Genomic DNA, 230,686 nt, shown 5'->3' on the forward strand with positions numbered 1-230,686 from the left:
AATTTTTAATCAAAGAAGAGTACTATGAGAACAAAAGAAGAGAAAATATGCCAAGAATTAGATACCCTTGGTATAACTATGTTTGCTTGACGGATTCATAACCCGAATGGTGAAAAAAGGAAATTTTATGATATTCATCCCTATACTAAACAAGGAACAGGTGTTTCTTGTACTATTTCTTATACTGATACTAAATCTGGCATAATTTATATACTTTATGGAAAAAAAGGAATAAAACACAATATGATCAGATCGGTGGTTATACACGTGGCCAGGGTCCCGAAGGCAGTGAGCTACAATTTGATAAGCGTAGTGAAGATGAAAGGGATAAAGAAGAAGAAGCTATTATTGGAAACTTAAATGCTATTTACGTTTCTCAAACTAAAGAGCCATCATCTTCTAGTCAAGTCAATCAATCATATACGCCAAAGCAATTAAAGGAAAAATCCACTGAAGGATTTGTTCAGCAGCAAAGTATAAAATTAGGCAGAAAAATCAATCCAATTTTAATGAAGTCATTTTTATTTCACGCAGGAATTAATTATCCGAATGATTATAATGCTTGGGATACAGCCTGAAGAGAAACTAAAGAGGAAACTGGACTAAACTTAGAACAATGTAAGCCACATGAGCTGTATACCTCAGATGATTTTGGAATTTCAAATGAAGAGCGTTACACACGAAAGTTACGCATTATTTATTCCATCTCGGGCGTTTAAATCAGCCCCCGGCTGTACAAGCTGGTAGTGATTTAGAAATTGTTCATTGGTTACCCCTTCATCAGATCAATTTACAAAATAATACATTAAATGACACAGCAATTAGACAGAGCTTTCTATTACAGACATTACCAAAGGCTGTCAAAAAGATTAGGGAATTAGAGTTAGCTGAAGTATCAGACAATATATTTACGAAATATAAGAATATCAAAGAAGCAGTGCCCTCTAATCCTTACACATGGGAAGCACATCTTAATCACCAGCGAATTTTAGAGAAAGCTAAAAAATTAAGTGAAAAAGTAAAACCCTTGTTAGAAGATGAAGTCACTGAATTAACAGCTCAGTTCACATTATAAAGCTACTTTTGCTATTAGTTATTAAAGCTCTTGGCTAACGTACCACTTTAAATTATACCTAGCTCTTTCCGAATATATGGAAGTATTTTACAATCTGAAGTGCAGCCATTCAAATTTAAGATTTTATCTAATGAATGTTTTTAGAATGGCTGCTTAATACTGGTATATGTTTTTTTCGAGGCTAAATTGTAAGGCTCTTTAACCAACATTTTCTAATAATAGCTCGTTTGGTAATGAGTCCAATAATTTTCTCGTTAATCACATTAATTTAAGTAAGGAAACAAACATATGAAAATTATCAAAACAAGTTTTTCAGGTTTATTCGCATTAACCTTGGCAGTAAAAGGTTATAGTAATGACCATCTCTATCAAGATAACCTAAATCAGATTAGTGACTCTACACCACCTCCATTATCTATAAATAAACGTTTGCTTTTATCGGGTCAAAATAATAATGAAGCTTGGGACAATTTGCAGGCAATCTTATCTAACGGACAAACACCAGACGGTGGGTCTATCTACTATCAATCCAGACCGAATAAAACATGCGAAACTTCCGGCGATTTATTAAGTAGCGCTAAGGAGAATTTTGCATTTTTAGTTAATAAGGCTAATCAGTCAGAGAAAGATATCTATATTCAATTGGCAATAAGTGTAAAAGATAATCCGCCAAATAGCACACGGTGCCCACACGGTACAAAACAAGGTGAATGTACTTCACTAGAAGCATCTGTTGCTGCTGTTCATGATATTGCAGATGGCAGGAGTGACAGATTGTATGATAATTTAATTAAATATATTAATAATAATCCTAAACCTATTTATCTGTTACGTTTAGATTATGAAGTCAGCTCGAACTTTTTTTGCGATCCAAATACTGATCCTAAGATTGGCTGCGAAGTTTATAAAAGAATGTTTAGGCATTTACGCGATTTAATAAACGCCGGCACTAGAAATAGCGGCGCGAGAGTATATTATGTCTATCATCCAGTGCGCGGCGAATATCAAATGCTGTATCCAGGAAATGATGTTGTTGATTGGATAGGGTTGAGTGTGTTTGAGCATGACTTATGCTTACCTCACTTTAATGGATCAAACTATAGCTACAATGGGTTTTCTGCCTCAAGCTATGTTCCTAACTCAACATGCAATATAGGTAGTGAACGTCTTACTGTTGATGGCAATATCTTAGGTGCAGTAGCCTTTGCAAATGCTATGGGCAAGCCAGTCATTCTTTCTGAGTCAGCAGTTACCAATTATGTAGATCGATCTGCTAATCATCCTAATGATGGAAGCGACTTTGTTTGGCAACAGGCCTATAAGGAAGCCTCTACGAATTGGGTAAATAGATTGTTTGGTTTAATTAATTACAATGGTCTTGTACCAATAAATTGTAATCCAGCAAACCCAAACCGATCTCCAGCTTGCAAATCTGATCAGGATAATCCTACCATTGATTTATCTTCCACAATAAAAGCGTTGGTTTATATTAACAACGATTTCCGCTATGGCTTTGATGGTTCACAGAGTTCATCACCAAACTGTAAATTATCGACGCAAAATGGAACCAATATACCTGGATGCGTACCCTTCAACACAAGTTGGTTCAATGATGCACGACTATATAATGACAGTAATGCATATGAAGCTGGAAGCTTTGTTTCTTTAAATGGCCAAGCAAAAGATGCTTTTTGCGCAGGTTTAGATAAAGCTAACTTTAATGTGAAGTGCGATTCAATCTGTACAGAATAAAGCACACTCATTCAGCTAATCAATAACATATATTTTAAGGCCGAGCTCTATGCACGTGGCTTAATATTATGTTGCAACTATCGATTTATACTTTCTGGGCTAGGTTGAGGTTTAACCTAGCCTATTTTAAGGTATTGGCTGCCTATTATGATCATAGATACCGCACCTAAAACCTAAGCGATGGCCACAAATGTAATTATGAGCGTTTAAAATAAAAATATTTTGATGTGCAAGACTAGATTCTGTCGAATATAAATTCATTAAATAAGAGAAATGAAAAAATTTTTTTCTGATTTACATTTTTAAAATGCATGTTAAAGTAAGCTGGATTTATCTAGTTAGGCAATTGTTTCATGGCTAAAATATTAATTGTATCATCCAATATCCATCCAGAATTATCTGTAAAGCAACTGCAAAACAGTTTAGATATTATTAAAGATACTTCCTATCAATATCAAGTAGAAAGTATTAAGGCTGGTAGCTATGAAATCCCTTTTGTTATTAATCATTACCATAATAAAAACCCTTTTGATGGTTATATCGCTTTAGGATTAATTCTTAAAAAAAATTTAGATCATTACCATTATATTATGAATCATGTCAGTACTTGCTTTACTCAATTTGCGCTGCAAGGCATGATTGTTGGTAATGGTATCATCACAGGTTTGAGCTTAGAAGAATTAGAAACTAACCTTGATAGTAAAGATCCATGTCTATGTGGCTATATTTCTGCCTTTAATGCTGTTAATTCTTTAATAAAGTTTAAATCTGTTAATTAATGCCTTTCGTAAATCATGCTAACATACATGTTATGGCGTGAAAGCAAAGATTTTTTTTATAATGAGGCCTAAGTTGATTGATATTTTGTGGCTCTATCGAATTACTTTGCATGATAATCGTAGTTGGTGCCAACTGCGCTTTGAAAAAGCGGAGAGATATTACAATCTTTGCTTAGAAAAGGATTTATTAGGTGATTGGACTATTGTTATTTCTTCAGGTCTGCGACTTAAAAATGGCCAAAAAAGGTTAATTGCTTTTAATTCCTATAACAATGCTTTAGAGCAGTTATGCAATCTTACTCAAAACTATTTACAACAACGCAATAAGCTTGTTTATATGGTGACTAATAATTTATTACTTCTTACCCTGCTTCCTTCTTTAAATAACTATACTTATACGAATAGTAGTGAAATAACTGGGAAACTTAATTCTACTGTTTCACCAAGAAAATCTAAAAATTCAGCAAACAAACTCAATAAAAAGGTACCTAAAGTAGATAGCCCTTATCAACAATTAAGTTTGTTTTAATAAATTTACCCCAGCAAAGATAATGCCTTATAAGGCATTATCTTTTATTTTAAATTAATAATAATCATAATTTACAGTTGTGATATCAACAGGTTCTGTATCAACAATTGTTGCCGCATCATAAACAGGCGTAGCGACAGCAGAAGAGCAGCATGGGGTAGTTACAACAGGCCTTACAACTTTAGTACAACAAGAACGCTTAACAATAGGCTTTACTACAACTGTCTTAACAACAGGTTTTACAATCACTCTTTTGCAGCAAGGTTGATCGACTACTACCGCATTACAGCAACCTCTCGTCGTTGGATTATAGACTGTTGTATAATCACTGACGCCTGTGGTGACAAAACCACAAGCGGTTAAGCTACCTAATAAAGGCAAAAGCATAAGTCCTTTTATGTTTCTTTTCATGTTCCCTCTCCTTTCCTTATCTAAAATAATTGTATATTATATCATCACATTATTCCAATTATGATCAATAAGTATTTATTTTATAAGGGAATTAAGACCTAAACTGACTAAAAGCTTCCAATTAACTAAGGTGCTTCATTTAATTAAATCTATACAAAATATGTAATAATTGTATCAAAGAAGTTAGTTACCTAGACGTTGTATCATATCATATAATGCTTTAAAAATTGAAAGACTCCGTCTATTTGAATTAACCAAAAGTTGACATACGCAAGCAATTATCATCTGTATTTCCAATCTGATAACCGAGTTTTTTTTTATTAAGCCATAAATTTACATTACCAATAAGTTTATCTTGACTTACATCTATCATAAGCCCCTTAACTTAAGAAAATTAATATATAGTATAGGCTAAATATTTAAACTGATGATCATAATTTATACAAAATTGCAAGTGAGATAATTTATATTAGAGATAACAAATAGCTTAACTATCAATCCATCTTTTTGAATGAAATGACTTTCTATTAATTAGCAATTATTAGACTTGCTGAGATTAAAATAATTCCATTTTAGTTTTAAAGATAACAAGGAAGAGGCTATCTAGCGCAGGAAAAGAAACAATTTATAGTATGGTAATTTAAAAATTACTTTATGAAGGTGCTGCAATAGCCTCCAAAGTAAACTCAATTAGTTTTTTCTCGGCAAGATGTACGGAAGAAGTAAATTTCTTAGTTATTCGATTAGCAATGGCCACATTAATAGAACAACAACGATGACCTAGCATTTTTGATAATCCATATAATGCCGCCGTTTCCATTTCAAGATTTGTTAGTGGTATCTTAAACGGAAAGCTTGCTAAGTATTCAGTAAAATTACAATCCATTGCGCCTGCTCGTAAAGGCCGTCCCTGTGGTGTATAAAAACCATGGCATGTTACACTAATTCCTTTTATGCAACTTGAGTTTGCTAACAGTGATTGCATTATCTTTTCATCACTTGCATACGCTAAAAATGTTGTTTCCGGCAATTTACCTTTTATATAAGAAGTAAAACGCTGACTAAGCTCCTCTTCTTCTTTGTTTTGTAAAGGCTTGTAATAGAGTAAGATACCGGTTAGGTCAATTGCATGGCTGGCAACGATAAAACTGTCTAACGCAATATTTTCTTGTAAAGCACCTGTAGTACCAAGTCGAATAATATTTAAAGAACGAAGTTTATCGTTTACCATTTTACTTTTAAAATCGATATTAATTAATGCATCCAATTCATTTAAAACAATATCAATATTTTGAGTACCAATACCTGTAGAAAGAACGGTCAGTCGCTTGTTATTAAAATAGCCTGTATGAGTTACAAATTCGCGATGCTGATGTTTAAATTGAATAACGTCAAAATATCTGGTTATTCTTTCAACGCGTTCGGGATCACCAACTGTTAAAACGGTATCAGCGACATCGTCTGCACCAATATCAAGATGATAAATTTTATTATTAGAAAGAATAAGTTCAGTGTCAGCTAGCTTTCTTTTCATGTGAACGCCTTTTCTGTGCCTTTCTTGTTTAAACTATAATATTAGAACTAAGAATTAATTTTCATGAATTAATAATCTTATCGTTTGATTTTAAAAAGACTTAAATTAGTAGATAATTTCATCAGTAGCAGATAGCTAACTAAATAGAAGTTTAAGGTTTCGTATTACGTAGGAAACGTGCTAAAACAAAATTCGCACGAGTAACAGCGTCATTTATAGCGACCTTAGGCGTTTTAATGCCAGCAAATATTGCTTCTAAAGCTTCATCATTAATATTCCTAATCTGATTCTGTGGAATAGTTGCTAAATTAAATGGCCGTTGATGAACAGTACTTGCCAATTCTTTCTGTGCTAAGGATAAAACAGGTTGCACATTATTCTTATTTATAAAAGCATAATCACCGCTAATACTAATAGGAATATAACCTGTACTCTCATACCATCGTTGTTGCACTTGCGATTTAAGAAGATAAGTATAAAACCGAGCTATTCCTTCGTATACTTTAGCTGATTGACCTGCAACAGCCCAGAGCGCAGCACCACCATTAACACTGTTATATCTTAGTTGACTTACTGAGGTGTCAAGCGGAAGAGCAGCAACACCAACGCGGAAATTAACCAGTTTTGATACACTTTTATAACTACCCGAAGATTGACTGTACATCACGCATTTTCCACTTGTGAAAAGCGATGTAGCGTCACTGGCTCGACCACCATAGTCAAAATAATGTTTTTTTTGCCATCGTCTTAAGCGTTCTAGATGACGAATAATAGCTGTATTATTGTAAACTGCTTTCTGTTGGGCTAATTCAAATAAAGGTAAGCCATGCAAAGCAGAAAAAGCTTCAATAAGTATCCATGCAGGATAAGCTGAAGTATAAGTACATTGATAACCTTTCTTTTTTAAAAGAATGGCTAAATTTTCTAATTCATCCCATGTCGCGGGAAAATTTTTATCATTAATACCTACTGATGCTAAAACATCAGCATTATAAAATATAACAGGGATAGATGTATTAAATGGGAGTGCTTGCAACTTACCTTTATAGCTATAAAAAGAAACAAGCGCTGGAAGAAAATTTTCTGTTGGCAATTGCTGATTTTGTTCCGCCATAAGCTCATGAAGCGGTTTAATAATGCCTGCTGGCGCAAGCATAGTACCAGTACCTACTTCAAAAACTTGAATTAATGCTGGTGGTTGCTTTGCTTTAAATGCCGCAGCAAAACTGGTGATTGCATCACTATACTCACCTTTATATACAGGTTTAATAACATAGTCTTTTTGAGTATGATTAAAATCATCTACTACCTGTTGTAGAACAAGACCTAAATTGCCTGCTAGAGAATGCCATAAAACAATATCAACTTTTTGAGCCCAAGTTTGGCCGAAAAATGCTAGTATTAAAAATAAGCTAAAGTGTCTCATGATAGTAAATCAGGATAATCGCTAAAAATGGCATCTACGCCCCAACTTAAAAGCTCTTTGGCTCTGTCTTTATTGTTTACGGTATAGACATATAGCTGGTAGCCATGCTTTTTAATCTCCTGAACTCGATGAATATTTAAAGCAAGCTCATTGATATGGACTGAAAAACAATTTAAAGCTTGCGCCTTTTCTAACCAGAAATCTTCCCATGCATCTAAAAGTAAACCTAATGGCATATAAGGAGCTTGGCTTTGGCAAAGCATTAGCACTGTGAGATCAAAGCTAGAAATTAAAGGTAACTTTTTATCTTTTGGCCATAAACGATTTAAATAATCTAACACAACTTCTGTTGTTTGCTCACTTGTACCAGGATAGGGTTTAATTTCAATATTTGCATTAACCTTATTTTCTATAAGCCACAATAAAATATCTCTAAAGTGAGGAATCTTCTCTCCAGCAAAAGATTGGGAAAACCAAATTCCTGCGTCTAAAGATTCTAGATAAGTAGCATTAACTAAGCCTACACCACCCTTGCCATTTGTAGTGCGGTCTAGAAGTTCATCATGAAATACAAATGGCTCAGCATCAGCACTTAACATCACATCAAATTCAATACAATTACAACCAAGTACTAAAGCTTGCTTAAAAGCTGCAAATGTATTTTCTGGTGCATAAGCAGATGCACCACGATGACCAATAACACCATGTTTTATGTGCAATCTATTTACTCCGTACTCCGATTAGATGCAACGTCTACTACAGCACTCATTAAAATTTCATTGCTTACCGTAACATCTGACGTAGGAGCTGCTGCACCAAGTGCCATGGTATTTATCATTTCTTTAGCCTGATAAGCTCTAGGTTGCTGAGGAACAGGTAACGTATTGCCTTCCATAATATATATATTGTTCACAGAGTAATATTGTGTTTTATAAGTATTATTTAAGCGCATTAATTCTGCTTTAACAAGATGATATAAACGTTGTCGAACTTGCGCTTTTACTTTTTGAACTTCTTCAAAACTGGGTTTGAAGTCAATAGTATTAATGGAATAAGTACTGCCCGGCTGCGTAACAGCTTTGGCATTTTGATAAACATTAGTTAAGCTTGATTGAGAAATACGTGCTTGCGCTTCAACAAATAATTTTTCTAATCCTGAGCTATCTTGTGAACGATTAAATTGGGTTATATGCCAATCACCAGCTGCAATTTTATTTAAATTAGTTATAATATCGGCACGTGCCTTTACTAAATCAGCATTCGTTAATGTTGCGTTAATATCAACCGTTAACAAGGCAGTTTGCGTAGTAACCCATTGTCTAGCTGAAACTTGAAAAGAAATTTTGTCTAATGGTATATCTGTCTGATCATTATTTGCAAAGCAAAAAGCAGGTAGTAAAAATAAGACAGCTATTTTAGATAGGTTGTTCATCTGGATCTCCAAATAATTTGAGCTATGCTTATTTTAGTTTAATGCTAACATAGACATAAACAATTGTCGTCTTATGTCTTATACTCTAAGTAATCAAGTTTAGTCTATTAAGCAAAAAACTTTTATTTTAATTAATTATTTAATGACTTATTTTTAGATAATATCGCTAGCTTAGATTAGAAGACATTGATTTAATAGGCGAATCGATCTATAAAATGGGCACATAAATCTACTGGAGCCACGCTAATGATGTCGATGGAAACATTGGTAAAAAATGATTTAGATCTACTCAAACAGGATGATTTTTTAGATTACGCTTTAGCGCACGGTTTTGGTGATTTACACTTTAAAGTAGACCCTGTAACCGGCATGAAAGCAATCATTGCTATTCATAGCACTAAATTAGGCCCAGCTTTAGGCGGCTGCCGTTTTATTGAGTACCCCGATACTTTTAGTGCTATCAATGACGCTATGCGACTAGCACGTGGCATGAGCTTTAAAGCGGCCTCGGTAGATTTACCCTTAGGTGGCGGTAAATCCGTGATTATTAAACCAACAGAGCCCTTTGATAGAGAAGCTTATTTTCATGCGTTCGGTAAATTTATTGATGAACTAGGTGGACGCTACATTACTGCTTTAGATAGTGGTACCCAACTTAGTGATATGGATATTATTGCCGAACATACACCTTATGTTGCTAGCTTATCAAAATACAATGGTGATCCTTCTCCTTTTACAGCAAAAGGAATTTTTCGAGGTATTGAAACTGCTGTTGCTTTTAAACTAGGTAAAGACAATTTAGCTGGGTTACATATTGCTATTCAAGGCTTAGGCCATGTAGGCTATGCGTTAGCCCAATATTTACATCAAGCCGGGGCTAAACTAACAGTTGCTGATATCAATAAAGCTAATGTTGAACGAGCAGTAGTAGAATTCGGTGCTAACTTCACAACAACAGATTTAATCCATAAAATTCCATGTGATGTCTATTCCCCTTGTGCACTTGGCGCAGTGATTAATGATATCACCATTCAGCAATTCCAAGCACCAATCATTGCAGGTGCTGCAAATAACCAATTAGCTCATACTTATCATGGTCAGTTATTACATGAAAAAGGTATTTGTTATGCGCCAGACTATGTCATCAATGCAGGTGGATTAATTTTCGCTGCCAGTAAATACTTGCATGTACATGAAAATGAAGTTGAGCAACAAATTGAACGAATTCCTGATTCCTTGTTGGAAATATTTAAACACTCAGAACAGGAAAACAAATCGACAAGTGAAATTGCTGATATGTTGGCAAAAGAGAAATTAGCCTAAAGTCTGTAAAATTGATTTGCCCTTTGCAAGTTAGTTATCTTTATTTACTATACTTGATGGCTAAAGTTATATTTAATTACACTAATTAAGCTTCGTGTTGTCATTATCAAAAATAAAAATAAATAAATTTAGGCAACTTATGACTATAAAACATTTAAATCTTACGCCAGAACTCTATGATTATATGCTCGATATTTCCCTACGTGAGCATCCGGTTTTAAAATCTCTACGAGAGTATACTTCTACAATGGCCTTAGCTAATATGCAAATTGCGCCTGAGCAAGCGCAATTTATGCAGCTTCTTTTAAAAATGATTTCTGCCCATAAAGTTTTAGAGCTAGGAACATTTACAGGCTATAGTGCCCTTGCTATGGCTTTAGCTTTGCCTGAAGATGGCGAGCTCATAACCTGTGATATTAACTCTGAATGGACAAGTAGAGTGCATGATTTTTGGCGTGAAGCTAACCAAGATAAGAAAATTAAGCTTCGTTTAGCCCCCGCAATACAAACTTTAAACGAGTTAATTGATGAAGGTTATCGCCAACAATTTGATTTTGTATTTATTGATGCTGATAAAACCAATTATACTCAATATTATGAATTAGCTTTACAGCTAGTAAATCCTCGAGGTTTAATCGCAATAGACAATATTTTTTGGGAAGGCAAAGTCATTGATCCTAATGACACAAGTGGTCAAACCCGAGAAATTAGACACTTAAATGAATTAATAAAAAATGACAAGCGAGTTGATATAAGTTTATTAGCAATTGCTGATGGGCTACTTTTAATTCGACCAATCTAAAGTTTGTTTTTAAAGGAGTTACTATGACTATTGATGGAAACCCATGCGGACTTGATGGCTTTGCTTTTCTTGAATTTTCTGCCCCCGATGCTTCATCTCTACACCAGCAATTTACCCAGATGGGTTTTCATGCTGTAGCTAAACATAAATACCAAGATATTACTCTCTATCAACAAGGGAATATTAAATTTATTGTTAATAATTCTGCCAACACTCAAGCTGAAGAACATGCAAAAAATCATGGCGCCGGTGCATGCGCGATGGGATTTCAAGTTGAGGATGTTAACAAAGCTTATGAATACGTCATTGCACAGGGGGCGACTCCTTTTCAAGATTGCCAACATGCTGATCATAATCTGCTAGCAATTCAAGCTATTGGCGGTAGCGTTATTTATTTTGTTGATGATACTCATCAACCTTTCTCACAACAGTGGGAAAGCTTAGCAGTAGACAATCAAAACATGAAAGATTGTGGATTAACAGCCATTGATCATTTAACTCACAATGTTTTTCGTGGCAATATGGATAAATGGGCTCATTTTTATGAATCTATTTTTAATTTTAAAGAGATTCGCTTTTTTAATATTGAAGGCCAGATGACAGGCTTAGTAAGTCGAGCGTTAGCAAGTCCTTGCGGCAAAATTAAAATCCCATTAAATGAATCTAAAGATGACAAATCACAAATTGAAGAATTCTTAAATGATTATCGTGGTGAAGGCATTCAACATATTGCTTTAAACACAGACAATATTTATCACAGCGTTAACACATTAAGAAAAAAAGGCGTTAATTTTCTCGATGTACCTGATACTTACTACGAAATGGTTGAAGCGCGTGTTCCTTGGCATCAAGAACCTATAGCACAATTACAACAAGAACGAATCTTAATTGATGGCGAAATTGATCCTAAACAAGGTCTCTTACTACAAATCTTTACAGAAAATGTATTTGGCCCTGTCTTTTTTGAAATTATTCAAAGGCAAGGGAATCAAGGTTTTGGAGAAGGGAATTTTAAAGCACTCTTTGAAGCAATAGAGCGAGACCAAATTAAACGCGGCACATTACAACCAACTCAATGATGTAAGGCTTTTATATGAAATTAGCGACCTTAAAATCACTGCATAGCCGCGATGGCGAGCTATGCGTTGTTAATAAACAGTTAACATTAGCTGTTCGCGTTCCTCATATTGCGCAAACATTACAATATGCGCTTGACAACTGGGTTAATGTTAAAGAGCCCCTGCAAGAGATCTATGAAGCACTTAACGCCGGTCATATGAGTAGTGCTTTTCCCTATGCGCCAGAAAAGTTAGCTTCCCCTTTACCTAGGGCTTATCAATGGGCGGATGGCAGTGCTTATGTTAATCATGTTGAATTAGTTCGCAAAGCCCGTGGCGCCGAAATGCCTGACAATTTCTGGACTGATCCATTACTCTATCAAGGTGGCTCAGATAGCTTCCTAGCGCCTACCGAAGACATTTTAATGGCAGATGAAGAATATGGAATTGACTTTGAAGCGGAGCTCGCGGTTATTACAGATGATGTGCCTATGGGCATTACTAGGGAAGCTGCGCCAGATCATATTAAACTTATTATGTTAGTTAATGATGTTTCTTTACGTAATTTAATACCTAATGAGTTAAGTAAAGGATTTGGCTTTTTTCAATCTAAACCATCTAGTAGTTTCTCACCTATTGCTTTAACACCTGATGAATTAGGCGAGTATTGGCAAGATAACCGTGTTCATCTTCCCTTATTAAGTTCTTTAAATGGACAACTGTTTGGCCAACCAAACGCAGGTATAGACATGACTTTCTCGTTTGCTGATTTAATTGCACATGCAGCTAAAACTCGAAAACTAGCAGCTGGCACTATTATTGGCTCAGGAACTGTTTCAAATGTTGATCGGAGTAAGGGTTCATCCTGTATCGCTGAGAAAAGAATGCTTGAAATATTAGAACATGGTAAAGCAAGCACACCTTTCATGCGCTTCGGTGACAAGATACGAATTGAAATGTTAGATAAGCAAGGAAATTCTTTATTTGGCGTAATTGAACAAACTCTCACTCAGTATAAAGGTCTCTAAAGTGAAACTTTATGATTATTATCGTTCTACAGCAAGTTATAGAGTGCGTATAGCCTTAAACTTAAAAAATATTAGTTATGAAACGCTATCTATACACCTTGTGAATAATGGTGGCGAACAGCATAATCCTAATTACTTGAGGCTCAATCCCCAAGGTTTAGTGCCTACGCTCGATGAAAATGGGCATATTATTAGTCAATCATTAGCTATCATTGAATATTTAGACGACATTAATCCAACGCCACCTTTGTTACCCCCAACACCGTTAGGACGTGCACATGTTCGAAGCCTTGCATTGATGATTGCTTGTGATTTACATCCTTTAAATAATTTAAGAGTACTTAATCGTTTAAGGCAACAATTTAACGCTGAGGATGAGGATATAAAGAATTGGTATCATCATTGGCTTAAAGAGTGCTTTGATGCATTCGAGCGCCGATTACAAGACATGCCCCATAAGGGGCAGGTGTGTTACGGCAGCGAAGTAAGCTTAGCGGATATTTGCTTGATACCACAAGTTTTTAACGCTAAGCGTTTTGGCTTTCCTTTAACGGAGTATCCTTTAATTGCGGCAATTAATTCTTATTGTTTAAGCTTACCTGCCTTCAGTAATGCATCACCATAAATTGAATGCCCAATCGCCACCAAATGAATGGTAAGCATGTATTAATAAGATAATACCAATGATGCCTGCAATTACTGCCATCACATAATACATATTATCCTTATATACTTTCCTACTTAAAGCCAACATATATTCAGGTAGTGCTAGCCAGAATATAGCTTTAAGTAAAACTACCCATGCTATAATGGTTGCTAGCAATTCGAAACGCCATTCCCAGATATTATGAATTACAACCATTATTAACCCAAATATTAATGCAAACATAGCGCTAACAAATACAGTATTCTTATCTGCCGATAAGTCACGTACTACTTTCCGATAATAGTCAGCACGGGCTATCATGATTATTGCCATAATTAACATATATAAACCTAGAACTTGTTCAATAATATAACTATGTAAAGGACCAGTGGTCATTGTTTTCTCCTTAAACGGTTTATATTTTCAAGTTTAGCATATATGCAAAAAGAAAATTTCTTATGTTTTACTAATACTTAAATAAAAAAATCAAATTATGTACACTAACTTAATATTCACTTAATTTTTTTGAGTTAAAATCTATCTGTTAGATTAATTTTTAAACAAGAGTTATACATTTATGATTAGAACTGCCTATATTTATTACGGGATAAATGAGCAAGAAAAATTAGTTATATCCTGCTATCATGAGCAAACTACTGCTGCTAGAAACTATAGAAAGTATGCTAAACATTATGGCGCTCCTTTAAAACCTATTATAGAGAAAGTAGAAATTGTAATTCCAACTGAAAAAGATATTACTGATGCAGAAATTGAAGCTCTTTTAACTCTTTTAATTGAGGATGAAATTAAAGATCTAATTTTAGCTAATAAGATCACTGATGCAGAGATTAAAGCTCTTTTAACTAATGAGATTACTGATGAAGGGATTGAAGCTCTTTTAACTCTTTTAACTCTTTTAACTGAGGATGAAACTAAAGATTTAATTTTAAATAAGAAAGAGATTACTGAGGAAAGGATTAAAAAACTAATTCTGAATAAAAAAATTCAAAAGGCAATTCAAGACGCAATTCTTGGTAAACTTCAAGAAATAAAAAATGCTTTAAACATCGAACCTAAGCAGGTAATTTTAGCTGCAGATGTTAATCTATGCTCTCCAACTAAAGAAGAATTAACAGAATTTTTAATTAGGGAAGCATTTATTAGGAAAATATTTGGAGACACAACTCCTATTATACGTATTTTAGAATCATCATTAAAAGAAGTGGCTAGTAAAGCTGTCCGGCGTTTTCGAGAAATTGAGAGAACATCTATGCCTCCTGGTGCCGCTATAGTAAGAGTAAAAAGTGGTCATTTTAATGATTCTACAGATCGAATAAATGAAATTTTCGCCGCCTCAGAACAAACTTTCAGCCCTGAATCAACACATTTATTTCGCGTATTAACAAGGTCTAAAAAAGAGATACCAGAAAAAGAGGTTGCAGCCTCTAAAGACACTAGAAGCACTTATTTAGGCAAATCATCTCCTGGGCTAGGAAAATCTAACGAACAAATGAAAGATAATGTCTCTCTTAGAAAAAGAACAAGCACGGAGACTTTGTCTTTGGCTTTTTTTAACAATAATTCCAATAAAAAAACTTGTCAAGAAACTAAGGAAAATTGCAACCAAATTCCAAGTAAAGCAGAGGAACCATCTCACCCAGATGGAATATTACAAAGCAATATTACTACAATATAAGAAATAAAATTCCTAAAAATTAATAGAACTGATGCGAGCTACTAAATATTATAAAGAAAGTTAATATTGAAAATAATTTAAGCATACTTTAATAAATATTTCCTATAATAAAATAGAAACTATTTAAAACTTACTTTTATGATTAATCCTAAATTTATTAATTTAAATCAAATCGATTTATCATCAAACGAAATTAAAAAATTAACCGGATTTTTTGATTTTCACAATCAATCAGACGATACCATTTGGCAAGCCAATACTCAATATACGTATGGTGAAAATAATGACTTAAAAATGCAATTTAACTTTCAAATAATAAAACGTACAAATAAAAAAAGTCGCCCTTGCCGATATGACATTTTTGGTACAGAAGGCGTTCGTATTTCGGATTCTCAAATCGTTTATCCTATGTTAGGAAGCTTTATTCTGACTAAAGATAATAAATTGCATTATATTCCTAATCTTCATGATGAAGTAATCATTGCAATGCCAACTTCTTCTACTAATTTGGAAAAACCATTTGGCGATACGTTTCAAAACTTACGCAGTCTTCATCCTTATTATTCAGAAATATCGTTTGCTGCTACTGATCCTATTCTAGATTCTGCCAGGCAAACTAGTTATACAGTTGTTCGCCAAATTTATGGTGAAAAATTCACAAAAATTATTAGTGAGAAAAATGGTGCATATCCATTAAGTTTAGAAGAGCGATTTCAAATTACTTTAGCCTTATTAAAGGCTCTTAAAGAAATTAATCCACAAGACTATAATCTTAAAGAATTTAAATGGGACCATGTTTTAATAGAGCGTCATCGTCCTGTAAAAGTAGATATCACTTATGCGTTACCCAAAAAATCTAAACCTACCAAGTCAGAAAGTAAGCAACAAGAATCTAGTTTTATAAAGGACACAGCTAAGCATATTTATTCACTTTGGAGTGATTTAAGCCCTGAAAATCTTGAATCATCTATCAAATTAGATACGTTAAAAGATTTTGATCATTTAACGCATGATGGTAAAAAATTAGTCGCCTCTGCTATTGAAAGTATGTTAGGTAAGAACGCAAGTTTTAAAGATTTAAAGCAATCCACTACAAAATTTAAGGAAGCACAAGCCAAAACAGCTATTACCAGTGAAAAAATTCATAATAAAAATTGTTACAGCTACTTAAGAGAATTAAAAGAAATGATACCAGATTTTCTAGGGAAGGATTTTGAAGGTATCAAAAAAGAGTTAGAAGCAATTAAGAAACATCAGAGCTATCAGAACGAGTATTCCTATGCCAAACTTTATACTCAGTTAATAACTTTTTTGGATCACAATATTGGATTTATTTCAATTAATCTTAAAGAAGAAGATAGAGAAAAACTAAATAAATTTATTGATGTCCTTTATAACAATGATAGCCATCTTCTCGAGCAAACCTATGCTGCAATTAGACATATTCCTCATGGGCACCGGCCAAGTAAATCTAGCAAAGGAATTGAGCATACTATTGCCGACGCATTAAGTGAGCCATTTTTTTTAAAAAGAATTAATGCTAAAACAGCTTCTCCTGCTGATAATGAGACCTGGCATGCGAGACTTTCAGCTGTTGTAGGTAATACATTTACACCGCAATACTATACCAATATACCAAGCATACGCTCCTACCCTTATAAGGAAAAAAAGGGGATCGAAGTTCGAGAGCTACGTATAGGCACTCAAGCACAACGATATAAGGGACAAACACGCGTTAGCCCTCTATTTGAATACTGGTTAAAAAACCAACTTGGAAAACAGCCGTCTCAATCAGTTTCGACTGAAAAATCTCCAATTACTCATATTTATTTCAATAATTTAGCTAGAGATAGGGAAATTTTTGACAGAGAGAAGTTTACTTTTGATTTTTTAGGTGAAGGTAACAAGGAAAAAGCGTTAACTGCACAACTTGAAAATTTAGAGAAGGGACATTCTAACCTTGCAGTTATCACACTTCCTGCAGATAAAGGATTTATGGCTCGAGGTGATTATCTTAAAACAAAAGAAGAATTAAAATATCAAACTGTATTCGACACATTTCTTTCTATTGCAAGAGGAGTCGATACGTTAGAACCTAAAATTAAAGATTTTTATATAAGTCCTAAGATAAGGGGATTACTTTTTAATTTTGGTGGCCACCCTAGTAGTGAGTATGAAAGAAAAGTATTACAAGACTTATTAACGAATAGTTTTAAAGCAATGGGTATAGTCAATAACGATGGGAACCTTATTCCTGCCGATAGAAAGTTAAGCCAAGCTGAGCGCCAAGCCGTTTGGTTTCACTTTATTAAATTTGAGCTGACCAACTTTATTATTGATAGGCTTAAACCAGCTAGTATCAATTTTTCTTGTAAAGACGCTATCGACCGGGGCGGCGCTTCATCTGCCTATTTTAACTTAATGAAATCTATTGAGGCTGGTCATCCTTTAAGCCGTGAAGAATTTGAGCAAGCTTTGCATGCCGCGGCAACATCAGTAAAAGGACGTGGAATGAACCACCATTTAAATATTATTTGGAATGCAATAGATCAGTATGTCAATAGTCAACAATACAAAGACAAATTACAAGAGGAAAAAGAAAAATTAAAAAAACATCCTGAACTACAATCACAATTAGAATGGCTTATCCAGTGGCGTGATTTCAATTGCCCTCATGGAAGAGTAACTAAACTTTTAGAAAGACGAATCGCAGAGGTTACAGAAGAACTAGAGCAAGAGGAAAAAAATCGTCCTGATCTATTTTTAAAGATTAATCAATCTTTAAAAATAGTTGAAACAATTAAATTTCATTATGATAAAAAAGTAAGTGGCAAAAGATTACTACTAGAGGCTATATCTTTAACGCCGGCAATTACACTAAAATCTGACAACAAAAGCCTTATTCAGTATGATAAATTAGCAGATGAGTTGAGAATTACTCATCCTAAATTGCAAGTACTCGCCGGTCTGATGAAAGCTGCTATTGGTATTATTTTATTTGTTTTTAGTTTTAGCAAACATACAAATACCCTAAAACAAGGTGCAGCAACCTTTAGGGCTGGCTATCATACCAATAAACGTGAAGCGCTTGTAGATACAATGAAGGACCATGTTACTTTGGCTAAACAGCTAAATATGAAAGAATTTGATGCAAATCTTCGTCTAATTCCGAAAGAAAAAGAAGAACAAGAGGGGGAAAGCGGCTCTACTATTACCCAAGAAAATTTTTCTATTAATAATAAATAATTTATTTTTCTATTAGAAATTAGAAAACTCTCGCTAGCGAGCTTTATCCAGAGCTCGCATTATCAGCTTTAGTTGCAGATAAAATGAATTTCAGCTAATGTTGCCTATTTAGCTCTTAGATAAATTATGGATTCCAACATAAAGGATTTGCTCATTTCTTTACAGCAAAATCAGGACCTTATGGTCCAGCAATTACACCAGTTCTGTGAAATTAACTCTGGCAGTGATAATCAAACGGGTTTGCAAATAATGCATCAAACCCTGTTAAATACATTTGAACCTATAGCAGATACTCTAGAAACTATAGAATTTCCACCAGTATCCATTATTGATATGGCAGGTAATATGGATGAATTTACCTGCGGTAATGCCCTATTGATTCGCAAAAGACCCAAGCTTAAACGGCGCATTCTTTTAGCGGGTCATATGGATACTGTTTTTTCTAAACATCACCCTTTTCAAAAATTGACCTATATTAGTAATAATCACTTAAATGGGCCTGGTGTTGCAGATATGAAAGGCGGATTAATAGTCATACTTCATGCCCTTAAAGCATTTGAACAAACCCCAGAAGCCTCCTCGCTAGGTTGGGATGTGCTTATTAATGCCGATGAGGAATTAGGCTCGCCTGCTTCTGGATCTTTATTTGGTGAAATAGCTCCGAATTATCAAGCAGGCCTTCTTTATGAGCCTGCTATGGATACGCAAGGGACATTAGCCAAAAATCGAAAAGGTAGTGGTAAAATAACAATAGTTGCTACAGGTAAAGCTGCGCATGCAGGTCGCGCTTTTTATGAAGGCAGGAATGCTATCTGTTATTTAGCAGAAGCAATTACAGCAATTCATGCCTTAAATGGTAAACATGAAGGTGTTACTATTAATGTAGGTAAGATAGCAGGTGGAACTGCGCTAAATATTGTTCCTGATCGAGCCGTTGCTAAATTAGATATACGGATTAATGATACTCATGATGAATCTTGGGTGATGGCTGAACTTAATAAAATTATACATAATTTAAAACGGCATGATTATAATTTAAGCATCCAAGGTAAATTTGCCCGCCCTGTTAAACAGATAAATTCAGGAACTAAGCGTCTTTATGAACGTATTAAAGCGATTGGGCACGAACTTAATTTGGTTATCAACTGGCAAGATAGCGGCGGTTGCTGTGATGGTAATAATTTAGCGGCCCAAGGCTTACCCGTTATTGATACCTTAGGTGTGCGAGGTGGCAATATACACAGTCAAATGGAATTTATATTAATTGACAGTTTAGTTGAGCGTGCTCAACTAACTACGCTACTTTTAAGAGATTTAGCGCAAGGAGGATTAGAGGAGCTTAAGCAATGATGTTATTTCGCCGTTCTTGTTTAACTGATCTTGATGCAGTTCATGATCTAGCTCTTCATAGTGGATTTGGACTAACCACTTTACCTAAAAACAAAGATTTACTTGCTAAGCGTATTCGCCTATCTTCTACTTCATTTAAGAAAAAAGTTAGTCAACCTCAAAATGAGTATTATTTATTTGTATTAGAAGATCCAAGTACCAATAAACTAGTAGGCACAGCAGCAATAGAAGCATTTACAGGTTTTGAGACGCCCTTTTATTCTTATAAATTATCTTTACGTACTCGGATATGTCATTCGTTAAATATCCGCAGTGATTATGAAGTACTAAGTCTGGTAAACGATAATCAGCGACGAAGTGAATTATGTACTCTTTTCTTAGAGCCTTCTTATCGTCTAAATGGTAATGGCTTATTATTATCTAAAGCACGATTTTTATTTATAGCACAATATCCACGCCGCTTTTCTTCTACATTAATTGCTGAAATGCGCGGCATATGTGACGATGAAGGAAATTCACCCTTTTGGGATAATGTAGGTAGCCATTTTTTCCATATGTCTTTTGCTGAAGCAGATAGATTAACAATTTTAACCAATAAACAATTTATTGCTGATCTTATGCCAAGGAATCCGATTTATGTAAAACTATTAGCGCCAGAAGCACAAGAGGTAATTGGAGAGCCTCACCCTACTACTCGACCTGCGATGAAAATTTTATCTGATGAAGGCTTTCGCTATAATAATTACATTGATATTTTTGATGGCGGGCCTACTATTGAAGCGCCTTCTCATGACATCAATACAATTGCAGCTAGCCGAATTTTAGTCATAAAAAACCTTAGTGATGAAGTTAGCGGCCCTCTTTTTTTATTATCCAACACTTCTCTCGATTTCCGAGCGACTATAAGTCATGCTGTTTTTAATAATCAAAGTGGCGAGTGCATTATTAGTAAACATACTGCGGAACTGCTGAAGGTTAAAAAAAATGACGCTATTCGCTTAGCACCATTAAAATTTGAAAGACTGGATCCTTTTAATAAAAATTTTGCTACTTACGTAACGGATCAATTGGCCAGTAAAGCTTCAAATCAAACCCTACAGGAGAGTTCGTAATGACGTTTTTTGTCAATCAACTTGGCCACCATTATTTAAATGGTACTTGGGTAACAGGCATAGGAGAAGTTTTAAATTCTCAAAGCCCCTTAGATAGTACAAATGTCTGGCAAGGTAGGCAGGCAACACAAGATGAAGTAAATCAAGCTGTTTATGCTGCAAAGCAAGCACTAAGCGGCTGGGCGTTTTTAAATTTAGATAGTCGCATTGCCTATTTATCCGCATTTGCAAAAGAGGTAGAAGCAAATCGTCAAGAATTAACTCACTTCATTGCTTTAGAAACAGGTAAGCCCTTGTGGGAATCAGCGACAGAAGTTAATTCTGTTATTGCTAAAATTAATATCTCTATTCAAGCTTATAAAAAAAGAACAATTAATTATTGTAATCCTACACCTGAAGCAAATGCCTGTTTGCGTTACAAACCACATGGCGTGGTTGCTGTTTTTGGTGCATTTAATTTTCCTGCACATTTAAGTAATGGGCATATTGTCCCTGCCCTATTAGCCGGCAATACCGTTGTATATAAACCAAGTGAATTAGCCCCAGGCGTTGCCGAATTAATTATGCAATGTTGGCATAGAGCTAACATTCCAGCAGGCGTTATTAATTGTATACAAGGCGGTGCTGGCACTGGGCAAGCATTATTACAAGCGGATATTCAAGGCGTTTATTTCACCGGAAGTTACAATACCGGCAAAGCTATACATCGTCATTTCAGTGATAGGCCAGATGTTATTTTAGCGCTAGAGATGGGAGGCAATAATCCTTTAATTATTGATGAAGTAAGTGATATTAATGCAGCAATTTACCAAACCATCTTATCTACAGTCATTACTGCAGGCCAACGCTGTAGCTGTGCTCGCCGAGTTTTTATTAAGGACAATGCTTATGGTGATGAGTTCTTAAATAAACTAATAACAAGTTTTAAAAAAATAAAGGTAGCAGGTTTTACTGCAAACCCTGAACCTTTTATGGGACCAGTGATAAGCCATAAACATGCTTTAAACTATTTAAAATCACAGGATAATTTAATTGGCTTAGGTGGAAAATCGTTGCTAAGAATGAATTTACTTCAAGAAAATTCTGGCCTTCTTTCGCCTGGATTAATTGATATGACAACTATAACAAATCCGCCTGATGAAGAAATATTTGCGCCTCTCGTTCAAATTTATCGCTACCAACATTTTGAAGAGGCATTAAAGTTAGCTAATCAAACTCAGTATGGTTTGGCAGCAGGACTAATTAGTGATAGCAAAGATCAGTTTGAACTATTTTACAAAACTGTTCGTGCTGGATTAATTAATTGGAATCGCTCAACAACGGGTGCAAGCAGTAGTTTACCTTTTGGCGGTGTTGGCTTAAGTGGCAATCACCGTCCTAGCGCCTATTTTGCAGCTGATTACTGCGCCTATCCTATTGCCAGCTTAGAGCAACCCGAGTTAACAAAACCTGCACAACTACTACCTGGTATTGAATTAGGATAAAATAATGGCTGTATATGAATTAAATATAGATGGTTTAGTCGGCCCTAATCATAACTATGCGGGTCTTGCGGCAGGAAATGTTGCATCAATTAGTAATGCCTTAAGTGTTGCTAACCCACAAGTAGCAGCGCTGCAAGGCTTAAAAAAAATGCGCATGTTACATAAAATGGGTCTTAAGCAGGCTTTATTGCCACCGCATGAACGGCCTAATTTTTCTTTACTATCACATTTAGGATTTACAGGCACGCCACAACAAAAAATCAATAATGCCTTTAAAGCTGCTCCCGAATTACTAGGAGCTTGTTATTCTGCATCAAGTATGTGGTCTGCTAATGCTGCCACAGTTTCTGCTAGTCTTGATTGCAAAGACAACCGTGTTCATTTCACAGCAGCGAACTTAATTAGTAATTTACATCGACATCAAGAAGCAGCTTTTTCTAGAAAACTTTTACAACGAATATTTGCTGATGAACGCTTCTTTTATCATCATGATATTTTACCTAGAAGTACAATTACTGCTGATGAGGGTGCTGCTAATCACAATCGGTTATGTAATACACATAATCATGCAGGAATTAGCATCTTTGTCTATGCTAAAAAAGCTATGCAAGCAGCAGATATAGTTAATCAGCCCAGGCGTTACCCAGCAAGACAAACATTAGAAGCCTCTGAAGCAATCGCTCGTGCACACCTTCTTGATCCAAATCGTTTAATATTTGCACGCCAAAATCCAGATGCAGTTGATCAAGGTGTTTTTCATAATGATGTTATTGCTGTCGCTAATGAAAATGTTTTTTTAATTCATGAACAAGCTTTCTTAGATCAACAAGAAATACTTAATGAATTAAAATTAAAAGCCGACTTTCCGCTAAATATTATTGAAGTTAAACAAGATAAAGTAAGTATTAATGAAGCAGTCTCGACCTATTTATTTAACTCACAACTCATTTCCTTACCCCATGGTACTATGACTCTTATTGCACCATCCGAATGCGAATTGAATTTATCTGTTCGCAGTTTTATTGATGAATTAATTGCAAATACCGACAATCCTATTAATCAAGTTTATTATTTGGATTTAAAACAAAGTATGCGCAATGGCGGCGGGCCTGCTTGCTTGCGTCTACGTGTTCCATTAAACGATAGTGAATTACAAGCAATGCACCAAGGCGTGCTCTTAAGTGAAGAATTATTCACTCAACTAGAAAGCTGGATTTATCGTCATTATCGCACTGAACTACAAGCAAAGGATTTAAGGGATTTTAATCTAGTAAATGAAATTTATACCGCTCTAGATGAATTAACGCAATTACTTAATTTAGGCTCAATCTATCCATTTCAACAAGTGAAATCTTCATAATGTTATGGAAGACTTTAGCAGGACGCTGCATTTATCGCTCGGATCAAATTCGTGTCTATGATAACTATTTTTTTCGATGGCTTAAATTTAATAGTAGCGCATTTCAAAGTTTGCTAAATAAATTTATGCCTTATAAGCCTGCTTTAAATTATGTTAAAGCATTAACCTTTGTTGCCCGTCAGCATCCTGGCGATTGTTGTATGTTTGGCTTAGGTGGCGCGGGCGTTGCACACGCTTTATCACCTTTATTACATAACTACTCTTTAACCGCAGTGGAGATGAACGCTGAAGTTATTGAGGTTGCCAAGCGCTATTTTATGGCCGATAGACTACCTAATCTAACTATGATTCAAGATGATGCTAGTCACTTTGCTAAACATTGCCAACAAACTTTTAATCATCTCCTTATCGATATTGCTGATGCTAATGATTTTCCGACGTCCTGTAAAAATAAAGATTTTTTTCTAAACTGTCAGCGTCTTCTTTCAACTCAAGGTGTATTGGTAATTAATGTAGCTAATGCTTATGAATATCAGTTTATTTTTACTATGTTAAAGCAGCAATTTGGTAACAATATTATTACGTTACCCGTTAAAAGCTGCGTTAATATTATTTTTATTGCTACAGCTTCAGATAATTTTAATTGGCTACTTGAAACATTTAATTCTAATAAGGAAATTAAAAAAATTTTCTGGGACACTAAATGGGGGTATATGGTTGATTTTAATTATAATATAATCCCTTTTTTATAATTTAAGCGATTTATGTCTACAGCAATTATTTGGTTTAGGCAGGATTTACGTTGCCAAGACAACTCAGCTCTCACAGCAGCTTGTCATGAGCATGATATTGTTATTCCGCTTTATATTGCAGAAAATAACTTAAAACATTTAGGCAGCGCGCAAAAATGGTGGCTACATCATTCATTATTAGCACTTAAAAAAAATCTACAAAGCCATGGCCTTAATTTACTCTTAGTAAGTGGCTCGGCCTTATCTAAGCTACAAGAGCTAATTACAACTTATCAAGTTGATACTGTCTATTGGAACCGGCGCTATCAAGCTTGGGAAATTGAGCAAGATAAAAAAATAAAAGTAGCTTTAAATAAAAATAAGGTTAGTATTAAAAGTTTTAAAGGAAATCTTTTTTTTGAGCCTTGGGAAATTCAAAATCAAAAAGGCGATTATTTTAAAGTTTTTCCACCTTTTTGGCGGCATTGTTTTCCTAAAATAAACCAATTTGACTCGTTATCTATTATAAAAAAGTGGCCTCACTGTCCTAAAGTCCATACAGAAGATTTGAAAGATTGGGGACTTCTTCCTACAAAACCCAATTGGGCTGATAAATTTAAAACTATTTGGCAGCCTGGTGAAAATGGCGGTTTACAAAAATTATCCTTTTTTATTGAAAATAATTTAAGCAATTATCAAATTAATAGAGATTATCCTGCAAAAAACGCTAGCTCAAGCCTTTCACCGCATCTCCATTTTGGCGAAATTAGCCTTGGACAAATTTGGCATGCCGTAAACAGCGTTGTAGAAAATAAATCTTATCATGCCAGTTCTATTGAACAGTTTTTAACTGAGCTAGGGTGGAGAGATTTTTGTTATCACCAACTCTATCATTTACCACAAATTACGATTCAAAACCTTAAGCCGCAATTTAATCATCTTAGTTGGCGTGTTTCAAATAAAGATTTTACAAAATGGTGCCAAGGTAAAACAGGTTTTCCTATGGTTGATGCTGGAATGCGTCAACTATGGCAGACTGGTTTTATGCATAATAGGCTGCGCATGATAACAGCTTCATTTTTGGTAAAGAATCTTCTTATTGACTGGCGTTCAGGCGCGAAGTGGTTTTTTGATACCTTACTTGATGCCGACCTTGCTATTAATTCTTTTAATTGGCAATGGATTGCTGGCAGTGGATTTGAAGCATGCCCGCCATTTCGCATTTTCAATCCTATTACGCAAGGAGAAAAGTTTGATCCAAACGGCGATTATATCAAAACCTGGCTTCCTGAATTAACAAATGTTTCTAAGAAGTGGATACACAAACCTTGGCTAGAGCCAAATTTACCGCTTAAGTTTAGTCAAGATTATTCGCCTCCTATGGTTGATTTACAAATAACAAGGCAACATGCGCTAGCCCAATATCGTGATTTAAAAAATTTTACACAGAAATGAAAACTATTATTAACTAAGGACTAGTTAAATTATGGAAGTACTTTATCTAATAAATTTAGAAGTTCTTTAAAATAAGTGATGAATAGTTAATTGTTTGATTTTTACAAATAAATTTTAAATACTTGCAAATTATTTTAGATAAATTTTACGCTTACTGCTATTATTTTTATCATATAATATGCAATTTGTATTAGGTAAATAGTATGCAGTTTTTTAAAGATAAAGAAGGGCAACCAAGCTCACTTCCAGCAGAAAGTTCGCCTTCATTATTAGACTCAATACCTACTGAAGTTTTATGGAAAATTTTTTCTTATTCTAACCCAGTTGATATGACAACCTTAGCTCAAAGTAGTAAATATTTTTCTAAATTAGTTAAAGAAGCAGATGATTTTTGGCAGGAAATATATCATCGTCATTTCCCTAATGCACCTGAAAAACTAGCAGATAAGTCTTGGTATGATACTTTTATGGAGCGTTATCAAGCAGATTATCCTCAGCCTGAAGTAAGGCGTTTAGCTTTTTTAATTAAAGCCCAGGATGAAGTGAACTTAGAAAGATTTATAAAGAAGCATCAGGGAAGCATTAAAGATTTGCTTGATATAAAAGGAAAGGAAACGGGAAAAACACCCTTAAAGTATGCTCAAGAAATTGGCAATAGAAAAATATTAGACCAACTTTTTCAAGCTGTAGATCTCAACTATAGAAACAATGTAAAGGAAGTAGCTAGCAGTGAACTTATTAGTCGTGCAATCAGTTTAAGTTGTAGTGCTATTGAAAACTTGCCGACTGAATGTAATACGCAAGCATACCAAATAATAATTGCTCAGAGTTGTATGGCTTATCATTTGAATCATTCAACTTCTGCTTTGCAAAATGTAAAAATTAAAACCTCTGATGTTGCTATAGCTGAACATCATAATATTGTTGTAGATAGGACCGCTCTTGAAGGAATTGCTCGTTATTGTATTGAAATAAATATGAGTACTGCTGCTGCCAAAGTTGTTATTGCAGAGGTTATAGATAATTTAAAAAATATTTTAGATGCCATTAATTTTATTAATTCCAGCTATTCTCATGAACCTGACTCTTTAAGTTTTTATAACGATGAGAAACTTTGTCCGCTCATCGATAAATTTCGTAAAAAATTAGAAAATAACGAGGATAGAGATCCCCGCGGTAAAGCCCTTGCTAAATTAATCTTTGCCGCTGAAGAAGCTGCTTATACGTCAAAAGCAGATGAACAAGGGAGAACAATTTTTTATTGGGCTATTGCATGCTGTCAATCTCCGCAAGCGCTTGCGAATCTATTAAAGATGGGAAGTTCCCTAGAAGAACGCTATATGAGTTTAGGTTATCGTCCACTTCATATTGCAGCTAGCCTTGGATACAACGAAATTATCCAGTTATTTTTTACAGAAGGTGCAGATCCCTTAATTCTTAATACAGGTAACTCAATTTTTGTTGATTATTTTAAGGCAGGAAATTTAGCTAATTATTTAACCCATCGCATTCAGGGTTATCAAGAAGATAATAGACAACTTGAACAAATAGTCGAATCAAAATTTCATTGCATGATACCCATACATCTGGCCGCAGAATACGGACATAAAAAGACTGTAATTAAGTTTATTCAATATGAGCCTACTTGTGCTACAACTATGAATGATGCTAGGCAAGAAGTAATGGATGTTGCTGTTATGGCAGGACAAAAGGAGGTCGTTGAAGCGTTACTACAACTTAGTCCGCAGTTTTTTTCAAGATTAAACCAGGAGTCTCTACTTGTTTATGCTACTGATTATAACCATACAGGTTTACTGATTTATCTTGTAAAATACCTCCTTCAACAACGTGATGACTTAGCTAAGGATCCTCAACTTACAGAGCCTAGCAATTCGGCGCTTGAAATAGAGTTAACAGATCACTCTTATTTTACTCTACACTTCCCATCTGAGATAGATACAATTTTTGAATACTACTTATCATTTGTTAACGAAGAAGAGGACTTGTTAGGTATAGAGGCTTTCATAAGTACAATCTATCGATATGATCCTAAATATTTAAACACTCTTATCACTAATGCGCCTATAAATTTCAAGCCAAAAATTAAAAATGAAATTCAAAAAATACGCGATGACCTCTCTTCAGATAATGTGTTTTTATATGTAAAAAATGGCGATATAGAGGGCTTAAGTCGAACGTTAACCTTATTAAGTATGCTTGATCAAGAAGATAAACAAGGTAAATCACTTTTGACAGTAGCTAGCCAAGAAAAAAACCCATTAGTTTTAAACTATATTTATCAACTAGCGATAGCTTTTAATTCTGAAAAAAATATTCTTAATACCAAAAAACAAAGTGGTGAGCATAGAACGATCTTATATTGGGCTATTGTATGTCACCAAGACGAAAAAGTGATTCAAGAATTATTAGATAAAGGAAGTAAACCAAATGAGAAATATTTTACTAATAATTCTCAACCTTTACATATCGCTGCTCAACATGGTAATAATAAAATTATACCCCTTTTAATTAAAGCCGGTGCGTCCCTTACAGCACCGGATATAATTGGTAAACTACCTATTCACGTTGCGATAGAATATGGTAATTTAGAAGCAGTTGAACAGTTTCTTACACAAGATAAAGCTTTATTAAAAATACTAGATTTTAATGGACGTACCCTGCTTCATCTCGCGGTACGATATGGCCAGCCTAAAATTATGGAATTTTTAATTAAGCAAGGTTGTGATCTTAAAGCTACTGACAGCTTCGACATGCAACCGATTCATTTAGCTGTAAAGGAAGGTCAACTTGAGGCAGTTAAATGTCTTCTTGAAACATCAAATGATCTACTTGAAGAAAAAGACAGAAGTGGTAAAACAACACAAGAATTGGCTGAACTGCATGGCAATACTCAATTAAGTAAACTTATTTCGGAATATGAAGACAATAAGCATAGTGACAAAAGGCAAAAAAGACCAGGGTAAATTAAAAAGCTATCTTGCTTTTCAATCCTAATTTAAATTATTTTAGTGCATACTGATAGTGACAATAGCCCTTATAGCAAAATCTGTTCTTAATTAGACATTTTCCAAGATGCCTCGGACAAGCCGAGGTACATAGACATTATTGAGTGGATAATAAAAGAAAAAGTAGTTACAGATAATAGTAGCCTGGGTGAAACGAAGTGAAACCCGGTGCCGGCCTTTTAGGCCTGCACCCAGGCTACCTATTTTTTTGGTAAATTCATTCACCAATAATGCCAGGCATGTAGACCAAACTACCGTCAACACGCCTTAACTATTTTAAATTGCCATTAAATCCTTTTCTTTTTCACTTAACACAGCGTCAACTTCCGCGATGTATTTATCGGTTATTTTTTGAATAACTTCGGCTGCTTTGCGCTCATCATCTTCAGAAATAGCTTTGTCTTTTACTAATTCTTTAAGTTGATTATTGGCATCACGGCGAATATTACGAATTGCAACGCGACCTTGCTCTCCCTCAGCACGTACAATGCGAGTCATCTCTTTACGTCGCTCTTCAGTTAAAGGCGGCATTGGTACCCGGATTGCAGAACCTGCGGTTGCTGGGTTTAATCCTAGATCAGCATTTAGAATTGCCTTTTCAATAGCAGCAACCATTGATTTTTCCCAAGGCGTTACTAAAAGTGTCCGTGAGTCACTTGCTGTAACGTTCGCTACCTGATTTAAAGGTGTAGGATTGCCATAATAATCAACTTGAACATGATCTAATAAACTTGCATTAGCACGGCCTGTTCTAATTTTTGTTAAATCATGTCTTAAAGTCTCCACAGACTTCTTCATTCGTTTTTCGGCATCCTGCTTAATTTCATTAATCATGACTTGCTCCAACTATAGTTCCTACATGCTCACCAAGCACAATTTTTCGTAGCGCCTGAGCTGCACTCATATCAAAGACTTGTAAAGGCATATTATGCTCTTCACACAAACAAATCGCAGTGGAATCCATAACTTTTAAACTATCGCTAAGGATTTGCTTGTAAGTTAAAAACTCATAACGTTTAGCTGCTGGATTTTTAACAGGATCATCGGAATAAATGCCATCAACCTTAGTTGCTTTCAATACTACATCTGCGCCTACTTCAATAGCACGAAGGCATGCTGCTGTATCAGTTGTAAAGAAAGGATTCCCAGTGCCAGCTGCAAAAATAACGACATGTTTATTTCTTAAATGTGTTATTGCTTTACGGCGGTGATAGGGATCAACAACACCAAGCATAGGGATGGCTGACATAATACGCGCTGGCAAATCAATCCTCTCCATCGCATCACGCATAGCTAGCGCATTCATCACCGTTGCAAGCATTCCCATATGGTCACCGGTAACACGGCCTAGCCCTGCCTCGGATAACGCTTTACCACGAAATAAATTGCCTCCGCCAACCACTAGCGCAACTTCTACACTCATTGAAATTAACTCAGCGACTTCATTGGCAATTCGGTCTAAAACAGCTGGGTCAATACCAAACTGCGAATTGCCCATAAGGGCTTCGCCACTATATTTCAATAAAATACGTTTATATTTTAAAGGTTGATTTTCACTCATTAATCACGAACCTGCGCCATAACTTCTTCAACAAAATTATCTTCTTTTTTAGCAATTCCTTCACCTACTTCATAGCGAATAAAGGAAACTACTTCAGCATTTTTTTCCTTTAATAACTGACCGACTTTAATATCTGGGTTTTTAACAAATGGCTGACCTAATAAACTAACTTCGTCAACAAACTTATTAATACGTCCTTCAATCATCTTATCAATAATTTCTTGTGGTTTACCACTTTCACGTGCTTGCGCTGTAAATATTTCTCGCTCATTTTCAATGACGTCAGCAGAAACTTGATCACGACTAACTACCATTGGCCGGCTAGCAGCAATGTGCATAGCTATATCTTTAGCCAGTGTTTCATTACCATTTTTTACCGCAACCAAAACACCAATACGCGTACCGTGTAAGTAAGAGCCAACTACCCCATCTTCGCATTGTAATTTTTCTAAGCGACGAATTTTAATATTTTCACCAATCTTAGCTACAAGCTGCTGTCTTTCATGTTCAACAGTATTATCTGTATTTGCTAAAGTAGCATTAGACAACTCATTAACATCTTTAATATTTTCGTTGTTTAATGCAGTAGCAGGTACTCTTTCAGCAAATTTAATGAAATTTTCTTCCCGAGCAACGAAATCAGTTTCTGTATTAATTTCAACAATAACAGCTACTTTATTATCAGAAGAAAGTGCTGTAGCAATGACACCTTCTGCTGCGATTCTATCTGCTTTTTTATCTGCCTTTGCTTGGCCTGCTTTACGCATTTCAGAAATAGCTTGTTCAATATCACCATTAGTCATAACCAAGAACTTTTTGCACTCCATCATTGGCGCGCCTGTTCTTTCCCTTAATTTCATTACTTGCGATGCACTAATTGACATTTAATCCTCCACATAACAAAAAGGGAATACATCTTAACGACGTATTTCCCTTCATTCGATATCTTACGTTTAACTGTGAACTAACTTATTTGCCTGACTTAAATTAATTAGATTCAATCTAAGGATTTAATTACAGACCTCAAATTTTCAACTTATTCTTCACTAGCCTTTTCATCAGCTTCTTTTTCGTTGACTTCAACGAATTCAGCATTTGCATCAGCTCCACCTGTAGTATTGCCATTTTTAGCATCTAGGATTGCGTCAGCAATACAGCGTACATAAATGTCAACTGCGCGCATCGAATCATCATTTCCAGGAATAACATAATCAATGTTATCAGGGTTATTATTTGTATCAACAATACCAATAACAGGAATTTTTAAGCGACGCGCTTCTTCTACAGCAATATGCTCAAAGCCTACGTCAATAACAAATAAGGCATCAGGCAAGCCGTTCATGTTTTCAATACCGCCTAAACCACGCTCTAATTTTTCCAGCTCACGAGTCAGCATTAGTGCTTCTTTTTTAATCATGCCTGCAAAAGCACCTTTTTCTTGCATTTCTTTTAATTCTTTTAATCTAAAGATAGATTGACGGACTGTTTTAAAGTTAGTCAACATTCCACCTAACCAGCGATGATCAATGTAAGGCATGCCACAACGTATTGCATGGTTACGAATACTTTCTTGCGCGGCTCTTTTAGTTCCAACAAATAAAATTTTAGCTTTATTTGCTGCTAGACGACCAACATAGTTAGTTACGTCATTTAGCATAGGTAGGGTTTTTTCTAAATTGATAATGTGAATTTTATTTCTTGAGCCAAAAATATAAGGCGCCATTTTAGGGTTCCAAAAGCGAGTTCTATGTCCAAAATGAGCACCTGCTTCAAGCAGTTCACGCATACTTACATTCATTCTATTCTCCAGGGTTAGGCCTCCACGCTTCCCATAAGAAACCCATATTTAATTTTATAGGACCCTATCTTATGTGCCGAAACGTGTGTGTCGTTAAAAAGCGCGCTATTTATACCATATTTAAGCTTTGCCAGCAACGTTGCTATCAAATTTGGTCAGGTAAATTTATTTATTTGTGCAGAATTAAAAAACCAGGTATATAATTAATCGTAATTAAAAACAATTAATTAAGGAGAGATTATGTTTACGAAGAAATTATTACCTATTATCGCTTTTGCTGCCTTTACAGCACAACCTATGTTTGCAGCAGATTCTTCTAATACATCAACGACAGGATCGTCAGCCACTGGGGCATCAACGACAGATACTTCAACTAGTACTTCAACGACTCCTAGTTCAACTACTACAACACCAACTTCAACGTCTACAACAACTGACACATCAGCTACTTCTAGTTCAGCAAACGATAATGGTAATAACTCAACATCATGTAACTGCCACAAAAAGAGCATGATGGAAATGGCTCAAGCCTTACAATTAACTGATGCGCAAAAAGATCAAATGAAAGCAATTAGAGAAAAAGCAAAAGCAAGCCTTCAAGCTAACAAAGATCAAATGCGATCTATCCGTAGCCAAATGCATGATTTAATTACTTCAAGCTCAATGGATAGTTCTAAGTTAGATTCTTTAATTAGCCAAAAAACAGCTCTTCTCGGTAAAATGATAAGAACTAAAGTAGAAGCTAAACATCAAATGTATATGGTTCTTAATCCTCAACAACAACAAAAATTTCAACAAATGTTGAAAGATGAGCAATCACATTCTTGCCATTAATCTCTATATTTAAATTTTCATGCCATACTAAAACAGTATGGCATGTTAAGTTAAATCAAAGATCTATTCTGAAACGATCAATACAAATTCATGTATAATTAAAGAATTTAGAATGATTTACTGCTCTTTACGTTAAAGTAAGATAAAATTATATATTCAGCTAAACATTTGAGCCTTTCCAATGCTAGTTAGCTGTTTAAAGTCCTAAATTAAAGTGAGTTTGACATAAGATAAAAGTTAATTATGTCGTTAAGTAAACCTTAATTTATATAAAATTAACAAATTTAAATTATTTAGTATGTGGATTTAAATCATGGCAGTCACTATTAAAACCTCAGAAGAAATTGAAAAAATGCGTGTTGCTGGACGTTTAGCAGGCGACGTTTTGACAATGATTGGCCCTTATGTAAAAGAAGGGGTAACCACAGACGAGTTAAATACTATCTGTCATGACTATATAGTTAATGAGCAGAAAGCCATTCCAGCTCCTCTTAATTATAATGGGTTTCCCAAATCAATTTGCACATCAATTAATCATGTTGTTTGCCATGGCATTCCGGGTAAACGATTATTGAAAAATGGCGATATTCTAAATATCGATGTGACAGTGATTAAGGATGGCTATCATGGCGATACGAGTAAAATGTTTTTTATCGGTGAGCCTACAATAAAAGGAAAACATGTCGTTAAAATTGCTCATGAATGCCTTTATATCGGTATAGAAATGGTAAAACCCGGTATAAGACTTGGTGATATAGGTCATGCTATTCAGCAACATGCAGAAAAAAATCGTTGCTCAGTAGTACGCGATTATTGTGGACATGGTATTGGTGCTATTTTTCATGAAGAACCACAAGTACTACATTATGGCACACCTGGTACAGGTGAAATTTTGCAAGAAGGGATGACGTTTACTATTGAGCCTATGGTAAATCTTGGTAAACATCATACTCGTTTATTGCCTGATAAATGGACAGTTGTAACGCGTGATCATAGTTTATCAGCGCAATGGGAACACACGCTTTTAGTCACAGCTAATGGCGTTGAAATTTTAACATTGCGAGATGAAGAGAAATAATTATCCATTAAAATATACCTTAAAACAATTTAAGGAACATTTAGCAGAGCAATTTAATGCGCAAAAGAGTATTACTGTTACAGCGCAAAAATTAGTTAATTTTATTGATAAAGAACTGCTTAAACTTTTTCGCAAGAATAACCTTCATAAAGAAGATTGCTTTTGTCTTATCGCTTTAGGGAGTTATGGAAGACAAGAACTTCAACTTCATTCTGATATAGATATTTTATTACTGCATGCAGACTCTGTGAATGACGAACAGTTACATCGTGCACAAGCCTTTATTCAGAATTGCTGGGATAATGGCTTTGGTATTAGCCATCAAATTACAACAGTTAAAGCCTGTGCTGATTTAGCTAGTCAAGATGTTAGCGTTATCTCCAGTATTTTAGATATGCGCCTGTTAGGCGGGCATAGTAAATTAATGGAAGAATTAGTTTATCAAACTCACCCACTACACATGTGGCCAAGCGATCAATACTTTTTTGCTAAGCAAGCTGAACAGCAGCAGCGTTACTGTAAATATGGCGAGACAGCTTATAATTTAGAACCTAATGTTAAATATGGGCCAGGTGGTTTACGCGATATTCAAATTCTACTTAGCATTAGTAAACGTCATTTCATCATTAAAAAATTAGCTGATGGTATTAATTATAATTTTATTACTGATAAGGAATATGAAGAACTAGTTAAATGCCAACACTTTCTTTGGCGAGTTCGTTTTACCCTTCATTTATTGGCAGGCAAAGCAGAAGAGCGTTTGCTATTTGACTATCAAGTTAAATTAGCAGCCTTCTTTGGCTATCGAGATAAACCCCATTCATTAGCCATCGAGCAGTTTATGAAAACCTATTTTCAGATAATCAAACGTAGCCGAGAAATTAATGAAATGCTATTACAATGGTTTTCAGAAACGATTGTTCATAAAGAAAAACAACACCTTAAACCCTTAGATGCTAATTTTCAACTTTCTAATCAGTTTATTGAAGTAAAGCATGCTAAAGTTTTCGCTAATGATCCTACATGTTTATTAAAACTATTTTTATGGATTGCTAAATGTCCAGATATCCAAGGCGTTCGTGCAAGTACTATTCGTTTAATCAGACAACACCTTTACTTAATCGGCACGAGTTTTCGCTCATCGACAACTGCAAGACAAACTTTCTTATCTATTTTTAAAGATTCAATTAATACATTTGAAGCCTTAAATTACATGAATAAATATGGCGTCTTAAGTCGTTATCTTGACTGTTTCGCTGCAATTACAGGTCAGATGCAATATGATTTATTCCATGTATATACAGTCGATCAGCACACTTTATTTGTTATCCGCAATTTAGTTCGCTTTTTAGATAAGAATTTTGCTAAGCAGTTTCCGCTCGCTGTAGAACTTATGGCGAAAATACCTAAAAAAGAGGTTCTATATCTAGCAGCATTATTTCATGATATTGCAAAAGGGCGTGGAGGTGATCACTCTGAATTAGGCGCTGAAGAAGCTCAATCATTTGCTTATCAACATCAATTAAATCCAGAAGATACAAACTTACTTCTCTGGCTTGTTAAACACCATTTATTTATGTCTCATACCGCACAACGCCAAGATATCTATGATCCTAAAACCATCCATCATTTTTGTCTTATGTTTCCTAAGCCAAGCTACCTTGACTATCTTTACTTATTGACAGTCGCTGATATTTGCGCAACAAACCAAAACTTATGGAATACTTGGAAAGATTCCTTGTTAAAAGAGTTATATCGTGCAGCAGCAACAGCCTTTCAACAGCAAGAAAATTGTTTAAACGAGGATGAACTTATTAGTATACGTAAGCAGCAAGCCCTTAAGTTATTGCTGCAGGAATTAGATAAAGAAGAAGTTGAAAAACTGTGGTCATCATTTAAAAGTAGATATTTTCTCCATGAAACACCAGAGATGATTGCAATTCATACTAAAGCTATTTTAACTTGTCAAAACTATCCTTTAGTTTCAATCTTACCGCACTATAGTCAAGGTGGAATGGAAGTTTTTATTTATATGCCACACCGCGATGATAGGTTTACTATTGCCACTACCGTGTTAAGTAATTATCAAGCAACCATTCAGGAAGCAGTCATTTTAACCTGCGATAATCAATTTGATTTAGATACCTACATTATTTTAAACGAACAACATCAAGCTTCTTTTACTGCTGGAAAAATAAAATTAATTGAACATGAATTAATTAAGCGATTAAGTGATATTAAAGAAATACCTAGAATTGCTAAGCATCGATTGTCCCGAACCTTAGCTCATTTTAAGTTCAAACCCAGTATTACCTTTAATGATGAGCCTCCTTATACTCGCTTATTTCTTATAACAGCAGATAGGCCAGGTTTACTAGCACATGTTAGCCGTGCTTTCACGAAACTAAATATTCATCTGCATAATGCTAAAATAGTCACTGCAGGCGAAAAAGCTGAAGACACCTTCTTTATTTCAACTAAAACAGATGACTTACTTACTACACATGAGCAAGATTTATTACGTAAAATGTTGCTGAAAGAATTAACAAGTGAATTTTAATTTCTGAATTCCGCGAACAAATAGTGGAATGTTAGCAACGTTTCATAGTCCCAAAGTAGCCTGGGTGCAACGAAGTGAAACCCGGGTTATGGCCTAAAGGCCTGCACCCAGGCTACCTATTCCTTGATTTAACGACGCAGCTTAAAAAAGTCGCTAAGTAATACAGAACATTCTTTCTCTAAAACACCTTCATCTATTTGAATTTGATGATTGAGGGGATAACCCTGTAATAAATTATAAACAGAGCCTGCAGCGCCAGCTTTAAAATCTCGTGTTGCAAAAACTACTCGCTTAATACGAGCTTGTACCATAGCACCTGCACACATTACACAAGGCTCTAAAGTGACATACAGGGTCGCTTGTGTAAGGCGATGATTGCCTAAATGCATGGCAGCTGCACGCAAGGCACAAATTTCAGCGTGTGCACATGGATCTTTATCAGTAATAGTACGATTATGGCCATGTGCTATCAATTGATTATCTACAACAACAATAGCTCCTATGGGAACTTCATGTAACTTATACGCTTTAAGCGCTTGCAAATACGCTTCGCGCATCCAATGTTTGTCTTGATTTATTCCCATTCAATCGTTGCTGGCGGCTTTCCCGAAATGTCATAAGTTACCCGAGAAACACCAGGAACTTCATTAATAATTCGATTAGAAACTTGTCCTAAAAAATCCCAAGGTAAATGAGCCCAATGTGCCGTCATAAAATCAATTGTTTCAACAGCGCGTAAACAAATAACAAAATCATAACGTCGCCCATCGCCCATCACGCCAACACTTTTTATAGGTAAGAAAACAGCAAAGGCTTGACTAACTTTATGATAAAGATCTACTTTATATAATTCCTCTAAGAAAATGGCATCTGCTCGACGCAAAATATCAGCATATTCCTTTTTAACTTCACCAAGAATACGCACGCCCAAACCTGGGCCTGGAAAAGGATGCCTATAAACCATATCATAAGGAAGACCAAGCTCTAAACCAATTTTTCTGACTTCATCTTTAAATAACTCACGAATGGGTTCAAGCAACTTCAAATTTAATGTTTCAGGCAAACCACCTACATTATGATGAGATTTAATAACCACAGACGCCTCTTTAGTATAAGTCGCTGCTGATTCTATTACATCAGGATAAATCGTTCCCTGAGCCAGCCATTTAACTTCAGGAATCTTTTGTGCTTCATTGTCAAATACGTCAATGAAAGTGTGGCCAATAATTTTTCGTTTTTGTTCAGGACAAGTTATTCCTTCTAGCGCTTTTAAAAATTGCTCTTCTGCATTAACTGCAATAATTCGAATACCAAGATGACGGCCAAACATTGATAACACTTGTTCTGGCTCATCAAGTCGTAATAAGCCTGTATTGACAAAAACGCAGGTTAACTGATCACCAATTGCTTTATGTAGTAATGCGGCAACCACTGACGAGTCAACACCGCCTGAGAGACCTAAAAGGACATGATCTTGCCCAACTTTTTTACGAATATCAAGAATTGATTCTTCGATAATATTAGTTGGCGTCCAATCATTAACAGCGTTACAAATTTCTACCACAAAGCGCTCAAGAATACGCAAACCTTGAGTGGTGTGAGTAACTTCCGGATGAAACTGCAAACCATACAAGCCTCGTTCTTCACAAGCCATGCCAGCAATAGGCGCATTACGTGTTTCACAAATGACTTTAAACCCTGGCGGTAAGGAAGTGACTTTATCACCATGACTCATCCAAACATCAAGTAAGGCTTCGCCATTGATGGTTGTTCGGTCTTCTATATTTGTTAATAACTTAGAATGTCCATGCAAACGAAGCTCAGCATAACCAAATTCTCGAATTGGTGACGATTGGACCTCCCCACCTAGTTGAACAGCCATTAACTGCATACCATAGCATATCCCTAAAACAGGAATATTTGCTTGAAAAACCCAACTTTGTGCTTTTGGCGTTGACTCTGCACTAGCGGTAGCAGGTCCGCCAGATAAAATAATACCGCAAGGTGATAATGACTCGAAAACTTCTTTATCAATATTAAAAGAATGAATTTCACAATAAACGCCCATTTCTCGAACGCGTCTAGCAATTAATTGGGTGTATTGAGAACCAAAATCAAGGATTAGTAGGGGTCGCTTTTTACTTACTGTCATAACTAATTATCAACCTGGTAATTAGGAGCTTGTTTAATAATATTAACATCGTGTACATGCGATTCACGCATACCGGCATTGGTTACTTGAACAAATTGTGCCTTTTCATGCAGCACTTTAATAGATGCACAGCCAGTATAACCCATACAAGAACGTAAACCGCCAATCATTTGATGAATAATACCTTGTACGGGACCTTTATAAGCCACACGGCCTTCAATACCCTCAGGCACAAGTTTATCACTACCTTGCGTTAAATCTTGAAAATAACGATCACTTGAACCTTGCGCCTGTGCCATCGCACCAATTGAACCCATTCCACGATAACTTTTATATGTTCGACCTTGATAAAATTCAAGCTCACCTGGGGATTCTTCCGTACCAGCAAAAAGATTACCAAGCATGACAGTATGCGCGCCTGCAGCTAAGGCTTTGCACATGTCACCAGAGAAACGAATGCCACCATCGGCAATGATAGGAATACCACTTCCTTTTAAGCCTTCTGCAACATTAGTAATAGCTGTGATCTGTGGCACACCTACGCCGGTAACAATTCTAGTTGTACAAATGGAACCAGGACCAATACCAACTTTAACGGCATCCACCCCCGCTTCCATAAGCGCGCGGGCAGCAGCAGCGGTGGCAATATTACCGCCAATTACTTGAACATTAGGGAAATGCTTCTTAATCCAAGCTACTCTATCTATTACCCCTTGTGAATGGCCATGAGCAGTATCAACTGTTAAAACATCTACGCCAGCGTCAACTAGTGCAGCTACACGCTGGTCAGTACCCTCTCCAACACCAACGGCAGCCCCTACCCGTAGTTGCTCCGCTCCGTCTTTACAAGCAAAAGGGTTTTCTTTCGCTTTTTGAATATCTTTTACAGTAATTAAGCCGCGTAGATTAAATGCTTCATTGACAACTAATAACTTTTCTAATCGATGTTTATGTAGGAGACTACGAATTTCTTCTCGACTAGCGCCTTCTTTTACAGTAACTAATCGTTCCTTAGGAGTCATAACAGCTGATACTGGTAAAGAGAAATTTGTTTCAAAACGAATATCGCGGCTAGTAACTATCCCCACGAGCAAATCGCCTTCAACCACAGGAACACCTGAGAAGCTATGCTTAGCCATCACTTCTAACAATTCTTTAACTGTTAAATTAGGTGAAACATAAATAGGATCTTTAACCATCCCACTTTCAAATTTTTTCACCTTACGGACTTCCTCAGCTTGTGCTGCAATACTCATATTTTTATGAATAATGCCTATACCGCCTTCTTGCGCCATTGCAATAGCTAATCTTGCTTCAGTCACAGTATCCATAGCGGCAGAAATTAAGGGAATATTTAGCTGAATTTCACGGGTTAGTTGTGTCTTTAACAACACTTCCTTTGGAAGCACCTGCGAATGAGCAGGAACTAATAATACATCATCGAAAGTCAATGCCTGTTGCAAAATGGAAAGCGACATACCTTGCTCCTGCAGTTAATTAACCGCATAGTCTAGCAAAATTTTAATCAATTTACTAATGAAAAATGCTTAGCATACTAAATTATAAGCACTAAAAAAGAAAAAAGGATATTTTTGTGCTCACTTATAAGAGGTTTAAATTGAGATAACTCATAGAAGATCTTAATTTCAATCACATTAAAATCTTTTAACATTCAGTTTATACTACTGCAGTCTGAGTATAGATAGCTAGCTAGTTAATGCAAAACAATAAAAAGTCGCTACATATGTAAACTTGAAGCTAGGCTACCAAGTTCTACAACAGCAGTGGCAAAGAACCCAAGCCCATACCCTAAGGCCGCTGCATTACTAGTTGGAGTATAAAAGGATCCATAATGCATAGAGCCATCCATTAACCCATTTGCTACACCCCATAAAAATGCTAAGGAATCCCCTACTCCAATTGAATTTTCGTCACTATCGGTTAGACTTTGACTTCTGGCTTTTATTTCACTTACTTCTTTACCGGATGTATTTTCATACAAATATGCATATTCTGCAGCAGTTTTAATTATCTCCTGTCCTAAGGGACTTTGATTTAATTTTTTCTTGTATGTTTCCAAATTAGAGACAAATTTATTTCTAGGGTAATCGTCACTCCAAGCTGTAAGTTCTTCTTTAGGTAGCTTGAAAGGTAATTGGGCTTTACTTCGTATAAGTGTGTTTAATAATATCAAAAAATATAAATCAGCTATTTTTTTATTAGATGCATCATCTAAGGACACTCGTTCACGAGTTGAAGGGGAGCGATCGCGCTCTAAGAGCAATTGCATTGCCTCCTTTTCCTCTACAGTCCATTGCTCTTGTTCTACCATATCTTTAACAACTTGTTGATAGGTATTGTAAAAATTTGAGGGATTTAAATCATTTATAATTTTTTTGCTTTCATGAGCGTTAGGCATACATTTTAATACTAAAGTATACTTATTGAACAATTATAACACAATAAATTGCTGTTGGTCAATTTGGTTATAAGTATACTTATATGCTGGAATTGCCTTCTACCTGCTTTATTAAATTTATTTTGAATTCCAAGAATCTATAAATATTAAAAGGTAAAAATAGTAGGTGAAAGATTTTATTAAATTATTTTTGTTTAGATAAACTATACTTCATAAAAGCAAATGACATTATTTACAGGAAAAAAAGAAAAGAACCCCAAACTTTTGATAATTTGCGTTCAATTTGCACAAATTGTTAGATATGACTTATAATTTACTAGAAACTTTAGCAAGGATGCCATTATGAAAAAATTACTACTTGCCTTTGTTGTTGTTTCTTCTTCTTTAACTTTAACTGGCTGTGGATTTGGCATGGGCGGATGTTGCCCTGATTATAGTGCCGTTTCTTATACCACAACTTCTTGTTGTAGCTCTAACTGGTAATTCCTATTAAATAGAAGGTCTAAATTAGACCTTCTATTTTCGTAATTCAATAACTGTTACTTCAATAGGTTTTTTACCTATATTGACATCTTGATGAGGATATTTGCCTTGTTTAACGCTTAAAAAAACAGGCTTATTCTTACTAAAAGTAATTATTTCTCTCTTACCTGTTTGATAGATAACCATCATTTGGCCATTATCTTTTGGTATAACTACCCTGGCAAATTCATGGGTGTGAAAAGGCAATTGTTGGTTAGGGCAAATGACTGTTTTCCAAACTTTAGTTGCTTTCTTTTCAATAAAGATTTCACGCTTAGTTTCACAGTTTGCAGCTGAGACAAAAGCACTTGGTAATAACAAGGTAAAAATTAAACCCTTTTTAAACATAAAACTTCCTCTAAAATTAATCTAAGTTTAGTAAAGCAGGGACCTCAGGCCTAATCTCTAAAAGCCTATTTTTATCAGTTACAAAGACGGCCGTAGGTTGATGTCTTTTACAATCTTCTTCTGCTAATTGAATAAAAGAAGCAATAATAATAATGTCGCCTGGCGTTACTAAATGCGCTGCGGCACCGTTCACACAAATGGCAGATGTTTCAGATTCTCCTTCAATTGCATATGTTTCAAAACGTGTTCCTGCTGTGACATTCCAAACTTGTACCGCTTCAAAAGGAAGTATATTAGCTGCTGCTAATAATTGAGGAGAAATAGTTATACTTCCCTCATAATCTAAATCAGCGTGAGTAACATATGCCCGATGAATTTTAGACTTTAACATACGACGATAAAACATAGATTCCTTAACAAATAAGATGAGTTTTTTAATAAAATTAAACTAATTTTTAGGCATTAGTTAAAAAAATTAGTTTATTTTATAAAATCAGTTACTTATAATTTTTTAATAGGCTTATTTTAGTTATTTGTATAATGCCTGATGTTAACTCACAATGAATTATTTATCATCCCTTTGCTACTTTAATTTTAAAAAAATAATTATTATTTTTTTCCTAATGCACTATTGAGCTTGAACTGAACAATCAATAACGTGTAAACTGATTTAAAATTATTTGTTAATTACTTACAGGGGCATCGTTTTGGCTAAGATTATAGTTGTCACCTCAGGTAAAGGCGGGGTAGGGAAAACCACAACTTCTGCAGCAATCTCTTCAGGCCTAGCACTACAAGGCCATAAAACTGTTGTTGTAGATTTTGATATAGGACTTAGAAATTTAGATATTATTATGGGGTGTGAACGCCGGGTAGTGTTTGATTTTGTTAATGTTATTAATGGAGAGGCAAGCCTTAACCAAGCTTTAATTAAAGATAAGCGCATTCCTCAACTATGTATTTTGCCTGCTTCACAAACACGGGATAAAGATGCATTGACTTTAGAAGGTGTAGGTAAGGTTTTGACAGATCTTTCTGCTGAATTTGATTATATCGTTTGTGATTCTCCTGCAGGAATTGAAACTGGTGCGCTTATGGCAATGTATTATGCAGATCATGCCATTGTGGTTACCAATCCTGAGGTATCTTCAGTTAGAGATTCTGATAGGATTCTCGGTATCTTAGCAAGTAAGACTAAACGCGCAATTGAAAACGATAGCCCTGTTCAGGAGCATTTACTTTTAACCCGCTATGATCCTATAAGAGTTGAAAAAGGTGAAATGTTGTCAGTAGAAGATGTCAAAGAAATCCTTGCTATTCCTCTTATTGGTGTTGTACCTGAATCTAAAGCTGTATTAAAAGCCTCTAATACAGGCACACCTGTCATCCTTGATGAAGTTAGCGATGCAGGCCTTGCTTACAAAGATGCTATAGCTCGCTTTTTAGGTGAAAGCAGACCTATGCGTTTTATCAGTCCGGAGCGTAAAGGATTACTACGCCGGCTATTTAGTAAAAACAAGGAGGATGTTCCAGCATGAGCATATTTAGCTATTTAAAAAAAAGAACTAGCACAGCCTCTGTTGCTAAAGAAAGACTACAAATTATTATTTCACATGAGCGTACTCAACGAAGTACGCCTGACTACTTACCTAAACTCCAAGAAGAAATACTAACTGTCATTGCTAAATATATTCCTATAACTCGTGATAAAGTTAGTGTTAACTTGGAGCGTATGGGCGATAATGCTGTCTTGGAACTAAATGTTACTATGCCAGATGAAGCCCTTGAAGAAGCTTAGGTTAAAGTTTATGGCAGCCTTACTAATATTTATACCTTCCTTTAACTTTTTCAACTGACATTAAATTATTTTTAAATGTCTTATAATTATATTTAATTAAATATATCCTCCTTTCAGAATTAATTTTACTAGCCAATTTTAAATTAGATTTTTAATAAATTTGTGTAGTAATTACTTATCTTTCACTTAAGTTAATTAGCAAATACTTAAATTTTGAATTGTTTCAGCCAGTCTTATTTGGAAAAAGATAATTTATCTCTTTCCGTGAATTGCCAACGAGATGAGATAGTCGGCTAAAACAAACTGAAAAAGCCTAATATATATAAATTTTTACAGCTTTTTGGGTCAAGACTAGCCACAATGGCAGTTTGATAAGAGGTTTAATAAAGACACTATAATTATATATATGCTTCTCTTAATTTTATAGCTATGGAAAAAAAACCACTCGTCGTGATTACTGGTGCTAGTAAAGGGATAGGTAGGGCATTAGCAATTAAATTTGCTAAGGAAGATTATCCTTGTTTATTAATAAGTCGTCACATTACCCCTATAGATGAATTATTAGGCAATAAACATGTTCACTACGACAATGTAGATATAACCGATTATGCAGTTTTTGCAAAAGCCATTAGAGAAGTTGAAAAAACTTATGGTAAAACTGAATGTCTGATTAATAATGCAGGTCATCTTAAAGTAGGTGATTTTAGCAATTTACCAATTGAAACTTGTCATTATGAATTAGATGTATTAGTCAAAGGTGTTATTAACGGTATTAAAATTGTATTACCAGACATGGCTTCGCGTAAAACAGGCAGTATTATTAATATTAGCTCAGCCGGCGATCGCAAACCCTATCCAACAGCCGTCGTTTACCATGCAAGTAAACACGCTGTACGCTGTATTTCAGAAAGTTTACAGATGGCTGAAGCTAAAAATAATGTTCGAGTCATGAATATAGCACCTGGACTAATAAAAACAAATATTCATGAAAATATGGGTATTAGTTTCGAAGAATATTGCTCAATATTAGGTAATCCTACCTTTATTGACCCAATGGAATTAGCTGAAATAATTTACTTTTGTTTTAAATTGCCTCAGAAAATTTGTATTCGCGATATATTAATTATGCCCACTGATTGTAATTTTTAAGTTAGTTAATTTATTTATTCTAATAAGTTGATTTATATTATCACCCTAGATAACTACTGGTGAATAAGTTCGTAGAAATATAAACTACTTACTTATATCTCTACGAATGTTTATCTTATGGTATAGCTTCGAGATTATTTGATTTATCGAAATTAACAGCTTTCTTTTGCGACTTTACCAGACGTGGATTAACTCCTACGCGACGTAAATCTTCATCATTAAAATCATCTACAGCAATAACCTCTTGTCGAGCTAACTCTGCTTCTTGTAATTGAGCGGCTTCGTTAGTATTTAAAATACCAATTTTTTCTGCTTCAGCTATCTGCTCAAGTAAGGTTAAAGAATGCAGTTGACCTTCACGAACAGCACGTGATATTTTCTTTTCAATTGCCTCAACACTACATATTTTTTTAAAGGCTTCTTCTAAACGTCCTATTGGGCAGTTTGGTATTGCTTCAGAAAAGACTGATTTAACTAAGTTTGTACGTACTTCACTTGGCTCCATCATTATTTGGGCTAATTTATGTTCTAATTTATCAGAAGATTTTTGTCTTAAATTACCAAAAGGTTGCAAAATTAGTTTTAAAAAGATACGTCCCCAAGCACTGGGAAAATTAGTAATTACGCCATGCAATGCAACTTCACATTCATAGAATAGTTGCTGACAACACCATTCTACAAGTGGCAATTGTGCTACAGGTTCGCCATCTTCATGAAAGCGTTTTAAAACTGCCGAAGCTAAGTATAAGTGGCTTAATACATCACCTAAGCGAGCAGAAATTTTTTCTTTACGCTTAAGAGCACCACCTAAGATAGCCATACAAAAATCGGCTGTAAAAGCAAGGTTTGTACTGTAACGGTGAATCAATTGATAGTAGCGCTTAGCTCGACTCTGAGGTGCATAGGTTAAATAACCATCCGTAAAAATAAACACCATAGATTTAACGAAGTTTGCAGCAATAAATCCAGCATGTCCCCAAAATGCTTTATCAAACGCACTGATATCTTTCCTGCGGATACTTTCAAGCTCTTTATAGACATAAGGATGACAACGAATTGCGCCTTGGCCAAAGATAATTAAACTGCGAGTTAATATGTTAGCGCCTTCAACTGTAATGGCAATAGGTGAATTTTGAAAACCACGCCCTATGTAATTATTAGGTCCCAAACAAATACCTTTCCCACCATGAATATCCATAACATCGATAGCGATTTGGCGCCCTCTCTCGGTTGTATGGTATTTCAAAATTGCGCCAGCTACTGAAGGCTTTTCACCATGATCAATTGCTGCCGCGGCAAAACTAACACCAGCGTCAATTAAATAAGTATTACCAGCAATTCGGGCCAAAGGTTCTTCAATACCTTCAAAATTGCCTATCGCTTGATTAAATTGCTTACGAACTCGTGAGTAAGCACCGGCCGCTAGTGCGGCAGCTTGCGAGCCTCCTCTAGCACTTGAAGGTAAGGAAATAGCTCTTCCCGCACTTAAACATTCCATTAACATTCGCCAACCAAGGCCTGCCGTAGCAGCACCACCAATTAAGTAATCCATAGGAATAAAAACATCTTTTCCTTGAGTTGGACCGTTCAAAAAGGCTGTATTTAACGGGAAATGTCTTCTTCCTTTGACAACGCCTGGGGTATTTGCTGGAATCAAAGCGCAACTTATGCCAACATCATTGCCTTTGCCTAATAAATTATCTGGATCAAACATTCTAAAGGCAAGCCCAATCACAGTTGCAACTGGACAAAGAGTGATATAACGCTTATTCCAGGTTAGACGAAGTCCCAAAACTTCTTTACCATCTACTTTTTGTCGACATACTATTCCTGTATCTGGAATAGAAGCAGCGTCAGAACCAGCATTAGGGCCTGTAAGAGCGAAACAAGGAATTTCAATTCCTTTAGCCAAGCGTGGTAAATAATACTGCTTTTGTTCCTCTGTACCATATTTTAATAATAATTCACCTGGCCCTAAGGAATTAGGTACAGAAATAGTTGTGGCAGCACTAATAGATCGTCCATAAATTCTTGCTAAAATAAAGGCTTGCGCTGTTGCAGAAAATTCAAGTCCACCATACTCTTTAGGAATAATCATTCCTAAAAATCCTTTTTCCTTGATAAATTCCCATACTTCAGGTGGTAAATCTGTTCGATTATGAGTGATATCCCACTCATCAAGCATGCGACACAATTCATTTACAGGACCATCAACAAAGGCTTGCTCTTCTACAGTTAGTTGAACCGTAGGTAAATTTCTTAATTTATTAAAATCAGGAGCGCCACTAAAAATATCAGCTTCCCAACTGACAGTACCAGCTTCTAATGCTTCGCGCTCCGTTGCAGACATTGTTGGCATTGATTTACTAATCGTTTTAAATAAATAGCGAGAAATTAATTGAGCTCTTAAAAAAGGAATAGAGAAAAATAGTAAGACAACAAATGGAATTAATAAGCTAACTGCAAGTAACGAATTAGGAGAATTAAACTTCCAGATTAATAAACTTACCACTGTATAACTGATAGTCCAAACAATCATGGAGGCTTGCTTACTAAGCAAGAAAAGTATTATTCCTGCAATAGCAATAAATAGTAGACTAGGCAGCACAATTTCTCTCCTTTTAAATGAAATTTAGTAATCATTACTTTTAAAGAACATGGTATTAGTATATACAAATATTGCTACCTACGAAGTCTAATTTATCTTTTTATGTTAGATTTAACAAATTAAAATCCCTAAGTATAATAAAAATCTGCCTAGCAACAGCTTCTGGACATTCCATAGGCAACATATGAGTACCAGTCATTTTGTAACATTCTACATTATATTTTCTTTTCATATAACGCAGATCTAACCTATCAATTACATTACTTTTATCGCCATAAATTAAAGCGGTAGGAACAGTTAATAAACCTTCATAACGCGGTAGATCATGAGGAACAGTACGAAAAATAAGATACTCGATAAAACGTTTAAAACGTAATTTATACCCTTTTTCAGTTTTTTTAAAACCAAAGTTAATATAATCTTGTAAGCAAGCATCGCTAAATGTTTTAAATAGGGGGCGGCTTCTTAAATAACTAATTAACTCCTCTTTACTTTTCCAAGAAAACTGACGCTTTTTAGCTCGAAAGGCTGGTGTTATTTTATCAATGAGGCCTAGTAATTTAGCAAAGCCAACGATAGTTGACTTAAAACGGTTTAGGAGAGGCGAGTCAATCATAATAACCGCTTTAAATAAGCCCGGCATTTTGATAGCGGCAAGTAATGTAAGTACCCCACCTAAGGAGTGCCCTACTCCAATAACTGGCTCGGAACATTGCAGTTGAATAGTATCCACTAGCTCATCAACTAAATAATTCCAATTATCTGTCACAGGAAATTTCGGATTATGGCCAATCCTTTCAATATAGTGACAATCATAATTTTCTTCTAGCGCCAGTAATAGCTGACGATAACAAGCCGAAGGGAAACCATTTCCATGAGCAAAAAAAATAGTGTCCTTCACACATGCACCAGCTTAGTGCTATCTCGTTTTAAAGCAAGAAGCGCATAGCAAAAATAGAAAGCTAAAATAATAACTAAAGCTAAACCAAAACCCATAAATAGCCAGTTAAAGGTAATTAAAATCATCAAAAAAACGATATGAGGTGTTGCTGAAACGTTTAATAGTCGAACTGCTTGTCCATAACTAATAGAATACCTAAAAATTGCTAATGCTATTACTTGTCCTAGTAAAGCAAGTATGAACAAAATAGCTAAATACATAAAGAATAAAGATAATACAATAGTGGGATAAATAATTACCTGCGAAAATAATTTAAGCTTTTGGACCCCTGAGGTATTTAGCCATTGTGAACCGTCAAAGTACTGATTCATATTTTTATCAAAAGGTATTTTATCAATTTTTAAATCAATATTATTTAAGCCTTGCGATTCAGGTATGCGGTAAAATAAACCATCTTTCACAATTAAAATGGCTAAATCAGGATACTTACTATCAATTTGCTTAATAGTACCCGTGGTATCAACAGCAGCTATAATCTTACCTTCTCGGTTTTTAACTAGATAAGGCATAGGTTTATCAAGAATTACTTCACCATTTTGCACATAAAATGGTGGTAAACTTTTTATAGGGAGAGTAATTTGCTGTTCAAAATAATCATTAAAATTAATAAATATACGCACAAAAACCGGCAAACTGGTAATCAAAAATAGTAATAGAAGGTATGTTATTGCAAAACCTTTCCAACGTCTTCCAACATCAATATACAAACGATTACTAAAGAATGACAAATATAATGCTTGAAAATAATTGTAATGCGGCTTATCAATGTCACGTAATGGTGTTTGTGCATCAGTCATGCCACCCTCCTATACGTAATCCAGTATGTTGCTGGAATAAATTTGCTTTACGCACAATTGGCTTAATTCTAATTATCTCTTCTGTAATTATAGTTTCAGCAGAAGTTTTAATCGTAAAGCGCTGCTCATTTATTATACTTTGAGCATGAATCAATTTATCAGATCCCATATTATCAATAAACGATACTTTCACTTCTATTGTATCATCTTTAGACTCTGAAGAAATATGTAAGTGCTCGGGTCGAATACCAATGAGTACTCTTTCTTGATCTGTTTTTGTCAGGTTTTCATTTGGCCAAGGAAGATCTATACCTAGATTAGTTTGGATTTTTCTTTGTTTAAGATCTACTGTGCCCGATAAAAAATTAACAGGATACAGACCCACAAACTCTGCTACAAAAACAGATGCAGGTTGTTGATATAATAATTGTGGCGAGCCAAATTGTTCAATTTTCCCATTATTTAGTACTAGTACACGAGCCGCCATCGTCATGGCTTCAATTTGATCATGCGTTACATAGAGACAAGTTGTATTTAGTTCCTGATGTAATTTTTTTATTTCATGACGCATTTCAGCCCGTAACTTTGTATCTAAATTAGATAACGGCTCATCAAATAAAAACACAGCCGGCGATCGGACTATCGCTCGCCCCATAGCCACTCGTTGTCGTTGCCCGCCTGATAACGCATGTGGTTTACGTTGAAGATAACTGGATAATTGCAATAATTCAGCCACCTCACTAACACGTTTCCTGATTGCCTCTTTTTTCATACCACGTAGTTTTAATCCATAAGCCATATTGTCATAAACAGTCATATGTGGGTAAAGGGCATAATTCTGAAATACCATTGCCATGTTTCGTCTATGTGGTGGTATTGAATTAACACATTCATTATTAATTAAAATACTGCCTTCGGTAACTTGGTCAAGGCCTGCTACTAATCTTAATAAGGTTGACTTTCCACATCCTGAAGGCCCAATAACAGCTACAAATTCTCCTTTATCAATTGTTAAATTAATTTTATTAAGGATAGTTTGCTGTCCATATCGTTTGTAAACATCTATTAGATCTACCGTAGCCATTAGTGCATTAACCCCTTTTCAAACCAACGTTGCATGATGATTACAACAATACATGGTGGTAACATCGCCAATAAAGCAACGCACATAATATAATGCCATTGTGGAATTTGATCAGCGACCCCGGCGAGATAACGAATTCCCATAACAATTGTTGCCATATTTGTCTCTGTAGTCATGACTAGGGGCCATAAATATTGGTTCCAGCCATATATAAAGAGAATAATAAATAACGCAGCTATTTGAGGTCGAGAAATAGGTAAAAGGATATCTCGAAAAAAACGCCAGGGGCCTGCGCCATCTAGCTTAGCTGCATCAACTAACTCACTTGGAATAGTTTTAAAAAATTGCCGAAAAAGAAAAGTCGCTGTAGCTGATACCATTAATGGAAAGGTTAAACCACTAAAAGTATTTAACCATTGAAATGAGGCTACAACCTGAAATGTCGGTACAATTCTTACTTCAACAGGCAGCATCATTGTTGAAAAAATCAGCATAAATAAAAGCTTTTTTCCTGGCATATGAAAATAAATTAAAGCATAAGCACTGCTAAGGGCTAAAATAATTTTTCCTACTGCAATTAATAATGCCATTACTAGGCTATTTATCAGAAGATGCCATACAGGCTGTCCTCCAGTTGTGCTCACTCCCTGAGTGAGCACTGTTTTTAAATTCTGCCAAAGTAATGGCCCTGGCCAGATTGGTATCGGTGCCTGCATCATTGTACTACCTGAGTGACTCGCTGCAACGATAGCTAAATAAACAGGTATAAATAATAAAGTAACAAAAATTATCAGCAAAAGGTGATTAAAAAATTTATTTATTAATTTCATGCGTAGTGAACCCTTTTTTCCAAATAACGGAATTGGATATAGGTTAGGCTAATAACAATTAGCATTAATAAAATTGACTGCGCTGCTGAACTACCGGGATCCATACCGACAAATCCATCTTGATAAACTTTATATATTAATGTTTTCGTACTATTTTCAGGGCCCCCTTTTGTCAATACATCAATTATCCCAAAGGTATCGAAAAAAGCATAAATGAAATTCATCACTAATAAAAAGAAGGTTGTTGGTGATAATAAAGGAAAAATAATTTGCCAAAATCGGCGCCAGCTTGTTGCACCATCTAAAGTAGCTGCATCAATTAAAGACCTTGGAATAGATTGCAAAGCTGCAAATAAGAACAGGAAATTGTAGCTAAGCTGCTGCCAACTAGCAGTAAGAATAATAACTAATAATGCCTGTTTGGGGTAAATCAAGTAATTAAAATCATAATTAAAATATTCTAAGAAAGTAGTAACCCAGCCCATAGTAGGTTGGCATAGGAATCGCCATAAAATAGCCGCTATTGCTGGTGCTACTGCGTAGGGCCAGATAAAGAGAGATTTATAAAATTTTTGGCTTTTTTGTCGTTTATGAATAAGCGTAGCTAACCATAATCCTAAAGTTAGGGTAACAAATGTAATGGAAAAAGCGAGTATAAGCGTTACAGTAATTGCTTGTAAAAAGGCTGGATCTGCTGCTAAATCACGGAAATTAATAAAGCCTGCAAAGCGGCTATTAATACCGAAAGCATCGCTAAATAAAAAAGCTTGTATCAAGGCATTAACGGCAGGCCAGATAAAAAATATTAGCGTTAATAGGATCTGAGGAACAACAAAAAGAACTATTAATTTTTTTGAAGGTTTATATTTTGCCATTAGTCATGCTGTTGCTAAGACGAATGAAAAGTATATACCGTAGTGGATGACTTTTGCGAGATGCTTGATAAGCGATTTAAGAAAACAGTTACTGCAATATATAAATTACCACCAAATTGTGTAATTTATATAAATTAAGTGGCTTATTTAGCCTTTTAATGAAAGTATTAAAAACTATTTAATAATTACAGTTAGTCCTAGAATCTGCTATTGTTCAATATCATTTAACTTATAATTTTTATATTTGATATAAAAATGAAAACGCCCATTATTACACCGCTTAAAACTCCTAAACTTATGGAGATTGCAGCTGAACTACCTTTGCAAGGCACGCTTGCTATGTCTACTAATAAATTGGTTTATTTAGATATTGATAATGATTATATTTATCGCCTTTACCCCTTACTTGACTTACCTCTTATTAAGAAACCCGATTACTTTAATTCAGGTGGAATAGGCGCTCATATTAGTATTATATATCCAGAAGAGCATGAGTCTCTGATAATTAATCAATTAGGAAATTGCTATTATTTTACTGTACAAAATTTTGTTAGCGCTCAATTTGAACATAAAACTTATTATGCTTTGTTAGTAAAATCTTTTCCTTTATTACAGTTACGTCAACGATATGGGCTGCCAGATTATCTTAACTTTAAAGGTTATAAAATAAGTTTTCATATTACTATAGCCAAAAGCGTACAATTAAACTGTTAATGGAATCTCCTTATTAGCTTACTTTATACTTTAAGCGTAACTTAACTTACAACATAAATTTAGTTACTCTTTGGTGATGATAGTGGATTAATTGCAAAGAGTGAGAATTAGTTTTCCGAATTACTTCCTATTGCCACAGAAATTAAAAATAAAGAGCTTCACGCACTTGAATTACTAGCAAATAATAAGAGATCAAGTGAGATTTTTAATCTTACTGAGCATGTTAATAATAGTAAGCAACAGAAAATAAGTACTTTACAACTCCCGGGAACACAAGGTTTAGCGTGAATAAAGTTAAAGAAAGCTAGATAAGGTTCCTAATAGTAAGCTTATCATTTTCGAAAATGCGGATCATTCTATGGAGCTAAATGTCCCCGAAGAATTTTTTAAGAGTATTGAAAATTTTGTTGTTAATAGCCAACTAGAAAAGATACCTTTTCATTTTTTTCAACCTAAAACACCTTTTGATCAACTTCATTTCGATGCTTATGGAAATGATAAAAGCCGTGGTACTTCATTAAATAATGAATCAACTTTATAAATATAATTTAACTAGCGTTAAAGAATTCTTGAAGTAAGCTATAACCAATTAAGCAAACCAAGGCCTGAATTAAGTACGCTCTAAACTTATTTTTAAATTAATAATGAACCCTATTATATTAAGCAATTTTTTGTCGCTTGAGGTAAATAATCTTTATCAACTTTTGTAAGTTTTTTATCAAACATTAATAATTCATATTTTCCATGTATTTTATTGTCATTACTAATAAATAAATTATTTTCATTGTTACTAATAAATTTTTTTATTTCCGTTAAATCAAATTTATATGGTTTACAAAAGTAAAATTGTGGATTCATATAATTATTTCTCATTTTTATAGACTGCTCTAAAAACTGAAACAATTGTTCAAATCCAGGTATATATTTTCTCTTATCGCATTCATTTAATATTGTATTTAATAAAATAGGTGAAGAAAGGTGGCAAGGGGCATTAGGATTAAATTTTTTGAGATTACTTTTTCCATTGACAATCATTTTTACTTCATAATCCCAATATTGCAGCATGTAGCGATTGCGAAATGACATATTAAGTTTATTATCATCCATCAATTTTAAAATGACCTGCGAAACACTTTTATCTTTAATTTGACGATATAAACTATAAAGGTTTATTTTAAAAGAGGGATAAATTTTTGGATCATTTTTATCTTCCCAGTCTATAGCCTGCCCTTTTTCAAAGGTACAGCTGCCAGACAAAATACCCTCTGCCTGCTTTAATTCATTAACGTCCCCTAAAAACTCTAAATCAGCTGTGTCTCGAATAATTAATTTTAATGTCATAAATTTCCTATCTTCTTAAAAAATTAAACTACCTTGTAAAATCATAAATTTTATTGACTATAGACATAGTTGACTCTCATTATTTAAGCATTTTTGGGTTAAAGATATTTAAAAAAATTCATTAGCATCTATTTTATCAACATTACTTTATAAAAAGTAGATAACTTAAAAGCTTGTAAATGCCCATTTATTTCCGGCGTATAAACTTTTATTTTAAATTACATCTTTTCTTCCTTATCTTTTAAGTTAAATTACGATGAAATAAAAAACAGCTATATACTTCATTAAGTAATCAAAACAACAAACAATTACCCTGGTAAATTATGAAATAGTATTATCTAATACTTTATGCTGTCTTTTTAATGTTCTTTCTAAAAGTTGCGTATAAATAGGTGGATTATTTGCTAATTGGACAATGGTCGTTGAAGTAAGGCAAGTAACCATTAGGGGCAAAATCAAAGAGTAATTTTGAGTCATTTCTACTATTAACACGATACCAGTTATAGGCGCTCTTACGGCGGCGGAGAAAAGTGCGCCCATTCCTGCGACCGCAAACATACCTGGATGAACACCCGTTGCTATAGTGAATTTATTTAAGACTTGAAAACATACTATTCCTAATAAAGTTCCCAGAGCTAATAAAGGCGCAAAAACACCACCTGGTACGCCGGTCGCGTAGGAAAACATTGTCCCTATAAAGCGCCAAACAATTAAAGCAATTAAAATATTAAAAGGAAGAAATATATGTAGTGATTTTTCAATAATTTCATAGCCACCGCCAACTAAAGGAAGGTGATATACTGCTAAAAACCCAATTACCGCTCCAAATAAAGCAGTATAAAAATAATGGAGAGAAGGCTTTAATTTATCGACTAGTTTTAAGCTTGACATTAAAACAATATTAAATAATAGACCAACTAAACCAACTACTATTCCTAATATAAAAAACAATATTAAAGATGATAAACTGGGTGTTGCAAAAACATCCATAGGAATTGCAGGTGCAGAGCCTAGGATAAAACGCAATGTAATCGTTGCAGCAATACAACAAATCGCTACCATTTTAAAATTTGTAAAACTAAAATTGAATTGATTTCGCATTTCTTCAATAACAAATAATACTCCTGCCAACGGTGCATTAAATGCTGTTGCTAAGCCTGCCGCCGAGCCTGCAGCAACTAAAGTATCCCTTCTAACTTGGGGAACATGGAGTACTTTGCCTAACATATCACCTAAATTACCGCCCATTTGAATCGTTGGACCTTCGCGTCCTACAAGTAATTTAGAGCTAATCGACATAACGCCGCCAACAAATTTCACCGGGATTAATCGCCGCCAAAAAATTGGCCTTTCATGCACCAATGCCCCTTCTATTTCCTGAATACCGCTACCCGATGCTTCTGGCGCAAAACGCTTAACTAAAAATAACGCTAATAACACTAATGTCATTGATATAAATGCTGACACTAATTGGGGCGGTAAATGAAGAAGCTCAGCAAAATGAATGATATTAATAATAGAATTATTGGTATGAGCAATTACTATTTGAAATAGAGCACCCATAATACCAACTAAAATTCCTAAAAGAATTGAAATAGCATAAGCAGGCAAAATTCCATTATTCATTTTTTATCATCTTCATTAAATTATTAATTATCCGCATCCCAGCTTTTTTTGATAATGACAAAATTGTTTCTGGATGAAACTGCACTGCATAAATAGGCAGCTTTTTATGAGATACGCCCATAATTATACCATCTTCACTATATGCAATGACGTTTAATTCTTGTGGCAAATTGTCTTTACGTGCATAAAGAGAATGATAGCGCCCTGCTGTAAAAGAAGGACTTAAGCCTGCTAGTAAACCTTTATGTTCGGTTACAATAATTTCGGAGGGCTTACCATGCATAGGGTAAGGTAAAATATTTAGTTCGCCGCCAAAATATTCAACAATACCTTGTAGCCCTAAACATACCCCAAATAAAGGTCTATTTAATTCAAGAACCGTTGCAATAGTATCAGCCAAATTAAAATCAGTAGGCTTGCCGGGTCCTGGCGAGAGAACAACTAAATCATAATGATTTTCTTTTAAATAAGAAATAGCATAATTACTACGAATAGTTTGAACTTCCGCACCAGTTTGTCTTAAGTAATTTCCTAAAGTATGAACAAATGAATCTTGATGATCAACCAGTAATACTTTTTTACCTAAACCAGGCTTATCATTAATAATATTTATTTCTTTTTTCTGCTTGTTACGCAATAAATCTAAAAATGCAGATGCCTTAAGACGAGTTTCCTCTTCTTCCGCTTCCGGAATAGAATCGTATAAAAGGGTAGCACCCACACGGATTTCCGCAATTCCCTCTTTAATTCGTAATGTTCTTAGAGTTAGGCCTGTGTTTAAATTACCATCAAAACCAAACCAACCTACAGCACCAGCATACCAACGACGAGGTGACTTTTCATGCTTTTCAATAAAATTCATTGCCCATAACTTAGGCGCACCGGTGACGGTCACGACCCACATATGCGTTAAAAAAGCGTCGACTGCGTCAAATCCTTCGCGTAAGACTCCTTCAACATGATCAACTGTATGAATTAAGCGGGAATACATCTCAATTTGTCGTCGACCTAAGACCTTAACGCTGCCTGCTTCACAAATCCTTGATTTATCATTGCGGTCAACATCAGTACACATAGTTAATTCAGAACACTCTTTCTCTGATTCTAAAAGCTGTTGGATATTCTTAGCATCTTCAATTGCATCTGCACCTCGCCTTATCGTCCCTGAAATTGGGCACGTTTCTATACGACGTCCTGTTACCCTTACATACATTTCTGGTGAAGCACCTACTAAATATTCATCATCACCTAAATTAATAAGAAAACCATAAGGTGAAGGATTATTAGCACGTATGCGGCTAAAAACTACAGAAGGCCTTTCATCACAAGGCGCATAAAAAATCTGGCTTGGAACAACTTCAAAAAGATCACCACAAGCAAAACGTTGTTTAGCTATTTCAACAGTTTGTGCATATTCACCCGGTTTATGATCGCCCTCTATAGTAGGCTTAAATTTAGGTTCATAAAATTTATACTGCCCATCACGAGGCAAAGATTGAGTTGAACGCCCTTGAAATTGAAAGTCGTAACGGCGAACAAAGGCTTCTTCCTTACGGTGATTAACAACGTAAATCTCATCAGGTAAATAAAGAACCATATCACGTTGAGTAGGGTCCCTTTCCTTTTGTTTTTCTAATGCTTCAAACTGAAAGATTAAGTCATAGCCAAAAGCACCATATAAGCCCAAATAAGGCTCATTTGGTAATTTAAAAAATGATATTAACTCACGAATTAAAGTAAATACTGAAGGCTGTAGGCTACGCTCTTCTTCACTAAAAATCCTATTTTGGTGCTTAACTTTTAGATAGCAAGTCAATTTTGAATAAGATTGAATCGCAATCAAATCAGAAGATTGGATGTGAGTATGAATAATAACTAATAATTCTTCACCACGTTGATTTAATGCCTGAAAATAAATTTCTTGCCCGCTTAATATAAGCGCTAAGGGTGGATTAACAAAACCGATATCCCAACATGTATAGCGCCCCGGATATTCAAAACTTGAAGCAAATAACGCGCCGCGCTGGGAATCTAATTTTTCTAATAATGGCTCTATGGCATTATCGTATGTTAATGGCTGCTGCTCGTATTCGACATGCACACCACCTAGCGTTTTATTTTGGACTAACACTATAATATACCTCTTAAAATAGCTTTAGAGCTTTAATACGAACATAGATTAACTTAATAATAAGAAAGGATACCTTTAAATTTTAAGGTATACTTTCTGCTTTTACCAGGAGGCCTCATGACTGTTGATGTTGATGATTTAAATAACGTTGCTCGCTTAGCTTATCTTGAAGCAGAAACCCAAGAGATAGAAAAATTAGCTTTAGAAGTCAATGCTATTATTGATTTTGTGCAACAGCTACAAAGTGTCAACACCAAGGAAGTAACTCCTCTCTTCCACCCTTTAAACTTAAATCAACCCTTACGTGAAGATGAAATCACGGAAGAAAATTGTAGCAAGGAATTAGCAAGTATTGCACCTAATTTTGATAAAGAGTGCTATTTAGTGCCTAAATTCATTGATGCAGGGCAATAGTATGCTAGATTCGTTGTGTGCCATTATAGCAGCCTTAAAGAATAAAGAATTTTCTAGTGCTGAACTAACTAATTACTATATTAAACGAATTCAAGCTCACAAAACATTAAATGCTTTTATTTCTTTAGACGAAGAATATGCCTTAAATCAAGCTAAAAAAGCTGATCAATTGCTTAGCACAAACAAAGCTAAAAGACTTACAGGCATTCCAATTGCTCATAAAGATATTTTTTGTACTACTCGCTTGCCAACGACATGTGGTTCAAAAATGCTTGCAAATTTTCATGCGCCATATCAAGCAACTATTGTTAATCGCCTACAAGATGCAGGCGCTATTACTTTAGGTAAAACGAATATGGATGAATTTGCTATGGGCTCTAGTAATGAAAACAGTTACTTTGGCCCTGTTAAAAATCCATGGGATGTTAAGCGTGTACCTGGTGGATCTTCTGGGGGCTCTGCTGCAGCTATAGCAGCTGGCTTAATTCCTTTTGCAACAGGTTCAGATACAGGTGGCTCAATTAGGCAGCCGGCTGCTTTTTGTGGGATTTCTGGTATCAAACCAACGTATGGCTTAGCATCAAGATTTGGTATGGCTGCATTTGCTTCTAGTTTGGATCAAGCAGGTCCAATGGCACGCTCGGCTGAAGACTTAGCATTAATTCTTGAACTTATGACAGGCTTTGATCACAAAGATTCAACATCTATTAACAAACCCACCGTTAATTATTTAAGCGCATTGAATCAATCCGTAAAAGGCTTAAAAATTGGATTACCCGCTAGTTTTTTACAAAAAGAAATTGATAACCCTATTCGAGAAGCGATTAAGAAAGCAGTGAAGTTATTTGAACAGCAAGGTGCAATTATCGTCCCTCTCGAGTTATCATTACAACCGCTTTGGGTTCCTTGCTATTATGTTATCGCTTGTGCTGAAGCCTCCTCTAATTTATCACGCTATGATGGCATTCGTTTTGGACATCAAAGCAAACGGGCTACAACGTTAAAAGAATTAATTACTTATTCACGTAGTGAAGGATTTGGTGCCGAAGTAAAGCGACGCATTTTGACAGGTACTTATGTGCTTTCATCAGGTTACTTCGATGCTTATTATTTACAAGCACTTAAAATAAGACAACTTATTCAACAAGAGTTATTAACTGCCTTGTCACAAGTAGATTTGCTTGTAGGACCTACTACACCTACTTGCGCTTTTCAATTAGGCGAAGCGACTGACCCTATACAAAATTATTTAGCTGATGTCTTCACCGTTGCTGCCAACTTAGCTGGCTTACCTGCTCTATCTATTCCAGCAGGTTTTAACAATAAGCTACCTATTGGAATGCAGTTAATAGGCAACCATTTTAAGGAATCCTTACTACTTAATGTAGCTTATCAATATCAGCAGATGACCAATTGGCATTTGTTTAAACCAAATGAGATATAAAATTATGGCATGGGATACGGTCATTGGCCTTGAAGTACATATACAACTTAAAACTAAATCTAAGTTATTTTCTGGAAGTTCTACTAAATTTGGCAGCCCACCTAATTCACAAACTTCCTTTATCGATGCAGGCCTACCGGGTGTATTACCTACTCTAAATAAACAAGCTGTACGTATGGCTATTCAATTTGGCCTTGCCATTTCTGCTAAAATAAATCCTCTCTCTTATTTTGAACGTAAAAATTATTTTTATCCAGATTTGCCTAAAGGCTATCAAATTAGCCAATTTCAACAACCTCTCCTTAGCAATGGTCACTTAACTATTGAGCTTAATCCTAATCACTATAAAACAATTAATATTGTTAGGGCTCATTTAGAAGAAGATGCAGGTAAACTCATGCATGAGATGCAACTGGATTATACAGGTATCGACTTAAATCGAGCTGGTATCCCATTGCTTGAAATTGTCACTGCTCCTTGTATTAGTTCAGCTGAAGAAGCTATTTGCTACTTAAAAACGCTACATCAGTTAGTTCGTTTTCTAGATATCTGTGATGGTAATATGCAAGAAGGCTCTTTTCGTTGTGATGTTAATATTTCTTTAAAGCCAGCTGGCTCAAATAAGTTAGGAACAAGAACTGAATTAAAAAATCTAAATTCTTTTCGCTTTATTGAAAAAGCCATTTTTTTTGAACAGCTAAGACAGCAAGAATTATTAGAAGCAGGCCAACCTATTATACAAGATACACGTTCGTTTTGTCCTATTACTGAAAAAACACAAGTTTTACGCAATAAAGAAAACGAGCTTGATTATCGATATTTCCCTGATCCAGATTTACTTCCTATTGCAATTACAGCAAAAGAGATTGAAGAAGTAAAAAATCATTTATTACCTCTACCAGAGGAAATAAAACAAGCTTTAATTGATGAAGGTATTTTCTCTACTGACGATATTGGATTTTTACTATCCGATCCTGCTATTTTTAAATTTTTCTCTGCTGTGCGTAATCAAGATAAGACAGATAATAAATTAATCGTTAATTGGTTAAAAACAACCTATACAGCAGCATTACATGAAATAAATGCAACGTATGAAAATCCTCCTGTTTCTGCACAAACCTTAGCTGATTTACTTAAATTAGTTGCCAATAAAACTATTTCACATGCCATTGCTAAACAAATTTTTAACAAACTTTTAGCAGGAGAAAAAGATATTGAACAGATTATAAAGCAAGAGGGTTACTTACAGATAACTGCAGGAGATACACTTATATCTTTGATTAAAGAATTAATAGCAAAATATCCTGAACAAGCCCAAGAATATCGAGCAGGTAAAGAAAAACTTTTAGCTTTTTTTATTGGTCATGTGATGAAACAGACGAAAGGTAAAGTAAATCCTACTGAGGTTAATGCATTATTAAAAAACTATTTAAAATAACTCATTCTATTTTCTAAAAATACTGGGGAAAACTACTAACATCTTTTTTTATTATTTTTATTTTAAATGGTGGCTCTCCCCTCACTTAAAGTTAATAAACATTTTTTATTTTAGCTTCTTTAGCAAAGCAATTAATAAGGATTAACAATCACAGTTGATCCAACATTTAAAAAGTTTTGATTTAACCATTGAGCAGCACTGGGAAGTACTCGAATACATCCATGGCTGGCATTATAATTAGGCACTTCATAAGCCCCATGAATAGAATAGCTGCCAGAAAAATGCATACAATAAGGCATTAAAGCGCCCCCGCCTGTTTCTATCGGATAAAGGCTTGATTTACAGTCAGGTCCCTTTTTTGAATAAACGCTAAACCTTCCAGTAATAGTTCGGCAACCTCTACCAGTGTCCTCACAAAAATCTTTTCCACCTGAAGCGCTGCCTGTTTTCACTCGGTTTCCAGCTTCATCATATGCAGCCCAAGCCGTTGCTTTCGGATCAAAGATAAATACTCTTCGCCCAGTTGCTTGTCTTTTTTCTGGAAAATAATTGCTACCTTTTGTATCAAAACTATGATGCATTGTATAATGTGTAAAGCCCCCATCGTCAACAATAGCAACCGATCTATCCATTGAAGTACAAGCGGCTGTTAATACACACAACGGCCCCAAAATGAAATATTTTTTCATTGGTGTATCCTCCCTTTTTACTCTTTATCGGGAGAATTTGTAATAGGTTTAGCTTTTTAAATGAAATTTTTAACTTATTGAGTTAATTATTCTCTTTTAGACTGTTATTAAGCTCTTTTTGCAAAGAAAGTGGCAACATTGCCAAGATAGCAAGCTGTAATTGTTTATCAGTACATTCAAAACAGCCGCCCCGAGCAGGCATAGCACCCACTCCTTCGGCTGTATGCTCAAAAACTTTAGCAAAACCTTGCTTCATTCGCATTTCCCAATCTGTTAAAACACCGATTTTTGGTGCGCCTAATTCAATAAGTGGCTTTACTGCATGACAATTGGCACAAAAGTGTTGAACAATTTGTTGACCTTCATCGGGCTTGCCACGTATTTTAGCTAGAAAAACTTCGGGTTGATGTGTTGCTGCTAATGAGACTTTAATAAATAGCGTATTTAAAAAGATTAGTTTTAACCATTTTTTCATAGATAACATCTCAAACACTTTTAATGAAAAAAGCAGCTTACCCGAATTCATGAGAAACGGCTATTTTCTTAAAAATAAAAAAAATTTTTATTATATTAATTTCAACTAATGACATCATTAAAAACTTATGTTATAGATTAAATAAGAATTGAAATTTCTAAAGATTTTATCATAAGGAGCCGATTAAAAATGGTGAATGAGATTGAGGACATGGTTATGGTAAAATCTGTAAATAATGGAAACAATTCTAAGTTGTCGAAAGATCAATTCTTGCCTTACAGTAACCATGATTGGACTATCTTTTTAAGTCAGTTTTCTTTTTTAAAAGAGATAATTCAACAAGCCACTACTATTAATCAAAATCGCATTGCGCACCTTAAGCATGAAATTGCGTCTGGACGTTATCAGATTAATAGTGAGCAAGTAGCTCTAAAGCTAATTGCTGATTTTTAAGGTGCATAAATAGCGTAGTTTTTTCTCATTCGTATCAAATTAAAAATAGTCACTCGCACTATTTTTAATTTGAGCGCAACTATAATAGAGTTATTGCATAACCTGTAGATTTTATTTTAGTGCAAGGCGCAAAGTTTTTGAGGAGCAGAGCTTAGAGAGTAAATGAGCACCGCAGTAACGTTTGCAACATAGCAATAAAGTAAAAGATGCAGATTATGCAATAACTCTAATATTAATTATTAATCCAACTAATCTAATTATTTTCAATCAACTCTAATGATTTAAGTGTTCCAGAGTAAATACTAAAAGCTTGGTGAGCAGAACTAAACGGTTACGGGTAAAGTAATGGATAAGTAACCTAATGAAAATCATGATTCTATAAAAAAATCTAATGACCATAATTGTTGTCATTATCGTTCTCAAACTATCAAACTAATAAAGTACAATATAATGTTATTGGTGTCCCAATTGCAGCGGGCATTCTTTACCCTTTTACAGGTTTATTATTAATCCCTATCTTTGCAGCCGCGGCGAGGTCTCTAAGTTCTGTCTCTGTGATATTAAACGCCCTTAGATTAGGTTTAATAACTAAAAGATTTCAAAGCTAAAAGCTTATGACTCTTTATTTATTTCAGCAAAAGAGATAATTTGATTACGACCATTATGCTTAGCCGTATATAATGCTTTATCTGCAGCCTCTACTAGCTCCGTAGGCGTTCTACCATCACCGGGGTACATAGCAACGCCAATTGATACAGTAATGGGCCCAACTTGTTGTGCACCATAGCGGACTTGGAGTCTTAAAACAGCTTGCCTAATACTTTCAGCTCGTGTCAATGTTGTTTTATGATCTATATCATAAAAGGCCACTACGAATTCTTCTCCACCGTAACGCGCTGCAATATCACCAATTCGAATAATGCCTTGTAGTATACGACCCAATTCTTTTAACACAGCATCCCCTGCATCATGACCATACGAATCATTGATTTTTTTAAAGTGATCTAAATCGAGCATTAAAACAGAGAAGGTTGTTTTAGCTCGCTCTGCTTGGTGGACATGTTTAAAAAGAAAATCTTCTAAATAGCGACGATTATAAAGTCCTGTTAATGGGTCACGAATTGATTGATAGCGTAAGTTCTCGCGTAAACGTACATTTGCTAAAGCTAACGCTGCTAATTCAGCAAAAGCATTAATTAAAAGCTTATGATTCTCATCTAAAATGTCTGCGCCATTACGCACAAGCTCTAAATATAACAACCCATAAATATCATTCTGTGCCATTAAAGGCACACATAAAAAAGCATTCTGCTCAGGATTACTTATTTTTATGTGGCTACAAATTAATTCGCTGCGATTACTACTACTTACATGATGCTTACGACCTAAGCGTATTGCCCAGCATTGCTCAGGCACAAAGGTCGTATCTTGGGAAGTTGGCTCTCCCCAGCGCGATATAATTTCTAAATAATTTTTAGAAGGATGCATGACATACAAATAACCACTAGCAAAATTTAAAAGTCTAGCGGAATATTTAGACATCACCTCACTTAGTTCTTCTTGTGAGTTAGAGGCAAGCATAATATCGCTCATCTCAACTAAAAGAGTAATCTGTTTATTCTTATCTTCTAAGGCTTCCATACCCTGCTCAAGTTTCTTATAAGATTCTTGCAATTCGATATGGTCCTGCACTCTCTTAGTAATATTGCGCACACTTTGCACAGCCCCATTAAACTCATTTTTTTCATTATAAATAAGGTTAACTGATATTTCGTAAATACGTTCTTCATCATCGACAGTCACTTTGACGGTTTTAAGTGTATTGTCTTCACGCAGGGATTCCTTCCAAGTTTGCACAAGGTTTTCTTTGTTTTCTATTGCTTCAGAAAAGGCATCTTGTAATGACATGCCTATGCAAATTGTTTTACCGAAAATGAGTTTAAAATCACGCTGATAATCATCATTAAAAAGTAAAAAGCGGCAATCTTTATCAAGTGCTGCAATCATATCGCTAGCACTTTCAATAATCTTTCTTAAGCGAGCTTGAGTCATTTCATTTTGAATTTCTATCTCTCTGCGAATAGCTAATTCTCTATTAATTAAAATTAAGGCAATGACTAGAGATAAGATACTGATAAAATTACCAAAAATTGAAGCTTTATTCGTTGTATCAATATGTCTTATCGCATCTGAATGCCGTTCTTCTAACAAAACCTTTTCAACTGCTTTAATTTCTTGGCCTAAACCTCTTAGACGTAAAGACGTATCTTGACCATCCATAAGCAATTGCGCACCTTCTGGTGTATTAAATTTATTTAATCTTTTTGATTGAATAATTTTTTGGATGATGGCGATACGCGTATTGATTAGATTGGTAAAACGAATGACTCGCTGATTTTGTTCTGGATTATCTTGCGTTAAAATTTTTACCTCTTGTAAAGCATTATTTAAATCTTGCTTGACAACATCTACATCTTCTACAAAGCGCTCATTGCCAGTTAAAAGAAAACCGCGCTGATCAGATTCCAGGGCAACTGTTTTATATAAAATTAAATCTATTTTTTGAATGACTTGATAAGTATGCGTGACCCATTTATTAGCATTGATTAAATCTTTAATTTGCTGATAAAAATAAATAGTAAGCACTGTAAATAGTAGTAGTGCTGCAATAAAAATACTATTTAGCAGTGGCTTGCTTAAATGAAATTTTTTTAACTTTTCTCTTACTTCATCCCTATCCATAAAAATCCATATAAATGACTAAGGTTAGTATAAAAACACTTACAGAGCCTCTTCATACTTAAAAAGGCTCTGAAAATTACTCGATATGATTATAAGTATAGAAAAATTATAGAAGTTAATGTAGGAAATCACTATGATTCTAACTCAATAATTTGAATATTATAGGATAGAGTTTCTCTACTGATATCAAAAAAACTATCTCTTTAATACTATTTAGCCTGCATTCTTAGAGCTCCATCTAGACGAATTGTCTCCCCATTAATGAGTTGATTTTCTATAATATGAACTACTAAATCAGCAAATTCTTCAGGTTTGCCCAGACGATTTGGAAAGGTAACTGTTGCTGCTAGTCTATCTTGTACTTCTTTAGGCATATTAAGTAATAAAGGGGTTGCAATTAAACCAGGCGCGATAGTATTAACCCTGATGGCATGCTGAGCTAGTTCCCTGGCTGCAGGTAATGTCATAGCAACAATGCCACCTTTAGAAGCACTATAAGCTAATTGGCCAATTTGGCCTTCAAATGCTGCAATAGAAGCGGTATTAATAATTACCCCTCGTTCTTGGCTATTTTCCTCAATATTAAGCTCAATCATTGCTTCAGCTACCATACGCATCACATTAAATGTGCCAATCAGGTTAATATCAATGACTTTTTTAAAAGCATCTAGAGGCATTGCTCCTTCTTTCCCTACCAAACGTTTGGCAGGCGCAATACCCGCGCAATTAATACATATTCTTGGAATGCCTACTTTTTCTTTGGTTTTATTTATTGCTTCAGTTACGCTATTATCGAGGCTAACATCACACTCAATAGCTACAATATTTGGGTAATCAACAAAGGAACTAATATCTTTATCCCAGATAACAACTTGCGTTCCCCTATCAACAAGCTTTAAGGCACAAGCTTTTCCCATCCCGGAAGCGCCACCCGTTATCACTGCAATTTGATTATCTAAATTCATTTATTTTCTCTCTTAATTCATTCATTTATTTTAAATACTTAGCACTTAACCCTTTAAAAAGGGGCGTTCCCGCTTGCTCTATCCACTCAAAAAAAACCATTTCGGATGTTACAAGGGTTATTCCTAATTGCTGCATGCGTTTAAGTGCATATTTTTTATCTAACGCTTTACGACTACCAACAGCATCAACCACAATGAATACCTCATAGTCTTCAGCAACTAAAGCAAGCGCTGTTTGTAAAACACAAACGTGTGCCTCTATACCAATCAGTATTAATTGTTTTTTATTAATCTCATTTAAATGTTGCTTGAAAGTTGGCTCTCCAGAACAAGAAAAATGCACTTTTTCAATTAGGGTATTTTGAGAAGTAAGCGCTTTAAGTGAATCCAAAGTTGGCCCCAACCCACGCGGATATTGTTCACTTACAAGACATGGTATCGCAAGTTCATTGGCTAAGCGCAATAACCATTGACAGCGCTCAACTACAGATTCATTATTCTCAATAAGAGGGATAAGTTTTTCTTGTACATCAATTAAAAGTAAACAGGAATCATCTTTTCTAAGTAGCACGTATTTTCTCCTTAAATATAGTGTTTCCCACTAAGCTTTATCCTACGTTACAAGTTCGCTCAGCTCAGTCTTATACTCCTATGTACAATCCCTTGCTTCCCTTGCGCGTATCTGAAATTTAATAGAAAAAACTTTAAATATGTTTATACCATATTTTTTAATTCTTTAAAGCGTATTGACTTAGTGTATATATTTTGATAAATTGTATTAATGTTTTAATGCGTTATAACATTAATATGAAAATAAATCATGGATCTAAGCGACAAGCCCAGCAATTATTAATGGAAGCTATCGCCCTTTTAAACAATGAAGAAGAAGCAAGTGCATTTTTCAATGATTTATGTACACCTGCTGAACTTGAAGCAATGGCTGATCGCTTTCAAGTTGTCCCTTTGTTACGCCAAGGAATTTCATATCGTTCTATTCATGACCAAACAGGTGTCAGTGTAACTACTATAACCCGTGTTGCGCGCAGCTTAATGATGGGAAGTGGCGGCTACTCCTTAATTGCAGAGAGATTAAATCAGCATGACTAAACGTTTACGCTTAGCCCTACAAAAAAAAGGGCGACTAGCTCAAGAATCTTTAAATTTACTCAAACGCTGTGGCCTTCGCTTTCGGCTTCGAGAGAATGCATTGCTTTGTCATGTTGACAATTTTCCAATTGATCTTCTTTTTGTACGTGATGATGATATTCCAACATTAATTTTTGATGGACTCTGTGATGCAGGCATTGTAGGTGAAAATGTTTTACTTGAGGCAGCAGCAAATACCTGTAATGCAAATTACCAGGTCATTCTTCCTTTAGGTAATTGTCGTTGCCGTCTTGCTATTGCTGTACCTGAACAATTTGATTATCAAAATCCTGGTAGTTTAGATGGAAAACGCATTGCAACAAGTTACCCTAATTTACTTAAACAATATTTAGAAAAAAGAAAAATTTGCGCCGATATTTTAACTTTATCGGGATCGGTAGAAGTAGCCCCACGCATGGGAATGGCTGATGCTGTTTGCGATATCGTGTCAAGCGGACAAACATTAGAAGATAATAAACTTATTGAAATGGATACGGTTTTAGAAAGCCAGGCTGTTTTTATTCAATCTGGGCAATCATTTTCCGATGAATTTGATAATTTATTTGCTATGTTAAAAAGGCGAATTCAAGCAGTTTTACAAGCTTGCGAACGTAAATACATTGTCTTTCATGCACCAAAGCTTGCACTTATTCGAATTTGCCAAGCGCTTCCGGGTGCCGAGTCACCTACTGTTTTGCCGCTGTCAGATTATCCTGATAAAGTTGCAGTGCACGTTGTCTCAAGTGAAGGGATATTTTGGAACACCTTAGAAACAATTCAATCATTAGGGGCAAGTTCAATTTTAGTCTTACCTATTGAAAAAATGCTGGAGTAATTGATGTTAAAAATTATTGATTGGCAGAACTTATCTTTAGCAGAACAAACTAGCCTCCTAACAAGACCTAAAAAAATAAACAATATCAAGGATCAAGTTAAAGCAATTATCCATTCTGTTCGAGAGCGCGGTGACAAAGCACTTTTTGAGTTTGCTTATCAATTTGATCAATGCAAATTAAAAACGTTACAAATTACTCAAGAAAAAATTAACCAAGCTTCGGTAGGCAAAGAGGCACTTGATGCAATAAAAACTGCCATAAAAACCATTACGTCATATCATCAAAGTTTAATACCAGAGCCTTTAAGTATTACAACGACACCAGGTGTAAAAATAGAACGTATTTATCGACCAATTCAGCGAGTTGGATTATATATACCAGGTGGAAATAACACCCCTTTGATTTCTTCTTTACTGATGCAAGCAATTCCAGCCAAAATTGCTGGTTGTCCCATAAAAGTTTTATGCACCCCTGCCAATAAAGAAGGGGAAATAAACCCTCACCTTTTAGTCGCCGCACAATTATGTGGCATTAATACCATTTATCCTATTGGAGGCGCACAAGCTATTGCTGCTATGGCTTATGGTACCAAATCTGTTACTAAAGTTGATAAGATTTTTGGGCCTGGCAATAGTTTTGTTACGGAAGCAAAAGCACAAGTTGCTCTTGATCCTGATGGCGCTACTATTGATATGCCTGCTGGGCCCTCTGAAGTTTTAATTATAGCCGATAATCAAGCTAATCCCGATTATGTTGCTGCTGATTTATTAGCACAAGCTGAGCATGGGAAGGATTCACAAGTTATATTGTTATGTGAAAATAAAGCACTTGCCCTTGCTGTTCAAAAATCAATAGCCAACCAATTTAACTCTCTAGCAAGACAAGAAATTATTAAACAATCTTTAGAACAAAGTTCAATCATTATATGTCCAATAAATAAGCAACCTGCCTTAATTAATGATTATGCACCAGAACACCTAATTATTAACCGGGAAGATGCATTAAACTGGGTTTCACAAATCAATGCTGCCGGGACTATTTTTATTGGCCCGTGGGCTGCTGAAACCTTAGGTGATTATGTGACCGGGAGTAATCATGTTTTACCAACTAATGGGTATGCGCGCAATCATAACGGACTTAGTACACTCGATTTTCTAAAATCAATTACTGTGCAGGAAATTGATCAAATAGGTATTAAGACGCTAGGTCAAGCTGCAATCACTTTAGCGCAATTAGAAGGCCTTGATGCACATGCCAATGCGGTTAGCATTCGCTTAAAAAATTTGGAGAATTAATATGTCATTAATGGATTTAATCCGTCCTGAATTAAGAAACTTAAAAGAGTATAAACCCTCGCAAGACAACCCTATTTATCGCTTACATGCTAATGAGTCACCATGGTCACCGGTTAAATTACAAACACTCGCTTTAAATCATTACCCAAATCTTAATGATCAAATCGCACTACAAGAACAACTAGCAAACCATTATCAAGTCGATAGTCAATCAATTGCCCTAACACGAGGCAGCGATGATGGAATAGATTTTCTTATGCGTCTTTTTTTAAGCCCTGGAAAGGATAGTATTCTTCAGTGCCCGCCTACTTTTCCTATGTATACGTTTTATGCCCAACTGCAACATGCTGAAGTCATTAACTGTCCTCTTAATTCTGAAAAACAATTTGACTTATCACTCGATGAACTTTTTGCAGCTTGGCAACCTCATTGTAAACTTATTTTTCTTTGCCAACCGAATAATCCTACAGGTAACTTAATCACTCTCGACAACCTAGCGGCTATTTGTCAACATTTCAGCAGTAAATCAATGGTTATAGTTGATGAGGCTTATATTGAATTTGCAGCCTGCTCGAGTGCAACAACGTTACTTTCGCAACATGAAAATCTTGTTGTCCTTCGTACATTATCTAAAGCGTTTGGTTTAGCAGGACTTCGTTTAGGAAGTGTCATTGCTAACCCGTGGGTAATTAAAGCATTACAAAAGATCATGGCGCCTTACCTCTTAGCAAGCCCTGTCATGGCCTTAGCCGAACAGGCATTACAACAGCCAGAGTGGCTAACCGACAGCGTGCACCAAATTCTTAATGAACGAGATCGAGTTTATGGTTTTTTACAGCAGTTACCTATTATCGAAACCATTTACCCCAGTGAAGCTAATTTCATTTTTGTTAAAACTGAACATGCCAAAGCATTAACAAACTGGTTTAAACAACATAATCTCACAGTGCGCGATTTTTTAAATACGCCTCTTGAGCAGTTTTTACGAATTAGTATCAGTGATAAGGCTACTAATCAGATTTTAATGACCTTACTACAAGAATTTACTGAGGATGTTTTAATTGCTACTTAGTTACTAAGGCTTGAACTAAAATATATTAAATGAGTTGTATTATGCAAAGAATATTATTTATTGACCGTGATGGCACCTTAGTAGAGGAGCCTTATGATTTTCAGGTTGATTCATTAGACAAAATTCGGCTTTGCCCAGATGTTATTTCATCCTTGCTTGCTTTAAAAAATGCCGGCTATCGTTTGATTATGATAAGTAATCAGGATGGCTTAGGTACTTCAAGCTTTCCCCAAGAAAAGTTTCAGATTTGTCATGATTTTATTTTGCACCTCTTTTCATCACAAGGTATTGACTTTGATGATATTTTTATCTGCCCGCATCAAGACATTGACCAATGTGAATGTCGTAAACCTAAGATTGGTTTACTAAAGAATTTTCTGCAATCCAATAATTTTAATCGTGAATATTCTTGGATGATTGGTGATCGTGCCACAGATAAACAGTTTGCGGATAATTTAAATATCAACTTTCTACCTGTATCAAAAGAACATGGATGGCAGGACATTACCGCAGCTATTTTAAATACTAAACGCCAGGCAGTTATTAAGCGTAAAACCAATGAAACAGATATTTCTATTGAAGTAATTTTAGATTCAAATGAATCGAGCAACGTTGAAACGCCTATAGGTTTTTTTAGTCATATGTTAGAGCAGATTGCTAAACATGCTGGCTTTACTTTAAATTTACAAGCTCGCGGTGACACAGAAGTTGATGAACATCACTTAGTTGAAGATACAGCCATTGCGCTTGGAGAAGCCTTAAAAACTGCATTAGGTGATAAATGGGGCATCGGTCGTTATGGCTTCACCCTCCCTATGGATGAAGCGCTAGCAAGTGTCGCTATTGATCTAAGTGGTCGACGCTTCTTTCAATTTGAAGGTAAATTTACTAGGGAGTTTGTAGGCGGGTTAGCCACAGAGATGATTCCGCATTTTTTTAATTCTTTAGCAGATAGCCTTAGTGCCAGTTTACACATCTCAGTTAAGGGTGAAAATCATCATCATATGATTGAAGCCTGCTTTAAAGGATTTGGTCGCGCATTAAGACAAGCCATACAGCAAACGGATACCACTCTACCCTCTACCAAGGGGGTTTTATGATTGCTATTATTGATGTCAGCGGTAATAACTTAACCTCTCTTGCTAACGCTTTAAAACAATTAGGGTATGATTATCAACTTACCCATGACTTAGACGTAGTTAGTAACGCAAGTCATGTCATTATTCCCGGTGTAGGGGCAGCTCATGCAGGTATGCAAGCATTACATGATTACCAACTTATTCCTGTTATTAAAGCCTTAAAACAACCCGTTTTAGGTATTTGTTTAGGCATGCAGTTGTTACTTGAGTATAGTGAAGAAGGCAATGTAGATTGCCTTGGACTCATTCCTGGTATAGCTAAATGTCTGCCTAGACAAAAAGGATATCCAGTGCCACATATGGGTTGGAATACGTTAAACTGGGTTCGTCCTTCTCCGCTGCAAGATGACTTAACGAATAAAGACTATGTTTATTTCGTACATAGCTTTGCTTTAGAAGAGCAAAACCATGCACTTGCTTTTTGTGATTACAGTATAAAATTTACAGCCATTGTCCAGCGAGATAACTTTTATGGCATGCAATTTCATCCGGAAAAATCAGCAACTGTAGGGCTACGGTTATTACGAAATTTTTTAACTATTCAATCTAACGCTGCAACTGTTGGAGTTTTAAATGAAACTTATTCCTGCGATTGATTTACAGCAAGGGCAATGTGTTCGATTACGACAAGGTAAATTTAACCAAACAACTATTTATTCTTATAATCCTTTAACATTAGCAAGCAGTTATGTTAAACGTGGCGCAAATCACCTTCATATTGTTGATTTAGACGGTGCTAAAACAGGTAAAATTCAACACCTTTCTTTAATTAAATCCTTACAGATAGCTGGCTGTACTTTGCAAGTAGGCGGCGGTATTCGTGATTTAGACACAGCCAAAAGCTGTCTTGATGCAGGTATTAACCAATTAGTTTTAGGCAGCATCGCGGTTACTGATTTAGAATTAACCCGGTCAATTATAGATTTAGCAGGCGCTAATAATGTTATCCTTGCTATCGATGTGCACATTGAAAATGAAATACCTAAACCGGCTATTCATGGCTGGCAAACTTTAACTGAAGCCAATTTATGGGAAGTTGCTGCACATTATCAACAATGGCATATCAACACTATTTTATGTACCGATATAAGCCGCGATGGCATGTTAGAAGGCCCCAACTTTGAACTCTATCAGCAAGCTACCTTACGCTTCCCTAACTTGCAATGGCAAGCTTCCGGTGGCATACGTGATGAAAATGATTTAAATACGTTAGCGAAGCTTGGTGTAAGCGCTGCCATTTTAGGTCGTATGCTTTATGAGGCTAATTCTATTTCATCTTTTGAGAGTATTGTATGTTAGCTAGACGAATTATTCCCTGCCTTGATGTACGTGATAATGTGGTTGTTAAAGGCATTAAATTTGATAATCATCGTATCATTGGCGATATCCTTGTATTAGCCAAACGCTATTCAGATGAAGGAGCAGATGAATTAGTTTTTTATGACATCACGGCAAGTTCTAACGCGCGTCCCGTTTGCCCAGAATGGATTAATCGCGTCGGCGCAACGATTAATATTCCTTTTACAGTTGCAGGTGGTATTCGTACGGTTAATCAAGCAAAGTCAATTTTAAATGCTGGCGCAGATAAAATTTCTATTAATAGTCCAGCATTAGAAAATCCAAATCTCATTAACGAACTAAGCCAGACATTTGGTAGTCAATGTGTCGTTGTTGGTATCGATAGCCAATGGATTGATGATGACTTTTATGTTTTTCAATATACAGGCAGCAAAGAAACCATCCGTAATGCGGCACGCAAAACCATTGATTGGGTTAAAGAAGTACAAGACAGAGGCGCAGGTGAGATTGTGCTTAATTGCATGCAATCTGATGGTGTGCGCCGTGGTTATGATATTGCCCAATTAAAACAAATTCGCTCTGTTACAGATGTTCCCCTTATTGCTTCAGGAGGCGCAGGCAAAGAAGAAGATTTTAGCTGTGTTTTTAAAGAAGCCCAAGTTGAAGGCGCATTAGCAGCTAGCGTTTTTCATGATCAAATCCTAGCCATTCCTACGCTTAAGGCCTATCTAGCATCAAACCAAATTGAGGTAAGACAATGAATGAAATTGACGCAACGAAGCTTGCCTGGGAAAAAATGTCTAATTTAATACCTGCAATTATTCAGCATGCTGAAAGTGGTGATGTGCTTATGCTAGGTTATATGAATAAAGAAGCGTTAGAGATTACCCAACGAACGCAAGAACTAACGCTTTTTAGCCGCAGCCGCAATGAATTATGGCGTAAAGGTGCAACGTCAGGTAATACCATGACGGTACAGGCAATAAGCACAGATTGCGACGGAGACAGCCTATTAATTCAAGTACTACCGCAAGGCCCGGCTTGCCATTTAGGCTTCAAAACGTGTTTTCAACCTTCAATTAATACAAAACTTAGTTTTTTAAGTGACTTAAATAACATTATCAAAAGCCGCGCCAATAACTTAAATCAGCCAAGCTATACTACTCAACTATTACAATCAGGACTTGCACGCTGCGCTCAAAAAGTAGGTGAAGAAGCAACGGAAGTCGTGATTGCTGCTATGAAAAATGATAAAGAAGAATTAATTAATGAAAGTGCTGATTTAATTTATCATTTGCTAGTGCTGTTAACCGCCTGTGAAAGCAACTTTTATACAGTAGTTAATTGCTTACAGAGGCGCCATCAAGTAAAAAATAATTAAACTCAACATCAATAATACTATAGAAATTCATTGACGCTTAAGTAGATTTCCTTTTAGCTATCAACAAATTATGATTATAGTCAGATTATTTTGAGTTAATATAGTGTGCAATTTATAAAATAAAATTATTTAATATTTAAGATATCTTTAACTAAGTATGACCCAAGAGATGACTGTTAAAGAGAATCAATTGGGTCAAGTTAGGGAACTAAAAATATATGTAATTAAAGAGAATTTTTATTCCTATTGTCTAATGTGCCTAAACATTCATCAAGAATATTTTGAAGACTACTTTGTATTTTATTTTTTTCAAGATTTAATTGCCCCAATACATCATTGATCACTTCTCTAACCTCATTTTCTCCTGCGTTTGGGTTCTTACCTACTCCCACTAACTTTTCAAGTTGCTCTTTTCGATCGGATTTTGGTTTAAAGAACCAAAGATATTTTAAACAATTATCCGAAGTCCTTCTTGTTTCATATAGGCCTTTTTCCTCACCTTCGCCAATAAGTTTTGCTAATATATTTTTCACCACGACAGTGTTATCTACTACTACTGATTCTCTCTTATTGTTTCGACGGTTTCTTACGCCCTCGTCTTGTTTTTTATCGGAACCCTTACTTATGACTGGCGCTTCTTCTGGCCTTTTATTGTGCTGCTGCGTCTTTTTCTCATCATGCCTATTATCACTAGCCTGTTCAGAGTGTGTTTTTTTCTGAGCTCTGTGTCTAACTTCATCTTCTAACCTATCCCAGCTCAAGTCAACCCCAGTATAAATACTTTTTATAGTTAAATAAAAATTAGAAGCATTAGCATCGTGTTTTTGCAAGTGAAGTGCGGCTACGACTTTATGACTATCATAATACTTAATTAGTGGTTCGATAATAACATTTTCCCACTCAACTTTATTTTTAGCTGCTTTTAATTTTGGTAAAAGTTCTTGAAGGTTCTCTCTTAATTTTTTATCCTTATGTGTTCTAGAGGTCCTCTCAACTAAAACATTAAATTCTTCACATTGCAGATTTTTTTTAGCTAGCGGTCCTTTTCCCCCAGGCACAAACGTATTATGTGGGCGTAGTAGTTCTTCACGAATATCAGCTGTATCTACCAGGGTAGATCGTGATTTATATCTGGTATCTGCTGTAATTTGTGTCGCCCGGTTAGAAAATTTAGGTTGATTACTTAATTCAACACATAAGTCTTCCTGTTCTTGAGTTCTATGAAAATGAGCTAGTAACTGCCCCGGTACATGTTGATAAACAATTCCTTCGGCACCTACTTTTGACACAACTTCAACACGCATGCCATAACAAGTTGGTTCGGCAGGGTTCGTGATCGCATGGACCTCAATACCTTTAAATCCTTCATGATAAAGCGCATTAGCAATCTCTTGAGCTAAAGATTCTTTCCCATTTTTAGATAAGCCTACTTCACAACCAATGATGAAAATATGTTTAATTTTACCTCTATCTTTAGGATTAACTTTTAATGCTAGCTTCTCTGCAAATGCTTTGGCATTATAGTCTCCTAACGTGGTTTTCCCTTTTTTAGCATCATTACCCGTATGCCCTAAGATAACAAGTTCTTCAAAAGGACCCGCTATAGGATTTAGCTCATCTTCTCTTTGTTGATTTGTATTCTTATCTTTAATAAGATAAACATGATCACTATGAATTCCAAGTTTATCTCGGATGGCGTCTATTGATTCTTGTCCAGCATCATCAAAAGCTACAAATCTTTTACCCGTTTCGGTTGTTTTAGTCTCATTTTGTTTAGTTGTGCTTTTTTTATCTTTATTTTTTTTAAATTTTTTGAGTAGGCCTTTAGCTTCTTTTCCACGTTTTTCTGTCTTAATTTTCATTTAAACTTCACCTCAATTTAACTGCCAGTCACTATAGTTAATAGATGACCTTTATGGTTTTTTATTATACATATACTGCATTATTTAATCAATAATTTAACAAAAAATATATTTAATAACAGCCGAGGTTAATTTCCTGGCTCACCGTTGATAAATAAATGTTTTTTCGAGATAAAAAATTGAAATGAACTTTAATTTTAAAAAATTAAATAAAAACGGGATTAAACGTGGAAATGAAATTTAAGGTTTAATTAAGTACAGTTTATTTTTGTTTTAAATAAGATTGAAAAAGTAACCTAACTAATATGAAGGTTTTGTATGCCTGAAAAATCCAAGGCTAGACAATAGCTACTAAGACAGCCGTTAAATAATTCCCTTCGGGAAAAGAAGGGAGTGTTGGATGACAACTGGCTGGCCCAAATGTGCCTAAAATACGCACCTGTTTTTGAACCGCTAACGCTTGCATTTGAATAAGATTAACAAATTCTGCAGTTGAGAGTGCTGAAGAACAATTACACGTCATTAATAAAGAGCCTGATTGCATCACATTAAATAATTCTCGATGCAGAAAACGGTAATAATTTTTTGCCCGTTGCAGATGCTGTTTAGACGGGACTAATTTAGGCGGATCAAGAATAACTAAATCATAATTATGCGCTTGACTTAAATAATCACGCGCATCACCTTCGATGAACTCAACATTGGCAAGGTTGTTTTTTATAGCATTTTGTTTTGCTTGCGAGATAGCTGGTGCTGAGCTATCAACTGCTAAAACATGTTTTGCCCCAGCATGCGCTGCATGAAGGGCAAAGCCACCAGTATAAGTGTATAAATCTAAAACGCGCTTATCATGTGCAAGATGGGCAATACGCTCATGATTTTCGCGTTGATCAAGAAAAAGCCCTGTTTTTTGCGCATTTGCAAAATTCACTTTATAGATTATGCCTGCTTCTGAAACATCTATAAAAAACTCTTCTCGTGATACTTCTTCAATAACATCCCAACCGTCTTGTTTTAAAGGTTTTTGTTGCGCAAACCAAATTATTCTTTCGCAACTTACAATACGTTTAAGAGCAGCAGTAATTTCATCTTTATGCAGTTCGACCCAATAAGCAGAACTTGACACAACACAAACTTGATTAAAATAATCAATTGTTAAACCAGATAAACCATCTGCTTCGCTATTAAAAAGACGAAACGCATTAGTTAATTGATTAGGTAAATTGAGTGCTTTTCTTACGGCTAAAGCTTGCTTAAATCGCTGCGCTAATAACTTAGACAATGTAAAATCCGTAGTCACTTCCCAGCTTTGGGCTAGTATTCGTACCCGATATAAAGAATGTTCATTATAAACGCCTAAACTTAATCGCTCCTTGGTATTTAAATCAACCACATCCACGAACTCGCCCGTTTTAAGTTTACCTTGTGTTTTACTAATTGCCTTGGGAAAAATCCAAGGGTGGCCGCGGCGCATAGTATGTTGTTTTTCAGGATTAAGATAAACGACAGGTCTCATGGGTATTTCACAAATATCAAAAGTCGGCTAATCTACACTATAGTTTTGAAAATTGAAATATATAGCGATTGCGCTACCTTCATCTTTCAAAAATCCAAAGGATTAAAATCTTCTAATTTAGTAATTAGTTTAATAAGGATAATTATGTACCGGTTCGCAGCCAGATTCTTACCCTTTTTATTTAGCTTAATGTGTAGCAGTGCAGTTGCAGGCCCGTGGTATACCGGCCCTCTTCTGGCGCCAGCCGGCCATACAATTCCTAGAGGCCACACGAACCTTGAACCGTATGCTTTTTATACAGATAATGATGGCATATATACTCGGCACTGGCGCCTATCTCATGTTCCTCATAGTGAGAGCATCATAGGAAATCCTGTTATTACACATGGTATGACAGATAAATTAGATATTCAGTACACCTTACCTTACACTTATAATGAACAACAAGGTAGAAGTTATCAGCATATTGCTGACGTTAGTGCAATATTAGGCTATCAAGCTCTTGAACAAGGCAAAACTAAATGGTGGCCCGATTTACGAGTTACCGTGCAAGAAATTTTCCCCAGTGGAAAATTTAAAGATTTAAATCCACTAAACAATGGTGTCGACGCAACAGGGCTGGGTAGTTATCAAACTGGATTTAACTTAAATTTTCAGCACCTATTACAATTAACTGAAGTAAATTACCTGCGTACACGCTTTAGTGCTGGCTACCTTATTCCTCTTGATGTAAATATAAGGGGTGTTACAGCCTATGGTGGAACAGCTAATACGAATGGCAGGATTAACCCTGGCAATATGCTCACCTTTGATTTAGCTTGGGAATTAAATCTTACGCAAAATTGGGTTGCTGTCATGGAAGGATATTATGCTAGTCGGGACAAAACTCGTTTTCGTGGTTTTCGAGGTTTAACTGATAAAAATAAAGTACCGACTATTGGACATCAATATTTAGAAGAAATATCACTTGCCCCAGCTATTGAATATAATTTTAATGCCAACGTTGGTATTATTGGCGGCTACTGGTTTTCAGTAGCAGGCAAGGATGCTACGGATTTTAAATCAGTAGTTGTTGCCTTAAATATTTATATTTAATAAATATGCTTATTTATTAAGCATATTAAAGACTATCATCGTGAATAGCTTATCAAAATTAATCATGCTAGCATGCCCTTTTTTGTAAACAGGATAAATTACATGTGGTTTAACAATGCGCTTATTTATCATTATGAGCTTGCGGATGAAAAATTAGATTTTGCCCCTTTATTAGTAGAAGAAAAACTAAAACCTTGCCCACCGCACGCCCGCTTTATTTATGGCTGGCTGCCTGTTTCTGGCGAGGAGCTTACTTGTGAAGTAGCCGGCGCCCTTCTCCTTTGTTTAGGTAAAACAGAACGTATTTTACCCCGCAGCGTTATTAATCAAGTCGTTGCAGAACGAATTTTGCAATTAGAAACCCAACATGGGCGAAAAATTAAACGCTCTGAAAAAGCACAATTAACTGAAGAAGTGGAATTTGAACTGCTACCCAAATCATTTTGTATTCAAAAACGTTTATTAGCTATTTTGGATACGCAAGCTAAACGCTTAATTATTAATACAGCAAGTGAAAACCAAGCTTCACAACTTACCTCACTTCTTCGCAAAACCCTACCTAAAGTTCAACTTGAGCCCCTTTCTCATTCTGATAACTTAGCGCTTCGGTTTGCTGAATGGATAACGAATCCCGCAACATTACCCGCGCCTTTCCAACTGGCTTCTGATTGCTTATTATTTGCTATGGATGATGAAAAAAAGCGAATTACTTGTAGGGGTTATGAATTACCTTCAGAAGAAATAGTTACTTTATTAACCCAAGGCTTAGCAGCGGCTGAAATCTCTTTAATCTGGAATGAACGCATTCAGTTTACTTTAACGCATGACTTAACTTTCAAACGTTTAAAAAGCCTAGATTATCTAATTGATGAATTTAATGATATCAATCAACTTGAAGAAGATTATTTAAAACAAGATGCCTCGCTTACCCTTTTGTGCGGCGAGTTAAGGCAATTAGTGGATGATCTGATGAAAGGCTTAAATAATAAATCTAATAGGGCTTTCGCTAAAGAGCATGAGCTTGCAGCAGAGTTGATCTAACAGAACTTAGTATTTTAATACCTTATCTTAATAATAGCCGTGGCTTAGTCAAATAATAAAATCCCACGGCTTAAGCCATTAAAATTTACTTAAATGTTTAAATAATCTAATCGTCTATATTTTGTACAAATAATAAATTTAAATTAAACTATAATAACGATCAATATGTATAATTATTTATCATTATGTCCGAAGATTCCTTTTATTTTACTAATAAAACTGAGGGCAAGGTTTTCAGCCGTGCGCCCCAAGGTAAACTAATTGTTAATCGATTACTTAAAAATCAAGCTCCCTTCAAAAAAACACATGCAATTGGTAAATCAAAACCCAAGTCGCTTATCATTGCGGATTGGACATTACTGAATTTAGAAGAATGGGAAATTGAAGAAATTATACAAAAATTAACCCAATTAATTAAAGATGGTTTCCCAGTTTACCTTTGGCAAGATGGCGAAATACTCGCAATGAATGACAGATCTATTCGCTGTCTAAAAAACAAGTCAGTTCGTCAGCTAATTACACCAACTACTAGAAATAGGATGATAGCTACAGCAAATTCTCAGCATCACTTAATAAAAGACCAAATCAAAATTCTTAATAAATTCGAGTTGAATCAATTATTAAAAACTTCTACTGATAGTCAAAACCAACAATTATATCTAAGTGACTTAAGGTCTTTTTCTGAGAAAACGAGTATTTTGGCTATAATTAGACAAGCAGTACCACCTTTTAATGCTGTTATAGAAGATACTTCGAGTGTGCAATTTGAGGGTTTATTATCAATATTATCTAAAGAGATGCCTGTTTATAAGCAAAATAAAAGGCTTTGGTTTGATAGAGCACGAATAGATGAGCTATTACGGCCAGGAACTATAAGTCTTGAAAACATAAGGCTATCTTCCACTGAGCTAAATTTTGTAGAAAAATTAACCATTGATTTCAAAGGTGAGTTTAAAGCAGAAGAGCTGACAAAGCTTCTTAGCTATTTTCCTCAGCTGCGCTCGCTTACGTTAAAAGGGGTAAGCTTAAGCATCGACTTTCAAAATTTATCTGCCCTGGCCGCCATCAAGTCACTTTCATTATTGAAGATAACCACAAAGTTAACCAACCTAGAAGCGTTAATATCAGCATGCTCACTCAAATCCTTAGCCTTAGAAGAAGTTGAGTTGACAGATACCGAAACTCTGGCAGGACAGCTTAATTTAACTAGCCTTAACACTTTAAAAATAGTAGAAAGCCCTGAAACTTTAAGGAAAATACCTATTAAAACTATTTTACAACAAGCAACCTCACTTAAAGCACTAGAATTAAATGAAGAATATCCTTTAGCCAATATTGATATACCATTAAATTGTTTAAAAGATTTGATATTACCCTATAAAAGACTTTATTTATTAGACTTAACAAACTTGTCAATACAAGCGCCAGCTATTGAAAAACTAGATTTATCAGAGGCTATTCTTAATTCTGACAATAATCTACAAGACATTTGCTTTTCTAGCCTGAGGGAGCTACATGCAGATCATAGTAATCTTACTATTGCTAATTTAATAGCTATTTTAAAAGATGCGCACAATCTTGAATTATTAGATTTGATTGGATGTTATAACTTAGAGGAAGATGACACGCTATTAACTGGCAGTTTTAAACAGCTTAAAACGCTTAAATTAAAAAATATAACTGCTCATAATTTAGCTACCATTTTAACCCAAGCTAAAAAACTAGAAATTTTAGTTTTAGGGGAGAGTGGAAATTTTACCTATAATTCACCAGAAGAAATTGAATTAAATTTTCTTAACAAGCTGGAGCTCCAAGGTTTAAAATTATCTAGTCCTAACTCCTTTGCGTATACTATCCTAAACAAAGCAGAAGCGCTTACCTCATTACAATTAAGCAATTGTGTTATTGATAATAATACAACCCAAGGACTGAACTTAAGTAGGCTTAAAAAACTCACGCTAAAAGGGAGTTATATCAGTGAGGCAGATTTAAACAATATATTAAAAAATACCAACGATCTTGAATATTTAGAGCTACATGGTAGCTATAGTGAAAGTATTACATTCATTGATTTTACAAAAAATGTTAATTTCAATCATCTTAGGTCCTTCTATTTAAAGAATAATGATCTAAAAATATCTGACCTTGAAACAATTCTTAAACAAGCAGGTGAGCTGGAAATATTAGATTTATCGAATTGTCAGGGATTAAACTTTGCCTTTCAAAACGACCACTCTTTTAAATTAGCCAAATTAGAAAAACTTATCTTAACAAGTACTGATATAAGTCTTGATAATTTAAAAGCGATTTTAAGAGCAGCCCCTAACCTTTTAGAGCTTAATATAGTTGGCTGCAATAACCTTTTAATTGATGCCGATTTCGAGAAATTTTTAAACGAACAGAAAGTATTAAAAGTTTTTAGAGATACAGAAAAAAATTCTACTAAATCGGCAGTTAATAGCTATCAACAAACTACTCATGAATCGGTAGCGTCCCATTCTTTAGAAGATTCTCAACTTATGGACGCAAACACAAAATTAGACACAAATAAAAAGTATAATCTCAAACAAACCTTTTTTCCCTTAGATGCTGAGACACCAACACCTGATATAAGATTATATCGTAAACAGGTATACAACAATTTTGTAGTTAATCCAGAACCATGCTCGCTAGATAAGGCCTTTACATTAAATAATGTAGGAGATCCTTATTTAATTCAGCCTTCTGATATTGAGCAACTAGCCAGTGTAGAGGCAATAATAAAACAAGGGCAAGCACTAGTTGCTAAGGAAAAAGCTAAACAAAGCGGTATTATTTATTATTATGGACAACAAGAACTGGTCCTTTCACCCAAGGGTGTGGCACTTGATTCTTGGGTTGCTCATGAATTACTTACTCACTATCACCTTAATCCAGCAGTGCCAGGTGTTGAGCTAAAATACTCAGAGCGGGATAATTTATATTATCTGTATGGCCCTCAAGATACATCTGTCAATATCTCTTTTTTATTAAAAATCCCACCCCAACCACCTCTATCTTTAGATCAAGCAGCATATTGCGAAAGGATGCAGAAATTTTTTCAAGAAAAATTCACTGATGGTGCGCTTCAATATGCAACAGTAACCCCCACAGGTAAGGATTATTTAGAAGAAATTATTAAGCAGAGAAAAGGCGCTTGTCGACATCGTACCTTAGCCTTCCGGACGACAAACGAACATTTATATGGTCAGAAAATTCCAACACGCTATGTCGGTAATACATCTCATGCTTTTGCTGAGGTTTTTTTATCAAATCAATGGCATAAACTTGATTTAGGTGGTTACCCCGCCACCTATACGATTGATGACACGAACCATCCAGACAAAATACTGAACGCTAAAAAAGTAGAAACAATTAAAGCTGCAAAACATGCCTCAAAATTAGAAAACCTCTACGCAAAATATTTAGCAACTTGGGAGAAAGTAAAACCTGAAATAAGCTCAGTGAAACATTATTGTCAGCATGTAGCAAAAGAAGGAAGAAAAAAAACACTCATCGAATTCGCAAACTCAGAAGCAGTTCATACTCTGCAAATTAGCTTACAAGATTATTGTAAACACACTACCCGCCCTCACTTTTATATAAATTCACCCGATGATTTAGTGTGTTCAGCTCCTTTTATAAAACGCCAAGGTGAGGTTGGCATGATACAAAAGGGACCTGGTGGGCCCTTATATGATTTCCTAGAAACTTATCGCACGAGCAAAACACCTATTTATTTAATTGTTAATTACGATAATTTTGATGCCGATGATATTGTACGCTTCAATGCGTTAATTGATAAAACACCCCATGCTGATGGTACGTTTTTACCCGCTAACACGCAAGTAATTGGGTTAATCAATACGAAAAAACAAGAGTGTTATCAAGGCGAAGATTTTTATTCACGTTTTGATACGATCGAAACGTGTCCCCTAACCTCTGAAGTTTTAATTGATGAGCTTAATCAACGAGCACCGTTACCGACTATAACTGAGCTTAATAAACTATCTCAAGATGACAACGCCATTGACCTTTATCATGCATCAGATTGGCAAGAGCGCTTATTGGGTTATTGGGCTGTTAAAGGTAATCAACTTACTTTTATAGAAGGTGAACTTCAAACAGCATTAAAGAAAAATATGCCCCTTAATATTAAGAATGGACCTTGGGATAACCCAGCGTTTAAGCAATTTTGGCAACAAGCGCTGGCCTTAGGTTATATTGATTATGAAGGAAAGCGGATTAATTTACCTAAAGAATTTAAGCTTAAGGGAAACGAAGGTTATGATTGGTCTCATTTAGTGACCCATATTACCCTCTCCCATCACCTTAATACCCAAGCTCACGTCTTAAACCCAGGCCAATTTAGCATCTTTTTTAATCAATATAATTGCCAAACTGAACAACTGATAATGGAACCAGGCTTGGTCGCTCAGTATGCCGCACAAGATTTGACGGTACAATTAACGCGTGAATTAACAGATGATCAATGGGCAATGTTGTTAGCAACTTGCCAACAACATCAGGTTAAATTAACGATTCATGTAGTACCAGGTATTAAGTTACCTGACGTTTTAAATCAACCTAACTTCATAAAGGTGCCACAGGCGTTTCAAACATGGCAAGGTGCTATTAAAGAATCTATTACAGCTATTCAAAGTGATGATATCAGTACCACGATTCATCAATTAATAACAAAAAATCCTGATTATCGCGTCATTGATGTATCAGAATGTGAACCTAGTGATTTATTAAATGACATTCATACTGAATTTAATAATGAGCAGGGCCTCATTTTTCAATCATATGAACGTGCCTTACTAAACGCCATAAAAGATGGCACACCCATTATCTTAAAAGGCCATTTTTCAGACGAGTTAATTGATGCGCTAGCCCCAATTTTATTAAGTCACTTAAATAAATTAAAACCGGGCCAACTTGTGCTGGTCAGCGATAAAAATCATTTTTCTTATCTACCGATTACTCAAGTACATAATGTAAGTTCAATGGATAAGTGGTCTCTACTACAGCGTTTATTTCCAACAGACATTTATAAAATAAAAGATGAAACGTTGTTTATGCACGAATCCTTTGACACACTTTATTCACGTTTACTTTACTTACACCACCACCCTAATGAAATTAACAGTGACTTAAATTGGGCAGGCTTACATGGGCTGTCAGGTGACGTGCGATTAAAAGAGTTTGATGCAGCAAACAGCGTTTCCATTGCGAAGGATTTTGATAAACAACGGTTAGCAGCGGTAAATGCGGTGTTCGCTTACAGCCCGTATGTGTTCTTAACCGGATTAACGGGCGTTGGTAAATCGACCTTTGTTGAAAAGCAATTTAAAAATAAAAACCATGTTAATTTATATCAGGGATTAGGCAACCTTTTAGCTTGGGCACAAGATGATGAACTTGATAAACAAAAGATATTATTTATTGATGAGGCCAATTTATTAAATACAGAATTTACTGCCTTTAAAGGCTTATTTAATATTCCCCCAACTATCCTTATCAATGGTGTTATCCGTAAATTAAGTCCAAATCATAAAATTATTTTTGCTGGTAATCCTTTAAATTATGGGGATGAACGCCATCTAGCATCTTTTTTTGCAGAACATGGCCGAGCAGTCATCTTTGACCCCATGCCGCAAGAATATATTTACGAAAATATTTTAAAACCTGTTTTTGCTGGCAGTAAACTTAATAAAGAGAATATATTACAAGTCAGTCGTGAACTTCTCAACGTCTATCGTTTCTTGTGTGAATGCTCAGGCGATAGAGTATTAATTTCTCCGCGTGAAGTTCAGATGATGGCACTTTTTGTTGCATCTTATTTACAAAACCAACCTAACTTAAGCTTAGATGAATTAAGACAGATCGCTAAACTTTATGGTTATAAGATCGCTGTTGACAATGTGCCTGTAGAAAATCGTTTAACCTTTGATGCGCAGTTCAAACCGAATATTGCACCGATTGAGCGTGATACAGAAACAGCCATAGTAAGCAAGGAATTTCTACTAACGCCTTCACGTAGGCCCGCATGGCAGCAATTACTAGATTTATTAGCACTGCGTACGTATAAGCAGCAGGGTATCAATGATGTGCAAAAATATGGTGGTTTAGGTGGATTAATTCTGGAAGGGGATCCTGGGACAGGAAAGAGCGAACTTGTGATAGCCGCACTTCTTTCGCAAGGCTATCAAAAAGTCTCTATTCATGACACAACAAAACCTCTATCAGACAATATTTTCTATCACGTCCCGGTTAGTTTATCTTTAGAAGAGAAAAGGGCCTGTTTACTGAAAGCTTTTAATGAGGGGGCTGTCGTTGTCATTGATGAAATTAATAGTTCACCCATGATGGAACGTCTAATCAATGACTTACTAATGGGTTTTAATGAGAAGAAAGAACGTCCTAATAAGCCTGGTTTTTTAATCATCGGTACACAAAATCCGGTGACTATGTCAGGTCGCAGGCCAGCAAGTGATGCATTGGCTAGAAGGCTTATAAAATGTAATATATTGCCTTATCCGGATACAGAGATAGAAGCTATTTTACGAACTAAAAATTTAGATCAACATCAAGTTACAGAATTAATAGGCGTCTATAATACGCAAGTTAATAAAGCAATGCGAGAAAATTTACTGCCTGCACCAACTTTTAGAAATCTCTTACGACTAGCTGATAGTATTGTTATAGGGCAAAATAGAGGTCAACAAGAAATAGATTTAATGGAGATAGAGGACGAGGTTGCGGTAGAATCAAATCAACCAAGAAAAAGAAAATCGATGGATTCAAGATTTTTTCCTACCAGGCGCCAACGATTATCACCCGTGCCAAAACAAGATCCAAAGCAAGAAGCAAGCCTTGATGAAGGAATGATGTTAATAGATAATAGTTCTGCACAAAAATCTATTTTAGATAAAGGTAGCTCTCTTTTTAAAAAGGACCGCTTAGAAGGAACAAAAATAGCTCACACAGATGATAGTTCTACTAAGTTGGATATATTTTAAATTAAAAATATTTTCTTCTATAATAGACATTGAATAAAATCATGGAAAAACTCAACTACTTGCATTGGTTCTCAATCTATAGCAGTTGTTGCCAACTTAATCAAAGTTATGTTTAATGAATTTTGCAATAATTAATAGTGAACTCTATGAGTCGATACAATTATTTTGAAAATCCGTTTAAAGGTATACCTTTATCAGAACAGGTCACCAATCCTAATATTGTAGTTGGTCGCCATAGTTATTATTCCGGTTATTATCACGGTCATTCTTTTGACGATTGCGCGCGCTATCTGTTACCTGATCGCGAGGATGTTGATAAATTAATTATCGGTAGTTTCTGCTCAATAGGCACAGGTGTTTCTTTTGTTATGGCTGGCAATCAGGGCCATAGGATGGAATGGATAAGTTCTTTTCCTTTTTATTATACAGGCGATGATTATACCAAAGATGCAATAGATGGCTTTCAAAGCGCAGGTGATACTGAAATTGGGCACGATGTCTGGATTGGTGCAGAGGCAATGATTATGCCAGGCATTAAGATTGGCCACGGTGCGGTTATTGGGGCACGAGCCCTTGTGACTAAAAATGTTGAGCCCTACACTATTGTTGCCGGCAATCCTGCTAAGCCAATCCGCAAACGGTTTACAGATGACCAAATAAAATTATTGCTAAAAATACAATGGTGGGATTGGCCTGAGGATATATTAGCAAAAGCAATGAAATTATTATGCTCAGCAGATATTGAGCGTCTATATCAATTTTGGCAACATCAATTTAAAAAATCTTAGGTAGCTTTTTTTAAGTAATCGACGCTTTCATGTCTTTAGCAGAATAAATAATTAAAGCTATAAGGTTTAATCATTTTTAATTCTATAAAATCTACAAGCTACGCCATGCCCTATTCCCTTTTTATAATATTTCATATTACATTTTTCCATGACTCTCTGTGATGCTCTATGCTTTAAGGGAGCAAATGCAATAATGTAATTAGTATTAATATTATCTTTACCCCAGTTAAGCAACGCATTTAACACTTCAGTAGCATAACCCTTACCCCAAAACTTCCTCACAATTAAGTAGCCTACTTCTATTTCTCCTGTTGCTATAGAGCCAAAGCCACACCGACCTAAAAACTCACCAGATTCTTTATCTAAAATAACAAAGCAAGGGAGACGATATTTTTTGTAAAAAGATATAAATTCGTTAATTCTTTTCGCAGTTTGCTCCTTAGTTTGAATTCCATCAGGAAAAAATTTTCTAACTTCTGGATCTAGATTGAGTGAAGCGACTTGTTCTAAGTCATCTTCTGTCATTAAACTTAAAATCGTACGGTGTGTTTCAATACGAAGTAACATATTAAATTAAACCTTATCTTTGTAAAAATTGGAAAATTAAAAAATAAAACAAACCGTTTTATGTAATGAAGATGAGCCTGAAATTCATAAAGCATTAAAATAACATTAGTACCTGCCTGCATAGGCGTGTATCTATCTTGCAAACTAAACCAATATTTAAATTGATCCACTCGACCTTAATTTATTTAATAACCTAATTTTCATTTATTTTAAAAATTAATTTGGCTAAATAAAGTATTAACTAGCTTTTTTTAATTTTATTAAAGATAAACCTCGTGTTTCACCTTCTTTTAGTGTTACCTTGATTTTTGTACTAAGACCAGCAGTATTAATATAAAGCAAATAGCGGCCTGCTACTAAACCAGTAGCATAAAACTCACCATTTTCAGTTATTGTTAATGGGACATGTGGTTGTAACCATGGTTCATCTTGATGATTTGCTAATGCAGTTTCAGCTATCAATATAATATTGCCAGTTGTTAAACCAGACCAAGGTGATACTCTACCAATGATTCCTGTTTGCTTATTGTGAGGTAATTGTTCTAAATTTATCATTGGTATGGGCTGTACTAACTTATTATTTAGTTTAATTCGCGCTGTTTGATAACCTGATAAACTAAATTTAAGCTCTTGTTTACTAGGGTGGCCGACGAAGAAACCATGCGGAAAAATTTTTACATCAGTTGCAGCCATCTGTGGTAATTCTGGCCCTTTAACATTAAGTTGGCCATAAACCATGGGCAGCTGATGATTGATGAATAAACGATAAGCGTACTTATCCAATTGCTCAGCAGTACTTTGATCATAATAATGAGCTAACCATAATATCCATTGTTTGAAATGGGACCCATCTTCTCTAGACGGAAGAATTAATTCTAAACTAGACCAATGATTATTTTCTTCTCTTAGTTGATAGGTTTGCGCTAATTCAATTTCTGATAGGGGTGGATTAAGATTATATTTCTTTATCAGATTTCCAGCGATTTCAGAAGCGCGTTGTAGCTCTTTAGCGCCTAATCCATTGCGATAAAAATTTAATAAATTTTCTTTTTGGGGATAAGTTTTAGGCAATAAAGAAGTATAAATATGGTGCCATGCAAGAGCATACACTCTGTCTTGCTTTACCGTTGTACCAAAATAATAGTTACGGCTAACAGACCAGGCTTGATAAAGTAAGTAATCCTTACGTAATAATTGCGCATCTTTGAATGACATTGCTAATACAGGCAATGTCATCCAGAAAAGAAAAAAATAAAATAATCCTTTATTAAAATTTTTCACAATTGATAATCATTAACTAGTTATCCCAGTAGGTAATGAATGATAGGTTGCTTGATAGACTTGTAATGCATCGTCTGCAGCTTTATGCAATCCTAAAGCTTTATTAGCTCGATAAAGAATAATCAATGCTGGCTGAACGCTTGGCGCTTGGGGATAATTTTTAATTAAAAAACTGGCTCGTTCTGCAGCTGCAACATATCGGTTACGTTCAAAATAATAATTTGCTGTATTTAATTCACGTTGAGCAAACATGTTTCTTAAATAAATCATGCGTTGCAATGCATTATTTTTATATTTACTTTCTGGAAAACGCTGAACTAACACAGCAAAGTCTGCATAGGCTTGCGCTTGTGTTCCAGGCTCACGCCATGATTCATCCAGAGGTAAAATATTAGCAAAAGTACCTCTATTTTGCTGAAAGTTAGCCAGTGCTTTCATGTAATAAGCATAATCTACATTTTTAGCGCGTGGATAAAGATGAATAAAGCGTTCGGCCGTTGCAGCAGCTGAAGGATAATCTTCTTTTTGATAATAAGCGTGGATTAAATCTAATTGAGCTTTTTCAGCATATTCACTGAAAGGATACATGGTTTCTAATGCTTCAAGACGTTTAACTGCAGCACTATATTCTTTTTTGGCTATTGCTTCTTGTGATTGATCAAAAATTTGTTTGGCAGTCATCCCTTTATAAGGCCCATTATCATCGACTTCATTTCCCCACCATGATACACATGAAGTTAGTAACAGAATTATCAGAGTAAGAGTCAATGCTAAAATACGTTTCATAAAAATACCTGTAGTTAATGCATTCTAATTTAGAGAAAAGCCATTAGACCTTTTTCCAAGCTCGCTACAGAGAATCATGTGTCGGGTTAAACCACAGCCCGGCAATTGGCCTTTGCAGTAGAGTTTGGCAAGAGGTCTATTATACGCATCCTCTAACAATTACAAAACCTTATTAAAACTTAAATTAAGATTTAACAAAATAGTAAAAGTAACTAATTAATTTAAAAAATTATTTGCAAAGGTTTAGTGGTTGTTATAGTATTCGCGGTGGAGAGGTGGCAGAGCGGTCGAATGCGGCGGTCTTGAAAACCGTTGAAGGGCAACCTTCCCAGGGTTCGAATCCCTGTCTCTCCGCCAAAGTAAACTTTACCTCAATTTTTTCTCATTAAGCTTGTTGCCAATTTGCTTTTTCTTTAAATAATTTTTCTAAATCTGCTTCCTTTTTTAAAATTGGACGAGCCAAATTAAATACATCACGTGGCTTTTGATAGTAAACACCTAAAGGAACAGGAAAATCTGGATAATTAAGTTGAGCTAAACGAATAGCATTAATAAAGCTATGAGTTTGATGAGTATAGATCTCTTCTACTTCATTAGGTTTATAATCAACAATATGCATTTTATCTTCAGTAGGAGTAAGAGCCCACTGCTCATTAGCACCGAATACTAAAGGCTTACCTTCAGAAAGAAGCACTGTTTTTTCAGCACGATTCGTTTTAACTGCAAAACTATCAAAAGCACCATGATTAAAGATATTACAATCTTGATAAATTTCTACAAAAGAACATCCTGGATGAGCATGAGCTTGCTTTAAGATAGAAATTAAATGATTGGGATCTTTATCAACAGCTCGAGCTACGAAGCTAGCGCCAGCCGCTAGCGCTAATAAAATAGGATTGATTGGCTCATTACTAACTCCAGAAGGTGAGGTTTTAGTAATTTGTCCTTTTTGTGATGTTGGTGAAAATTGACCTTTAGTCAAGCCATAAACTTGATTGTTAAACAATAAAATATTGACGTTAACGTTTCTTCTTAGGCAATGAATTAAGTGATTACCGCCAATACTAAGGGCATCACCATCACCGGTAATAATCCACACTGTTAAATCTTCTCGCATGGCTTTTAAGCCAGTTGCCACAGCGGGAGCGCGACCGTGAATAGTATGAAAACCATAAGCGTTCATATAATAAGGTAGACGACCTGCACAACCAATGCCTGAAATAAAGACATGCTGTTCTGGTGGCAAATCCAATTCAGGTAATAATTTTTGCAATGCTGCTAAAATGGCGTAATCACCACAGCCAGGACACCATCGTACTTCAGCCTTATTTGTAAAATCCTCACGTTTGTAATTGTTGTTCATAATTAAGTTCCATTTTAATGGCTTTCAGCAATGTACTTACCGTAAAAGGCTGCCCATTAGACTGACTAATTGAGTATGCATCAACTAAATACTCTGCACGAATAATCTGGCATAATTGCCCTGAATTTAATTCCACAACAAAGACTTTTTTATAACGAGCAAGTAGATTACCTAATTCATTAGGTAACGGGTTTAAATGACGCAGATGTAATAAAGCTAAAGGTAATCCATCCTCTCTCGCCTGCTTAACAGTAGATTTTAAACTTCCATATGTACTGCCCCACCCAATTAATAATGTGCTAGCTTGTTCATCACCTTCTATGGTTAATGCCGTATATTCTCGAGCAATGCCTGCTATTTTTTGTGCTCGTAAATTAATCATTTTTTGGTGATTATCAGGATCGTAACTGACTTTACCTTCCTCACCCTCTTTCTCAAGCCCGCCTATTTGATGAATATAGCCAGGACTACCGGGTATATTCCAACTCCGCACAAAATATTCGTCTCGCGCATAAGGTTTAGCAAATCGATTAAATTGTAGATTAGGAACTTCAATCGATTCTACAGACGGGATTTTCCAAGGCTCAGCTGCATTAGCTAAATAAGCATCTAATAATACAATAACAGGCGTCATATAAGACACCGCTATTTTAAATGCTTCAAGAATAGTAGCAAAACAATCAGCCGGCGAGCGAGCTGCAATCACCGGCAGTGGCGCTTCACCGTGACGACCATACAAAGCCTGCCTTAAATCACTTTGTCCCATCTTAGTAGGTAACCCGGTAGAAGCGCCTGCCCTTTGTACATCAATGAGTACAACCGGAAGTTCAGTAACAACAGCAAGCCCTAAGCTTTCACTTTTTAAGTCAAGGCCAGGACCTGATGTACATGTCATTGCTAAACAACCGCCAAATGCAGCACCCAGGCAGGCACCCATCGCTGCAATTTCATCTTCGGCTTGCAATAATTGCACACCATAATCAACTAATTTAGCGCATTCATGTAAAATAGCTGAGGAGGGAGTAATTGGATATCCTGCTACAAGTAAGGGTGTTTTGGTTTTTACAGCAAGCGTCGCGACCGCAAGGCTAATTGCCTCAACACCGGTTATTTGTCTATATTCACCTTGTTCTCGGCTTACCTGGCCAAGCATAAAATGCTGACGACTTAATTCAAGCGTCATGGCATAATTATAACCAGCAAGCAAAGTTAATTCATTTGCTTTAGCCATTAAAGGATTTGTTTTAAATTTTTTCTTAATAAAGGAAAGGCAATTGTCTGTTGGCAAATCAAATAACCATAAAACCAAACCCAGTATGTAAAAATTTTTTGCTTTTTTAGCTTGAGCATGACTTATATCAAGTTCTTGTAAGGCATTTAAGGTATGACTTATTAAAGGTAAACTAATGACTTGATAAAGAGCTTTCTTCTCTTCTAAAAAACTATCGGTAAGCCCGGCTTTTTGCCAATCTTTTTCCTGAAAGCTATCTTCATTAATAATTAATAATCCACCTTGAGACAAGTAGGAAATTGAATTTTTTAAAGCGGCAGGATTTAAAGCAACTAAAACATCGAGTTCCTCACCAGCAGTAAAAATAGCTTCCTCAGCCATTGCAAGCTGAAAACCAGAAACACCAGAGACAGTACCGGCTGGTGCTCTAATTTCGGCGGGAAAATCAGGTAAGGTTCGTACATCACGTCCAGTTAAGGCAGCAGTTATAGTTAACTGCTCACCTAAAAGTTGTACACCGTCACCTGAATCGCCAGTTAAACGAATAATAATTGCGTCATTCATTGACATAATTTCTAGCTTCCACCATTAGCTGGCGCATATGCCTTACTGCATCCTTTAAACCAGTAAAAAGCGCTCGGGCAATAATGGCATGGCCAATATTTAATTCATGTAATTCGGCAATTGCAGCAATAGGTTTAACATTCTGATAATTTAAACCATGTCCTGCATTAACAATTAAACCAAGTTTTGCTGCATATTTAGCCGCCTCTTTAATTCTAGCCAATTCTTCTTTCTGTAGTTCAGGCGTTGCAGCATCTGCATAAGCACCTGTGTGAATCTCAATAACGGGCGCACCTGTTTCAGCGGCTGCATCAATTTGTTTTGTATCTGGATCAATAAATAAAGATACCTCACTACCTAAACGTTGCATACGCTTGACAGCACGAGTTACTAAATCAAAATTATTTCTAACATCTAAACCGCCTTCGGTCGTAAGCTCGGCGCGTTTTTCAGGTACGAAACAAGAATGCTCAGGCAAAATTTCTTCAGCAAAATCTAGCATAGCATCAGTCACTGCTAATTCTAAATTCATTCTTGTCTGCAACACCTGTTTAATTAATTGTACATCACGCGCTTGAATATGACGTAAATCTTCACGCATATGCAAGGTAATACCATCAGCACCTGCTTCTTCCGCTTCAATAGCTGCTTGCACAGGATCAGGATAGCGCGTGCCGCGTGCTTGCCTTACTGTTGCAATATGATCAATATTAACGCCTAATAAAATTTCTTTCATACTTCACTCACTACTAAAAACAACAAATTATATTATGAAACTAATTAGCGTAAATAAGCTACGTTTTTCTGTGAAATTAATAGGTAGCACCTATCTTGAATTTTAATTCAACACAGTTGCTTTAGGCTATATTTCACTCAAGCTACGGTTATAATTAGCGAGGCTAGCGTATCTCTTTCCTAGATCCCGCGACTTGTTCGCGGAATCTAGGAATCAGCTATATCACTGGATCCTGCGGACAAGCCGCAGGACGTAGAGCGGGTAATGGGTACTGTATACATAGAAGTGCCCAGTAGTTATAAATATTTGTAGCCTGGGTAAAACGAAGTGAAATTCGGGTTTCGGCCCTATGGGCCTGCACCCAGGCTACTTATTCTTTTGTAAACTTATCCACGTACTAATGGCGGGCATAGCAATATTATTCTTACCAACTACTTTGCGCCTACTTTAAATAAGCTTCTTGAGATTAATCTACGGCCGTCTAAAGCATGATTAATAGCTTGACGCATAATATATTTTGCCATTTTTAACTGATGAGGATCATTTAACTGCCCGTTACCAAGCGCTATTATATCCTTGCCTAACAGCCCTTCCTTAGCCAGAACAAAACCTTGTCCTGCAACGAAAGTATATTGTTTTTTTACATCAATTAATTCAAATGAATAAGCTTCATGTTCATAAGAAAAAGCATAACCGCAAACTTCTAATAAACGATATTCAAAACGGCGTAGGGTTGCTTCGATTTCTAATCGCTCATGACGCGTGGCCAGGATTTGCAAAGTATATTCATAATTCTCATAAAAAGTTGGTTGAGACTCAGCATTATTTAATAGATAAAAGATAAGTTCATTAATGTAAAGCCCTGCAAACAATGCGCTCCCTTTCAATATTAAAGGTGCAGCGGTATTCTCTAGCTGGTTGATATAATTCCAGCGCGATCTTGGTTGCTGAGTAACTGATAACCATAAAGGTATAAAAGGTTGGAGAAGAGTTTGCTTATTGGGTAAGCGGCCGCCTTTATAAACACAAGAAATTATCCCTTGCTCGCAAGAATAAAATGTAGCTTTAAGACTTGTATCACCTAGGGGTTGCTTATGAAGCAACCAGGCATAAAGAGGAATATTAGTCATAACCTAATTGTTTTAAGAAACGCTCATTGTCAGACCAACCAGACTTTATTTTACACCAGCATTGGAGAAATACCTTTTTACCTAATAATTTTTCAATATCCAATCGTGCCGCTGTAGCAATGTCTTTAAGTTTCTGACCTTTTTCACCGATAATAATAGGCTTGTGATTAGCTTTATCCAACATAATTAAAGCATGAATACGTACTAATTTTTCTTCTTCTTTGAAAGATTCAATTTCAACAGTGGTTGAATAAGGAATTTCTTGTCCGCAAAGGCGAAATACCTTTTCGCGAATCAATTCTGCACATAAAAAGCGAGTAGAACGATCAGTAAACTGATCATCAGCAAATAAATGCGGCCCCTCCGGCAGAAAATCTTTAAGGCACTTTTGCAATTCTTCAACCTGAGCACCTGTTTTTGCAGATAAAGGAATGATAGCAGCAAACGAATGATATTGACTTATTTTCTCTATCCAAGGTAATAACTGCCCTTTATCTGCAATTTTATCTATTTTATTAATTGCTAAAATACAAGGAACTTCTGCTTGTGCAATTAATTTTAAGACCTTTTCATCTTCTTCTGTCCAATGCGTCCCATCGACTATAAATACAGCCACATCAACATCACGCAATACACTACTTGCTGTTTTATTCATGAGGCGATTAATGGCTTTTTTTTGGTTCTGATGGATACCCGGCGTGTCAACATACACAAATTGATACTCATCGACAGTGTGAATACCTAAAATACTGTGCCTAGTTGTTTGGGGCTTTCGAGAAGTAATGCTAACTTTGCACTGTAAAATATGATTAAGTAGTGTTGACTTACCAACATTCGGCCTACCTACTAAAGCAATATAACCACAATAACTTGTCATTTACTTCCAACCATGTTTATTTTTAAAACATTTTAGCATGTATTGAGTGCTGGGTTAAGTCTAATAAAATTTAAAAAAGGGAGCAAAATAAGTAGAAAACGTTTAAATATTAATAGCTATTTTTTATTAAACGCCTAAAAAATGTGTCTGGAGTCATTTTCCTTGGAGTCTAAAATATAATCAATATATTCATTTAAACTACATCTTCGCCCTAATAAAGGACTGTAATAGCGACTTAGATGCATACAAGCAAAATAAAATAGCTCAACTATGGTGCGTTTTCTTTGTTTCGGTATCTGAATATCATCAATGGTTAAACCCCAATTGGCATAAAATGGCAGGCCATAACAATATACTTTTTTCTTAATCATTAATGCAAAAAAGCCGATGATTGAACTGACTACATAGACTTTTTCTACCTGAGTTAAAAGGAAGTAGAGATCATAATCAGGCGTCACAAAATGGATATTCTTATATTGCTTTAAATAAGGCTTTAAACTAGCTTGATTTAAATAGGTTTTTTTTCTATGACCTCTATTCGGTGAATAAATTAAAATATCGCCGTGTTTGCATTCTAAAGCTACTTGGTCAAGAAGCTTTTTAAAAGAGGCTTCTTTAGTTTTATTTTTAGCTTCTCTATATTCATCAATTAATAAGAACTTAGGTCGATTAGTTAATGTTACAACGTTTGACTTATTTGCATTTTTAAAAGCAGAAAAAAAATGATTAGAAACTATTCTGTTTATACACTCCATTGCTTCATTTTCTTGTTGAAATGTTAATTCAATATCACTATTTAATAAGGTTTCTAAGCAATTATTTGCATCATATACTTCTTTATCGTCGATAGTAATAGAAGTCCATTTACTACCAAAGTGAATAATACCTTGCTCAAGATAAACTTTTGGCAGATATTTTGTTGCTTGACTTGCTAAAACTCGCTGCTTTTCTTTCAGCAAGCAATGTAGCTCAGCCCAAAAAATAAACTTCTGTCTTTTCGGTGAGATAATAGTTTTAGCATTTAATAATTTAGCAATATAATCAAATTGACTACCTTCTTTGGAAAAGTAAATAAAATCAATTGGCGGCCCTTCATTAAAAAAAACTCGAGTAAAAGGAGGAGGTACTTGGCTTAAAGGCTGTTTAACGATTTTTTCAAGGCACTGATTAATGCGTGTTGTAGCCTGGCCATCAAAACCATTTAATGAGAATGATTGAATTGCCCATTTAGTAGGTGTGGGTTTTGTAAACTGTTTATCTTGCAGCCAATTATTTAAAACTGTTTTTAGCTCTTGCTCATTAAAAACACATTTAATACCAGCCCGCTGCCAATCTTCCTTAAAATCAAAATACTTCACTGATAAAGATCGCTTACCCATTAATAGCGCTTCAAATAACATTGTACTATTAATAGATACGATCACATCTGCATGATAGATCGTTTCTTCAGGATCAAAACAGTAGGCTGGGCTTGGCGAGTCAATAAAAAAATTAGCTTCTTGCATTTGATTAAAAAGCCCCTTATCACCAATGATACATCCTGTAGGAGGACAACGTAAAATAAATTCATAATTATTTTGTTGGCAATAACTCATTAACTGAGTAATGATAATCTGCTGCGCTTGGATTGCTATTTGATGATTGACTTGAAAATCCAAACTTTGTGCAGCAAATAAAATAATAGGTTTATTCTTATTTAATGCTGCTCGCTCACAAAATTCATTATGGGAAAATTTAGGTTGATAATCATAATAGCGATCAAGTTTTGGCGCACCAACAACCTGTATTCGTTTTTCAGGATAACCACGACTAGTAAAAATATCTTTTTGTAATTGGCCCCAACATAAAACATAATCACACAAAGGTGTATTAATTTTTGTTAAAGGGTGAAAATAATATTTATCACGATTAAAAAATACTGACTCGTGCGGAATAAGAATGGTCTGAATTTTTAATTGCTGACATACTTTTATAATTTGACGTTGCAGCAACCCATAATCGAAAGTAAAAATAATACCTTTTACATGATCTGCAATTGGCTTTAGCCAATTGAATAAGATGTCATTTAATTGATGATGACAATGCTCTGTAAAAAAATTAATTTTATTACGACTTTTAATGGTTTTGGTATTAGAAAAAATAGGCAAAGGAATTAACTGAAAATGAGTAGCGGAATTATCTAGATAAATAATCAATCTATTCGTTAATGCTTCTATCCAGGGTAAATAAAGATAACTGGGCTGACTCTGGCACAACTCAATATAACGTTCATTAGGTTTTTTATGAATTAAATTAGACTGACTAATTAAATATATTTTTATTTGCCGATGCAAAAATCGTATTAATTGCCCGTAATATTTTATAATGGGTAAGCCATTAATTCCTTTTAATAGTTTTTTAATTAACATAGCTATTTGCTTTATAAAGTCTAAAAAATCCTATTTAGTTTGCACATTTAGCACGCTATACTTATGCGCACTAAATAGCTATTGCTACTTTGGCTGCCAGGGCTAGCTGATAAATGATGGAGGTCATCATACCTGTCATTTTCATTCCACTTTCAGTTTGTTTAGGTAAAACAATCAGTTGGTCGCCTCCTTTTAAATCGACTTGACCTGAATGCCAATTATGTTTAACCAACTGCACTTGGCCACTTTGTCTGACTAATAAAAATTCTGCTTGATTAGCTGTTTTTTGAAAACCGCCAGCAGCATTAATATAATCAATGAGCCTATACCTAGGATTAACCGTAAGTGAAATAGAATTAACAACATCACCACTGACTGTCACTACAGAGGATTTAATTGGAATATTAATCACATCATTATTTTGCAAAATAATTTTATCCCAATGATTTTGCTCACCGACAACTACCTGCCCTCGGGTCTCCACCTGTTTTGCTTCTTGCACAAATTTAGTAATTAATTCAGAACGTGCTTCCTGCAATTTTGCATCATCACCTGTTAATGTTTCGCCCGTCATTGTTTGTCGTTGTAAACGTGAAAGGCTCGCGTGGAGTGCCTCTTTCTGCTGTTTGGCCACTGATTCTCGAAACAATTGTAAGTTATCTAAATTAGCATTCGATGCAATTGGCAGTGTTTTTATAAATTGAGCTAATGTCGTACCCTGTATCACAACATATTGATGCGGCCCTTTAACTTGCCCTTTTACTGTAATTAAAGTTTGCCGAACTTCTTTATCAGCAACAAAGGTAATTCTATCCCCGGCTTTGATTTTAACGGGTTTGGATTGATGAATTTGCTCATAAATAAACGTAGGCTTCATGCCTTGATTGCGCTGAATACGTACATAAGTTGCAGTGGGCTCAACATTAGCTAACCTCATTAATGAGGACAATGGTATCTCTTTTTCTAATAGCTCGTATTGATAGGGACTTTTGACATCCCCTGCCACCGTAATACTATATTTTTGAGCTCTAACTAAAATGGTATCACCTTGATGTAGTTGAAATGGATTAACATTACCCTTAAAGAGAAAATCATATAAATCAACATGACGAAGACGCTTACCATTACGAATTACGGCAATATCTCTAAAACTGCCTTCATCTAAATTAATACCTCCGGCTGAACACAGAAAATAGATGACAGAGTCTGAAGATAGTCCGTCATACAATCCGGGAGAATTTACAAAACCTGCAACATAGACTTGTACAGGTTGCGCTGTAACTAGATCAGCATAAAGATTTACCCCTTTTTTAAAGCTCTTTTTCATATGTTGCTGGATAACATCATTTAATTTTTGATTTTCAATGCCCTCAACTTTTACCGGACCCAATTCAGGAATAAAGATATTCCCTTGACTATCAACAATAACTTTTTGAGATAGCTGATATGCTCCCCAAATTTGTATATTGACCTCATCGCCGACAGTAAGTCGATAGCGTGGATTAAAAAAACGTGCTTGATGTAATTGCTCGCACTGCCTGCCAAATAAATTGCGACCAAAAACCGGTAAACGCTGATTGATGACATCACCCATGTGCGTTGTTGATTTTAAATAGATGTTTGTTTCATCATCATCAGCAACATCATCTCCATTATCTGCACTATTAGAGGAAGCTGAAAATCCTGTGGCTGATAAAGGCTTATCCGTGGTAATTTTGGCTTGCTCAATCGATGTATTTCTGACTTGATCCATTGAAGAAAGAATAGGTTCTTGGGCTTTTTTAATTTCCTCAGTAAAAGCTATCAAGGGTAAAAAAATTAACATTAATAAGATCAACTTCTTCATTAACCCCTATGCTCCTTAATAATAATGACAGCCACTTTAGCTAAGAGAGATAAAATTAAAAATAAAAGGAATAAGTTAACTAAGGCAAAAAATGGTGTAAGTATACTTGGCTTGTCAGATAAATTAGGTGAATCAAATGCAAATAATAAATTTTGATGATAAGATAAATTGATTACAGCAATACTAAATGCTTGTTGTGCTAATTGATACTGCGCTGGGTCAGATTTAAGTTGAAGATGAATCCACTTAAAATCAGTCAGTATTTTGTTGAATTTGCTATTTTTTCCTTGCGGCTTCATGCTTTAAAGCTAAATCCATATAAATTTCAACCACAACCTAAAGCCCTTAAATGAATTTAATGCCTAGGTAAAAGACAAATCATGTTAAAAGATTTTAGTCTAATCTGCAAGAAGGTAAATTAGATCTCCCTAATAGATTTTTTTCCAATCTTTTTTACAATTTAAAATATTTGATTTCATTGTCCTATACCATAAAATAATTTGCTTGCCATTTTTTAATTGGTACAGGAATAGACTTCTTTGGAAATAGCTAGTGAAGCAAAAAATTTTGTCGAAAAAGGCTGAAAAGCCCATTGTACCTGTAATAACGTCAACTTAAGGGTTTCACATTTCCGCCTACGCGAGAATGACAGAGCTGCCATTAAGTATGTAAAAAGTACATGAGCATTTCAAAAACCTTTTTCGAGTGATGAGCCCTCAATAGCAGTTTACAAAGAAGTCTAATAATTTATCTTTAGTAGCTGGATGCAAACCAAACCTCAAATGCCTAATTTAAAAGAAAGATTAAACTCTAATTTTAGAGAAATAGCTTTACAAGTTCGCCCGTTAAACCATGGCGTAGGAGCAACATTTATTGGCTCTGTTAATGGCGCTCAGGCAGGTACAGTAATTTATGGTTATTATAATATGGATTACCGTCTTCCTAATGGCGATTACCTGCGAATTATTGCTAATCATAATAAATCAATTCCTCAAATTTTACTGTTTACTCATGACCCAGAAAAATTAAAACAACTTCCTGGTGGTCGACCCGCTTCTTTAATTGCTGAATGTATGAGGCAATTAAATAGTTATTTAAGCCGCTCAAACAGCTATGCAAAACCACGTCATTTACATCAGGAAAAAAAATATCAGTTTGCTAAGCAATGCCTCCTTTCGCTGACAGAATTACTCAAAGAGGAGCGAAATTTGTCAAATCATGATTGGAGCGGACAAGAAAAACTTCGCACTCAAGTAATATCGCTTATTGAGCATTGCCGAAATCAAAACAGGTTGCTTGCTAACACTCCTATTGTATCCGAAGGTTATCTAGGAAGTATTCTTTACAAAGCTAAGCAAACAGCACAGCACTATCAGTTTAATCGCGTTTTTCCCGTTTCAAGAATAGATCAATTAGATTTTACAGAAGTAGCAAAGAACTTTAGTACGGATAAAAAACCTTGTTTTGTCTGGGACAGTGAAATTCATATTAAACAAGATGAGCAAGAACTTAATAATACCTTACGGGTAATTTCAGAACTTTATGGATTTACATTACCCTCTTCCCTTTATAATATTCCTGCTAATCGATTTGAACGTCTTGGGGCTTTTTTTAATAAACTTTATAAAGAAGCTAGACAATTAGCGAATCATTTATCTAAAGCTCAACCTATTCATGAAAAACAAGCTTGGACGCGTAGCGATGGCTTAACCCTGACAACAATTAAACCCTACTATCGCTTTAGGGGCTTAAACCAAGTAGGTCACTCGACTTTAGAAAGTTTAATTAATAGTATTACTCACTTAAACCAGCCATGTTATATCACCCACTCAAAAGAGCAAGCTTATGAAATCTTAACTACAAAGGCTAATGGTCATTGGGTTCATTTACCTTACGAAAATCAAGTTATTATTCGAATTAAAAATAATATGATTGCATTGCGTTATTTTAAAGAAAATGAATTGTTTTACCCAATGCCTAGTGGAGAAGATTTAGTGACGTTAAGTCACTTATCAAAAAAACATCTTTTTTTGCCAGAAAAAATAAATTTACAATTTAAAGCTTTTCTTTCCAGTATCCCTAGGTTTTTTAAATATATTTTTAATAATTTAACTTTGTTCTTTAAAGATTTACGCAATGATTTTGTTAAACATATTCATAGCGAGCACGCTGGTAAAGAAGAGCAAGTTGCTACAAAAAAACCGGTTTTTTTAAAATCAATTGTAGACATTATGATTGGACATGGTTTATTAAAAAATGGCCAATCATTAGAAGAATTTATCCAAGAACACATTAACAATAATAATTATATTATTGTTAGGGAAGAGCATGCTCCTCATTTAACTTTCTATACCAATCCACTACATAAAGTTCTTAATATAGCACGTCACTTTGCCATGTTTTTTGTTAGTAAGAGTGAAGAAAACCCCCTGATGGGCTCATTAGCCATGCTTGCTTATCTCTACGGCGGCGGAGCAATTATTGCACCTGAAGCTTTAAAAGCCGTACTACTTAAACTTCATTTAAATGGCTTAATTGCAGGTATTGAGCCTACCCAAAAGCTTGGAAAGTGGATGAGCCATGGAACAATTTCTGAGGCTATTTCTGCAGCGGTCATTTACTGGCAAGGAATAGTAGTTTCTGGGAACTTAGATGATTTTTTTATGCAAGCAGTTGTAGCGTTACGTGATAATCCTGCTGAAATTGCTATCATCTTGTCCCTAGCTTTAGGATTAGGTTATGGCTTATGTAAAGCCATCCCTGTTTTACAAAAAGAAATGGGTCCTCATCCTGAAATTAATTATTTAGCTTTAGGAGCTAAAGGTGGCGCTGCTATTTATGATACTGTCATGCATCCGGGAGATGATTGGCTATTAGGTACCATTAAATGGTTTTTTAAAGGTATTGCCACACTTGGCAAAATAATATTAAGTCCACTTATTGAAGCACATTACTATGGCTATCCTGGTTTTTTAACTGGCATTAAAAAAAGTGCTAAATTATCTAGATTGTTTTTAAAACAAATTGGCGTTGCAATACTGGATTTATTACTCTCTTTATCTACGGTATTTTTCCTAGAAATAGCAACAATGTTACTGCATGTTCCCTTTCGAGGTCTTACCGATTTTTTAAGTCGTTCTTTAGGAATGCTAGGTGAATTAAAATCTATAGGAGCAGCCTTTATTGCTTTTGCTAAACGGCCAGGGAACCAGAATTTTTTGGCTGGTTTAAGATTAATGCCTTTGTATGGCTATACTAATCCACTCGGTACTTATCATAAAAACCCTTTTTTAAATTTCTTAATAAATAGCTTTTGGTTAATCGCCTTACCGCTTTTTCAAACTTGTAAGAATTTTATTTTTCTACCTTGTATTGATACCTTTTTTATTCTTACTCGCCTATCTTTAACTATTTTTAATCCTTTAAGCCGTTTTGTAGCTTATCCCTTAGGATTAGCCATTCTAGCTGTAGCTTCTATTTGGGATGAAACAATAGGCCCGGCATTTCGCTTATCTGCCCAGCTAATTACGCATAGTAGTAATTGGATTGAGCAACAAGTTGGCTTTATTAAGCAGTTTTTTTTAAGCAAGATTCAGATTTGTCGACAGTATTTATATTACCAGACCTTTGCCGAGGACGATAAAAAGCTTTTTCAAACATATAAAAATAGCGATTATTTTCTAGAAAGCCCTATTCGTATTGACCAGCTTGAGCATACAGCTGCGAATAATAGCCAACGCTTTCTTAATGTCTTGTTAAACACTGTCTCTCCATCTGAGCCTCTTTTAGCAGAGACTCTGCCCTCGTCAGCAAATGAAGTGCATCATGCTGCGTTATTTGTAAAACAAGGGCAACAACATAATCCAAGCGAGACTTTAAATGAAAAAAGCCTCTCTATTTAGGTTTAAATATTAATTTCAAATAACAACTGCTTAAAATTACGACGCATCAGAAATATTAAGGGAAAAGAGATAAGAAACGTAGAATAATCAAGAGTTATTAATATATTTTGTCTGATTTTAATGAAAGTATCGTTGATTTATCAAATGTTTTAGGTGATTCTTATTCGCATTTGACGTTTAAAGATAGCTAAATTAAGTATAATTAAATTAAGGAGTTTTAATTGAATAGAGTGCAAGGAATTGAGCATGATAAGGGTTAAAGGTTTAAATAGAGGATTTACCTTAATTGAATTGATGATAGTAGTTGTTATTGTAGCTATACTAGCAGTAATTGCTTATCCTAGTTATCAAGATTACATTACTCGAGGTAGGCGTGCTGATGGACAAGCTGCTTTACTTGATTTGGCAAGCCGTATGGAACGATACTACACACAACAAAATACTTATCAAACAGCAACAATAGGTACGGGTAATGCAACTGATGTAAGAGGAACAAATTTATCTCCAGATCAATGGTATACTCTATCAATCACAGCACAAACACCCTCTACTTACACCTTACAAGCAACCCCTAGGAACCAACAAGCAACTAATGATACTCGTTGCCAAACTTTAACTTTGAATAGCTTGGGCGTAAAAGGGATTGGGACGGGCCCCGGAGGTGCACCAACTGGCCCTGTGTCTAAATGCTGGTAGATTAGGTCAAAATATGATTTACAAATGAACAATAAGGCTTCCAGCGAAACAATTACTTAGGTATAATTATATTAGAATATAAATAGGTTTAGCTTATGTCGACTAAATTAAAACAATTAACAAAGCTTCTAGCAGATTCCTTACACGCTTTTACAGATAAAGCGGGACTATCTACAGATATAGCATTAGAAGAACTATCTGGGCCAAATGATACCATTTTATACAATTTCCTTGTAAAAACCTTACAAGAACGTGCAGATCGTGAATCCTCTTCTAATGAGAATACTCTTTCAGGCGAAGCAAGCAAGCTCTTAGAGGAACTGGGGGATTTAGCGCAGCGTGGTTTGAAGGATGCCAAAGATGTCATGAAATTTTTGGAATCCAAAGCTGGTGAAACCTTACGTGAACAGATAATAGCAGAATGCATTAAGGAAATTGATGAAGAAGAAAATATGCGTCACGAAATTAGGGAACAGCAAGAGCGCCGTCATCATATATTAGCCTATTTACTTCATAAACTGGCTCATAGAAAAAGTGAGTATTGGAAAAGAATTTGTGAATATGCGCAAGAGCAAATTGAAAAACTTCTTAAACATGAACAAGATATACACAAATTTCTTAATACTGAAGATCCTATTGAATTAAAAGAAACTTTAGAATTAACTGAGGAAATTATAGAAAAAGCTCAAAAAGATTTAGCGGGCAAAGAAGCAGAAATAGCTTTAATTAACAAAGAACTCTTTAAAATTGACGAGTATAAAGAAACAATTGATAAGCGCTATGCCGCTTTTGAAACTGGTCTAGATGAAGTTAATCAGTTTGAATTGCAAGATCCAACCGATCCTGGTAACACGGAAGCCATAAAAGATAATATTGCAAACCGTATAACCAAAATTGAAAACCAATTAAAGGAACAGACATTAGCAATTGATAAATTACTTGCCAGTGAAAACCCTGCAGATGAAAAAAGGGCCATGGACTTAATGCATGAACATAATAAATTGCATATGCAACTTGCGATGCTAAAAGATATGCATGACGTATACGAGGGCAAGAAAACGCTTTATGATGAACATGGTAATGAAACAAGGTCATTTGCCGAAGCTGTTTATATTTTAAAGCCTGATCAAAAATTTATTAAAGAGAATAATACGTTTCTTCTGATTGATAAAAATACTGATTATAAGGATGAAAAATGGAAAGAAAAAGCTGCGGCAGCATTTGTTAAGCGTAAGCCTGAACTGGTGGTAATTCCAGGCCTTGTTAAAGAAAATAAGGAAGCAGAAAATAAATTTCATCAAGAAAGAGCAATTAACGCAAGCAGCAAGCGAGGAAGACAAAGTACGCTTAACCAGGAAATTAATCAGTTAAAAAATCAAATTACCCATTTACAAGCGACAAAAGCAAGTATTGAAGCAGAATTACGTAGATCTAATCACGATTTAAAGAAAGCACAACGCATGCAATCTTCAAGACCCAGTGATTCCCATGTGCCATTACAATCAATACTTGGCCGCGCTGTAACAAACGATATTGAAACAACTAGAAAACAAGATTATCAAAGACAACAAATCTATACGCCTACTCCAACGGCGCCAAAGATGTAAGCTTTCACCTATAGCACCGCGCTAAGCTTTATTAGAAGGTATAAGAGAGTAAGGCGCAAGCATGCACTAATAAATACATGCCTGAGCTGAACGAACTTGTAAGGTAGTATAAAGCTTAATGGTGGTGCTAAATCTTAACGATAGATAAGTTTAATTTCTTCATTTTTTAAAACGAGGATAAGAAAAATTTTTATCGTAATCAAGATAATCTAATTGCTTCAGATACTTGCTAAGAAGCGCTAACTCTTCTACCATAAGTGCATTGCCGTTTGATCATGAAGAGTATAATGACTGATAAATTATTTAACACACAAACAATTATTGTGACGCTAGATGTTGATGCATTACTTTTTAATAGACTTCAACAAGTTGCCCAAGCTGGCTTCTCCGCTGTTGAAATAAATACCCATGATGAAACCTTACTAAAATCAATTTTGCAACAATTCCCTAAGTTACGTATTGGGGCAGCTAATATTATTAATACTCAACAATTAGAAAACTGCTATCAGGCAGGAGTTCATTTTGTTTCCAGTCCAGGATTTTTACCGGCTATTGCTCAAACCGCTTCAATTTACTCAATTAATTATTTACCGGGGGTTGCTACCATCTCTGAAGCTATGCAAGTTATGGCTTTAGGATATTATCAAGTACGTCCATATCCTTCAACGCTGTCTTTTTGTGTGTTATTAAATAGATGTTTACCAATGTTACGTTTATTTCCAATGGAAGTTGAGTGGGACGAGGCTGAGCATTATTTATCTCTACCTTCAGTAGATGCAGTCAGTATTTTAAATCCAGAGGCTACCCAATTAAGCACGTTGTCGACAGCTATTTTTGCTTAAATCGAGTAATAATAGAAAAGCGCCTATACAAATGGCGCTATCCGCTATGTTAAATACAGGCCAATAAAAATTCTTATAATAGACTTGAATAAAATCAACGACATAACCTACTACTGCGCGATCGTATAGATTTCCTATAGCGCCACCTAAAACTAAGCTTATGCCTGTCAGTTGTAGTTTTAAGTGCCTTGGCGTGCGTAAAAGCCATATTAATAATACAGCACTCATTACTAAGCTAAATATAGCGAATAACCAACGTTGCCAACCACCTGCATTACTTAAAAAGCTAAATGCAGCGCCTGTATTATAAGCCAAAGTGAAATTAACCATTGGCAATAAGGGCTCAGGTTGATAAGGCAGGAGTTGGGTTGCAGCCCAGAACTTAGAAAGCTGATCAATACCAATAACTAATAGACTTAAAAGTAACCAGGGCCATTTTTTCATGCGAAGTATCTAACCTCATCCTTTCCAGTTATATTGTTTACACAGCGGTTGCATAAATCAGGATACTCTGGATTTAAACCAATGTCATCTGATCGATGCCAACATCGCGCACATTTTTCCATTTCACTCGCTTTAACAGCAATGGCTAAATCTAATTCTGTATCAATATTAATGTCAGCAGGCTTCTCATTTAGTGGTTTAACGAGCGCTGAAGAAGTAATCAATAAAAAGCGTAACTCTTCACCTAGTTGAGTTAATTGTTCTTTTAAATCTTGACATGCGTAAAGTGTTACTTCAGCTGCTAAGGCTGAACCAATAATACCTTGTTGGCGTTTAGCTTCTAATGCTTTATTAACTTCATTACGCACATTTTGCAAACGTTGCCATAAATTCATATCGACATTACTAATTGTGGGCCATGCTGTATACCAAGTTTCTAAGAAAACTGATTCTATTGTTTGACCAGGAATGCACTGCCATACTTCTTCTGCTGTAAAAGAGAGGATAGGAGCAAGCCAACGCGTTAAAGCTTGTATAATATGATACATGGCTGTTTGGCAGGAACGACGTGCCAAACTATTTTTAGGTGTAGTATATTGTCGATCTTTAATCACATCCAGATAAAAACTACCCATATCTACAGCACAGAAATTATGAATTTTTTGATAAATAATATGAAAATTATATTGTTTATAAGCCGCTAAAATCTCTTCTTGTAATAGTTGGGTTCGCTTAATAGCCCAGCTATCAAGCGCCACTAATTGTTCAGGCTCTATGAGATGATTTTCAGGTTCAAAGTCGACTAAATTAGCTAATAAAAACCTTGCAGTATTACGAATTCGCCTGTAAGCGTCACTCGTTCGTTTAATAATTTCTTCAGAAATACTTACCTCATTACGGTAATCGGTCGAAGACACCCATAATCGTAATACGTCAGCACCGTATTGGTTAATTAATTTATCCAATGAAACATAGTTACCTTTTGATTTAGAAAGTTTTTTACCTTCAGAATCAACTGTATAACCATGGGTTAAAACAGTTTTATAAGGTGCATGGCCATACATGGCAACTGCTGTTGTTAAAGATGAATTAAACCAACCACGGTGTTGATCTGAGCCTTCAAAATAAACATCTGCGGGTAAGCCTAACGCTTGATTTTGCATCAAAACACTGTAATGAGATATACCTGAGTCAAACCATACATCTAATGTATCAGTTAATTTATCATAATCATTAGCATCTTGACCTAAAAGCTCTTCAGTGTTTAAAGCGAACCAAGCTTCGATACCCTCTTTCTCGACCCGTTTAGCCACCTCTTCTAGCAATATTAAAGTATTGGGATGTAGCTGCCGTGTTGCTTTATGAACAAATAAAGGAATAGGTGTTCCCCATGCTCTTTGGCGTGATATACACCAATCAGGCCTGTGCTCAACCATATTAGTAATACGTGGTTTACCCCATTCAGGAACCCAGTTAACTTTATCTATTTCCTTTAAAATATGTTGTCTTAAGCCATTTTGATCCATGGAGATAAACCACTGCGGTGTGGCTAGAAAAATCATCGGTGTTTTATGGCGCCAGCAATGAGGATAACTATGATTGATTTGTGTTTTATGAAGGAGCCTATTTCTTTCACTAAGTAATTCAATTATTGGTTCATTTGATTTTAAAACAGACATTCCACCAAAGTACTGCACATCCCCTGTATAACAGCCATTACCCATTACAGGATTGACTAAAGGTAAATTAAAGGCTTTCCCTACTGTATAGTCGTCAACACCATGAGCAGGCGCGGTATGGACACAACCTGTACCTGAATCAGTTGTAACATGTTCACCCGTGATAATAGGAACTAATCGTTCATAAAAAGGGTGTTGTAATTTTAAGTGAGTAAAACTTTCACCTGGAAGATTGTCACAAGATTGATAATTTAAAAATCCATAACGACTCATTACTTGTTCAACTAAATCTTCCACAATTAAAAAGTAAGATTCGCCGCTATCAACTAAACTGTAATTTAACTTAGGATTTAATGTTACAGCTTCATTTGCTGGTAATGTCCAAGGTGTTGTAGTCCATATAGGAACTATAACGGGTTTAATTGGTAAAGTTTGTCCAAATAAACTAATAAATTCATTCGGGTCATTAGCATAAAATGCAACATCAATAGAGGATGATGTCTTATCTTCATAATCAACTTCAGCTTCAGCAAGCGCTGAACCACAATCAATGCACCAATGAACTGGTTTAAAACCTTGCTGCAAATGACCATTTTCAATAATTTTACCTAATGCACGAATTATATTTGCTTCATAGTCATAATTGTAGGTTGCATAAGGTTCATTCCAATCACCAAAAACACCTAATCGTTTAAATTCTTCTCTTTGTATATTAATCTGACTTTCAGCATACTGGCGACACTTAATTCGAAATTCTTTAGCATCTACTTTTACCCCAGCTTTACCTATCTTTTTCTCTACATTTAATTCAATAGGCAAACCGTGGCAATCCCATCCGGGCACAAAAGGCGCATCAAAGCCACTTAATGTTTTTGATTTAACAATAATATCTTTTAAAATTTTATTTAAAGCATGACCGCAGTGCAGATGACCATTAGCATAAGGTGGGCCATCATGCAAAATAAAGCGCTTGCCATTTGCTCGGGCTTGTCTAATCTTGTTATAAACATTGGTTGTATACCATGTTTCTAAAAACTGCGGCTCACGTTGAGCAAGATTAGCCTTCATGGGAAAAACTGTATGGGGTAAATTAAGGGTATCTTTATACTCTGCCATTCTATAACTACTCGATTATATAAAATTAAATAATATTATATAGACCTCTTTGCAAACTGTTATTGATAACCAATCTCAGCCAGAAAGTCTTCAAAGCTTGTCCCCATGTAGATAGAGGATGCTCATGTATTTCATGTACGCTACGCTTTTTTAGTCCTTTTGTTGGATGACTTTGTCTCATCCCTGCCAGCTTAGAAAGAAGTCTATATAATTAAACAAATAAATCATTAAAATAACACTTCGCCTCTTTAATATCATAGTGTATTTGCTGAACTAATTTTTCAACAGAAGAAAATTTAGCTTCATCACGTAATTTATGTAAAAAAATAACTTTTAGCATTTTGCCATATAAATTACCATTAAAATTAAATAAATGTACTTCTAATACATTGTGTTTACCGTCAACAGTTGGCCTACATCCTAAATTAGCAATACCATTTAAGACTTGGCCACTTTCATCTTGGACTTGAACACAAAAAACACCAGTGAAGGGTAAATTTAGACGTTTTAAATTTAGGTTCGCTGTAGGAATACCCCACTCACGCCCTCGCTTTTGTCCCTCAATAACCCTACCACATAAACTATATGGCCTACCTAACATTTTTTGTGCATCTGTTAACTGGTTTTGAGACAGTAAATTTCTAATTTTTGTTGAACTTATACGTTGCCCATCTAAAACATAATTAGCGAAAATATCAATAACACAATCAGATTTTTTAGCCATACTAGCTAGTAAATTAATATCACCTTGCCTGCCCTGCCCAAAACGAAAATCCTCACCAACTATAAGATATTTAGCATGTAGTAAAGAAAAAAAATAAGTTTGAGCAAAATTAGTAGCTAACATATTAGCTAACCTTTGATTAAACTTAAGACAACAAAGATAATCGATTTGAAGTTTTTGTAAGATTTCTATTTTTTCTCTTAAGTTAGTAAGGCGTGCTGGCGCTTTTTCTTTATAAAAAAACTCCCCGGGTTGAGGCTCAAATAACAAAACGACAGAAGGCAATTTAAGTTTTAGAGCCGCAGCTTTAAGCTTAGCTAATAGCGCTTGGTGCCCTAAATGCACGCCGTCAAAATTTCCTATCGTCGCTACAGTCCCTGCGTTAAGGGCAGATACTGAGTCTAAACCACGCAACAGCTTCATATGCTCTTTAAGATAAAAGGTTGAATTATACCTAGTTTAGGTAGATATACGAAATATAATATTAATTTCTAGAATATAATAAGTATAAATCTTGCACTAAATAGTAGAAAAATTATCTTTACCATTGAATAATTCTCTATTGAAGATTCAATAAATGATACACTTTTTTGACATAAAAGGATTTAACCTTTTATGCCGATACTTAATATACTAAGGTCGATCATCAACTTCACGACGCTGCGTAGGAAGAAAATCTTTTCTATCAAGCCCCATACCCACTGCTAAAGCACCAGCTACATAAATAGAAGAATACGTTCCTACAATAATACCTATTATCAAGGCAAGCGAGAAGCTACGGATTGTTTCGCCACCATAAATAAAGAGGGCAACAACAACGAATAACGTAAGCAGTGAAGTCATGATAGTTCTCGATAACGTTTGATTGATCGAAATATTCATGATTTCTAAAGGTTCAGCACGCCGAATTTTGACAAAATTCTCTCTTACTCTATCAAACACGACAATTGTATCATTAAGCGAATAACCTATTACAGCTAAAAGACCTGCTAGTGCTTTTAAATCAAATTCAACGTGAAACATAGCAAATATGCCTAATATCAACACGGGATCATGAATTAAGGCAACAGCAGAACTAACTGCCAGGCGGTATTCAAAACGCATAGCAATATAGATCATTGTTCCTAGTAAAGAAACGATAATAGCTAAAGCACCCTTTGTTGCTAATTCCTCACCCACCTGTGGCCCTACAAAATCAACGCGTTGCTTAATAGCCCCTGGCGGTAAAGCACTCATGACCTTATCAACTAAAATGCTTTGCTCTTGATTCATACGAGGAGCAATACTAATTAAAACATCTTTAGAAGTGCCATAGCTAATAACTTGCGCTTCTTTAAAACCAGCTTGATAAAGATTATCGCGAATCGCAGTTAAATTAGCTGACTCAGGAAAAGACACCTCGATTTGCGTCCCTCCCGTAAAATCCAGGCCCCACTTTAAGCCATTAATTACTAAAGCGCTAATTGAAACAATGAAAATTAGGGCAGAAAATATAGCCGTCCACTTTCTTGCCCCCATAAAATCTATTTTTGAGTTTGGATTAAAAAATTCCATCTATTTCTCGCCTTAAATACCTATAGATAATTTTTTTACATTCCGTCCGCCATAGTACCAATTTACTATAGCCCGGGTATAAGTAATGCTTGTTAACATGGAAGTTAATAAGCCTAATGATAAGATAACTGCAAAACCTCGTACGGGCCCAGTTCCTATCGCAAATAACACGACTCCAACAATTAAAGTTGTAACATTAGCATCAATAATTGTTGAGAATGCCCGATCATAACCTGCATAAATTGCTGCTTGTGGAGACATGCCATTACGTAGTTCTTCACGTATACGTTCATAAATTAAAACGTTTGCATCAACTGCCATACCCACTGTTAAAACAAAGGCCGCGATACCAGGTAGTGTGAGCGTAGTACCAATTAAGGACAATAATGCACTTAATAAAACAAGGTTTAAAAATAAGCCAATATTTGCTACTAATCCAAAGAAACGGTAGTAGACTAACATCAGTATTAAAATTAAACCCATGCCAACTTCTAAAGATACAATACCGCGACGTATATTTTCTTTACCCAGTGAAGGACCAACTGTACGTTCTTCAACAGGATAAATAACTGCCGGTAAGGCACCAGCGCGCAGTAATAAAGCTAAATTACTAGCTTCTTTTGAATCTGTTAAGCCGGTAATTTGGAAGTTATTTCCTAGTGCATTTTGAATAACTGGAGCACTAATTACGCGTTCTTCACGATGGGAAACCCGCTTAGTAACGCCATTTAAGGTTTGTAGGGCTGTTTTCGTTTCTACAAAAACAATTGCCATCCGTTTACCAATGTTCTCACGCGTTATTTTGGTAAATAAACTTTCACCACCGCCACCAAGTTGAACTTGTACAGCTGGTGAAGCAGTTTGTTGATCAAAGCTAGAAACAGCACTAGTTATTGAATCACCACTTAATACTACTTGTTTTTTTAGTAAAATTGGGTGGCCATCCATCATATAAAGTTTACTATTAACAGGAACTGCACCTGTTTGTTTAGCAACCTGGGGATCATTTTCTTGATCGACAAGATGAAATTCTAAGGTTGCTGTACCACCTAAAATTTGTTTTGCCCTAGCAGCGTCTTGAATGCCAGGCAAGTCAACAGCTATTCTTGTCGCTCCTTGTTGCTGTACAACCGCCTCACCAACACCTAACTCATTAACTCGATTTCGCAAAATACTCATCGTTTGTTCAATGGTATTTTGTCTTAAACTATTAAGCTCAGTTGGTGCTAAAGCAACAACAAGTGTGTTTGTTTCTTTTAATTTATTAACAACAATACCTGGTAAGTTGCTTTTAATCTCAAGAGCGGCATCATCAATCGCTTCAGGGGTACGAAATATAATATTGATGCCTTTATCGGGAAAATAACGAATACCTGCATAACGTATTCCCTTTTCTCGTAAATCTTGACCAATATTTTTCATTAATCCTTCATAACGGCGATTAATCAAACTATCAACATCAACTTCTAAGAGAAAATGAACGCCGCCACGTAAATCAAGGCCTTGTTTCATCGGCTCAGCATTGATTTTCCTAAACCAACTAGGGGTAGCAGGCGCTAAATTTAAAGCAATTGTGTAGCCTTGACCTAACCCCTTTTTAAGGACATCTTGAGCTAATAATTGAGTGTCAGTTGAGGTGAATCTTAGTTCAACACTTTCATTACTAGTAGTGATCGAATTATATTTGATTTGCGCCTCAGCAAGGATATTAGTTACTTGCTGTTTAAGTTGTTCCGTATCTATTGTTGTTTGCGAAGATATTTGGATAGCTGGATCCTCACTGTATAAGTTCGGTACAGCATAAATAAGACCAATTACAGCAACAATAATTAACGCTATATTTTTCCAAAACGGATATTTGTTATGCATCATAAGTCTAGTCCCTACCAGCTTAAAGGGCTTTAATAGTACCTTTAGGTAATACTGCCACAACAGCATTACGTTGAACGTTAATATCTACACCCTCAGCAATACTAATTCTAATAAATTGCTCATCTATATTAGCTACTTTTGCTAATATACCTCCTGAAGTAACAATTTCATCTCCTTTTTTTAAATTACTTATTAGCTCTTTATGTTCCTTTGCTCTCTTACTATTCGGTCTTATTATCATAAAATAGAATAAAACAAAAATTGCAACTAGCATTACTAAAGGAAATGCGCCATCGGCTTGGTTTGCATGTGCTGGTGCAGCTGCAGCCATTGCATTCGTGATAAAAAAACTCATATTGGTCTCCTCAAATTTGCCATTAGACCTTTTGCCTAATTCATTCCTTTTACATTAATAAGACCTAAATGAAAATACTAAAATTATCACTGCAAAAGTCCTTACAACATCATAAGGTTTTATAAAGATCAAATTAGGCAAAAGGTCTATCTTATCGTTACCCTAAAAAATAAGGCAGAACAAAATTGCGTGACATCATATCGGGATTTTACGCTGACGTAAATGAGCATCGACACAATTCAATTCTTTAATTTTGATTAATAAGATAATTTTGACAGTAATAAACATTATGCTGTATTAAATAACGCTGTGCTAATAGCGGTGTATGCTGTAGTAAATGATGTAAATAAGCTCGCGTTAATTGCCTGTTACAAGTCTCGCACTGGCAATTATGTTTAAGTGTCTGGTAATCCTGTTCGAAAGTTTGCTCAAGGATATTAAATTTTTCCTTTTCATCATAAAACACGCCTTGCATACCATCTTCTGCCGGCAAATTTGACTGAACACTATAATTGTTTTGCAAAAGAAGTTGCATTTCGTGTAATTGAAATGCACCAATAAGATAAAGCTTATTAAATTTTGGCAAATTTTTATATAGATAGTCAAAGGGTTGCTCTGTAAAGCTATAATAATAACCTGTTGTAGTTATATCATCTTTGGCCTCTTCGAAATGTAGGTAAAGCTCAATTTCAGCTAAAAGTGGTTGCCAAAACTGTTTAAAATAAGGTGCACTTCCCAAAGGAAGTAGAACTTTATTTGGTTTAAGTGTTTTGATTAAAGAAGATAATTCAAGCACAGAAATTTGCACAAGTTGACCATCATAACTAGAGCGAATTTCATACACTCCCTTAGCATTTACAGGCTTTAGTAAAGCATTTAAAACCAGATCCCCAGACCAAGCTAAATAATCTTGTAAATGAGTTAATTTCTGCAAAACAGGTAAACCAGGCTTTACCAATAATTCATCTAATTGATAAGCAACTATTTTGGCGCCAGCATTTTGCCAATTTGCAAAAGTAAGGCAACTCCCAGCCTGACTTGATAAAAGTGGAATATAGTGACTTACAGCGTTTTCTTGCATCTTCATAATCCATTTACAATAATAAACAAGCATCGCCATAACTAAAAAAGCGATACTTTTTAGCAATTGCTTCTTTATACAAAGCCATCATCTGCTCATAACCTATAAAGGCTGCGACCAACATTAATAAAGTTGATTCAGGTAAATGAAAATTGGTAATTAAACCATCACAAATTTTAAACTTGTAACCCGGATAAATAAAAATATCGGTTTCTCCCTGGCCTGACTCTAAATAACCTTTTTGAGCTGCACTTTCAAGGCTTCGTAATGAAGTTGAGCCAACAGCAATCACGCGTTTACCTTGTGATTTCGTTTTATTAACCAGTTCACATAAAGTTTCGCTAATAACATATTGCTCTTTGTGCATCTTATGGTCGGTGATATGATCACAACGCACAGGCCTAAACGTCCCGGCTCCTACATGAAGTGTGCAGTAACCTATATTTACTCCTTGGTTTTTTAATTCAGTTAAAATATCTTCATCAAAATGTAGACCTGCTGTAGGGGCTGCGACGGATCCTTTATGCTCAGCATAAATTGTCTGATATCGTTCTTTATCTTTAAGTTCATCAGGACGCGTTATATAAGGTGGTAAAGGAATATGACCAATTTCTTCTAACATAACGTCAATGTCACCTTCAACCTGACAGCGGTAGAGATCATTAACTTTTTCAATTATTTGCACCTGCCAATTAGAACTTAGGAAAACAGTCATGCCGGCACGCAGTGCTTTGCTTGCTTTGATATGAGTTAAAAAATGATGATCATCTTGGATTCGCTCAATTAAAAATTCAACTCGCCCACCTGTTTCCTTTACACCAAAGAAACGAGCGGGAATAACCTTAGTATTATTCATTACTAACAGATCACCAGGTTTCAAAAGTTTAGGAAGATGGTCAAATTGATGGTGGTTATAGATTTGCTCTTCTCTATTATAAAATAATAAACGGGAGTCACGACGATTTTCTAAAGGATATTGAGCAATAAGTTCCTCAGGTAAATCAAAATAAAAATCTTGCCTCTTCATCAAACAACCTATTAATCATATTGGCTACATTATAGCCTTAACACTGCAGTTTAGCATCCTTTATCTACTTTAAACCTTAGTGTTATTGACTATAAATCTGTTAATAGTATTGCTATAATATTTTAATTATTATTAAGCATTATTTATATGTTGTCTTTACGCCAAGTTACCCTCTCCCAAGGTAATAAAGTTTTACTTAATCAAGCCTCATTAGCCTTGCACGAGAAGCAAAAAATTGGGTTGGTTGGTAATAATGGCTGTGGTAAATCAAGTCTTTTTAGCCTAATTTTAGGGCAACTTACTGCTGATGATGGAGAGTGTCAACTTAATCCACAGCTACGTATCAGTCATCTTTCTCAACAATTACCTGATAGCGAAGAAACTGCCCTAGATTTCGTTCTCGCCGGCGATGAAAATTATTTCCTCTTACAACAACGCTTAAAAGAAGCAGAAGATGTAAAAAACGATGCGCAAGTAATAGCTTGCCATGAACAGCTAAGCCAAACAGGCGGTTATAGTAAACCTGCCAAAGCTGCGGCAATTATGGATGGTCTTGGCTTTGAATTTAGAGAACAGCAACAGCCTGTCAATAGTTTCTCTGGTGGCTGGCGTATGCGTTTAAGTCTTGCTCGCTGTTTAATGAACCCTGCTGATTTGATTTTACTTGATGAGCCAACTAACCACTTGGACATGGAGGCTATTTTTTGGCTAGAAAAATGGCTTAGACAAAGTCCTAGTAGTATTATTGTTATTTCACACGATCGTGAATTCCTTGATGCATTTGTAACGCATATTCTTCATATCGAACAGCAAAATACATTTTTTTATACAGGCAATTACAGTAGATTTGAACAGGCACGCGCCCAAAAGTTAGCACTGCAACAGGCAACTTATACAAAACAGCAAGAAAAAATTAATCATTTAATGTCTTTTGTTAATCGTTTTCGAGCTAAAGCAACCAAAGCAAAACAAGCACAAAGTCGTCTTAAAATGATTGAAAAAATGGAGGTAATCGCCCAAGCACAGGTTGATTCCCCCTTCTCTTTTGAATTTTTTCCGTGCCCAAAAACTACCTCTTCTCTGATTCGTTGTGAGCAAGTTGCCGCTGGCTATTCAGTAGATATACCTATTCTAGAACAAATCAATTTAATTATTAATTCAGGTGCACGTTTGGGCTTATTAGGACCTAATGGCGAAGGAAAATCAACATTAATTAAAACCCTTACCGGGAATCTTCTACCTCTTAAAGGAGAGATTTCATCTTCTGCTCATTTAAATATTGGCTATTATGCCCAGCATCAATTAGAAGAATTAGATCCTAAATTAAGTCCCCTTGAAACAATTCAGGCACTTTCTCCTACTGCTACTGAACAAAGTATTCGTGATTTTTTAGGGGGATTTAATTTTATAGGTGATATGGCTGTTAATGCGATTCATTACTTTTCAGGCGGAGAAAAAGCACGATTAGCTTTAGCGAAATTAGTTTGGCAAAAACCTAACCTTTTACTACTTGATGAGCCTACTAACCATCTTGATTTAAGTATGCGCTCAGCAATAGAAATTGCCTTACAAAGTTATGAAGGCGCTTTAATCTTAATCTCTCATGACAGGCACCTTCTACGTAGCGCTGTTGATGAGTATTATCTAGTTTACAATAAACGGATCCAATCCTTTAAAGGTGATTTAGATGATTATTATGTTTGGCTAGCTGATAAAACTAATGGCAAAAAGCAAGCCGTTCAGGAAAACCATATAAATAATAATTATAAAGAACGTAAGAGCTTACAAAATAAACTGAAGAAGTTAGAACAAGAAACTTATAATTACCAACAACGTTTAAATTCTCTTCAAAATGATTTGGCTGATGAAACACTTTATACAAACAATCACTCAGAAAGATTGCAATCTCTGTTAAAAGAGCAACAGAAGGTTAAAAAGCTTCTGCTGATTGCAGAAGAAGAATGGTTAAATGCTGCTTCTCTTTTAGAGGAAATAGGTGGTTAGCCTCAATCTTTTTGTAAACGGTTCTTACATTATGGCAATTACGAACTTAATCTAGTTTGCAGCAACTAACTACAATTATTGGCGCAAATAAAGTATTTTAATAAGATTTATATTTAAAATTCTCTCTTAATTGTACGATATAAATTTATGTCTTTCTCTATAAAATTCTTTGTTATCCCCGCGTAAGCAGGGATCTATCCCTTAATTAGCACTGAGGCCAATTTCCACATTGATTCCCGCCTGCGCGGGAAAGGCATTTAGTCACACAACAAAGCTACGTTAAGTACTTTGTCATCCCCGCGTAGGTGGGGTTCTATTCCTCAATTAGCACTGAAATTAATTTTTATGTAGATCTCTACCTGCTCGAGAATTATAGTTTAATTTAAGAAAAATAAGTGGGAGAAACTGGGTAAAAAGGCTTTGCAGATTGTGCTTATTTCTTCAAAAGCTGTAAAAGCTCTTTAGCCGCTTCCTGCTCAGCCCTACGTCGGTTTGAACCAGAACCTATTGTAGTTTTAGCAATGCCAGTTACAGTACACGAAATATAAAAAATTTGTTCATGTTCTTCACCTTCTATTCTAATTAAATTGTATTCGGGTAAAGGTTTTTTTCTAGCTTGAAGAAATTCTTGTAATTGTGTTTTGGCATCCTTTAAATTAGTTTGTAATTCTTTATTTTCTAAGCGTGAAGCATATAATTTAAGAATTAGGTTTTGACAAGCTTCCATGCCACCATCTAAATAAACCGCTGCAAACACAGCTTCGAGTGCGTCCGCTAAAATAGAAGCACGACGAAAACCGCCACTTTTTAACTCGCCCTGTCCTAAATATAAATAATCACCTAGTCCTAATTCTGCTGCAATTTCAGCAAGTGTTTCACCCTTTACTAAAAAAGCACGTAGTCGACTTAATTGGCCTTCACTTTCTTGTTGAAAGCGATTAAAGAGTGCATGTGCAATAACAAAACTTAAAATGGAATCACCTAAAAATTCAAGCCGCTCATTATTAGTTGTACCAACACTACAATGAGTTAGAGCTTGCTTTAAGTAAGCTATATTTTTAAATTGATAATCTATTTTTCGACAAAGTCGAGATAAATCAATGGGAATCAACAGTGACCTCTTGCGATTCATTAAAATTAAATAAAAGGTTTATATTAGAAATAATTGGCCTAATAACATCGTATTTGACTGTAACAAGATAACGATTCTCTTGATCAGTCGGTGTAACATTTATATTCTCAGCTGGAATATCATTTATTCCATTGATATAAAGTTGATTCATTAATTTTTGTTTTAAAGAACCCGCGTCTATTGTTTCATCACCTTTTATGTTACCAAGCGCTTTAATCGAATTTTTTACTTCGTAATTCTGAATATAAACCGGAACCACACGCATGACCAAAATACCAACAAACACAATGACAACTGCTATAAGCAAAAATCCAATTAAAGTAATTCCTTTTTCTTTATTCATTATTTGATCCTTAGTGAATTAAATGTCCTAATTTCGACCATCTAATACTATCTGTTTTCCCATTCCAACTCATCCATACTAAAAATGCTTTACCACGTAAATATTCATCAGATACAAATCCCCAATACCGGCTATCTGCGCTATCATCACGATTATCGCCCATCATAAAATACTGCCCTTTAGGAACTTCTATGTCGAAATCATAAGCGGCTATATCAGGGCGGACATAAATATCATGTTCAACGCCATTAAGGTTTTCACGATACTTAACAACAGCTTTCCCGGAGCTTTCATCTATTGTCCGCTCAACAAAAGTTTGTTTCATTTCTTGACCATTGATAGTTAATACTTTGTTATGATAGGCAACTTTATCACCTGGAACCCCAATGACACGCTTTATGTAATCATAGGTTGGATCAGGTGGCCAACGAAATACAGCAATTTCGCCTCGCTTTGGGTTAGCAATAGGAACAATTTTTTTCTCTACCACCGGAAGACGAAGACCATAAGCAAATTTGTTAACAGCTAAAAAATCACCTACTAATAAAGTTGGCTCTAAAGAACCAGAAGGTATTCTAAAAGGCTCAATTAAAAATGAGCGCAGTAATAATACAATAAAAAAAACGGGGAAAAATGAGCGTGCATACTCAATAATTTTATTTGGTTTTTGATTTGGTGTTCTTTTCTTTTCCCAGAACAAAATATCTAACAAATAAATCACACCGCTTACAAATGAAAGAATAACTAATATTAAAGCAAAATTCATGTTTATTTTCCTAACAAAAAATTAACCTAGGAAAGTTAATAAAAAAGTTCATCAACAGTTGTTTAAGTAATTACTTTTTTCTATCTGTTTGAAATACAGCCATAAATGCTTCCTGTGGTATTTCAACGTGGCCAACTTGCTTCATACGCTTTTTACCTGCCTTTTGCTTTTCAAGTAACTTACGTTTACGAGACACATCACCACCATAGCATTTTGCAGTAACATTTTTACGTAAGGCTTTAACAGTCTGCCGAGCAATGATATGACTTCCTAACGCCGCTTGAATAGCAACATCAAACATTTGCCTTGGTATTAATTCACGCATTTTATCTGTTAATGCTCTACCTCGAGACTGGGCAGTACTGCGGTGCACGATTACGGCCAACGCATCAACCTTTTCACTATTAATAAGGACGTCTAATTTTACTAAGTCAGCTTCATCAAAACGCAAAAAATTATAGTCTAGCGAAGCATAGCCTCTACTAACCGATTTTAAACGGTCAAAAAAATCTGACACTACCTCGCTCATTGGTAAGTCATAAGTCACAGATACTTGGCGTCCACTATAAGTCATATTAACTTGAACGCCTCGTCTCTCAACACATAAGGTAATAATTTGTCCTAGGTAATCATTCGGCACTAATATATTTGCTCGAACAATAGGCTCAAACATTTGTTTAATTTGTTGAGTAGGCGGTAATTGAGATGGGTTATCAATCATTAAGGTTTCACCCTTAGTAGTGATAACTTTATAAACTACAGTAGGCGCTGTTGAAATCAAATCAAGGTTGTACTCTCGTTCTAAACGCTCCTGCACAATCTCCATATGGAGCATACCTAAAAATCCACAGCGAAAGCCAAAACCTAGCGCTTCTGATGATTCAGGCTCATAAAATAACGATGCATCATTCAAACTTAACTTAGCCAATGCTTCGCGAAAGGCTTCAAAGTCATCGGCACTGATGGGAAAAAGCCCTGCATAAACCTGTGGTTTTACGCGTTTAAAGCCCGGTAATGGTGCTTCCGCTTGAAATTTTTCAAGGGTTAGCGTATCTCCTACGGGGGCGCCATGAATATCTTTAATGCCTGCAACAACATAACCTACTTCACCAGCTTGTAAGATATCCTTTTTCGTCCGTTTAGGTGTAAAAACACCTATTTGATCTGTTTCATAAGCTCGGCCAGTTGACATAACCCGAATTTTATCGCCTCTGCGTAAAGTCCCATTTACAATACGAACAAGGGAGACCACGCCAAGGTAACTATCAAACCATGAATCGATGATTAAAGCTTGCAGCGGTGCCTCCGTATCACCTTTTGGTGGCGGAATATATTCAACTAAGGCTTCTAAAACATCTTCAACACCTAAACCACTTTTAGCACTTGCATGAATGGCATGATGTGCTTCAAGGCCAATAATATCTTCAATCTCATTGATAACTCGTTCAGGTTCTGCTTGCGGCAAGTCAATCTTATTAAGCACGGGTAAAACTTCTAAATTCTGCTCTATCGCTGTATAACATACAGCTACTGTTTGTGCTTCTACACCTTGAGCTGCATCAACCACTAAAATAGCGCCTTCACAAGCAGCAAGTGATCGAGATACTTCATAACTAAAATCAACGTGTCCTGGCGTATCAATAAAATTAAGTAAATAGGTCTTACCATTTCGTGCTTTATAATTTAAGGAGACGCTTTGTGCTTTGATAGTGATACCTCGCTCGCGCTCAATATCCATTGAGTCAAGAACCTGCTCAGCCATTTCCCGATCAGTAAGTCCACCACAAATTTGTATAAATCGATCTGCCAGCGTGGATTTACCGTGATCGATGTGAGCAATAATTGAAAAATTGCGAATTTGCGCTAAGTCGCTCAAGTGAAAAACCTATTATTAAAATAGCTCTATTCTAGCTTATTAATTGCCTTGCAGAAAGACTGTTTTAAGTTGTATTTCGCTTTAAAAGTTATAAAATCCAAATAAAGTCAACAAGGAGCATTGTTGTCACTAAATTTCTTGCATAAAATAGCCTTTTTATATAAAAAGGATTGCCATGCGTTTAATCTTAGCATTGATCTTTACCATATTTACTTTTTTTAATACTTACATAAGCTATGCTGATTCAGCCCTTATTAAACATCCTGATGTGCAAAAGTTTATGGATTATATGGTTAAAAAACATGGCTTTAGTAAACAGTATATTGTGCAAGTCATAAAAGATGTGCAAATTCAGCCACAAATTATTGAATCAATGGAAAAACCTTATGAAAAGAAGCCTTGGGACATTTATAAACAGCTCTTTTTAACTCAGCAGCGTATTGAAGGTGGTATTGAATTTTGGAAAGCAAATCAAAAAGCTCTAATACAAGCTGAGAAGCAATATCATGTCCCTGCTAGTGTTATTGTAGCTATTATTGGTGTTGAAACATTATATGGAAAACATCAAGGAAATTACCGGGTACTTGACGCCTTAGCAACGCTAGCTTTCAATTATCCAAAACGCTCTGCCTTTTTTACTAAAGAGCTCACCGAATATTTATTACTTTGTCGTGAACATAATGTGCCACCTACTCAATATTTTGGTTCTTACGCAGGAGCCATGGGCAAGCCTCAATTTATGCCTAGCAGTTATCGCTATTATGCAGCTGACTTTTCAGGAAATATTAGAAAAGATCTCATGAATGATGATCAAGCCGTTATTGCTAGTGTTGCTAATTATTTTCAAAAACATGGTTGGAATTTAAATCAAGAGGTTGCTCAACCAGCACGCGTTACAAGCCCTAAAGTTAAGCAAATTAATACAGCGTATAAGGATGCTGTTTATGCCCCTAAACAACTTTTAGCCGCTGGTGTTCAGCCATTAGCAAAAATTAAAATCCAACCTAATAAAGTTGGTTTAATTGCGCTTGATACAGCCCGAGGTTCTGAATACTGGCTTACGTATCCAAATTTTTATGTTATTACTCGTTATAATAATAGTCCACAATATGCCCTTGCTGTTTATTTACTTGCTCAAGAATTACAACATCAATGGGCAACTTTATCGCTGAAAAAAACAGCTTACGTTTAATTCATCTTAGAGAATTTAAGAAGTTTTTATGATAAGGAACTATGTAAATTAAAGTCTTTAAAGCTATTTTGGTCATTTTAAATTTTATCGGTATACTTCTTTTGATACTGTACCGTTAAAACGAACAAGGATGAGTGTGTCTACCTGTTTTCTATTTATAAAATATTTAACTGATGAAGGCTGTTTAAGCTTAAGTTTAAATGCACAAGGTACTCTTGACGCACCACTGGCTCAACGTAGCTTTGCAGAACTTCAACAATTGCAAACCATTTCTACAAAAATAATTGTTGTTGCTCCTGCAGAATATTTTAGTTTTCATCGCGTCGAATTAGCCTGGCTGCCAGAAAAAAAAGCTCGCGCAGCCATTCCTTATGCTTTAGAAGAAAAATTAGCCGAAAATGTTGAAGAATTACACTTTAGTTTCGATAAACATCATTATTATCAAGACCATTACTTAGTCGTTGTATGTAAAAAAAGCTATTTAACGCAAATTATTTCGCTACTTGATGATCATAATATTCAATTTAATTCTTTTACCCTTGATTGGTTTGCTTTAGATAATAATGAAGCCTGCCTTATCAATAATAATTTATTAGTTCACGATGATTTAGCTTTTAATGGTTTATTAAATTTAGAACTAGCAAATGTTTATTTCAAACAATTACCGTCAGATCTAACTGTTTATATTTTTGATGAAAATCCAGTTATAACAATACCGCAATCATTATTAATTCATGATGAGCCTTTAGTATGGATTGCTAAACGTCTGCATACTCGTCATTTGCTTAATATTTGTCAAGGACCGCTTAGCCATAACCCTACTACTAGTAAAGTCAAAAAATGGTATTACGCGGCGGCTACCATGACACTATTATGGTTAATTAGTTTGTTAACCTTAACTAGCCTTAAAATTCACGCGCTTAATACCAAATTAACTGAAGTAGATGGCCAGATTGCTACCATCTATCGGCAATTTTTTCCGCAAGCACAACAGGTTATTAGCCCTCGTTTTCGTATCAGTCAATTACTTAAAGGCCAGAGTAACCCGGATAATAATTTCTGGGTTTTACTAAACGAACTAACAGAAACACTTAGTAATAACAATTCAACAATTGAACAATTACGTTTTCAAAATCAAATAATGCAAATAACTGTTATTAGCAATGATTTTAATTCGCTTGAAGGATTACAAACTAGCCTACAACAAAGACGCATTAATGTACGGCAAACGCAAGCCTCTTCTAAAGATGGTCAGGTTGTAGGGGTTTTGGAGCTTAGTCTATGATAAGTTATTGGAGCAATTTAAACGAGCGGGAAAGATGGCTAGTAGGATTAGGGCTTGCTTGTCTCATCATTTATCTGTTTTATTTATTAATATTTTCTCCACTCACCTCAACTGTTGAGGAGAAAGAACAGCAACTTAAAGAAAAACAAGAAACTTTAGTGTGGATGCAACAAGTTAAACAACAATTACCTAATAATCAACATTTACAAGCTGTCTCTAGTAGTAAATTGTTAAGCATTATTGCCACTGAATTAACCAGTCAAAATCAAAATTTTCAAAAACTTCCATATCAATTACAACAAACAAGCCAGGGTGATATTCAACTATCTTTTGATACAGTTCCCTATAAGATTTTTTTATCTTGGTTATGGCAATTAAATACCCGTTATGCGATAAGTTTAAAACAAGTCATGATAGAAAAAACAGCAACCTCTGGCTTAGTTAAATTAACCGTTATTATTGCAAGCAAAGCAACTTAAGTTAATTTAGATGATAGTCCTATCATCTAAACAGTAACATACCTTGCTCTATTTGTTATTACTTAATTAACATAAATTCGATATAAACTATATTTGCTATAGGTCATGTCGAATTTAGTTATATTTAATCTAGATCCCGTACAAATGCTTCGCATTTTACGCGATAACGTTCGCTTAGCGACATAAAAGATCCTGCGTCTCTTTTATGTCGAAATTACGTTAATTACCAGCCGTACTTTGAATTGAACTCCAATCCTTTATATTTGCTCCTTGTTTAAGCTCTGCAGGCAAATTATTTAAAGCTTTCTCTGCGTCTTCTTTACTTGAGTAACTGCCATATAAACCTTTGTAATAGTCTCTGCCATCACGTTGGTATTTAATTTCTGCCATACGATCATTTTTGGGTGCTAAATATAATTTTTTAGCAACTTGAGCGGGCTTTTCTTCATCAGCTATTTCAATTGTGTAGCCTTGAGGATTTTGACTAGTCACCCAACTTCGATCACGGTCTTTTGCTCTTGTGGGTGAATGGTAAGCACCAACATGATAAGATTCAGGTACTTTTACTTCATGGCCAGAATACATATTAGCCGCATTAATATCGTTAATATCATTATATTCTGTATAGTTAACGCCTTGTGAATATACTTGAGAGTAATACTTCATATCATTATATCCGGAAGTATATGCAGGCGGATATGGTGTATCTGTTATTCGTACACAAGATGCTAGCATACTGAGAATAATATAAAGAACTAAACGAGAATTCATAGCCTGTTTCTCCCTTTATCTGGATGGGGTATACCCTAGACTTTCCTTATTCTTATATCTGCTTAATTAAAAAAAACTTTAATAGATTGTAAGTCAAAGAAAGTTCACTTAAAGTTAATTTATTTATTAAATTTAATTATCTATGTGGACTCATCGCCGTTCTGGCCAAATTAATCAACGCGGTATCAATGATCATCGTGATCCATATGAAAGAGACAGAACTCGAGTAATTCATTGTCATGCCTTTCGCCGATTGCAACGCAAAACGCAGATTCTAGGTACAGATGAAGGTGACTTTCATCGTACCCGCCTTACCCATTCATTAGAAGTAGCGTCTATTGGTCGAAGTATGGTACGTAATCTTATAATGAATCATCACATATTAGGCCTACCTGATTTATTTCCTAATGATGATTTAATTAGTGTTATTTGTTTATTGCATGATATTGGTCACCCGCCTTTTGGCCATGGTGGTGAAGTGGCTTTAAATTTTATGATGCGCAATCATGGCGGTTTTGAAGGCAATGGCCAAACTTTAAGGCTACTAACTAAAGTTGAAGATTCCTATGGCCCTTTTGGATTAGATTTAACAAGACGTTCTCTACTTGGAATTTTAAAGTATCCTGTTGCTTACAGCAAAGTACAGGCTCTTAACTCTCCTCCCGCACAATTTTCTTTAAATAAAACGATTCGCATTAATGATTGGTTACCGCCTAAAGGTTATTTTGATGCTGACCAAACTGAAATTGATTGGTTATTATCTGTTTTAAGTGCTAAAGATAGAGAGCTATTCCAATCGCTGGCTAAAAAGCCAGAAGCAAGTAGCCATGGAGAATCTGCTTTTTGTTCATTTGATTGCTCAATTATGAATATTGCTGATGATATTGCTTATGGCGTTCATGACTTAGAAGATGCCATTCATTTAGGGTTAATTAATCGCTCACAATTAGACAATGAAGAATTTCGTGCCCTAGTGCAACAGACGCCGCTTAATATTCTTGGTGATAATCTTTTAAATACGTTATTTGCTGTTGAAGCTTATAAACGTAAACAAACTATTGGTGAAATAGTTAATTATTTTATTACCGCTACTACCGTTAAAATTACGCATATCGGCTTTGAAAATGTATTATTGAAATACAATGTTGTATTACAACCAGAAGCAACAGATTTATTAAATTATTTAAGACAATGTATTTATCAACATGTAATTGACTCGCAGGAGGCGCGTATCTTTGAATATGGCGGCCAGACAGTAGTACTTCGTTTATTTGAAGCAATTAGTTCAAATCCTAGTGCTCTCTTGGATCATAAAAATAGAAAGCTATATCAAGATGCACCAGATGAAAAGGCAGCACTTCGAATCGTATGTGATTATATTGCGAATATGACGGATGAATATGCTCATCGTATGCATGAGCGGCTTTTTGGTTTTAATACAAGAGTCATCTTTGAGCGACTATAGATAGGTTTAAGTAAAGTTTATGCGCCGAAATGGCCCATTGGTTTCTCATTATAAAGTATTAACAATATTTATTAATTTTTCCTGATTTTCTTCGTTTTTTCCATCATTTTATTTAGCTCTCTTTACATAATTTCTGGAGGGTGGGCAACTTTAACTCTGTTTTGCGCAAAAAAAGCAAATGCTTGTTGAGCTTTTTTAAGTTGCAATAGTATTTAAAGTTCTTTCATACCCCTCATTAACCATTGCAGAATAAGTCATCCTAACTGCTTGAACAAACCAATTTCCTGCAGCCCTTACACAGAAATCACCTTGTACTAGCTGTGAATAAACTTCCCTGAAAGTCATTTTAGACATAATAAATGCTCGGGATCTTTGATTATACTCATTCATCTTAATAATGAAATTTAATAAAGGCTCTTTTTCTTTAGGATACTATTAATATACAAAGCAATTTTTAAATTGCCTAAGTGATTATGATGTACAATCCAACTCTCTCCTACAATAGCTTTTATTAATTAACTATTATTTATTACACGCGCTTTCCAATATACAGCGCCAATTACTCTTATTTTTTTAGGATGGCTTGATAGCAGGACAATATCCCAATCTTCTACAGGAATAGATTTTGCATCGGTCACTAATACGATAGATTATCATCAATCATAAAATGCATTTAAAAATTAATGATATACAACGAGAAAAGAAACCTATGATAAATCACAGGCTTAATTTGGCGTCCCCAAGGGGATTCGAACCCCTGTTACCGCCGTGAAAGGGCGATGTCCTAGGCCTCTAGACGATGGGGACCTAAAACTATTAAATCTAAAAAAACTTACCTACGCCAAAGTGGCGTCCCCAAGGGGATTCGAACCCCTGTTACCGCCGTGAAAGGGCGATGTCCTAGGCCTCTAGACGATGGGGACCTAAGTTTTCCCACCAAAAACTAACGTTAATGGTGGTGGAGCTAGGCGGGATCGAACCGCCGACCTCTTGCATGCCATGCAAGCGCTCTCCCAGCTGAGCTATAGCCCCAAAAGTGATTGGCAGTTTAATGAGGCTCTCACAGACTGTCAAGAAATTTTTGAAAAATCTTATTGATAATAACGCATTGTAAAGACAAACCTAAATTGAATTTATACTTATAGGAATTTAAAGTACCATAAATCCATTGTTAATACTTAGCTTAAGGCTAATAGCTAGCTGACCAAATTTTGGTCAGTAAATAATCAGTCTATTCTGCTCTAGCCTGTTTATTTTTTATCGACTTATTATGTTTTTTCCATTCTTTATCTTTTGCGAATACAAAATTAGCAGCCTCTTCAATAAAAAATGCAACATCACTAATATTTGCCCATACACAATAGTCGTTTATTTTATTAAAAATCTCACCATTAATTTCCACTTTAATTTTTTCTTTTTTTTGTAAACGAGCTTTATCAATAATAGGCATATTTAATCCTCCATAATTGATCAATAAACTCAAAAAATGTTAACAAAAAATTTAAAAATTGCAAATTGTGGCATAAGTTCTTTAAAATTATATTTTTAAACATATTTGACAAAAAGTAAAAAGAAATAGACGATTAACTTAGTGAAATTGTTTAAGAAAAGAAATTATTATATTGCGTAGTTTTTAATTAGCTAAAGATCTTTTTTAAAAAAATTCTTTCAATTAAAATACTCTTTTGTAGTTTGTTATAATAAAAAAACATGAATTCTTTTTGTCCTTGTGGATCATTATATCCTTATCTAGATTGCTGTGGCCTTTATATTGAACAAGGCCAGTCAGCACCTACTCCAGAAAAATTGATGCGGTCTCGCTATACAGCCTATACTAGAGCAAATATTGCTTATATTAAGGCAACTATGCATGGAAAACCTTTAATAAATTTTGATGATGTGGAGGCTGAAAATTGGGCTAAACATGTTAAATGGGCTGGTTTAGAAATTATTAACACTTACCCTGAAGTCAAGCAGGATGATTGCAAGTTTGTCGAATTTATAGCGTCTTATGAGTCAGAGGGCAAAATGCAATCTATTCATGAAAAAAGTGAATTTCGTAAATTTAACAATAAATGGTTTTATACTGATTCTTTAAAACCAAACAAATTAAAAAAAGCTGCTATTTCTCGTAATAAACCTTGTCCTTGTGGAAGTAATAAAAAATATAAAAACTGCCATGGGCGTACAAGTTAGTTTTATTATTTAATAAAAAAAGCAAAATGGTAGTTATATAGTTTTACAAAAGTACCATCCGACTCAAATTGAGTTAATAGTGCATTTATTTTATCTAAATTATTTTTATTATCAACGCGACTTAAGATACCAATTCCGCTAGCGAAATTGATTGAGGTATTAATAAGCTTTATATAATCTGGGTAGCGATGCATTAGATACATGGCCGTGTAATTATTCATAAAAATTGCATCAACTTTTCCATTATACAATGCGTCAAATAACTCCATTTGATCATGATACTCTGCAATTGTCATATTGAAAGTAGCATTTTGCATCAAATACGTACCATATCCACGCCCAGCTAAAACGCCAACTTTTTTATTTGCTAAAGAACTTAGATCAATTAGTTTTGTATTTGATTTTAGTGTTACGAAAGTACCTGCACTTAATAAATAAGGCATACTAAATAGTAAATTAGGATTATCTAAAGGAGTAATAACAATGCCACTGACAGCATAATCAATATTATTATTAATCAGCTCTGTTAATAAAGTATCATAATCTTTAAAAGCAATAAATTTACACTCCCAATCTAATCTATTACAAATATTTGTCATTAGCTCAATATCAAAACCCGCAGCCACAAGGTGTTGACCATTAGTCACAAATGGAGGATCAAACTGTAATGTCCCTATATTAACTACAGCAAAAGCCGTAGCGCTATAAGTAATAATATAAAAAAATATACTGCAAAGTAATTTTTTTATCATAAGAAATTTTGTGGTTTATTTTTCTTTAACTATAGCTAATTTTCTGTAAATTAACGTGAATTCGCTATAAATATCTCTTTGTAAGACGTTATTTTTGCTACACTTAAATCTTATTTACAGGGAGTTTTTATGCAAAAAACTATTTTTGGTTTTAGTTTATTAACTTTAATATCTGTAAGTCATAGCTCTATTAATCCTAGTGATTTAATTAAAGTTAATAAAGAAAGTAATCCGCAATGCGTGGAATACTACAATTATAAAGGCGATACTTACTGTAGTACTAAACGATTACAAACTAATGGTGCCAGCATTACAGAGGCTATTAGAAATAGCGAAAAACAAAATATAGTTTTTGATAATAGAGTTTGGCAAGCAGCATGGGGAAAACAAGATAACACGATAACCACCATTGAGTATTTACCTGCAGGCGACAACATTGATGACTGGAAAGAGCTTATTACTACCCAATTTATACCAAATGGGCAAAAACCAATCACGCCTAAAGATTATTTAGAACTTATTTTAAATAACTTTAAACAAGCTGGATTAAATCCTAAGATTACTATTTGGGAACAGACACCTAAGCAAATTATTTTTGAATTTCAAGTAACAAGCCCTACTAACTTACAGCAAGATGAATTACAGAAAATTACTGAAACACCTAAAGGACTCTATTTATTACACTATGTCATGAAACAGTCAGATATGGGTCAAGATCATCGTCAAGGCTGGCTAAATAATCTTAAAGCGAGTAGTATTAAATAACGTGAGTTCGATATAAAAGAGATGAAGGCTCTTTTGTGGCAGTAAACGAACGTTATCCGTAAAATGCGAAGCATTGATACGGGATCCAGATTAAACATAACTAAATAGGATTATGTATTTGTGTTAACTTAGTTACTCCTGCTTCCTATTAAACATATTCATACTTTTCTAAGGCTTAATTAAACCTTCTCTCCAATTTAATTAGGCCTATTTATTTTAAGCCTTATTTTAAAAAGAATTTTTCGACTATCTACAAGTTATCCACAAGTTTTTTACAGGAAAAACACAATATATAGTTTATTAAACTTAAAAATAACGCTATATATTGTGTTTGTGCTATACTTAAGTTATGATTTCTTCATTAAATAGAATGGAGAACGTATGTCAGAGCAATCGGTAGATACTATGCCTTATATTAATCAAATAGAGCTAACTACAAATGCGCCAGGTGTACTTAAAGTAATTAAGCGCAATGGCAAAGTAGTTAGTTATGATGATAGTAAAATCAAAGTAGCCATTACCAAGGCATTTATTGCTGAAGAAGGCAATAATGCAGTAGCCTCTAATCGCATTCATCAACAAATTGAAGAAATTACAGAGCAAGTTACGGCAGCGCTCAAACGACGCCAGCCTGCAGGTGGAACAATTCATATTGAAGATATACAAGATCAAGTTGAATTAGCATTAATGCGCAACCACCACTATAAAGTGGCTCGCTCCTATGTACTTTATCGAGAAGAACATCGTAAAGCACGCGAAGCTGCAAAACAACAACAAGCTAAAGATAGTAAAGTTCCACTAATTATCATGCCTGATGGTGAAGCTAGGCCATTAGATATGGCTCGAGTAAACACTATTGTAGAAGAAGCTTGCCGCGATCTTGAGAATGTTAATCCTGAGCCTGTTGTTAAAGACGCGCTACGCAATCTTTATAATCAAGCGAAACTAGAGGATGTACATCGCGCCCTTATTATGGCAGCACGTACTTTAGTAGAAAAAGAGCCAAATTATACGTATGTTTCAGCACGTTTATTACTTGATAGCCTACGTAGTGAAGCCTTAAATAAACTCGATATTCAGGCTGAGGCTACCTTTGACGAAATGGCTAAGCTCTATCCTTCTTATTTCAAAGCGTTTATAGAGCAAGGCATTAAGCAAGGAATACTTGATAGCAAATTAGGTGAATTTAATTTAGATAAATTGGCTCAGGCTTTATTGCCACAACGAGATATGCAGTTTACTTATCTAAGTTTGCAAACACTCTATGATCGTTATTTTATTCATGAAAATGGCGTACGTTATGAATTACCGCAAGCTTTCTTTATGCGAGTGGCTATGGGACTTGCTATTCGCGAGCAAGACAGGGAAGAAAAAGCAATCGAATTTTACTTATTGCTATCTTCATTTGATTACATGTCTTCTACACCTACCCTTTTTAATGCAGGTACAGTTAGACCACAATTATCAAGTTGCTATTTAACAACTGTTCCTGATCATTTAGACGGTATTTATAGCGCTATTAAAGATAATGCTCTATTGTCCAAATTCGCTGGCGGTTTAGGTAACGATTGGACGCCAGTGCGTGCCATGGGTTCACATATTAAAGGCACCAATGGTAAATCCCAAGGTGTTGTACCTTTCTTAAATGTAGTTAACTCTACAGCCGTTGCAGTTAATCAAGGCGGTAAGCGTAAAGGTGCTGTATGTGCATATCTTGAGTGCTGGCATCGTGATATTGAAGAATTTTTGGAACTGCGTAAAAACACAGGTGACGATAGACGTCGTACGCATGATATGAATACAGCGGTTTGGATTCCTGACTTATTTATGAAACGTGTTCATGAAGAAGGTCAATGGACACTTTTCTCACCTGACGAAGCACCTGATTTACATGAGGTTTATGGTCAAGCTTTTGAAGCAGCTTATATTAGAGCGGAAGCAAAAGCAGCACGTGGTGAAATTAAAAATGCTAAAACAATTGCAGCGGTAACATTATGGCGTAAGATGCTATCGATGTTATTTGAAACTGGCCATCCATGGCTTACTTTCAAAGATCCATGTAATTTACGCTCGCCGCAACAGCATATTGGTGTTGTTCATAGCTCAAATCTTTGTACAGAGATTACTTTAAATACCTCGGCTAATGAAATTGCAGTGTGTAATTTAGGTAGCTTAAACTTACCAGCACATTTAACAGATGGTAAAATTGATGAGGAAAAGTTAAAACGTACCATTAAAACAGCAATCCGAATGCTTGATAACGTGATTGATATCAATTTTTATTCTGTTCCACAAGCACGTAATTCTAATTTAAAACATCGGCCAATTGGCTTAGGGTTAATGGGATTTCAAGACGCACTCTATGAATTGAAACTTAATTATACCTCCGAAGAAGCAGTAGAATTTGCTGATGTTTCTATGGAAATGATTAGCTATTACGCAATAGAAGCGTCTTGTGAACTCGCGCAAGAACGCGGTAGTTATTCAAGTTATGAAGGCTCGTTATGGAGTAAAGGTATTCTACCAATTGATTCTATTAATTTATTACAACAATCGCGTGATAAATATTTAGAACAAGATAGATCGCAACGAATGGATTGGGAAAGCTTAAGAATTAAAGTTCGCACCCAAGGTATGCGTAACTCTAATGTGATGGCCATTGCACCTACAGCAACTATTTCTAATATCTGTGGTGTGTCACAATCGATTGAGCCAACTTACCAAAACTTATATGTCAAATCTAACCTTTCAGGCGAATTTACTGTTATTAATCCTTATTTAGTTGCTGAGTTAAAAGCATTAAACTTATGGGATGAAGTCATGGTTAATGACTTAAAATACTTCAATGGTAGCGTTCAGCCTATTAATCGAATTCCAACAGAACTTAAAGCACGTTATGCTACCGCTTTTGAAGTTGATCCAATGTGGTTAATTGAAGCTGCATCAAGACGACAAAAATGGATTGATCAGGCACAATCATTAAATATCTATATGGCTAAACCATCCGGTAAAAAGCTTGATCAACTATATAAGCAGGCATGGTTACGCGGCTTAAAAACAACTTATTACTTACGTAGTTTAGGTGCTAGTAATGCTGAAAAATCAACTATTCATGATGGCGCTTTAAATGCAGTGAAGATCGAAGAACCTAAAGTGTGTTCAATCCTCGATCCAGACTGCGAAGCTTGCCAATAGGAGGAAAATAAATGGCAGAGTTACAGAGTGAACCAACTATGGCTACAGAAAATGTATTACATGCCACAGGTCTTGAGCCCTTAGAAATGGGCGCAGATCGTATTCAAGTAGATGATAAGCAAATTATCAACTGCCGAGCTGACTTAAATCAGCTCGTTCCTTTTAAATATACTTGGGCATGGGATAAATACTTAACCGCTTGTGCAAATCATTGGATGCCAAATGAGATTAACATGAGTCCTGATGTTGCATTATGGAAAGATCCAAATGGCTTAACAGAAGATGAGCGGTTAATCATTCTTCGTAATTTAGGTTTTTTCTCAACCGCAGATTCATTAGTTGCTAACAATTTAGTCTTAGCAGTGTATCGTCATATTACCAATCCAGAATGCCGACAATATTTATTAAGACAGGCATTTGAAGAAGCTCTTCATACCCATGCTTATCAATATATTATTGAAAGTTTAGGTTTAAATGAAGCCGCTGTATTTAATATGTATCGGGAAATTCCTTCAGTAGCTAAGAAAGCAGCGTGGGCACTTCCATTTACTCAAAGTTTAAGCGATCCTAACTTTCATACCGGTACACCGGAAAATGATCAACGCTTATTACGCGATTTAATTGCTTTTTATGTAGTCTTTGAAGGTATTTTCTTTTATGTAGGCTTTACACAAATTCTTTCAATGGGTCGCCGTAATAAGATGGTTGGGACATCAGAACAGTTCCAATATATTTTACGTGATGAATCTATGCATATGAATTTTGGTATTGATGTCATTAACCAAATTAAAATTGAAAATCCTCATTTATGGACACCTGAATTTAAAGAAGAAATTATTCAACTAATAAAAGAAGGTGTTGAGCTTGAATATACTTATGCTAAAGATACTATGCCTCATGGTATTTTAGGTATGAATGCCGATATGTTTGAAGAGTACCTTCAGTTTATAGCCAATCGACGTTTAAACCAAATTGGCTTACCTGAACAATATCCAGGCGCGGAGAATCCATTCCCTTGGATGAGTGAAATTATGGATTTAAAGAAAGAGAAAAACTTTTTTGAAACGCGCGTTATTGAGTATCAAGCTGGTGGAACATTAAGCTGGGATGATGAGTAAATATGTATAGAGCAAGCTGCTATTAATAGCAGCTTGCTCTATAACGTTATCTAATAATTTTAGAAAAACTACCACTAAAAAAAGCAACGAATACTATGCAAGAAATTACTATTTACTATAATCCACTTTGTTCAAAATCGAGGAAAGCCTTAGAAATATTAGAAGATAAAGGTTTTAAGCCTACTGTTGTTGAATATCTAAAAACACCACTTACGTTTAATCAATTAAAGAGTTTGCGTTCATATTTTAAACTTGAAGATTTTGTACGAACCACAGATAAATCCTTTAAAGAGTTGGGACTATCATTAAATGAAGAAGACAAAATACTACAGGCAATGGAAGAAGAGCCTGCATTAATGCAACGTCCTATTGTTACCTTTAAAGGTAAAGCAGTTATTGGACGACCACCTGAAAAAGTTTTAGAATTATTTGATTAAACCGTACTTATTTATGCTCTATATTCTACCCTATTCCTACGCAGGAGCTAGAGACGTAATTAGCTCTAGAATTGCGTAACTAAAAAACATAGGTTGGGCTAAACTCAGTGCAACCCAACAAATGATGCAGCATCTACGTACCTTCTGACTAAAATTGTTGGGCTGCGCTAGGCTTAGCCCAACCTGCATTTGCTTTTTTATTTATCGAAAGCTTAAATTTTAAAAAGTTAATTAAAAATAAAATAAGTAGCCTGGGTGCAACGAAGTGAAACCCGGGTTCCGGCCCTATGGGCCTGCACCCAGGCTACTTAATCGCTATCAGCTAAACGACGTACAACCCAATAAATCAGGAATATACTATACGTCTTATGACGAAAAATGTTGGATTGCGCTAGGCTTAGCCCAACCTACCTTCACCGTCTTTGCAATAGAGTTTCCAAAGAAGTCTAATATTTTTCTTGACTTTGTATATGCCAAGCTTAGGATAAACATCAAAATTAACCGAGAGTTAATTTTTATTAAATAAAAATATGTCTAGGGAGAAATCTATGGCAAAAGTACTTTGTGTCCTTTATGAAGATCCAGTTAATGGTTACCCTACCACCTATCCTCGTGATGATTTACCCTTTATAACACACTACCCTGATGGTAGCTTAGTGCCTAATCCAAGTCACATAGATTTTAAGCCAGGTACACTTTTAGGCAGTGTTTCAGGTGAATTAGGATTACGTAAATTCCTTGAAGAACACGGTCATACTTTAATTGTTACTAGTGATAAGGAAGGTCCTAATTCAACTTTTGAAAAGGAACTGCCCGATGCTGACATTGTTATTTCACAACCCTTCTGGCCTGCTTATTTAACTGCTAAACGACTAGAAACAGCTAAAAATCTTAAGTTAATTATTACAGCTGGTATTGGATCTGATCATACTGACTTACAAGCAGCAATGGCTAAAGGCATAACCGTTACTGAAGTTACTTATTCAAATAGTATTAGTGTAGCTGAACATGTTGTTATGGTTATTCTAACACTTGTTAGAAACTACATTCCTTCTTATCAGTGGGCTGTCAATGGCGGCTGGAATATTGCTGACTGCGTATCTCGTTCTTATGATGTTGAAGGTATGGTTATTGGTTCAGTGGGCGCCGGCCGTATTGGAACCGCCGTTATGAAGCGGCTTAAAGGATTCGATGTTAAAATGCATTATACCGATAAACATCGATTACCACTTGAAAAAGAACAAGAGTTAGGCCTTGTTTATCATGCTGATTTACAAACAATGCTACCACTTTGTGATGTAGTTACTATCAATATTCCCCTTCACGCTGAAACAGAACATTTATTTAATGAAGCCTTAATTCAGAAGATGAAGCGCGGTGTCTATTTAATTAACACAGCTCGCGGTAAAATTTGTGATGCTGCAGCAATTGAACAAGCTGTTAAAGAGGGGCATATTGCAGGCTATGCTGGAGATGTTTGGTTCCCACAGCCAGCTCCTTTTAATCATCCATGGCGTTATATGCCAAACCATGGCATGACGCCACATATCTCAGGAACTTCGTTGTCAGCACAAGCTCGCTATGCAGCAGGAACTCGAGAGATACTAGAATGCTGGTTTAGCAATCGACCTATTCGCCATGACTATTTAGTAGTTAATGCAGGTAGACTGGCTGGTATCGGCGCACATTCTTATACGGCAGGTAAAGTCACAGTTGGTGTTGAATAGAAAATTTATCTAGGCAATGCCGAGAGGTATTGTTACGTGAATAAGTTTGAAAGCTAATTATAATAAAAATGTGTCTATATTATCACTTAAAAATTCGTTGTTATCCCCGAGTAGTCGGGGATCTATCCCTCAATTAATATCAAGGCTAATTTCCCAATGGATTCCCGCCTACGCGGGAAATACATGCATTAGCTATACAATAAAATCATGCCAAGATAAAAATTATACTAACATTTAAAGAATATAATATGCACCAATAGCCATGGTGCGATTATGAGGTATATCATAAAAATCAATATTCAAATTTGCTGAATAATTACGCATTAAGAATTCAAAAATTTTCTCTTGAAAATGAAACATTAGTGTACGTTTCTTTTTGGAGGCAAAAATATTTGGAACTTCAACAATGAAAGTAGCAATATCAACATTAATTAAAAAGGGTAAAACTCGCCTAATATTGGCATGATTCAGTGCTGCTGGAATTGATATGTTGTCCATAAACCCATAGTGTAAAACTAATTTGCAAACTTTGTCATTAAGGCAGTTAACTTCATAGCGCCTACTATAATGCACATAAGGGATATTTTCTACCGTATAACTTACAATAAGTACATGTTCTGGCATTGCATGACTAAGCTTTAAGAAATGGAGAAAGCTACCGCCACTTTTATCATAGATATCAGTAATAAAAATGGAAGTAACCCCACTTAATTGATGTAGTTTCCTATAATTTAATTGCTTAAGTATTTTAGATAAATCTTCTTTCTTATGATAAACATTGTTTCTTAAATACTCTAAACCATTAGTCCAGGTATACATAATAAAGCCTATTACTAAGGCAAAAGAGACCGGAACCCAGCCCCCAGTTAAAAATTTATGTAAATTAGCGCCTAAGTAAGATAAATCAATGAAAACAAATACACTAAAAATGAGAAGAACTTTAGGCCAAGACCAATTCCAAATGTGCAAAGCTGTATAACCAACCATTAAACTAATTAACAACATGTCTAAGTTAACAGCGATACCATAGGCATGAGCTAAGTTACTTGAACTTCTAAAAGTTAATAGTAGAAAAAAGGTACCCACTGCTAAGATAAAATTAATTTGAGGTACATAAATTTGTCCCTGATATTCCTTAGAAGTATGAACAATCTGAATACGTGGGCAAAAGCCAAGCAATACGGCTTGCCTGGCAAGTGAAAAAGTTGCTGTGATTACCGCTTGTGAGGCAATGATTGTTGCTAAGGTTGCAATCACTAAAAGGGGAATACCAAACCAAGTAGGTGCAATCATAAAAAAAGGATTACTAATAGCCTTAGGATTTGTTAGTAAATAAGCGCCTTGACCAAAATAATTTAAAATTAAACTAGGAAACACGACACTAAACCAACTTATACGAATCGAATTTTTACCAAAATGACCAATATCAGCATATAAAGCTTCTCCTCCCGTTACGACTAAGAAAACCCCGCCTAATAAAAAATAACCCTGCCAACCTGAGCTCTTTAAAAAGTGAATGGCGTAATAAGGGTTAATTGCGCGTAACACACTAGGATTTTGAATGATTTGGGAAATGCCTAAACTAGCAATGGTAATAAACCAAATAAAAATAATAGGCCCGAATATTGCGCCTATCTTACCTGTACCTTTTTCTTGAACAAGAAATAACACAAAAAGAATAGAAAATGAGATAGGTAATATATAACTATCAAGTTCAGGCGCAAAAGTTTTTAAACCTTCCACAGCCGACATAACCGAAATAGCAGGTGTTAGCATACCATCGCCTAAAAGTAAGCCAGCACCAAAAATAGCTAATAAATAAAAAAATTTTTCGTGTTTAGTACTTTTCTGTTTTAAAAGAGCAAGTAAAGCCAGTATACCACCTTCGCCATTATTATCTGCCCGAAAAACAACAGTTAAGTATTTAATCGAAATAATGATAACCAATGACCAAAAAATTAGGGATAAGATTCCTAAAACGTCAACTACATTGACTGGTAGGCCGCCTATCGACTCACGCAATGCGTATAGAGGACTTGTACCTATATCACCATAGACAACCCCTAATGCAGCAATAGTTGAGCCTAAAGTAACGTCCCTTTTTTTATCCGTATTTTTCATATTTAATTAATTTATATCCCTAATGCTGCAATATTTAAAAAGCTAAATAAATATAACTATAGTAGAGTATTACTTAATTATGATGTTTATTAAAGGGGTGTGGTTTATTATTATTTCGGCTTAAATGATAATTGCTTAAGTTTTAAATTATGCAACTTCTTCTTCTATATAGTTAGCTTCAGCGATTGTCTGATATATGGATACTGGTTCTTGTACTATAACAATTCTATTTTTTAAGCCAACCACGGAAGATGAAATTAATAAGAGAACTAGTGCGGCAATAGCAGATATAACAGCTACAAAAGTAGATGTGATAACCACAGGCGATACAAAAGTAGACATAGGTAGAAATACAATACAAATGACAGCGAGCATGCCAAAAAAAGCACCTATTGCCAATGAAATCTCTGCTCTACATAGTAAACGAATGCTTAAATGGTGCTCCTTATTACTGTTGACCTCCATTTGAGGTGGAATGGATGGATCGCCATCAAGTTCAGTAATATGAGATAGATTCTTAATTTTTTTTCCGCTTAAGCCGGACATTTTATTTCCAATTTATTTATTAATAAGGCTATTATATGGAATTATCATTAAGGCAATATTAAAATTCTTGCTTTTTTACTTTATTTATAAAAATAAATCATTATGTCTTTATTTAATGCAAAAACGCCTAATTTAATCTTTTACATTTATTTAGGCCTTTCAACTGTTTATCATTAGGTGACTAATACATAACAAACATGGGTGGGAGATTTTTACTTCTCTATAATAGCTAGCATTTTTCAAATTTTTTAATAATACGACCATAATTAAGAAGAAGCCATTGACGTTTATTGACAATTAGATTAGCTTATTTACTCTACCTCAAGCTCCTCAACTGCACTCGTTTTATCAAAATGAATTAAACAATCAAATTGATTAGTTAAGTGAGTAAAAAAGTAATGGCTAAAGCGCTCTGTTTCTGGCCTATAAATGACGCCAATAGCTCGTTGTAAGCGAGGAATTTTTAAAAAATACTTTAATTGCTCATTTTCCGATAAATATAGAATAAAATCTTTATAATTTAACTGGTGAAATAATTCTTCATAACTGCTTTTAAGTCCTGGTACTATTTTTTTACATTCAGCAGGCTGATCCCAATCTGAGGCTGCCCTAACAAACCCTTCATAAGTAGAAAAACCTAGTAAGTAAGTACTTAAATCATGTTGCTCTCTTATTAATTGACCTATATTAATTTCATCCTGTTCAATTCGTTCGGTAGCCCGTGCATCACCAACATGTGAGTTATGTGCCCATATAACTATTTTTGCTGGTTTTTGCAATCGCCGCTCTAGATAGTCAGCTAAAACGTTTACCGTTTCCGCCATATGTTGATCACGAATATTCCATGAAGAAGCATAACCTTCAAACATGGAGCGGTAGTAATTTTCAGCGTCTTTTACAATACGGGCATTTTGTGTTGCAAAAAAATAATCATCTTCAAGATGAACACCATCTTGACGTAAGTAGTCAAATGCATTTTGTTGTAAATCAACTAAAACGGCTAAGGCTTCTTTTATACATTTCTTTTTAATGCCTAAGTTAGCTAAATAACCATAAGATTGTGCATCCAAACGTTGATGCTCAAAGCAACCATAACGCTCAATCGCTTGCTTGGCAGCCTTAGGATCTACTTTCATTAAATAATCAATTACAGCTATAATCGAAGTATTTAAGCTATATAAATCAAGTCCATAAAAGCCAATTTTTTTATCTGCTGCTAATTTATCGTTATACATTCGCAGCCATTTGACAAAAGGCGGCATGGTGGTATTTCGCCACATCCAGGTTGGAAAACGCTGAAAACGGCTTAAGGATTTCTCATGATCATTAATATTTCCTTTACCTTGAATATAGCGATGAATGCCATAGGCGTCAGGCCAATCACCTTCAATAGCAACGGCCATAAATCCTTTTTCTTCAATTAAACGTTTGGTAATTTCTATACGAGCTTGATAAAACTCTTCTGTGCCATGCGTTGATTCCCCTAATAAAACAAAGCGCCTATCGCCTATTCTTGCAAGCAATTCAGAATAATCTTGCTTATGACCAGACAAAGGCTTTATTACTTCATTTAATAGTTGAATAACTTTTTGGTAGGCATCCATGGCTTCTCCATTCAGGCCGCTTACATAGAAAGATGGGTAGTAAACCAATTCTTTGCGAGCTCAGCAACTTGAGGTAAAGCCCCCTTTTCTTCAAACAAATGGGTTGCACCAGGCACAATTTCTAATTGCTTAGCGCACGTTAAGTGTTCCATAGCTAATTGATTTAAATCGATAACCACTTTATCTCTACCACCTATAATAAGTAGCGTGGGTGCTTTTACTTCTGATAAAAAATCGCCCGCTAAATCTGGCCGTCCGCCACGAGAAACAATAGCCTTAATAAAATTTTGCTCTTTGGCTGCGGCAACAAGTGCTGCAGCAGCGCCTGTACTCGCACCGAAATAACCTAAATTTAAGCTAGGAAACTGTCTTAAACTCCAATGAGTCACTTCAATTAAACGTTTTGCTAAAAAAGAAATATTAAAACGTAATTCACGCGTAATATTGTCTACTTTTTCTTCTTGAGGTGTTAATAAATCAAATAATAGAGTAGCTAATTTAGCCTCATTTAAGAGACTTGCAACAAATTGATTACGACTGCTGCGCGCACTACTTCCACTACCATGAACGAATAAAACAAGCCCTAGCGCCTCTTTAGGAACAAATAAAAAGCCGGACAACGTGGTATTAGCAGTTAATATCGTAATTTGCTTTGCTTTGTCTAAAGAATGAAAACCCATAAGTTACCTCATGAAGCATTTGCTAAGTAATTTTCGTTTGCTTTCTTAAGTAATTCTGTCACTTCCAAATCTAAAATCTGTGGAAAATGAGCATACCACATGCCAACAGCATAAAAATGCACAGGTTTTAAGGGGCATATCACCCGATCTACTAAACTGGTCATTTCTTTGAATGTTGCTAAGGCCGCAACAGGTATAGCTACTAACATACTTGCAGGCTTTCTATTTTTTAATGCTTTAATTGCTGCTCGCATTGTTGATCCTGTAGCAATGCCGTCATCAACTAAAATAATGTTTTTATTATAAAAACTAGGAAAAGCTCGATTGTCTCGATAAAGTACTTCACGTCGCTTTAATTCTTTTTCTTCTTTAAGAATGGCTTTATCAATATCATCTTGCGAAATTACTAATGATTCAATTACTTCTTGATTGAAAAATTTGCAACCTCCCGAAGCGATAGCACCCATTGCTAACTCTTTGTGCCAAGGCACACCTAATTTTCTAACTAAAAATACATCAAGAGGCAAATTTAAAGCGCTTGCTATTTCATATGCAACTGGAACGCCACCTCGCGGAAGTGCTAATACTAGCGTGTTAGCTTTGTTAGCATATTCCTTTAAGTGCTTAGCAAGAACTTTACCGGCAGCTTGTCGGTCTTGATATTTATCCATAGATATTCCTTGCTTTTTTATTAATAGTATAGCGCTTAGAGTAAATTTTTAATGAAATTTGAGTAAATTTTTATCAAAATTTAAGGTCTACTGAAATAGAGCTTTGATTTACAATGTATTATTAATAAAGGTAAAAATTAGTGCTTTATACTTTAATATTCAGCCATTAAACATATTCCACACAATGTTATCCACAGATTTTGTGGATAACCTGCAAGGTTTGTAATTCACTTAATTGGTTGGAAAAATCTACACGGACAGTTAACTTTATTTACATAACGTGGGTTATAGTTGTATCTGTATAACTAGTCTCACTTAAACGATGTCTTACATTTACTAATTGTCGATGTAATTCCCCTTTAAATAACTCAAACCCGCCCCAAGCTTCAGTATTAATAACAAGTTGATCATTTAAATCAATAAATACTTGTAAAGAAGTTAAAGCCAGATTACGTGTATCATCATCTACTTGATTGCTGTCTTGTTCTGAAATAGCAAATTTTAAGGACTTTTTTAAGTCATCAATAAGTTTTTTTTCATTATATTCAACAGCATATAAAAATTGACTATTTAATTTTTGCATTTCATTTAGTTTGGTCAAAACCAAAATATATGCTGCTAGCAAAGCATATTGACAGTAAATAGTGATTCTTTCGGATATATCAGCTTCCAACTCCTTAGCTCCATTATCGTCAACTGCGACTAACTTAGTCTCTAACATAGTAATATAATAATTTTCAGGTAAAAATTGATTAAATATATTATATAAATCGTTATCAGCTTTAAGGATTTTTAAAAAACTTAAAAGCTTTGACTTATCCAAAGGATAAGTAATTTTTGCTTTTTGACTAATTAAATGTGTTTTTAATTTATTAGTGAGTTGCATTACTTTTTGAGGGTAGGAATCAATCATTCTAAGTACAGATTGGATAAATAAGATATATTGAAGCTGTTTTATCATTGGCTGGGCTTTTATTTGTTCTCTTACAATCATCTTTTCTAAATTAGAAAAAAAATCTGGATCATTATTTATATAACTGTAACTTGTATAATTATCATCTTTTAAAAGATAGTTACGATAATCACTACAACAATTTGCCCATGTCAACGGATCTATACTGTTATCATCCGATAAGCCCAATATTTCATGAAGAGCCATATTCAATGCGCTATTATCATCTGCTTGACCAAAAAAACCTAATAGGATGTTATAAGAGCGAGTAATACGTGCATAACGATATAAGCTAGAACCTATTAAGATAGATTGCGCCCTTTCAAAACTTATTTCTTTATTAGGAGCTGTTTGCCCATTTGGCATATTATTAGCTAGTTGAGTTATACAGCCAATTTGATCAAGTCTGGTTTCATCTGGTTCGCACTTAGTCCATCGGCCTTTTTGCTTTTCTTTCAATTTCTTTTTATATAAATCCTCTAACTTTAGTAACTTCTCTCTTAAATCTAGATAGGCAGGAGAAGTATACCTTTTAGTTAATTGAGCAAATGATTGCTGTAAATTATCAGTTTTATTTTTTAAGAATGTAAACTCTGGGGCGTCATATGGCATATGATCTCCTTATAATAACCTATTAATTCCTATATTCCTCAATAAACTTGTTATTGTGTAACCCCATGATGAAGTATCATCCTCTTGCGGCTGATAATTGCGCATTTGAATGTTTGCTTGCATATCATTAGGAAAAGCTCGATACAATTCACCTATTTCATGATGAGAACGATTGCGATATACCCAACTGCAAAAATCTTCCAGCGCTTTATAGCTCTCTTCATAGATATATTTATCTAGTTCTTCTATTGAATCAATCTCTAAATGAGCCTTTAGAGTATCTATAAGAGGTTTATTAAGCACTTTTTGAAGTGAATCTTGATAGCGCTCCCAAATATACAAATAAGTACCTTGCAGTACTGATAATTTTTCTTCTTCTATGACAGTATAGTAATTGAGACTTTTAGCAACCTGTTGAATTAAATTAGCATCTTGAAATAACTGAGAAGGAAGAAAAGGAAGACAAGAACAAAACAAACCACCTAACGTACCTAGCTTAGTATATGAGTTGCACAGCTTTGTGGGTAAAAACTCCGCTTTTTGCTGCAACTGAGCAAAGGTTAGCATATTAGATTTCCTCCGCAAGTCATTACTTGCACTACTGGAGCATGCAAGCATGTAGCCTAAGGTTAAATCTTCAACAGAACTTATTTTTTACTTTCTTGAACCTTTTTGCAGCTACAAAATGCGGAATATCAGACTTATTCAAGAAAGTTTTTAGACCGTTACTCAATCTACCTGTCAATTTATTTATAACAATGTATAACATAATTTGCAAGGAGACACTAAATAGCCATAAATCTAACATCTTATTCAAATTAGGCTACAGCATGATCCCTATCCGTCTAGAAAGTCCGGCTTATATTATACTCAACCCCACCTATTACTACGCACTAACTCAACTCCTTCTTAAATTTAAATACCAACTTCTATTTAAACCAAGTTGCTGATTCTATCTAAATATATGTACTAACTTTTATCTAAACTTAGCACTGACTCTACCCTGAAGTTAAGGTTTGTAGCGCCTATAGACTTGAAGTTCTTACATTTATAGATAAGGTTTTAGACCTAGCAATAAGGTTTATGATACCGTTTTTGGTGACTGGCGATAGAAGCTGTAGGGTTAAGTAGCGTGGTACGAAAGACAAAAAGTCGCACCACGCAAGTTAGTAACTACCAGTTGTAAGCCTATCAGTATAAGGATAAAAACTGCTAAATATAGGCAGAGCAAAATACATCTTACTCAAAGCTATTATTTAAGTAGAAAAATGTTCCTCCACACTAAAACGGCTTGCAATATTTTGAATAAGTTGTTGATGAATATTATTAAAGCCACGATTGCTCATCACAACGACAGCATCACCTGGCGCAACACATTGTACGACAGCATCGATAATAGCCTGTGTATTAGGCAGAATTTTAAAATTACAAGTCCAATCATGTGCTAAATTTGATAAATCAAATTGCTCGGGGCTTAATATAAAAGCACTATCCACTTGAGCTAACGCTTTTGCCATACTTTCTGCATGAACACCAGAACGCATAGTATAAGAAGCAAATTCTAAAACAACAAAAATACGTTTGTGGCGTTTACTTTGACGTAAGGCTTGAATCGTTTTAGAAATAGCTGTTGGATGATGTGCAAAATCATCGTAAACGGTAACATCATACTGATTAGCTCTAACCTCAAGTCGTCTTTTTACTGGTTTAAATGAAGCAAGTGCACGTGCTGCCACCTCTGGTTTTACACCTGCATGATAGCTTGCAGCCATTGCTGCTAAGCCATTTTCCACATTAAATCGACCAATTAAAGGCCAACTGATTTGTGCTATTTCTTCTTGCTTATATAAAACTCGGAATGCCGACCCACTATCGTCTAATATTTCAGCACGCCAATTTGCTTTTCCATCAATTGCAGTATCTTCTAAATTTGAAAAAACCCCAAGCGCAATAACGGCATTTAGAGCTGTATCATCTCTTGGTTTGATAACCATACCTCTGTTAGGAATTGTTTTTAGATAATAATGAAATTGTTGCTGTATTGCTTCTAAGTTCGCATAGATATCAGCATGATCAAATTCTAAGTTATTAAGAATAGCAATTTCAGGCCGATAGTGCATAAGCTTTGGCCGTTTATCAAAGTAAGCACTATCATATTCATCTGCTTCAATAACAAACCATTCACCTTGTCCTAAATTAGCACTCGTATTAAAGTTAGGCGCAACACCACCAATTAAGAAACCAGGATTTAAACCGGCCTGATCTAAAATATAAGCTAACATAGATGTAGTTGTTGTTTTACCATGCGTTCCTGCAACAGCTAGAACACGAAAACGAGGTAAAATATTTTCTGCAAGCCATTGTGGCCCTGAAGTATAATTTTTACCTGCATTTAAGATAGCTTCTAATACGGGCATGCCTCTTTTAATCGCATTTCCAACAATAACAACATCAGCTTTTAAAGCATCTGTAGCGTCTTCATAACCTTCAGACCAGCGAATACCTTTTGCTTCTAATAAATCACTTACAGGCGGATAACAGTTAGCGTCACATCCTGTTACTTGATGACCAGCCTCACGTGCTAGTAAAGCTAATGCGCTCATAAACGTGCCACTAATTCCTAAAATATGTAAATGCATTTTTTTATCGCCAAATTGAAACAGTTAAAATATTAGTTGCTAACAAGCCAACACTAACTAACATCGCCGGAAAAAAACTCAATTCTAAAGCACAACGATAAACATGTGTTATAGCTATAAACTGCCAGATACTTAATATTAAAGTGCATATTATATAAATAAATGTAAATAATAACATATTGGTTTGCTTGAAATCAGCCTGCAATAAATAAGAAGTCATAAATAAAAGAGGAAAAGCCAAGCAGTGAATAATTAAATTAACCATTAATAATGACGTCACGGTTTGTGCAAAACGATTGCCTTTTTTATACAAATAGAGAATTATTTTTGTATAGACACCAAAAGATAGCAAAAGAGACATACCCGTGAAGATAGAATTGGTGAGACTGTAAGTGCCCTTTACATCTGCTATTGTCCATTGAGTAACTAAAATAGTTAGATAAATTAATGTAACTAAACCTAGTAAAAAGAAAGAATGAGGGGTGTTCGCTGGTGTTTCTTTCAAAATGATAACTTGCCAATAGCGCTTTAAAAGTGAACCCCACATAAAATCATCCTAATTTATTCTTATATCAAGTTTAGTAGTAAATACCAATGCTTAAATAGTTAATATAATCCACTATACACATATTAATTAAACTTCATTCCTAACTGACATTGATAGCAATTTAGACTAAAAAAGTGTTAAAAACTCTTATACACAACTTGTACACTGGGCTTCTCATTTCCTTTTTCAACTACTTTTGTTTCTCACTGAGTTAGAAAAGAAGTCTATGATTGTCTTAACCATTTGTTAGACGCTAAATTAACTTTTTTAATACTCTTTTGCTCAACAATGGGCGATTTCCATGATCCTGAAATTTTATAAGTATAGCCACTTATCTTCTGCATACCATGATTTATGATCTTACTTGCTACCCAAGTTGCCATACCAATAACAGGGCCGCCAGCAATGGTGGCAACAATCGGTAAACTTGCCGTGATGTGTGGTACAATTTCTAAATCTAGATTATAGCGTTGATTAATAATATCAAGATTACCTTTCATACTTGCATAAGCTACTGGACCATCGATATGGCTTTGCTCAGTAGACATAATACCATCATGAATTTCAAACATACCTCTAAATTCATCAAAGCTATAACCATCTTGCGCTAAATCACTAAAATCTAATTTCAAGCGCCGAGGAATCGTTTGCAGGCTTAAAACGCTTAATAATTTACCTACTCCTAATTTCTCTTCTGTTTCTGGGCTTAGATTCGTAATACGGCCATTTTTAAAGTAAATAGATAAATCGGCTTTAAGATGTTGTAAGGAAAAATCCTGAAACCCACCGGGCCAATGCCCTTTAAAATTTAACTTGCCTTGATGTGCTTCGACAGCCGGGCTCATTTTAAAACGATGCAAAGCTTGAGCTAGATTATTAACATGGATTGATCCTTGCATACTAGTTAAATTGCTTTTTGCTGTTTGTTGCCAGTCACCCTGAGCTTGTAAAATATACTCGGGTGTTTTTAAATTAAAATTATTGACATGCAAGACATTGTTTTTGACTATTGCTTTGATAGCTGCTCTGCCTAAATTTAAGTTACTAAATTGTAATTGTTCAATAATTAAATCTAAGTTTGGAATTTGTTTTATTCTGATTGAAGATAAATGATTACTACGGGTCGTTGCAGGTTTTTCCAGCTTTAATCTTGTGATAGTACCGCTTAGGTTATTCTCTCTTAGTTGATAACGTAATTTAGCTGCTATTTTTTGTTGATTTAATCTTATGGCCCATTCATTACTATTTACTTTTGTAGCTTCTATTTTTAGCTTAGGGTATCGTTGACTACCAAATACTGCTTGTTTTAATAAAAGATTAATTGAATTGACAGAGATACTATTAGTACTTTTATTATGAAAAGGTATATTTGACAATGCATTTTTCCACTGTTCAAGATTAAACGTATCCAAGGCGCCTATTATTTGCACACCCAAACGCTCACGCCAAAAAGCTTGGCCCTGACCTAGTCGAATCTCTCCTCTTTCTAAAAGAAATTGGTTATTTAACCAAGAGAACCATAAATCACTATTTAATTTATTGTCATAAGCAATACGTAAACGTAACGCTTTTTGTGGATTAAAGTTAACATCAATTGTTAATGGCGCTAAGGCTGACGCTGCTTTCCCTACTGGAGAGGGAAGATTAATTGCCATACCTAAAAGCGAGGTTTTAATTTGCAAATGATCAAGATCGTTAGGATCATTGGTTAGTGTTAAAATACCTTCTAAGTTTACTTCACCTTCTAAAAGCGAAAGCCATGGTAATTTAAATTTTTCTCTTAAAACATCACTGGTTGTAGTCGCTTTAATTTTTATTTCGGTATATGGGTTAGGATTGCGAACCGATTGAATTATTAAATTAATAGGATAATTCATAATCGTTGCATTAAGACCGCTATTTAGAATACCCTTCTCGTCAAATTGCAAGGAACCTTCTAAATTATCTAATTTAATATTATTAATAATATGATTTACAGCTACCTGGTCTTTATTAAAAACTAAATTGCCCAATACTAATGCGTGATCATGGCCTGGTAAAGTATAGAAAGGGAGTTCTAATTGTAAATCTAAACCTAAATCACCAGTCATCTGTAGTATTTTTAAAGCGGATAACTTTTGCTTTAAGGGAGAGGAATGAACATAAGCTAAAGCTTTATCAGCTGTAGTATTAATTGTTGTTCTTACCAATAATGCTTCTTTATCTAAACCAATATCCGGAATTTGTAAATTAGCATCTTTAATGATGATATTGTTTGTTGTTTTAGCCTGTTTAATATTAGCCGCCAGTAAACGTTTATTTATAGTTAAATAGCCTTGAATATCAGTTAGTAAAGGCCAATGTGGCGCAAAACGTAGATCCATTCCATCTAAATAGCTTTTAATTGTAAATTCACCAGATTTACCATCAAAAGGAAAATCGGAAGCTAAACCATGAATAGACATTTCAGCAATCATTTGTTTAATCTGCTTAATATCTTGTTTAAGCCACAAATCTAATTTGTGTTTCATATATTTCGCGGGCAAGTATTGCAACCATTGCTCCGCATGCTCAGCAACTACTTGTGCCTTTAAATCAATCTGTCCTGTTGACTGCTTAGTAATACTACTTATATTTCCTTTGGCTTTAACTTTTAAGTCTGGCCTGGTCAATATGAAATGTTCTAAATTAACTTGTAAACCTTTAGCTAAAGCTTCCCAATTAAACGAACTATTTAGTTGACTAAGTTCAATTGAAGGTTTAGTAAGAAAATTTAAAGTTAACTGCTGACTATCTAGCTTTAGACTACCTTCATTTGGTGTCCAATATAAATAACCTGCTAAGTTTTGTAACCCCGGTATTGATTTTTGAGCTACCCAACCTAAATGATTAAATTTAGTTAACAACAATATAGGTTCAGAGTTTTTGAGTGTAAGACGTGTATCTTGTAAAAAACCATGTGGCATAACAGCAAGGATTGGATTAAATCGATTAGGCCAATTAGGGACGATGTGTAATAATGATTCTAAAATAAGGTTTTTCACATAGATATCAAAGATTTGCTCATTACACTTATAGTCGATTAAGAATTCATTAGCAGGCCATTTTACATCTTCTAACTGCATTTTTATATTATTTCCAGCGAGCTGCCAGCCTAACTCCGTAGGCTTTAACGCTAAATTCGCTGTAAAATACGGAAGATTTTGTTCAACTTGGGTTTGTTTATCAAGCCATGCTAATTTCTTTAACTCAATCTTGCTTTGAATTTGTTTTATGTGACCTGTTTGCCAATCAAGCCATAATAAAAGATTTGCTTTTCCATTTTTTATTTGTGTCCTGGACTGCGGTAAAAACACATCCCACTGCGTAAGTTGTAAATGCTTTACAGCAAAAAAAGCCTGCCCTTGTGCTTTATTTAATTTATAAGGGTCGAGTTGCATTTTTGCTAATAATTCAAAAGACGTGAGGGGTTTTTGCGCAAGATAGGCATTTCCCTTGATGGCATATTGACCTGAATTATTTGTAATGGTTAAGTTAAAGTGTCTTAAAGGTAAAAGCGTTTTATCATGTAGGTAAACTTGTAAGTTAAGGTTTTTAATGATAATTTTCTTTTGCTCAAGAATCCAAGCTAAAATAGGTGCGTGAGCAACATTGCTAAGAACTGTATTATCTTTATTAATATTTGTTAAACCTTCTACTTGCCATTGATCATTTAACTGACGCAAAGTTAAGTTGAGATCTTCAACATATAAAATTCCTGGCTGTAATTGCCAATGCCTAAGTGATTCAAAAAGATTAATACCCACTAATAATTTTTTTAAGTGAATAATTTTATGAGCGCTTTGAACATTAATATTTTTTAATTTAATGACCGGTTCAAACCAAAACCAGCCAGTTTCCATCCGTTGAATGGTAACTGGCTCCCCTAGAAGTGTGGTCAAACGCTGTTCTAGCTGCGGTTTATATTGTTTAGCCCAAGGTGTTAAAGCACGAAAAAGACTAGACATTAAAGCCACAGCAGTAATGCAAATTGCAAAAATTATCCAACAACGTTTAAAAAATTTAAATAAAAATGGTTTTAGACTTGAAAACATAGTAAATAAATTATAAAGAAATAGAGCCTATGCAATCCTTAAACCTAGGCTATTTATTAAAATAAACTCTTGATTAAACAACATAACCTTCTTCCCGCATTTTTGCTAACTTATAGCGTAAGGTACGCTCACTTACTCCTAAAATTGCAGCAGCCTGTTGGCGATTACCCCCGTGCGCTTTTAAAGTTTGCGCAATGATATCAAATTCATGCTCTTGTAAATTTTTCATCTTAATGCCGTCAGATGATGTAGGCCTAACTGCTCCTAACATAGACAAATGTAAATGAGCAGGATTTATTATACCATTTGTTTGTAACACTAAGGCTCGCTGTATTACATTGTCTAATTCTCTAGCATTTCCAGGCCAAGGATAACTTAAAAGTAACTGAATAGCTTCTTCACTTAATAAAGGAATTTTTACTAATTTTCCTTTGCAGTGACGACGGATTAAATAATTTGCCAACGGTATAATATCACAAATTCGCTCTCTTAGGGGTAACCAATGTAGCGGGAAAATATTTAAACGGTAATATAAGTCCTCTCGAAAGCGTCCTAATCTTACTTCTTCTATTAATTCTCGATTACTAGTAGCTAGTATTCGAACATCTAAGTTAATAAGCTTATTCGCACCTATACGTTCAACTTCTTTTTCTTGAATAACCCGCAATAGTTTGGCCTGCAAACTTAAACTCATCTCACTTACTTCATCTAATAAAATTGTACCACCTTGCGCTTGTTCAAATTTTCCTGGGGTTGATTTATAAGCGCCAGTAAAGGAACCCTTTTCATAACCAAACAACGTTGCTTCAAGCATCTGTTCTGGAATGGCTGCACAATTAATTGCAATAAATGGTTGTTGCCTACGCACAGAATGATCATGAATGAAATGAGCAAGTACTTCTTTACCTGTTCCACTCTCACCTGTAATCATCACACCTACATCAGATTGAGCAACGCGCAGCGCCATAGAAAGTAAAGCCTGGCTTTTAGGATCTCTGGCAATAGGTTCATTATCATCTTCATAAGTATTAGCACCCATATATTGATTAATTTTTTCGGTAAGTTTATGCGCACTAAATGGTTTTTCAAGATAATCAACAGCACCCTGTTGCATTGCTTTTACAGCATCCTCAACTGATCCATAAGCAGTCATTAAAATAACAGGCATACCAGGCGCGCGCCGTTGAATTTCGCTAAGCAATTGTTGACCATCAAGCTTATCCATACGTATGTCTGTAAGCACAACCGCTGGGCTGTATTTTTCTAACATTGCTAATGCTTCTTTACCATCTTTGGCAGCCAAGTAAGAGTGCCCTGCTAAACTCATTGTCTCAGCAAGTGCTTCACGTAAAACAGGATCATCTTCTACAATTAATACGCCATTCATCATTGATATTCCTTTTATTAATGTTGTTGGCAAATAGCGCCTTAAAAAACTATTAGATTTCTTTGGAAACTTTACTACAACGACCAATTTACATCGAGTTTCCAAGAAGTCTATTGTGTAAGACTTATATTTATACAACATCCCTGCCCTGGAGAAGACTCAAGACTAATATCACCATGATGGGCTTTTACCACTGCTTTTACTACAGCTAATCCTAAACCAGTTCCTTCTGCTTTTGTTGTGAAAAATGGAGCAAATGCCTGCGCTTTTACTGATTCTGTCATTCCACATCCATTATCGTTAATAGCAATTTTTAAATTGTTATTAAGATAACTTAGTGTAACGTAAATACAACTTGCACCAGCCTGGATTGCATTTGTAACAAGATTTAAAACTGCCCCTATTAAGGATTCGGTATGTAAACAATAAGAGCCTCTTTGAAGTTGATTGTCAATAACTAACTTTATTGCTGGCGATATAGATAAAGAATCAATCCTTCTCTCTAATTCTTTTCCCCATTCAACAAGACTAACATTAGCAAGTTCAATTGCTTCACCGCGCGCAAAAGACAATAGATTTTGAACTTGTTTTTCAATACTAGCATGGCAGGCTTGAATTGACATTATCCATTTAGCTGTTCGTTCTTCTTGTGTTTTAGTTGCATTTAATAAATGCTCTGTATAAAGCATTGCCGAGGATAAAGGCGTACGGATTTGATGGGCAAGTTGAGCTGTCATTCTGCCTAAAGCCAAAAAGCGCCCATACTCCGCTTTTTCTTCTTCATATTGCCTTGTGGTTGTTAAATCAGTCAACGTTACTAGTTCACCTGGTAAGCTATTCAATGAGGAAATGGCTACACTAATTCGTCGGCCGTCAACTAAAGATACCTCATATCCATCATCCTCTTTAGGAGCAAAAGAGCGCTTGATAACATCTAACCATATAGCGCCTTCTAATTCATTGCCCAATAAATCCTTGGCAATATGATTAAACCATATAACTACACCTTGCGCATTAATAACCACTAGCCCACAAGGAAGACGCTGACAAATTTCATGGTGTAAGTTATTCATCTTTAATTTATTATTATCCTTTATAAGTTAACGTAAATTAAACCTTTCACCACTTTTTACCTTACATTTGTTAATCAATTCTAAATACATTTTTTGGCTTATTTGTGGAATCCAAATTTGAGCTGCCACTGAATCCCGCGGGCAAGCCGCGGGACGTAGGCGTAGAATTTGGTTAGCTCCCTCTTCCGCCTACTTTTTTCACTCCACTTAAGAGGTAGCAACGTCTTAAATTTAAGACAGTTGCTACGATAGCTATTAAGTAGCCTGGGTGCAGGCCTATAGGGCCGAAACCCGGGTTTCACTTCGTTGCACCCAGGCTACTTATTTTATTTCTAATTTTAATTAACTTAAAATTTAAGACAGTTGCTACCTGGTCTCTCGCGTACAAGCCGCGGGACGTAAGGGTGGAGACTGCGCTTACATTCCGTTATCTACGTTCCGTAACTTGTTTATGGAATCTAGCATCGACTCCTCACTAAGTTACTTCTTTGAAGATACACTAAATAAGTTATAGGATATTTAAGTGCATGGCTAGGTAAGAAAGTTTATTTTTTTGATTTATTATTTTTCTGCTTATATTCGTTATCTAGTGATTTTAAAAAGGCCATTTTTTCATTAAGTTTGACTTCTAAGCCTCTATCGACTGGTTTATACCAGTTAAGGCTCTTAAGTCCTTCTGGTAAATAGGTTTCACCAGCTGCATAGCCAAAGGGTTCATCATGTGTATAACGATATTGGTGACCATATCCTAATTTATCCATTAAAGCAGTGGGTGCATTACGCAGATGATAAGGAACTTCGCGAGATTTATCTTTTTTTACAAAATCAAGCGCTTGTTTATATGCAAGATAAGCCGCATTACTTTTGGGCGCTAAAGCAAGGTAAATAACAGCTTCAGCCAAAGCAAGTTCACCTTCAGGTGTTCCTAATCGCTCATAAGTTAATGCTGCATCGTTTGCTAGTTGCATAGCACGTGGATCAGCAAGCCCAATATCTTCCCATGCCATTCTTATAATTCGTCTTGCTAAGTAGCGAGCATCAACACCGCCATCAAGCATACGAGTTAGCCAATAGAGAGCTGCATCAGGATTTGATCCACGAACTGATTTATGTAGCGCAGAAATTTGATCATAAAAATTCTCGCCTCCTTTATCGAAACGACGGCCACTAGGCGCTAAAACGTTCTGTAAAAAAGACAACGTTACTTCATTAATCCCTGCCATTTTTGCAGCTGTATTAATTTGCTCTAATAGATTCAAAAGCCGACGTGCATCGCCATCAGCATAATGAATAATGAATTCTAATGCTTTGGTTTCAAAATTAAGCTCAGGAAAAACGCTTTCTCGCGCTCTTTGTATTAATAAACCAAGCTCATCATCAGTTAGAGGCTTAAGTACATAAACTTGTGCTCTAGAGAGCAAGGCGGAATTAACTTCAAAAGAAGGGTTTTCTGTTGTGGCCCCTATAAACGTTAATAAACCTGATTCCGTATAAGGCAATAAAGCATCTTGTTGCGATTTATTAAATCGATGAATTTCATCAATAAAAAGCAATGTTTGCCGATGATACGTTAAATTAACTTGAGCCTGCTCAACTGCAGCTCGAATATCTTTCACCCCTGCTAATACGGCCGATAATGCTATCCACTCGCAGTCAAAAGCTTCTGCACTTAATCTTGCTAATGTCGTCTTACCAACACCCGGTGGGCCCCAGAAAATCATAGAATAGGGCTTACCAGAATCAAACGCTACACGTAAGGGTTTACCTGGCTCTAATAAGTGTGTTTGTCCAATGACTTCATCCCAATGCTTAGGCCTTAACTGCTCTGCTAATGGTATGAATTGTTGTTCCATTTTTAATTATTGCTCAACAACATCAACACCCTTAGGCGGCTTAAATTGAAATAGCTTAGTTGCCAAGGACGGATTAGTTTCTACATCTTTTAATTTAACAATGGTGTGTTGCCCTAATTGATCAAAAAACTCAATAACACTTAATGCATCACCTTTAAATGTTAACTGTACTGTTTGAAAGTTTTCTTTCGGTGACTTAGCTTTCAAAATATAAGTTCTTACTCCTTTTTTATCTTTGGTAGTGACATCAAAGTCGCGGGTCACACTATCATCATAACCACTTAAAAAAAGGCCGGGTGTTCCACCTAAACCTGCTTCTTGTTTTTTAACAGTTACTTGTTCTAAATCTGTATCGTAAACCCAGAGACGCTTACTATCAGCAATAACCAGCTGTTCTAAAGGACTTTGGGTTTCCCAGCGAAACCGACCTGGTCTAACCAGGGCCATTTTACCTGAAGATTGTGAAACTTCACGCTTACCAGCGGTTACAATTTGATCGAAACTTGCACTCATACTACGGATTGCATTTAATTTAGCTTGTACTTCCTCAGCAGGTGTTTGCGCCCAAACATTAGTTAGGCAAGTAATTAATGCTAAAATGATTATTTTTTTCATAATTTTCCTCTTTATTCATCAGGTACGGCTGATACAAGAACATCTCTATAGCCACCATCTAAGGGGCCAACAATTCCTGTACGCTCCATTTCTTCTACTAAACGAGCAGCACGGTTATAACCTATTTTAAAACGACGCTGTACCGAAGAGATACTCGCCTTGCGAGTTTGTATAATAAATTCTACCGCTTGATCATACAACGGATCTGTATCTTCGGTTTCCTGACCATCATCACCAACGCCGCCTTCCGAACTATCAAGGGTTTGCGTAATTTCCTCAATATAATCAGGCTCACCACGCGTGCGCCAATCATCAGCAATTCGATGCACTTCTTTATCATCGACAAAAGCGCCATGCACGCGTAGAGGCGCGCCTGTACCTGGAGCTAAGTATAGCATGTCGCCGTGACCTAATAATTGTTCAGCACCTTGCTGATCAAGAATAGTACGAGAGTCAATTTTAGAAGAAACTTGAAATGACATTCGAGTGGGAATATTTGACTTAATTAAACCTGTTAATACATCAACTGAAGGTCTTTGCGTAGCTAAAATTAAATGAATACCGGCAGCACGTGCTTTCTGTGCAATACGAGCAATCAACTGCTCAACTTTTTTACCAACAACCATCATCATGTCAGCAAGCTCATCCACAACAACAACAATGTAAGGCAATGACTGTAATAAAGGCGCACTACTATCTACACCATCACTTGGCTTCCATAATGGATCAGTTAAAGGCTCACCTCTCTCGGCAGCTTCATTTACTTTATTATTAAACCCCGTTAAATTTCTTACACCCATAGAAGCCATTAACCGATAGCGTCTTTCCATTTCGGCAACACACCAACGTAAGGCACTTGCTGCTTCTTTCATATCTGTTACAACAGGTGTTAATAAATGTGGAATACCATCATAAACAGATAATTCCAGCATTTTAGGATCAATCATAATTAAACGAACTTGTTCCGGACTGGATTTAAACAATAAACTCAAAATCATGGCATTAATACCAACTGATTTGCCTGAACCCGTGGTACCTGCAACTAATAAATGCGGCATTTTTGCTAAATCAACTATCATCGGGTGACCAGCAATATCTACACCTAAGGCTAGAGTTAGCGGTGACATTGCATGTTGATAAACGTCTGCAGATAATACCGATGAAAGGCGTACAATTTCTCGATGTTGATTAGGCAATTCAAGGCCGACGACTGTTTTACCTGGAATTACTTCAACAACACGTACACTAGTTACTGATAATGAGCGCGCTAAATCTTTAGCTAATGCTGTTAATTTACTGACTTTGATACCTGCAGCTAACTGCAATTCAAAACGGGTAATAACGGGACCCGGATGAACAGCAACAACATCTGCCTGAATTCCAAAATCTAATAGGTGCTGTTCTACCTCACGCGATAGACTTTCTAACTCCTGATGAGTATATCCGCCTAAGGGTTTACCAACTTGACCTTTATCAAGCAAACTTAATGAAGGCAAGCCACTTGCAATGGGAGACTTTGTTTTCTTTTCTTTTGTAAAGTTAGCTTTATTATTTACTGCCGATGAATTTTCATTTGTATTGAGCGTTGGTATTGGCGCTGCTTGCGATGTAGGAGAAATAAGAATAGGAATCGTTTTTTCTGTCCTTTCTTTCCTCTCAGGCTCTCTTCTTATAGAAAGCGAAGGTCGTTTGTCTTGCTTAACTGGTTGTACATTAGATTTATCAAATTTAATAAGCCCTTTAATAAAGTGAGTTAAACTTGCTAGCATGGTTTTTAATTTTAAAATAAGCCAGTTAACAGCACTTAAAGTATAAAGACCAATAGATTCTGAAAGCATTAACCAAGAAAAGCCTGTAAGCCATGTTACGCCGACTAACACGATAGCTAAAAGTAATAAAGAAGCGCCTTGTAAATTTAAGGCATAATAAAAACCTTTTGCAATCCAATTTCCTAAAAGGCCACCGGCATTGCTAATATGACTAGCATTGACAATAACCGCATCTAAGCTTAATAAACCACAGCCGCCAATAATGGCAAAAGTAAAACCAATAAACCTTAATAAAAGCACATGCTTATTTACAGATTGCATAATTCGTTGTTCTTTTAAAACAAGCCAAGCAATGTAAAGAAGACCTATCGATAGAAAAAAGCAACAATAACCTAAAGTAAAATATAAAGCATCAGCGATATACGCACCAACATGGCCACCAGCATTAGCTACCTCTACATTATTTTTAGTTATGTGAGTCCAGCCAGGATCGGTGACATGGTAAGTGCACAAAGAAAGTAGAATAAATAAAACGCCTGTTAAAAGGAGAATAAAGCTCCCTTCACTGATTCGTTTGATAAGAAACGCCGGTAGCGTTTTTTTATTATTTTTAGTTTTAATGCTTGCGTCTCTTTTTGTCATAAGTATTTTAAAATATGTTTTTCTATCATACTATTTGGCATAATAACATATTTTATAAAGAAGAAAGCAATGACAAGCAGTAACTATCATCACCAGTTAATTATATTAGGTTCCGGGCCGGCAGGGTATACTGCGGCTGTTTATGCAGCTCGAGCAAACCTTCGCCCAGTTATTATAACCGGCATGCAACCAGGCGGTCAGCTAACAACTACAACTGAAGTTGATAATTGGCCTGGCGATCCTGAAGGTTTACAAGGCCCTGCCTTAATGGAACGCATGCAAAAGCATGCTGAGCGCTTTGATACCAAAATTATTTTTGATCATATTATTGAAGCTGATTTAAATAAAAGACCATTCACTTTACAAGGTGATAGCGACACTTACACCTGTGATGCTTTAATTATCGCAACGGGTGCTTCTGCACGTTATCTAGGACTTGAATCTGAAAAAGCTTATCAAGGTCGCGGTGTTTCGGCGTGTGCAACATGTGATGGCTTTTTCTATCGCAATAAAGATGTATGCGTCATTGGTGGTGGTAACACAGCAGTTGAAGAAGCACTTTATCTCTCTAATATTGCCGCATCAGTTACCTTAATTCATCGACGTGACAGCTTAAGGGCTGAAAAGATTTTACAAGATAAATTATTTGAAAAAGCCCGCACTGGTAATATTCGTTTATTCTGGAATCACACCTTAGAAGAGGTTCTAGGTGATGGGCTTAAAGTAACAGGTGTTAATTTACGTCATCTAACTGATGATAGTGTAAATCATCTTAAAGTTGATGGGGTTTTTATTGCCATTGGCCACGACCCCAATACCAGTTTATTTAAAAACCAGTTAAACATGACGAATGATGGCTATCTAATTATTCGCTCTGGCCTTGAAGGCATGGCAACTGCGACATCGATACCAGGTGTTTTTGCCTGTGGTGATGTGGCTGATCATGTTTACAGACAAGCAATTACCTCAGCAGGCTTTGGCTGTATGGCGGCGCTTGATGCTGAGAAATATTTAGATGATGTAGCTAATTAATTTAAATTTACTCTCGCTAAAGCGAGAGGAGATTTAATTTAAGTTTTTCAATTTGAATTAAATTGTGCTTGTACTTGTTTTTGAGACTGTGCTTGTACTTGTTTTTGAAATAGGGCTAAAATACTCGTCTAATTCTAAGCGCATATCTCGTTTCCCCGCATTATAATTATATCTTACGTCTTTATATATTTGATGTTTATCAATCCAAGAGGAGAATTTTTTTAAACCTTCACTATCGACGTCTTTTGTTAATTTAACAAAATTTTCATAATAAAGTTGTTTAATCATAGTCTGTATTGCTATATGACTTTCATTCGATTTTTTAAATCCAGTATTAAAGCTATTTAAGAGCCCTAGATTATATGACTCACCCCAATAACCTTTAGGCACTACAATCTTATTATCTTGAATTTGTATGAATAACTCATTTAATTGGGCCATTGCAATCATAGGATCTTTAGAAATAGCCTTACTTAATTTCGATTTAATCCTTTCTTTATTATTTAAAATATCTTCTTCTTTTAAATCAGCTAAAAAGTGTTTAGCCGTGGTAATTTTATATTCTGCATACTTTATAAGGCCCTGGATTGTCTCTTTTACTAACTGATTAACTGAAAATGCCGCGAAGTGAGAAGGTGTTTGCGTAATACAAATATCCATTTTATTTTGTAATAGAAGTAAATTTTTTAATAAAAAAATGAGCGTGCGTCCATTACCATCAGGAAAAGGATGCGTTTGATGAAGGTTTCTAATTAACTCTATAATAATGGCTATTTTCTGCTCATCATTCCCAGCTTTTTCAACTTTTTTGAGATATGAGTTAATTTCTCGTTGAATGTATTTTTTTAATTCTTCTCTCGAATACTTAGCAGAGCAAGATATCTCTACTTTTGTTAATGGCCCTTTAAATTTTTCAGAGCCTTCTGCAGTGCTTTTAGTTAGAGCAGCATTTTTTAATTGTTCTAATAGAAATTCTTTTAACCCCACGGGATTATTTTTATCAAAATAAATACAATTTAAGTTTTCATTTTTTTTAGGATCAAAAGAAATATAAAGCGGTGCTTTGTCACCTCCAGTATCTATTTTCAATCGCCACCTTGGTGAGCCTGCAGGACGGTCGCTATCGGCTGCTATCATATTTCTTATAAACTCATCGATACCTTCTTCAGAAATTCCTGCATCATCAAAAACTCCCGGTAAATTTAAATAAATCTCAAATCCACCGGATTGATTCCTTATACCTTGTTTTAGTTCCTCATCCTGTAAATATTCTTCTTCAAAACGATAGGCACTTAAATAAATATTTTGAATTAAATCTACGGATAATTTTGTAGTTATGTTAGATGATATAAAGTCGAATCCTAGATTCATGCCTTTGTAATAAGCGTCCCTAAAATTATTAGGCCCTAAATGATGTTGGCAGCCATCCGTTTGTAATCGCCATATTTCTGTTCGGGGAAAATCTGCCAAAATAACATCCCATTTTCTTTCAGTTTGTTTCTGGATAGATCGCATTTTTTAAGTTAATTTGTACTTTATTTAATCATTATAGACTCTGTTTCAGGTTTTTTAATAATTTCCTCCCATTGGATAAATTTTTAAAAAATGGTGCTTTGTACGGTAAAAATTATAGATAACTTAGTATAAACTTAAGTTAACTTAATTAATTTAATTGCGCTTGATGGCGATTATTGACTTACCCTATACATTTCCTGATCCTGAAAAAGCAGATGATCAAGGCTTATTAGCTGTTGGAGGAGATTTATCGCCCACTCGATTGTTGGCAGCATATAGCCAAGGTATTTTTCCGTGGTTTGATGATGATTACCCTATCTTATGGTGGTCACCTAACCCACGCCTACTACTTATTCCGCAAGAATTTAAAGTATCACCAAGTTTAAAAAAATCATTAAAAAAACCTTATTTATATACATTTGATAAAGCGTTTGAACAAGTCATTGATGCTTGCGCATCAGTTGATAAGCGGGCGACAAGCACCTGGATTACCCACGATATGCAACAAGCTTATATTGAATTACATCGACTAGGTTATGCTCATTCTGTTGAAATTTGGTCTGTTGATAAATTGATTGGTGGTTTATATGGGATAAGTCTAGGAAAAGCTTTTTTTGGCGAATCTATGTTTCATAAAGAGCGAGACACCTCGAAAATAGCTTTATTTTATTTGTGCCAATTATTGAGTGGTTGGCATTTTGACTTTATTGATTGCCAACTACCTACACCGCATTTACAAAGTTTAGGCGCTATTGTTGTAAGCCGACATGAGTTTTTAAAACGATTACACCAAACTTTACAACATCCAACTAGGAAGGAAATATGGTAAGCAATTAACTTTATAACGGTTAATATGTGAGGATTTTAATTTAATAAGGTTAATTTGAACTTAGCCATACGACATTCTTAAATCATTATTTTCTGATCTTAGAGCCTAAAAATCTTTCAGTTTAAAGCTTAAACTAACTTAGTTCAGGGCTTTCAGGTATGGAAACGTTATCAAGACGAGAGCTTACTTTCTCTATTGCTTGTTGTGACTTTTCAAAAAAAAGAATATGTATTCCTACAGGAGCACTTGTTGCATGGGGGTGAGGTTGAATAGGCAGCTTACCTAGACTCTCTAGCAAACCACGGAGTACTCTCAAAATTTTTTCAAACGTAGAATAATGTATTGGACTACTTGGTATTTTACTTTTAACTAAATTGGTTTGAACAATACTTTTTACTTCAATTACGCAATTCTTAGTAATGCTATTTAGTTTAGTTTCATTGATCTTTGTAGGTGTCATTAGTGTATCTGTGTATTTCTTTTTTGCAGCATCAATTTTTGAACAAACTTGATCAATAAATTTTAAGTGAGAATGATTAGGATTTCTAACAAAAATCTCAGCGTGTATTCTCTTCATTTCTGCCTTAATTGACATTAGCTCTGCCAAAATGGGGTCACGTTCTTCTGCTATTTTCTCATAGAAAATAATATAAGACTTTTTAATATCTTCAACTACCTCTTGCCAGAGTAAACCTCTTTTTTCTTTTTTACTATCTTCTTCATCACCACCTAAAAAAACATGCATACGAGCTAGTTTTGTTTTTCTTATCATCTGGTGTACCTGATCACATGTTTCTTCCTTTAATTTTTCACCATTCTTTAAGCATTTACCTTCTGACCTCCACTGAACAAGTAAATTTTGCATGTGATCTTTGCGATCAACACAATATTTATCTAATTTATTATACGGAGTAACCATTTCTTCTATCTTAATGAGCTCTTCTTCTATAGCTAAATGATATTTCTGCAAAATCTTTTTTCTTTCCTCCAGTGAAAAATTCGCTGAAATAGCTTTCCTGGCTTCGCCAATTATATTATCCACTGGTGTATATATTTCTTCCTTGAACATAATGTTCATTTGACAAAGAAGGCGACTTGCTTCTTGAAAAAAGTTAATTTCATCTGTTATAAACACTAAAGATTTAAAAAAATCCGATTTCTCATCAAAATAGGGTTCTGAAATACGTAAATTTTCTAGTACTTTTTTTAGTAATTCTTCTGTTGTAATATTGTAAATTTGGCTGCTGCAGCTTTCGAGAGTCAGGGGGCTTACTGGTTTTTTACCAAGAAAATTAATCAATTTTAATAAAAAATTTAACCGATTAGGATCTGGGCTCACCGGTTTTTCTGCGTTCCTAGTCATGCGAACAAAGTGATCCCAACCTCGGATTAATTTAATTAACTGTGATCGATTTATAGTCTCCTCTAAAACAAGAGTTTTTTTCCATAATTCTTCTTGCTCACTTGGATCATAGGTAAAAAAAGTTAATTCCCGCATTATAATTAATCATATTATACAATTATTATACTATTATAAGCTATTAAGCTTAAGAAAAAGTTACCTAGTTATTTAAATATGAGTATTGAGGTAAAGGTATAAGTCGAAAAATTTTTTTCTTTTTAAATTCAATGCGGTAACAATGATGGGTATAAGGAGAAACTAATATTTAATAAACAATTATCCAACATTTAATACTTAATCTTATAAGCTAATAGATAAAACTTCATTTAGGATAGATATTATTCAACTTACTAATTAATTTTGCTATTGAAGCGCAATATACCCATCTTACCCTTTATTGAATAAATAATTTTGCACTATAATAACTGCTTGCTTGATTGCCATTTTTCTAATTTTAAGGCACTATCTACCTTTTTATTTAATTTACTTGAGAGACCTCATGGCAAAAGAAGATCATATTGAAATGCTTGGTACGGTAGTAGATACGCTTCCAAATACTATGTTTCGTGTTGAGCTAGAAAATGGTCACATTGTTACAGCGCACATTTCTGGCCGTATGCGTAAAAACTATATTCGTATTCTAACAGGTGACAAAGTTAAAGTTGAATTAACACCTTATGATTTGACTAAAGGACGTATCATTTTCCGCGACAAAAACTAATTCTCTTTCTAATTTATTTCAATTATCTAATTGTGAATTTAATTTAATATAGATAAATGTTAAAGCCCATTTCCCAACTAATAAAATGGGCTTTATCTGTACTATTAGACTACACTTTAATGACCTGCCACCGTCATACCATCAATTAAAATTGAACCGCAACGGGTTGAAATATTTGGATTTATATCATTTCCTACAGCTTGAATATTTAAAAACATGTCTTTTAAATTACCAGCGATGGTTACTTCTTCCACAGGAAATTGGATAGCACCATTTTCTACCCAGAAACCTGAAGCACCACGTGAGTAATCACCTGTTAAACCATTGACACCTTGTCCCATTAATTCAGTAACTAATAAACCCTTACCCATTTGCTTTATCAACTCATCCATACCACCTGCAGTTGGGTCTATTGTTAAATTATGAACACCACTACTATTGGCTGTGGTTTTTAAACCCATACGACGAGCTGAATAACTACTAAGTACATATTGGCGTAACCGACCATCCTCAACAAAAACATTATTACGTGTAGGAATCCCTTCCCCATCAAAAGGTGCACTGCCTAAACCTCTTATTAAGTGGGGCTGCTCATAAATTTTAATATTGTTAGGAAAAATCTGCTTATCTAATGCATCTAATAAAAAGGAGTTTTTTCGATATAAATTTGATCCACTAATTGCATTAATTAGACTTGATAGAATACCGCTTGACACGCGTGGTGAAAATAAAACGGGCACTTTTTGGGTTTTAACTTGTTTAGACCCTAAGCGACTTACAGCCCGTTCAACCGTACTTTCAGCTAGATGCTGCAAAGAACTTAAATCACTTGCTAGACGCGCAGTAGTATAATCATAGTCACGCTGCATAGACCCACCTTCTTGCGCAATTAAAGAACAACTTATACTATGTCTGGTGCCACTCACGATACCTAGGGCGCCATAAGTATTTGCATAACCATGGATAAAACTATAAGTGGCTAAATTGACCCCATCTGAGTTTTTTATGCGTTGATCAAGAGAAAGTGCATGTGATTCACAATTCAATGCCATTTCAATTGCTTGAGTTGGATTAATATCCCAGGGATGATATAAATCAAGCTCTGGGTAAATATTAGTTAATAATTCGCGATCTGCTAAACCAAAGCACGTGTCTTCAGCGCTAACTTTGGCAATTTCATAAGCTGCTTTAACAAGCGTGTCTAAGGCTTTAGGAGAAGTATCCGTACTACTTGCAGCACCTTTACGATGGCCAATATAAACAACCAGACTTAATCCTTTATCTTCATTGAATGCAACTGTTTCAACATCATTCATTCGTACATCAACAGAGAAGCCATTGTCATGATTTACCGAAACGGCAGCATCAGTAGCACCTTGAGCACGAGCTCGATCTAATATATCCTGCATAAGACTAGACAAATCACTTGCCGATTTTTGTTGCACTTTGGTAAGATTTTCTAATGAATTTTGCATAGCTATTCCAGTATAAAAATAATAATAAGGATACAAGAATACGATGCCCAGTCAAACCATTGTAATCACAAAATGGTTGAGGCAAGGTTTAAAATCAATATTTACGGTTTTATTTATTATAATCTTGCTTAATTATGCAATTGCAGCTAAAAATTGGCAAAAATTAGGCCCAGGTTTATTTTATCAAGATTTAAACTTTAGTTATCTTTCGCCCTGGTCCCATATTCATGCCTTTCGAGTTGATTTAAAATCGAATGAACTTGATTTAGTTATGGCTAAGGAATTAGCCATGAAGCATGCCTCAGCTGAAGAATATGCCCAACACAGCAAAGCGCTTATTACGCTTAATGGAGGATTCTTTGATCAGAATTTTCATCCGCTTGGATTAAGAATTAATAATAAAAAACAACAAAGTCCATTAAAGAAAATCAGCTGGTGGGGCGTCTTTTATATTAAAAATAATAATGCTTACTTAACTAATGTCAGCCAATTTAAGCGCAATAAACAAATTGACTTTGCTATTCAAAGCGGTCCTCGCTTATTAATTCATGGGCAAATACCACCTTTAAAACCAGGTCGAGCCGAACGTTCAGCCTTAGGAATTACCGCTGATGGCTATATCATTATTTTGGTAACAGAAAATGCGCCCTTATCCACAACTGAACTAGCGCAGTTAATGAAAGCACCTCCTCTTAATTGTATTAATGGCCTTAATCTAGACGGCGGTAGCTCAAGTCAATTGCATGCTAAAATAGATAACTTTCATTTAAATGTGCATGGGTTTTCTAATGTTAGCGATGCAGTTATTGTTAAAAGAAAAGTAAATTAAATGAGAGTTTTATCGCTAGCAATAGTAGACTGGGCTAAACGAAGTGCAGTTCAACAAATAATGAATCTACACGTCTTATGACTGAACCTGTTGGGCTGCGCTATGCTTAGCCCACCCTACCCTTTTTAGTAAATCTAGCTAAATAAAAAATTATTTTTTAAATAAATTCTGTTATGAATGAAGCACCTATAAAAGAAATAGGAATAAATTGTGCATAACTTTTTCCTTTTTCTTTTCGCCTTAGACAATTTTGAGTCAATATTTAACCTAAGCCATTGTTTTTTAAATATTTTATTAATTTTACCAGGTAAAAATCATTAATAAGTTTATCCACTGAATTTGTGGATAAACTTGTGTATATGACTATAAAATCTTTGTAACTAAAGAGCTTAGCGCGTTGTTCAAGCTTTAGTAAATCTAGGCATTTTAATTTTAACTGGGATTATTTTCAGCACGCTGCTTGATTCGCTCTAAAGCATAATGCAAGCGGAAAAGCGTACGTGTTTTACCAATTAAGGCAAGTGTGGCATCAATTGCAGGGGACATACTACTACCTGTTACCGCCACCCGGAGAGGTTGCCCAATTTTACCCATATTAATATTAAATTGGGCACTAATATTATTAATAAGGTGTTGAATATTTTCAGCGCGCCAAGTATCTATTTGCTGTAACTGCTCATACACTTGCGTAAGAGGCTCAAGAATAACAGGACGTAAATGTTTTTTGATAGCATCTTCATCATATTCAATAACGTCTTGATAAAAATACCGGCTTTTTTCTGCCATTTCAGCTAAATTGTTAAAGCGATCGGCTTGAATCATAACAACCTTACCTACATCAGGTCCATTTTTAGAATCAATACCTAAGCGCTCAAAATGCCATAATAAAGCTTCGGCAACCTCATTAGGAGAATCTGCTTTTAAATAATGTTGGTTTAACCAAGTTAATTTATCGTAATTGAAACTAGACACGCCGCGACTTACATTAGCTAAATCAAAATATTTAATCATATCCTCAATACTAAATATTTCTTGATCACCATGAGACCAGCCTAAACGGACTAAATAATTAAGTAAGGCATGCGGTAAAATACCTTGCTCTTTAAACTGTAAAACACTCACGGCGCCATGACGTTTAGATAAGCGCTTGCCATCATCGCCTAAAATCATAGGCAAGTGAGCAAAAACAGGTAAAGGCGCATTTAAGGCTTTGAATAAATTAATTTGTCGTGGTGTATTATTAATATGATCATCACCCCGGATAACATGAGTTATTTCCATATCCCAATCATCAATTACTACAGCAAAGTTATAAGTAGGATGACCATCTGAGCGAATTAAAATTAAATCATCTAGCTCGCTGTTTTCTACGTCAATATCTCCATAGACTTCATCTTTAAAAGATACCGTACCAGTTTGCGGATTTTTAAAACGAATAACAAAAGGCTCGTTGGTAGGTGATAAATTTAAATCTCGGCAATGTCCATCGTATTTAGGCTTTTGCTTTGCTGCTAATTGAGTTTCGCGTAATTGCTCTAAACGTTCTTTGGAACATACACAGCGATAAGCTTGACCTAGCGATAACAAACGCTCTGCTATCTCTTGATAGCGATCGTATCGTTCAGTTTGATAAATAGGGCCTAAGTCATAATCCATACCTAACCATGCTAAACCATCAATAATAGCTCGCACGGACTCTTCAGTAGAACGTTCACGATCAGTATCTTCAATACGTAAGACAAACTGACCTTGATGCTTTTTAGCATATAACCAAGAAAACAAAGCAGTTCGTACTCCGCCCACATGTAAAAAGCCCGTGGGACTAGGGGCAAAACGTGTTCTAACAACCATTAAAAAAGCTCCGTTGTAAGCAGGAAAATATTCGGGCTATAATAACGGACTTTATATATAACGAAAAGCCAACAAATGTATTGCCAAATTTATAAAAACTATGCAAGAAGCACTTTTTTTATTTAACGGCGGTTATTTTATATGAAAGGCTTGAGTATAAAATATCAGCTTCGCCTTACTACTTTAATTCCTGTTTTAGTTGTAGCTCTGTTATTTGCTGTTTTTTATAACGGTCAGTTTAACAAGGATTTAAATCAGCATATGTTTCGTTTAGGTGAAGCCTACATTCGCCAGCTTCTACCTGCAGCTCAATTAGCGCTGATGCGTAATGACAGACGAACGCTACAAGGCCTTATTAATGCTTCAACAATTAATCCTGAAGTGATTGCGCTCGCCTTTTATGATGGCGATGGCCATTTAATGGCTTATCGTGGTGGTAAACATTCTATTCACACACCCTTTACGCCGCCTGAATTTACAGGTGATTACATTGAGAGCAAGCAAATTGAACCTTATGTTATTAATTTTCTAGCCCCTATCACTATTCCTAAATTTAATGTTTATTCTAACACCACCTTTAAGAAAACAGCAGATTATATACCGCTGCAGGCAGATGATATTTTAGGCTGGTTATCCATTGATATTGATACAAAATCCATGCTAATTAAGCGTTATCAAATGTATATCATCACTATTTTTATAACGCTTTTCGGTTTATTAATAAGTCTAACTATTCACTACTTTCTCTCTAAGCGTATCTATTTACCCATCGCACGCTTGCGCCGGAGTATGAAACAAATCCTACAAAATGAATTTGAAACACACATTGCTGTTGCAAGCGATAGCGAATTAGGTGAAATTGAAAAAGGTTGTGCTCATCTACAACGGCAATATCTAAATACCATTCATGATCTTAATCATCATATTGAGGTTGCTACAGAAGATTTACAAAATAGTCTTGAATTACTGGAAGAAAAAAATATTCAACTTTCTTTAGAAAAGAAAAAAACAGAAGAAAAAAGTAAACAGCAATCTGACTTTATAGCTAACATGAGTCATGAAATACGAACGCCCATGAATGGTGTGATTGGTTTTACAAATGTATTATTAGAAAGTAAACTTGATCCGTTACAACTTGATTATGTCAAAACAATTAAATCGTCCGCACAAGATTTATTAAATATCATCAATGATATTCTTGATTATTCAAAAATGGACGCAGGAAAACTACACTTAGATTGTATCCCCCTTGATTTACGCGGTTGTATTGATGAGGTTTTAGCTTTAGCTGGTCCTAATGCTCATAAAAAAGGAATTGATTTAATCCCCTCTACGGGTGTAGATGTGCCTAAAACTGTTTTAGGTGATCCCTTACGTATTAAGCAAATACTAACTAATTTAATTAGTAATGCGATTAAATTTACTGATCATGGTTACATTTTAATTCGTACCCAAATTGAACAAGAAACGGAGAAAGATTATTGTGTTTCGATTGCTGTAACTGATACAGGTATCGGTATTTCAAAAGAGGATCAAACTAAATTATTCAATGCTTTTAATCAAGCTGATACATCAATTACCAGACGTTTTGGTGGTACAGGTTTAGGACTGGTTATCTGTAAAAAACTCGCTGAAACCATGCATGGTCGTATTCAATTAACCAGTGAACTTCATAAAGGCTCTACCTTTACTGTGAAGATTAAGCTTGAGAAATTAGCAGCTTATGAAGTTGAAAAAAATCAAAGCCATCGCTTTGGCCATTTAAGAGCTATTTGCTTCGATGATAATCCGCTACAACTTGAGGCCATGTGTAATGGCATAGGGTTTTGGGGAATTGAATGTGTTCAAGTGAGCGCATTTAGTCAGTTAGAAGAAGCCTTTAAAGAACACAAAGAATGTGAGATAGCCTTTATTAACGTTAATGAAGGTTGTGAAAAACAAGTTGCACAATTACTTCGCAAACAAACCATTCCTTCTGTTTTAGTGTCCAAATGGCTAATCCATGATCCTCAAGCGTTAGGCGCAAGAGCATTCCTTTATAAACCTTTAAGTATTCAAAAATTATATGACACGATCGAATTTATTATGACTGAGGCCTCGCAAACAGTTAGCAGTAACCATGAATTAGAAAATTTAAGGAAACAACTAAGGGCTATTCATCCTGAAATTCTTATTGCCGAAGATAATCCTGTTAATCGCATGCTGTTAAGTTCCTTATTACAAGAACATGCCTCAATAGAGCTTGTTGAAGATGGCGAAGAAACGATAAGAGCTTGCCAAGAAAAACACTATAATATACTCCTTTTAGATGTGCAGATGCCCAAATTAAATGGACTTGAAGCGTCACGTCGAATTCGTAAAGAATCAGTACTTAATCGCCGTACGCCCATTGTTGTTATCAGTGCTAATACCAGTGATGTTAATCAAGAAAAATTAAAAAAATCAGGCATTGATCTTTGTTTGGAAAAGCCCATTGATGAAAAAGAATTACTAACCCACCTCTTACGTATTCTTAATAAAACTCAAACGTTAGCTATTGATTGGTCGCTTTGCGTACAAAAGGTATCAGGCAATCAAATTTTAGCGGAAGAATTCTTAACTCGCTTTGTTGAAGAGTTAACTAAAAGCCAAGTAGAGTTTCTGGCTTTATTTGATAATAAAGATATTAAAGGACTAGAAAGTGCTGCACATAAATTGAATGGTGCTTGTTGTTTTTGTGGTGTCCCAAGGCTTCAAAGCCAAGTAGTTCGCTTAGAGAAAAAGGCAAGAGAAGCGCAAAATATTGAGCAATTAAAAGAAACATTTGCTGAGTTTATGCAAAGTGCTGATGAAGTCATTAAAGAATTTGAAAGTTTTTATCAAGCAAAAACATTAAATTAAAATAAATACCAAATTTCTTCATATAGAAATTTAATATTTAGGCAGATTTAGCTCAAAAATAAATTTAAATTGGAGTTACTATGTCCGTGAAAAATGCGATTTATGCGCAATCAGGTGGCGTGACTGCTGTGATTAATGCCTCAGCCTGTGGCGTAATCCAAACTGCACGTCTTCATCCCCATCATATCGGTAAGGTTTATGCAGCAAAAAATGGCATTATCGGCGCGCTTGAAGAAGAGCTAATTGACACATCTTTAGAATCTGATGAAGCCATTGCTGCCCTTATGCATACACCTTCAGGTGCATTTGGCTCCTGCCGTTATAAATTAAAAGATAATGAAGCTGAATATGCCCGGTTAATTGACGTGTTTAAAGCGCACGATATTGGTTACTTTTTTTATAATGGCGGCGGTGATTCTCAAGATACTGCTCATAAAATTTCCCAACTAGGTCAGAAGATGGGCTACCCCATTACCTGTATTGGAATACCCAAAACGGTTGATAATGATTTGCCCTTCACCGATAACTGTCCAGGTTTTGGCTCTGTGGCTAAATACATAGCTATATCTACATTAGAAGCAGGGTTTGATGTTGCTTCGATGGCTGCTTCTTCAACAAAAGTATTTGTCCTTGAAGTTATGGGCCGCCATGCTGGCTGGATTGCTGCTGCAAGCGGATTAATTAAAAATAAAGAAAGCGATCCACCCCATATTATCCTTTTGCCTGAAGTAAGTTTTGAGGAAGGTCAATTTTTAGAAAAAGTTGACCAGTCAGTTAAAAACTTTGGCTATTGTGTGGTCGTGGTTTCTGAAGGTATTCGCAATAGTGAAGGTAAATTTTTAAGTGAAGCGGGTGTTAAAGATGCTTTTGGTCATGCTCAATTAGGAGGAGTTGCCCCTATTATTGCCCAATTGATTAAAACTAATTTAGGCCATAAATACCATTGGGCTGTGGCTGACTATTTACAACGCGCAGCAAGACATATTGCTTCCCAAGTTGATGTAGACCAAGCCTATGCTCTAGGTAAAGCAGCTGTTGAGTTAGCAATAGAAGGTAAAAATGCGATTATGCCGATTGTTAAACGTGAACAAGATTCCCCTTATCGCTGGGTAATTGATTATGTTGAATTAAAAGATGTAGCAAACCAAGAGCGAAAAATGCCTACTGAGTTTATTGCTGAAGATGGCATGGGTATAACCGACGCTTGCAAGCGTTATTTAGCACCATTAATTGAAGGCGAAGCGTATCCACCTTATAAGAATGGGTTGCCGATGTATGTTCGCTTACAAAATAAATTGGTTGAGAAAAAGTTATAGCATGGTAATGTCATACCCGTGTAGGTGGGTATCTATCGATGATTTGGCACTGATGAAATAATAAAATTGGCTTTGTCCTTAAGACTATTAACCTACTTAGCTCAATTCAAAATTCATTTAACGTGATGAATGGATGCCCGCCTGCGCGGGCATGACGATGCTTTTACTTATTGCCATATTTATAAGTCTTTCATACCTAAAAGTTTATTGCGCCTACCGATTTATCATGTCCTATCCTGTCATACCCGCGTAGGCGGGTATCCATTGATTACCTGGCGCCAGGTAAATAAAAAATAAACTTTTAGCTGGGATTAATGATTTTCACTTAATACACCATAGATCTCATTTGTAAGATGGATGCCCGCCTACACGGGCATGACATTATTTTTATAAAAGCAAAGGTAGGTTGGGTTAAACGAAGTGCAGCTCAACAAATGATGGATAATCTACTACTTGATATCTAAAATTGTTGGGCTGCGCTAGGCTTAGCCCAACCTACTTCGGCTACCCCTGTAATCGCGTTGGCAGCAGATTCATTAACACTTTAGCTAGCGTCTAATAAATAAAAAATACCGCAGCTTAGCTGCGGTATATAAATAGGTAGCGACTTTGAGCCGCTATCAGGTAAATTATTGAGTAGCACCACCAGTACCACCGCCACCAGCGGCTGCAGCTGCACGGCAATTAGCTGGGCGATATTTTGCATCCAAATTGCCACCGCTGCATGTCCAATTTAAATGGCCTGGCGACGTTGCATCTGGCGTTGGAGTTAATTCTAAAGTACCACCACCAGCTCTATCGGTATAATCAATAGTAATAACACCGTTAGCTATAGCGATTGATTCAACATTATCAGTAGCCGCAGGCGGAGTATAACCTGCAGCTGCAGCATCAGCTGGCAGAGTAGTGCCTCCTGTAGACTGATAAGTTTCAGCAACCGCTACTTTAGCAGGTGCAGCTAAATTAAGTCCCTCTGTGACTCGCGCTCTGACTGTATAATCTTGGTAAGCAGGAATTGCAATAGCTGCTAAGATACCGACAATAGCTACTACAATCATCAATTCAATTAGTGTAAAACCTCGCTGTTTCATCATACTACTCCTCTAACCTTAATATGAATTTTAATTTTAAATTGCAAGTTACATGCCATGGCCTAATTTTGTTATATTTTTTACACTTTAATTAGCAGGCTAATCAACCATAACATTAATAAAAGAAAATTACTGCCTTCATTTTAAAGGAAATTTTGAGCATATGCTCATTTATTAGAGATAATATTCTTTATCACTCTATGGGGTTAACAAGTTTTTGCAAACTTAACAACTTACTGACCAAATTAGTCACTTTTTGTCACTTCAATGCATGACATCTTATTTTTTACCTAAATTATTAGGCTATAAGTTAAAATGTTTAACTATCTAAAATACCCTTTATCCTCTAAAATATAAGCAATTAACTTATTTTTTATTCTTGTAACTATGATGCGTAAAGAGCGAATTAAAAATATATTAGTAGATCATTTAGCTCCTGTATTGCTTGAGGTAGAAAATGAATCACATAATCATCACGTACCATCTGACAGCGAAACGCATTTTAAATTAATTGTGGTTACGCCTGCCTTTGAAAGCTTAGAGCGCATTGATAGGCACCGCAAAGTTAATTCCCTCTTAGCTGATGAACTTAAAACAGGCTTACACGCTTTAAGCTTACATCTTTATTCTCCCGCCGAATGGGAAAAGAAACAAAAAGCAATGCCACGATCACCTACCTGTCGCGGTGGATTTAAACATGGTTAATCAGCATTTGCCTTTTTATAGTCAGGTTACATGTATTCTTGACCCGCAAGCACGCGGCGTGCATTTAATTACAGATAAAATTCAAAAAGTGATTAATGAACTGCCAGAAGTCAAGGTAGGCTTGGTTCATCTGTTTCTGCAGCATACTTCCGCCTCCCTTTTAATAAGTGAAAATGCTTCAGAAGATGTTTGGCATGATTTAGAAACACATTTAAACCACTTAGCGCCTGATAATGAGCAATTATATAGCCATACCATTGAAGGTCCAGATGACATGCCAGCCCACATTAAAAATGCTCATTTGGGCAGCAGCCTAATTATCCCAATTTCCAAGGGAAAAATGGCATTAGGTCGCTGGCAAGGGATTTTTCTATGTGAGCATCGCAATCATGCCTCAGCGCGACATATTATTATTACTTTACAGGGCATGAAATAGCAGGTTATTTGTATTCATTGTCTATCCCACCAAATTTTCTCTATGTTACTTAAGTGCCACAATGTAAATGGATTCCCGCCTACGCGGGAATGACAATAAGGGGGCAGGAATAACAACAAGGAGCGGGAATGACAAGTGTGGGTTAACGATCTCTACCAAAACGCCCGGTGTGTCTGCAGGAATAGCAAAGTGAAAGTAACAGCTCTACCAAAATGCTTACCACCTTCTAAACACTGAAGTAGCTCTTAACCTTCCATGCGCCTAAATCTTGTCATACCCGCGCAGGGTATCCATTTCTCAAAACAAACCGATTGATAAATCAAGCCACTGTGGGTTTTGTTGTTCAATTAGATTTATTTTCCATTGCCGGTACCATTTTTTGATACACTTTTCTCTAGTTATTGCTTCATAAATATCTAAGTGAATTTCATAATACACCAATCGATGAATACGGTGCTTTTTAGTAAATCCTTCAACTAGATCTGCTTTATGCTGACTTGCTCGTTGTATAAGATTGCTGGTGACTCCGGTATAGAGTGTTCCATATTTTGTACTAGCCAATATATAAACATAATATTGTTTTTCTTCCATTGTTTTCTCTGGACTTACTGAAATTAATTTCCTTTAACGCTTAAGCTGTATTGAAAGATAGAAGCTAAGCTTAAGAGATTATAAGTAGATTAGATAATAAGCGAATATATTTTTGCCTAAAATTTTTTCTTTAATTTAATATAGAGTTATACCGGAGATGGATACCCGCCTACGCGGGTATGACGCATTTAATAAGTATGACGCATTTAATAGGTATGACGTATTTAATAAGTATGATAGATTTAATAGGTGCGATGGATTTAATGGATATGACAGATTTAATAGGTATGGTAGATTAATGAGAGTGATAGATTGCGGTTACATATCATATTAATTTTAACCCGCTATGCAAATACCCTTGTCATTCCCGCGTAGGCGGGAATCCATTTGCATCGTGGCACTTAAGAAACGGAAAGAAAAGCAAACGTGCCGAGCTAAACAATGTGCAGCCCAACAAATGATGAATATAATACATTTTTTACTAAAACTGTTGGGCTGCGCTATGCTTAGCCCAACCTACCCTTGATGTACATAAATACCCTATTGCAACAAACTACTCTATTATTTAGGTAAAGGTACTTTGTCATAATTTAAGTCTTAATTATGATTGAGAGATATTTATGAATACGCCACTTAATAATAATCGACTTGCCATCTATAGCATGATGCTAACCTTCTTCTTAGATTTTATCGGTTTATTCATGGTTTATCCTATCTTTGCGCCCCTCTTTTTGGATTCAAATAGTCCCATGTTGGATGCTCACACATCGCATTTTAGGCGCACCTTAATTGTCGGTACCTTAACGATGATTTATGGAGTTGGTCAGTTTTTTGGTGGGCCTTTGCTAGGTGAATTATCAGATCAGTTTGGCCGTAAACGTATTTTAATACTTGGTTTGTCTATTTTAGTTATTGCTAATTTACTTGGTGCTTTTGCCTTGGCAGCTAACATTCTGTGGCTATTATTTGTAGGACGTTTTTTAACAGGCGTTGCCTCTGGTAATGGTTCCGTCATTTTTGCTGCTGTTTCCAACATGAGTGTTAATGATACAGAACGTGGGATTAATTTAGGTTATCTTGCTGGTGCTGCTTCCTTAGGCTGTGTGTTAGCACCTATGGTTGGTTCGCATTTATCTAGCCCTGCTTTTATATCTTGGTTTAGCTGGTATACGCCCTTTTTATTCATGGCTATTATTTTCTTACTTAATTTATTACTTATTGCAATGGTTTACAAAGATACAGGTACTTATCAACGCCGCCCTTTAAGTTTAACCACTGGTTTTCATAATATTGTTGAATGCTTTAAAATGCCACAAGTAAATATAATGCTATTAATTTATTTCCTTTTTGTGTTAAGCACTGAAAGTACTTTCACAGGTTTACCTATCTTTGCAGTTGAGAAATTTCAGGTATCTAGCACTTGGTTAGGTTATTTATTTGGTTTTGGATCGTTAGTAGCTGCCTTTAGCTCTATTTATTTAAATAAACAACTTAGTAAAAAATTTAATTCTTATATTATTGTTTTATTAGCCAGCGGTATTTTGTGTTTAGGCTATGCTCTCTATCTTGTTACTCCAAGCGCAAACTGGCTTTATTTAGCTTATGGCTTAGTAGGCCTTACTTGTGCAACTATTTGGTCTCAGCAAAATGCAATCATTGCCAATATGGTCGATGCCAAGGTGCAAGGCAAAGTGTTGGGAGTAACTCAGTCACTATTATCTTTAGCCCTTATTATTGGCCCGGCCTCTATTGGGTTCATTGCTTCTGTGCACTATAACTTTATTCCTATTTTATGTTTAATAGCTGGCTTATTAAGTTGGATTATTTTTATCAAATTTTATTTACAGTTCGTGCGGAAATGATAAAGACAGTAAGGTAGCATAAATCAATACAACATTAAGTAGTCTGAGTGCAGGCCTTTAGGCCGAAACCCGGGTTTCACTTCGTTTCACCCAGGCTACTTATTTATAGTAATAAGTAGGTTGGGCTGCACATCGTTTAGCCTCATCTACTCTGCTTTCTCTTTTATCCGGACAATAGTAGAAATACTTTGAGTTAGCTGGTTAAAATTTGAATATTTCAGTTTAAAAATAATAAAATAAGTTTTCGTTAATAAAATTATTTTATACTAGCACTTATTTACCTTATAATGGCTACCTTTGGGCAATCCATTGACTAAGTATGGTCGGCGATGAAAGCATGGTCTTCTGAAAAAATATCTGTCTTTGCTCTTGTTTTATTAATTACAGGGGCTATTGATAGTATTCGTAATTTACCAGGGACTGCATTATTTGGTTCCTCATTAATTTTCTTTTTTATTTTTTCAGCCATTATCTTTTTAATTCCTGTTGCCTTAGTTTCAGCAGAACTTTCTTCAACTTGGTCAGAAGAAGAAGGCGGTGTTTACAGCTGGGTCGAATCAGCTTTTGGTGAGAATGCTGCTTTTTTTACTATTTGGCTACAATGGATTAATACCCTAGTTTGGTATCCAACCATTATATCTTTTATTGCCGGAACGTTAGCCTATTTAATAAATCCAGAATTGATTCAAAATAAATATTATTTAATCTCTATAATATTAATTGTCTTTTGGTCGCTTACTCTCCTAGGCTTATCAGGCCTTAAAGCTTCAGCCGCTTTTGCAAGTTTCTGTACAATTGCGGGGATGATTTTACCGATGGCTTTTATTATTTTCCTTGCCTTTATTTGGCTTATAAAGGGCCATCCTTTAGCTATTGATTTTAGTTTTAATAATCTTATTCCACATTGGACTGATACACAATCGTGGGTATCCCTTACAGCGATAATGACTTCATTCTTAGGTATGGAACTAGCGGCAGTTCATGTACGCAATGTTCATTCACCTCAACAAAACTTTCCGCGCGCTATGTTTTTATCTGTTATTTTAATTTTAATAACCATGATATTTGGCTCACTTGCTATTGCGTTTGTTTTGCCTAAAGAAAAAATAAATTTAGTCGGTGGCGTCATGCAAGCGTTTGATAACTTTTTCCAAGTTTATCATTTAAACTTTTTAATGCCTGTGCTTATTGTATTACTTTTGTTAGGCAGTTTAGGGAGTATGGTTAATTGGATTATCTCCCCTGCTAAAGGCTTATTATTAGCAGCCGATCGCGGTTTCTTACCTCAGTGGCTCTATCGCTTAAATCAACATGGTATTGCCTCACGCATCTTACTTTTACAAGCAACCATAGTTACTCTTCTTTGCAGTGGCTTTTTGCTGTTTCCAAACGTTAATGCCATTTACTGGTTATTTACTGACTTAAGTACTGAACTCTATATGTTAATGTACGTTTTTATGTTTTTAGCAGCTTGGCGCTTAAAAACTAAATTTGCTCAACTACCTCGTCCCTTTGCAATTCCTGGTGGTAAATTAGGTTATTATTTGACCTGCGGCTTGGGGATAGGAGGCTGCATCATTACTCTTATTATTGGCTTTATTCCTCCTGAAAATAGCATGGATATCGGCGGCGCTAATCACTTTCGCGTCGTGTTTAGTTTAGGTATTCTTTTTATGTTATTGCCGGCTTTTTTACTTTATTTGCGTAAGCAAAAAGCAAATTTACCTCTTAAATTAGAAATAAAGGCTTAGTATCATTAATAGCCTATTGATTTAAAACGCTATATGAGTGGTTCTAGTTAAACAAATTTAAATTAAAAAATTGATTACTGTACCTTTTTATTCAAATTAGAATTTTATATTCCTCTAAAGAAAATTAAGCTTAAAAATAATTTAAATGCTTACTCTCCATATTGTATTGAATTGCACTAACTCACTATTGATCTTTTTTTATATAACCTGATATAAAATTAATAATTTCTTAAGGTTCTATTGCTATGCTTATGAAATCTAATCTATGTAGATTTTAAGATGTTAGCTAAAGATGTATTAAAGTTTTTAAATGAAATAGAAATTTTGATTTGTCGGATGCCAATACAGACTAATGTTTATCCTGCGGAAGCATTTTTAAAGAAAATTGAAGAATTTAGAAAGAGGATTGTTGAACAGTATGCAAACCTAAACGTAACTATTTCAACATGGTCAGTTCTTCAAGACACACTTGATCAAAAAAAGGTATTTATATTTTTTAATGAGTTATTAAATGGTCTCAAAAGATACTTACCTGAAGAAGCAAGCTCACTTGTTCCTACATCGCTAAAAAGTTTAGAAAATTACCTGGGAACTTTCAAAAAGATTGAAGATAAGCTTAATGAGTTATCTGGAAATACAAAAGAATATCAGAAATTTAAAGAGCAAATTACTCGCTATAGAACACAAATTATAGGCCCAGGGATTTTGCAAGACAGCATTTCAAGCACTGCCTTTCAATTAAAATATTTTATTAATGAATTTGATAAATTAAGTAATGAAGCTTATCGGTGGATTATTGCGGGTGAGCAGGCTTATGTTAAATATCAATCTCGTTGTAAAACTGAATATAAATACCCTTTAGAAGCAGAATTTCCACTTGCGAAGCTGCAAGAATTAGATAACGCCCAGCAAAAACTAGCAGAATTAAATGAAAAGCGTGCTGCAAATTTAGTCAGCATTCAAGAGGAATACGACCGTATTATATCTAAGAGTTCAGAAAAAAATGAGCATTTAGCGCACCAAAAAGACGAGTCTAATGACCAGGAAATAGTAAAAGCATACAATAGAGATGCTGTTAAAGAATTTTCAGATGCTCTGGATAGCTTATTTCAAGATTGGATTGCTCTCAAATCTGCCCCTTATGCTAAGGAAAAAGAATTTCAAGACAATTTAACGACATTTATAAATAAATTGCATTCAGATTTATTAAATATTGGTAAGGAACCTGGTTTTAATGTTGATGAGTTAGAAAAATTAAAAGAATTATTAAGGAAATCGCCGGAACCGACGGACTATCTACAACAACTGCAAAATTTAAAAACATCTTTAATCCAAAACTATTTAACGAAAACCACAGGTGTAGCGCCATCCACTCTAAAAAATAAAACGGCTAGTTTGGATCTAATATCAAGTGATATAGTAGCTTTCCGAGAAGGAATTGCGGCAGCTAAGAGAAAATATATAGAAACTTTATCTGCGAGACTCATAGAGAAACCTAACGTTAACAGGCAACTATTAAGTACAGGCAGCGCTGATCCAGCTCAGGATGATGAAATTACTAGAATTTGGACTGCTTATAAAGCACAAAAGAAGCAGTTAATTGAAAAAAATAAAGAAACTATTTTTACATTAGAAGAAAAATTAAGGTATTGGGGATATGAAGGTTTAGAGAAGCTACGCAAAACTCAAGAAACAGAGCTAGAGGAATTACTAAAAAATGATTCGTTGGATTTAAATGAGCTCAAAAAATTCTTTTTGGTAAAAATTACAGAGCTTCAAGAAAAGTTAATTGATCATCAATATCAAAGTATGACGAATTCGCTTAACAGTGATGCAAAAAAATTAGAAGAAATTATTAAGTTATTTCCGGCTGAATCTCAGGCGCGAGTAGTAATAAGTGCTGAACAACGCAGGGACTTATTACAAGACTCTCTAAAAGCTGTAGAGGAATTATATTTATTATTTAAAAAAGAATGTCTAAAGAAAATTAGCTCACTTGAAACAGAGTTAGAAAAACTAGGTGTGCTTTATTCATTACAAGCAAGTTTCCTAACTAATTTAGAAAAACAAGGTACTCAAATAGCTAAAGCACAACAAGCACCTAACGTTTCTAATGAAATATTAATTGAATTACTTAAGGTTGAATATGAAAAACAAAGAACTGAATTAATTACAGCGCTTCAAGATGCTATCAATAACCTTAACGCTAGTATGGGCATTTTTGATATTATAAAAATTGATTTTGCTATACAAACTTTAATGCCAAGTGTAAATACTATAAAAGAATCCCTACATAACTTTATTAAAGCTTATAATGAAAAAATTGGTTTCTTAATCACACAACCTCAGATTCAATTAGGTAATTTACAAACTGTAAAAGAGGATTATTTAAAAGATATTGAGAAAGAAATAAGTAGTATTAAGAGCGCTTTAGTATTTGCTTATGGAGAAGCAATTAATACTGTAAGAAACAACCTAATTGCTCAAATTGAACTTACTTCTGTAATCAAACAACATGAAAATTTAGAATCTTTAGAGCGCGAGATTATTGGAACTAATGAAGCTGGTCAGACTATTAAAAATGAATTAACCGACCCTTTTGCTAAATTATCCAATCTAAGAACAGCTGAAGATATTCTCGCCTGGCAAAAAGATATTTATTCAAAAGTTTTAGAAGCCTGCAATTGTGCTTCTAAACTGTCTATAGCCTATAACTTGTATATTACTGCACAAAAAGAAAGGCGACAAAAGCAACCAATTTATATGGCCTCCACTCAATTTTTAAATGATATAAAAAAAGAATATGAACGTATTGTTACTAAATATAGTGGAATTGATAAAGAGCTTGCTAAAGCTAAAAAAAGTGGGGAAAATTTTAATACTTTAGAAGCAACCAAAAAAGCCATATGTAATATTGAAAATTTTAATGAGAATAACCCTGCACTCCCTAGCGATTCAAGGCTTAAAAAATTACATGAAATATATCAAAGCGTAAAGATCGTAAATGATGCTTATTTAGCTTCTCAACATGATTCCGTTGCGGCTGATAGTGAACACAAAAATTCATTAGGTCAGGTATTTGCTGACCTGCGCAAAGATGATATGCAAGATATTTCTGCTGATAAACGTTCCGGATTTACTAGTTGGCTACGCGCTTTACTAAAAAAAATTAGCGGTAAAACTCAAGAATCAACTAATGTAACTAAACATTCTTTATTTAAAACAAGTTTCGGTCATTGTAGGACAGAAAAAGTGTTAGTCGATTCTAGTAATGAAGTAGTTAATGCACTAAATGCTGCGTCTAATTCTTAATTTACTATTATAATTTTTTATTTTCTGCTTTTAATAATTTTTTGTTAATGCCTCTTTTCTTGCTTTTTCCAAATCATCTGCCGTATTAATATCTTGTTGCGGCACAGCGCAAGCTACATCCACTCTTATTTTATGACCTGCCCAAAGAGCGCGCAATTGTTCTAAACATTCACTGATTTCTAATTTACAGGGTAACCAGCTAACAAAATCAACGAGAAATTTAGCGCGATAAGCATAAAGACCAATATGTCTAAATACATGGCTAATGCTATTAGGCTCATCGCGATTACACGGGATGGGTGATCTAGAAAAATAAAGCGCATTATTGAAACGGTCACGAACTACTTTTACCACATTTGGGTTTAAGAGTTGTTCTTGTTTTTCGATAGGCCAACATAATGTTGCCATATTTAATTCACGATTTGTTAAAATACGAGCTACCTGATTAATTAAAGCAGGTTCAATAAAGGGCTCATCGCCCTGTACATTCACGATAATATCATTTTCGGTATAAAATCCACGTGCAATGACCTCAGCAATTCTATCCGTCCCCGTTGCATGTGAAGGCAATGTCATTTCAACATGGGCGCCAAATTCTCTAGCATGTGTAGCAATTTGTTCATTATCAGTGGCTATGGTGATGGTTTTAGGCTGCGCTTGCAGTGCTTGTTCATAGACACGTTGAAGAACCGTTTTTCCATCAATTTCCATCATTAATTTGCCTGGAAGACGAGTTGACTGATAACGTGCAGGGATAACAACATGGAAATTAAAGTTCATAAGGATTCCTTTTCCTCAAGTGGAATTAAGCGCGCTTCTTGCTCAAGCATGACTGGAATGCCATCTTTAATTGGGTAGGCAAGTCTATCAAAGCGACAAATAAGTTCTTCATTTTTAAGTAATAATTTCCCTTTACATAAAGGGCACACTAATATTTCTAAGAGACGTTTATCCAAAAGAGCTCCTTTACTTTAGCTTGTAACTACAGGGCTTAACTTGATTTATGAACTTAAATTAAAAGGGATAATAAGAGCTCTTATTATATTGGTCAAGTTAAAAGGATTTGCCTTGGGAAGAAAATTATATCTCGTTGGTGTAGGCTAGGGTAAAATTCTTAAATTTAAAATGAATGACCATTTTAGGAGTTACAGGCAATAATGGACTGTCATAAGTAGCCTGGGTGCAGGCCTCTTAGGCCGAAACCCGGGGTTCACTGCGTTGCATCTAGGCTATTTGCTAATACAGCCCGATCTACATCTGTCATTCCCGCGTAGGCGGGCATCCATGTTAAAATTAGCCTCAGCGTTAATTGAGAGATTGATCCCTACCTACGCGGGGATGTGCGGGGATGACAGAAGTAGCCTGGGCGCAGGCCTTTAGGCCGGAACCCGGGTTTCACTTCGTTGCACCCAGGCTACTTGATATATGATTTAATCTTGTAATTAGCCTGATTTTGGCGGATGTGCCACTTGATTACGTATGTAAATGGGTAAGGCTTCTTCTGCTTTAATTGGCGAAATAGATTGTGATTGTACTAAATGGAGCATTGTAGCAGCATTTATAGAAACCTCTTGCTGCTTTATGATATTGGCTCGTAACATTTCAGGTAAATTTGAAAAGTAAGGCATAAAATTAATACCTACTAATTGTAATGGCTCTGTAGGAATAATATTGATATCGTTTGCTGCCGATACATACTCAGGTATATCTGTTGGCGAAGACTTATCATAATAAGCCCAATAAACTTGGTTCATACGCGCATCAATCAAGGCTAAGACAGGATAGTCTTGCTTGTCTTGATTCATCTTAACTTCGTAAGCGATAGTTGCTAAACTGCTTACGGGAAATATAGGTAAATCATGCGGATAAGCTAAGCCTTGCGCAATACTACAAGCGATCCTAAGACCGGTAAAACTCCCAGGGCCACGACCAAGCACAATACCATCTAATTGCGTTATAGATAAAGCAGCTTCACTTAATAATGTCTCAATCATGCTTAAAATAACTTGCGCATGTTGACCTTGGCCAACTTGGCTCTGCTTATGTATTTCACCTTGATTTGATAAGGCAAGTGTTGCCACCGAGGTTGAGGTATCAAGCGCTAACAACTTCATGATTAAACACCCATTGATCAATAAAATTTAAAACACATTGCTCATCACGAGTTTTCTGTAAGGGAGGAAGACTTGCAAAAATTTGTTGCCCATAAGAGCGACCGGTCAACCGCGGATCAGCAATCATGAGCACTCCTTTATCAGTCACATCTCGAATTAATCGGCCAACACCTTGTTTTAAAGCTAACACCGCATTTGGCAAAGATAATTCATCAAAACCTGATAGACCTCGTGCTTTTAAGTAAGCCATTTTACCACGCATCACGGGGTCAACGGGACTAGCAAAGGGCAATTTATCAATAATTACACAAGATAAAGCCTCCCCCTTCACATCAACACCTTCCCAAAAAGTAGCTGTTCCTAATAAAACCGCATTGCCTAATTGCCGAAAACGAGCGAGTAAAATAGGTTTAGCCTCTTCTCCTTGAATTAATAAAGGGTAGTCTAGAGTATCAATCAAAAGATCAGCAACTAATTTTAAAGCACGATGACTTGTAAATAAGAAAAAACAGCGTCCCTGACAAGCTTTAATAATAGGTAAAGCTTTGTTAACTAATGCTTGGTAGTAAGTAGGATCATTGGGATCAGGTAAGAATCGTGGTAAATATAACAATGCTTGTTTAGCATAATTAAAAGGACTTGGCAGCAGAAGAGTTTGAGCTTCATCAAGACCTAATGGTTTAGTGAAACAGTCAAACGAGGAACCCATAGTAAGCGTTGCTGAAGTAAAAATATAAGCACAAGATAATTGCTGTTTTAAAAGAGCTTTAAACGAGTCAGCATTATCATAAGGTGTCGCATGTAAAACTAAAGAGTGCTTATAACGTTCAATCCAGCGAATTAGCGTTTTATCTGATTTCTGAAATGCCACAGCTGTGGTTTTAAACGCTTCAAGGCGTTTAGCACATCGTTTAAGTCCAGCACTTTCTTCATCTTCCATCTCGGCTATACAGGCAAGTAATATATCAATTAAATCGATCAATTGTTGCCAAGATTTTTGAAAGGATTGATGGCGTTCTACCACATCCCAACTTAGTTTATCCTCTTTAGTAGCTAAACTATTAATTAATTGTTCAATAATCTGATCTGTTTCTAAACTTAGCTTTTTAAGCGGTTGATTGGCTAAATCAAGCACCGGCCATTCATGAATCACATCATCAACTAAATCGCGCAATTGCCGGGTGCCTAAGCGCTCTTCATTAAAATGAGCAGCAATTTCCGCCAACTGATGCGCTTCATCAAAAATAATGACTTCTACACCGGGTAAAAGCTCACCAAAACCTTCTTTTTTTAAACGAGAATCGGCAAAAAATAAGTGATGGTTAATGATAATTAAATCAGCTTCAAGCGCACGTTTTCTGGCTTTAACCAAAAAACAATCTTGATAATAATTACATTCACTACCCAAACAATTATCAATATTAGAAGTAATATAAGGCCAGAGTGCCGAGTCTTCTTTAATTTCCAACAATTCACTGCGTTCGCCGTAAGTTAGCTGGGGCACCTTTTCTTTAACTTTTAAAATATCATGAATAAGATGTGGTGCAATAAAAAAACCCTCTTCCGCATGTTGCTCAATACGATAACGACAAAGGTAATTTGCTCTACCTTTTAAATTTTGTACATTAATAGCACGCCCAAGTGCCCGTATAAGCAATGGTAAATCTTTTTGAAATAATTGATCTTGCAGCGTCTTTGTTGCTGTTGAAATAACAGTCTTTTTACCACTTAATATAGATGGAATTAAATAGGCAAAGGTTTTTCCTGTTCCTGTGCCTGCTTCTGCAACTAATATTGTCTTTTGAGTAATTGCCTCAGCTACTGCAGCCGCTAAGGTAATTTGTGCTTGACGCGCTATAAAGCCAGGAATCGCAGTAGATAGACGTCCTTGTTCACTTAAAACTTGTTGACAATGCGAGGACACATCATCATTTAAATGCTCTATTCCCACTCTTTTTCAAGAAATTGCAATTTGTCCTTAACCCCTTCCCATTCTTTTGCGTCAGGAGGTCCATCTTTTTTTGCCGTAATATTAGGCCATTTTGGCGCAAGTTCTGCATTAAGTTCTTGAAATTTTTTCTGCTCAGGCGTTAAATCATCCTCAGACATAATGGCTTGCACTGGACACTCGGGTTCACAAAGCGCACAGTCAATACATTCATCTGGATGAATCACTAAGAAATTAGGTCCCTCATAAAAACAGTCAACGGGGCAAACTTCAACACAATCAGTGTATTTACATTTAATACAACTTTCAGTCACAACAAAAGTCATTTTAAAATCGCCAAGGTTTAAGAATAATGTTTATTAAACCATAACTTGCCTTGTTTCGGCTAGCTTAGTTTTGCAAGAGGTCTGGTTTTATTTATCCTTCATCTAACTTAAGTTCTGGTCCAACAGGTACAATGCGACTAGGGTTTATGGTTTGATGACTGTAATAATAATGTTGCTTAATATGCAAAAAGTTAACAGTCTCTTTGATACCAGGATAATGATAAAGTCGCTTAAGATATTCTTGCAAAGCTGGGTAATCAATAATTCGTTTTTTATTCGTTTTAAAATGACCATAATAAACTGCATCAAAACGAATAAGGGTGGTAAATAATCGCCAATCAGCCTCCGTCAATTGACCACCAACTAAATAACCATGCTGTGTTAGATGGGTTTCTAATTCATCTAAGGTTGCAAATAATTGTTCAAATGCTTCTTCATAAGCTTCTTGAGAAGTAGCAAAACCACAACGATATACCCCGTTATTAACAGTATGATAAATCTTACCATTAATGGCATCAATCTCAGCACATAAAGAAGGTGGGTAGAAATCCTGTTCATCACCAGTTAAATGATTAAAAGCACTATTTAATTGGCGGATAAGCTCAGCAGATTCATTGCATACTATTGTTTGGTTTTCTTTATCCCATAAGACAGGAACCGTGACACGACCCGTATAATTAGAATCTGCTTTACAATAAAGCTCATAGAGATAACGAAGCCCATAAAGCTTATCGCCGGTAGCGCCCATCTCCTGTTTAAATTCCCAACCATGCTCCAGCATATGGGGGTGAACCACAGAGACATCAATAAAATCAGTTAATTTTTTAAGTGTTCTAAAAATTAAAGCACGATGTGCCCAAGGGCAAGCTAAAGAAACATATAAGTGATAACGGTTAGCAACAGCAGGAAACTTTGCATCTGGCTTTTCACTAACTTCGTTATGAAACTTAGAAGGCTCTCGTTTAAAGGCGCCTTTTGTTTTTGAAGTATCATACCAAGTATCTTGCCACTGTCCATCTACTAAAAGCCCCATAGCCTATCCTCAATTGCTAACCAATAAATTAATTATAGTGCCGCCACTATACCTGATTAAGCTAATAAAAACCGAAAGTTTTTTTGGATTTCACTTAAATCAAATTTATTAAGAAATAAGGAAAAACACATCCAAGCGCTAAGGGCTGCTAAATCGCGAAAAGGCGGTGGTAAATAAATAGGAGGTGTTATGATCTCTCTTTCGAGAAGTTCCATCAATAAGGGCAAATCATCTAGCACTAATTTACCTACAAATAATAACGGAATCATCTCAACCCTATGTTGACTTATAGCAAATCGAATGAAGTTATAAATTAACAAAAAACCTTTGGCATAGGATAAATCTTTAGTAAAGGGCCCACCTGTTGGTGTACTACCTCGAAAAATTCGCACTGCATGATTATAACTATCCATAGGACTTAAGCCGCATTCGATAAAATAGCGATAAATATCAATAAAGTCAGCGCCTTCTCTTACTTTGTTAAGCGCAATAACACGATTAGTTATTTTACGTATTCGCCCCGGATAAGAAGAAAAAGTAACTATCTCGGTGATAACTGCCAAACCCTCCTGAATGACACTACAAGAAGGAGAGCCTTTCGACAGAAAAGTACAATAAGGTTGTGACGTACCATTTAATGTCGTACCAACATGCACCCAGCCTTCATGAACTTCCAAATATTTTACATCTCTGTCGCTAAACTTAGCATGTTGACTTAATTTAATATTATCAGCACCCGCAGAGGCATCAGCAATCATATCATCACTAACCATGACCGTAATTTTTCCTGGATGAAAATTAAAAAAATTACTTAAACGCGTTTGCAGAATTTGTTGTGCCTCTTCAGGCGTGTAGCGTTTTAAGTCAGCATCTGATTGCAATTGAATATCAAGCGCTGTCAATACATCAAAAAGTACATTGCCTAAATCACTTAATCGAGGTCCTCCTGAATAAAATACATCATCAGGACTACCATATAATTCCGTAGCTAACTGACTAAATACTGGGGTTCCTCGGCAAGCTAACATATCTACTGCTTTAATATATTCTTCACATTGTCGCTTAAGTAAGCGTGTGATGGGCGAATATTGTCCTAATTGATTCTGCGCATCTCGTAAAATTAAACGAAATTCCTCTTGTTTTTCTTGAGGATCAAAAGGCAGTGGTCGATTATTATCGTAATATGCCTTATCGACCGCCGGCAGTTTACTTGCTTTATCGCTAAAAAATTGCTGACGTATGGAATCATCCCATTTAATGCTATCTAGAATACGTATTTGACTCTGTGCTTCAACAAGACGAGTCGATAATTCTTGAATAACAGCTAACTCAGTCGATTCCATAATCTTACCTTAACTTATAGTCTTAGCCATTGCAGTGGGCGGCTCAACATTCATATTAAAAGTTGATGCTGGTGTAGGTAAATCGTAAAAATGACCAATATTAGCTGCCGTTAATGGCGACGGTACATTAATAGATGCACCGTTTCTACTTTGTAAATACATTTTTTCACCAGTACTTGCATACTGTGAACACGCTACTAGTCCTAGGGTTGACATCGCTAAAACAATTTTTTTCACATCTTACCTCATTAAATTAATTGCAAATGCTTTAAGGCTTGTTCTAAAGGCTCTTGATATTCTCTAGATAAGGACGTAAGTGGTAAACGCAGCTCCGGCCCTATTAATCCCATTTTGCTTAAAGCCCATTTAGTAGGAATCGGATTAGCTTCAAGGAAAAGGAGACGGTGCAAGGATTGTATTGTTTTATTAATATTAATCACTTGCGTTTTATCACCAGCGAGACCGGCATCACACAATTTAGCCATTTGCTTAGGCACCACATTAGCGGTTACTGAAATGATACCTTTAGCGCCCTCTATAAGCCAGTCAGCCGCAGTATCATCATCACCGCTATAAATATCAAGCGTACAATTACATAATTGCAAAATTTCTTTTAAACGGTCTACTTTACCTGTTGCTTCTTTTATACCAACAATATTAGATATTTGAGCAAGCCTTGCCACCGTTTCAGGTAACATATCACAAGCAGTCCGGCTAGGCACGTTATAAAGAATTAATGGCATAGGAACGGCCGCTGCAATTTGACTGTAGTGCTGATAAAGCCCTTCTTGGGTTGGCTTAATATAAGCAGGCGTCATAATTAAGGCAGCATGGGCACCACATTCCATCGCCATTTTGGTTAACTCAATACATTCTTTTGTCGCATTTGCAGCCGTACCTGCAATCACCGGGATTCGTTCACGAGTTTGCTCAACGACAGTCTTAATGACCAAATATTTTTCATCATGACTTAATGTTCCTGCTTCACCTGTCGTTCCAGCAGCAACGATTGCATGTGTTCCAGCTTCAATATGGAATTCAACTAATTCCCTTAAACGCCCTACATCAACTTTATCATTTTCTAGTGGGGTCACTAATGCAACCATACTACCGCGAAACATAATGTTTTCTCCCAAAAAGTCCCTACTTCAATACTACTGGCGGAATAGCAATTTAACAAGGTTATTCATATGTCTTTGATTTTATTTTAGTCACTTTACATAAATATGTACTAATATGTTTATTGAGGGAACTAAAAATAGGAAGAAAATCATGAGAAAAACATTACCATTTTTGCTTGTAGTAGGATTATCAATGCCTTTACTTGAAGGCTGTACAAACTCACAAGTAGGTACAGTTGGTGGCGGCCTTGCAGGTGCAGGTATTGGCTATGCTGCTTCTGGCGGTAGCGGCTGGGGAACTGCTGTAGGTGCTGGCGCCGGTGCTTTAATTGGTAATGCAGTCGGTCAATCTCAAGACCGTTACTATTATAATGGTTATAATGGTTACTATGGCTATAACAACTATCCTTACTATTATTACTAATCTGTTATTATCACTCTAACGTATTTTATTCAAGACTTTTAGTGATTGCTCTTATTCACTAAAAGTCTTTTTATTTAGCGCAAAAATAAATCATATAGGACTTACGCAAAATACCAAGGTCGAGGCAAAAAATAGGTTTAATGAGGGAGTTTAGATAGACTAAATGACCGAATTAAACCTATTTTTTAACGAAGATATTGGTGTTTTGAATAAGTCCTATCATAAAATCATTGCTATACTGGTAACAGTACTATTTTAAATAAGGATATGAGGACTATGCGCTTAAAAGATAAAGTAGCTATTGTTACTGGCGCTGCCAGCGGAATTGGTAAAGAAATTGCCTTCGTTTACGCACGTGAAGGCGCGAAAGTGGCTATTGCTGATTTAAATCTTAATCAGGCAGAGCTTGTAGCTGAGGAAATTAAGAGTCAGGGTCATACTGCTATTGCTGTTGCAATGGATGTTACTAATGAAGAACAAGTGAATCAGGGTATTGATTCAGTTGCTGATCAATTAAATGGTATAGATATTTTAGTTAGTAATGCCGGAATACAAATTATTGATGCTGTTGAAAATCTTACTTATGCCAATTGGAAAAAAATGCTGGCTATTCATTTAGATGGAGCTTTTCTTACAACACGTGCATCTCTTAAGCATATGTATGCCTCTAAACGTGGCGGTAGTATTATTTATATGGGTTCAGTACATTCAAAAGAAGCGTCAAAACTTAAAGCACCTTATGTTACTGCTAAACATGGTTTATTAGGATTATGTCGAGTTGTTGCAAAAGAAGGCGCTGAACACGGCGTGCGAGCGAACGTAATTTGTCCGGGCTTTGTGCGTACACCGCTAGTTGATAAACAAATACCTGAACAAGCTAAAGAGCTTGGCATTACTGAAGAACAAGTTATTAAAAACGTGATGTTAAAGGATACCGTTGATGGTGAATTTACTACCACTGATGACGTAGCTCAGACAGCACTCTTTTTTGCTTCCTTTGAATCAAATGCGTTAACCGGCCAATCGTTGATTGTTTCACATGGCTGGGTTATGGAATAGCGATTAATACCCAATCGAGTAAGGTGGAGTCTATTATGAACGAATCACAAATTAGAGAAAATGCTTTCGCAATGCCCCTAAATTGCCCTTCTTATCCGCGTGGGCCTTACCGATTTATTAATCGGGAATATTTTATTATTACGTATGAAACAGATATGGATATTCTGCGTGAAGTTGTACCAGCACCCTTAGAAGTCACTGAACCAATTGTTAAATTTGAAGTCATCCGTATGCCAGACAGTACTGGATTTGGCTCGTATACTGAATCAGGTCAAGTAATTCCTGTGTATTTTAATGGAACTGCAGGAGGATATACGCATGCTATGTACTTAGATGATTTATCGCCTATTGCTGGGGGACGAGAAATATGGGGTTTTCCTAAAAAATTAGCTAATCCAAATCTTTTTGTTGAACAAGAAACTTTAATTGGTACGCTTGATTATGGTTCTACACGGATTGCAGCTGCAACAATGGGGTATAAATATGAATCAGTAGAAGAGGACAAAGTCTTATCAGCACTAACCAGTCCCTCTTATCTTTTAAAAATAATCCCTCATGTTGATGGCACTACTCGAATTTGTGAGTTAGTGGAATATCGGCTTTCTGATGTTATTATAAAAGGAGCTTGGTCTGGCCCCGCGCAACTTGAACTTTTTCATCACGCCATGGCACCTGTTGCATCACTGCCGGTAAAACGAATTATCTCTGCAGTTCATATTATATCTGATTTGACATTACCTTATGGTAAAGTTATTCATGATTACCTTAAATAAGCCTTTTTAATTCCAACCTTTTAGATACCGCGCATAAAGCGCGGTACGTAGGGCATCCATCAGATAAGCTAATTTTATTATTTATTTAGTGCCAAACTCGCAATGGATACTGTCCAGTGGGTATGATAGATATAATGCGGTAAGCCTAAAAAGTTATACACCGCAACATTTAAAAACAATAAGGTTTAATGTCACAAATATCAAAATCTTCAATATTTGCATTCATCATTGAATATAATTTCACTAGCCCTAGAAACACTAGAAAACTCGTAAACCATAAGCCTATTTTCATCCAGCTTAGCTGATTAGAGTATAATTCCGATAGTGCTTTCTCGGAGGTAATAAATTCAATAAGCGACTCTTTTTCTTTAGAGATAACCCCTTTCGATTTTATCACTCTAATAACTTTCTGTCTTTGTAATAATTCATCTACTGCAAGGGTCATAGGTACTTTTTTATCATGAATTTCAGTTATTTTTCCCGAAAAAAATAATGAGCGTGGAAAAGGATTAGCTCTTTTTTTTGCAAAAGAGATGTTACATCCGCCTAAAATATTAGAGTTTTGGATATAGGTTATGAGGGCCTTTTGTATATCATACAAACTCGTGGGTGCTGCATTTACAATGACATCTCGCATACCATGACACGTTGCAATCGAGCTAATAAATAAGCCTGAAGGTTTTAATAGGGAGGCTATACCAATAGACAATAAGGCTGTTGAGTCGCATAAGTCCATTATAATAATATCGAATTGAGGCGGTTGATTTTTATGCCTATCAACCCAGTCTTGCCATTTTACCAACGAAATTTCATTAAACTCTAATAAATCAACGCTACCATGCTCGCCTGTAATTAATAAAACTTGTACATCTTTAGGATGATTTTGATTACAACTTGGGATTATGCCATCATTCTTATTGATTTCTTTTATTTCACAGTGCTTAAGCTGTAATAATTTTTTTCGCCATATCTCTTTTTTAGCTCTATTCGCCACTGTTGAATCAGAGCAAATCACAACCAATTTGAAATGAGACATGGCGCTTTCCGTAAGTCATGTGGATTCATTATAAACAAACTCACTGTTTATTGATAAGTTTTTAAATCATCAGAATTTTATATTACTTAGATAGATAAAGTAGGGAGACCTTAATAATAAGGCCTCACATTTTGATTTACTGAAACTTAGGACCGATAATTTTCAATGTTGGTGAAGCCCAGTAAATAGTCTGATTATTATTTAAACTCTTATAAGGAATAAGAATCGATTTGTCCGTTTTAAAGTGCCAAAATTCACCACAATAGCGACCATCGTCTCTAGATGAAACAACTTCAATTACTCTTCCTTTTTGGTCAGTAAACTGACGGCAATAAGTTGCATCTTGGTTGGGCGGTATTTTAAGAGGTGAATTTACTAGCTCAACTTCACCTTGTTTATTAAAAGAAAACATCAGCCGAGACATGCTTGCATAAATATCATGGCTAAAACGTATAATTAAAGAGGCAAAAAGTAACACTACAATGGTCGTTTTAACTTTACGCCTAAAGGGTGTCCTCCCCCGTATTACTCGATAAATCAGATTCCAAACGATAACGATGGCTAATAAACTAATAATTGTAGTAAGCACCTTTTCTCCTAGCTAATTTAATAGTTAGCAACTTTAACGAAATTATAAAATTAATGCACTCTAAATACCCTCTTAAATTAAACTTTTATTTTGTGTAAATGAATACGACGCTCTGCATCAACTAATAGAAGGTGATTAGGAGGTACTGATTGCCATATGGCGCTAAAATCGGTTAATTTTTCAGATGCAACTAATACACAGTCATGCACTTCAGCGCGTTTAGGTCGATAATACCTATCGTTTGGTGTTAGCCAAAGAGGGCCGGCTGAATAATGTAGTGACTCGGGTTTTATCTTTTTACTCGAAGAATAACGACTAGCGATAATGCGCAGGCCATCTGTAAGACAAATATTAAATAATGATGGGTCATCTGTTTTACCGTATTTTTTTACTAGATAATTAATCTGCTTGAAGGTTTCTTCTAGAGTATCTGCTATTTCTGAAATATTAGATAAATCCTTATCTTTAGCAAGCTGTAAAAATAAAGCAAAAAGATGTTCTGAATCCGTTTCACCTTGAATCCAGTTATAGATATCATCATCTAATAAATGGCGTAAGTGGCGCTTAACTGACATAAAATCACTAATGCCGCCATTATGCATCAACATCCATTGTTTATAAACAAATGGGTGGCAATTATAATTGTTAGTACCGCCTACACTTGCGGCTCGAACATGAGCAAAAAACATATCTGATTTAATCTTAGCTGTTAAACTTAAAAGATTACGATCACTCCACGCTGGGAAAATAGAAACAAATAATGCAGGTTCGAGGCTAACGGCTGGATTATACCAACCCAGACCAAAACCATCACCATTGGTAGGCACTGTTGATTCGCGAGCTTTTAGACTTTGCATGACAATAGAATTACTTGGCTTTACTAAAATCTCCTCCAATAAGACTTCTGAGCCAATATAAGCAACTAAGCGACACATTATTGCTCCTTTATTTAGAGCATGAAATATACTACTTAGTATAGAAGAAGATTAAGTCCCTAATTTAAAATGGTTTCAACCCTTATTTATACATTACAGATTGTATGCAATAACTCATAATTAAATACTTGAAAAAATTATGGCTCTTTCTTAGTTGTCTTGCGTTCTTTAGGCTTATTTTTCTTTAATGTATCGCAAACTTCTTTAGTCGAATCAGTTTTAGGCGTTATATGACAAATATTTTCAAGTCCTTCAACCTCAGGATGAGCAGGATTTTTATCGTTTTTTTTCATCTTTATTACCTCTTGTAAGTTTAGTTTAATTTTAGAGCAAGATTAGGTTAGATACAATGCATTACTCTTCCTTGTTAATTCATAAACCTCTATGTATAATTAAAATACAGGCATATTGGAGGGAACCATTATGAAAAAAATAGCAACTTTATTAAGTTTAATAACGCCTGTTGTACTCTTAGCTAGCTGCACAGTTGTCGAATCAAATTATGTTCCTGCCGTAACCACAACCGATTATGTTACTAGTGTTGGTTATTATGGCACAAGCCCTTATTGGGGAAATGGCTATTACGCTGGCCAAGCTTATAGTACTTGGTATGGCGGCTATGTTGGCCCTAGCGTTTATGTTAATGATTGGAGTTATTAAAGCCTTTTCTTATCGTTTTTCAAACGACAAAGTATTGAACGAGGGGGAGGCCAAAGCTAAGTTTAATACTTTGTCTTATTTCTTATTTACAAAAATCTAATTGGTTACTTAAAGACATATTTATCTCAATTTACTTATAATGTGTTTTTGTTTTTAACAGTTAAGGAAATTTATTCTTAAATGACTATTAGTCCCATGAAAGCTATTACAGGACTAGGATAAAGTCCTAAAGTCATTACCTTAAAATAAGGATCACTTAGATAAAAAATTCGCTAAAGATAAACTGTATAATATATAGTCGCTCAAGCATAATCTAGTAACACTACTCACTGTCTTCCTCAATAGACAGATTATCCTGATTCTCATCAAAACTTTTTTCTTCAGTTAGACGAATTTGTAAGCCAACGTTATTTTTAGAATCAGCAAAACGTATCGCATTTTCTTTCGTTATTTTTCCGGCTTTATATAAATCAAAAAGTGCCTGATCGAAGGTTTGCATACCTGAATCACGGCTTTTAACCATAGCCTCTTTAATTTCATCTATTTTACCTTTCTCAATCAAATCCGCTACATAAGGTGAGTTTATAAGGATTTCAACTGCAGGTACCCTACTTTTTTCTATACCAGGAATTAAGCGTTGAGAAATAATAGCTCTTAAATTCTGCCCTAAATCCTGTAATAGCTGCGGTCTTGCTTCACTAGGAAAAAAGTTAACAATTCTTTCAAGCGCTTGATAGGCATTATTTGAATGCAGGGTTGATAAGCATAAATGGCCAGTTTGTGCATAAGAAATCGCATGTTTCATAATATCTCTTTCTAAAATCTCACCAATTAAAATAACATCAGGCGCTTCCCGCATAGCATTTTTTAGGGCATTTTCATAACTTAAGGTATCAATTCCCACTTCTCGTTGATCAACAATACATTTTTTATGCTTATATAAGTATTCGATTGGATCTTCGATAGTTAAAATATGACCACGTTGGTTTTCATTGCGATAATCAATCATTGAGGCTAACGTAGTTGATTTACCAGACCCAGTTGAACCTACCACAAGGATTAAACCGCGTAATTCCATAATTAATTGTTTTAATATAGGCGGTAATTGTAGCTCTTCCATAGGTGGTATCTCACCTTTTATATAACGGACCACCATAGCAATTTCGCCACGCTGCCTAAACACATTAACCCGAAAACGGCCAACATTTGCTATCGAGATAGCCATATTAAGCTCAAGTGTGGCCTCAAACTCTTTACGTTGACTATCATTCATTACAGAAGCAGCAATCTCAGCCATTTGCATTGATTTTAATGGCGTTTGACCGACCGGGGTAGCTGCACCCTGGATCTTAATATAGGGTGGTACTCCGACACTAAAAAATAGATCTGAGGCGCTTTTATCAACCATGAGTTTAAAGAAAGGCGTAATATCCACTTTATCACCTATGCTCCCTTTTCTATTTAAAAGTGTAGATAAAATATAGAAAAGCGCAATTTAAGGTTACGATGCTAAATGAATTTTTTGGCTAAAATAGTAAATTTCAGCTACATTATTGATAAGGGATAAAACTATTGGAATATTTTATAGACAACCAATAATTTTTTAAAATGTTCTAATGGCTCATGAAAGTGATTTTTTTAAGGTTAAAGCATAATGACCCAAAAAGTGAATTTCTCTTATGCTTATCAGCCCATTGTTGATGTAATCAACAGAGTAGCATACTCTTATGAGGCGCTAATTAGAGGACCTAATAATGAACCTCCCACCATTATATTTGCGCAAGTAAGTAGAATCAGCCTGCCAGATTTTGATCAACAAGCCAGAGAATTTGCAATTAAATTGGCGGTACAGTTAGGATTAACTTGTAATATTAACCTTAATTTCTTACCTAATAGTTTATCAGCCGGTAGCTATATTGATAAAACGCTTGATGCTTTAAACGAGAACAACCTAAACCCTGACCAACTTATTATTGAAGTACCTGAATCTGAAATTATTCATCACCAGCAAGATTTTCTCTACAGTGTAAGACAATGTCGTAGCAAAGGAATACGCATTGCAATCGATGACTTTGGCGCAGGTTATTCAGGATTAAATTTACTGCTTAATTTACAACCAGACTTAATTAAACTTGATATGCAATTGATTCGCAAAATTGATGCCAATCGCTCAAGGCAAGCAGTTGTTAAAGCTATTTTAGAGGTCTGCAGAGAACTTAACATAAAAATAATCGCTGAGGGGGTAGAAAACCTTTCAGAGTATGAATGGCTTGCAAAAGAGGGTATTTCTTTATTTCAAGGCTATTTATTGTCTAAACCAGGGTTTCAATCTCTTCCCGCTATTACCTTTCCTTAAGCTTCAAAATAAATTAACTAAAACTATTTTTTTGTCCGCTTATCCAGTTTAACATTATAAGGTTTTTACTTTTGCTAGATAAGAAATTAGTAAATTATCTAATCTTGACTCGATATCTTCGCGATATAGAATCTAGCCAAGCCACTGGATCCTCGGACAAGCCGCGGGACATAGGTGTTGTCAGAAAGTGAGCGTTGTCAAAAGACAAACTTACCGAAGAAACATGGTGGAGCAAAGCTGTAGTCATTTACCTCTTCGCCCACGATTTGTTCGCAAGATCTAGAATGGGGCAATACCGTGGGAGGTAAGAAAATAAAGTGCAAACTGCATAAATTGGTTTTGCTTAATCCCATAGACAAGGTACGAGAAGACGGTCTGATAAGGGGCAAAGCTATAGCGACTTACTTCTCCGCCCACGTCCCGCGACTTGTTCGCAGGATCCAGAATTTAGCCATATCAGGGGAAGAAGAGATAATGTGTCAGCAACGCTTTAAATAATAAAAATAGCTTAAAGCCGTAAATTTAAAATAAATAATAATAAACTATAAAGAGCCTTTGCAGTTTGCTTTAGTTCATTAAACAATAACAATTCAAGAGCTCTAATCAAGCCGATAAGGTAAGATAATGGATAATAATAAAAATAAAAACCCATTAAGTCCTAGTTGGGTAGGAGCAATTTTCTTTGCAGTTTTTGCTTTTTGCTTCTTACTTTTTACCAAATATATTCTACTGTCGTTGCAACAAAGTGCAGTCTTGCCTTTTTTTCCAGCACTTTTAGTCGCGTTAATTACAGGTATTTTTTTAGGTGCTATTTTTACTAAATATCTCACTTACCCTAAATCCTGGATTTATGCCTTTCTAATAGGCATTTTAATGGCTTTAATCGCTACTGCCCTTATAGGCCTTGTAATTTTTCTTAATCTTTATTTCTCAGATTCCACTTTTACCCATCGTCTACACCACTGGCAAGATTTTTTCATCCTTTATGGAACAATTTTTTTATCGCTATTTTTAATAATAGGTCTATGGCTTATGTTATTTACCGGTTTAGCTGCCGTTTATTTTAGTAAGCATTTCTGGCCTACTCTCATAGCCATTGATAAAGCCCATTCTAAAACCAATCATTCTTAGAGGCGATTAATGGAACAGCGGGCCACCGTTTTTAATCTCATGCAGCAAGGCGCAACAATTATTACGCCTAATCAACGCTTAGCTCAAACGCTACTTGCTGACTTTTATCATTCTTACCCCCAGTTTAGACACACTAAGCCTTTGTGCTTTTCCTATTCTGATTTTTTATTAGCGCTTTTTAAAAAATATTGTTCTGCTCAACCTTCTACTACAAATCCACTTCTCCTTAACTCTCAACAATTACGTCATCTACTAAAACAAATTATTAGTCAGGATATTTTAAATCAAACACTCATTGATGAAGTACAGAATGCATGGATTTATTGTCAACGTTGGCAGCTTGATGTTGAGCATCCTTATTTTACTCACACATTACAGACACAAAAATTTCAGCACTGGATACAACAACTACAAATTGCGCTATCTAAGATGGCTGCAATTACAGAAGATCAGTTAATACCCTTCTTGTTACAGCACCAAGTTAAGATAAAAGTAGATAGCCTTGCTTGGTATTGTTTTGATTATTACACACCACAGCAAAAAATTTTCCAAGATTATTTAGTAGCTCAAGGCTGCCAACTTCATCATCTAGATTTACCACCTAAAGAAGCAATTCCTTTCTTTTATATGGCAAACGACGATCATGATGAATATTACCAGCTTATTTGTTGGCTTAAAGAACAATTAGCTCAGGATGGTATTAAAATTGGAATTATTGTTCCTGATCTAGAAATACAAATTCAACCCCTAAAAAGATTTCTTTACCAGCACTTTCCTCCTGCAACCTTTAACATTTCATTAGGACAAACATTAAACACTTATGAGCTAGTGGCACATGCACTTTGTTGGTTAAATTTAAATGGCAAAACATTAACAAATCATCAAGCGCGCTTATTACTTTACTCACCTTACCTTAGTGGCTCCTACTCCGAATTATTTCGTCGCAGCCAAATCATGCAAGAATCGCGCTTTTTGCAAGAAGAAATTTTTGATCAAGCCGCTTGGGTTAATGAATTACAAATAACAGCCCCGGGTCTTACCAAGCTATTACAATCACTGCTAAGCTACCCTCATTTGGCTACACCGCAAGAATGGATTAATTTATTTATCAAACGATTATCTTTATTAGGTTTTCCCGGTGAATATGCGCTAGATTCTGATAATTACCAATGTTATCAACGTTTTTTAGCACTTTTTGAAGAGTTTAAGCAATTAAGTTTATTAACAGAAAAAATGACCATTTCTGAGGCCCTTATTTCTTTAGAAACCTTAGCCGCTGCAACTATTTTTCAGCCCGAAAGAAAACCTGCGCCTGTTCAAATTCATAATGTTTTGGATGCTAATGGCGCTACATTTGATGCCCTGTGGATTATGCGTCTTACTGATGAAAATATACCCTCTAAAATTAAATTGTCTGCCTTCATTCCTATAAAATTACAGCAAGAAAAAGAGATTCCTCTTATAAATTCGACCTTTCAGTTAGAATTAGCTCAAAAAATGTTTGACCGTTTAAAACAGAGTAGTACTCAATGTGTATTGAGTTATTCCCGCTTATCAAAAGATAAAGCAAATCTACCAAGTCCTCTAGTTGCTAATGTTAAAGTTAATTATCATCCTAAACAAAAAAATTCGCCAAAGACTGTTTGGGAAATTTATCAAGAAGAATATCAAATAGCTTTGCTAAAAGAAGAGACGGTAACAGGAGGCACTGCTTTATTAGCTAACCAAGCCAAGTGTCCTTTTCGGGCTTTTGCTGCTCATCGTTTACATGCTAAAAAAGCGCCGGAGACTTCTAATGGACCTAATGCTATTGAACGCGGGCAAATTATTCATCGTGTATTAGAACTCATTTGGGAGAAACTTAAGAATCAACAACAATTATTAACTTTACCACATGATGAATTAACTACTTTAATTGAACAATCAATTGAGAAAGCACTCGCACCTTATAAAGAATTACGTCAATATTCTTTTCCGCCTTTGATTCAAGAAATTGAGTTAGCAAGAATTAAACTTTTAGTAGCTTGTTGTCTTGAGTGGGAAAAACAACGTCCACCTTTTGAAGTTGAAGCACTTGAACATGCCTTTACCGTGGAACTAGCTGGTATTGATTTCAATTTGCGCATTGACAGACTAGATAAGCTTTCCGATGGTAAAAAATGTGTAATTGATTATAAAACTAATATACCTAATTATTTACCTTGGCGCGAGGACCGCCCACGTGAACCTCAATTATTACTTTATGCCTTACTTGATGAAGCAATAAATACGTTACTTTTTACCGGTCTTAAAGAGGGCGAAGTTATAGTTAAAGGCTTAAGTGAAGACCGCTGGTCAATTGAAGGCCTTGCCTGTATTGATGAAGGCGAGACTTGGTCATCACGCTTAGACTCATGGCGTGCCCAACTTCATCAATTAATTCAAGAGTATACTGAAGGCCAATGTTCTCCTAATCCTATTCACCCCGCCATCTGTCAACAATGTGATTACCAAAGCCTTTGCCGATTTGGTGTAGTTGTTGATTAAGTTAGTAGCACCATTTTGCTTTAAATTAAAAATCTTTAGACTCCAGACTAGGAGGATGAGCTATTTGCAAGTTAATATTGCTACACTTAAGGTAGGATTCATATTTACTTAAGACATTATCAACCTTGGCCTTATTCATCCCGGTATAAAAACTCTACAGGAAATCTAGCTTTTACTGCTAAATAAGCTTTTTGGATTGCACAATGTTAAATAAAATGACATTATTGAGCCTCATAAAAATGTTATATTATTTATATATTTCAATTGGATAAATATAAAACACTTATTTGAAATTTTTACATGCTAATTAAGTAAATGGAAAACTAGTGACTTATAATCTTCCTGTAGAATTAACAAAATATCTGCAAAAATTTTTGGATAGCTCTACATTAAAATCATTCTCCTGTGTTAACAAAACATTTTTTAAATGTTCACATTCTGAGAAAATTTTACGCAAAATACATTTTATAAATGAAAAAACGCTCCAGTTAAAGCATGATATCGATACCGTAAAAATCACTTTAAATGGTGAGCTAGAATATCAAGGAAATTTTCTTTATCACTTTGTTCTTGATAATACACACGGACTACAAAATAGTGATGCTCAGGTTCTCCAGCAAATAATTAAATTAACCAAAGGCTTTGCTGCTTTAAGATTAGAAATATTAAAAACTAATCTTTATGCGATAAAATATCTTCCAAACGATGATGCAGTTTATAAGAAATGGCAAAAACTTATGGTAGATTTTACCAATCTTTTTCCTTCCAATGCACTTACATCTGAAGAATTACTGATTAGCATCCATACTTTACCTAAACACCCTGTAGCGGCTTTAATTCTTTATTTAGGTGGTATTTATCGCCCTATAAATGATAATCAAAACGAATTAATTGGTCTTTATATGGCATTTGATACTCAAACACCTTCAACTATCTTAAGAAAAAGAGCGCCAGATGGCGAAACAATACCCCAATTTTTTGGCTCCCCGCCTTCAGCAACCAAGAAGGCTCACTTAAAAGCCTTAGAAAGCTCTATTCCATCCTTTTTAAAATCAGTTAAACACAAGCTCCAATCTTTGGATCAATTATTAGAGGTACTACATTTAATTAAAGAAAATCCAATGTACCAAAGACACATCCATATTGTGTGGGATGTTGACGATTTTGCAAACAATCCCTTGCTCAATTTATTAGAACAACATTACTCACAGCAACGTCCATATAGAGATCCACGCAATATAGATAATATTATTAGTTTTATTCACTACCTCAAAGAAAAAAATCCAGCTTTAAAATTTACAGATGAGCTTGAAGAGCAGACTACCTATACTTGCAACATAATATAATATTAATAAGTATTAAAACTTTCTAGATAATATTTTTGGTAATGTGCTAAAAATTTTAAGGAATTAGTGCTTTAGGTATTTAATGGTATTAAGATACATTTAGTTAAAATTATAAATAAATGTTTCTTCTATCTTGTAGAAATGATTTTAGTTTAATGCGCGGTAGAACTTAGATTGTCAAGCTTAGCCCGGGTAGGTTTAGTAATCCAAACCAAAGGAATTAAAGCAATAAAGATAAAGGCAGATACTCTAAATATATCATTAAGCCCAAGCATATTAGATTGATTATTTACCATATAGTTGAAAACAGCATACTGTTGTTCTTGATTAAGGCCAGCAAGATCGCTTAATCTGGCTAAAAAATCAGTAAAGATAAAGGTATAAGATGAGGCTTGTTCGGTAAGATCGGCATGATGAACAATAGCGCGATGACTCCAAAGCGTGTTGGTAATTGATGTACCAATGGCACCTGCAAAAATACGGACAAAATTAGACAACCCTGCTGCTGCAGGTACTTTATCAGGACTAAGGCCTGAAAGTATAATCGTCGTTAAAGGAATAAAAAACATAACTGTTGGAATACCCTGTAATAGCGTAGGCCATATCAAATGGCTAATATCGATAGCTGATACATACATTGAACGCATATAAAAAACAACACCAAACAGGACAAAAGCCAAGGTCACAATAATACGCGCATCTGTTTTTGGTAAAATTTTACCGATCAAAGGTGATAAAATAACAGCAAAAATACCTAAAGGCGCCATAACTAACCCTGCATGCAAAGATGGGTAACCTAAATCTTGCTGTATCCATTGAGGCAATAAAACAAAAGTACCAAAGAAAACACCATAAGCAACTGAGATAGCAATTGTTCCGCCAGCAAAATTACGCCGTTTAAACAAACGTAAATCAACAATAGGATTTTGAACCGTTAATTCCCAAATTAAAAAATAACCAAAACTAACGAGAGTTATTAATGTCAAAATGATAATAATAGTAGAATTAAACCAGTCTAAGTCTTTGCCTTTATCTAACATAATTTGAAAAGCGCCAACCCAAAGAATAAGCAAAAATAGGCCTATTTTATCGACAGGTAATTGCAAAGTTGGCGTTTCTCGCCGGCGATACATAATCCAGGTCACAATACCCGCGAAAAACCCAATAGGTAAATTAATATAAAAAATCCATGACCAACTATAACTATCAGTTATCCAGCCGCCTAACGCAGGCCCAGCAATAGGTCCTACCGTTGCAGTCATGCCCCATAGTGCTAACGCAATCGAACTTTTTTCTTTAGGATAAGAGCTTAAGAGAATAGCTTGTGAAAGAGGAATGAGAGGACCCGCTGCCAAACCTTGTAAAATACGGGCTGTTAATAACATAGTAAGATTAGTTGCAATACCACAGCAAAATGAGGCAAAAACAAAAAGTGCAATGGCTGTAATAAATAATTTAACTTGGCCTAAACGCTGGGTAAGCCAGCCGGTTAAAGGTATTGAAACAGCATTTGCAGCTGCGAAAAGCGTTATAACCCAAGTTCCTTCATCGATGGAAACTCCTAAAGATCCAGCAATAGTTGGAATCGCGACATTTGCAATTGACGAATCAAGTACAATCATAAAAGTCGCTAAAGCCACAGCAATCGTTGCTATAACTAACTGACCACCTTCTAAAGGTGGATAACTAGCCGTATTAGAATTTTGCATGGTTATTTATAGCTTTAATATTAATAAATGGCTCTTTACCTGCAACCTTTAAATCAGTCGTCTTCAGAACATTTTCTTGGACAATTTCATTAATAATATGGTCTGCTTGCACCATTAAATTATTAAAAATAGTCGTTTTATAGAGAGAATGCCGAGTTAACATGTTTATTTTTTTAGGTTGTCGATAGGTATCAACAGTTACTTTCATTGATAAACCTATACGCAAAGGATGCGCTTTTAATTCTTTTTCATCAACAAGGATACGAACAGGTAAGCGTTGTACCACTTTAATCCAATTACCCGTCGCATTTTGTGGTGGTAGCAAAGCAAAAGCACTACCTGTCCCTGCTGAAAAACCGCTAATATAGCCATTATATTTTATTTTTGATCCATAGATATCAGCAGTTAAGACGACAGATTGGCCAACTTGAATTTTACTTAATTGCTTTTCTTTAAAATTAGCGTCAACCCAGATTTGATTTAAGGGAACGATGGCTAATAATACTTGCCCTGGTGTAACCCGCTGCCCTATCTGTACCGCCCTCCTCGCAACATAACCCGATAAAGGCGCGCGAATAGTATTGCGGATATAATCAAGGTACGCTTTTCTTAGCGCAGCCATGGCTTGTTTAACATGAGGATGATTAATAATATTGGTTTTGTGTGTAAGCGCAATATTAGCTTCCCATTGAGCTTGCGATTGTAAAAGGGCTGCATTGGCTACATTGAAATTATCTTGAGCATGGGTAAGTTCTTCTTGTGAAATTGCCCCGCGGCGAATTGCTGTTTGCCGTCGTTGTAAATCAATTTTAGTTTTTTGTAAATCTGATTGTCTGGATTGAACAACTGCTTGTAATTGACTGTTATTAATAAAATATTGTTGAGTTTGTCTTAAAGCGAGCGCTAAATTAGCTTTAGCTTGCTCAAGATTTACTAAACTATCGGTTGGATCTAATTCAATCAAACTTTGTCCTTCTGGAACAAATTGGGTATCCTCTGCATTTAACTTAGTTACATTACCTGTAACTTGAGTAGAAATAGGAATAATATTGCCAGCTACATAAGCGTTATCAGTTACTTCAAAGTAACGTCCGTAAAATAACCAATAAAAAAAATAAATTAAACTAATAAATATTAGACTGAAAGTAAAAATAAATAGGGCTTTTTTCTGATTTAATTGTTTGGGCGTATTAGCTTTTAAAGAAGAGTTTAAGTGCTTCAACATGAAAATCCCTGAAAGTTAGCTTTATTAAATAAACCATTAAATTGATTTTTGCTTAGTCACTATAAGCGGTCTTGGTTTAATTCTCAATAAAATCATTAATAAAGCTGAATAGCTTATTTTAAAGTTATCAAAATACAGCTTTAAATTAAATATATTTAGGTTTATTACCTTTCCAGAGTAGTAAATATTGTATTTAGCAGCTTGGTCACACAATTTAAGAGCAAGCCACAGCGCTATATCGCGCAGACATGCCGCGGGACATAAATAGGAAGAGGAGTATTATCAGTTAAGCTCGGGAAAAATCAAATGCTAAAACAGAACTTATATGTGTTTGATTTAATGCTAAGCTAATGAGTCTATCAACACCTAAAGCTACCCCACTACAAGATGGCAGCCCTACTTCTAAAGCGTTTAAAAAATATTCGTCTACTTCTGCCCTTTCTAAAGATTTAGCTTGGCGAAGCGCGTTGTCTGATTTGAAGCGTTCTCTTTGTATTTTGGCATCGGTTAATTCATGAAAGCCATTAGCAAGCTCAATTCCTTTAACGTAAATTTCAAAACGCTCAGCAACATCATTATTTACTTGCGCAAGTGCTGCTTGAGAAGGGGGGAAATCGTAAATAGCCACAGGGGCATTTAAATCAGTAAAGGCAGGCTCAATTACATGACTCATTAATAGAAATAAATATTGATCCTTATCTTCTTCATCTCTAGCCAACACGTTATCTAAATCATAATTTAAAAGACATGACTTTAAATCCATAATTGAGGCAGATAGTGGATCTAAGTCACAAACTTCTAAAAAAGCTTGCTGGTAAGTTTTCTTAATTAAAGGAGGGCAAGATAAAATTAGTTGAAGAAGCTCATCTATCTCCGCTATTAAACCATGATGATCAATATTTAATTGATACCATTCAAGCATGGTAAATTCAGGATTATGCCAGCGTCCTAATTCATCATCACGAAAACTTCGCGCTAATTGAAAAATAGGGCCACTACCGGCAGCCAGTAGCCTTTTCATGTGATATTCGGGAGAAGTTTGTAGATAATAAGTTTTCCCACGAAAGGTTGCTTTAATGTTACTTAAATAAACATCCGTTATGCCAAAGCGTGCCATAGAAGGCGTGTCAACCTCAAGATAGCCACGTTTATGAAAAAAATCACGAATTTTAGCAATAAATTGGGCACGTTGTCGTAAAGCTGAGATTGTTGCGGAAGGTTGCCAAGACATTAATAAAAAATTCCTAATTCAAGTTTTGCAACTTCTGACATGCGATCTTGCGTCCACATAGGTTCCCAAACTAACTCTACTGTACAATCAGTAACCCCTTCAACTTGATTAACAGCTTGCTCTACTGTGCCTGGAAAAGTCTGGGCAACAGGACAGCCTGGGCTTGTTAAAGTCATTTGAATATGAACGTGATGTTTTTCATCAACATTTATATCGTAAATTAAACCTAAATCATAAATATTAACTGGTATTTCTGGGTCATAGACGGTTTTTAGGGCAGCAATCACATGCTCTTTTAATGTATCTTCACTAAGCTTCTTTTTTAAGCCAAACATAACGCTACTCCGTACTAACTGGATCTTGGTTATTATTCATGGCTGCATTAAAGGTATGCCAAGCAAGTGTTGCACATTTAACTCGAGCTGGAAATGCTTTAACTCCTGCTAACACCGATAACTTATCACTGGTTACCCATTGTCTTTCTTCGTCACTTGTTAACATGTGATGAAATCCCTCAAAAATACCTTTTGCTTCCTCAACAGGCTTTCCTTTCAATGCTTCTGTCATTAAAGACGCAGAAGCTTGTGAAATAGCACAACCACAGCCTACAAAACTTAAATTTTTAACAATATTATCCTCTACCTGCAAGTAAACTGTTAATTTATCGCCACATAAAGGATTATAACCATTCGCTTGAGCAGTCGCTCCTTCCATCTTGTAATGGTTGCGCGGATTACGATTGTGATCAATGATAATTTCCTGATATAACTCACGTAATTCCATGCTCATGCAAACACCTCTTTTACTTTTTGTAAGACTTTCATACAATAATCTATTTCAGCAGTCGTATTGTAAAATGCTAATGAAATCCTAGTTGTTGCTGCCACATCAAAAAAATCCATCACTGGCATTGCGCAATGATGGCCACCACGAATAGCAATACCTTCACTATCTAGGATAGTTCCAATATCATGAGCATGTATTTTACCATGTACAAAAGAAATAATAGGCACTTTGTCTTTCGCTGTACCAATAATGTTATACCCTTTTACGGCAAGTAACGCATCCGTTGCATATTTTAATAAATAATCTTCATAAGCAGAAACCGCTTCCATATCTAATGTTGCCAAATAATCTAAAGTCGCCCCTAACCCCATAACGCCAGCAATATTCGGCGTACCAGCTTCAAATTTATAAGGAATAGGCGCATATTCAGTCGCATCAAAAGTAACGAAATTAATCATCTCGCCACCACCTTGATAAGGTGACATATCTTCTAATAAATGTGTTTTACCCCATAACACACCAATGCCCGTTGGGCCATACATTTTATGACCAGAAAATGCATAAAAATCGCAACCTAAATCCTGTACATCAATAGGATAATGTGCAGTTGCCTGCGCACCATCTATTAAAACAACGGCACCATAAGCATGTGCCATTTTAATCATTTGTTTAATAGGATTTACCGTACCTAAAGCATTTGATGCATAGGTAATAGCTACGAACTTGGTATTTTCATTTAGTTTTTTTTCAAACTCATCAAGTAATACTTCACCTGAATAAGAAATTGGAGCTACTTGTAATTTTGCACCTGTCTTTTTACAAACCATCTGCCAAGGAACTATATTAGAATGATGCTCCATATGGGTTATAAGGATCTCTTCATCTGGCTTAATACGAGGCGCCACAAAACTTTGTGCAACTAAATTAATTGCCTCTGTAGTACCACGTACAAAAACACATTCATTGACTGATTGAGCATTGATAAATCGCTGTACTTTATTTCTCACCCGCTCAAATTGATGTGTTGCTCGTGCGCTTAACGCATGCACGCCCCGATGCACATTAGCATTATCCTGTGAATAATAGTTACTTATTGCTTCAATAACTGCTTTTGGCTTTTGTGTTGTTGCCGCATTATCGAAATATATTAACGGACAATCATTCACTTTTTGCTGCAAAATAGGAAAATCTTTGCGAATGGTATTAACATCGAAGCTAGTATTTAAAATTGCTGAATTCATACTTCACTCCAACTTTGTATTAATTAAATTGGCTATCCATTCTTTTATTGCAGAATGCGGTATCCGATTTAAATTCTCAGTAGCAAAAGCTTGTATTAGATAACGATTAGCCTCTTCACGTGAAATACCACGACTAGCCATATAAAACAATGCATCTTCATCTAACTGCCCTACAGTAGCACCATGCGTACAAACAACATCATTAGCAAAAATTTCTAACTGAGGCTTAGTGTCTACTTCCGCTTGCGCTGATAATAATAGATTTTTATTTTGTTGACGTGCTTCAGAATGTTGCGCATCCTTTGCAACAATCACTTTACCGTTAAAAACAGCACGGGAACGACCCGCTAACACACCTTTATAATCCTGGATACTTTGACAACTAGGGACGTGATGATAAACCGTTGTATGATGATCAATATGTTGATTATCCCCAGGTAAATAAAGCCCATTCATTAAACACTGAGCTTGTTCTTCCTCTAGTGAAATGGAAATATCACTGCGAACTAAACGACCACCTAAACTAATCGAATGGCTCTCAAACTGGCTTTGTGTAGCTTGCTTTACCGCTAAATGACCAATATGAAAGGCGGCGTTGCTTTCATTTTGAATTTTATAATGAACCAGTTTAGCTTTTTGGGCTAAAACGATCTCTGTTACAACGTTGGTCAGATAATTTTGATCTTTTTGACCATCAAAAGTTTCTACAATAGTAGCCTGACTTTCTGACTCAGCAACTATTAAGTGACGTGGATAGACCGCTTGTTCTTGATTATTCTGCCAATGAGCTAAAACTAAAGGCTCTGTTAAACAGACACCTTCTGGTAAGTAAATAAATACGCCTGTTTGCAGTATAGCTGTGTTTAATGCATGAAAACCGTGTTCATGTTTTAATAATTGAGCAAGATAAGGTTTTACTTTGTCAGCGTGCTGATTAATTGCCTCTAATAACGGCAATACTAGCATACCCTTTGGTAATTGCTGTCCAAACGGCTGAAGATTGTTAATTATTTGCCCATTACAGATTGTCAGCTGGTAATCTAATGGCAATAAATCTTGTGCCTTATTTTGATTTACAGAACCTAGCTTTAAAGAACTATAAAATCGCTGTTGCAAAAAAGAATCCAATAAAGTGTACTTCCATTCCTCATTTTTACGACTAGGAAAACCGTACTGGCTAAAATCATCTAAAGCTTCCTTCTGTAAGGATGCTAACCAAGGCTCAGGTAAACTGCTTGCTTTTGCTTGCTCTTGGTAAAATTCAAGGATTTCACTCATGCCTGCTCTTTCTCCTCAAGCCAGCTATAGCCTTTCTTTTCTAATTCTAATGCTAGTGACTTATCACCTGATTTAATAATGCGACCGTTGGCTAGCACATGAATAAAATCAGGCTCAATGTAATCTAATAATCGCTGGTAATGTGTTACTAAGACAATAGCTCTTTCAGGAGAACGCATTGCATTAACACCTTGTGAAATAATTCTTAAAGCGTCAATATCTAAGCCTGAATCAGTCTCATCTAAAATAGCTAATTGAGGTTCCAGAGCAAGAAGCTGTAGAATTTCATTGCGTTTCTTTTCCCCACCGGAAAAACCCTCATTAATACTACGATATAAGAAGCTTTCATCCATATCTAATAATTGACATAGATTCCGGATAAAGCTTAAAAATTCAATTGCATCTAAGGGATTTTTACCTTGCCCTTTTCGTACGGCATTAACAGATGCTTTAAGGAAATTAATATTGGTCACCCCAGGAATTTCTACTGGGTATTGAAAAGACATAAAAATGCCTGCTCGAGCACGCTCTTCAACCGAAAGAGGTAATAAATCTTGCCCTAAATAATCAATATCTCCACTTGTTACGGTATAAGCAGGATGACCTGCCAATACTTTAGACAACGTACTTTTTCCTGAACCATTAGGGCCCATAATAGCATGAACTTCGCCTGCATTTACGGTAAGATCAATGCCTTTTAAGATAGGTTGTCCATTAATAGCTACATTTAATTGTTTAATTTTTAACATACTTAACCTACTGCCCCTTCCAAACTAATACCTAATAATTTTGTTGCTTCTACTGCAAATTCCATAGGGAGTTCTTTTAAAACTTGTTTACAAAAACCATTTACAATCATGGATACAGCATCTTCAGTATCGATACCACGTTGTTGACAATAAAATAGTTGCTCTTCACTAATTTTTGATGTTGTTGCTTCATGCTCAAGCTGAGCTGTTGCATTTTTAACTTCTATATAGGGGAAAGTAAGTGCTGCACATTCATCGCCCATAAGTAATGAATCACACTGAGTAAAATTACGAGCATTAGTTGCAGTTGGTGCGATTCGAACTAGACCGCGATAAGCATTATGCGAACGACCAGCACTTATACCTTTAGATATAATTGTGGAGCGTGTATTTTTACCTAAGTGAATCATCTTAGTACCGGTATCAGCTTGTTGTAAGTTATTAGTTAAAGCTACTGAATAAAATTCACCGACCGAATCATCACCTTGTAAAATAACACTAGGATACTTCCAAGTGATAGCTGAACCTGTTTCAATTTGTGTCCAGGAAATCTTAGAGCGTTTACCTCGACAAGCACCACGCTTAGTTACAAAATTATAAATACCGCCCTTTCCTTCTTTGTCCCCGGGGTACCAATTTTGTACTGTAGAATATTTAATTTGAGCTCCTTCTAGTGCCACTAATTCTACTACAGCAGCATGCAATTGATTTTCATCACGCATAGGCGCTGTACAGCCTTCTAAATAGGAAACATAACTATCACAGTCTGCAATAATCAACGTTCGCTCAAATTGACCAGTTGAAGCCGCGTTAATTCGGAAATATGTGGATAACTCCATCGGACAACGCACGCCCTTAGGAATATAAACAAAGGAGCCATCACTAAATACTGCTGAGTTTAAAGCAGCATAAAAATTATCACGATAAGGTACAACAGAACCTAAATATTGGCGAATCAAGTCCGGATAATTATGAACTGCTTCCGAAAAAGAACAAAAAATAACACCAACTTCTGCTAACTTTGCTTTAAAAGTTGTTGCCACAGAGACACTATCAAATACTGCATCAACGGCAACACCCGCTAATAGCTCTTGCTCTCTTAAAGGAATACCTAATTTTTCATAAGTCCTTAGTAACTCCGGATCAACTTCATCTAAGCTTTTAGGTGCATCTTTGGCTTGTTTAGGCGCTGAGTAATAAGAAAGGGCCTGATAATCAATAGGTGGATAATGTACGCTAGCCCACTCAGGCTCAGGCATTGTTTTCCAATATTCTAAAGCTTTAAGGCGCCATTCTAGAATGAACGGAGGCTCCCCCTTAATTGCCGATAAACGACGCACCACATCTTCATTTAATCCAGGCGCAAATGTCTCAGCTTCAATCTCTGTTACAAAGCCATGCTGATAGTCTCTTTCCAGAAGGGTATTTATTTGCTCATTACTTTTAGCCACGATGTACTCCACTTGCCAGCTGCCTAATTCTATCAATTTCAATAGGTTGTAAAGAAGGCTTGGCTAGCATTTCTAAACTTACACTATCTAACGCTGTATTGATTGCTCGACTTATTAATTGCCAATTACCCTGAATATGACATACTCCTTGTAAAGAACATTCATTAGGGTGAATACTACATTCAGTTAAACCCATTTCTTGTCCTTCTAAGGCATAAATAATCTCAGCAACAGAAATATCTGCTGCAGATCCTTGTAGTCGATAACCACCAGACACCCCACGTACAGAGGTGAGTAATTTAGCTGCTGTTAATCGTTTCAATAATTTACTTACTGTCGGTACGGAGAGATGAGTATGTAAAGCAATATCCCGCGCATTGCAAAGTGTATTAGGACGTCTTGCTAAATACACCATGATTACTGTTCCATAATCGGCCAATTTGCTGATACGCAGCATACCATTACCACCCTAAATTATCTAGTACTAAATCGGTCCTTAATTAGAAAACAAAACTATTAATCTACTGTAATTTGTTTATTAAGTAATAGGGGATTGCCATAGCAATTAATGTGTCTAATTACTAATAATATAGTACTAATTTAGTTCTATTTACAGTGAAAACAGCAATATTGTAAACTATTTTTAGCAGTAAGAATACTTTGCGAGCATTATTTTCTTTTTAGACTACGCTTAAGAATATAAAATTAAGGATTCATTATATGCTTATTAATTTAAATAGTCTGCGGCAACTTACACTAACTTGCTTATTAGCAAGCACTTTTTATAGTAATGCCTGTACAACAATCTTTGCAAACGCCACACCCAATAGGCTGCTTGTAGCTCGTACCATGGATCTTTATACTTCAGACATGCCATTAATTGTTGCTGAGCCCCGAGGTGTAGAACATAATGGAGAGGCCGGTAAAAACTCGCTACATTGGCGCTCTAAATATGGTACTGTCATGGTAACTGCTTTACATACTAATGCTGTTACCGATGGAATTAATGAAAAAGGATTAGCTGTTCATCTACTTTATTTAGAAAATACTAAATACCCAAACTACAATAATAACTTACCGAAAATATCTAATGGCATGTGGGGTAAATATATTTTAGATAACTTTGCTACAGTAAATGAAGCACTGGCAGGCACTAAGAATCTAGAAATTGTAGCAACAGAAGTACAAGGAAAAAAATGGCCACTTCATTTAACGATTGAAGATGCTACAGGAGATTCTGCAGTAATTGAATTTATTGACGGAAAAATGAATGTTTATCATGGCCCTCAATATCAAGTAGTAACCAATGAGCCAGCTTATAATATTCAACTTGCCAACCTTAAAAATTACCAAGGATTTGGCGGTACACGCCCACTTCCTGGCGATGCTGCTCCAATTAATCGATTTGTTCGTGCGGCAACTTATTTGAAAACATTGCCTAAACCAGGTGATTTTAATCAGTCAATTAGTGATATTTTGTCAGTTATCAGATCAGCTATGGTACCTTTTGGTGCAGTTTATACATATGAAAATAAAAAAGAACTAGCTTGGCCAACTCAATGGATTTCCATAGCTGATCTAACTAATAAAACTTATTATTTTCATTCAACATCAAATCCCAATGTGATTTGGATTGCATTAGATAAAGTTAATTTTGCTCTGGGAGCGCCAACCTTAACTATCGATCCATTGCAAGCACATAAAGCGGATATTGTTAAAAAATTAAGGCCAGCATTTGATCTATAAAGAATTTAGGTAAAGGTTAACAACCGATTAACCTTTACTTTTATTATTAAATTATTGTTTGTATTAAATTTTGTTCACTCTCATTAGCCGGTAAAAATTTTTCTCTATAAAGTGCAATAATTTGATTAACGCCTTTACCAATATCATCTAAATGGTTATTAGAAATAACAATGTCTGCTAGATATCTTGTCGGAGCGATATACCTGAAAAAACCGTCTCTAACATTTGATTTTATCTCTCGTCGTTTAGTTTCTTCAATTGAAGTACTTCTCTCATTAACATCACGACTAGCTCGTCTTTCCACATTCGCCAAATAGGAGTCAGGTTGAATGAATATGCCCAATTTCTCTGAAGTTTCTAGCCTCTCTATGATCTTTAAAGCAAAAATACCCTCAACAATCAAACTATCAGTAGGCTCTACTCGCACTGTTTCTGGGAGTCTATTTTGTTGTTCAAAACTATATAGCGGACTTTCTACGGGCTGACCTGCTTGTAATTGCTCTAAATGCTCTACTAAAAGCTCAATATCTATTGCATCTGGCGTATCAAAATTTTTGCGAGGATTAGTCACATCCTTTATTTTGTAATAATTATCCATTTTCAAAATTTTTGCCCCAATATGCTGGCGATTAAGCTCCGCCGCAAGTTCGGCTGCCAACGTTGATTTACCACCACCTGATGAACCAGCAATAAAGAAAATAACCACAGCTTCTCCTAAAAAAAGTGCATATATTAGGGTAAAAAATTTTATTTTAATAGCTTAAAATATAGCCATAGAACACTTTTTTTATACCAATACGAATAAAATGCAGACAACATGCGCAGAATGAGCAATTGACAAACAATTTTAACTGAATATAATGCCTAAAAAACTTGGGATTTCATCATGCGCTATTTCAGACTTTTTTTTGCCCTCTCATGTTTCGTTTCTTTTAATGCTGTTGCAGAACCACCTAATCTTACCTGGGTAAAGAAAGAAATTGAGGTTTATCACGATTCTGGCGCTTATCAAAGAGAATTAACTGCTGTTATTGAAGAAGCGCATCAATATCTCCTAAAGCAGGTCGCATTAAATAAACAGCGCCAAACCAAGGAAGAACTTGCGCTCGTGTTAGATATTGATGAGACGAGTCTAAGTAACTATGATAAGCTTGCACGCCGTAATTTTATGGGTACTCGTGAGGTTATTCATAATGAAATACTCGCTGCAGATTCTGCACCTATTAAACCTATGCTTGCCCTTTATCAAGATGCTTTAAAAAATGGTATAAAAGTTTTTTTTGTAACGGGTAGAACTGAATCTGAATGTGATGCAACTCAAAAAAATCTATTAGTTGCTGGTTATAAAGACTGGGCTGGCCTTTACTGTAAACCCGATAATTATAATTCATACTCTATTGTTAAATTTAAAACAAAGATGAGAAAGCTTATTACCGAAAAAGGTTATACTGTAGTAGCAACTATTGGTGATCAATACAGTGATTTACTAGGTGGATTTGCTAAAAAGGAATTTAAGTTGCCTAATCCTTTTTATTATTTGCCTTAAAGGCTTACCGTGTTTCACCAGTAGAGCATCAATCTTATAGTGTACTGCAGTCTGCAATTGTTGGGCTGCGCTGTGCTTAAGCCCAACCTACTCTTGAATCTAGAACGGATAGGGTATCCAGATTTTAGAATAAGGTAGGGCAACATCATCCTAAATTCAAAGTGGTACAAAAGTAGCCTTTGCTAATATCTTTAAATATATTCCACTTCAAGTATTTCGTATTCTACAATCCCCCCGGGTGTTTGTACGGTGACCGTGTCACCTTCTTGCTTAGCAATTAATGCTCGGGCAATAGGCGAACTATAAGAAATTTTATTTAACTTAATGTCTGCCTCATCCTCTCCAACAATTTGAAAGGTCATTTCTGTATCATTTTGAATATGACAAACACGCACTGTAGCACCAAAAACAACCCGGCCATTATTAGGTAGTTTTGTAATATCTACTATTTGTGCATTAGCCAATTTTGCTTCTAATTCTAGAACTCGGCCCTCATTAAAACTTTGCTGTTCTCTAGCAGCATGATACTCAGCATTCTCTTTTAAATCACCATGGGCACGTGCAGTAGCAATTGCATCTACAATTCGTGGCCGTTCAACGAATTTTAGACGATGTAATTCTTGTTGAAGAGCTTCGGCTCCTTGTACTGTCATAGGGTGTTTTTGCATAATTACCTCTAATGTAAATCCTGTAGTCGTGTTACTGTTTCCCGATCCTCATATTTCATTGCCAAACAGGCTGCTTCTGCACCTGATAAGGTTGTCGTATAACTAACTTTATGCTGTAGAGCATTACGACGTATAGCAAAAGAATCAGCGATGGCTTGCTTACCATCTGTTGTATTAACAATAAAATCAATTTCATGATTTTTTATAAGATCAACGACATGTGGCCTCCCTTCAGCTACTTTAAACACCCGACGACAATCAATACCCGCTGCTTGTAGTACAAGAGCAGTACCGCGCGTAGCAATAATTTCAAATCCTAACTGGATTAGACGCTTTGCAATCTCACCAACCCGTGCTTTATCAGCATCACGGACTGAAACAAACGCACGTCGTCTTTTTAAAATATTTGAACCAGCACCTAATTGGGCTTTAGCATAAGCTTGTCCAAAACGTCTGGCAATTCCCATTACCTCACCTGTTGATTTCATTTCAGGACCTAAAATTGAATCAACATCTTGAAATTTAATAAATGGAAAAACAGGCATTTTAATAGAATAAAAAGGTGGCATAGGATAATGCTGGCTTAAACCTTGCTGTTTTAAAGTTTGACCTATTTTACAACGAGCAGCAATTTTTGCCATTAATAAGCCTGTTGCTTTCGATACAAAAGGCACTGTTCGTGATGCACGAGGATTTACCTCCAGAACATAGATATCATCAGCTTGTATAGCAAATTGCGCATTAATTAATCCTACCACGCCTAGCTTTAAAGCCATTTGTCGTATCTGCTCAATCAGATCTTGTTGTACAACTACACTCAAACTAAACGGGGGTAAGGTGCAAGCAGAATCACCCGAATGTACACCTGCTTGCTCAATATGTTCCATAATAGCGCCAACCACTACATCTTTACCATCACAGACAGCATCTATATCAACTTCAATAGCATCATTTAAAAATTTATCAAGCAATACAGGTGAATCATTAGAGACAGCAACGGCATGCTCTAAATAATAACGTAAATCCTCTTCATGATAGACAATTTCCATCCCTCGACCACCTAATACATAAGAAGGTCTAACAACTAATGGATAGCCAATTCGCTTAGCTACTTTTATAGCTTCTTCAAGGCTTCGAACGGTGCCATTAGGTGGTTGATGCAATTTTAATTCTTGTACAAGTTTTTGGAATCGCTCTCTATCTTCTGCCATATCAATAGCATCTGGAGAGGTTCCTAAAATAGGTACACCATTTGCTTCTAACGCGCGTGCTAATTTCAAGGGCGTCTGGCCGCCATATTGAACAATAACGCCCATTGGTTTCTCAATAGCCGCAATTGATAAAACATCTTCTAAAGTGACGGGTTCAAAGTAAAGCCGATCTGAGATATCAAAGTCAGTAGAGACAGTCTCAGGATTACAATTTACCATAATAGTTTGATAGCCTGCTTCTCGCAAAGCCATAGCGGCATGAACACAGCAGTAATCAAATTCAATTCCTTGCCCTATGCGATTTGGCCCGCCACCTAAAATCATAATTTTCTGTTTATCTGAATCAGGTCTTGCTTCGCAAACTGTTTCATAACAAGAATACATGTAAGCTGTATCACTAGGAAACTCACCGGCACAAGAATCAATACGTTTATATACAGGCGCCACACCTAACGCTAAACGGCGCTTTCTTACTGCCTCTTCACTACAATAAAGTAGGCGAGCAAGGTAAGCATCTGAAAAGCCGCGTTTTTTTAATTGCTGTAATGTTAACTTATCAAGTTCATCAATCGCTTTACCGAAAATACTACGCTCTATAAGCACTAACTCTTGAATCTGAGCCAAAAACCAAGGATCCACTTTACTTTCATTATGGATTTCCTCTAATGATAAATCCTGCCTAAAAGCGTCAGCAATATACCATAGCCTATTAGGCGTAGGCTCTCTTAAATGACCACGTAAACGAGCTAAATCATCGCCCTTCTTGAATATAGAATGTAGTCCAGTACGACCAATTTCTAAACCACGAATAGCTTTTTGTAATGATTCTTGAAAATTAGCACCAATTGCCATTACCTCGCCTACTGATTTCATTTGAGTAGTTAATGTAGTAGACGTTTCTGGAAATTTATCAAAATTAAAACGGGGAATCTTAGTAACGACATAATCAATACTAGGCTCAAAGGAGGCGGGTGTTTTACCACCGGTAATTTCATTGCGCAGTTCGTCAAGCGTATAACCTACTGCAAGTTTGGCAGCCACTTTTGCTATTGGGAAACCTGTTGCTTTTGAGGCAAGTGCTGAACTTCGGGATACTCTAGGATTCATTTCAACAACTAACAAACGACCATCTTCCGGGTTTACTGCAAATTGGACATTAGAGCCTCCTGTGTCGACACCTACGGCTCTTAACACTTTAATTGCAGCATCCCGCATACGATGATATTCTTTATCTGTTAATGTTTGCGCTGGCGCAACAGTAATAGAATCACCGGTATGTACACCCATTGGATCGAAATTCTCAATCGTACAAACAATAATACAATTGTCTTTTTTATCGCGTACGACTTCCATTTCATACTCTTTCCAACCTAAAACAGACTCATCAATCAACAATTCGCGAGTAGGTGATAAATCTAAACCGCGGGTACAGATTTCTTCAAATTCTTCTCTATTATAAGCGATACCACCACCGCTACCACCCATAGTAAAAGACGGTCTAATAATCGCTGGGAATCCTAGCTGTGCTTGCACCTGAAAAGCTTCTTCCAAGCTGTGTGCAATTGCTGATCGGGGCATCTCTAGACCAATTTTTTTCATTAGTTTGCGAAAACGATCGCGATCTTCAGCTTTATCAATTGCTTCTTGCGTTGCTCCAATCATCTCAACATTGTATTTAGCTAAAATTCCCTCTCTTACTAAATCAAGTGCACAATTAAGCGCTGTTTGGCCACCCATGGTAGGCAATAATGCATCAGGCCGCTCTTTTTCAATAATTTTAGCAACCTCTACCCATTGCACTGGTTCAATGTAAGTAGCATCGGCAAGCTCTGGATCTGTCATAATCGTAGCAGGATTAGAATTAACTAAGATAATTCGATATCCTTCTTCTTTTAAAGCACGAATAGCTTGTGTGCCAGAATAATCAAATTCACATGCTTGACCAATTACAATAGGACCAGCGCCCAGAATTAAAATAGATTTTATGTCAGTACGTTTTGGCATTTTTACTACTAAAAAAACAAATTACGCTATTTTACAGTCTTTAGCCCAAAATTTATACCCGTTTTTATTGAAAAATAGATTATTTTTAAGATATTCTGGCTAGGCCATTGTTAGGCTTGTTAAAAATAGTGCAAAAAATGATGGATGTTTAAAATTATTAAGCTTAAGGTAAATTAATTAGTTTTTAATAAAGGACAGCATATGTTAGTTAAATTAACTTCAGCAATTGTAGGTTTAATACTTAGTTATTCTAGTTACGCCCAGAATATAGATACATGCCAAATTCAATTTGCTGTTTCAACTCCCCCTATTGCTTTAGATCAACAGGTCGCATTTAATGTGACTAATTATCAAAATGTAACCAAATCTGTTACTTTGCAAGGTGGTAGCGCACCTCAATTTATTTCCGAACTACCTTGTAATGACATACCTTACGTTATAAGTGCAACGCTTTACAACCTCCCTTCTAAATCATTATTACAGCCAAATCCTATTGGACAGTGCACTTTAAAAGCCGGGCATATCATACTTGGTTCTAAAGATAATAGTGCATCTGTAGTATTTCCACAGGATTTTATTTGTTAGGGATTAAAACCATTTCTAGATGCTGCGAACCAAGTCGCGGCATGTAGCCATAAATTATAAACGTATTCTAGCCTAATTCATAAATTCGCTATTTTTATGTTATCTTTGCCCATAAAAGTCCTAAAATCTCATGCCAGGCTATGGTTAGATAGACTAAATTTTGGGGATTAGGTAGGTAAACTTTGCGCCAATATTCACTATCCCAATAAATTGTGAAATCAGTAGGCGCGGCTATTGGATTTAAACCTTCATGCTTACACATATACATTGATCTGGGCATATGCGTTGCTGAAGTAACTAGATAAAAAGGTGCACTACCTAAATACCTTTTTAATCCTTTGGCTTGAGCAGCAGTATTAATTGAAGAAGTTTCTAAAACAATTTTATTATCAGAAACGCCTAGAAGCTTTACCACGCTTGCCATACGTTTAGCCTCTGCAATATCGGCCCCATATCCTCCACCTGATAACAATAATTTTGCATTAGGTAATTGTTGCAGTAAACGAATACCTTCAATTAAACGCTTTAAACTTGCACCATATAACAACATATTGGCCGGCTTATTAATAGCCGGAGACTGCCCTCCACTTAAAACAACAACCCATTGAATATGTGGATTAGGTTGGGTAACAATAGGATATTGATTTTCTAGGGTTTTAGTCATTAATTTAGGAACCCATCCTGTACTAAACAAAAGTAGCAAAATAAAAATAGTCGAAAAACCTAAAAAAATAAGGCGCTCTGCCTTTCTTTTATAAAGAATAATTAAATAACTAGCGAATAAAAACAGAAAAATAGAAAAGGGATTAAGTACGGTTTCTATTAAGTGCCTAAGAGCAAACATTATCTAACCCGGCGCATCAAATAGATACCCAACACAGCGAATAAAAATGTAGGCCCTAGGGCCGCAATTACCGCTGGCCACTGTAATACTTGACTAATTGGGCCAAAAAAACGATTTAAAATATGAAAGCTAAATCCTACAATAGCCCCTGCTAATAATTTTGAGCCCATTGTTGAAGAGCGTAATGGGCCAAAAATAAAAGGAATCGCTAATATCATCATTACAGTACTAGTTAGCGGCTGAATAATACGCTGCCAATAAGCAAGTTGATAATTAAGAGCGACTTGATGGCTACGCTTTTGAATTGCTAGAAATTGTTTTATCTCTCGTAAAGTCATCTCATCTGGTTCACTCTTGATTAACTTTAAAACCATAGGTTTCACTGGAACATCCCAAAGCATGCTAGGAATTTGGCGTGTTTGAACTTGGTTATCTTTAAAAAGAGTTTCTTTAACATCAAAGGCAACCCATTGATTTTTAATCAACATTACAGATAATATCTGGCGCGCAAATACTAACTTATGGTCATCATTAAAACGAAATTGATAAACATTAAATAAAGAATGGTTAGGTAAAACACTGGTAATCGTAATAAAATCATTATGATTGCGTAACCATACCCCTTGAGCTGTACTTAACGTTTGCCCACCACTAACAGCCTGTAGTTTCTGCTTATTTGCGAAATGCGCTAATCGAGGTATTAATATCTCCGCGGTCAAAGTCACAGTAAGTATTAAAATGAGGGCAACTTTAAGTACAGATAGGGTAATTTGACTAATAGAAAGGCCTGCTGCCCGCATTACAATAAGTTCGCGATTATTAGCCATGACGCCAAGCCCAATTAAGCAGCCTAATAAACTTGCCATAGGAAAAAACAAATAAACTTGATAAGGCATCTGTAGAAGTACGAAAAAAGATGCTTGCATAAAGCCAAAATCTGCACGTCCTAACTCATCTAATTGATTAACAAAGAGAATAAATACTTGTAGCCCAGCCAACATTAAAGTAACTAAGCCTGTCGCGGCTAGAATATTTTTAGCGATATAGCGATCAATTAATTTCATTCTTTAATTATCCTAATTTCAGCCAATTTCGCCAAACAAGAACTAGGCCAATTAGTAAGACAACAATATGAATCCACCAAATTCCTATAGCTACAGGAATTTTACCGTCAATCATCCAATCCCTAGCTACGAACATAAAATTTGCATAAATGATGTATAGAATAATGGCCGGCAGAAGTTTAGCAAACTTTCCAGAACGAGGATTAACCCGACTTAAAGGTACAGCAACCAAGGTTAAAGTGAGGACCATTAATGGTATGGAAAATCGCCATTGTAATTCAGCAGCCTTACGTTTATCAGGATTATTTAAAGGCCAAAGATTTTTTGTTTCTATGCTGCGCACATCTTGTTTAGTTTCAATAGTTGGGTGCGGTAAACGTGCCTGATATTGATCAAAATTAACAATACGATAATCACTTTGTCCAGGTTGGCCCTCATATTCATTACCCTTATTTAAAATGAGGTAATCTTCATGAGACTCTTCATCCGTTTTAGCAAACGCTTGATTTGCCCATAAAACATCCCAATGAGGTAGATGATTTTTAATCGATAATTTAGCTAAAAAGATATTTTTAGCTGTTTGATGATTACGATTCACTGATTCTATATAAAATATTTCTCGCCCTTGTGCAATTGCACGAAAACGACCAGGTATAACGGTTTGAATAACTGTTTGCACCCCTGTAGTACGAATTAATTTCGTTCGCTCAATTGCAATAAGAGGACTTGCCCAAAGCATTAAAACCATGACAAGTGCACCTACAAACATAGCCATTATATAACTGTGCTTAAGTAATCGAGATGGCCCGTAACCACAAGCTTGTAATACGGTCATTTCGCTTTCAGCATATAAGCGGCCATAAGCAATAAGCAACGCAACATAAAAGCCTAGAGGCAAAAGTAGTGCCATTAAATTAGGTAACTCAAGCATCATTAGCTTCATGATAATAGTAAGAGGAATTTGTCCACTAGCTGCCCTATTTAAATAACGGACAAATTGGTTACTCATAAAAATAAGCACCAAAATAGTCGTAAGAGACGTTAAAGTTACAAATACCTCTTTTGCTAAATAACGGAAAATTAGCACAGCTTAGCTCTCAAAATTATTAACCTTTAATCCTAATGTAAGTGAGCAGTTCTACCCTCTTACCAAAGTGATATGCCACTAATTCATTACATACTAAACAAAACCTACTTGCATAGCCATTAACTTTCTGTAAACTAGCAACTTTTATGGATGATAGGAAGCATAATAATGCAATATGGTTTAACCCAAACATTAGATTCAATTACCACTGAATGCCTTGTTATTGGTTTATTTGCTAACAATGAACCACCAACTCTTCCTAATGAAATCCAATCTTACTCAAATTTACTACCGCAATTAACACAAAAATTACAAGAAGCAGGTGATTGGGCTTGGCAAACAAATGTAGATAATCCTAGCATATTGTTAGTTCATTGTGGTAAACAAAATATGTTTACTCCGTCTAGCCTTAATAAACGACTCAATGAAATTTCCACATTGTTATTAAAACAGCGTATCCAATCAGCAACAATTTGCTTACCGCAGGTTTATAAGCAAGATGCTAATTGGCAAATTACCCAAATGATTCTACAAATTAATGCCCAGAATTACCAATTAAATACGTTTAAAACAGTTAATAGAAAAGAAAACAGCCTAAATTTTGTTCAGTTTTATTTAGAGAATGCGGATGAATCTGCAATTAATATAGGTATAGCCATTGCCGAAGGTATAACCTTAAGTAGGAATTTGGCTGACTTACCAGCCAATCACTGCACACCAACTGTATTAGGCGAGGAAGCGTTAAGACTTGCTAAGGAACACGATAGTATAAAAGCTAAAGCATTCACAAAGCAGGAAATTGAAGAATTAGGTATGGGGGCTTTACTTGCTGTTAGCCAAGGTTCAATAGAACCACCGTGTTTTATAGAAATACAACATCAGGGTGGCAATAATAGTAAGCCCTTTGTTTTGGTCGGAAAAGGCATTACCTTTGATTCTGGTGGTTTATCCATTAAGCCTGCTAATGCTATGGATGAGATGAAATATGATATGACAGGTGCCGCTACCGTTCTAGGCATACTTAAAGCTTGTGCTCTACTTAAATTACCTATTAATGTAATAGGGCTTATAGCTAGTGCCGAAAATTTACCCAGTGGTTCCGCTGTCAAACCAGGAGACATTGTTACCAGTCTCTCAGGACAAACTATTGAAATTTTAAATACCGATGCTGAAGGAAGATTAGCTCTAGCTGATGCTTTAACCTATGCTGAACGCTTTGAGCCTGAATTTGTTATTGATATTGCTACTTTAACTGGTGCTATGGTTGTTGCATTAGGTACTGTTAATACAGGTTTTATGACTTCAGATGACACACTTGCTGAGCAACTTCTCTTAGCAGCCAAAGAAAGTGGCGATAAGTGTTGGCGTATGCCACTTGAAGAAGAATATCAAGATGCATTAGATAGTCCACTTGCTGATATGATTAATGCGGGCTTTGATCGGTCCGCTGGTGCTATTACCGCAGCTTGTTTTTTATCACGTTTTACCAAAAAATATCGTTGGGCCCATTTAGATATTGCTGGAACTGCCTGGGTATCAGGTAAAAAACGGCAAGCTACAGGCCGTCCTATTCCCTTATTAATACAGTTATTACGCTATGCAGCCACGCGTTGATTTTTATTTAATGTCTAGTGCTGATGTAAAAGCACGTTGGTTACTTGTTTGTCGTTTGTTAGAAAAAGCATACACTCGACAACATCAAGTCTTTGTCTTTTGTAATAATAAAGATGAAGCTGAATTAATAGATGAGTTACTTTGGACGTTTAAAGATGACAGCTTTATTCCACATAACTTACAAGGTGAAGGACTTAAACCGCCTCCCCCTATTCAAATTGGCTATGAAGAACCCAAAGGGTTTAAAGATATTTTACTTAATCTAGCTCATGAGGTACCTCCATTTCATGCGCGTTTTTCGCGAATTATAGAAGTAGTGCTTAATACAGAACCTGCAAAGGAAGTTAGTCGAGTTCACTATCGCTTATATCGAAATAAGCAATGCGACTTACATACTCATCCAGTAGAATAACGTTTTATTAGAAAGTGTTAAATTTGAGCGCAGATGATTTAAAAATAACCCTAAAAAAACCCAGCATAGCTAAGCATTTTTAAATGCATTATTTTCATGCAAGATGCGCCAAATACAGCATTTCAGTGATAAAATGTTTTAAGTATATTGATTCGCCAAAACAATTTGTAAACCTGCAGCTGTTAGTGATAAAAAATTATATCCTGGGTCAATTGTAGTTCTTTCAAGCCACTCATTAGCGATACAAATATCTGTGGCATGCTGAGCTTCTTCCAACGTTACCGAATATCCCAATTTTTCCGAAAGAATATTAGTAGCGGTTTCATTGATACTCAAAAATACATTATCGCGAGTCTCTCCGCGTACTTTCATTTCGTCATAAAATAATTTTAAAATATTAATTTCATTCATCATTATTAATTCTACTAAAAGTTTATTTATAAAATAACTAAAGCACTCTCTTAATACTATAGTATGTCTTTGATAAAGCGTGAAAACATACCATTCTTAAATATATATAAATTACTTTAAGCTAAAGCATTGAAGAACATGGATCACATGCTAAAATATACTCACTTTGTTTTTCAACGTATACTCATGAAAGCTAATCTCTTAAATCTATTATTAATTATTTTTGCCTTCTCAAGCCAGACTACTTTTGCAGCGCAAAATACTATCTCGTATAAAAATGAGCGCGGCTCCATTCTACAGTTAAATATCCAAGATAATAATAAAATAGATGGTTATTTTACAACGGCAGTTGCTTCTAAAACTTGTCCACAAGCTATTAATGTAAAAAGGCCCATTACAGGTTTCATGATTGGTAACGCAATTACAGTTAGTATCGTTTACCCTATGTGTGAATCTGTACTAAGTTTGAGTGGTAATTTTGATAAAAATAAACAGACACTTGATACTATTTCAATTTTAAATAAACAAGCCGAAAATATTATTAAAGAAGGCCCTGGCGCCCGCTTTATTGGTCATGACTTCTACAAAAGGTTAAGTTAAATCTAATTAGATATTCTACATAGAATGCCTTTAAATGAAAAAACACTAACCAATTTAAAAAAAAATTTCTCAAAAAGATTAATTTTGTATAATATATGGCTTTTCGCAGATAACGCAATAAATAAAGATCATGAAAAATAGTCAACTATTGTTACATAGCTTAATTTTCTTAATTCTTGTTTCTTGTTTTCAAGCGCAAGCCCATACACAAACAGCACCTAAAGAAACCGCTGTTACACAGATGCAGCAAGATATTCTTTTTTATATTAACCAATATCGAATTAAACATGGATTATCGCCTTTAAAACTTAATGAAGTTATCTCAGCTGAAGCAACCCAGCATAGTAAGGCGATGGCGGCACATCAAGTACCCTTTGGACATCAAGGCTTTTCTACGCGCATTGAGCACTTATATTCAGCTATTAAAAATGCACATGGAGGTGCTGAAAATGTTGCCTATAATTATAAAACGGCGAAAATAGTTGCTAGTGAGTGGATAAAAAGCCCCGGTCATAGAAGAAATATTATAGGTAACTATAATTTAACAGGTATAGGAATTGCTTATGATAACAAAGGTAAAATTTATTATACGCAACTCTTTTTACGCACTATTTAGGCAAACTTATTATAATCTTAAGTAAATAAGATTAAAATTTTATTCACTAAGGTGCTATAAATATGAGCCAAACTTTAAGCTGTCAACTGCAGAGAAATGATCCATTAAATTATAAAAATCCTTTAAATTTAGAAAATTTATCGACTTATCAAATAACTTCAGTTAATAATAAGAAAGTTTCCATCAATGATAGATAATAAGCACAAGTCGATGGAAACGCTTCATTTACTGCTCATTGAAGAAAATCCTATTGCCTCACGTTTAGTTGAAATCATAATAAGCAAAATTGGATTCCACTTAACTTCAGTAACAAGTGGTGAACAGGCTATAAAAATAATTAAACAAATTCCTTTTGATATCATTATTACCAATATTAGTTTACCAGGTATTTCTGGCATAGAGCTATGTCAACAAATTCGTGCACTAGAGTATAAGCAGCAAAATGAAAACATTCCTTTTATTGGCTTGGCCAACTCTAGCTCAGAGATAGAAAGGCAGGCCTGCTTACAGGCAGGCATGAATGGTATTTTTATTAAACCGCTCGATTTGATGATAATAAGGTCTATTATTGCCAAATTTTTTCCTAAATTCAGTAAACTTTTAAAACAACCAAAGCCGCTAATTAATATTTCGCAGTCTCAATCTGAACCTCAAATATTTAAATTAGTTGATTTTCCAATTTTAGATCCAATAGTAGGTATTAATAATACCGGCGGTGAAAACTTGTTAAGAGAATTAATA

The 230,686-nt window shown here is 35.5% G+C and carries 200 protein-coding genes and 4 tRNA genes (1 of these 204 running past the window's edge); 89 read left to right on the forward strand and 115 right to left on the reverse strand.

Annotated features, from left to right (window positions below):
- Positions 1–937 precede the first annotated feature (937 nt).
- The 4 genes from DYH30_RS17960 to DYH30_RS09320 all read left to right on the forward strand — a co-directional run bounded on the left by DYH30_RS17960 (position 938) and on the right by DYH30_RS09320 (position 4,135).
- Positions 938–1,075 carry a hypothetical protein gene (locus tag DYH30_RS17960; protein WP_160116188.1) on the forward strand — a complete coding sequence of 46 codons (138 nt, stop codon included), beginning with the start codon at positions 938–940 and terminating at the stop codon, positions 1,073–1,075.
- Between the two features lie 288 nt (positions 1,076–1,363).
- Entirely contained in the window at positions 1,364–2,827 is a 1,464-nt protein-coding gene (locus DYH30_RS09310; RefSeq protein WP_115331398.1) for a glycoside hydrolase family 26 protein, read from the forward strand.
- A 353-nt stretch (positions 2,828–3,180) separates the two neighbouring features.
- Positions 3,181–3,606, forward strand: coding sequence for a 6,7-dimethyl-8-ribityllumazine synthase (locus tag DYH30_RS09315; RefSeq protein WP_115331399.1), 426 nt, complete (start codon positions 3,181–3,183; stop codon positions 3,604–3,606).
- Positions 3,607–3,679: 73 nt separating this feature from the next.
- Entirely contained in the window at positions 3,680–4,135 is a 456-nt protein-coding gene (locus DYH30_RS09320) for a hypothetical protein (RefSeq protein ID WP_131740625.1), read from the forward strand.
- Positions 4,136–4,189: 54 nt separating this feature from the next.
- Here DYH30_RS09320 and DYH30_RS09325 read toward each other — a convergent pair whose 3' ends face one another.
- The 6 genes from DYH30_RS09325 to DYH30_RS09345 form a co-directional block, all read right to left on the reverse strand.
- A complete protein-coding gene (locus DYH30_RS09325; protein WP_115331401.1) occupies positions 4,190–4,546 on the reverse strand; it encodes a hypothetical protein in 357 nt (118 codons plus the stop codon).
- Positions 4,547–4,796: 250 nt separating this feature from the next.
- On the reverse strand, positions 4,797–4,919 hold the full coding sequence (locus DYH30_RS18565) for a hypothetical protein (RefSeq protein WP_278043118.1): 123 nt from the start codon (positions 4,917–4,919) through the stop codon (positions 4,797–4,799).
- A 279-nt stretch (positions 4,920–5,198) separates the two neighbouring features.
- Complete coding sequence (locus tag DYH30_RS09330; RefSeq protein WP_115331402.1) at positions 5,199–6,080, reverse strand: nucleoside phosphorylase; 882 nt, start codon at positions 6,078–6,080, stop codon at positions 5,199–5,201.
- Positions 6,081–6,231: 151 nt separating this feature from the next.
- Positions 6,232–7,506: an extracellular solute-binding protein gene (locus DYH30_RS09335; protein ID WP_115331403.1), complete on the reverse strand. Its 1,275-nt coding sequence runs from the start codon at positions 7,504–7,506 to the stop codon at positions 6,232–6,234.
- On the reverse strand, positions 7,503–8,225 hold the full coding sequence (locus DYH30_RS09340) for a glycerophosphoryl diester phosphodiesterase (protein WP_242604672.1): 723 nt from the start codon (positions 8,223–8,225) through the stop codon (positions 7,503–7,505). The genes DYH30_RS09335 and DYH30_RS09340 overlap by 4 nt, the downstream gene beginning before the upstream one ends.
- 5 nt (positions 8,226–8,230) lie before the next feature.
- Positions 8,231–8,938, reverse strand: coding sequence for a hypothetical protein (locus tag DYH30_RS09345; RefSeq protein ID WP_115331404.1), 708 nt, complete (start codon positions 8,936–8,938; stop codon positions 8,231–8,233).
- Positions 8,939–9,184: 246 nt separating this feature from the next.
- Between DYH30_RS09345 and DYH30_RS09350 the strand changes: the two genes are divergently transcribed.
- The 5 genes from DYH30_RS09350 to maiA all read left to right on the forward strand — a co-directional run bounded on the left by DYH30_RS09350 (position 9,185) and on the right by maiA (position 13,774).
- The gene (locus DYH30_RS09350) at positions 9,185–10,261 is read left to right on the forward strand and encodes a Leu/Phe/Val dehydrogenase (RefSeq protein ID WP_115331405.1); all 1,077 of its coding nucleotides are present in this window, start codon (positions 9,185–9,187) and stop codon (positions 10,259–10,261) included.
- A 145-nt stretch (positions 10,262–10,406) separates the two neighbouring features.
- Positions 10,407–11,063, forward strand: coding sequence for a class I SAM-dependent methyltransferase (locus DYH30_RS09355; protein WP_115332544.1), 657 nt, complete (start codon positions 10,407–10,409; stop codon positions 11,061–11,063).
- Between the two features lie 23 nt (positions 11,064–11,086).
- On the forward strand, positions 11,087–12,142 hold the full coding sequence (hppD, locus tag DYH30_RS09360) for a 4-hydroxyphenylpyruvate dioxygenase (protein ID WP_115331406.1): 1,056 nt from the start codon (positions 11,087–11,089) through the stop codon (positions 12,140–12,142).
- A gap of 14 nt (positions 12,143–12,156) precedes the next feature.
- On the forward strand, positions 12,157–13,149 hold the full coding sequence (locus DYH30_RS09365) for a fumarylacetoacetate hydrolase family protein (protein ID WP_115331407.1): 993 nt from the start codon (positions 12,157–12,159) through the stop codon (positions 13,147–13,149).
- 1 nt (position 13,150) lies between these two features.
- Positions 13,151–13,774, forward strand: a complete 624-nt coding sequence (gene maiA / locus DYH30_RS09370) for a maleylacetoacetate isomerase (RefSeq protein WP_115331408.1) — start codon at positions 13,151–13,153, stop codon at positions 13,772–13,774.
- Here maiA and DYH30_RS09375 read toward each other — a convergent pair.
- Complete coding sequence (locus DYH30_RS09375; RefSeq protein WP_115331409.1) at positions 13,766–14,191, reverse strand: hypothetical protein; 426 nt, start codon at positions 14,189–14,191, stop codon at positions 13,766–13,768. The two genes, maiA and DYH30_RS09375, sit on opposite strands and share 9 nt — an antisense overlap.
- A 181-nt stretch (positions 14,192–14,372) precedes the next feature.
- On the opposite strand from DYH30_RS09375, the gene DYH30_RS09380 reads away from it, so the two are divergent.
- The 9 genes from DYH30_RS09380 to DYH30_RS09420 all read left to right on the forward strand — a co-directional run bounded on the left by DYH30_RS09380 (position 14,373) and on the right by DYH30_RS09420 (position 29,213).
- Positions 14,373–15,491 (forward strand): hypothetical protein, encoded by a 1,119-nt coding sequence (locus DYH30_RS09380; protein ID WP_115331410.1) that lies wholly within the window; start codon positions 14,373–14,375, stop codon positions 15,489–15,491.
- 138 nt (positions 15,492–15,629) lie between these two features.
- Positions 15,630–18,737 (forward strand): hypothetical protein, encoded by a 3,108-nt coding sequence (locus DYH30_RS09385; RefSeq protein ID WP_115331411.1) that lies wholly within the window; start codon positions 15,630–15,632, stop codon positions 18,735–18,737.
- A 180-nt stretch (positions 18,738–18,917) separates the two neighbouring features.
- Positions 18,918–20,087, forward strand: a complete 1,170-nt coding sequence (locus DYH30_RS09390) for a hydrolase (protein WP_242604671.1) — start codon at positions 18,918–18,920, stop codon at positions 20,085–20,087.
- Complete coding sequence (locus DYH30_RS09395; protein ID WP_115331413.1) at positions 20,084–21,199, forward strand: arginine N-succinyltransferase; 1,116 nt, start codon at positions 20,084–20,086, stop codon at positions 21,197–21,199. The genes DYH30_RS09390 and DYH30_RS09395 overlap by 4 nt, the downstream gene beginning before the upstream one ends.
- A complete protein-coding gene (astD, locus tag DYH30_RS09400) occupies positions 21,199–22,683 on the forward strand; it encodes a succinylglutamate-semialdehyde dehydrogenase (protein WP_115331414.1) in 1,485 nt (494 codons plus the stop codon). The genes DYH30_RS09395 and astD overlap by 1 nt, the downstream gene beginning before the upstream one ends.
- A 4-nt stretch (positions 22,684–22,687) precedes the next feature.
- Positions 22,688–24,043, forward strand: a complete 1,356-nt coding sequence (gene astB / locus DYH30_RS09405) for an N-succinylarginine dihydrolase (RefSeq protein ID WP_115331415.1) — start codon at positions 22,688–22,690, stop codon at positions 24,041–24,043.
- Positions 24,043–24,795, forward strand: coding sequence for a spermidine synthase (locus DYH30_RS09410; protein ID WP_115331416.1), 753 nt, complete (start codon positions 24,043–24,045; stop codon positions 24,793–24,795). The genes astB and DYH30_RS09410 overlap by 1 nt, the downstream gene beginning before the upstream one ends.
- A gap of 12 nt (positions 24,796–24,807) precedes the next feature.
- Positions 24,808–26,229: a cryptochrome/photolyase family protein gene (locus DYH30_RS09415; RefSeq protein WP_115331417.1), complete on the forward strand. Its 1,422-nt coding sequence runs from the start codon at positions 24,808–24,810 to the stop codon at positions 26,227–26,229.
- A 203-nt stretch (positions 26,230–26,432) separates the two neighbouring features.
- Positions 26,433–29,213, forward strand: a complete 2,781-nt coding sequence (locus DYH30_RS09420) for an ankyrin repeat domain-containing protein (protein ID WP_115331418.1) — start codon at positions 26,433–26,435, stop codon at positions 29,211–29,213.
- 318 nt (positions 29,214–29,531) lie between these two features.
- Here the strand turns inward: DYH30_RS09420 and frr are convergent, their stop codons facing one another.
- From frr to rpsB, 4 genes are all read right to left on the reverse strand, one after another.
- On the reverse strand, positions 29,532–30,089 hold the full coding sequence (gene frr, locus DYH30_RS09425) for a ribosome recycling factor (protein WP_115331419.1): 558 nt from the start codon (positions 30,087–30,089) through the stop codon (positions 29,532–29,534).
- A complete protein-coding gene (pyrH, locus tag DYH30_RS09430) occupies positions 30,082–30,816 on the reverse strand; it encodes a UMP kinase (protein ID WP_115331420.1) in 735 nt (244 codons plus the stop codon). Before pyrH ends, frr begins: the two co-directional genes overlap by 8 nt.
- On the reverse strand, positions 30,816–31,700 hold the full coding sequence (gene tsf, locus DYH30_RS09435; protein WP_115331421.1) for a translation elongation factor Ts: 885 nt from the start codon (positions 31,698–31,700) through the stop codon (positions 30,816–30,818). The genes pyrH and tsf overlap by 1 nt, the downstream gene beginning before the upstream one ends.
- A 152-nt stretch (positions 31,701–31,852) precedes the next feature.
- Positions 31,853–32,614: a 30S ribosomal protein S2 gene (gene rpsB / locus DYH30_RS09440; protein WP_115331422.1), complete on the reverse strand. Its 762-nt coding sequence runs from the start codon at positions 32,612–32,614 to the stop codon at positions 31,853–31,855.
- Between the two features lie 240 nt (positions 32,615–32,854).
- On the opposite strand from rpsB, the gene DYH30_RS09445 reads away from it, so the two are divergent.
- The 3 genes from DYH30_RS09445 to glnD all read left to right on the forward strand — a co-directional run bounded on the left by DYH30_RS09445 (position 32,855) and on the right by glnD (position 37,086).
- Entirely contained in the window at positions 32,855–33,448 is a 594-nt protein-coding gene (locus tag DYH30_RS09445) for a Spy/CpxP family protein refolding chaperone (protein ID WP_115331423.1), read from the forward strand.
- 313 nt (positions 33,449–33,761) lie between these two features.
- The gene (gene map, locus DYH30_RS09450; protein WP_115331424.1) at positions 33,762–34,526 is read left to right on the forward strand and encodes a type I methionyl aminopeptidase; all 765 of its coding nucleotides are present in this window, start codon (positions 33,762–33,764) and stop codon (positions 34,524–34,526) included.
- The gene (gene glnD / locus DYH30_RS09455) at positions 34,513–37,086 is read left to right on the forward strand and encodes a [protein-PII] uridylyltransferase (protein ID WP_115331425.1); all 2,574 of its coding nucleotides are present in this window, start codon (positions 34,513–34,515) and stop codon (positions 37,084–37,086) included. The genes map and glnD overlap by 14 nt, the downstream gene beginning before the upstream one ends.
- A 128-nt stretch (positions 37,087–37,214) precedes the next feature.
- Here glnD and tadA read toward each other — a convergent pair whose 3' ends face one another.
- The 4 genes from tadA to DYH30_RS09475 form a co-directional block, all read right to left on the reverse strand.
- Positions 37,215–37,670 carry a tRNA adenosine(34) deaminase TadA gene (gene tadA, locus DYH30_RS09460; RefSeq protein ID WP_115331426.1) on the reverse strand — a complete coding sequence of 152 codons (456 nt, stop codon included), beginning with the start codon at positions 37,668–37,670 and terminating at the stop codon, positions 37,215–37,217.
- Positions 37,661–39,238 carry a glutamine-hydrolyzing GMP synthase gene (gene guaA / locus DYH30_RS09465; RefSeq protein WP_115331427.1) on the reverse strand — a complete coding sequence of 526 codons (1,578 nt, stop codon included), beginning with the start codon at positions 39,236–39,238 and terminating at the stop codon, positions 37,661–37,663. Before guaA ends, tadA begins: the two co-directional genes overlap by 10 nt.
- A 2-nt stretch (positions 39,239–39,240) precedes the next feature.
- The gene (gene guaB / locus DYH30_RS09470) at positions 39,241–40,716 is read right to left on the reverse strand and encodes an IMP dehydrogenase (RefSeq protein WP_115331428.1); all 1,476 of its coding nucleotides are present in this window, start codon (positions 40,714–40,716) and stop codon (positions 39,241–39,243) included.
- Positions 40,717–40,976: 260 nt separating this feature from the next.
- Entirely contained in the window at positions 40,977–41,657 is a 681-nt protein-coding gene (locus DYH30_RS09475) for a hypothetical protein (protein ID WP_115331429.1), read from the reverse strand.
- Between the two features lie 342 nt (positions 41,658–41,999).
- On the opposite strand from DYH30_RS09475, the gene DYH30_RS17965 reads away from it, so the two are divergent.
- Positions 42,000–42,140 (forward strand): hypothetical protein, encoded by a 141-nt coding sequence (locus DYH30_RS17965; protein WP_160116189.1) that lies wholly within the window; start codon positions 42,000–42,002, stop codon positions 42,138–42,140.
- Positions 42,141–42,173: 33 nt separating this feature from the next.
- Here the strand turns inward: DYH30_RS17965 and DYH30_RS09480 are convergent, their stop codons facing one another.
- Entirely contained in the window at positions 42,174–42,527 is a 354-nt protein-coding gene (locus DYH30_RS09480) for a cupin domain-containing protein (protein WP_115331430.1), read from the reverse strand.
- Positions 42,528–42,543: 16 nt separating this feature from the next.
- Positions 42,544–42,933 carry an aspartate 1-decarboxylase gene (gene panD, locus DYH30_RS09485; RefSeq protein WP_115331431.1) on the reverse strand — a complete coding sequence of 130 codons (390 nt, stop codon included), beginning with the start codon at positions 42,931–42,933 and terminating at the stop codon, positions 42,544–42,546.
- A 301-nt stretch (positions 42,934–43,234) separates the two neighbouring features.
- Between panD and minD the strand changes: the two genes are divergently transcribed.
- The 3 genes from minD (at position 43,235) to DYH30_RS09500 (ending at position 45,474) form a co-directional block, all read left to right on the forward strand.
- Complete coding sequence (gene minD, locus DYH30_RS09490; protein ID WP_115331432.1) at positions 43,235–44,065, forward strand: septum site-determining protein MinD; 831 nt, start codon at positions 43,235–43,237, stop codon at positions 44,063–44,065.
- On the forward strand, positions 44,062–44,325 hold the full coding sequence (gene minE, locus DYH30_RS09495; protein WP_115331433.1) for a cell division topological specificity factor MinE: 264 nt from the start codon (positions 44,062–44,064) through the stop codon (positions 44,323–44,325). The genes minD and minE overlap by 4 nt, the downstream gene beginning before the upstream one ends.
- 429 nt (positions 44,326–44,754) lie before the next feature.
- Complete coding sequence (locus DYH30_RS09500) at positions 44,755–45,474, forward strand: SDR family oxidoreductase (RefSeq protein WP_115331434.1); 720 nt, start codon at positions 44,755–44,757, stop codon at positions 45,472–45,474.
- Between the two features lie 115 nt (positions 45,475–45,589).
- On the opposite strand, the gene DYH30_RS09505 is transcribed toward DYH30_RS09500, so the two are convergent.
- The 6 genes from DYH30_RS09505 to DYH30_RS09530 form a co-directional block, all read right to left on the reverse strand.
- Positions 45,590–48,013 (reverse strand): acyl-CoA dehydrogenase, encoded by a 2,424-nt coding sequence (locus DYH30_RS09505; protein ID WP_207385765.1) that lies wholly within the window; start codon positions 48,011–48,013, stop codon positions 45,590–45,592.
- Positions 48,014–48,182: 169 nt separating this feature from the next.
- Positions 48,183–48,983 carry an alpha/beta fold hydrolase gene (locus tag DYH30_RS09510; RefSeq protein ID WP_115331436.1) on the reverse strand — a complete coding sequence of 267 codons (801 nt, stop codon included), beginning with the start codon at positions 48,981–48,983 and terminating at the stop codon, positions 48,183–48,185.
- Positions 48,980–49,840, reverse strand: a complete 861-nt coding sequence (locus DYH30_RS09515; RefSeq protein WP_115331437.1) for a DUF1189 family protein — start codon at positions 49,838–49,840, stop codon at positions 48,980–48,982. Before DYH30_RS09515 ends, DYH30_RS09510 begins: the two co-directional genes overlap by 4 nt.
- Complete coding sequence (locus DYH30_RS09520) at positions 49,833–50,924, reverse strand: ABC transporter ATP-binding protein (protein WP_115331438.1); 1,092 nt, start codon at positions 50,922–50,924, stop codon at positions 49,833–49,835. Before DYH30_RS09520 ends, DYH30_RS09515 begins: the two co-directional genes overlap by 8 nt.
- Positions 50,924–51,754, reverse strand: coding sequence for a sn-glycerol-3-phosphate ABC transporter permease UgpE (ugpE, locus tag DYH30_RS09525; protein ID WP_115331439.1), 831 nt, complete (start codon positions 51,752–51,754; stop codon positions 50,924–50,926). The genes DYH30_RS09520 and ugpE overlap by 1 nt, the downstream gene beginning before the upstream one ends.
- Complete coding sequence (locus DYH30_RS09530; protein ID WP_115331440.1) at positions 51,751–52,629, reverse strand: ABC transporter permease subunit; 879 nt, start codon at positions 52,627–52,629, stop codon at positions 51,751–51,753. Before DYH30_RS09530 ends, ugpE begins: the two co-directional genes overlap by 4 nt.
- Positions 52,630–52,884: 255 nt before the next feature.
- Here DYH30_RS09530 and DYH30_RS09535 point away from each other — a divergent pair, with 255 nt between their 5' ends.
- Entirely contained in the window at positions 52,885–53,343 is a 459-nt protein-coding gene (locus DYH30_RS09535) for a hypothetical protein (protein WP_115331441.1), read from the forward strand.
- Between the two features lie 358 nt (positions 53,344–53,701).
- Positions 53,702–53,884 (forward strand): hypothetical protein, encoded by a 183-nt coding sequence (locus DYH30_RS09540; RefSeq protein WP_115331442.1) that lies wholly within the window; start codon positions 53,702–53,704, stop codon positions 53,882–53,884.
- Positions 53,885–53,997: 113 nt separating this feature from the next.
- Here the strand turns inward: DYH30_RS09540 and DYH30_RS09545 are convergent, their stop codons facing one another.
- The 3 genes from DYH30_RS09545 to DYH30_RS09555 all read right to left on the reverse strand — a co-directional run bounded on the left by DYH30_RS09545 (position 53,998) and on the right by DYH30_RS09555 (position 58,441).
- Complete coding sequence (locus DYH30_RS09545) at positions 53,998–54,684, reverse strand: hypothetical protein (protein WP_115331443.1); 687 nt, start codon at positions 54,682–54,684, stop codon at positions 53,998–54,000.
- A 321-nt stretch (positions 54,685–55,005) separates the two neighbouring features.
- Complete coding sequence (gene clcA, locus DYH30_RS09550) at positions 55,006–56,310, reverse strand: H(+)/Cl(-) exchange transporter ClcA (protein ID WP_115331444.1); 1,305 nt, start codon at positions 56,308–56,310, stop codon at positions 55,006–55,008.
- Complete coding sequence (locus DYH30_RS09555; RefSeq protein ID WP_115331445.1) at positions 56,303–58,441, reverse strand: anthranilate synthase component I; 2,139 nt, start codon at positions 58,439–58,441, stop codon at positions 56,303–56,305. The genes clcA and DYH30_RS09555 overlap by 8 nt, the downstream gene beginning before the upstream one ends.
- A gap of 117 nt (positions 58,442–58,558) precedes the next feature.
- Between DYH30_RS09555 and gatC the strand changes: the two genes are divergently transcribed.
- Genes gatC through gatB form a run of 3 tightly spaced genes read left to right on the forward strand, consistent with a single transcriptional unit; the run spans position 58,559 to position 61,737 of the window.
- A complete protein-coding gene (gene gatC, locus DYH30_RS09560) occupies positions 58,559–58,855 on the forward strand; it encodes an Asp-tRNA(Asn)/Glu-tRNA(Gln) amidotransferase subunit GatC (RefSeq protein ID WP_115331446.1) in 297 nt (98 codons plus the stop codon).
- A 1-nt stretch (position 58,856) separates the two neighbouring features.
- Entirely contained in the window at positions 58,857–60,299 is a 1,443-nt protein-coding gene (gene gatA / locus DYH30_RS09565; RefSeq protein WP_115331447.1) for an Asp-tRNA(Asn)/Glu-tRNA(Gln) amidotransferase subunit GatA, read from the forward strand.
- A gap of 4 nt (positions 60,300–60,303) precedes the next feature.
- Positions 60,304–61,737 (forward strand): Asp-tRNA(Asn)/Glu-tRNA(Gln) amidotransferase subunit GatB, encoded by a 1,434-nt coding sequence (gene gatB, locus DYH30_RS09570; RefSeq protein WP_115332545.1) that lies wholly within the window; start codon positions 60,304–60,306, stop codon positions 61,735–61,737.
- Between the two features lie 131 nt (positions 61,738–61,868).
- On the opposite strand, the gene DYH30_RS09575 is transcribed toward gatB, so the two are convergent.
- Positions 61,869–62,426 carry a L,D-transpeptidase gene (locus DYH30_RS09575; protein ID WP_115331448.1) on the reverse strand — a complete coding sequence of 186 codons (558 nt, stop codon included), beginning with the start codon at positions 62,424–62,426 and terminating at the stop codon, positions 61,869–61,871.
- A gap of 82 nt (positions 62,427–62,508) precedes the next feature.
- Positions 62,509–62,901 (reverse strand): c-type cytochrome, encoded by a 393-nt coding sequence (locus tag DYH30_RS09580; RefSeq protein WP_115332546.1) that lies wholly within the window; start codon positions 62,899–62,901, stop codon positions 62,509–62,511.
- 189 nt (positions 62,902–63,090) lie between these two features.
- Here DYH30_RS09580 and DYH30_RS09585 point away from each other — a divergent pair, with 189 nt between their 5' ends.
- A complete protein-coding gene (locus DYH30_RS09585; protein WP_115331449.1) occupies positions 63,091–63,354 on the forward strand; it encodes a flagellar biosynthesis anti-sigma factor FlgM in 264 nt (87 codons plus the stop codon).
- A gap of 612 nt (positions 63,355–63,966) precedes the next feature.
- Here DYH30_RS09585 and DYH30_RS09595 read toward each other — a convergent pair.
- From DYH30_RS09595 to DYH30_RS09605, 3 genes are all read right to left on the reverse strand, one after another.
- Positions 63,967–66,096 (reverse strand): diguanylate cyclase, encoded by a 2,130-nt coding sequence (locus DYH30_RS09595; protein ID WP_115331451.1) that lies wholly within the window; start codon positions 66,094–66,096, stop codon positions 63,967–63,969.
- A 209-nt stretch (positions 66,097–66,305) separates the two neighbouring features.
- Positions 66,306–67,061 carry an SDR family NAD(P)-dependent oxidoreductase gene (locus tag DYH30_RS09600; protein WP_115331452.1) on the reverse strand — a complete coding sequence of 252 codons (756 nt, stop codon included), beginning with the start codon at positions 67,059–67,061 and terminating at the stop codon, positions 66,306–66,308.
- A 25-nt stretch (positions 67,062–67,086) separates the two neighbouring features.
- Positions 67,087–67,632 carry a hydrolase gene (locus DYH30_RS09605; protein ID WP_115331453.1) on the reverse strand — a complete coding sequence of 182 codons (546 nt, stop codon included), beginning with the start codon at positions 67,630–67,632 and terminating at the stop codon, positions 67,087–67,089.
- A gap of 236 nt (positions 67,633–67,868) precedes the next feature.
- Here DYH30_RS09605 and DYH30_RS09610 point away from each other — a divergent pair, with 236 nt between their 5' ends.
- Genes DYH30_RS09610 through hisIE form a run of 9 tightly spaced genes read left to right on the forward strand, consistent with a single transcriptional unit; the run spans position 67,869 to position 75,229 of the window.
- Positions 67,869–68,168 (forward strand): YerC/YecD family TrpR-related protein, encoded by a 300-nt coding sequence (locus DYH30_RS09610; RefSeq protein WP_115331454.1) that lies wholly within the window; start codon positions 67,869–67,871, stop codon positions 68,166–68,168.
- Positions 68,161–69,042: an ATP phosphoribosyltransferase gene (gene hisG / locus DYH30_RS09615; protein ID WP_115331455.1), complete on the forward strand. Its 882-nt coding sequence runs from the start codon at positions 68,161–68,163 to the stop codon at positions 69,040–69,042. Before DYH30_RS09610 ends, hisG begins: the two co-directional genes overlap by 8 nt.
- 3 nt (positions 69,043–69,045) lie before the next feature.
- Entirely contained in the window at positions 69,046–70,338 is a 1,293-nt protein-coding gene (hisD, locus tag DYH30_RS09620; protein ID WP_115331456.1) for a histidinol dehydrogenase, read from the forward strand.
- 1 nt (position 70,339) lies between these two features.
- The gene (gene hisC / locus DYH30_RS09625; protein ID WP_115331457.1) at positions 70,340–71,410 is read left to right on the forward strand and encodes a histidinol-phosphate transaminase; all 1,071 of its coding nucleotides are present in this window, start codon (positions 70,340–70,342) and stop codon (positions 71,408–71,410) included.
- A 41-nt stretch (positions 71,411–71,451) separates the two neighbouring features.
- Positions 71,452–72,510: a bifunctional histidinol-phosphatase/imidazoleglycerol-phosphate dehydratase HisB gene (gene hisB / locus DYH30_RS09630; protein WP_115331458.1), complete on the forward strand. Its 1,059-nt coding sequence runs from the start codon at positions 71,452–71,454 to the stop codon at positions 72,508–72,510.
- Positions 72,507–73,145: an imidazole glycerol phosphate synthase subunit HisH gene (gene hisH, locus DYH30_RS09635; protein WP_115331459.1), complete on the forward strand. Its 639-nt coding sequence runs from the start codon at positions 72,507–72,509 to the stop codon at positions 73,143–73,145. Before hisB ends, hisH begins: the two co-directional genes overlap by 4 nt.
- A complete protein-coding gene (locus DYH30_RS09640; RefSeq protein ID WP_115331460.1) occupies positions 73,123–73,848 on the forward strand; it encodes a 1-(5-phosphoribosyl)-5-[(5-phosphoribosylamino)methylideneamino]imidazole-4-carboxamide isomerase in 726 nt (241 codons plus the stop codon). Before hisH ends, DYH30_RS09640 begins: the two co-directional genes overlap by 23 nt.
- Positions 73,842–74,609: an imidazole glycerol phosphate synthase subunit HisF gene (hisF, locus tag DYH30_RS09645; protein WP_115331461.1), complete on the forward strand. Its 768-nt coding sequence runs from the start codon at positions 73,842–73,844 to the stop codon at positions 74,607–74,609. Before DYH30_RS09640 ends, hisF begins: the two co-directional genes overlap by 7 nt.
- A complete protein-coding gene (gene hisIE / locus DYH30_RS09650) occupies positions 74,606–75,229 on the forward strand; it encodes a bifunctional phosphoribosyl-AMP cyclohydrolase/phosphoribosyl-ATP diphosphatase HisIE (protein ID WP_115331462.1) in 624 nt (207 codons plus the stop codon). Before hisF ends, hisIE begins: the two co-directional genes overlap by 4 nt.
- Before the next feature lie 224 nt (positions 75,230–75,453).
- Here hisIE and DYH30_RS09655 read toward each other — a convergent pair whose 3' ends face one another.
- Positions 75,454–77,091 (reverse strand): hypothetical protein, encoded by a 1,638-nt coding sequence (locus tag DYH30_RS09655; RefSeq protein ID WP_115331463.1) that lies wholly within the window; start codon positions 77,089–77,091, stop codon positions 75,454–75,456.
- Between the two features lie 337 nt (positions 77,092–77,428).
- Positions 77,429–78,607: a class I SAM-dependent rRNA methyltransferase gene (locus DYH30_RS09660; protein ID WP_115331464.1), complete on the reverse strand. Its 1,179-nt coding sequence runs from the start codon at positions 78,605–78,607 to the stop codon at positions 77,429–77,431.
- A 144-nt stretch (positions 78,608–78,751) separates the two neighbouring features.
- Between DYH30_RS09660 and DYH30_RS09665 the strand changes: the two genes are divergently transcribed.
- The 4 genes from DYH30_RS09665 to catB all read left to right on the forward strand — a co-directional run bounded on the left by DYH30_RS09665 (position 78,752) and on the right by catB (position 88,574).
- On the forward strand, positions 78,752–79,702 hold the full coding sequence (locus DYH30_RS09665; protein WP_115331465.1) for a hypothetical protein: 951 nt from the start codon (positions 78,752–78,754) through the stop codon (positions 79,700–79,702).
- A gap of 102 nt (positions 79,703–79,804) precedes the next feature.
- On the forward strand, positions 79,805–80,743 hold the full coding sequence (locus DYH30_RS09670) for a recombination-associated protein RdgC (protein ID WP_115331466.1): 939 nt from the start codon (positions 79,805–79,807) through the stop codon (positions 80,741–80,743).
- Between the two features lie 185 nt (positions 80,744–80,928).
- The gene (locus DYH30_RS09675) at positions 80,929–87,786 is read left to right on the forward strand and encodes an AAA family ATPase (RefSeq protein ID WP_115331467.1); all 6,858 of its coding nucleotides are present in this window, start codon (positions 80,929–80,931) and stop codon (positions 87,784–87,786) included.
- 146 nt (positions 87,787–87,932) lie between these two features.
- Positions 87,933–88,574, forward strand: coding sequence for a type B chloramphenicol O-acetyltransferase (catB, locus tag DYH30_RS09680; protein ID WP_115331468.1), 642 nt, complete (start codon positions 87,933–87,935; stop codon positions 88,572–88,574).
- Between the two features lie 66 nt (positions 88,575–88,640).
- On the opposite strand, the gene DYH30_RS09685 is transcribed toward catB, so the two are convergent.
- The 3 genes from DYH30_RS09685 to DYH30_RS09695 form a co-directional block, all read right to left on the reverse strand.
- Entirely contained in the window at positions 88,641–89,141 is a 501-nt protein-coding gene (locus tag DYH30_RS09685) for a GNAT family N-acetyltransferase (RefSeq protein ID WP_115331469.1), read from the reverse strand.
- A gap of 237 nt (positions 89,142–89,378) precedes the next feature.
- Positions 89,379–90,422, reverse strand: coding sequence for a hypothetical protein (locus DYH30_RS09690; protein WP_131740621.1), 1,044 nt, complete (start codon positions 90,420–90,422; stop codon positions 89,379–89,381).
- Positions 90,423–90,434: 12 nt separating this feature from the next.
- On the reverse strand, positions 90,435–91,208 hold the full coding sequence (locus tag DYH30_RS09695; protein ID WP_115331471.1) for an outer membrane protein assembly factor BamD: 774 nt from the start codon (positions 91,206–91,208) through the stop codon (positions 90,435–90,437).
- 269 nt (positions 91,209–91,477) lie between these two features.
- Here DYH30_RS09695 and DYH30_RS09700 point away from each other — a divergent pair.
- Positions 91,478–91,565 (forward strand) — tRNA-Ser (locus DYH30_RS09700).
- 28 nt (positions 91,566–91,593) lie between these two features.
- Here the strand turns inward: DYH30_RS09700 and DYH30_RS09705 are convergent.
- The 8 genes from DYH30_RS09705 to DYH30_RS09740 all read right to left on the reverse strand — a co-directional run bounded on the left by DYH30_RS09705 (position 91,594) and on the right by DYH30_RS09740 (position 101,662).
- Positions 91,594–92,571 (reverse strand): 2-oxoacid:ferredoxin oxidoreductase subunit beta, encoded by a 978-nt coding sequence (locus tag DYH30_RS09705; RefSeq protein WP_115331472.1) that lies wholly within the window; start codon positions 92,569–92,571, stop codon positions 91,594–91,596.
- Entirely contained in the window at positions 92,549–94,372 is a 1,824-nt protein-coding gene (locus DYH30_RS09710) for a 2-oxoacid:acceptor oxidoreductase subunit alpha (protein ID WP_115331473.1), read from the reverse strand. Before DYH30_RS09710 ends, DYH30_RS09705 begins: the two co-directional genes overlap by 23 nt.
- Positions 94,359–95,102, reverse strand: a complete 744-nt coding sequence (gene pdxJ / locus DYH30_RS09715; RefSeq protein WP_115331474.1) for a pyridoxine 5'-phosphate synthase — start codon at positions 95,100–95,102, stop codon at positions 94,359–94,361. The genes DYH30_RS09710 and pdxJ overlap by 14 nt, the downstream gene beginning before the upstream one ends.
- A 431-nt stretch (positions 95,103–95,533) precedes the next feature.
- Entirely contained in the window at positions 95,534–96,232 is a 699-nt protein-coding gene (gene recO, locus DYH30_RS09720; RefSeq protein ID WP_115331475.1) for a DNA repair protein RecO, read from the reverse strand.
- Positions 96,225–97,109, reverse strand: coding sequence for a GTPase Era (gene era / locus DYH30_RS09725; protein ID WP_115331476.1), 885 nt, complete (start codon positions 97,107–97,109; stop codon positions 96,225–96,227). Before era ends, recO begins: the two co-directional genes overlap by 8 nt.
- 134 nt (positions 97,110–97,243) lie before the next feature.
- Positions 97,244–99,517: a capsular polysaccharide export protein, LipB/KpsS family gene (locus DYH30_RS09730; protein ID WP_115331477.1), complete on the reverse strand. Its 2,274-nt coding sequence runs from the start codon at positions 99,515–99,517 to the stop codon at positions 97,244–97,246.
- A 70-nt stretch (positions 99,518–99,587) separates the two neighbouring features.
- Positions 99,588–101,363 carry a polysaccharide biosynthesis/export family protein gene (locus DYH30_RS09735; RefSeq protein ID WP_115331478.1) on the reverse strand — a complete coding sequence of 592 codons (1,776 nt, stop codon included), beginning with the start codon at positions 101,361–101,363 and terminating at the stop codon, positions 99,588–99,590.
- Complete coding sequence (locus tag DYH30_RS09740) at positions 101,363–101,662, reverse strand: hypothetical protein (RefSeq protein ID WP_115331479.1); 300 nt, start codon at positions 101,660–101,662, stop codon at positions 101,363–101,365. Before DYH30_RS09740 ends, DYH30_RS09735 begins: the two co-directional genes overlap by 1 nt.
- A gap of 465 nt (positions 101,663–102,127) precedes the next feature.
- On the opposite strand from DYH30_RS09740, the gene DYH30_RS09745 reads away from it, so the two are divergent.
- From DYH30_RS09745 to DYH30_RS09760, 4 genes are all read left to right on the forward strand, one after another.
- Positions 102,128–105,265, forward strand: a complete 3,138-nt coding sequence (locus tag DYH30_RS09745) for a hypothetical protein (RefSeq protein ID WP_115331480.1) — start codon at positions 102,128–102,130, stop codon at positions 105,263–105,265.
- A 246-nt stretch (positions 105,266–105,511) separates the two neighbouring features.
- Positions 105,512–105,961, forward strand: a complete 450-nt coding sequence (locus DYH30_RS09750; RefSeq protein WP_115331481.1) for a type IV pilin protein — start codon at positions 105,512–105,514, stop codon at positions 105,959–105,961.
- Positions 105,962–106,056: 95 nt separating this feature from the next.
- Positions 106,057–107,568, forward strand: coding sequence for a hypothetical protein (locus DYH30_RS09755; RefSeq protein ID WP_115331482.1), 1,512 nt, complete (start codon positions 106,057–106,059; stop codon positions 107,566–107,568).
- A 284-nt stretch (positions 107,569–107,852) separates the two neighbouring features.
- Positions 107,853–108,410, forward strand: a complete 558-nt coding sequence (locus DYH30_RS09760; RefSeq protein ID WP_115332547.1) for a beta/alpha barrel domain-containing protein — start codon at positions 107,853–107,855, stop codon at positions 108,408–108,410.
- Here the strand turns inward: DYH30_RS09760 and lspA are convergent.
- The 8 genes from lspA to queA all read right to left on the reverse strand — a co-directional run bounded on the left by lspA (position 108,378) and on the right by queA (position 118,262).
- A complete protein-coding gene (lspA, locus tag DYH30_RS09765; RefSeq protein ID WP_115331483.1) occupies positions 108,378–108,854 on the reverse strand; it encodes a signal peptidase II in 477 nt (158 codons plus the stop codon). The genes DYH30_RS09760 and lspA overlap by 33 nt on opposite strands.
- Complete coding sequence (gene ileS / locus DYH30_RS09770; RefSeq protein ID WP_115331484.1) at positions 108,851–111,649, reverse strand: isoleucine--tRNA ligase; 2,799 nt, start codon at positions 111,647–111,649, stop codon at positions 108,851–108,853. The genes lspA and ileS overlap by 4 nt, the downstream gene beginning before the upstream one ends.
- A gap of 211 nt (positions 111,650–111,860) precedes the next feature.
- Entirely contained in the window at positions 111,861–112,796 is a 936-nt protein-coding gene (ribF, locus tag DYH30_RS09775; RefSeq protein ID WP_115331485.1) for a bifunctional riboflavin kinase/FAD synthetase, read from the reverse strand.
- A gap of 210 nt (positions 112,797–113,006) precedes the next feature.
- Positions 113,007–113,927 (reverse strand): protein translocase subunit SecF, encoded by a 921-nt coding sequence (secF, locus tag DYH30_RS09780; RefSeq protein ID WP_115331486.1) that lies wholly within the window; start codon positions 113,925–113,927, stop codon positions 113,007–113,009.
- Between the two features lie 12 nt (positions 113,928–113,939).
- Positions 113,940–115,796: a protein translocase subunit SecD gene (secD, locus tag DYH30_RS09785; RefSeq protein ID WP_115332548.1), complete on the reverse strand. Its 1,857-nt coding sequence runs from the start codon at positions 115,794–115,796 to the stop codon at positions 113,940–113,942.
- Between the two features lie 22 nt (positions 115,797–115,818).
- Complete coding sequence (gene yajC / locus DYH30_RS09790) at positions 115,819–116,154, reverse strand: preprotein translocase subunit YajC (protein WP_115331487.1); 336 nt, start codon at positions 116,152–116,154, stop codon at positions 115,819–115,821.
- A gap of 247 nt (positions 116,155–116,401) precedes the next feature.
- The gene (locus DYH30_RS09795; protein WP_160116190.1) at positions 116,402–117,235 is read right to left on the reverse strand and encodes a hypothetical protein; all 834 of its coding nucleotides are present in this window, start codon (positions 117,233–117,235) and stop codon (positions 116,402–116,404) included.
- Positions 117,236–117,248: 13 nt separating this feature from the next.
- The gene (gene queA, locus DYH30_RS09800) at positions 117,249–118,262 is read right to left on the reverse strand and encodes a tRNA preQ1(34) S-adenosylmethionine ribosyltransferase-isomerase QueA (protein WP_115331489.1); all 1,014 of its coding nucleotides are present in this window, start codon (positions 118,260–118,262) and stop codon (positions 117,249–117,251) included.
- A gap of 147 nt (positions 118,263–118,409) precedes the next feature.
- On the opposite strand from queA, the gene DYH30_RS09805 reads away from it, so the two are divergent.
- Entirely contained in the window at positions 118,410–120,266 is a 1,857-nt protein-coding gene (locus tag DYH30_RS09805) for an ABC-F family ATP-binding cassette domain-containing protein (RefSeq protein WP_115331490.1), read from the forward strand.
- A gap of 433 nt (positions 120,267–120,699) precedes the next feature.
- Here DYH30_RS09805 and rnc read toward each other — a convergent pair whose 3' ends face one another.
- The 4 genes from rnc to lepA all read right to left on the reverse strand — a co-directional run bounded on the left by rnc (position 120,700) and on the right by lepA (position 124,383).
- Positions 120,700–121,374 (reverse strand): ribonuclease III, encoded by a 675-nt coding sequence (rnc, locus tag DYH30_RS09810; protein ID WP_115332549.1) that lies wholly within the window; start codon positions 121,372–121,374, stop codon positions 120,700–120,702.
- Positions 121,364–121,741, reverse strand: coding sequence for a DUF4845 domain-containing protein (locus tag DYH30_RS09815; RefSeq protein WP_115331491.1), 378 nt, complete (start codon positions 121,739–121,741; stop codon positions 121,364–121,366). The genes rnc and DYH30_RS09815 overlap by 11 nt, the downstream gene beginning before the upstream one ends.
- Before the next feature lie 10 nt (positions 121,742–121,751).
- A complete protein-coding gene (gene lepB, locus DYH30_RS09820) occupies positions 121,752–122,507 on the reverse strand; it encodes a signal peptidase I (protein WP_115331492.1) in 756 nt (251 codons plus the stop codon).
- Between the two features lie 70 nt (positions 122,508–122,577).
- The gene (gene lepA / locus DYH30_RS09825; RefSeq protein WP_115331493.1) at positions 122,578–124,383 is read right to left on the reverse strand and encodes a translation elongation factor 4; all 1,806 of its coding nucleotides are present in this window, start codon (positions 124,381–124,383) and stop codon (positions 122,578–122,580) included.
- A gap of 175 nt (positions 124,384–124,558) precedes the next feature.
- On the opposite strand from lepA, the gene mltB reads away from it, so the two are divergent.
- From mltB to gspM, 3 genes are all read left to right on the forward strand, one after another.
- Positions 124,559–125,575 carry a lytic murein transglycosylase B gene (mltB, locus tag DYH30_RS09830; RefSeq protein ID WP_115331494.1) on the forward strand — a complete coding sequence of 339 codons (1,017 nt, stop codon included), beginning with the start codon at positions 124,559–124,561 and terminating at the stop codon, positions 125,573–125,575.
- Positions 125,576–125,711: 136 nt separating this feature from the next.
- Positions 125,712–126,860 carry a type II secretion system protein GspL gene (gspL, locus tag DYH30_RS09835; protein WP_160116191.1) on the forward strand — a complete coding sequence of 383 codons (1,149 nt, stop codon included), beginning with the start codon at positions 125,712–125,714 and terminating at the stop codon, positions 126,858–126,860.
- Positions 126,857–127,339: a type II secretion system protein GspM gene (gspM, locus tag DYH30_RS09840; protein WP_115331496.1), complete on the forward strand. Its 483-nt coding sequence runs from the start codon at positions 126,857–126,859 to the stop codon at positions 127,337–127,339. The genes gspL and gspM overlap by 4 nt, the downstream gene beginning before the upstream one ends.
- Positions 127,340–127,558: 219 nt before the next feature.
- On the opposite strand, the gene DYH30_RS09845 is transcribed toward gspM, so the two are convergent.
- The gene (locus DYH30_RS09845; RefSeq protein WP_115331497.1) at positions 127,559–128,110 is read right to left on the reverse strand and encodes an SPOR domain-containing protein; all 552 of its coding nucleotides are present in this window, start codon (positions 128,108–128,110) and stop codon (positions 127,559–127,561) included.
- 142 nt (positions 128,111–128,252) lie between these two features.
- Between DYH30_RS09845 and DYH30_RS09850 the strand changes: the two genes are divergently transcribed.
- The gene (locus tag DYH30_RS09850) at positions 128,253–129,575 is read left to right on the forward strand and encodes an anti-phage deoxyguanosine triphosphatase (RefSeq protein WP_115331498.1); all 1,323 of its coding nucleotides are present in this window, start codon (positions 128,253–128,255) and stop codon (positions 129,573–129,575) included.
- A 195-nt stretch (positions 129,576–129,770) separates the two neighbouring features.
- On the opposite strand, the gene DYH30_RS17970 is transcribed toward DYH30_RS09850, so the two are convergent.
- The 5 genes from DYH30_RS17970 to DYH30_RS09875 form a co-directional block, all read right to left on the reverse strand.
- Positions 129,771–129,929, reverse strand: a complete 159-nt coding sequence (locus tag DYH30_RS17970) for a hypothetical protein (protein ID WP_160116192.1) — start codon at positions 129,927–129,929, stop codon at positions 129,771–129,773.
- Between the two features lie 377 nt (positions 129,930–130,306).
- Positions 130,307–130,382, reverse strand: a tRNA-Glu gene (locus DYH30_RS09860).
- A 40-nt stretch (positions 130,383–130,422) separates the two neighbouring features.
- Positions 130,423–130,498: transfer RNA gene (locus DYH30_RS09865), tRNA-Glu, on the reverse strand.
- Positions 130,499–130,531: 33 nt separating this feature from the next.
- Positions 130,532–130,607: transfer RNA gene (locus tag DYH30_RS09870), tRNA-Ala, on the reverse strand.
- Positions 130,608–130,806: 199 nt separating this feature from the next.
- Positions 130,807–131,025, reverse strand: coding sequence for a hypothetical protein (locus tag DYH30_RS09875; protein WP_115331500.1), 219 nt, complete (start codon positions 131,023–131,025; stop codon positions 130,807–130,809).
- A 260-nt stretch (positions 131,026–131,285) separates the two neighbouring features.
- Between DYH30_RS09875 and DYH30_RS09880 the strand changes: the two genes are divergently transcribed.
- On the forward strand, positions 131,286–131,771 hold the full coding sequence (locus DYH30_RS09880) for a YchJ family protein (RefSeq protein ID WP_115331501.1): 486 nt from the start codon (positions 131,286–131,288) through the stop codon (positions 131,769–131,771).
- A gap of 5 nt (positions 131,772–131,776) precedes the next feature.
- On the opposite strand, the gene DYH30_RS09885 is transcribed toward DYH30_RS09880, so the two are convergent.
- On the reverse strand, positions 131,777–132,523 hold the full coding sequence (locus DYH30_RS09885) for a transporter substrate-binding domain-containing protein (RefSeq protein WP_115331502.1): 747 nt from the start codon (positions 132,521–132,523) through the stop codon (positions 131,777–131,779).
- 129 nt (positions 132,524–132,652) lie between these two features.
- Between DYH30_RS09885 and DYH30_RS09890 the strand changes: the two genes are divergently transcribed.
- The 6 genes from DYH30_RS09890 to DYH30_RS09910 all read left to right on the forward strand — a co-directional run bounded on the left by DYH30_RS09890 (position 132,653) and on the right by DYH30_RS09910 (position 139,765).
- Positions 132,653–133,288 carry a hypothetical protein gene (locus tag DYH30_RS09890; RefSeq protein WP_115331503.1) on the forward strand — a complete coding sequence of 212 codons (636 nt, stop codon included), beginning with the start codon at positions 132,653–132,655 and terminating at the stop codon, positions 133,286–133,288.
- Between the two features lie 405 nt (positions 133,289–133,693).
- Complete coding sequence (locus DYH30_RS09895; RefSeq protein WP_423202815.1) at positions 133,694–136,483, forward strand: ribonucleoside-diphosphate reductase subunit alpha; 2,790 nt, start codon at positions 133,694–133,696, stop codon at positions 136,481–136,483.
- A gap of 11 nt (positions 136,484–136,494) precedes the next feature.
- Positions 136,495–137,601, forward strand: a complete 1,107-nt coding sequence (locus tag DYH30_RS09900; RefSeq protein ID WP_115331505.1) for a ribonucleotide-diphosphate reductase subunit beta — start codon at positions 136,495–136,497, stop codon at positions 137,599–137,601.
- A 95-nt stretch (positions 137,602–137,696) separates the two neighbouring features.
- On the forward strand, positions 137,697–138,038 hold the full coding sequence (gene arsC / locus DYH30_RS09905; protein ID WP_115331506.1) for an arsenate reductase (glutaredoxin): 342 nt from the start codon (positions 137,697–137,699) through the stop codon (positions 138,036–138,038).
- 265 nt (positions 138,039–138,303) lie between these two features.
- Positions 138,304–138,564, forward strand: a complete 261-nt coding sequence (locus DYH30_RS17845) for a hypothetical protein (protein ID WP_131740619.1) — start codon at positions 138,304–138,306, stop codon at positions 138,562–138,564.
- Between the two features lie 22 nt (positions 138,565–138,586).
- A complete protein-coding gene (locus DYH30_RS09910) occupies positions 138,587–139,765 on the forward strand; it encodes an NAD-dependent formate dehydrogenase (RefSeq protein WP_115331507.1) in 1,179 nt (392 codons plus the stop codon).
- A 234-nt stretch (positions 139,766–139,999) separates the two neighbouring features.
- Here the strand turns inward: DYH30_RS09910 and DYH30_RS09915 are convergent, their stop codons facing one another.
- The 15 genes from DYH30_RS09915 to DYH30_RS09985 form a co-directional block, all read right to left on the reverse strand.
- Positions 140,000–141,886, reverse strand: coding sequence for a potassium transporter Kup (locus DYH30_RS09915; protein WP_115331508.1), 1,887 nt, complete (start codon positions 141,884–141,886; stop codon positions 140,000–140,002).
- Between the two features lie 147 nt (positions 141,887–142,033).
- Positions 142,034–142,432 carry a hypothetical protein gene (locus tag DYH30_RS09920; protein ID WP_115331509.1) on the reverse strand — a complete coding sequence of 133 codons (399 nt, stop codon included), beginning with the start codon at positions 142,430–142,432 and terminating at the stop codon, positions 142,034–142,036.
- Between the two features lie 311 nt (positions 142,433–142,743).
- Entirely contained in the window at positions 142,744–144,036 is a 1,293-nt protein-coding gene (locus tag DYH30_RS09925; protein WP_115331510.1) for an erythromycin esterase family protein, read from the reverse strand.
- A 20-nt stretch (positions 144,037–144,056) separates the two neighbouring features.
- On the reverse strand, positions 144,057–144,716 hold the full coding sequence (locus tag DYH30_RS09930) for a dienelactone hydrolase family protein (protein ID WP_115331511.1): 660 nt from the start codon (positions 144,714–144,716) through the stop codon (positions 144,057–144,059).
- A gap of 8 nt (positions 144,717–144,724) precedes the next feature.
- A complete protein-coding gene (locus tag DYH30_RS09935; RefSeq protein ID WP_115331512.1) occupies positions 144,725–145,387 on the reverse strand; it encodes a phosphoribosyltransferase in 663 nt (220 codons plus the stop codon).
- Positions 145,388–145,658: 271 nt separating this feature from the next.
- Positions 145,659–146,951 (reverse strand): hypothetical protein, encoded by a 1,293-nt coding sequence (locus DYH30_RS09940; RefSeq protein WP_115331513.1) that lies wholly within the window; start codon positions 146,949–146,951, stop codon positions 145,659–145,661.
- 9 nt (positions 146,952–146,960) lie between these two features.
- Positions 146,961–147,518 carry a hypothetical protein gene (locus DYH30_RS09945; protein ID WP_115331514.1) on the reverse strand — a complete coding sequence of 186 codons (558 nt, stop codon included), beginning with the start codon at positions 147,516–147,518 and terminating at the stop codon, positions 146,961–146,963.
- Between the two features lie 689 nt (positions 147,519–148,207).
- On the reverse strand, positions 148,208–149,590 hold the full coding sequence (mpl, locus tag DYH30_RS09950; protein ID WP_115331515.1) for a UDP-N-acetylmuramate:L-alanyl-gamma-D-glutamyl-meso-diaminopimelate ligase: 1,383 nt from the start codon (positions 149,588–149,590) through the stop codon (positions 148,208–148,210).
- Positions 149,591–149,594: 4 nt separating this feature from the next.
- Entirely contained in the window at positions 149,595–150,137 is a 543-nt protein-coding gene (locus DYH30_RS09955; protein ID WP_115331516.1) for a hypothetical protein, read from the reverse strand.
- 224 nt (positions 150,138–150,361) lie between these two features.
- The gene (locus DYH30_RS09960) at positions 150,362–154,210 is read right to left on the reverse strand and encodes a YhdP family protein (RefSeq protein WP_115331517.1); all 3,849 of its coding nucleotides are present in this window, start codon (positions 154,208–154,210) and stop codon (positions 150,362–150,364) included.
- 73 nt (positions 154,211–154,283) lie between these two features.
- Entirely contained in the window at positions 154,284–155,600 is a 1,317-nt protein-coding gene (locus DYH30_RS09965) for a sigma-54-dependent transcriptional regulator (protein WP_278043117.1), read from the reverse strand.
- Between the two features lie 107 nt (positions 155,601–155,707).
- Positions 155,708–156,670, reverse strand: coding sequence for a sensor histidine kinase (locus DYH30_RS09970; protein ID WP_115331518.1), 963 nt, complete (start codon positions 156,668–156,670; stop codon positions 155,708–155,710).
- Positions 156,671–157,215: 545 nt separating this feature from the next.
- Positions 157,216–158,523 (reverse strand): replication-associated recombination protein A, encoded by a 1,308-nt coding sequence (locus DYH30_RS09975; protein WP_115331519.1) that lies wholly within the window; start codon positions 158,521–158,523, stop codon positions 157,216–157,218.
- Between the two features lie 6 nt (positions 158,524–158,529).
- Positions 158,530–159,138: an outer membrane lipoprotein periplasmic chaperone LolA gene (lolA, locus tag DYH30_RS09980; protein WP_115331520.1), complete on the reverse strand. Its 609-nt coding sequence runs from the start codon at positions 159,136–159,138 to the stop codon at positions 158,530–158,532.
- An 11-nt stretch (positions 159,139–159,149) separates the two neighbouring features.
- On the reverse strand, positions 159,150–161,549 hold the full coding sequence (locus DYH30_RS09985) for a DNA translocase FtsK (protein WP_115331521.1): 2,400 nt from the start codon (positions 161,547–161,549) through the stop codon (positions 159,150–159,152).
- 69 nt (positions 161,550–161,618) lie between these two features.
- Here DYH30_RS09985 and trxB point away from each other — a divergent pair, with 69 nt between their 5' ends.
- On the forward strand, positions 161,619–162,581 hold the full coding sequence (trxB, locus tag DYH30_RS09990) for a thioredoxin-disulfide reductase (RefSeq protein ID WP_115331522.1): 963 nt from the start codon (positions 161,619–161,621) through the stop codon (positions 162,579–162,581).
- Between the two features lie 57 nt (positions 162,582–162,638).
- Here the strand turns inward: trxB and DYH30_RS09995 are convergent, their stop codons facing one another.
- Positions 162,639–164,096, reverse strand: coding sequence for a Fic family protein (locus DYH30_RS09995; RefSeq protein WP_115331523.1), 1,458 nt, complete (start codon positions 164,094–164,096; stop codon positions 162,639–162,641).
- 166 nt (positions 164,097–164,262) lie between these two features.
- Here DYH30_RS09995 and aat point away from each other — a divergent pair, with 166 nt between their 5' ends.
- On the forward strand, positions 164,263–164,925 hold the full coding sequence (gene aat / locus DYH30_RS10000; RefSeq protein ID WP_115331524.1) for a leucyl/phenylalanyl-tRNA--protein transferase: 663 nt from the start codon (positions 164,263–164,265) through the stop codon (positions 164,923–164,925).
- A gap of 133 nt (positions 164,926–165,058) precedes the next feature.
- Here the strand turns inward: aat and DYH30_RS10005 are convergent, their stop codons facing one another.
- Complete coding sequence (locus DYH30_RS10005; RefSeq protein ID WP_115331525.1) at positions 165,059–166,423, reverse strand: hypothetical protein; 1,365 nt, start codon at positions 166,421–166,423, stop codon at positions 165,059–165,061.
- 403 nt (positions 166,424–166,826) lie between these two features.
- Between DYH30_RS10005 and infA the strand changes: the two genes are divergently transcribed.
- Complete coding sequence (infA, locus tag DYH30_RS10010) at positions 166,827–167,048, forward strand: translation initiation factor IF-1 (protein ID WP_094090461.1); 222 nt, start codon at positions 166,827–166,829, stop codon at positions 167,046–167,048.
- A gap of 116 nt (positions 167,049–167,164) precedes the next feature.
- Here infA and pmbA read toward each other — a convergent pair whose 3' ends face one another.
- Positions 167,165–168,523, reverse strand: coding sequence for a metalloprotease PmbA (gene pmbA, locus DYH30_RS10015; RefSeq protein WP_115331526.1), 1,359 nt, complete (start codon positions 168,521–168,523; stop codon positions 167,165–167,167).
- Positions 168,524–168,566: 43 nt separating this feature from the next.
- Here pmbA and DYH30_RS10020 point away from each other — a divergent pair, with 43 nt between their 5' ends.
- The gene (locus DYH30_RS10020) at positions 168,567–169,352 is read left to right on the forward strand and encodes a phosphodiester glycosidase family protein (protein ID WP_115331527.1); all 786 of its coding nucleotides are present in this window, start codon (positions 168,567–168,569) and stop codon (positions 169,350–169,352) included.
- A gap of 432 nt (positions 169,353–169,784) precedes the next feature.
- On the opposite strand, the gene gltX is transcribed toward DYH30_RS10020, so the two are convergent.
- The gene (gene gltX / locus DYH30_RS10025; protein WP_115331528.1) at positions 169,785–171,203 is read right to left on the reverse strand and encodes a glutamate--tRNA ligase; all 1,419 of its coding nucleotides are present in this window, start codon (positions 171,201–171,203) and stop codon (positions 169,785–169,787) included.
- A gap of 141 nt (positions 171,204–171,344) precedes the next feature.
- Between gltX and letS the strand changes: the two genes are divergently transcribed.
- Together letS and DYH30_RS10035 are read left to right on the forward strand one after the other, a co-directional pair.
- Entirely contained in the window at positions 171,345–174,083 is a 2,739-nt protein-coding gene (gene letS, locus DYH30_RS10030; protein ID WP_115331529.1) for a two-component system sensor histidine kinase LetS, read from the forward strand.
- Positions 174,084–174,163: 80 nt separating this feature from the next.
- Positions 174,164–175,399: a 6-phosphofructokinase gene (locus DYH30_RS10035; protein WP_115331530.1), complete on the forward strand. Its 1,236-nt coding sequence runs from the start codon at positions 174,164–174,166 to the stop codon at positions 175,397–175,399.
- Between the two features lie 629 nt (positions 175,400–176,028).
- Here DYH30_RS10035 and DYH30_RS10040 read toward each other — a convergent pair.
- On the reverse strand, positions 176,029–176,490 hold the full coding sequence (locus DYH30_RS10040) for a pilin (protein ID WP_115331531.1): 462 nt from the start codon (positions 176,488–176,490) through the stop codon (positions 176,029–176,031).
- Positions 176,491–176,880: 390 nt separating this feature from the next.
- Here DYH30_RS10040 and DYH30_RS10045 point away from each other — a divergent pair, with 390 nt between their 5' ends.
- Entirely contained in the window at positions 176,881–177,195 is a 315-nt protein-coding gene (locus DYH30_RS10045; RefSeq protein WP_341273172.1) for a BolA family protein, read from the forward strand.
- Positions 177,188–177,631, forward strand: coding sequence for a secondary thiamine-phosphate synthase enzyme YjbQ (locus tag DYH30_RS10050; RefSeq protein ID WP_115331533.1), 444 nt, complete (start codon positions 177,188–177,190; stop codon positions 177,629–177,631). The genes DYH30_RS10045 and DYH30_RS10050 overlap by 8 nt, the downstream gene beginning before the upstream one ends.
- A 297-nt stretch (positions 177,632–177,928) precedes the next feature.
- Here DYH30_RS10050 and DYH30_RS10055 read toward each other — a convergent pair whose 3' ends face one another.
- The gene (locus DYH30_RS10055; protein WP_115331534.1) at positions 177,929–178,222 is read right to left on the reverse strand and encodes a GIY-YIG nuclease family protein; all 294 of its coding nucleotides are present in this window, start codon (positions 178,220–178,222) and stop codon (positions 177,929–177,931) included.
- 620 nt (positions 178,223–178,842) lie between these two features.
- Between DYH30_RS10055 and DYH30_RS10060 the strand changes: the two genes are divergently transcribed.
- The 3 genes from DYH30_RS10060 to DYH30_RS10070 all read left to right on the forward strand — a co-directional run bounded on the left by DYH30_RS10060 (position 178,843) and on the right by DYH30_RS10070 (position 185,147).
- Positions 178,843–180,084, forward strand: coding sequence for an MFS transporter (locus DYH30_RS10060; protein WP_115331535.1), 1,242 nt, complete (start codon positions 178,843–178,845; stop codon positions 180,082–180,084).
- 329 nt (positions 180,085–180,413) lie between these two features.
- A complete protein-coding gene (locus tag DYH30_RS10065; protein ID WP_115331536.1) occupies positions 180,414–181,835 on the forward strand; it encodes an amino acid permease in 1,422 nt (473 codons plus the stop codon).
- A 279-nt stretch (positions 181,836–182,114) separates the two neighbouring features.
- A complete protein-coding gene (locus DYH30_RS10070) occupies positions 182,115–185,147 on the forward strand; it encodes a hypothetical protein (protein WP_115331537.1) in 3,033 nt (1,010 codons plus the stop codon).
- A 30-nt stretch (positions 185,148–185,177) separates the two neighbouring features.
- Here the strand turns inward: DYH30_RS10070 and kdsB are convergent, their stop codons facing one another.
- From kdsB to dapA, 9 genes are all read right to left on the reverse strand, one after another.
- The gene (gene kdsB, locus DYH30_RS10075; RefSeq protein WP_115331538.1) at positions 185,178–185,927 is read right to left on the reverse strand and encodes a 3-deoxy-manno-octulosonate cytidylyltransferase; all 750 of its coding nucleotides are present in this window, start codon (positions 185,925–185,927) and stop codon (positions 185,178–185,180) included.
- Positions 185,924–186,103 (reverse strand): Trm112 family protein, encoded by a 180-nt coding sequence (locus DYH30_RS10080; protein WP_115331539.1) that lies wholly within the window; start codon positions 186,101–186,103, stop codon positions 185,924–185,926. Before DYH30_RS10080 ends, kdsB begins: the two co-directional genes overlap by 4 nt.
- 486 nt (positions 186,104–186,589) lie before the next feature.
- Complete coding sequence (gene tsaB / locus DYH30_RS10085) at positions 186,590–187,261, reverse strand: tRNA (adenosine(37)-N6)-threonylcarbamoyltransferase complex dimerization subunit type 1 TsaB (protein ID WP_115331540.1); 672 nt, start codon at positions 187,259–187,261, stop codon at positions 186,590–186,592.
- A complete protein-coding gene (gene yoaA / locus DYH30_RS10090) occupies positions 187,242–189,212 on the reverse strand; it encodes a DNA repair helicase YoaA (RefSeq protein ID WP_242604669.1) in 1,971 nt (656 codons plus the stop codon). Before yoaA ends, tsaB begins: the two co-directional genes overlap by 20 nt.
- Positions 189,203–189,535, reverse strand: a complete 333-nt coding sequence (gene fdxA / locus DYH30_RS10095; protein ID WP_115331541.1) for a ferredoxin FdxA — start codon at positions 189,533–189,535, stop codon at positions 189,203–189,205. The genes yoaA and fdxA overlap by 10 nt, the downstream gene beginning before the upstream one ends.
- A 91-nt stretch (positions 189,536–189,626) precedes the next feature.
- Positions 189,627–190,568: a glutathione S-transferase family protein gene (locus DYH30_RS10100; RefSeq protein ID WP_115331542.1), complete on the reverse strand. Its 942-nt coding sequence runs from the start codon at positions 190,566–190,568 to the stop codon at positions 189,627–189,629.
- Between the two features lie 56 nt (positions 190,569–190,624).
- Positions 190,625–191,911, reverse strand: coding sequence for a flavohemoglobin expression-modulating QEGLA motif protein (locus tag DYH30_RS10105; protein WP_115331543.1), 1,287 nt, complete (start codon positions 191,909–191,911; stop codon positions 190,625–190,627).
- Between the two features lie 9 nt (positions 191,912–191,920).
- Positions 191,921–192,148: a hypothetical protein gene (locus DYH30_RS10110; RefSeq protein WP_115331544.1), complete on the reverse strand. Its 228-nt coding sequence runs from the start codon at positions 192,146–192,148 to the stop codon at positions 191,921–191,923.
- An 11-nt stretch (positions 192,149–192,159) separates the two neighbouring features.
- Positions 192,160–193,032: a 4-hydroxy-tetrahydrodipicolinate synthase gene (dapA, locus tag DYH30_RS10115; RefSeq protein ID WP_115331545.1), complete on the reverse strand. Its 873-nt coding sequence runs from the start codon at positions 193,030–193,032 to the stop codon at positions 192,160–192,162.
- A 151-nt stretch (positions 193,033–193,183) separates the two neighbouring features.
- Here dapA and DYH30_RS10120 point away from each other — a divergent pair, with 151 nt between their 5' ends.
- The 3 genes from DYH30_RS10120 (at position 193,184) to DYH30_RS10130 (ending at position 195,288) form a co-directional block, all read left to right on the forward strand.
- Complete coding sequence (locus DYH30_RS10120; protein WP_115331546.1) at positions 193,184–193,456, forward strand: glycine zipper domain-containing protein; 273 nt, start codon at positions 193,184–193,186, stop codon at positions 193,454–193,456.
- Between the two features lie 276 nt (positions 193,457–193,732).
- On the forward strand, positions 193,733–194,515 hold the full coding sequence (locus tag DYH30_RS10125; RefSeq protein WP_115331547.1) for a 3-hydroxybutyrate dehydrogenase: 783 nt from the start codon (positions 193,733–193,735) through the stop codon (positions 194,513–194,515).
- A 35-nt stretch (positions 194,516–194,550) separates the two neighbouring features.
- The gene (locus tag DYH30_RS10130) at positions 194,551–195,288 is read left to right on the forward strand and encodes an acetoacetate decarboxylase (protein ID WP_115331548.1); all 738 of its coding nucleotides are present in this window, start codon (positions 194,551–194,553) and stop codon (positions 195,286–195,288) included.
- Positions 195,289–195,457: 169 nt separating this feature from the next.
- Here the strand turns inward: DYH30_RS10130 and DYH30_RS10135 are convergent, their stop codons facing one another.
- From DYH30_RS10135 to DYH30_RS17975, 4 genes are all read right to left on the reverse strand, one after another.
- Positions 195,458–196,324: a hypothetical protein gene (locus DYH30_RS10135; protein WP_115331549.1), complete on the reverse strand. Its 867-nt coding sequence runs from the start codon at positions 196,322–196,324 to the stop codon at positions 195,458–195,460.
- Positions 196,325–196,460: 136 nt separating this feature from the next.
- Positions 196,461–196,913, reverse strand: coding sequence for a hypothetical protein (locus tag DYH30_RS10140; protein ID WP_115331550.1), 453 nt, complete (start codon positions 196,911–196,913; stop codon positions 196,461–196,463).
- 77 nt (positions 196,914–196,990) lie between these two features.
- Positions 196,991–197,848 (reverse strand): class II glutamine amidotransferase, encoded by an 858-nt coding sequence (locus DYH30_RS10145; RefSeq protein WP_115331551.1) that lies wholly within the window; start codon positions 197,846–197,848, stop codon positions 196,991–196,993.
- A 137-nt stretch (positions 197,849–197,985) separates the two neighbouring features.
- Positions 197,986–198,141 carry a hypothetical protein gene (locus DYH30_RS17975; protein ID WP_160116194.1) on the reverse strand — a complete coding sequence of 52 codons (156 nt, stop codon included), beginning with the start codon at positions 198,139–198,141 and terminating at the stop codon, positions 197,986–197,988.
- A gap of 130 nt (positions 198,142–198,271) precedes the next feature.
- On the opposite strand from DYH30_RS17975, the gene DYH30_RS10150 reads away from it, so the two are divergent.
- Entirely contained in the window at positions 198,272–198,508 is a 237-nt protein-coding gene (locus DYH30_RS10150) for a hypothetical protein (RefSeq protein WP_115331552.1), read from the forward strand.
- A gap of 322 nt (positions 198,509–198,830) precedes the next feature.
- On the opposite strand, the gene DYH30_RS10155 is transcribed toward DYH30_RS10150, so the two are convergent.
- Positions 198,831–199,943: a PilT/PilU family type 4a pilus ATPase gene (locus DYH30_RS10155; RefSeq protein WP_115331553.1), complete on the reverse strand. Its 1,113-nt coding sequence runs from the start codon at positions 199,941–199,943 to the stop codon at positions 198,831–198,833.
- Between the two features lie 219 nt (positions 199,944–200,162).
- On the opposite strand from DYH30_RS10155, the gene DYH30_RS10160 reads away from it, so the two are divergent.
- The 4 genes from DYH30_RS10160 (at position 200,163) to DYH30_RS10180 (ending at position 205,867) form a co-directional block, all read left to right on the forward strand.
- Positions 200,163–200,864: an EAL domain-containing protein gene (locus DYH30_RS10160; RefSeq protein ID WP_242604668.1), complete on the forward strand. Its 702-nt coding sequence runs from the start codon at positions 200,163–200,165 to the stop codon at positions 200,862–200,864.
- Between the two features lie 624 nt (positions 200,865–201,488).
- Complete coding sequence (locus tag DYH30_RS10170) at positions 201,489–201,995, forward strand: hypothetical protein (RefSeq protein WP_115331555.1); 507 nt, start codon at positions 201,489–201,491, stop codon at positions 201,993–201,995.
- 9 nt (positions 201,996–202,004) lie between these two features.
- Positions 202,005–204,521: a PD-(D/E)XK nuclease family protein gene (locus DYH30_RS10175; RefSeq protein ID WP_115331556.1), complete on the forward strand. Its 2,517-nt coding sequence runs from the start codon at positions 202,005–202,007 to the stop codon at positions 204,519–204,521.
- A gap of 326 nt (positions 204,522–204,847) precedes the next feature.
- Entirely contained in the window at positions 204,848–205,867 is a 1,020-nt protein-coding gene (locus DYH30_RS10180) for an F-box protein (protein ID WP_115331557.1), read from the forward strand.
- 152 nt (positions 205,868–206,019) lie between these two features.
- Here the strand turns inward: DYH30_RS10180 and DYH30_RS10185 are convergent, their stop codons facing one another.
- From DYH30_RS10185 to DYH30_RS10230, 10 genes are all read right to left on the reverse strand, one after another.
- Entirely contained in the window at positions 206,020–207,576 is a 1,557-nt protein-coding gene (locus DYH30_RS10185) for a DHA2 family efflux MFS transporter permease subunit (RefSeq protein WP_115331558.1), read from the reverse strand.
- Positions 207,563–208,801, reverse strand: a complete 1,239-nt coding sequence (locus tag DYH30_RS10190) for an HlyD/EmrA/EmrK family protein (RefSeq protein WP_242604667.1) — start codon at positions 208,799–208,801, stop codon at positions 207,563–207,565. The genes DYH30_RS10185 and DYH30_RS10190 overlap by 14 nt, the downstream gene beginning before the upstream one ends.
- A gap of 286 nt (positions 208,802–209,087) precedes the next feature.
- A complete protein-coding gene (gene epmA, locus DYH30_RS10195) occupies positions 209,088–210,032 on the reverse strand; it encodes an elongation factor P--(R)-beta-lysine ligase (protein WP_115331559.1) in 945 nt (314 codons plus the stop codon).
- Entirely contained in the window at positions 210,032–210,367 is a 336-nt protein-coding gene (locus DYH30_RS10200) for an SUF system Fe-S cluster assembly protein (protein WP_115331560.1), read from the reverse strand. The genes epmA and DYH30_RS10200 overlap by 1 nt, the downstream gene beginning before the upstream one ends.
- A 4-nt stretch (positions 210,368–210,371) precedes the next feature.
- Positions 210,372–210,821, reverse strand: a complete 450-nt coding sequence (sufU, locus tag DYH30_RS10205; protein ID WP_115331561.1) for a Fe-S cluster assembly sulfur transfer protein SufU — start codon at positions 210,819–210,821, stop codon at positions 210,372–210,374.
- A complete protein-coding gene (locus tag DYH30_RS10210; protein WP_115331562.1) occupies positions 210,818–212,059 on the reverse strand; it encodes a cysteine desulfurase in 1,242 nt (413 codons plus the stop codon). Before DYH30_RS10210 ends, sufU begins: the two co-directional genes overlap by 4 nt.
- 3 nt (positions 212,060–212,062) lie before the next feature.
- Positions 212,063–213,337: a Fe-S cluster assembly protein SufD gene (gene sufD / locus DYH30_RS10215; RefSeq protein WP_115331563.1), complete on the reverse strand. Its 1,275-nt coding sequence runs from the start codon at positions 213,335–213,337 to the stop codon at positions 212,063–212,065.
- Positions 213,334–214,086, reverse strand: a complete 753-nt coding sequence (gene sufC, locus DYH30_RS10220; protein ID WP_115331564.1) for a Fe-S cluster assembly ATPase SufC — start codon at positions 214,084–214,086, stop codon at positions 213,334–213,336. The genes sufD and sufC overlap by 4 nt, the downstream gene beginning before the upstream one ends.
- Before the next feature lie 2 nt (positions 214,087–214,088).
- Positions 214,089–215,537 carry a Fe-S cluster assembly protein SufB gene (sufB, locus tag DYH30_RS10225; RefSeq protein WP_115331565.1) on the reverse strand — a complete coding sequence of 483 codons (1,449 nt, stop codon included), beginning with the start codon at positions 215,535–215,537 and terminating at the stop codon, positions 214,089–214,091.
- On the reverse strand, positions 215,530–215,994 hold the full coding sequence (locus DYH30_RS10230) for an SUF system Fe-S cluster assembly regulator (RefSeq protein ID WP_115331566.1): 465 nt from the start codon (positions 215,992–215,994) through the stop codon (positions 215,530–215,532). Before DYH30_RS10230 ends, sufB begins: the two co-directional genes overlap by 8 nt.
- A 263-nt stretch (positions 215,995–216,257) precedes the next feature.
- Between DYH30_RS10230 and DYH30_RS10235 the strand changes: the two genes are divergently transcribed.
- Positions 216,258–217,283 (forward strand): linear amide C-N hydrolase, encoded by a 1,026-nt coding sequence (locus DYH30_RS10235; RefSeq protein ID WP_115331567.1) that lies wholly within the window; start codon positions 216,258–216,260, stop codon positions 217,281–217,283.
- A 46-nt stretch (positions 217,284–217,329) separates the two neighbouring features.
- On the opposite strand, the gene DYH30_RS10240 is transcribed toward DYH30_RS10235, so the two are convergent.
- Entirely contained in the window at positions 217,330–217,989 is a 660-nt protein-coding gene (locus tag DYH30_RS10240) for a uridine kinase family protein (RefSeq protein WP_160116195.1), read from the reverse strand.
- A 180-nt stretch (positions 217,990–218,169) separates the two neighbouring features.
- Between DYH30_RS10240 and DYH30_RS10245 the strand changes: the two genes are divergently transcribed.
- Entirely contained in the window at positions 218,170–218,829 is a 660-nt protein-coding gene (locus DYH30_RS10245; RefSeq protein ID WP_115331569.1) for an HAD family acid phosphatase, read from the forward strand.
- A 191-nt stretch (positions 218,830–219,020) separates the two neighbouring features.
- Here DYH30_RS10245 and greA read toward each other — a convergent pair whose 3' ends face one another.
- Both greA and carB read right to left on the reverse strand, forming a co-directional pair.
- The gene (greA, locus tag DYH30_RS10250; RefSeq protein ID WP_115331570.1) at positions 219,021–219,497 is read right to left on the reverse strand and encodes a transcription elongation factor GreA; all 477 of its coding nucleotides are present in this window, start codon (positions 219,495–219,497) and stop codon (positions 219,021–219,023) included.
- 8 nt (positions 219,498–219,505) lie between these two features.
- Positions 219,506–222,712 (reverse strand): carbamoyl-phosphate synthase large subunit, encoded by a 3,207-nt coding sequence (gene carB / locus DYH30_RS10255; RefSeq protein ID WP_115331571.1) that lies wholly within the window; start codon positions 222,710–222,712, stop codon positions 219,506–219,508.
- A 201-nt stretch (positions 222,713–222,913) separates the two neighbouring features.
- Here carB and DYH30_RS10260 point away from each other — a divergent pair, with 201 nt between their 5' ends.
- The gene (locus DYH30_RS10260; RefSeq protein ID WP_115331572.1) at positions 222,914–223,297 is read left to right on the forward strand and encodes a hypothetical protein; all 384 of its coding nucleotides are present in this window, start codon (positions 222,914–222,916) and stop codon (positions 223,295–223,297) included.
- A 94-nt stretch (positions 223,298–223,391) separates the two neighbouring features.
- Here DYH30_RS10260 and DYH30_RS10265 read toward each other — a convergent pair whose 3' ends face one another.
- The 3 genes from DYH30_RS10265 to lptF are packed head-to-tail and all read right to left on the reverse strand — an operon-like array spanning position 223,392 to position 226,292.
- Positions 223,392–224,141 carry a YdcF family protein gene (locus tag DYH30_RS10265; protein WP_115331573.1) on the reverse strand — a complete coding sequence of 250 codons (750 nt, stop codon included), beginning with the start codon at positions 224,139–224,141 and terminating at the stop codon, positions 223,392–223,394.
- Positions 224,141–225,205: an LPS export ABC transporter permease LptG gene (gene lptG / locus DYH30_RS10270; protein ID WP_115331574.1), complete on the reverse strand. Its 1,065-nt coding sequence runs from the start codon at positions 225,203–225,205 to the stop codon at positions 224,141–224,143. Before lptG ends, DYH30_RS10265 begins: the two co-directional genes overlap by 1 nt.
- Before the next feature lie 7 nt (positions 225,206–225,212).
- Positions 225,213–226,292 carry an LPS export ABC transporter permease LptF gene (gene lptF / locus DYH30_RS10275; RefSeq protein ID WP_115331575.1) on the reverse strand — a complete coding sequence of 360 codons (1,080 nt, stop codon included), beginning with the start codon at positions 226,290–226,292 and terminating at the stop codon, positions 225,213–225,215.
- Positions 226,293–226,460: 168 nt separating this feature from the next.
- Here lptF and DYH30_RS10280 point away from each other — a divergent pair, with 168 nt between their 5' ends.
- Together DYH30_RS10280 and DYH30_RS10285 are read left to right on the forward strand one after the other, a co-directional pair.
- Complete coding sequence (locus DYH30_RS10280; protein ID WP_115331576.1) at positions 226,461–227,906, forward strand: leucyl aminopeptidase; 1,446 nt, start codon at positions 226,461–226,463, stop codon at positions 227,904–227,906.
- Positions 227,890–228,318 carry a DNA polymerase III subunit chi gene (locus tag DYH30_RS10285; RefSeq protein ID WP_115331577.1) on the forward strand — a complete coding sequence of 143 codons (429 nt, stop codon included), beginning with the start codon at positions 227,890–227,892 and terminating at the stop codon, positions 228,316–228,318. Before DYH30_RS10280 ends, DYH30_RS10285 begins: the two co-directional genes overlap by 17 nt.
- A 138-nt stretch (positions 228,319–228,456) precedes the next feature.
- On the opposite strand, the gene DYH30_RS10290 is transcribed toward DYH30_RS10285, so the two are convergent.
- Positions 228,457–228,729: a hypothetical protein gene (locus DYH30_RS10290; RefSeq protein ID WP_115332554.1), complete on the reverse strand. Its 273-nt coding sequence runs from the start codon at positions 228,727–228,729 to the stop codon at positions 228,457–228,459.
- 147 nt (positions 228,730–228,876) lie between these two features.
- On the opposite strand from DYH30_RS10290, the gene DYH30_RS18305 reads away from it, so the two are divergent.
- The 4 genes from DYH30_RS18305 to DYH30_RS10305 all read left to right on the forward strand — a co-directional run.
- Positions 228,877–229,329: an avidin/streptavidin family protein gene (locus tag DYH30_RS18305; RefSeq protein ID WP_242604666.1), complete on the forward strand. Its 453-nt coding sequence runs from the start codon at positions 228,877–228,879 to the stop codon at positions 229,327–229,329.
- Between the two features lie 130 nt (positions 229,330–229,459).
- Positions 229,460–229,945: a CAP domain-containing protein gene (locus DYH30_RS10300; protein WP_115331578.1), complete on the forward strand. Its 486-nt coding sequence runs from the start codon at positions 229,460–229,462 to the stop codon at positions 229,943–229,945.
- 62 nt (positions 229,946–230,007) lie between these two features.
- Positions 230,008–230,142, forward strand: coding sequence for a hypothetical protein (locus DYH30_RS18570; RefSeq protein WP_278043115.1), 135 nt, complete (start codon positions 230,008–230,010; stop codon positions 230,140–230,142).
- On the forward strand, positions 230,132–230,686 hold the 5' portion of the coding sequence (locus DYH30_RS10305; protein ID WP_115331579.1) for a response regulator. The gene runs 267 nt beyond the window's last position; the window shows 555 of its 822 coding nt (coding positions 1–555); it begins with the start codon at positions 230,132–230,134; its stop codon lies beyond the right edge, outside the window. Before DYH30_RS18570 ends, DYH30_RS10305 begins: the two co-directional genes overlap by 11 nt.

The sequence above is a fragment of the Legionella busanensis genome, assembly GCF_900461525.1.
GTDB classification, from domain to species: domain Bacteria; phylum Pseudomonadota; class Gammaproteobacteria; order Legionellales; family Legionellaceae; genus Legionella_C; species Legionella_C busanensis.

Bases quoted from the DNA above. Each gene is read 5' to 3' on its own strand.
- DYH30_RS10160 (WP_242604668.1), top strand. From the start codon at position 200,163: ATGACCCAAAAAGTGAATTTCTCTTATGCTTATCAGCCCATTGTTGAT.
- DYH30_RS10265 (WP_115331573.1), bottom strand. From the start codon at position 224,141: ATGTTTGCTCTTAGGCACTTAATAGAAACCGTACTTAATCCCTTTTCT.
- DYH30_RS18305 (WP_242604666.1), top strand. From the start codon at position 228,877: ATGCTAAAATATACTCACTTTGTTTTTCAACGTATACTCATGAAAGCT.
- DYH30_RS10145 (WP_115331551.1), bottom strand. From the start codon at position 197,848: ATGTGTCGCTTAGTTGCTTATATTGGCTCAGAAGTCTTATTGGAGGAG.
- DYH30_RS09885 (WP_115331502.1), bottom strand. From the start codon at position 132,523: ATGATAAAAAAATTACTTTGCAGTATATTTTTTTATATTATTACTTAT.
- sufC (WP_115331564.1), bottom strand. From the start codon at position 214,086: ATGTTAAAAATTAAACAATTAAATGTAGCTATTAATGGACAACCTATC.
- hisIE (WP_115331462.1), top strand. From the start codon at position 74,606: ATGAATGAAATTGACGCAACGAAGCTTGCCTGGGAAAAAATGTCTAAT.
- tadA (WP_115331426.1), bottom strand. From the start codon at position 37,670: ATGGGAATAAATCAAGACAAACATTGGATGCGCGAAGCGTATTTGCAA.
- DYH30_RS09345 (WP_115331404.1), bottom strand. From the start codon at position 8,938: ATGAACAACCTATCTAAAATAGCTGTCTTATTTTTACTACCTGCTTTT.
- DYH30_RS10130 (WP_115331548.1), top strand. From the start codon at position 194,551: ATGAACGAATCACAAATTAGAGAAAATGCTTTCGCAATGCCCCTAAAT.
- DYH30_RS09310 (WP_115331398.1), top strand. From the start codon at position 1,364: ATGAAAATTATCAAAACAAGTTTTTCAGGTTTATTCGCATTAACCTTG.
- DYH30_RS09815 (WP_115331491.1), bottom strand. From the start codon at position 121,741: ATGAATAAAGAAAAAGGAATTACTTTAATTGGATTTTTGCTTATAGCA.
- gltX (WP_115331528.1), bottom strand. From the start codon at position 171,203: ATGGTTGTTAGAACACGTTTTGCCCCTAGTCCCACGGGCTTTTTACAT.
- DYH30_RS10125 (WP_115331547.1), top strand. From the start codon at position 193,733: ATGCGCTTAAAAGATAAAGTAGCTATTGTTACTGGCGCTGCCAGCGGA.
- hisB (WP_115331458.1), top strand. From the start codon at position 71,452: ATGCAAAGAATATTATTTATTGACCGTGATGGCACCTTAGTAGAGGAG.
- DYH30_RS09655 (WP_115331463.1), bottom strand. From the start codon at position 77,091: ATGAAAATTAAGACAGAAAAACGTGGAAAAGAAGCTAAAGGCCTACTC.
- DYH30_RS10040 (WP_115331531.1), bottom strand. From the start codon at position 176,490: ATGAAACAGCGAGGTTTTACACTAATTGAATTGATGATTGTAGTAGCT.
- DYH30_RS09520 (WP_115331438.1), bottom strand. From the start codon at position 50,924: ATGGCTACGGTAGATCTAATAGATGTTTACAAACGATATGGACAGCAA.
- panD (WP_115331431.1), bottom strand. From the start codon at position 42,933: ATGTTTTATCGTCGTATGTTAAAGTCTAAAATTCATCGGGCATATGTT.
- DYH30_RS10055 (WP_115331534.1), bottom strand. From the start codon at position 178,222: ATGGAAGAAAAACAATATTATGTTTATATATTGGCTAGTACAAAATAT.
- DYH30_RS10235 (WP_115331567.1), top strand. From the start codon at position 216,258: ATGCTTATTAATTTAAATAGTCTGCGGCAACTTACACTAACTTGCTTA.
- fdxA (WP_115331541.1), bottom strand. From the start codon at position 189,535: ATGACTTTTGTTGTGACTGAAAGTTGTATTAAATGTAAATACACTGAT.
- DYH30_RS10200 (WP_115331560.1), bottom strand. From the start codon at position 210,367: ATGTTTGGCTTAAAAAAGAAGCTTAGTGAAGATACATTAAAAGAGCAT.
- gspM (WP_115331496.1), top strand. From the start codon at position 126,857: ATGATAAGTTATTGGAGCAATTTAAACGAGCGGGAAAGATGGCTAGTA.
- DYH30_RS10150 (WP_115331552.1), top strand. From the start codon at position 198,272: ATGAAAAAAATAGCAACTTTATTAAGTTTAATAACGCCTGTTGTACTC.
- DYH30_RS09415 (WP_115331417.1), top strand. From the start codon at position 24,808: ATGTCTACAGCAATTATTTGGTTTAGGCAGGATTTACGTTGCCAAGAC.
- DYH30_RS09995 (WP_115331523.1), bottom strand. From the start codon at position 164,096: ATGCGATCTATCCAGAAACAAACTGAAAGAAAATGGGATGTTATTTTG.
- DYH30_RS09795 (WP_160116190.1), bottom strand. From the start codon at position 117,235: ATGCAAGAAAACGCTGTAAGTCACTATATTCCACTTTTATCAAGTCAG.
- secD (WP_115332548.1), bottom strand. From the start codon at position 115,796: ATGCATAACAAATATCCGTTTTGGAAAAATATAGCGTTAATTATTGTT.
- DYH30_RS09685 (WP_115331469.1), bottom strand. From the start codon at position 89,141: ATGTTACTTCGTATTGAAACACACCGTACGATTTTAAGTTTAATGACA.
- sufD (WP_115331563.1), bottom strand. From the start codon at position 213,337: ATGAGTGAAATCCTTGAATTTTACCAAGAGCAAGCAAAAGCAAGCAGT.
- DYH30_RS09930 (WP_115331511.1), bottom strand. From the start codon at position 144,716: ATGGGTTTTCATTCTTTAGACAAAGCAAAGCAAATTACGATATTAACT.
- DYH30_RS09500 (WP_115331434.1), top strand. From the start codon at position 44,755: ATGGAAAAAAAACCACTCGTCGTGATTACTGGTGCTAGTAAAGGGATA.
- DYH30_RS17965 (WP_160116189.1), top strand. From the start codon at position 42,000: ATGAAAAAATTACTACTTGCCTTTGTTGTTGTTTCTTCTTCTTTAACT.
- DYH30_RS10045 (WP_341273172.1), top strand. From the start codon at position 176,881: ATGCGTAAAGAGCGAATTAAAAATATATTAGTAGATCATTTAGCTCCT.
- dapA (WP_115331545.1), bottom strand. From the start codon at position 193,032: ATGTTTCGCGGTAGTATGGTTGCATTAGTGACCCCACTAGAAAATGAT.
- DYH30_RS09940 (WP_115331513.1), bottom strand. From the start codon at position 146,951: ATGCCATATGACGCCCCAGAGTTTACATTCTTAAAAAATAAAACTGAT.
- DYH30_RS10060 (WP_115331535.1), top strand. From the start codon at position 178,843: ATGAATACGCCACTTAATAATAATCGACTTGCCATCTATAGCATGATG.
- DYH30_RS09640 (WP_115331460.1), top strand. From the start codon at position 73,123: ATGAAACTTATTCCTGCGATTGATTTACAGCAAGGGCAATGTGTTCGA.
- DYH30_RS17975 (WP_160116194.1), bottom strand. From the start codon at position 198,141: ATGAAAAAAAACGATAAAAATCCTGCTCATCCTGAGGTTGAAGGACTT.
- DYH30_RS09945 (WP_115331514.1), bottom strand. From the start codon at position 147,518: ATGCTAACCTTTGCTCAGTTGCAGCAAAAAGCGGAGTTTTTACCCACA.
- sufU (WP_115331561.1), bottom strand. From the start codon at position 210,821: ATGAGCATGGAATTACGTGAGTTATATCAGGAAATTATCATTGATCAC.
- DYH30_RS18565 (WP_278043118.1), bottom strand. From the start codon at position 4,919: ATGATAGATGTAAGTCAAGATAAACTTATTGGTAATGTAAATTTATGG.
- DYH30_RS09475 (WP_115331429.1), bottom strand. From the start codon at position 41,657: ATGCCTAACGCTCATGAAAGCAAAAAAATTATAAATGATTTAAATCCC.
- mltB (WP_115331494.1), top strand. From the start codon at position 124,559: ATGCGTTTAATCTTAGCATTGATCTTTACCATATTTACTTTTTTTAAT.
- DYH30_RS09325 (WP_115331401.1), bottom strand. From the start codon at position 4,546: ATGAAAAGAAACATAAAAGGACTTATGCTTTTGCCTTTATTAGGTAGC.
- yajC (WP_115331487.1), bottom strand. From the start codon at position 116,154: ATGAGTTTTTTTATCACGAATGCAATGGCTGCAGCTGCACCAGCACAT.
- astB (WP_115331415.1), top strand. From the start codon at position 22,688: ATGGCTGTATATGAATTAAATATAGATGGTTTAGTCGGCCCTAATCAT.
- DYH30_RS09845 (WP_115331497.1), bottom strand. From the start codon at position 128,110: ATGAATTCTCGTTTAGTTCTTTATATTATTCTCAGTATGCTAGCATCT.
- DYH30_RS09545 (WP_115331443.1), bottom strand. From the start codon at position 54,684: ATGACATTAAAATTAATTATTCGAGACACAGCTGATTTAGAGTTTTTA.
- catB (WP_115331468.1), top strand. From the start codon at position 87,933: ATGAGTCGATACAATTATTTTGAAAATCCGTTTAAAGGTATACCTTTA.
- DYH30_RS10135 (WP_115331549.1), bottom strand. From the start codon at position 196,324: ATGTCTCATTTCAAATTGGTTGTGATTTGCTCTGATTCAACAGTGGCG.
- DYH30_RS10050 (WP_115331533.1), top strand. From the start codon at position 177,188: ATGGTTAATCAGCATTTGCCTTTTTATAGTCAGGTTACATGTATTCTT.
- DYH30_RS10245 (WP_115331569.1), top strand. From the start codon at position 218,170: ATGCGCTATTTCAGACTTTTTTTTGCCCTCTCATGTTTCGTTTCTTTT.
- DYH30_RS09695 (WP_115331471.1), bottom strand. From the start codon at position 91,208: ATGAAACGTATTTTAGCATTGACTCTTACTCTGATAATTCTGTTACTA.
- DYH30_RS10170 (WP_115331555.1), top strand. From the start codon at position 201,489: ATGGATAATAATAAAAATAAAAACCCATTAAGTCCTAGTTGGGTAGGA.
- mpl (WP_115331515.1), bottom strand. From the start codon at position 149,590: ATGCATTTACATATTTTAGGAATTAGTGGCACGTTTATGAGCGCATTA.
- DYH30_RS10185 (WP_115331558.1), bottom strand. From the start codon at position 207,576: ATGCAAAATTCTAATACGGCTAGTTATCCACCTTTAGAAGGTGGTCAG.
- DYH30_RS09535 (WP_115331441.1), top strand. From the start codon at position 52,885: ATGAAAACGCCCATTATTACACCGCTTAAAACTCCTAAACTTATGGAG.
- ugpE (WP_115331439.1), bottom strand. From the start codon at position 51,754: ATGAAATTAATAAATAAATTTTTTAATCACCTTTTGCTGATAATTTTT.
- glnD (WP_115331425.1), top strand. From the start codon at position 34,513: ATGAAGAGAAATAATTATCCATTAAAATATACCTTAAAACAATTTAAG.
- frr (WP_115331419.1), bottom strand. From the start codon at position 30,089: ATGATTAATGAAATTAAGCAGGATGCCGAAAAACGAATGAAGAAGTCT.
- DYH30_RS09730 (WP_115331477.1), bottom strand. From the start codon at position 99,517: ATGTTAATTAAAAAACTATTAAAAGGAATTAATGGCTTACCCATTATA.
- DYH30_RS09805 (WP_115331490.1), top strand. From the start codon at position 118,410: ATGTTGTCTTTACGCCAAGTTACCCTCTCCCAAGGTAATAAAGTTTTA.
- secF (WP_115331486.1), bottom strand. From the start codon at position 113,927: ATGGAATTTTTTAATCCAAACTCAAAAATAGATTTTATGGGGGCAAGA.
- DYH30_RS10100 (WP_115331542.1), bottom strand. From the start codon at position 190,568: ATGGGGCTTTTAGTAGATGGACAGTGGCAAGATACTTGGTATGATACT.
- DYH30_RS09410 (WP_115331416.1), top strand. From the start codon at position 24,043: ATGTTATGGAAGACTTTAGCAGGACGCTGCATTTATCGCTCGGATCAA.
- DYH30_RS09920 (WP_115331509.1), bottom strand. From the start codon at position 142,432: ATGTCCGGCTTAAGCGGAAAAAAAATTAAGAATCTATCTCATATTACT.
- DYH30_RS10280 (WP_115331576.1), top strand. From the start codon at position 226,461: ATGCAATATGGTTTAACCCAAACATTAGATTCAATTACCACTGAATGC.
- DYH30_RS10020 (WP_115331527.1), top strand. From the start codon at position 168,567: ATGCCCAGTCAAACCATTGTAATCACAAAATGGTTGAGGCAAGGTTTA.
- DYH30_RS09975 (WP_115331519.1), bottom strand. From the start codon at position 158,523: ATGGAACAACAATTCATACCATTAGCAGAGCAGTTAAGGCCTAAGCAT.
- map (WP_115331424.1), top strand. From the start codon at position 33,762: ATGGCAGTCACTATTAAAACCTCAGAAGAAATTGAAAAAATGCGTGTT.
- DYH30_RS09445 (WP_115331423.1), top strand. From the start codon at position 32,855: ATGTTTACGAAGAAATTATTACCTATTATCGCTTTTGCTGCCTTTACA.
- hisG (WP_115331455.1), top strand. From the start codon at position 68,161: ATGACTAAACGTTTACGCTTAGCCCTACAAAAAAAAGGGCGACTAGCT.
- DYH30_RS09890 (WP_115331503.1), top strand. From the start codon at position 132,653: ATGCAAAAAACTATTTTTGGTTTTAGTTTATTAACTTTAATATCTGTA.
- DYH30_RS09585 (WP_115331449.1), top strand. From the start codon at position 63,091: ATGGTGAATGAGATTGAGGACATGGTTATGGTAAAATCTGTAAATAAT.
- DYH30_RS09985 (WP_115331521.1), bottom strand. From the start codon at position 161,549: ATGACAAAAAGAGACGCAAGCATTAAAACTAAAAATAATAAAAAAACG.
- DYH30_RS10105 (WP_115331543.1), bottom strand. From the start codon at position 191,911: ATGGAATCGACTGAGTTAGCTGTTATTCAAGAATTATCGACTCGTCTT.
- lptG (WP_115331574.1), bottom strand. From the start codon at position 225,205: ATGAAATTAATTGATCGCTATATCGCTAAAAATATTCTAGCCGCGACA.
- gatA (WP_115331447.1), top strand. From the start codon at position 58,857: ATGCTAGATTCGTTGTGTGCCATTATAGCAGCCTTAAAGAATAAAGAA.
- lepB (WP_115331492.1), bottom strand. From the start codon at position 122,507: ATGAATTTTGCTTTAATATTAGTTATTCTTTCATTTGTAAGCGGTGTG.
- DYH30_RS10070 (WP_115331537.1), top strand. From the start codon at position 182,115: ATGTTAGCTAAAGATGTATTAAAGTTTTTAAATGAAATAGAAATTTTG.
- DYH30_RS09580 (WP_115332546.1), bottom strand. From the start codon at position 62,901: ATGAAAAAATGGTTAAAACTAATCTTTTTAAATACGCTATTTATTAAA.
- DYH30_RS09900 (WP_115331505.1), top strand. From the start codon at position 136,495: ATGGCAGAGTTACAGAGTGAACCAACTATGGCTACAGAAAATGTATTA.
- ileS (WP_115331484.1), bottom strand. From the start codon at position 111,649: ATGGCAGAGTATAAAGATACCCTTAATTTACCCCATACAGTTTTTCCC.
- hisC (WP_115331457.1), top strand. From the start codon at position 70,340: ATGTCATTAATGGATTTAATCCGTCCTGAATTAAGAAACTTAAAAGAG.
- DYH30_RS09755 (WP_115331482.1), top strand. From the start codon at position 106,057: ATGTCGACTAAATTAAAACAATTAACAAAGCTTCTAGCAGATTCCTTA.
- DYH30_RS09670 (WP_115331466.1), top strand. From the start codon at position 79,805: ATGTGGTTTAACAATGCGCTTATTTATCATTATGAGCTTGCGGATGAA.
- DYH30_RS09675 (WP_115331467.1), top strand. From the start codon at position 80,929: ATGTCCGAAGATTCCTTTTATTTTACTAATAAAACTGAGGGCAAGGTT.
- hisH (WP_115331459.1), top strand. From the start codon at position 72,507: ATGATTGCTATTATTGATGTCAGCGGTAATAACTTAACCTCTCTTGCT.
- DYH30_RS09740 (WP_115331479.1), bottom strand. From the start codon at position 101,662: ATGAAGCCGCAAGGAAAAAATAGCAAATTCAACAAAATACTGACTGAT.
- DYH30_RS09480 (WP_115331430.1), bottom strand. From the start codon at position 42,527: ATGTTTAAAAAGGGTTTAATTTTTACCTTGTTATTACCAAGTGCTTTT.
- DYH30_RS09610 (WP_115331454.1), top strand. From the start codon at position 67,869: ATGAAAATAAATCATGGATCTAAGCGACAAGCCCAGCAATTATTAATG.
- DYH30_RS10290 (WP_115332554.1), bottom strand. From the start codon at position 228,729: ATGAATGAAATTAATATTTTAAAATTATTTTATGACGAAATGAAAGTA.
- DYH30_RS10300 (WP_115331578.1), top strand. From the start codon at position 229,460: ATGAAAAATAGTCAACTATTGTTACATAGCTTAATTTTCTTAATTCTT.
- pdxJ (WP_115331474.1), bottom strand. From the start codon at position 95,102: ATGAAAGAAATTTTATTAGGCGTTAATATTGATCATATTGCAACAGTA.
- DYH30_RS09665 (WP_115331465.1), top strand. From the start codon at position 78,752: ATGTACCGGTTCGCAGCCAGATTCTTACCCTTTTTATTTAGCTTAATG.
- DYH30_RS09970 (WP_115331518.1), bottom strand. From the start codon at position 156,670: ATGAATAACTTACACCATGAAATTTGTCAGCGTCTTCCTTGTGGGCTA.
- DYH30_RS09390 (WP_242604671.1), top strand. From the start codon at position 18,918: ATGGTCCAGCAATTACACCAGTTCTGTGAAATTAACTCTGGCAGTGAT.
- DYH30_RS09935 (WP_115331512.1), bottom strand. From the start codon at position 145,387: ATGGATAAATATCAAGACCGACAAGCTGCCGGTAAAGTTCTTGCTAAG.
- pyrH (WP_115331420.1), bottom strand. From the start codon at position 30,816: ATGAGTGAAAATCAACCTTTAAAATATAAACGTATTTTATTGAAATAT.
- DYH30_RS09385 (WP_115331411.1), top strand. From the start codon at position 15,630: ATGATTAATCCTAAATTTATTAATTTAAATCAAATCGATTTATCATCA.
- DYH30_RS09895 (WP_423202815.1), top strand. From the start codon at position 133,694: ATGCCTTATATTAATCAAATAGAGCTAACTACAAATGCGCCAGGTGTA.
- pmbA (WP_115331526.1), bottom strand. From the start codon at position 168,523: ATGCAAAATTCATTAGAAAATCTTACCAAAGTGCAACAAAAATCGGCA.
- DYH30_RS09335 (WP_115331403.1), bottom strand. From the start codon at position 7,506: ATGAGACACTTTAGCTTATTTTTAATACTAGCATTTTTCGGCCAAACT.
- letS (WP_115331529.1), top strand. From the start codon at position 171,345: ATGAAAGGCTTGAGTATAAAATATCAGCTTCGCCTTACTACTTTAATT.
- guaA (WP_115331427.1), bottom strand. From the start codon at position 39,238: ATGACAGTAAGTAAAAAGCGACCCCTACTAATCCTTGATTTTGGTTCT.
- DYH30_RS09575 (WP_115331448.1), bottom strand. From the start codon at position 62,426: ATGAAAAAATATTTCATTTTGGGGCCGTTGTGTGTATTAACAGCCGCT.
- aat (WP_115331524.1), top strand. From the start codon at position 164,263: ATGGCGATTATTGACTTACCCTATACATTTCCTGATCCTGAAAAAGCA.
- DYH30_RS09600 (WP_115331452.1), bottom strand. From the start codon at position 67,061: ATGAATTTAGATAATCAAATTGCAGTGATAACGGGTGGCGCTTCCGGG.
- kdsB (WP_115331538.1), bottom strand. From the start codon at position 185,927: ATGAACTTTAATTTCCATGTTGTTATCCCTGCACGTTATCAGTCAACT.
- DYH30_RS09420 (WP_115331418.1), top strand. From the start codon at position 26,433: ATGCAGTTTTTTAAAGATAAAGAAGGGCAACCAAGCTCACTTCCAGCA.
- queA (WP_115331489.1), bottom strand. From the start codon at position 118,262: ATGAAGAGGCAAGATTTTTATTTTGATTTACCTGAGGAACTTATTGCT.
- DYH30_RS10065 (WP_115331536.1), top strand. From the start codon at position 180,414: ATGAAAGCATGGTCTTCTGAAAAAATATCTGTCTTTGCTCTTGTTTTA.
- DYH30_RS09350 (WP_115331405.1), top strand. From the start codon at position 9,185: ATGATGTCGATGGAAACATTGGTAAAAAATGATTTAGATCTACTCAAA.
- DYH30_RS09315 (WP_115331399.1), top strand. From the start codon at position 3,181: ATGGCTAAAATATTAATTGTATCATCCAATATCCATCCAGAATTATCT.
- clcA (WP_115331444.1), bottom strand. From the start codon at position 56,310: ATGAATAATGGAATTTTGCCTGCTTATGCTATTTCAATTCTTTTAGGA.
- DYH30_RS09375 (WP_115331409.1), bottom strand. From the start codon at position 14,191: ATGACCACTGGTCCTTTACATAGTTATATTATTGAACAAGTTCTAGGT.
- gatC (WP_115331446.1), top strand. From the start codon at position 58,559: ATGACTGTTGATGTTGATGATTTAAATAACGTTGCTCGCTTAGCTTAT.
- DYH30_RS09735 (WP_115331478.1), bottom strand. From the start codon at position 101,363: ATGAAGAAGTTGATCTTATTAATGTTAATTTTTTTACCCTTGATAGCT.
- hisF (WP_115331461.1), top strand. From the start codon at position 73,842: ATGTTAGCTAGACGAATTATTCCCTGCCTTGATGTACGTGATAATGTG.
- lspA (WP_115331483.1), bottom strand. From the start codon at position 108,854: ATGAAAAAATGGCCCTGGTTACTTTTAAGTCTATTAGTTATTGGTATT.
- DYH30_RS10005 (WP_115331525.1), bottom strand. From the start codon at position 166,423: ATGCGGGAATTAACTTTTTTTACCTATGATCCAAGTGAGCAAGAAGAA.
- DYH30_RS10260 (WP_115331572.1), top strand. From the start codon at position 222,914: ATGTTAGTTAAATTAACTTCAGCAATTGTAGGTTTAATACTTAGTTAT.
- DYH30_RS10035 (WP_115331530.1), top strand. From the start codon at position 174,164: ATGTCCGTGAAAAATGCGATTTATGCGCAATCAGGTGGCGTGACTGCT.
- recO (WP_115331475.1), bottom strand. From the start codon at position 96,232: ATGACTAATATTCCTCTTTATGCCTGGTTGCTTCATAAGCAACCCCTA.
- DYH30_RS09880 (WP_115331501.1), top strand. From the start codon at position 131,286: ATGAATTCTTTTTGTCCTTGTGGATCATTATATCCTTATCTAGATTGC.
- greA (WP_115331570.1), bottom strand. From the start codon at position 219,497: ATGCAAAAACACCCTATGACAGTACAAGGAGCCGAAGCTCTTCAACAA.
- DYH30_RS09925 (WP_115331510.1), bottom strand. From the start codon at position 144,036: ATGGATGCCTACCAAAAAGTTATTCAACTATTAAATGAAGTAATAAAG.
- DYH30_RS09540 (WP_115331442.1), top strand. From the start codon at position 53,702: ATGGAGCTAAATGTCCCCGAAGAATTTTTTAAGAGTATTGAAAATTTT.
- lolA (WP_115331520.1), bottom strand. From the start codon at position 159,138: ATGAAAAAAATAATCATTTTAGCATTAATTACTTGCCTAACTAATGTT.
- DYH30_RS10175 (WP_115331556.1), top strand. From the start codon at position 202,005: ATGGAACAGCGGGCCACCGTTTTTAATCTCATGCAGCAAGGCGCAACA.
- astD (WP_115331414.1), top strand. From the start codon at position 21,199: ATGACGTTTTTTGTCAATCAACTTGGCCACCATTATTTAAATGGTACT.
- DYH30_RS09910 (WP_115331507.1), top strand. From the start codon at position 138,587: ATGGCAAAAGTACTTTGTGTCCTTTATGAAGATCCAGTTAATGGTTAC.
- DYH30_RS09660 (WP_115331464.1), bottom strand. From the start codon at position 78,607: ATGAGACCTGTCGTTTATCTTAATCCTGAAAAACAACATACTATGCGC.
- tsf (WP_115331421.1), bottom strand. From the start codon at position 31,700: ATGTCAATTAGTGCATCGCAAGTAATGAAATTAAGGGAAAGAACAGGC.
- DYH30_RS09365 (WP_115331407.1), top strand. From the start codon at position 12,157: ATGAAATTAGCGACCTTAAAATCACTGCATAGCCGCGATGGCGAGCTA.
- DYH30_RS09850 (WP_115331498.1), top strand. From the start codon at position 128,253: ATGTGGACTCATCGCCGTTCTGGCCAAATTAATCAACGCGGTATCAAT.
- DYH30_RS09530 (WP_115331440.1), bottom strand. From the start codon at position 52,629: ATGGCAAAATATAAACCTTCAAAAAAATTAATAGTTCTTTTTGTTGTT.
- DYH30_RS09505 (WP_207385765.1), bottom strand. From the start codon at position 48,013: ATGATTGTTTGGACTATCAGTTATACAGTGGTAAGTTTATTAATCTGG.
- DYH30_RS09705 (WP_115331472.1), bottom strand. From the start codon at position 92,571: ATGAACAACAATTACAAACGTGAGGATTTTACAAATAAGGCTGAAGTA.
- ribF (WP_115331485.1), bottom strand. From the start codon at position 112,796: ATGAAGCTGTTGCGTGGTTTAGACTCAGTATCTGCCCTTAACGCAGGG.
- DYH30_RS10210 (WP_115331562.1), bottom strand. From the start codon at position 212,059: ATGAATTCAGCAATTTTAAATACTAGCTTCGATGTTAATACCATTCGC.
- hppD (WP_115331406.1), top strand. From the start codon at position 11,087: ATGACTATTGATGGAAACCCATGCGGACTTGATGGCTTTGCTTTTCTT.
- DYH30_RS09915 (WP_115331508.1), bottom strand. From the start codon at position 141,886: ATGAAAAATACGGATAAAAAAAGGGACGTTACTTTAGGCTCAACTATT.
- epmA (WP_115331559.1), bottom strand. From the start codon at position 210,032: ATGTCTTGGCAACCTTCCGCAACAATCTCAGCTTTACGACAACGTGCC.
- DYH30_RS09710 (WP_115331473.1), bottom strand. From the start codon at position 94,372: ATGTCAATGAATGACGCAATTATTATTCGTTTAACTGGCGATTCAGGT.
- DYH30_RS09875 (WP_115331500.1), bottom strand. From the start codon at position 131,025: ATGCCTATTATTGATAAAGCTCGTTTACAAAAAAAAGAAAAAATTAAA.
- DYH30_RS10285 (WP_115331577.1), top strand. From the start codon at position 227,890: ATGCAGCCACGCGTTGATTTTTATTTAATGTCTAGTGCTGATGTAAAA.
- DYH30_RS09960 (WP_115331517.1), bottom strand. From the start codon at position 154,210: ATGTTTTCAAGTCTAAAACCATTTTTATTTAAATTTTTTAAACGTTGT.
- DYH30_RS10230 (WP_115331566.1), bottom strand. From the start codon at position 215,994: ATGCTGCGTATCAGCAAATTGGCCGATTATGGAACAGTAATCATGGTG.
- gatB (WP_115332545.1), top strand. From the start codon at position 60,304: ATGGCATGGGATACGGTCATTGGCCTTGAAGTACATATACAACTTAAA.
- rpsB (WP_115331422.1), bottom strand. From the start codon at position 32,614: ATGAATGTAAGTATGCGTGAACTGCTTGAAGCAGGTGCTCATTTTGGA.
- DYH30_RS09395 (WP_115331413.1), top strand. From the start codon at position 20,084: ATGATGTTATTTCGCCGTTCTTGTTTAACTGATCTTGATGCAGTTCAT.
- trxB (WP_115331522.1), top strand. From the start codon at position 161,619: ATGACAAGCAGTAACTATCATCACCAGTTAATTATATTAGGTTCCGGG.
- DYH30_RS09595 (WP_115331451.1), bottom strand. From the start codon at position 66,096: ATGGATAGGGATGAAGTAAGAGAAAAGTTAAAAAAATTTCATTTAAGC.
- DYH30_RS17970 (WP_160116192.1), bottom strand. From the start codon at position 129,929: ATGTCTAAAATGACTTTCAGGGAAGTTTATTCACAGCTAGTACAAGGT.
- hisD (WP_115331456.1), top strand. From the start codon at position 69,046: ATGTTAAAAATTATTGATTGGCAGAACTTATCTTTAGCAGAACAAACT.
- tsaB (WP_115331540.1), bottom strand. From the start codon at position 187,261: ATGAAGTTGTTAGCGCTTGATACCTCAACCTCGGTGGCAACACTTGCC.
- guaB (WP_115331428.1), bottom strand. From the start codon at position 40,716: ATGTCGCTTTCCATTTTGCAACAGGCATTGACTTTCGATGATGTATTA.
- arsC (WP_115331506.1), top strand. From the start codon at position 137,697: ATGCAAGAAATTACTATTTACTATAATCCACTTTGTTCAAAATCGAGG.
- DYH30_RS09745 (WP_115331480.1), top strand. From the start codon at position 102,128: ATGCAAACCAAACCTCAAATGCCTAATTTAAAAGAAAGATTAAACTCT.
- DYH30_RS18570 (WP_278043115.1), top strand. From the start codon at position 230,008: ATGAGCCAAACTTTAAGCTGTCAACTGCAGAGAAATGATCCATTAAAT.
- DYH30_RS09380 (WP_115331410.1), top strand. From the start codon at position 14,373: ATGATTAGAACTGCCTATATTTATTACGGGATAAATGAGCAAGAAAAA.
- minE (WP_115331433.1), top strand. From the start codon at position 44,062: ATGAGCATATTTAGCTATTTAAAAAAAAGAACTAGCACAGCCTCTGTT.
- DYH30_RS09965 (WP_278043117.1), bottom strand. From the start codon at position 155,600: ATGATGAATGGCGTATTAATTGTAGAAGATGATCCTGTTTTACGTGAA.
- carB (WP_115331571.1), bottom strand. From the start codon at position 222,712: ATGCCAAAACGTACTGACATAAAATCTATTTTAATTCTGGGCGCTGGT.
- DYH30_RS10120 (WP_115331546.1), top strand. From the start codon at position 193,184: ATGAGAAAAACATTACCATTTTTGCTTGTAGTAGGATTATCAATGCCT.
- era (WP_115331476.1), bottom strand. From the start codon at position 97,109: ATGACAAGTTATTGTGGTTATATTGCTTTAGTAGGTAGGCCGAATGTT.
- DYH30_RS10190 (WP_242604667.1), bottom strand. From the start codon at position 208,801: ATGTTGAAGCACTTAAACTCTTCTTTAAAAGCTAATACGCCCAAACAA.
- DYH30_RS09955 (WP_115331516.1), bottom strand. From the start codon at position 150,137: ATGTGGGGTTCACTTTTAAAGCGCTATTGGCAAGTTATCATTTTGAAA.
- DYH30_RS09330 (WP_115331402.1), bottom strand. From the start codon at position 6,080: ATGAAAAGAAAGCTAGCTGACACTGAACTTATTCTTTCTAATAATAAA.
- infA (WP_094090461.1), top strand. From the start codon at position 166,827: ATGGCAAAAGAAGATCATATTGAAATGCTTGGTACGGTAGTAGATACG.
- DYH30_RS09750 (WP_115331481.1), top strand. From the start codon at position 105,512: ATGATAAGGGTTAAAGGTTTAAATAGAGGATTTACCTTAATTGAATTG.
- DYH30_RS09515 (WP_115331437.1), bottom strand. From the start codon at position 49,840: ATGACTGATGCACAAACACCATTACGTGACATTGATAAGCCGCATTAC.